201 protein-coding genes and 3 tRNA genes are annotated in these 230,686 nt (G+C 39.5%); 121 read left to right on the top strand and 83 right to left on the bottom strand.

Features of this window, described 5'->3' with window-relative positions:
• Positions 1-227 precede the first annotated feature (227 nt).
• The 4 genes from EV194_RS08925 to EV194_RS08910 are packed head-to-tail and all read right to left on the bottom strand — an operon-like array spanning position 228 to position 2,920.
• Entirely contained in the window at positions 228-716 is a 489-nt protein-coding gene (locus EV194_RS08925; protein ID WP_132433694.1) for a hypothetical protein, read from the bottom strand.
• Between the two features lie 11 nt (positions 717-727).
• Positions 728-1,936: a hypothetical protein gene (locus EV194_RS08920; protein WP_132433693.1), complete on the bottom strand. Its 1,209-nt coding sequence runs from the start codon at positions 1,934-1,936 to the stop codon at positions 728-730.
• A gap of 13 nt (positions 1,937-1,949) precedes the next feature.
• Positions 1,950-2,348 carry a hypothetical protein gene (locus EV194_RS08915; RefSeq protein WP_132433692.1) on the bottom strand — a complete coding sequence of 133 codons (399 nt, stop codon included), beginning with the start codon at positions 2,346-2,348 and terminating at the stop codon, positions 1,950-1,952.
• Positions 2,312-2,920, bottom strand: coding sequence for a WD40 repeat domain-containing protein (locus EV194_RS08910; protein WP_132433691.1), 609 nt, complete (start codon positions 2,918-2,920; stop codon positions 2,312-2,314). The genes EV194_RS08915 and EV194_RS08910 overlap by 37 nt, the downstream gene beginning before the upstream one ends.
• A 358-nt stretch (positions 2,921-3,278) precedes the next feature.
• On the opposite strand from EV194_RS08910, the gene EV194_RS08905 reads away from it, so the two are divergent.
• The 3 genes from EV194_RS08905 to EV194_RS08895 all read left to right on the top strand — a co-directional run bounded on the left by EV194_RS08905 (position 3,279) and on the right by EV194_RS08895 (position 8,564).
• Positions 3,279-4,349, top strand: a complete 1,071-nt coding sequence (locus EV194_RS08905; protein WP_132433690.1) for a lysylphosphatidylglycerol synthase transmembrane domain-containing protein — start codon at positions 3,279-3,281, stop codon at positions 4,347-4,349.
• 217 nt (positions 4,350-4,566) lie between these two features.
• The gene (locus tag EV194_RS08900; protein ID WP_207915967.1) at positions 4,567-5,331 is read left to right on the top strand and encodes a substrate-binding domain-containing protein; all 765 of its coding nucleotides are present in this window, start codon (positions 4,567-4,569) and stop codon (positions 5,329-5,331) included.
• A 158-nt stretch (positions 5,332-5,489) separates the two neighbouring features.
• The gene (locus EV194_RS08895; RefSeq protein WP_207915965.1) at positions 5,490-8,564 is read left to right on the top strand and encodes a response regulator; all 3,075 of its coding nucleotides are present in this window, start codon (positions 5,490-5,492) and stop codon (positions 8,562-8,564) included.
• Here EV194_RS08895 and EV194_RS08890 read toward each other — a convergent pair.
• From EV194_RS08890 to EV194_RS08875, 4 genes are all read right to left on the bottom strand, one after another.
• The gene (locus tag EV194_RS08890) at positions 8,553-9,536 is read right to left on the bottom strand and encodes a hypothetical protein (RefSeq protein WP_132433687.1); all 984 of its coding nucleotides are present in this window, start codon (positions 9,534-9,536) and stop codon (positions 8,553-8,555) included. The genes EV194_RS08895 and EV194_RS08890 overlap by 12 nt on opposite strands.
• 67 nt (positions 9,537-9,603) lie before the next feature.
• Complete coding sequence (purD, locus tag EV194_RS08885) at positions 9,604-10,872, bottom strand: phosphoribosylamine--glycine ligase (protein ID WP_132433686.1); 1,269 nt, start codon at positions 10,870-10,872, stop codon at positions 9,604-9,606.
• Positions 10,873-10,900: 28 nt separating this feature from the next.
• Positions 10,901-11,512 (bottom strand): polysaccharide deacetylase family protein, encoded by a 612-nt coding sequence (locus EV194_RS08880; protein ID WP_132433685.1) that lies wholly within the window; start codon positions 11,510-11,512, stop codon positions 10,901-10,903.
• A gap of 1 nt (position 11,513) precedes the next feature.
• Positions 11,514-14,594 carry a glycosyltransferase family 117 protein gene (locus EV194_RS08875; protein WP_132433684.1) on the bottom strand — a complete coding sequence of 1,027 codons (3,081 nt, stop codon included), beginning with the start codon at positions 14,592-14,594 and terminating at the stop codon, positions 11,514-11,516.
• 277 nt (positions 14,595-14,871) lie between these two features.
• Here EV194_RS08875 and EV194_RS08870 point away from each other — a divergent pair.
• The 10 genes from EV194_RS08870 to EV194_RS08825 all read left to right on the top strand — a co-directional run bounded on the left by EV194_RS08870 (position 14,872) and on the right by EV194_RS08825 (position 27,312).
• A tRNA-Gln gene (locus EV194_RS08870) sits at positions 14,872-14,942 on the top strand.
• A gap of 371 nt (positions 14,943-15,313) precedes the next feature.
• The gene (locus EV194_RS08865; protein WP_079558668.1) at positions 15,314-15,787 is read left to right on the top strand and encodes a hypothetical protein; all 474 of its coding nucleotides are present in this window, start codon (positions 15,314-15,316) and stop codon (positions 15,785-15,787) included.
• 443 nt (positions 15,788-16,230) lie between these two features.
• Positions 16,231-21,042 (top strand): RecQ family ATP-dependent DNA helicase, encoded by a 4,812-nt coding sequence (locus tag EV194_RS08860; protein ID WP_132433683.1) that lies wholly within the window; start codon positions 16,231-16,233, stop codon positions 21,040-21,042.
• A gap of 1,116 nt (positions 21,043-22,158) precedes the next feature.
• Positions 22,159-23,325 carry a 5-(carboxyamino)imidazole ribonucleotide synthase gene (locus EV194_RS08855; protein WP_132433682.1) on the top strand — a complete coding sequence of 389 codons (1,167 nt, stop codon included), beginning with the start codon at positions 22,159-22,161 and terminating at the stop codon, positions 23,323-23,325.
• On the top strand, positions 23,310-23,801 hold the full coding sequence (gene purE / locus EV194_RS08850) for a 5-(carboxyamino)imidazole ribonucleotide mutase (RefSeq protein WP_132433681.1): 492 nt from the start codon (positions 23,310-23,312) through the stop codon (positions 23,799-23,801). Before EV194_RS08855 ends, purE begins: the two co-directional genes overlap by 16 nt.
• A gap of 273 nt (positions 23,802-24,074) precedes the next feature.
• Positions 24,075-24,470 carry an ArsR/SmtB family transcription factor gene (locus tag EV194_RS08845; protein ID WP_243699371.1) on the top strand — a complete coding sequence of 132 codons (396 nt, stop codon included), beginning with the start codon at positions 24,075-24,077 and terminating at the stop codon, positions 24,468-24,470.
• A 4-nt stretch (positions 24,471-24,474) separates the two neighbouring features.
• On the top strand, positions 24,475-24,900 hold the full coding sequence (locus tag EV194_RS08840) for an arsenate reductase ArsC (RefSeq protein WP_132433680.1): 426 nt from the start codon (positions 24,475-24,477) through the stop codon (positions 24,898-24,900).
• A complete protein-coding gene (arsM, locus tag EV194_RS08835) occupies positions 24,897-25,697 on the top strand; it encodes an arsenite methyltransferase (RefSeq protein WP_132433679.1) in 801 nt (266 codons plus the stop codon). The genes EV194_RS08840 and arsM overlap by 4 nt, the downstream gene beginning before the upstream one ends.
• A gap of 71 nt (positions 25,698-25,768) precedes the next feature.
• Positions 25,769-26,863, top strand: a complete 1,095-nt coding sequence (gene arsB, locus EV194_RS08830) for an ACR3 family arsenite efflux transporter (protein WP_132433678.1) — start codon at positions 25,769-25,771, stop codon at positions 26,861-26,863.
• A 161-nt stretch (positions 26,864-27,024) separates the two neighbouring features.
• On the top strand, positions 27,025-27,312 hold the full coding sequence (locus EV194_RS08825) for an iron-sulfur cluster assembly accessory protein (RefSeq protein WP_132433677.1): 288 nt from the start codon (positions 27,025-27,027) through the stop codon (positions 27,310-27,312).
• 183 nt (positions 27,313-27,495) lie between these two features.
• Here the strand turns inward: EV194_RS08825 and EV194_RS08820 are convergent, their stop codons facing one another.
• The 9 genes from EV194_RS08820 to EV194_RS08780 form a co-directional block, all read right to left on the bottom strand.
• Complete coding sequence (locus EV194_RS08820) at positions 27,496-28,329, bottom strand: C-GCAxxG-C-C family (seleno)protein (RefSeq protein ID WP_132433676.1); 834 nt, start codon at positions 28,327-28,329, stop codon at positions 27,496-27,498.
• A gap of 17 nt (positions 28,330-28,346) precedes the next feature.
• On the bottom strand, positions 28,347-29,666 hold the full coding sequence (locus tag EV194_RS08815) for a permease (RefSeq protein ID WP_132433675.1): 1,320 nt from the start codon (positions 29,664-29,666) through the stop codon (positions 28,347-28,349).
• A gap of 124 nt (positions 29,667-29,790) precedes the next feature.
• Entirely contained in the window at positions 29,791-30,666 is an 876-nt protein-coding gene (locus EV194_RS08810) for a universal stress protein (protein ID WP_132433674.1), read from the bottom strand.
• A gap of 52 nt (positions 30,667-30,718) precedes the next feature.
• Positions 30,719-31,432: an aromatic aminobenezylarsenical efflux permease ArsG family transporter gene (locus EV194_RS08805; protein WP_132433673.1), complete on the bottom strand. Its 714-nt coding sequence runs from the start codon at positions 31,430-31,432 to the stop codon at positions 30,719-30,721.
• 5 nt (positions 31,433-31,437) lie between these two features.
• Positions 31,438-31,824: a hypothetical protein gene (locus tag EV194_RS08800; protein ID WP_132433672.1), complete on the bottom strand. Its 387-nt coding sequence runs from the start codon at positions 31,822-31,824 to the stop codon at positions 31,438-31,440.
• Between the two features lie 189 nt (positions 31,825-32,013).
• Positions 32,014-32,442 (bottom strand): nitrophenyl compound nitroreductase subunit ArsF family protein, encoded by a 429-nt coding sequence (locus tag EV194_RS08795; protein WP_132433671.1) that lies wholly within the window; start codon positions 32,440-32,442, stop codon positions 32,014-32,016.
• A 78-nt stretch (positions 32,443-32,520) separates the two neighbouring features.
• On the bottom strand, positions 32,521-32,832 hold the full coding sequence (locus EV194_RS08790) for an ArsR/SmtB family transcription factor (protein ID WP_132433670.1): 312 nt from the start codon (positions 32,830-32,832) through the stop codon (positions 32,521-32,523).
• Complete coding sequence (locus tag EV194_RS08785) at positions 32,816-33,067, bottom strand: thioredoxin family protein (protein WP_132433669.1); 252 nt, start codon at positions 33,065-33,067, stop codon at positions 32,816-32,818. Before EV194_RS08785 ends, EV194_RS08790 begins: the two co-directional genes overlap by 17 nt.
• 82 nt (positions 33,068-33,149) lie before the next feature.
• Positions 33,150-33,794 carry a class I SAM-dependent methyltransferase gene (locus EV194_RS08780; RefSeq protein WP_132433668.1) on the bottom strand — a complete coding sequence of 215 codons (645 nt, stop codon included), beginning with the start codon at positions 33,792-33,794 and terminating at the stop codon, positions 33,150-33,152.
• A 256-nt stretch (positions 33,795-34,050) separates the two neighbouring features.
• Between EV194_RS08780 and EV194_RS08775 the strand changes: the two genes are divergently transcribed.
• Positions 34,051-34,647, top strand: coding sequence for a DUF6992 family protein (locus EV194_RS08775; RefSeq protein ID WP_132433667.1), 597 nt, complete (start codon positions 34,051-34,053; stop codon positions 34,645-34,647).
• 11 nt (positions 34,648-34,658) lie between these two features.
• On the opposite strand, the gene EV194_RS08770 is transcribed toward EV194_RS08775, so the two are convergent.
• From EV194_RS08770 to EV194_RS08735, 8 genes are all read right to left on the bottom strand, one after another.
• Complete coding sequence (locus EV194_RS08770) at positions 34,659-36,149, bottom strand: ATP-binding protein (protein ID WP_132433666.1); 1,491 nt, start codon at positions 36,147-36,149, stop codon at positions 34,659-34,661.
• Positions 36,150-36,353: 204 nt separating this feature from the next.
• On the bottom strand, positions 36,354-36,842 hold the full coding sequence (locus EV194_RS08765) for a response regulator (RefSeq protein ID WP_132433665.1): 489 nt from the start codon (positions 36,840-36,842) through the stop codon (positions 36,354-36,356).
• A gap of 12 nt (positions 36,843-36,854) precedes the next feature.
• Complete coding sequence (locus EV194_RS08760) at positions 36,855-38,486, bottom strand: SLC13 family permease (protein WP_132433664.1); 1,632 nt, start codon at positions 38,484-38,486, stop codon at positions 36,855-36,857.
• 260 nt (positions 38,487-38,746) lie between these two features.
• On the bottom strand, positions 38,747-39,055 hold the full coding sequence (locus EV194_RS08755) for a type II toxin-antitoxin system RelE/ParE family toxin (RefSeq protein WP_132433663.1): 309 nt from the start codon (positions 39,053-39,055) through the stop codon (positions 38,747-38,749).
• Complete coding sequence (locus EV194_RS08750; RefSeq protein WP_132433662.1) at positions 39,052-39,294, bottom strand: type II toxin-antitoxin system ParD family antitoxin; 243 nt, start codon at positions 39,292-39,294, stop codon at positions 39,052-39,054. The genes EV194_RS08755 and EV194_RS08750 overlap by 4 nt, the downstream gene beginning before the upstream one ends.
• 202 nt (positions 39,295-39,496) lie before the next feature.
• Positions 39,497-40,519 carry an agmatine deiminase family protein gene (locus EV194_RS08745; RefSeq protein WP_132433661.1) on the bottom strand — a complete coding sequence of 341 codons (1,023 nt, stop codon included), beginning with the start codon at positions 40,517-40,519 and terminating at the stop codon, positions 39,497-39,499.
• A 4-nt stretch (positions 40,520-40,523) separates the two neighbouring features.
• Entirely contained in the window at positions 40,524-40,988 is a 465-nt protein-coding gene (locus EV194_RS08740; RefSeq protein ID WP_132433660.1) for a DUF4268 domain-containing protein, read from the bottom strand.
• 222 nt (positions 40,989-41,210) lie between these two features.
• Entirely contained in the window at positions 41,211-42,431 is a 1,221-nt protein-coding gene (locus EV194_RS08735) for a hypothetical protein (protein ID WP_132433659.1), read from the bottom strand.
• Between the two features lie 172 nt (positions 42,432-42,603).
• On the opposite strand from EV194_RS08735, the gene ccsB reads away from it, so the two are divergent.
• The 11 genes from ccsB to hflX all read left to right on the top strand — a co-directional run bounded on the left by ccsB (position 42,604) and on the right by hflX (position 55,325).
• Positions 42,604-45,696: a c-type cytochrome biogenesis protein CcsB gene (gene ccsB / locus EV194_RS08730; protein ID WP_132433658.1), complete on the top strand. Its 3,093-nt coding sequence runs from the start codon at positions 42,604-42,606 to the stop codon at positions 45,694-45,696.
• 70 nt (positions 45,697-45,766) lie between these two features.
• Entirely contained in the window at positions 45,767-46,249 is a 483-nt protein-coding gene (locus tag EV194_RS08725; RefSeq protein ID WP_132433657.1) for an RNA polymerase sigma factor, read from the top strand.
• Entirely contained in the window at positions 46,246-47,298 is a 1,053-nt protein-coding gene (locus EV194_RS08720) for a hypothetical protein (RefSeq protein WP_132433656.1), read from the top strand. Before EV194_RS08725 ends, EV194_RS08720 begins: the two co-directional genes overlap by 4 nt.
• A gap of 136 nt (positions 47,299-47,434) precedes the next feature.
• On the top strand, positions 47,435-48,451 hold the full coding sequence (locus tag EV194_RS08715; RefSeq protein WP_132433655.1) for an outer membrane beta-barrel protein: 1,017 nt from the start codon (positions 47,435-47,437) through the stop codon (positions 48,449-48,451).
• A gap of 15 nt (positions 48,452-48,466) precedes the next feature.
• On the top strand, positions 48,467-49,960 hold the full coding sequence (locus EV194_RS08710) for a WG repeat-containing protein (protein ID WP_132433654.1): 1,494 nt from the start codon (positions 48,467-48,469) through the stop codon (positions 49,958-49,960).
• A gap of 151 nt (positions 49,961-50,111) precedes the next feature.
• Entirely contained in the window at positions 50,112-50,330 is a 219-nt protein-coding gene (locus EV194_RS08705) for a hypothetical protein (protein WP_132433653.1), read from the top strand.
• A 121-nt stretch (positions 50,331-50,451) separates the two neighbouring features.
• Positions 50,452-51,012 carry a hypothetical protein gene (locus tag EV194_RS08700; RefSeq protein ID WP_132433652.1) on the top strand — a complete coding sequence of 187 codons (561 nt, stop codon included), beginning with the start codon at positions 50,452-50,454 and terminating at the stop codon, positions 51,010-51,012.
• A gap of 249 nt (positions 51,013-51,261) precedes the next feature.
• The gene (locus EV194_RS08695) at positions 51,262-51,717 is read left to right on the top strand and encodes a hypothetical protein (protein ID WP_132433651.1); all 456 of its coding nucleotides are present in this window, start codon (positions 51,262-51,264) and stop codon (positions 51,715-51,717) included.
• Positions 51,718-52,384: 667 nt separating this feature from the next.
• Positions 52,385-53,053: an energy transducer TonB gene (locus EV194_RS08690; RefSeq protein ID WP_165921838.1), complete on the top strand. Its 669-nt coding sequence runs from the start codon at positions 52,385-52,387 to the stop codon at positions 53,051-53,053.
• Between the two features lie 224 nt (positions 53,054-53,277).
• Positions 53,278-53,958: an energy transducer TonB gene (locus EV194_RS08685; protein ID WP_132433649.1), complete on the top strand. Its 681-nt coding sequence runs from the start codon at positions 53,278-53,280 to the stop codon at positions 53,956-53,958.
• A gap of 155 nt (positions 53,959-54,113) precedes the next feature.
• Entirely contained in the window at positions 54,114-55,325 is a 1,212-nt protein-coding gene (gene hflX, locus EV194_RS08680; protein WP_132433648.1) for a GTPase HflX, read from the top strand.
• A gap of 294 nt (positions 55,326-55,619) precedes the next feature.
• On the opposite strand, the gene EV194_RS08675 is transcribed toward hflX, so the two are convergent.
• The 4 genes from EV194_RS08675 to nadB form a co-directional block, all read right to left on the bottom strand.
• Positions 55,620-57,290, bottom strand: a complete 1,671-nt coding sequence (locus EV194_RS08675; protein ID WP_132433647.1) for a formate--tetrahydrofolate ligase — start codon at positions 57,288-57,290, stop codon at positions 55,620-55,622.
• Between the two features lie 270 nt (positions 57,291-57,560).
• Entirely contained in the window at positions 57,561-58,586 is a 1,026-nt protein-coding gene (locus EV194_RS08670) for a hypothetical protein (protein ID WP_132433646.1), read from the bottom strand.
• A gap of 11 nt (positions 58,587-58,597) precedes the next feature.
• The gene (locus EV194_RS08665; protein ID WP_132433645.1) at positions 58,598-59,887 is read right to left on the bottom strand and encodes a nucleotide sugar dehydrogenase; all 1,290 of its coding nucleotides are present in this window, start codon (positions 59,885-59,887) and stop codon (positions 58,598-58,600) included.
• Positions 59,888-60,062: 175 nt separating this feature from the next.
• Positions 60,063-61,655: an L-aspartate oxidase gene (gene nadB, locus EV194_RS08660; RefSeq protein ID WP_132433644.1), complete on the bottom strand. Its 1,593-nt coding sequence runs from the start codon at positions 61,653-61,655 to the stop codon at positions 60,063-60,065.
• 328 nt (positions 61,656-61,983) lie between these two features.
• On the opposite strand from nadB, the gene EV194_RS08655 reads away from it, so the two are divergent.
• Positions 61,984-62,460 (top strand): nucleoside deaminase, encoded by a 477-nt coding sequence (locus tag EV194_RS08655; protein WP_132433643.1) that lies wholly within the window; start codon positions 61,984-61,986, stop codon positions 62,458-62,460.
• On the top strand, positions 62,460-62,987 hold the full coding sequence (locus EV194_RS08650; protein ID WP_132433642.1) for a DNA-3-methyladenine glycosylase: 528 nt from the start codon (positions 62,460-62,462) through the stop codon (positions 62,985-62,987). The genes EV194_RS08655 and EV194_RS08650 overlap by 1 nt, the downstream gene beginning before the upstream one ends.
• 51 nt (positions 62,988-63,038) lie before the next feature.
• Here the strand turns inward: EV194_RS08650 and EV194_RS08645 are convergent, their stop codons facing one another.
• From EV194_RS08645 to EV194_RS08625, 5 genes are all read right to left on the bottom strand, one after another.
• On the bottom strand, positions 63,039-63,296 hold the full coding sequence (locus tag EV194_RS08645; protein WP_132433641.1) for a hypothetical protein: 258 nt from the start codon (positions 63,294-63,296) through the stop codon (positions 63,039-63,041).
• 42 nt (positions 63,297-63,338) lie between these two features.
• Positions 63,339-63,476 carry a zinc ribbon-containing protein gene (locus EV194_RS08640; RefSeq protein WP_132433640.1) on the bottom strand — a complete coding sequence of 46 codons (138 nt, stop codon included), beginning with the start codon at positions 63,474-63,476 and terminating at the stop codon, positions 63,339-63,341.
• Positions 63,477-63,630: 154 nt separating this feature from the next.
• The gene (locus EV194_RS08635) at positions 63,631-64,257 is read right to left on the bottom strand and encodes a TlpA family protein disulfide reductase (RefSeq protein WP_132433639.1); all 627 of its coding nucleotides are present in this window, start codon (positions 64,255-64,257) and stop codon (positions 63,631-63,633) included.
• 10 nt (positions 64,258-64,267) lie between these two features.
• Positions 64,268-64,930: a hypothetical protein gene (locus EV194_RS08630; RefSeq protein WP_132433638.1), complete on the bottom strand. Its 663-nt coding sequence runs from the start codon at positions 64,928-64,930 to the stop codon at positions 64,268-64,270.
• 6 nt (positions 64,931-64,936) lie between these two features.
• A complete protein-coding gene (locus EV194_RS08625; RefSeq protein ID WP_132433637.1) occupies positions 64,937-65,311 on the bottom strand; it encodes a hypothetical protein in 375 nt (124 codons plus the stop codon).
• Between the two features lie 239 nt (positions 65,312-65,550).
• Here EV194_RS08625 and EV194_RS08620 point away from each other — a divergent pair, with 239 nt between their 5' ends.
• Positions 65,551-65,967, top strand: a complete 417-nt coding sequence (locus EV194_RS08620; protein WP_132433636.1) for a hypothetical protein — start codon at positions 65,551-65,553, stop codon at positions 65,965-65,967.
• 5 nt (positions 65,968-65,972) lie between these two features.
• Here EV194_RS08620 and pyrH read toward each other — a convergent pair whose 3' ends face one another.
• The gene (pyrH, locus tag EV194_RS08615; protein WP_132433635.1) at positions 65,973-66,680 is read right to left on the bottom strand and encodes a UMP kinase; all 708 of its coding nucleotides are present in this window, start codon (positions 66,678-66,680) and stop codon (positions 65,973-65,975) included.
• Between the two features lie 506 nt (positions 66,681-67,186).
• Here pyrH and EV194_RS08610 point away from each other — a divergent pair.
• The 7 genes from EV194_RS08610 (at position 67,187) to EV194_RS08590 (ending at position 73,699) form a co-directional block, all read left to right on the top strand.
• A complete protein-coding gene (locus EV194_RS08610; protein WP_132433634.1) occupies positions 67,187-68,338 on the top strand; it encodes an HlyD family secretion protein in 1,152 nt (383 codons plus the stop codon).
• Positions 68,335-70,515: a peptidase domain-containing ABC transporter gene (locus EV194_RS08605; protein WP_317128705.1), complete on the top strand. Its 2,181-nt coding sequence runs from the start codon at positions 68,335-68,337 to the stop codon at positions 70,513-70,515. The genes EV194_RS08610 and EV194_RS08605 overlap by 4 nt, the downstream gene beginning before the upstream one ends.
• 17 nt (positions 70,516-70,532) lie before the next feature.
• On the top strand, positions 70,533-70,865 hold the full coding sequence (locus tag EV194_RS08600; protein ID WP_132433632.1) for an HTH domain-containing protein: 333 nt from the start codon (positions 70,533-70,535) through the stop codon (positions 70,863-70,865).
• A 97-nt stretch (positions 70,866-70,962) separates the two neighbouring features.
• Positions 70,963-71,127, top strand: a complete 165-nt coding sequence (locus EV194_RS16895; RefSeq protein WP_165921837.1) for a hypothetical protein — start codon at positions 70,963-70,965, stop codon at positions 71,125-71,127.
• 24 nt (positions 71,128-71,151) lie between these two features.
• Complete coding sequence (locus EV194_RS16890; protein WP_165921836.1) at positions 71,152-71,322, top strand: hypothetical protein; 171 nt, start codon at positions 71,152-71,154, stop codon at positions 71,320-71,322.
• Between the two features lie 49 nt (positions 71,323-71,371).
• Positions 71,372-71,740: a hypothetical protein gene (locus EV194_RS08595; protein WP_132433631.1), complete on the top strand. Its 369-nt coding sequence runs from the start codon at positions 71,372-71,374 to the stop codon at positions 71,738-71,740.
• Between the two features lie 60 nt (positions 71,741-71,800).
• Positions 71,801-73,699: a carboxypeptidase-like regulatory domain-containing protein gene (locus EV194_RS08590; protein WP_132433630.1), complete on the top strand. Its 1,899-nt coding sequence runs from the start codon at positions 71,801-71,803 to the stop codon at positions 73,697-73,699.
• A gap of 702 nt (positions 73,700-74,401) precedes the next feature.
• Here the strand turns inward: EV194_RS08590 and EV194_RS08585 are convergent.
• Entirely contained in the window at positions 74,402-74,794 is a 393-nt protein-coding gene (locus tag EV194_RS08585) for a hypothetical protein (protein WP_132433629.1), read from the bottom strand.
• A gap of 434 nt (positions 74,795-75,228) precedes the next feature.
• On the opposite strand from EV194_RS08585, the gene EV194_RS08580 reads away from it, so the two are divergent.
• The 12 genes from EV194_RS08580 (at position 75,229) to EV194_RS08535 (ending at position 85,070) form a co-directional block, all read left to right on the top strand.
• The gene (locus EV194_RS08580; RefSeq protein ID WP_132433628.1) at positions 75,229-76,689 is read left to right on the top strand and encodes a DUF5687 family protein; all 1,461 of its coding nucleotides are present in this window, start codon (positions 75,229-75,231) and stop codon (positions 76,687-76,689) included.
• 2 nt (positions 76,690-76,691) lie between these two features.
• Positions 76,692-77,384, top strand: a complete 693-nt coding sequence (locus tag EV194_RS08575) for an ABC transporter ATP-binding protein (RefSeq protein ID WP_132433627.1) — start codon at positions 76,692-76,694, stop codon at positions 77,382-77,384.
• An 11-nt stretch (positions 77,385-77,395) separates the two neighbouring features.
• Positions 77,396-77,587: a hypothetical protein gene (locus EV194_RS08570; protein ID WP_132433626.1), complete on the top strand. Its 192-nt coding sequence runs from the start codon at positions 77,396-77,398 to the stop codon at positions 77,585-77,587.
• Between the two features lie 145 nt (positions 77,588-77,732).
• Entirely contained in the window at positions 77,733-78,089 is a 357-nt protein-coding gene (locus EV194_RS08565; RefSeq protein WP_132433625.1) for a hypothetical protein, read from the top strand.
• Positions 78,086-78,559 (top strand): DUF2059 domain-containing protein, encoded by a 474-nt coding sequence (locus EV194_RS08560; RefSeq protein ID WP_132433624.1) that lies wholly within the window; start codon positions 78,086-78,088, stop codon positions 78,557-78,559. Before EV194_RS08565 ends, EV194_RS08560 begins: the two co-directional genes overlap by 4 nt.
• Positions 78,560-79,948: 1,389 nt before the next feature.
• On the top strand, positions 79,949-80,596 hold the full coding sequence (locus tag EV194_RS08555) for an ATP-binding cassette domain-containing protein (RefSeq protein WP_207915963.1): 648 nt from the start codon (positions 79,949-79,951) through the stop codon (positions 80,594-80,596).
• 6 nt (positions 80,597-80,602) lie between these two features.
• On the top strand, positions 80,603-80,803 hold the full coding sequence (locus EV194_RS17010) for a hypothetical protein (protein WP_207915959.1): 201 nt from the start codon (positions 80,603-80,605) through the stop codon (positions 80,801-80,803).
• A 17-nt stretch (positions 80,804-80,820) separates the two neighbouring features.
• Complete coding sequence (locus EV194_RS08550) at positions 80,821-81,153, top strand: HTH domain-containing protein (protein WP_132433623.1); 333 nt, start codon at positions 80,821-80,823, stop codon at positions 81,151-81,153.
• A gap of 98 nt (positions 81,154-81,251) precedes the next feature.
• Positions 81,252-81,413, top strand: a complete 162-nt coding sequence (locus EV194_RS16885; RefSeq protein WP_165921835.1) for a hypothetical protein — start codon at positions 81,252-81,254, stop codon at positions 81,411-81,413.
• Between the two features lie 49 nt (positions 81,414-81,462).
• Entirely contained in the window at positions 81,463-81,882 is a 420-nt protein-coding gene (locus EV194_RS08545; RefSeq protein ID WP_132433622.1) for a hypothetical protein, read from the top strand.
• Between the two features lie 10 nt (positions 81,883-81,892).
• Positions 81,893-82,078: a bacteriocin gene (locus tag EV194_RS08540; protein WP_132433621.1), complete on the top strand. Its 186-nt coding sequence runs from the start codon at positions 81,893-81,895 to the stop codon at positions 82,076-82,078.
• A 739-nt stretch (positions 82,079-82,817) separates the two neighbouring features.
• Entirely contained in the window at positions 82,818-85,070 is a 2,253-nt protein-coding gene (locus EV194_RS08535; RefSeq protein ID WP_132433620.1) for a PAS domain-containing sensor histidine kinase, read from the top strand.
• Between the two features lie 223 nt (positions 85,071-85,293).
• On the opposite strand, the gene EV194_RS08530 is transcribed toward EV194_RS08535, so the two are convergent.
• From EV194_RS08530 to EV194_RS08505, 6 genes are all read right to left on the bottom strand, one after another.
• Positions 85,294-86,295 carry a 2-hydroxyacid dehydrogenase gene (locus EV194_RS08530; protein WP_132433619.1) on the bottom strand — a complete coding sequence of 334 codons (1,002 nt, stop codon included), beginning with the start codon at positions 86,293-86,295 and terminating at the stop codon, positions 85,294-85,296.
• Between the two features lie 469 nt (positions 86,296-86,764).
• Entirely contained in the window at positions 86,765-87,592 is an 828-nt protein-coding gene (tsf, locus tag EV194_RS08525) for a translation elongation factor Ts (RefSeq protein WP_132433618.1), read from the bottom strand.
• 28 nt (positions 87,593-87,620) lie between these two features.
• Positions 87,621-88,475, bottom strand: coding sequence for a 30S ribosomal protein S2 (gene rpsB / locus EV194_RS08520; protein WP_132433617.1), 855 nt, complete (start codon positions 88,473-88,475; stop codon positions 87,621-87,623).
• A 101-nt stretch (positions 88,476-88,576) separates the two neighbouring features.
• Complete coding sequence (gene rpsI, locus EV194_RS08515) at positions 88,577-88,963, bottom strand: 30S ribosomal protein S9 (protein ID WP_132433616.1); 387 nt, start codon at positions 88,961-88,963, stop codon at positions 88,577-88,579.
• A 5-nt stretch (positions 88,964-88,968) separates the two neighbouring features.
• A complete protein-coding gene (rplM, locus tag EV194_RS08510; RefSeq protein WP_132433615.1) occupies positions 88,969-89,424 on the bottom strand; it encodes a 50S ribosomal protein L13 in 456 nt (151 codons plus the stop codon).
• Between the two features lie 235 nt (positions 89,425-89,659).
• Complete coding sequence (locus EV194_RS08505; RefSeq protein WP_132433614.1) at positions 89,660-90,478, bottom strand: phosphatase PAP2 family protein; 819 nt, start codon at positions 90,476-90,478, stop codon at positions 89,660-89,662.
• A 384-nt stretch (positions 90,479-90,862) separates the two neighbouring features.
• On the opposite strand from EV194_RS08505, the gene EV194_RS08500 reads away from it, so the two are divergent.
• The 3 genes from EV194_RS08500 (at position 90,863) to EV194_RS17095 (ending at position 93,757) form a co-directional block, all read left to right on the top strand.
• A complete protein-coding gene (locus EV194_RS08500) occupies positions 90,863-93,226 on the top strand; it encodes a PAS domain-containing protein (protein WP_132433613.1) in 2,364 nt (787 codons plus the stop codon).
• Positions 93,227-93,307: 81 nt separating this feature from the next.
• Positions 93,308-93,580 (top strand): PAS domain S-box protein, encoded by a 273-nt coding sequence (locus EV194_RS17100; protein WP_243699370.1) that lies wholly within the window; start codon positions 93,308-93,310, stop codon positions 93,578-93,580.
• Between the two features lie 12 nt (positions 93,581-93,592).
• Positions 93,593-93,757: a hypothetical protein gene (locus EV194_RS17095; RefSeq protein WP_243699369.1), complete on the top strand. Its 165-nt coding sequence runs from the start codon at positions 93,593-93,595 to the stop codon at positions 93,755-93,757.
• 76 nt (positions 93,758-93,833) lie between these two features.
• On the opposite strand, the gene EV194_RS08490 is transcribed toward EV194_RS17095, so the two are convergent.
• The 4 genes from EV194_RS08490 to EV194_RS08475 all read right to left on the bottom strand — a co-directional run bounded on the left by EV194_RS08490 (position 93,834) and on the right by EV194_RS08475 (position 98,360).
• Complete coding sequence (locus EV194_RS08490; protein WP_079558990.1) at positions 93,834-94,589, bottom strand: succinate dehydrogenase/fumarate reductase iron-sulfur subunit; 756 nt, start codon at positions 94,587-94,589, stop codon at positions 93,834-93,836.
• A 40-nt stretch (positions 94,590-94,629) separates the two neighbouring features.
• Positions 94,630-96,570: a fumarate reductase/succinate dehydrogenase flavoprotein subunit gene (locus tag EV194_RS08485; protein ID WP_132433612.1), complete on the bottom strand. Its 1,941-nt coding sequence runs from the start codon at positions 96,568-96,570 to the stop codon at positions 94,630-94,632.
• A 20-nt stretch (positions 96,571-96,590) separates the two neighbouring features.
• On the bottom strand, positions 96,591-97,292 hold the full coding sequence (locus EV194_RS08480) for a succinate dehydrogenase cytochrome b subunit (RefSeq protein ID WP_132433611.1): 702 nt from the start codon (positions 97,290-97,292) through the stop codon (positions 96,591-96,593).
• 441 nt (positions 97,293-97,733) lie between these two features.
• Complete coding sequence (locus tag EV194_RS08475; protein WP_132433610.1) at positions 97,734-98,360, bottom strand: porin family protein; 627 nt, start codon at positions 98,358-98,360, stop codon at positions 97,734-97,736.
• 708 nt (positions 98,361-99,068) lie between these two features.
• Here EV194_RS08475 and trpS point away from each other — a divergent pair.
• The gene (gene trpS / locus EV194_RS08470) at positions 99,069-100,058 is read left to right on the top strand and encodes a tryptophan--tRNA ligase (protein WP_132433609.1); all 990 of its coding nucleotides are present in this window, start codon (positions 99,069-99,071) and stop codon (positions 100,056-100,058) included.
• A gap of 3 nt (positions 100,059-100,061) precedes the next feature.
• On the opposite strand, the gene EV194_RS08465 is transcribed toward trpS, so the two are convergent.
• Positions 100,062-100,820, bottom strand: coding sequence for a LytR/AlgR family response regulator transcription factor (locus tag EV194_RS08465; protein WP_132433608.1), 759 nt, complete (start codon positions 100,818-100,820; stop codon positions 100,062-100,064).
• A 5-nt stretch (positions 100,821-100,825) separates the two neighbouring features.
• Positions 100,826-102,811, bottom strand: a complete 1,986-nt coding sequence (locus tag EV194_RS08460) for a tetratricopeptide repeat-containing sensor histidine kinase (protein ID WP_132433607.1) — start codon at positions 102,809-102,811, stop codon at positions 100,826-100,828.
• A gap of 589 nt (positions 102,812-103,400) precedes the next feature.
• On the opposite strand from EV194_RS08460, the gene dusB reads away from it, so the two are divergent.
• Positions 103,401-104,417 carry a tRNA dihydrouridine synthase DusB gene (gene dusB, locus EV194_RS08455; protein WP_132433606.1) on the top strand — a complete coding sequence of 339 codons (1,017 nt, stop codon included), beginning with the start codon at positions 103,401-103,403 and terminating at the stop codon, positions 104,415-104,417.
• Here the strand turns inward: dusB and EV194_RS08450 are convergent.
• From EV194_RS08450 to rbfA, 3 genes are read right to left on the bottom strand one after another with little or no spacing between them, the layout of a single operon-like run.
• Positions 104,377-105,615 (bottom strand): ABC transporter permease, encoded by a 1,239-nt coding sequence (locus EV194_RS08450; protein WP_132433605.1) that lies wholly within the window; start codon positions 105,613-105,615, stop codon positions 104,377-104,379. The genes dusB and EV194_RS08450 overlap by 41 nt on opposite strands.
• Before the next feature lie 6 nt (positions 105,616-105,621).
• Positions 105,622-106,446, bottom strand: a complete 825-nt coding sequence (locus EV194_RS08445) for a class I SAM-dependent methyltransferase (RefSeq protein ID WP_132433604.1) — start codon at positions 106,444-106,446, stop codon at positions 105,622-105,624.
• A gap of 3 nt (positions 106,447-106,449) precedes the next feature.
• A complete protein-coding gene (gene rbfA / locus EV194_RS08440) occupies positions 106,450-106,788 on the bottom strand; it encodes a 30S ribosome-binding factor RbfA (protein ID WP_132433603.1) in 339 nt (112 codons plus the stop codon).
• Positions 106,789-107,251: 463 nt separating this feature from the next.
• Between rbfA and EV194_RS08435 the strand changes: the two genes are divergently transcribed.
• From EV194_RS08435 to EV194_RS08420, 4 genes are all read left to right on the top strand, one after another.
• Complete coding sequence (locus EV194_RS08435; protein WP_132433602.1) at positions 107,252-107,479, top strand: hypothetical protein; 228 nt, start codon at positions 107,252-107,254, stop codon at positions 107,477-107,479.
• Between the two features lie 24 nt (positions 107,480-107,503).
• Positions 107,504-107,845 carry a PadR family transcriptional regulator gene (locus tag EV194_RS08430; protein ID WP_132433601.1) on the top strand — a complete coding sequence of 114 codons (342 nt, stop codon included), beginning with the start codon at positions 107,504-107,506 and terminating at the stop codon, positions 107,843-107,845.
• Between the two features lie 74 nt (positions 107,846-107,919).
• Positions 107,920-108,870 carry a PspC domain-containing protein gene (locus tag EV194_RS08425; RefSeq protein ID WP_132433600.1) on the top strand — a complete coding sequence of 317 codons (951 nt, stop codon included), beginning with the start codon at positions 107,920-107,922 and terminating at the stop codon, positions 108,868-108,870.
• 263 nt (positions 108,871-109,133) lie between these two features.
• The gene (locus EV194_RS08420) at positions 109,134-110,513 is read left to right on the top strand and encodes a PspC domain-containing protein (RefSeq protein ID WP_132433599.1); all 1,380 of its coding nucleotides are present in this window, start codon (positions 109,134-109,136) and stop codon (positions 110,511-110,513) included.
• Positions 110,514-110,922: 409 nt separating this feature from the next.
• Here the strand turns inward: EV194_RS08420 and EV194_RS16880 are convergent, their stop codons facing one another.
• The 4 genes from EV194_RS16880 to EV194_RS08405 all read right to left on the bottom strand — a co-directional run bounded on the left by EV194_RS16880 (position 110,923) and on the right by EV194_RS08405 (position 114,994).
• The gene (locus EV194_RS16880) at positions 110,923-111,084 is read right to left on the bottom strand and encodes a hypothetical protein (RefSeq protein ID WP_165921834.1); all 162 of its coding nucleotides are present in this window, start codon (positions 111,082-111,084) and stop codon (positions 110,923-110,925) included.
• A 684-nt stretch (positions 111,085-111,768) separates the two neighbouring features.
• A complete protein-coding gene (locus EV194_RS08415) occupies positions 111,769-113,007 on the bottom strand; it encodes a DUF418 domain-containing protein (protein ID WP_132433598.1) in 1,239 nt (412 codons plus the stop codon).
• A gap of 152 nt (positions 113,008-113,159) precedes the next feature.
• Positions 113,160-113,591, bottom strand: a complete 432-nt coding sequence (locus tag EV194_RS08410) for an FKBP-type peptidyl-prolyl cis-trans isomerase (RefSeq protein WP_132433597.1) — start codon at positions 113,589-113,591, stop codon at positions 113,160-113,162.
• A gap of 203 nt (positions 113,592-113,794) precedes the next feature.
• On the bottom strand, positions 113,795-114,994 hold the full coding sequence (locus EV194_RS08405) for an L-lactate MFS transporter (protein ID WP_132433596.1): 1,200 nt from the start codon (positions 114,992-114,994) through the stop codon (positions 113,795-113,797).
• A 236-nt stretch (positions 114,995-115,230) separates the two neighbouring features.
• Here EV194_RS08405 and EV194_RS08400 point away from each other — a divergent pair, with 236 nt between their 5' ends.
• Together EV194_RS08400 and EV194_RS08395 are read left to right on the top strand one after the other, a co-directional pair.
• Positions 115,231-116,061 carry a metallophosphoesterase family protein gene (locus tag EV194_RS08400; protein WP_132433595.1) on the top strand — a complete coding sequence of 277 codons (831 nt, stop codon included), beginning with the start codon at positions 115,231-115,233 and terminating at the stop codon, positions 116,059-116,061.
• 112 nt (positions 116,062-116,173) lie between these two features.
• Positions 116,174-116,830 (top strand): hypothetical protein, encoded by a 657-nt coding sequence (locus EV194_RS08395; RefSeq protein WP_243699368.1) that lies wholly within the window; start codon positions 116,174-116,176, stop codon positions 116,828-116,830.
• On the opposite strand, the gene EV194_RS08390 is transcribed toward EV194_RS08395, so the two are convergent.
• Together EV194_RS08390 and EV194_RS08385 are read right to left on the bottom strand one after the other, a co-directional pair.
• Positions 116,827-117,522, bottom strand: coding sequence for a response regulator transcription factor (locus EV194_RS08390; protein WP_132433594.1), 696 nt, complete (start codon positions 117,520-117,522; stop codon positions 116,827-116,829). The genes EV194_RS08395 and EV194_RS08390 overlap by 4 nt on opposite strands.
• 114 nt (positions 117,523-117,636) lie before the next feature.
• Positions 117,637-118,887 carry a sensor histidine kinase gene (locus EV194_RS08385; RefSeq protein WP_132433593.1) on the bottom strand — a complete coding sequence of 417 codons (1,251 nt, stop codon included), beginning with the start codon at positions 118,885-118,887 and terminating at the stop codon, positions 117,637-117,639.
• 426 nt (positions 118,888-119,313) lie between these two features.
• On the opposite strand from EV194_RS08385, the gene EV194_RS08380 reads away from it, so the two are divergent.
• From EV194_RS08380 to upp, 8 genes are all read left to right on the top strand, one after another.
• Positions 119,314-119,517, top strand: coding sequence for a hypothetical protein (locus EV194_RS08380; RefSeq protein ID WP_132433592.1), 204 nt, complete (start codon positions 119,314-119,316; stop codon positions 119,515-119,517).
• Between the two features lie 235 nt (positions 119,518-119,752).
• Complete coding sequence (locus EV194_RS08375; RefSeq protein ID WP_132433591.1) at positions 119,753-120,763, top strand: methyl-accepting chemotaxis protein; 1,011 nt, start codon at positions 119,753-119,755, stop codon at positions 120,761-120,763.
• A 187-nt stretch (positions 120,764-120,950) separates the two neighbouring features.
• Positions 120,951-121,022 (top strand) — tRNA-Glu (locus tag EV194_RS08370).
• 35 nt (positions 121,023-121,057) lie between these two features.
• Complete coding sequence (gene rpsT, locus EV194_RS08365; RefSeq protein ID WP_079558249.1) at positions 121,058-121,312, top strand: 30S ribosomal protein S20; 255 nt, start codon at positions 121,058-121,060, stop codon at positions 121,310-121,312.
• Positions 121,313-121,323: 11 nt separating this feature from the next.
• Positions 121,324-121,395 (top strand) — tRNA-Glu (locus EV194_RS08360).
• A gap of 82 nt (positions 121,396-121,477) precedes the next feature.
• Positions 121,478-122,176 (top strand): RadC family protein, encoded by a 699-nt coding sequence (radC, locus tag EV194_RS08355; RefSeq protein ID WP_132433590.1) that lies wholly within the window; start codon positions 121,478-121,480, stop codon positions 122,174-122,176.
• 44 nt (positions 122,177-122,220) lie between these two features.
• Positions 122,221-123,126, top strand: coding sequence for a hypothetical protein (locus tag EV194_RS08350; protein WP_132433589.1), 906 nt, complete (start codon positions 122,221-122,223; stop codon positions 123,124-123,126).
• Positions 123,127-123,159: 33 nt separating this feature from the next.
• Positions 123,160-123,813 carry a uracil phosphoribosyltransferase gene (upp, locus tag EV194_RS08345; protein WP_132433588.1) on the top strand — a complete coding sequence of 218 codons (654 nt, stop codon included), beginning with the start codon at positions 123,160-123,162 and terminating at the stop codon, positions 123,811-123,813.
• Here upp and folK read toward each other — a convergent pair.
• Positions 123,795-124,304: a 2-amino-4-hydroxy-6-hydroxymethyldihydropteridine diphosphokinase gene (folK, locus tag EV194_RS08340; protein ID WP_132433587.1), complete on the bottom strand. Its 510-nt coding sequence runs from the start codon at positions 124,302-124,304 to the stop codon at positions 123,795-123,797. The genes upp and folK overlap by 19 nt on opposite strands.
• A 253-nt stretch (positions 124,305-124,557) precedes the next feature.
• Between folK and sppA the strand changes: the two genes are divergently transcribed.
• The 3 genes from sppA to EV194_RS08325 all read left to right on the top strand — a co-directional run bounded on the left by sppA (position 124,558) and on the right by EV194_RS08325 (position 128,271).
• Positions 124,558-126,318 (top strand): signal peptide peptidase SppA, encoded by a 1,761-nt coding sequence (sppA, locus tag EV194_RS08335; protein ID WP_132433586.1) that lies wholly within the window; start codon positions 124,558-124,560, stop codon positions 126,316-126,318.
• A gap of 86 nt (positions 126,319-126,404) precedes the next feature.
• Complete coding sequence (lpxK, locus tag EV194_RS08330; RefSeq protein ID WP_132433585.1) at positions 126,405-127,475, top strand: tetraacyldisaccharide 4'-kinase; 1,071 nt, start codon at positions 126,405-126,407, stop codon at positions 127,473-127,475.
• The gene (locus tag EV194_RS08325) at positions 127,459-128,271 is read left to right on the top strand and encodes a purine-nucleoside phosphorylase (protein ID WP_132433584.1); all 813 of its coding nucleotides are present in this window, start codon (positions 127,459-127,461) and stop codon (positions 128,269-128,271) included. The genes lpxK and EV194_RS08325 overlap by 17 nt, the downstream gene beginning before the upstream one ends.
• 1 nt (position 128,272) lies before the next feature.
• Here EV194_RS08325 and EV194_RS08320 read toward each other — a convergent pair whose 3' ends face one another.
• Entirely contained in the window at positions 128,273-131,140 is a 2,868-nt protein-coding gene (locus tag EV194_RS08320; RefSeq protein ID WP_132433583.1) for a lamin tail domain-containing protein, read from the bottom strand.
• 183 nt (positions 131,141-131,323) lie between these two features.
• On the opposite strand from EV194_RS08320, the gene EV194_RS08315 reads away from it, so the two are divergent.
• From EV194_RS08315 to EV194_RS08305, 3 genes are all read left to right on the top strand, one after another.
• Positions 131,324-132,334 (top strand): aspartate-semialdehyde dehydrogenase, encoded by a 1,011-nt coding sequence (locus EV194_RS08315; protein ID WP_132433582.1) that lies wholly within the window; start codon positions 131,324-131,326, stop codon positions 132,332-132,334.
• Positions 132,335-132,431: 97 nt separating this feature from the next.
• Positions 132,432-134,372 (top strand): hypothetical protein, encoded by a 1,941-nt coding sequence (locus EV194_RS08310; protein ID WP_132433581.1) that lies wholly within the window; start codon positions 132,432-132,434, stop codon positions 134,370-134,372.
• A gap of 154 nt (positions 134,373-134,526) precedes the next feature.
• Entirely contained in the window at positions 134,527-135,990 is a 1,464-nt protein-coding gene (locus EV194_RS08305; RefSeq protein ID WP_132433580.1) for a family 16 glycosylhydrolase, read from the top strand.
• A 7-nt stretch (positions 135,991-135,997) separates the two neighbouring features.
• Here the strand turns inward: EV194_RS08305 and EV194_RS08300 are convergent, their stop codons facing one another.
• Entirely contained in the window at positions 135,998-138,346 is a 2,349-nt protein-coding gene (locus EV194_RS08300) for a penicillin-binding protein 1A (protein ID WP_132433579.1), read from the bottom strand.
• Positions 138,321-139,358, bottom strand: coding sequence for an NAD-dependent epimerase/dehydratase family protein (locus tag EV194_RS08295; protein ID WP_132433578.1), 1,038 nt, complete (start codon positions 139,356-139,358; stop codon positions 138,321-138,323). The genes EV194_RS08300 and EV194_RS08295 overlap by 26 nt, the downstream gene beginning before the upstream one ends.
• A gap of 354 nt (positions 139,359-139,712) precedes the next feature.
• On the opposite strand from EV194_RS08295, the gene EV194_RS08290 reads away from it, so the two are divergent.
• The 5 genes from EV194_RS08290 (at position 139,713) to EV194_RS08270 (ending at position 143,717) form a co-directional block, all read left to right on the top strand.
• Complete coding sequence (locus EV194_RS08290) at positions 139,713-139,970, top strand: UPF0175 family protein (RefSeq protein WP_132433577.1); 258 nt, start codon at positions 139,713-139,715, stop codon at positions 139,968-139,970.
• Positions 139,963-140,448, top strand: coding sequence for a DUF3368 domain-containing protein (locus EV194_RS08285; protein ID WP_165921833.1), 486 nt, complete (start codon positions 139,963-139,965; stop codon positions 140,446-140,448). Before EV194_RS08290 ends, EV194_RS08285 begins: the two co-directional genes overlap by 8 nt.
• Before the next feature lie 32 nt (positions 140,449-140,480).
• On the top strand, positions 140,481-141,089 hold the full coding sequence (locus tag EV194_RS08280; RefSeq protein WP_132433575.1) for a riboflavin synthase: 609 nt from the start codon (positions 140,481-140,483) through the stop codon (positions 141,087-141,089).
• 143 nt (positions 141,090-141,232) lie between these two features.
• Positions 141,233-141,667 (top strand): OsmC family protein, encoded by a 435-nt coding sequence (locus EV194_RS08275; RefSeq protein WP_132433574.1) that lies wholly within the window; start codon positions 141,233-141,235, stop codon positions 141,665-141,667.
• A gap of 715 nt (positions 141,668-142,382) precedes the next feature.
• A complete protein-coding gene (locus tag EV194_RS08270; RefSeq protein ID WP_132433573.1) occupies positions 142,383-143,717 on the top strand; it encodes a fasciclin domain-containing protein in 1,335 nt (444 codons plus the stop codon).
• Positions 143,718-143,800: 83 nt separating this feature from the next.
• On the opposite strand, the gene EV194_RS08265 is transcribed toward EV194_RS08270, so the two are convergent.
• The 3 genes from EV194_RS08265 to EV194_RS08255 all read right to left on the bottom strand — a co-directional run bounded on the left by EV194_RS08265 (position 143,801) and on the right by EV194_RS08255 (position 146,277).
• On the bottom strand, positions 143,801-144,163 hold the full coding sequence (locus tag EV194_RS08265; RefSeq protein WP_132433572.1) for a DUF6567 family protein: 363 nt from the start codon (positions 144,161-144,163) through the stop codon (positions 143,801-143,803).
• Positions 144,164-144,454: 291 nt separating this feature from the next.
• Positions 144,455-144,913: a CAP domain-containing protein gene (locus tag EV194_RS08260; RefSeq protein ID WP_243699367.1), complete on the bottom strand. Its 459-nt coding sequence runs from the start codon at positions 144,911-144,913 to the stop codon at positions 144,455-144,457.
• Positions 144,914-144,966: 53 nt separating this feature from the next.
• Positions 144,967-146,277, bottom strand: a complete 1,311-nt coding sequence (locus EV194_RS08255; RefSeq protein ID WP_132433570.1) for an MFS transporter — start codon at positions 146,275-146,277, stop codon at positions 144,967-144,969.
• A gap of 259 nt (positions 146,278-146,536) precedes the next feature.
• Here EV194_RS08255 and EV194_RS08250 point away from each other — a divergent pair, with 259 nt between their 5' ends.
• Together EV194_RS08250 and EV194_RS08245 are read left to right on the top strand one after the other, a co-directional pair.
• Complete coding sequence (locus EV194_RS08250) at positions 146,537-148,087, top strand: glycine--tRNA ligase (RefSeq protein ID WP_132433569.1); 1,551 nt, start codon at positions 146,537-146,539, stop codon at positions 148,085-148,087.
• A gap of 114 nt (positions 148,088-148,201) precedes the next feature.
• A complete protein-coding gene (locus EV194_RS08245; RefSeq protein WP_132433568.1) occupies positions 148,202-149,683 on the top strand; it encodes a potassium/proton antiporter in 1,482 nt (493 codons plus the stop codon).
• On the opposite strand, the gene EV194_RS08240 is transcribed toward EV194_RS08245, so the two are convergent.
• The gene (locus EV194_RS08240) at positions 149,680-150,585 is read right to left on the bottom strand and encodes a radical SAM/SPASM domain-containing protein (protein ID WP_165921832.1); all 906 of its coding nucleotides are present in this window, start codon (positions 150,583-150,585) and stop codon (positions 149,680-149,682) included. The two genes, EV194_RS08245 and EV194_RS08240, sit on opposite strands and share 4 nt — an antisense overlap.
• A 221-nt stretch (positions 150,586-150,806) precedes the next feature.
• Between EV194_RS08240 and dxs the strand changes: the two genes are divergently transcribed.
• The gene (gene dxs, locus EV194_RS08235; RefSeq protein ID WP_132433566.1) at positions 150,807-152,741 is read left to right on the top strand and encodes a 1-deoxy-D-xylulose-5-phosphate synthase; all 1,935 of its coding nucleotides are present in this window, start codon (positions 150,807-150,809) and stop codon (positions 152,739-152,741) included.
• Here dxs and EV194_RS08230 read toward each other — a convergent pair.
• Entirely contained in the window at positions 152,731-156,186 is a 3,456-nt protein-coding gene (locus tag EV194_RS08230) for a PAS domain S-box protein (RefSeq protein WP_132433565.1), read from the bottom strand. The two genes, dxs and EV194_RS08230, sit on opposite strands and share 11 nt — an antisense overlap.
• Before the next feature lie 502 nt (positions 156,187-156,688).
• Between EV194_RS08230 and EV194_RS08225 the strand changes: the two genes are divergently transcribed.
• The gene (locus EV194_RS08225) at positions 156,689-159,043 is read left to right on the top strand and encodes a transglycosylase domain-containing protein (RefSeq protein ID WP_132433564.1); all 2,355 of its coding nucleotides are present in this window, start codon (positions 156,689-156,691) and stop codon (positions 159,041-159,043) included.
• 2 nt (positions 159,044-159,045) lie between these two features.
• Here EV194_RS08225 and radA read toward each other — a convergent pair whose 3' ends face one another.
• The 3 genes from radA to panC all read right to left on the bottom strand — a co-directional run bounded on the left by radA (position 159,046) and on the right by panC (position 161,733).
• Positions 159,046-160,419 carry a DNA repair protein RadA gene (radA, locus tag EV194_RS08220; protein WP_132433563.1) on the bottom strand — a complete coding sequence of 458 codons (1,374 nt, stop codon included), beginning with the start codon at positions 160,417-160,419 and terminating at the stop codon, positions 159,046-159,048.
• Positions 160,420-160,528: 109 nt separating this feature from the next.
• Positions 160,529-160,879, bottom strand: a complete 351-nt coding sequence (panD, locus tag EV194_RS08215) for an aspartate 1-decarboxylase (protein ID WP_079558222.1) — start codon at positions 160,877-160,879, stop codon at positions 160,529-160,531.
• Entirely contained in the window at positions 160,876-161,733 is an 858-nt protein-coding gene (gene panC / locus EV194_RS08210) for a pantoate--beta-alanine ligase (protein WP_243699366.1), read from the bottom strand. Before panC ends, panD begins: the two co-directional genes overlap by 4 nt.
• A gap of 464 nt (positions 161,734-162,197) precedes the next feature.
• On the opposite strand from panC, the gene EV194_RS08205 reads away from it, so the two are divergent.
• The 12 genes from EV194_RS08205 (at position 162,198) to EV194_RS08150 (ending at position 178,442) form a co-directional block, all read left to right on the top strand.
• Entirely contained in the window at positions 162,198-162,998 is an 801-nt protein-coding gene (locus EV194_RS08205; protein WP_132433562.1) for a glycogen/starch synthase, read from the top strand.
• Positions 162,999-163,090: 92 nt separating this feature from the next.
• Positions 163,091-164,521, top strand: coding sequence for a DUF4270 family protein (locus tag EV194_RS08200; RefSeq protein ID WP_132433561.1), 1,431 nt, complete (start codon positions 163,091-163,093; stop codon positions 164,519-164,521).
• Positions 164,522-164,808: 287 nt separating this feature from the next.
• Complete coding sequence (gene nagB / locus EV194_RS08195; RefSeq protein WP_132433560.1) at positions 164,809-165,600, top strand: glucosamine-6-phosphate deaminase; 792 nt, start codon at positions 164,809-164,811, stop codon at positions 165,598-165,600.
• A 55-nt stretch (positions 165,601-165,655) separates the two neighbouring features.
• Positions 165,656-168,250: a LamG-like jellyroll fold domain-containing protein gene (locus EV194_RS08190; RefSeq protein ID WP_132433559.1), complete on the top strand. Its 2,595-nt coding sequence runs from the start codon at positions 165,656-165,658 to the stop codon at positions 168,248-168,250.
• Between the two features lie 330 nt (positions 168,251-168,580).
• Positions 168,581-170,119 (top strand): SUMF1/EgtB/PvdO family nonheme iron enzyme, encoded by a 1,539-nt coding sequence (locus EV194_RS08185; RefSeq protein WP_132433558.1) that lies wholly within the window; start codon positions 168,581-168,583, stop codon positions 170,117-170,119.
• A gap of 11 nt (positions 170,120-170,130) precedes the next feature.
• The gene (locus EV194_RS08180; protein ID WP_207915957.1) at positions 170,131-171,474 is read left to right on the top strand and encodes a Gfo/Idh/MocA family protein; all 1,344 of its coding nucleotides are present in this window, start codon (positions 170,131-170,133) and stop codon (positions 171,472-171,474) included.
• A gap of 25 nt (positions 171,475-171,499) precedes the next feature.
• Entirely contained in the window at positions 171,500-172,849 is a 1,350-nt protein-coding gene (locus EV194_RS08175; RefSeq protein WP_132433557.1) for a Gfo/Idh/MocA family protein, read from the top strand.
• Positions 172,850-172,903: 54 nt separating this feature from the next.
• Positions 172,904-173,749, top strand: coding sequence for a sugar phosphate isomerase/epimerase family protein (locus EV194_RS08170; RefSeq protein WP_132433556.1), 846 nt, complete (start codon positions 172,904-172,906; stop codon positions 173,747-173,749).
• Between the two features lie 204 nt (positions 173,750-173,953).
• Positions 173,954-175,099 (top strand): Gfo/Idh/MocA family protein, encoded by a 1,146-nt coding sequence (locus EV194_RS08165; protein ID WP_132433555.1) that lies wholly within the window; start codon positions 173,954-173,956, stop codon positions 175,097-175,099.
• A gap of 84 nt (positions 175,100-175,183) precedes the next feature.
• Positions 175,184-176,098, top strand: a complete 915-nt coding sequence (locus tag EV194_RS08160) for a glycosyltransferase family 2 protein (RefSeq protein ID WP_132433554.1) — start codon at positions 175,184-175,186, stop codon at positions 176,096-176,098.
• Positions 176,099-176,109: 11 nt separating this feature from the next.
• Complete coding sequence (locus tag EV194_RS08155) at positions 176,110-178,137, top strand: tetratricopeptide repeat protein (protein ID WP_132433553.1); 2,028 nt, start codon at positions 176,110-176,112, stop codon at positions 178,135-178,137.
• A gap of 29 nt (positions 178,138-178,166) precedes the next feature.
• Positions 178,167-178,442 (top strand): hypothetical protein, encoded by a 276-nt coding sequence (locus tag EV194_RS08150; protein ID WP_132433552.1) that lies wholly within the window; start codon positions 178,167-178,169, stop codon positions 178,440-178,442.
• A 5-nt stretch (positions 178,443-178,447) separates the two neighbouring features.
• Here EV194_RS08150 and EV194_RS08145 read toward each other — a convergent pair whose 3' ends face one another.
• Complete coding sequence (locus tag EV194_RS08145; protein WP_132433551.1) at positions 178,448-178,891, bottom strand: YqaA family protein; 444 nt, start codon at positions 178,889-178,891, stop codon at positions 178,448-178,450.
• A gap of 433 nt (positions 178,892-179,324) precedes the next feature.
• On the opposite strand from EV194_RS08145, the gene EV194_RS08140 reads away from it, so the two are divergent.
• From EV194_RS08140 to EV194_RS08110, 7 genes are all read left to right on the top strand, one after another.
• Complete coding sequence (locus EV194_RS08140) at positions 179,325-179,882, top strand: cupin domain-containing protein (protein WP_207915955.1); 558 nt, start codon at positions 179,325-179,327, stop codon at positions 179,880-179,882.
• A gap of 68 nt (positions 179,883-179,950) precedes the next feature.
• Positions 179,951-180,565 (top strand): 3'-5' exonuclease, encoded by a 615-nt coding sequence (locus EV194_RS08135; RefSeq protein WP_132433550.1) that lies wholly within the window; start codon positions 179,951-179,953, stop codon positions 180,563-180,565.
• 10 nt (positions 180,566-180,575) lie between these two features.
• Positions 180,576-181,709: a helix-turn-helix domain-containing protein gene (locus tag EV194_RS08130; RefSeq protein ID WP_132433549.1), complete on the top strand. Its 1,134-nt coding sequence runs from the start codon at positions 180,576-180,578 to the stop codon at positions 181,707-181,709.
• A 118-nt stretch (positions 181,710-181,827) separates the two neighbouring features.
• The gene (locus tag EV194_RS08125) at positions 181,828-184,164 is read left to right on the top strand and encodes a TonB-dependent receptor (RefSeq protein WP_132433548.1); all 2,337 of its coding nucleotides are present in this window, start codon (positions 181,828-181,830) and stop codon (positions 184,162-184,164) included.
• Between the two features lie 99 nt (positions 184,165-184,263).
• Positions 184,264-184,866, top strand: coding sequence for an ABC transporter ATP-binding protein (locus EV194_RS08120; RefSeq protein WP_132433547.1), 603 nt, complete (start codon positions 184,264-184,266; stop codon positions 184,864-184,866).
• On the top strand, positions 184,866-185,648 hold the full coding sequence (locus tag EV194_RS08115; RefSeq protein WP_132433546.1) for an ABC transporter permease: 783 nt from the start codon (positions 184,866-184,868) through the stop codon (positions 185,646-185,648). Before EV194_RS08120 ends, EV194_RS08115 begins: the two co-directional genes overlap by 1 nt.
• A gap of 177 nt (positions 185,649-185,825) precedes the next feature.
• On the top strand, positions 185,826-186,857 hold the full coding sequence (locus EV194_RS08110; RefSeq protein ID WP_207915953.1) for an LLM class flavin-dependent oxidoreductase: 1,032 nt from the start codon (positions 185,826-185,828) through the stop codon (positions 186,855-186,857).
• Here the strand turns inward: EV194_RS08110 and EV194_RS08105 are convergent.
• Entirely contained in the window at positions 186,854-187,831 is a 978-nt protein-coding gene (locus EV194_RS08105; RefSeq protein ID WP_132433545.1) for a hypothetical protein, read from the bottom strand. The two genes, EV194_RS08110 and EV194_RS08105, sit on opposite strands and share 4 nt — an antisense overlap.
• Before the next feature lie 107 nt (positions 187,832-187,938).
• Here EV194_RS08105 and EV194_RS08100 point away from each other — a divergent pair, with 107 nt between their 5' ends.
• Together EV194_RS08100 and EV194_RS08095 are read left to right on the top strand one after the other, a co-directional pair.
• Positions 187,939-188,919 carry an oxidoreductase family protein gene (locus EV194_RS08100; protein ID WP_132433544.1) on the top strand — a complete coding sequence of 327 codons (981 nt, stop codon included), beginning with the start codon at positions 187,939-187,941 and terminating at the stop codon, positions 188,917-188,919.
• Between the two features lie 52 nt (positions 188,920-188,971).
• Positions 188,972-189,856, top strand: coding sequence for a 3'(2'),5'-bisphosphate nucleotidase CysQ family protein (locus EV194_RS08095; RefSeq protein ID WP_132433543.1), 885 nt, complete (start codon positions 188,972-188,974; stop codon positions 189,854-189,856).
• 222 nt (positions 189,857-190,078) lie between these two features.
• Here the strand turns inward: EV194_RS08095 and EV194_RS08090 are convergent, their stop codons facing one another.
• Together EV194_RS08090 and EV194_RS08085 are read right to left on the bottom strand one after the other, a co-directional pair.
• Complete coding sequence (locus EV194_RS08090; RefSeq protein WP_132433542.1) at positions 190,079-190,525, bottom strand: DUF2059 domain-containing protein; 447 nt, start codon at positions 190,523-190,525, stop codon at positions 190,079-190,081.
• Between the two features lie 31 nt (positions 190,526-190,556).
• Positions 190,557-191,678, bottom strand: a complete 1,122-nt coding sequence (locus tag EV194_RS08085; RefSeq protein WP_132433541.1) for a hypothetical protein — start codon at positions 191,676-191,678, stop codon at positions 190,557-190,559.
• Between the two features lie 353 nt (positions 191,679-192,031).
• Here EV194_RS08085 and EV194_RS08080 point away from each other — a divergent pair, with 353 nt between their 5' ends.
• The 10 genes from EV194_RS08080 to EV194_RS08035 all read left to right on the top strand — a co-directional run bounded on the left by EV194_RS08080 (position 192,032) and on the right by EV194_RS08035 (position 205,633).
• On the top strand, positions 192,032-192,475 hold the full coding sequence (locus EV194_RS08080) for a 2-dehydro-3-deoxyphosphooctonate aldolase (protein ID WP_132433540.1): 444 nt from the start codon (positions 192,032-192,034) through the stop codon (positions 192,473-192,475).
• Positions 192,476-192,489: 14 nt separating this feature from the next.
• Complete coding sequence (locus EV194_RS08075) at positions 192,490-193,845, top strand: 7TM diverse intracellular signaling domain-containing protein (RefSeq protein ID WP_132433539.1); 1,356 nt, start codon at positions 192,490-192,492, stop codon at positions 193,843-193,845.
• Between the two features lie 71 nt (positions 193,846-193,916).
• Positions 193,917-194,822 carry a hypothetical protein gene (locus tag EV194_RS08070; protein WP_132433538.1) on the top strand — a complete coding sequence of 302 codons (906 nt, stop codon included), beginning with the start codon at positions 193,917-193,919 and terminating at the stop codon, positions 194,820-194,822.
• 652 nt (positions 194,823-195,474) lie between these two features.
• Positions 195,475-198,684 (top strand): carbamoyl-phosphate synthase large subunit, encoded by a 3,210-nt coding sequence (gene carB / locus EV194_RS08065; protein ID WP_132433537.1) that lies wholly within the window; start codon positions 195,475-195,477, stop codon positions 198,682-198,684.
• A 119-nt stretch (positions 198,685-198,803) separates the two neighbouring features.
• Positions 198,804-200,078: a 6-bladed beta-propeller gene (locus tag EV194_RS08060; RefSeq protein WP_132433536.1), complete on the top strand. Its 1,275-nt coding sequence runs from the start codon at positions 198,804-198,806 to the stop codon at positions 200,076-200,078.
• A 173-nt stretch (positions 200,079-200,251) separates the two neighbouring features.
• Positions 200,252-201,451, top strand: coding sequence for a 6-bladed beta-propeller (locus tag EV194_RS08055; protein WP_132433535.1), 1,200 nt, complete (start codon positions 200,252-200,254; stop codon positions 201,449-201,451).
• Between the two features lie 212 nt (positions 201,452-201,663).
• A complete protein-coding gene (locus EV194_RS08050) occupies positions 201,664-202,818 on the top strand; it encodes a 6-bladed beta-propeller (RefSeq protein WP_132433534.1) in 1,155 nt (384 codons plus the stop codon).
• 76 nt (positions 202,819-202,894) lie between these two features.
• Positions 202,895-204,013: a 6-bladed beta-propeller gene (locus tag EV194_RS08045; protein WP_132433533.1), complete on the top strand. Its 1,119-nt coding sequence runs from the start codon at positions 202,895-202,897 to the stop codon at positions 204,011-204,013.
• Positions 204,014-204,098: 85 nt separating this feature from the next.
• A complete protein-coding gene (locus EV194_RS08040) occupies positions 204,099-204,365 on the top strand; it encodes a hypothetical protein (RefSeq protein WP_132433532.1) in 267 nt (88 codons plus the stop codon).
• A 137-nt stretch (positions 204,366-204,502) separates the two neighbouring features.
• Positions 204,503-205,633: a 6-bladed beta-propeller gene (locus EV194_RS08035; protein WP_132433531.1), complete on the top strand. Its 1,131-nt coding sequence runs from the start codon at positions 204,503-204,505 to the stop codon at positions 205,631-205,633.
• A 558-nt stretch (positions 205,634-206,191) separates the two neighbouring features.
• Here EV194_RS08035 and EV194_RS08030 read toward each other — a convergent pair.
• The 8 genes from EV194_RS08030 to rsgA form a co-directional block, all read right to left on the bottom strand.
• Positions 206,192-207,670: a right-handed parallel beta-helix repeat-containing protein gene (locus EV194_RS08030; RefSeq protein WP_132433530.1), complete on the bottom strand. Its 1,479-nt coding sequence runs from the start codon at positions 207,668-207,670 to the stop codon at positions 206,192-206,194.
• Between the two features lie 409 nt (positions 207,671-208,079).
• The gene (locus EV194_RS08025; RefSeq protein WP_132433529.1) at positions 208,080-208,580 is read right to left on the bottom strand and encodes a hypothetical protein; all 501 of its coding nucleotides are present in this window, start codon (positions 208,578-208,580) and stop codon (positions 208,080-208,082) included.
• A complete protein-coding gene (locus tag EV194_RS08020) occupies positions 208,577-209,581 on the bottom strand; it encodes a beta-ketoacyl-ACP synthase III (RefSeq protein WP_132433528.1) in 1,005 nt (334 codons plus the stop codon). Before EV194_RS08020 ends, EV194_RS08025 begins: the two co-directional genes overlap by 4 nt.
• A gap of 304 nt (positions 209,582-209,885) precedes the next feature.
• Positions 209,886-210,071, bottom strand: a complete 186-nt coding sequence (gene rpmF, locus EV194_RS08015; protein ID WP_132433527.1) for a 50S ribosomal protein L32 — start codon at positions 210,069-210,071, stop codon at positions 209,886-209,888.
• A 12-nt stretch (positions 210,072-210,083) separates the two neighbouring features.
• On the bottom strand, positions 210,084-210,635 hold the full coding sequence (locus EV194_RS08010; RefSeq protein WP_243699365.1) for a YceD family protein: 552 nt from the start codon (positions 210,633-210,635) through the stop codon (positions 210,084-210,086).
• A 145-nt stretch (positions 210,636-210,780) separates the two neighbouring features.
• Positions 210,781-211,935 (bottom strand): ATP-binding protein, encoded by a 1,155-nt coding sequence (locus EV194_RS08005; RefSeq protein WP_132433525.1) that lies wholly within the window; start codon positions 211,933-211,935, stop codon positions 210,781-210,783.
• A 12-nt stretch (positions 211,936-211,947) separates the two neighbouring features.
• On the bottom strand, positions 211,948-214,056 hold the full coding sequence (locus EV194_RS08000) for an ATP-binding protein (protein ID WP_132433524.1): 2,109 nt from the start codon (positions 214,054-214,056) through the stop codon (positions 211,948-211,950).
• Positions 214,057-214,086: 30 nt separating this feature from the next.
• Entirely contained in the window at positions 214,087-215,013 is a 927-nt protein-coding gene (gene rsgA / locus EV194_RS07995; RefSeq protein WP_132433523.1) for a ribosome small subunit-dependent GTPase A, read from the bottom strand.
• 699 nt (positions 215,014-215,712) lie between these two features.
• Here rsgA and topA point away from each other — a divergent pair.
• The 7 genes from topA to porN all read left to right on the top strand — a co-directional run bounded on the left by topA (position 215,713) and on the right by porN (position 225,333).
• Positions 215,713-218,145 carry a type I DNA topoisomerase gene (gene topA / locus EV194_RS07990; protein ID WP_132433522.1) on the top strand — a complete coding sequence of 811 codons (2,433 nt, stop codon included), beginning with the start codon at positions 215,713-215,715 and terminating at the stop codon, positions 218,143-218,145.
• A gap of 18 nt (positions 218,146-218,163) precedes the next feature.
• Positions 218,164-219,321, top strand: a complete 1,158-nt coding sequence (locus EV194_RS07985) for an arginase family protein (protein ID WP_132433521.1) — start codon at positions 218,164-218,166, stop codon at positions 219,319-219,321.
• 139 nt (positions 219,322-219,460) lie between these two features.
• Positions 219,461-220,438, top strand: a complete 978-nt coding sequence (locus EV194_RS07980; RefSeq protein ID WP_132433759.1) for a PorP/SprF family type IX secretion system membrane protein — start codon at positions 219,461-219,463, stop codon at positions 220,436-220,438.
• Positions 220,439-220,485: 47 nt separating this feature from the next.
• On the top strand, positions 220,486-221,814 hold the full coding sequence (gene porK / locus EV194_RS07975; protein ID WP_132433520.1) for a T9SS ring complex lipoprotein PorK/GldK: 1,329 nt from the start codon (positions 220,486-220,488) through the stop codon (positions 221,812-221,814).
• 40 nt (positions 221,815-221,854) lie between these two features.
• Positions 221,855-222,847 carry a type IX secretion system motor protein PorL/GldL gene (gene porL / locus EV194_RS07970; protein WP_132433519.1) on the top strand — a complete coding sequence of 331 codons (993 nt, stop codon included), beginning with the start codon at positions 221,855-221,857 and terminating at the stop codon, positions 222,845-222,847.
• Positions 222,848-222,885: 38 nt separating this feature from the next.
• Complete coding sequence (porM, locus tag EV194_RS07965; RefSeq protein WP_132433518.1) at positions 222,886-224,433, top strand: type IX secretion system motor protein PorM/GldM; 1,548 nt, start codon at positions 222,886-222,888, stop codon at positions 224,431-224,433.
• A gap of 45 nt (positions 224,434-224,478) precedes the next feature.
• Positions 224,479-225,333 carry a type IX secretion system ring subunit PorN/GldN gene (gene porN / locus EV194_RS07960; protein ID WP_132433517.1) on the top strand — a complete coding sequence of 285 codons (855 nt, stop codon included), beginning with the start codon at positions 224,479-224,481 and terminating at the stop codon, positions 225,331-225,333.
• A gap of 69 nt (positions 225,334-225,402) precedes the next feature.
• Here the strand turns inward: porN and EV194_RS07955 are convergent, their stop codons facing one another.
• Positions 225,403-226,491, bottom strand: a complete 1,089-nt coding sequence (locus EV194_RS07955) for a mannose-1-phosphate guanylyltransferase (protein ID WP_132433516.1) — start codon at positions 226,489-226,491, stop codon at positions 225,403-225,405.
• Positions 226,492-226,877: 386 nt separating this feature from the next.
• Between EV194_RS07955 and EV194_RS07950 the strand changes: the two genes are divergently transcribed.
• Both EV194_RS07950 and EV194_RS07945 read left to right on the top strand, forming a co-directional pair.
• Entirely contained in the window at positions 226,878-227,618 is a 741-nt protein-coding gene (locus EV194_RS07950) for an MlaE family ABC transporter permease (protein ID WP_132433515.1), read from the top strand.
• On the top strand, positions 227,615-228,367 hold the full coding sequence (locus tag EV194_RS07945; protein ID WP_132433514.1) for an ABC transporter ATP-binding protein: 753 nt from the start codon (positions 227,615-227,617) through the stop codon (positions 228,365-228,367). The genes EV194_RS07950 and EV194_RS07945 overlap by 4 nt, the downstream gene beginning before the upstream one ends.
• 72 nt (positions 228,368-228,439) lie before the next feature.
• Here EV194_RS07945 and EV194_RS07940 read toward each other — a convergent pair whose 3' ends face one another.
• Positions 228,440-229,852, bottom strand: coding sequence for a S41 family peptidase (locus EV194_RS07940; RefSeq protein WP_132433513.1), 1,413 nt, complete (start codon positions 229,850-229,852; stop codon positions 228,440-228,442).
• Positions 229,853-230,686 lie beyond the last annotated feature (834 nt).

Below are 230,686 nucleotides of genomic sequence, written 5' to 3'. Positions count from 1 at the left end.
ATCCCTGCCATTAAGGAACTAGCAAAAAGTTGCTCACGAAATAGAAGTAAACTAAGTGAGATATTATATAGCAAGAAGAATTTCCTCATTTATAGAGTTTTAAGGATTTGGGTTGTATTCCCAAAAATCATCAAAAGATTGACTATAGTTATGCTCACCTCCTATGTATGCAGCATCATTGATATTAAAACAAACACCATTATACCTGCCCTTTGTATTCCCTGCAATTACCACTCGTTTTTTGCAATATTGTATTTGTCAGAATCTCCAAAATAAGCATAGCTAGCAATGCCCGGGTAAAAAGCCTTGATTTCAGGGGACATGCTCCCACTACTCACGAACTGCACGGTGTTACCATAAACAATGAAGTCATCAGTTATTGCAAATGATTGCACAAAATATTCCTGATCTTTTGTAAGTGAAGGTTCTGATCTATAGCTAAATGACCCTTTCCCTATGGGATCATAAAAGCTAACCTTTTCAGAGCTATGGTAATCGAGGTTTGGTTCAATATCCCATAAAAAACCATATTCTATAATTGGATTAGTTCCTTTTGATAGTATTTCAGCATTAAAAGTGGCTCCATCTGCTGTTATGCGACTTACTTTAAGAGTCCTAATTCGTGGGTAATCCTGAGACTCTATAATCTCTTTCTGACATGTTACACATAAAATCAGAACGAATATTGCTTGAAGAATTAAAGAAGTTTTTTTCACCGTAAACTGGATTAAAAAGTTAAGCCTGTTGAAAATCTGTATGAAGTAAAAATTGACTCTATTTGAACCTGAGAGCTTATGCCGTAATAATATGAAAAATTGCTAAAAGCCCTGAGTTTCTTAAGTAAATTATATTCTATCCCAATTCCTCCGGTGACACCTTTAGTGAACTTTCTAAATGATTCATCATCCAGTCTAGTTGTTCGAACTCGTTGATTATAGGAAGAAAATCTTTCAGTATAGAATTCTGTATCACTTTTCAGGATGGTTTTCCCAAAAAGGCCTACAAATAACTCGGGTTTGATCTGGTTCCCGGGGTAAGTATATTTAAGCGAAAAACTGCTGATTAGATTAGTATTGTATATGTGGTAATAGGAATTTATAGAATTAATTCCTTGAGATAATGAGCCATAATAGTAATCTTCGTTGAATGTTAGATTAACCAAAAATGATGTTTTTTCATTCCACCTGGGTGCAATAAAGTTCAATGCGATGCCTGCAAAAGAGCTCGAACTCATCTGGAAGTTAATATGGTCTACTTGCGTGTTCTTAAAAGTAATTCCACTTAAGGCATAACCAATCATTGGTTTTATTTCAACCCTTAATACCGGAAGTCTCTTTTCAAAAATTATACAAGCCTCATCACTGCATTTATAATCATGATACCTACGTGTTATTTGAATTAAAGATTTGTGTGAAAAATCTGTCTTAAAGATCTCATTTCTTATTTCAGGATAATCGGAAAATGCATAGTTTAAAACTCCTTGATAGCTGTCATTTGATCTTCGGTATACTCTGCCATCTCTTTGTATCTCATCGATACTTCTTCGAAGTTCAAGTAATTCTTTGTCTTCTGTTTCTATAAAGTAAGCATTATAACTGCTATTTCTATAATAATATAGATTTGAAATCCCCATTAACAAGAACTCTACAAACACAATGTCATTTACCTCTTCAGTATTAATTTCCTTTGAGATATAAAATTTGCCTGAATTAAATCGGTATCCATATATCTCACCGGGTAAAAACTCTTTTTCCGGACCTTCGATTGATTCTTTAAAGCTGCAAATTCGCATATTCCTTATTTCACCTCTATGATCAATGAATCCATGAATTGTATCCATTGAATTGGTGATGATATACCCGGCACGGAAGTCAGACTGTGCAGAGAGGCTTATAAACACTAAGCTTAGTAAGCTCAATAAAATTAATCTTTGCATTTCAGGATTGTTTTTAAAGTGAATGTAGCTTCATTTCTCTTAGAGATATATTTTGAATTCCTTTACTTAATACACAAGCTAAAATGAAAACTTCAGATGAATTGTTGTTAATAATTTCTACCTTTAATATAGGCTCATTAAGTCTTTTTTCATAGGTTCCGAAATGCGTTCTGACTTTTAATGAATGATCCAATCCTCCCCAACATTCTATATCGCCATTCATTCCAACATCCAGAGCTAATACCCAATTTCTTGATATTCTTGTTTGATTGAGAAGACGGATGTTATTTAAATTTTCGATATTCCACTCATAAAGTTTCCTATCATCTCCCACACAAAGCAAGCGAACTTTATGGAGGTTGATAGAAACGTTTCTTATCCAATCATCTGAAACCAATATTTTTTTATCCATTCATAAGTTGGCTCGCTAACCAATGAAATGCTGCCATCTTCACTTGAAATGGCAATCAGTTGCTTCTCCCTTGAAACATCTATTGATGTGATGGCTTTTTCGTGTTGAAAAATGGTATCCACCAGATTTAAATCTTCTATCGAATGCTTAAACACCATCCCGCTTTCAAGACCACTTATCACATATCGCTCATCACTTGTTAAGGCTAAGGCATTTACTCTGCCTGATCTATAGTCATTTTCAAACAATGTTTTCCCCGTTTCCTTTGAAACCGAAATGAGCTTGCCTGACTTGGTCCCTAATAAAATGATGTTGGTGTGAACCAGTATCGAAACGACTGGACTTCCTGTGTGAACGTCTATTATATTGACAGTTACATTATTTATTAAATCGTACTGAATTATACTATTTTCATTTGCAAAATATAAATACTTGCCATTCCCTAAGATATCGAATGTATAAATATTAGAGTTAATATATGGAAGTTGCGTAAGAGCCGTATTCTGACTGTGCAGAATAAAAAGCTGTGAATTTAGAAGTAAAATGGATAGGGCTAATATGATAAGTTTCATTATTGATGATGATAATATGCAAGTTATTTATCTATTTTCCGGGTGTTAAAATAGTAAAAAAAATGAAAATTACATAGCTGCTCAAGTAATTTGTCCGAATGGTTTGATTAATCTAAAGCAATGTTATCTATTAGCTATAGTAATGTCTGTTTGAACAGATGTGATTTAATAAAGATGTTCTTTTTTCGTAATATTCGAGAAATTGCAGTAAACAGAAATCATTCTTTGATACGTTTAGTCATTTTTTGTTTTTATGCTTTCTTAACTTGAAAACTCAAGATATTATTTCTCCTTATGCATTGAATAAGTTAATTTTGTCAATTATATATCAAGATCAAATAACCACTCAATATTACCAATGACAGACAACTCCGGTAAAATTCTTAAAAGCATACATCCAGCCCGAATAGTACTTCCCATACTAATTGGAATTGGTGTAACCGGATTTATGCTTTACAGGGAATATCAACCCGGTAGTTTTTCGTTGTTGAGTTTTACTTTCCAATCTCTTTTTTGGCTGATGCTTGCTTTTGTGATGATGTGCATCAGGGATTTAGGGTATATGGTCAGACTCCGTATTTTAACAAATAAAGAGCTCTCATGGCGAAAGAGTTTCAATATTGTCATGCTTTGGGAGTTTACCTCGGCCATTACACCTTCGGCCATTGGCGGAACAAGCGTCGCCATTTTCTTTATTAACAAAGAAGGTGTAAAGCTGGGGAGAAGTACGGCGGTTGTAATGGTTACATCTTTTCTTGATGAGCTGTATTTTATCCTTACCTTCCCCATTCTGTTACTTTTAATTGGACGTTCAGATATTTTTGCTCTGAGTGCAGACGATGTTGCAGTTGAATGGTATCGGAATCAGTTTTTTATTTTCGCCATTGTAGGTTATTCACTTAAGCTTCTTTACACACTCATCATATCGTATGGGCTGTTTTTTAACCCCCGAGGGTTAAAATGGGTGTTACTTTGGATTTTTAAACTCCCCATCATCAGGAAATGGCGGCCCCAAGCCAATGAGTCAGGAACCGACCTAATCAAAACATCTGAAGAGTTTAGAAAATGGCCATTTAAAAAATGGATACAGGCGTTTATTGCTACATTCTTTAGTTGGACAGCTCGTTATTGGGTTGTAAATGCATTAATACTTACTTTTTTTGGAATGCATTGGCTCAGTTGGGACGAACATCTGCTTGTGTTTGGTAAGCAATTGGTGATGTGGATCATGATGCTGGTAAGCCCGACTCCCGGAGGGAGTGGTTTTGCTGAGTATGTTTTTCGCGAATTTCTTGCAATATTTATTCCTCTTGGAACCGGGGTTGCCATGGCATTCTTCTGGCGACTCATAAGTTACTATCCTTATCTTTTTATTGGTGCATTTGTAATTCCTAAATGGGTTAAAAAGCATTTTGTAGCCCGAAAGTAGTGTTTTTTTGACAAATGCCGTAAATCCTGTGACTAAAAACAGGAAAATCAGTAATTGGTTTCTTAATTTGCATCATACTATTATTCACTTCGTTACGTTATTAGTATATCTCATGGAATTGTCCGCAGGTATAAGAAGTGTTTGTTTATGATGTAATTGGTAGATTATGAGAGAATTACTTCTGTTTTTTTGTGTCTTGTGGATAAAGGCTTGCAGCATGCCAAACGGTGAACCGGATGCTGATAAGGGCATTCCGGAACTTGTCATTTTTGTAGAAAATGGGATGGTTCCGGCTATGGTTGATTTGGTTGAGATTTTTGAATCTCAATATCAGACCCGGGTAAGAATTCAAAACGGAGACGCTTTTACACTCGCCGGAATGGTAAATAGATGGGAAGAGGGAGATTTGTTTATCCCAGACAGCCACAGAGGGTTACAAATTTTACATGAAAAAAAATCAGATGCGATATTAGACTCCCTTTTTCTTGGGTATAATCAGTTGGCGTTTTATGTGAGCAAAGGTAACCCCTCCGATTTTGAAGGAACACTTCAATGCTTGTCAAATAACAGGCATATGGTGATTCTTGCTAATCCGGAAACCAGTTCCCTGGGTTATGTCACACGTCAATTACTAATGAATCACAATCTCTTTCAAAACGTTTCAGGAAATATTTTGGCACTTGCTATTGACAACAGACGTTTAACTAGTGCCGTAGTAAATGGAGATGCTTCTGTTACAATAGACTGGGTTTCGAGTTATTACAGGAACAGCACAAAGATGTATACCGATACCATACATATTAACGGAACCACACCGGGACATGAAATATATGCAGCTGTTTTATCAACGACAAATAATGCACCTTTAGCCTATGCTTTTCTGGCATTGTTGAGTTCAGAGAAAGGTCTTGGTGTGCTTGGCCAGTATGGGATAAATAAGCAAAGAAGAATTAATATAGCTGATGGTGCCATGTTCCAATAATTCCTCTTTTAATTGTAACTCACAGTGTATTTGTCCTAACACAGTTTAATTTCTATATCTTTTAAATAATGATCGAGAACAATCAAATATTATCCTGGATTAAAAAAAGGGTTTTGAAACGCATACGACTCCCGGAATTTTTAAATTTCCGGGAACCTGTGATAAAAAAGCTCTTTCTTTTAATGGGGCTCTTTATTTTGACTGTGTTTGTGATTATTTTTATTGAGAACTATTTCGACCAGAATTATACGTTAAGATACCATCAAACCATCAGGAATCAAGAACAAAAACAAAAACTTGAATTCGTGCTTAAAGAGCAGCTCCTGAATATCCAGTTGCTGTTTAACAGCTATTCATCCGTTCGTCATCCCCAACAACTGGCTAATACACATGTTGAGATCAGAGAAAAAATCAATAATTGCATCAATTTGCTTAATATTCTAGATCAAGGGGGGCGGTTTCAATACAGAAACAGGGTAAACCTTACCTCTGCAGACGAAATTATAGAGATCATTTCATACGAAAGAGATCAGTACACCGGAACCATTCCTGAGGTACGGGAATTGTATGCCCCAATTCAGGATTTACAATCTTTGTCAGCAAGAATTGCAGCAACAATGAGAGGGTATTTGGAGGCAGATGCAGCTCAAGCGCCGGCGATCCTTGAAACAGCTAATTTTTATCTGAAACAGGCCGAGAGTGTTTTTGATCGAATATATGAAACAGAAAGAAAAATTGCGTATGACATTCAAAGCAATGTCGTTTCCGTTAACAATACAAGCATTAATGTGCTTAACCGATACAATCGGTTAAAGTATTTCGGGTTGATTCTGTTTTCAATTGTTACAGGTTTAGTAACCTATCTCATAATTGTTCAAATATCCCGAATAATACTAGTCAGAAAAAAGGCAGAAGCCAATAATGCCAAGTTATTGATGGCGGTGGAACAGAGTCCTGTCGCCATCATGATTACCAATACCAGAGGAATCACTGAATATGTGAATCATTCGTTTGTGAATAAAACCGGCTATACCAAAAAGGAGATCATTGGGTCTCGTCCATATTTTTTCAGCAATAACGGGATTTATGATTTTTCTGAAATTGTAATGGCAACCATCCAGGTTGGGAATAAATGGTCGGGAGAGATAGAAACCAAGGACAAAGCTGGGAAAACTTACTGGGAAAAGGTGCAGATTTCCCCAGTTTTAAACGATGAAAACACCATCAGTAACTTCATTATCATTAGGGAGGATATTACCGAGAAACGATTGCTCACACAATCGTTGAATGAATCAATCGAAAATCTTAAAAACATCACCGACAATCTACCTGTGGGAGTAATGCTTGTGGATGCCAATCATAAAATAATAGAGGTAAACCATACGGCATCAAAAATAATGGGCTTCAACTCGGTGGAGGAGACCATCAATTTTGTCAACTCAAGGGATTATCATCAGTTATTTGAGGTGATGCATCAGAACAGTTACAATGATTTTAACTCGGGAGTTGAGGTGATCGCTCTGGAGGAACGACTCACCATAAAAGAGAACAACATTTCAAGGATTATTCTTAAAAACATTATCCCGATTAAGAACAATAACCAGACAGTCAAGCTGGAAGCTTTTATGGACATCACTGCTCAAAAGGAGATCCAACAAAGGGAGGCTGAGGCGAACAAGGCCAAATCGGAATTTTTGGCCAATATGAGCCATGAGATAAGAACGCCCATGAACGGCATTGTTGGTGCTGCTGAGTTGCTTGTCCGCACGCGGCTTACACAAGAGCAGTACAATATTTTGTCCGTTATTTCACGTTCGTGTGATAATTTGATCACAATAGTCAACGATATTCTGGACTTTTCAAAAATCGAAGCCCGGAAAATGACCATTGAAACCAATCCGTTTGATATCAGAAAATCCATTGATTATTTAATGGATCAGATATCCTTTAAAAGCAATGAAAAACGATTGAATGTAATGGCAAGTGTTGAAGATAATGTTCCGGTGATTGTTAAAGGAGATGAAGGCCGATTGTTGCAGGTGTTGATGAATCTTTTAGGCAATGCTGTAAAATTTACGGATATAGGGGAGGTTGTTTTACGTGTTGATACTGAGTCTCTGAAGGGTAAAGAGGTCATTCTGCATTTCTCTATTGAGGATACCGGAATTGGGATTCCTCCCGGGAAAATAGAAAAGATTTTTGAATCATTTACACAGGCCGACGGTTCTACTACCAGGCAATATGGCGGAACCGGCTTAGGTACCAGCATCTCAAAGATGCTGGTTGAGTTAATGGGTGGGAAAATTTGGGTTGAAAGCCCAAATCCGGCGGTTAAAGACAATGAGGAGTTTCCCGGTTCGGTATTTCATTTTACACTCCCTTTTCTCATTGAAAAAGGTGGAAAGCAGGAGGATATTTACCGGAATCGGTTCGCTGGTTTGTCAGTAGCATTACTTGATAACCATCCGTTAGGGCAGCTTTTGCTTAAGAAGATGCTTCAAACCTGGGGGGTAGAGGTTCATGTGGCAGATAACCACAAAATTCTCATCGAGTTGCTTAAAGATAATCCCGATCTCGATCTGATCATTGCAGATAGCCATATTGAAGAAGTGAATAAAAGTGACTTTGTTTCCGGTCTCAGAGCGTTGCATCCCGATATCAGGTTGATTTTGTTGATGCCTGAAAATCATTCCATCTCGGCCATAACACACAGAGGATTTAACCGGATTGTTTACAAGCCGGTTAAACATTCATCACTCTTTTCAACCATTTATGATCTTTTTAATCCCGGTAAAAATGGTGAATTATCTCCTGCAATAGCTGATGCTGATGAAGACGATGCGGAAGAAGAAAGGAAAAAGGTTTTACTGGTTGAAGATAATCTGATTAATCAAAAAATTGCCGAAAAGATGTTGAGCCGCTTAAAGTATGACGTCATCATTGCACGAAATGGCCAGGAAGCTGTTGATATACTCGAAAAGGATGCCACAAGCGCGGATCTGATTTTAATGGATATACAAATGCCGGTGATGAACGGTCTGGACGCAACAAGAGCCATCCGAGCCAGGAACATTTTTATCCCAATCATTGCCATGACTGCCAATGTGTTGAAAGGAGACCGGGAAATCTGCATTGAAGCCGGTATGAACGATTACATCGGAAAACCGGTGAAAATTGATCTTCTTGAAAAGATGTTGAATCAATGGATTAACAAGCCTTTATTAAAGAAATAGTTGTGCCGATATGGTCACAACTATCAATAGTAAAAATATCATCTCTTTCATCCGGTTCTTACGCATTTTATCCAACCAAAACGCCATGGTTACTGCCGATCCGGCAGCTGCCAGTGGAATCATCTCCATGGAGAAGAAAGGTGTTAAAACTGTTGCTCCTGTAAGCAGTAAAATCCAAACGAACACCCTCAGATACCGCCTGACAATCACTTTTTGCATTGGCATATAGCTGAATGTGGCAATGATTGAGAGTCCAAGGAATAAAATGATAACGGACATATACATTTGAGAGAAAATGGTATGGTTGTATTGCCCGGGATTGGTAATCAGGTTCTCTTTTAGGAGCAAAAGAAACTCAATGCTTTTATCGTGCAGAAAGAACCAGGTAATACTTATTACAAATGGGAATAAAACTCCCAAAATAGCTGCAACAACGGATCTGAATGAAGCCAGTCGTAATATTCCCATTGTAACGATCAAAATTGGGAAAAAGATCAGCCCCTTAGCATAAAAAAGACTTCCAATTCCGGCTAAAAATCCGGCATCAAAACAGATAGCCATGGGTCTTTTGCTTCCCGTTCCGGAAAAAAGACGTTCAATACCCAGCGTTAGAAAAAGAACAAAAAACCAGACTGGATTTAATCTCTGAACGCTTAAGAAAACTGATGTAAATAGACCATACAGCAGCAGTGGTAGCATGCTCTGCTTCGATAAAAGGCCATATTGCGAAACCATTCTGCTTAACGACCATCCTATTAACAGCGCTAGTAAGAAGGTGGTTAAGCCGGAGGTAAACTGAGATTGCCCCAAATAAGGATATATGATGCTGTCCCATAAAGGCATGGAAGGGTTGTCTAACGCTGTTATGTGCACCATGTCAGTGAAAAAGAAACGCATCCAAAACCCCAGTATCGTGAGTGGGATAAGAACAAATGCCGGGATGGAATTATTATGAAATGTTCGTAAAAGCATATCTTGTTCTTAACTTGCGTAAATCTTCATTAGCTAATATCCTTCCTGCCTCGTATTTCCTTGAAAGTTATAAATCGAACCCTATGTCTTTACGGAAATACTTCCCTTCAAAAATGATTCTATCCGCATTTTTCAGTGATGTGTTTCTCGCTTCGTTCATGCCTGATGCCAGAGATGTAACTGCGAAAACACGGCCTCCGTTCGTTAAAACATCTTTCTGTTCCAGAGCTGTGCCGGCATGGTATACCAGACTTCCGTCGACTTGATCCAGACCTGAAACTTTAATGCCCTTTTTGTAATCGCCGGGATATCCACCGGAGACAAGCACTACCGTCACTGCAAACCGGGGATCCATTTGGGTTTTGTGCTCGTTAAGAGTTCCCTTTAACGTGGCCTGTAGCAACTCTACGAGGTCGTTTTTTAAACGGGGTAAAACGGCTTCTGTTTCCGGATCGCCCATGCGAACGTTGTATTCAATTACATATGGTTCATCGTTGACCTTAATCAGTCCAAAGAAAATGAAACCTTTATAGTCGATGCCCTCTTTGTTTATTCCGTTAACGGTAGGACGTATAATGCGATCTTCAATTTTTTTCATGAAATCGGCATTGGCAAAACTGACAGGAGAAACTGCTCCCATACCTCCTGTGTTAAGGCCGCTGTCGTTTTCCCCGATTCGCTTGTAGTCTTTAGCCTCGGGAAGAATGAAATAGTCTTTTCCATCGGTTAAAACAAAAACCGAGAGCTCTATGCCGCTGAGAAACTCTTCAATGACAACGGTTTTTCCGGCTGCTCCAAATTTGCCGCCAAGCATTCTGTCAAGTTCCGAGCAGGCTTCATCATAATCATCAATTATGAGAACTCCCTTTCCGGCAGCAAGTCCGTCTGCCTTTAATACGTACGGAGGCTTTAACTTTTTCATGAAAAGTTTGCCTTCCTGCTTTATTTTGTCATTTACTGCAAGGTATCGGGCTGTTGGGATATTGTGCCTGAGCATAAATTGCTTGGCGTAATCTTTACTTCCCTCCAATTGAGCACCTGTTTTTGAGGGGCCAATAATGCCTATCTCTTTCAGATCATTATCCTGACGGAAAAAATCGGTAATCCCATTAACCAATGGTTCCTCAGGTCCGGTAATAACGAGTTTAATATTGTTCTCAAGAACTACTTTTTTAATCCCTGCGAAATCGTTAACCCCAACCGGCACGTTGATTCCCAATCCTGCAGTACCTGCGTTACCGGGTGTGAAGAAAATTTTATCGCACAGTGGACTTTGTTTGATTTTCCATCCCAATGCGTGTTCTCTGCCGCCTGATCCTATAATTAAGATGTTCATTATTTCTATATTTTGTGTAATAAGTTGTTTATTGAATGATGTCCATTGAATATCCTTCTCTTTTCAGGAATTCCAGGGTTAAAGGCAAGGCTGCTTCAAGTCGGGGCCAGGCTTTTAATGAATCGTGAAATACGATGACCGATCCGGAACGTACGTTCCGGATGACATTCCTGTATATGTCGTCCGCTGATAAATCATTTCTCCAATCCTGACTAAGCAAATCCCACATCACTACTCTACTGAAGTTTCTTTTCAGGAAACCAATATACCATGGGTAGAGTTGGCCATGAGGTGGTCTGAACAGATTGGCTCCTATGTAATCACTTCCCTTTTTTACATCAGAGAAATATTCATTTTTGGATGATTTCCATGCTTTTAGATGCGAAAATGTATGATTTCCTGTTGCCATGCCGTTTTTTATGAGCATGCTATAAACTTCAGGGTGTTTTCTTACATTATCTCCCACGCAAAAAAATGTAGCCTTTGCTCCATATTTGTTTAGCATCTCTATTACCCTGGGTGTTACCTCGGGAATTGGGCCGTCGTCAAAAGTGATATAGACTCGTTTCTCTTTTCCCGGAATCCTCCATGTTGTGCCGGGAAACACCCAGCGCAAAAGCAGAGGGGGGCGTACCTTCATATCAACTGTTAAAAAAGCCAATTCGTTGAAATAAGCGTTCGTGATCTTCTTCAAACTCCCTGATTAATTCATCCCTTCTGAATAGTCTCAAAGTCCTCACTATTTCAGAGTAGATGGCAAAAGATCTTTGTATTTCACCCATGTGAGCGTTTCTGATGCGTTGTGGCAAGTTTGTGAAGAATCTTAGTTCCTGATAATTCTCCTCTTTCAAGCCACGTATAACTTCATCTGCTTTTTCAATTTCACCAAGTTGATAATAGCTGTCTGCAATAAACAGGGAGAAATAGTTATGGGGTAGCCTTGAAGGTGGCAGCATGTTCATGGTTTTATCCAGAACGGCCAAAGCTTCTTCATCCCGTCCTTCTTCAATCAGAGCCGAAGCCAATCTGGAAAGATTGTTTCGAATGTTGACCCCCATCCTTCTGTGATTCTCATCAAGATATACGGATGGATCATTCCAACCGTCAAAAATGAATTCGTTCATCACATTATTAAACATGCGATCAGTGTCAACCCTGCCAAACTGACCATCAACGCTCTTGGTTCTGATTGGTACAATTTGATAAGCAAATCCTTCAAGCTGGAAATAATCCTGTAAACCAACGTAATTATCGCTGCCAACTGTTACTGCAAAATATATTGGTCGTTCCCAATTGTTGTGAGCTAAGAGATCAAGTACCATGACCTCGTTTTTCATGATTCTCTCTTTATTCAAGTCAATGAACATCAATGAATCAATCAGGTTGGCATGTCGTTCGCCTACCATTCCGTTTTCAACTACTTTGCGCCAGTCTGCTGGTATTGTGAACGATTTTGAAGGCAGATGCTCAATGCGACCACTGTAGTTGGGGATTTGTTTGGTCCTTGGGTTTTCACTTGCCAGAAAACGTATGGCTTCTTTCAAATCCACATACCCTTCAATTCGGTCGATTAACCAAACAACATCCCGCTTCCCAAGTATGTATTGTTCCCGCTCCATTGAAAAATTCAATGGTTCAGATTCGTAGGCCTGCCTTTTCATTTGATCAATGTACCAGTCGGTTTGCAGGTAGCTGAGGTTACATACTCTTACATCTGTTCTTACTCCTTCAACCTCTTGTGCATACCAGAGAGGGAATGTGTCGTTATCCCCCATGGTAAAGATGACACCATTTTCATCAACAGTGTTGAGATAGTTGAATGCCAAATCACGTGCAATGGTTCTGCCGGAGCGGTCGTGATCGTTCCAGTTCTCTTTTGCCATATTTGCAGGGACAAGAACCAGTGCGGAAAGCGTTCCTGCTGCTACTGCCGGCATGGCCGGAAGAAATCTTCGAAAGCCATCGATGATTGCCAGAACTCCCAATCCTATCCAAATGGAGAAGGCGTAGAATGAGCCTACATAGGAGTAGTCTCGTTCACGGGGCTGAAGGGGTGTTTGGTTAAGGAATATCACAATGGCAAGACCTGTGAAGAAGAACAGGAGCATCACTACCCAGAAGTCGCGTTTCCCTTTTTTCCCTGATCCATATTGATAAAGTAATCCGATGATTCCCAGAATTAGGGGCAGCAAGTAATATTTGTTTCTCCCCGGATTGTTTTTGTATGAATCCGGCAACAACTCCTGGTCACCATACATCCAGTTGTCAATGGCCGAAATTCCGGTGATCCAATTCCCTTTATGCACTTCGCCATGCCCCTGCATGTCGTTTTGGCGACCTGAGAAATTCCACATAAAATACCTGAAGTACATAAAATTGACCTGGTATCGCACGAAGAAAGTCAGATTTTCAAAGAATGTTGGCAACTGAATGGTTGTTGGAGCGCCGGTTTGATCCTGCACGGTCATTCTTCGTCCTGTTATGTTGGCCCACTGTTTGTATTCCTCAATGTGACGAGCATCACGGCTGTGCATTCTGGGGAAAAATGTGGTAGTTTTGCTATCAAAACGGTGTTTTCTCCTGTGGTCTATCACTTCATATCGATCTCCTATTCTAGCATAAACCGGGCGGCCTTTTTCCGACTCCATAGCATCCCAGTCCAATGGGGAGTTGTAATATTGTCCATAAAAAAGCGGGCTATCACCATATTGCTCCCTATTGAGATAAGAACGAAGAGCAAATACATTGTCCGGAGAGTTCTGATCCATTGGCGGATTTGCGGAAGAGCGTATGATGATGGTGGCATAGGATGTGTATCCCATGAGTATTACCATGATGGCTGTCAAAATAAAGTTCAGAGCTGCTTTTTGCTTTACATAGGTGTAATAAACCCCATACGCAAGTGCTCCAAACAGTACCACCGTATAGAAAATAAGACCTGAATTGAAACTTAAGCCGAAACTGTTCACAAACATGAGTTCAAACCATCCGGCAACTTTAATGGTTCCCGGGATAATGATGTAAAGAATAAAACCCAGTATGGCGAAAGAGGTGAGTAGAGCAATGAGACTATTTTTGCGAGTCACCTCATATTTTTTGTAATAATAGACCATTACAATAGCAGGAATTGCCAAAAGGTTCAACAGGTGAACCCCAATAGAGAGTCCTATGAGGTAGGCGATGAGAATCAACCAACGGTTGGCATGAGGCTCGTCGGCAATGGATTCCCACTTCAAAATGGCCCAGAAGACAACGGCTGTGAACATGGATGAGGTGGCATAGGCTTCTGCCTCCACTGCCACAAACCAAAAGCTATCAGAGAAAGTATAGGCCATGGCACCAACAAAACCTGCTGCGATTACTGACCAAATTCTCCATGGCTCATTGTAAGCCTCTTCAGATTTCAGAACAATTTTCTTTGCAAGATGCGTAATACTCCAGAAAAGAAACGCAATGGTGAAGGCTCCTGCCATGGCCGACATCAAATTTATCGTATATGCCACATACGAAACATCGGGTGCAAACAGTGAAAAGAAGCGCCCCATTAGCATGAAAAACGGAGCCCCCGGTGGATGAGGAATCTGCATCTTGTAAGCTGCGGTTATACGTTCACTGCAATCCCAAAAGCTTGCAGTTGGCTCTAAAGTTAAAGCATACACAACAGCGGCGACTAAAAATGCCAGCCATCCGAAAATGCTATTGTACCTGGAATATTTATGCATAGGTTATAGTTTTCAACAATTTATCTTGATTATCATTTTTCACTGATTGCCAAAAATACAATAATCTGCTTAAAAAAGTATCAATATTGATACTTTTAAGTGCAGATGGTTAAGATGTTGCCAGCTAACAAAAAAGTGAAACGGTAAAAAGTAGAGTTAAAATTGATTGATTTACAGTGTTTATGCAACTTTTTCTTTTTTTTAGACTAATTTTTTTGAAAGATACCTGAAAACATTCTATATTTGCATCGCTTTTAAAGGAAGAAGCAATCAAGTTTGTCTCGTGGTGTAATGGTAGCACAGATGGTTTTGGTCCATCTAGTCAGGGTTCGAATCCTTGCGAGACAACAATTTAAGCGATCGTTTACGATCGCTTTTTTTTTGCTCCGACGAACTAAATTGTCAGATTGTTCGTTTATTTGAAGCAATCCTTAGAATTGAAATCAGGCTGATTATCTGATGATTGTTAATCTTTTTCGCTTTATGGAATGAGGGATGCAATTAGTCCTCTTTTGCAGAATGAACACTTTTTGGCTAATATTGTCACCTGTATAGAGACTGTTTGATTTTAGCCAGTATAAATTTCATGGAGTTGTGGTATTAAAGTTGTACCTAAACATTTTCAAATGACATGTTCTTTGGGAGAGAATTTGAACAGTTACAACATAAAGAATCATTCATTTAGATTTTATATTACTAATTAAAAATGATTTATTAATATGAAAAAAGCAGTATTTGTTATATTGGCATGCATGCTGATAATTCCAGCGGTATCTAATGCACAGGGAAGGGCAATAGGACTTCGCTTTGGGGGAGGAAACCTGGTTGGTGCCGAAATTTCATATCAAACCCCATTTAACGGTGATCGCCTGGAGCTGGATTTGGGGATTAAAAGTTCGTCGCACTGGAGTCATTGGTCACTAACAGGTATTTACCAATGGGTGTGGCAAATTGAAGGAGGTTTCTATTGGTATGCGGGTGTTGGTCCCTCAATTGGGAATCGTTCTTATTCTGGTCCTGGTTACAGAGATGACGGAATGTTTTTAGCTGCTGCCTTAAATGCCGGTGTGGAGTATAATTTTGAAGAGATTCCACTTCAACTTTCAGTAGACATTCGTCCTGAATTGGGGTTGATTAATACATATGACAGGGGCGTCTTTAGTTTGGCTTTAGGTGTCAGATACAGGTTCTAAAAACTTGTTTTAAAATATTTTAAAACAGATAACACTTTGGTGTTATCTGTTTTTGTTTGTGATGGTTTGGTCTCTTATTTTTTGTCTCTCTGAATATTTCGTCCTTTGTTTGTTATCATTTGATCCTAATTTTCTGAGATTATAGCTCGTTAGACTTCTTTATTTATCTGAATATCAGTTGCATTCAAAGTACAGGTCGTATTAATCAATTAGTTGAAAATAAAACTCTTACTTGTATCTAATCCCGAATGTCTCGGGAATAATCTATAAGTCTAACAATCTATTTCTGAGATAATGCAGGTTAAATCTTTATATTTGATGTTTTCATGTTTTTCGAATATGAAGAAGGCGTTCCATATTTACGTGATCTTTCGTAAAAGACTTATCGTATAAATGTTTATAATCTCATAATATAAGTTAAGGGTTGTTTTTTATAAGATACAATGAAATCCATCCTGTTTGTAGATATTGAAACGGATCCTGAACACAAAAGGATATTAGATATTGGTGCAATCAATGATCATGGGCACCAAATGCACTCCAATGCTCTTTCCGATTTAATTAAATTGATAAAAGACGGTAGTTTTTTATGTGGACATAACATCATCCGTCACGATTTGCCATATCTTACGAAGGTATTGGGAGAGAAAATCGTAAGCAGTCCGGTTATTGACACCTTGTTTCTTTCGCCCCTTCTCTTTCCTAAAAAGCCTTATCATGCTTTACTAAAGGACGATAAACTTCAAACTGACGAGCTCAATAATCCTCTTAATGACGCCATTAAAGCGAAGGATCTCTTTTGCGATGAGGTGACTGCATTTAAAGAGTCGGAGGAAGAGTTACGGTTAATTTTTTATTCCCTTTTGGGGAATCAGGACGAATTTGCTGCATTTTTTCGGTTTGTAGGTTATGAAAGTGAAAAGACAAATATTATAGAATTGATCCGACGCAAATTTGCTTCACAAATTTGTGCTCACATTGATTTGGAAAGACTGATCCGCAACAATCCTATTGAACTTGCCTATTGCATTGCACTCATTAATACCGGATGTCGGAGCTCAGTTGCACCGCCGTGGGTGTTAAAGAATTTTCCTGAGGTCGACAGGGTGATGTATCTGTTACGCAATAACCCTTGTTTGAAAGGTTGTTCATATTGTGATCAGGCTCTTGATGCCGGGATGGGATTAAGAAAGTTCTTCGGGTTTGAGTTTTATCGGCAATATGGAGGGAAGCCTTTACAGGAGGAGGCTGTGAAGGCAGCCATCCAAAACCGCTCGTTATTGGCGGTTTTTCCTACGGGAGGAGGGAAGTCCATTACTTTTCAGGTTCCTGCACTGATGAGTGGTGAAAATGTCAGAGGTTTAACAGTAGTCATTTCTCCACTTCAAAGCCTGATGAAGGATCAGGTTGATAACCTAGAGCGTGCCGGTATCACCGAGGCCGTTACCATTAACGGCCTGTTGGATCCAATTGAACGTGCAAAGTCTTTTCATCGCGTTGAAAACGGATCTGCATCCATGCTTTATATCTCCCCCGAATCGTTGCGATCAAAAACCATTGAGCATCTGCTGTTGGGGCGTAATATCGTGCGCTTCGTTATCGACGAAGCACATTGTTTTTCGGCGTGGGGGCAAGATTTTCGCGTGGATTATCTCTACATTGGAGATTTTATTAAATCCCTTCAGGAAAAAAAGAACACGGCAGATCCAATTCCTGTATCCTGTTTCACGGCAACGGCCAAACAAAAGGTGATTGAAGACATTAAAAACTATTTTCGGGAAAAACTGTCGCTTCATTTGGAGCTATTTACTTCGGCTGCCACCCGCGAGAATCTCCTGTATAAAGTACTTCCCAAAGAAACGGACGAAGAGAAGTACCAAACCATTCGTCATTTGGTAGATGGGAAACAATGCCCCACTATTGTTTATGTTTCCCGTACCCGACGTGCCACGCAGTTAGCTCAGCGACTGATTGAAGATGGTTGTCCGGCCAAAGCCTATCATGGGAAAATGGATAACCAGGAAAAATCAGAAAACCAGGATGCCTTTATTCGTGGCGATGTTCAGGTGATGGTTGCCACCTCCGCCTTTGGAATGGGTGTTGATAAAAAGGATGTGGGCATGGTTATTCACCATGATGTTTCGGATTCGCTGGAGAATTATGTTCAGGAGGCCGGCAGAGCCGGTCGTGATGAAAATATTACTGCAGAATGTTACATTCTGTTTAGCGAGGAGGATTTAAGCAAACACTTTATTCTTCTTAATCAGACAAAACTTAATATTAGAGAGATTCAACAAATCTGGTCGGCCATAAAGGATATAACCCGCTTTCGTGCAACGGCATCTAACTCTGCATTGGAAATAGCTCGCAAAGCCGGTTGGGACGAGAATGTGGTGGAAATAGAAACCCGGGTAACTACAGCCATTGCGGCACTGGAAGAGGCCGGGTATATCAGGCGGGGGCAAAATATGCCAAGAATTTTCGCCAATAGTATATTGGCGAAAAATGCTCAAGAGGCCATCGATAGAATAAATCTATCCCATCGTTTCAGCGAAAAGCAAAAGATGCAAGCTACGCGCATCATTAAAAAACTATTTTCCAGCCGAAGCAGAAAGCAAGCAACGGATGAGGTGGCAGAAACGAGGATTGATTACATCTCAGACCATCTGGGAATTGTTAAGGAGGAGGTGATAAACGCAGTGAATTTGCTTAGGGAAGAGCGAATACTTGCCGATGCGAAGGATCTCACCGCGTTTATAAAACGCGGTGAAAACAAAAACCGGTCATTTGCTATTTTACAATCGTACAGTAAAATTGAGAACTTCTTTTTATCTGTTATCGATGAAAGTGAAAAAGCTATGCATCTGAAAGAACTGGTCGAAATGGCAGAGACAGCAGGCTGTGTGGATGTTTCGCCAAATAAACTGAGAACCATCATTAACTTTTGGGTCATTAAGAACTGGATAAAAAGGAAGAATCATGATTACTTGAATCACCATTTTTCGGTCATGGCCAACAATCCGGTTGGCGTATTAAAGGAGAAACTGGAGAAGCGCCACCATCTTGCAGCTTTTATTGTCAACTACCTGTTTTCGAAAAGCAACGAAAGTTTGTCGGAAGAAGACAAGAACAAACAGCAACTGCTTGTGGAGTTTTCAGTGCATGAGTTAAAGCAGCAGTATGAACAGCAGCAGGCACTTTTTAAATTGATTGTTGCCATTGAGGATGTTGAAGATGCGTTGTTTTATCTTTCACGAATTGATGCCATAAAGATTGAAGGTGGATTTTTAGTCGTTTATAACAAATTGAGCATTGAACGACTTGAACAGGATAACAAAAGACGTTACAAAACCGATGATTACACCAAACTTAAGCAGCATTACAACAATAAAATCCAACAGATCCACATTGTTGGGGAGTATGCCAGAAAGATGATCCGTGATTACAAAGAGGCACTACAATTTGTAAACGACTATTTTAATCTCAATTATACAACATTTATCAACCGCTATTTCAATGCAACCCGGCAAAAGGAGATTCAACGCAATTTAACGCCTGCGAAGTTCAGGCAGCTGTTTGGAAACCTTTCTCCGTCGCAACTTAAGATCATTACCGATAATACTTCTCGATATATAGTTGTAGCTGCTGGTCCGGGAAGCGGAAAAACCAAAGTTTTGGTGCATAAATTGGCCTCCTTGTTGCTTATGGAGGATGTGAAGCATGAGCAGTTGTTGATGATTACTTTTTCGCGTGCCGCAGCCAGCGAATTTAAACAACGGTTAATTAGTCTTATTGGAAATGCGGCTGCTTTTGTGGAAATCAAAACTTTTCACTCGTACTGTTTTGATCTTATGGGAAAAGTGGGTTCCATTGAAAAATCAAATACCATCATTGAACAAGCCATTGATAGAATCAGAAACAAGGACATTGAACCGAGCCGCATCAGCAAAAGTGTACTGGTAATTGATGAGGCTCAGGATATGGATGCGAATGAATTCTTGCTGATAAAAACGCTGATGGCGTTTAATGAAGAGATGCGCGTCATCGCTGTTGGCGATGACGATCAGAATATTTATGAATTCCGAGGATCCAGTTCAAAACACCTGGAACAATTCATCCTTCAGCATCAGGCCATAAAATATGAATTGAATGAGAATTTTCGTAGTAAAAGCAATCTGGTTGAATTTTCCAACCACGTGGTGACAAAAATCAGCCACCGGCTAAAAGAAATTCCCATTGTGGCGAGACAAAATGATAATGGAACCATACAGATTACAAAATACCAAAGCCGGGGGCTCATAACCCCATTGGTAGAGGATGTTGCAGCTCAGAATCTTTATGGCACAACAGCCATTTTAACCCAGACCAATGATGAGGCACTTTTAATTACCGGGTTACTAAACAAGAAAGGGTTTCCGGCAAAATTGATTCAGTCAAACAATGAGTTTAATCTCTATAATCTGTTTGAAGTACGTCATTTTATAGACCAATTAAATTTAGTTGACGGGAAGGTGGTTCTTAGTGATGAAACATGGACACGGGCAAAGCAGAGTGTTTGGGATAGATTTAAAAACAGTTCGAAAATAGAGATTTGTATCAATCTTGTAAAAGCTTTTGAATTGAGTTATCCTAAACTAAAATATAAATCCGATTTTGAAGTCTTCGTCCGGGAGTCGAAGTCGGAAGACTTTATCAATCCCAACGGAGAAACCATATTTGTCTCTACCATCCATAAGACGAAGGGGAAGGAGTTCACCAATGTTTTTCTATTGCTTGAGAATTATCTGGTTGATGGGGATGAAAAAATCAGGCAGTTGTACGTAGCGATGACCAGGGCTAAGGATAATCTTTTTATACATACAAATGGTCAGTTTCTGGATGATGCGGCAATAAGCAACATCATCGTCAAGAACAATACTCAGAGTTACCCAATTCCGGAACTGCTCATACTGCATCTTTCTTATAAAGATATCTGGTTAAGCTATTTTGTGCATCGCCAAAGGCTGATTTCAAACCTCACGTCTGGAGACTCATTGCAAATTGACTCTGAAGGCTGTAACGATTTAGCCGGAAATCGTATATTGAAGTTCTCCACCGCCTGTAAAGAAAGGATTGCAGCCTACGAGTTAAAGGGTTATAAATTGCAAAGCGCAGAAATTAACCATATCCTCTATTGGAAGCCTGACGATACAGACTCTGAAATAAAAATTATTTTGCCTGAGGTGAGGTTGGGGAGGGGAGTGGATGAAATTTAGTCCCTTTTTAAAATGAAAAGCATGTTTTGAAGAGTTGATAACAGGGACTTATGGTTCAATTTTTCCGCCCTCGTAGAGGGCAAATGTTGATAGAAAACCGTGCATCATCCATTGCATGCGCCTCGTAGAGGTGCAATAGAGCAAATATTTGTGATGAAAATACAATCCCCATAATTACTAAACCGGAAAACCCATTTGTTCTCTGTTATAAAAAACTCTGCGTTTTAGCGTCTCAGCGTTGTATTTCACCACATAAGGCACATAAGATTTCACCACAAAGGGCGCAATGGTTGCACAATGAGCGCAATGGGTATGGTGAATTACTTTTTATAAGCGTTTCGCCCCTCGTCCCCCCGTTAGCGCGACTTTGCAATTCGTGCTTTTACGTTCTTTGCAAGCCAGGCTGTAGAGCCGAGTGTCAATCCCTTAAACCAGTACCCCAGCTCGGCGAAGTTTGCAACTTCGTCGAGCTGGGGGATTACGGGTTAATCTGGTGCGTTTGGCGATTCCCCCTTGGCTTCGACGTGAGTGTTCGACTGAGCTCACACCGAAGTCTCAGCCGAATGGGGCCAGGGGTGAGTGAAGGAGACACTTCAGATTTGGCTTGACACTAGTAAAATAAATATTACAGAAAACATCGAACAATCATTATTTTCTCAGTTAATCCCGACAAATTTCATTTTCTTTGCATAAAATTTTAAAGGCAACAAACGTTGGTTGGTAAAAGTAATTTGAGTTTTATGCTTAGAGACTGTTTAAATTTGTATAGAATAAAATAAATAGATTTTTAGATGCTAGATTTTTAGACCGACAGACAAGACAAAATTGAAAACCAGTTGTATCTATTCATGTGTTTTTAATTTGTTCTTTAGATGTCACATGGAACTCGCCAAATAATTACACCCATGCTTATCAAAGCATTTGGTGTGGCTCGTTTCATCTTTCTTAACTATTCTATCTGTCTAAATTCTAAAGATCTATAATCTATAAAAATCTTTAGAAACTAAGTTTAAACAGTTACTTAATCTTGACATACCAACGTGTTTTATGAAATACATAGTTTTGTGTCTTAGCGCCTCCGCGTTCAGACTAATTAAATAAATGCGCTCAATATAAATGGAACGATTGATTACTTCGAATCTGAAACTTGGAATCATTGCCGGGGGACAACTTGCAAAAATGTTGATTCAGGAAGCCAGTAAATGGGACATCGCAACATATGTACTGGATAGGGAGAAGGATTGTCCGGCAGGCAGCATCGCTTCATGCCTGGTAAGCGGAAGCCAGACCGACTTTGATGATGTATATAATTTCGGCAAAATGGTTGATGTTTTAACCTATGAGATGGAAAATATCAACATAGACGCGTTAAAGAAATTAAAATCAGAAGGCGTAGTTATTAAACCCGACCCTGATGTGTTGGAAATGATACAGGATAAGGGGTTGCAAAAGGAATTTTACAGTACGAATGGCATTCCCACTTCTCCATATGTTTTTGTTGATGGAGCCGATGAGATTAATGAAAAGATTAAAACAGGGGAAATAGAATTTCCCTTTGTACAAAAAATCAGAAAAGGAGGCTACGATGGTCAAGGCGTTGCGGTGGTAAATAGCCCGGGAGAACTTGGTAAAACCCTGAATGGAGCATCCATTATAGAAAATAAAATTGATATCGATAAGGAAATAGCAGTGATTGCCGCACGCAATGGAAATGGCGATATCAGCTGTTTTCCTGTCGTGGAGATGGTGTTTAACGACAAAGCCAACTTGGTTGATAAACTTATCTGTCCGTCAACCATCACAACCGGGCAAGCTGAGAAAGCCATTGGCATGGCTTCTCAAATCATTGGCTTATTAAATATGGAAGGTTTGCTGGCTGTTGAGTTTTTTGTCGATAAGAACGGGGAGGTGATTGTAAACGAAATGGCTCCACGCCCACACAACAGCGGACACCATTCCATCGAAAGCATCATAACCTCGCAGTTTGAACAGCATCTGAGGTCGATTTTAAACCTGCCGTTGGGAAGCACCCAATTAAAGCTTCCGGCTGTTATGCTTAACATCATTGGTGAAGAAGGGTGTCAGGGAATGGTGAAATATGAAGGACTTACCGAAAGCATGGCAATTCCCGGAGTTAAAGTTCATCTATACGGGAAAAAAGAGACCCGCCCATTCAGAAAAATGGGACATGTTACCATCCTGTCGGAGAATATGAATGATGCATTGAAAAAAGCAGACAAAGTAAAGGAATTATTAAAAGTAAAATCATGGGAAAAAAAGTAGTAAGCATCGTAATGGGTTCCGATTCGGATTTGCCTGTTATGAACCAGGCAGCTGAAATGCTGGAACTTTTCGGAGTAGGATATGAACTGGACATAGTTTCAGCCCACCGTACACCCGAAAAGATGTATGATTTTGCTTCCAATGCCCATAAACGCGGCATACAAGTAATTATAGCCGGAGCCGGTGGTGCCGCGCACCTTCCGGGGATGGTTGCAGCCATTACTCCGCTTCCGGTAATTGGCGTACCTGTAAAATCGAGTAATTCTATCGACGGCTGGGATTCGGTATTGTCTATTCTACAAATGCCCGGCGGAGTACCTGTTGCTACCGTGGCACTCAATGGCGCTAAAAATGCCGGTATTTTGGCTGCACAAATCGTAGCAGCAAACAACCAGGAAATTCTTCAGAAAATCATTGATTATAAAGAAGACTTGAAAAATCAGGTCATTGTAAAATCTGAAAAGGTTAAGCGGTAATTCCCTGGTTAGATACCTTCATCACATATTTATTTCAATTGCTGTCGCCCATTCAGGGCTGTGGTTTTGTTGTTTCATTATCCCGGGGCTGTACCCGGGTTATTGATTAAAGCCTTCAGGGTTAGTATAACTATTTTGGCCAAAAACATCATAGCCCCAATGAATAGCCTCGAATGTGTCAAAGAATAACTATGTAACAATTATTTAATTTTTTGTTATGACGTATTTTTGCGTCATATATTTTTATGACGTAAATTTACGTCATAAAAATATATGGGAAGATTTGTAGTTCATTTACTTGACAAGCACATCAAATCTAAAGTTCAATATGATATGGCTAACTTAACTAAAAATACTTTTTCTGCTGATTTGATTCGTCAGGCCAAATTTTTTAAAGCCTTATCGCATCCGGCGCGTTTATCAATTCTTCAATATCTGGCTGAAACTAAAACATGTATCACCGGAGATATTGCGGATGAACTGCCCTTAAGCAGAACCACTGTTAATCAGCATTTAAAGGAATTAAAAGAGGTCGGACTGATAGTTGGAACCGTTGAAGGGGTAAAAACCAATTATTGTCTCAACACTCAGGCCATTAAAGATTTTAAAACGTCCGCCATTTCGTTTCTCGGGGATTTAAATATTGATACAATAAACTGTAAAAAATAGAAATATGAAGATTTTAATTTTATGTACCGGCAACTCCTGCCGCAGCCAAATGGCTCATGGCTTTATGGCATCGTTTGATAAGAGGCTGAACGTATGTTCAGCCGGAACTGAGGCTTCCGGCAGACTTAACCAGAGTGCGGTAAAAGCCATGAAAGAAATTGGCATCGACATCAGTCAACACACTTCTGATTCGGTAGAAAAATACCTAGGCGAAGAATGGGATTATGTGATTACCGTGTGCGGCGGAGCCAATGAAGCTTGTCCTGCCTTTATGGGAAAAGTTAAAAAGCGATTGCACATTGGTTTTGACGACCCATCACATGCTACCGGAACTGATGAGTTCATTTGGAGTGAGTTTATTCGTGTGCGTGATGAGATAAAAGAGGGATTTTATAAACTATATAAAGAAGAAATTCAATTGAAACTATGAAACCGGAAGAGTTGAAACTTGTGGTTCGGGATAAGTACAGCCAGATTGCATCGCAATCTGGAAACACATCGTGCTGTGGTCCTTCTTACGATTGTTGCGGTGTTGATTACACCATTTTTAGTGAAAACTATACTTTGTTAAAAGGATATAACCCCGATGCTGATTTGAGATTAGGATGTGGTACACCTACAGAATTTGCAGGGATACAGGAAGACCAACATGTTCTTGACCTTGGAAGTGGAGCCGGTAACGATTGTTTTGTGGCTCGTGCCATTGTTGGTGAAAAGGGACGGGTTATCGGACTTGATTTTTCGGCAGAGATGCTGGTAAAAGCTAAGAATAATGCACAGAAACTGGATTTCCAAAATATTGAGTTTGTCGAAGGGGATATTGAAGATATGCCATTGGCAAGTAACCAGTTTGATGTGGTCATTTCCAATTGTGTTCTCAATTTGGTTCCCGATAAAACCAAAGCATTTTCTGAAATAAAGAGGGTACTTAAACCAGGGGGTCATTTCTGTGTGTCGGATGTGGTGATTAAAGGACAATTACCCGAACAACTGCAATCTGATGCGGAAATGTATGCAGGTTGTGTATCCGGGGCCATACAAATGGAGGATTACTTAAACATCATCAGAAGTGCCGGATTCGAAAAAATAACAGTACATAAACAACGTACCATCGACATCCCACAGGATACTCTAAAAAAATCTCTTTCAGATAAAGAGATTAAAGGATTTCAGGATGGTTCAACAGGTATTATCTCTATTACCATAAGTGGTTGGACGGTAATTTAATTTCCAGGATTGAACACATTCAACTTACGAATATTAAATAGGATTAATTTAATACATTTAAAATTAATACGATGACTGAACCCGTAAAGAAAGTTACGATTCCGGCTCAACCAAAAAGAACCATTGGCTTTTTTGAAAAATATCTTACCATTTGGGTGGCTTTGGGTATTATTGCCGGGATTGTAATTGGCCATTTTTTAGGCGATAATATTGAATTGGTTAGAAATCTGGAAATTGCAAAAGTAAATATTCCTGTTGCCATTCTTATTTGGTTCATGATTTATCCCATGATGCTGCAGGTGGATTTTACCAGTATTAAAAAAATAGGTAGAAAACCCAGAGGGGTGGTATGGACAATAATTATAAACTGGTTAATTAAACCATTTACGATGGCCTTTTTTGCCTGGCTGTTTTTCACTCAACTCTATCAGGCATGGGTTAATCCTGAGGAGGCTTATTACTACATTGCAGGAGCTATTATACTGGGAGCCGCCCCATGTACTGCCATGGTATTTGTATGGTCTTACCTGTCTGATGGGGATCCAAATTACACTTTGGTACAGGTTTCGATTAATGACATTATTGTTCTTGTGGCATTTATTCCTATTGTAGGATTGCTTTTGGAATTAACCGGTGTTATGTTGCCAGATGTGGAACGTTTTCAGGTTCCTTATGATACTTTGGCAGCAAGTGTGATCGTTTTTGTGGTTGTGCCTTTGGTAGCTGGCGTTATTACCCAACGCATTTTAATTAAATCACGAGGAGTTGATTGGTTTAAGAAAGTATTTTTACCAAAGCTTAAACCGATCAGTATTGCGGCACTTTTACTGACATTGGTGTTGCTTTTTTCTTTTCAGGGATACAGGATAGTGGAACGTCCTCTCATTATTTTGTTAATTGCTGTGCCATTGATTATTCAAACATATTTTATATTTTTTGTTGCCTGGTACGGTGGTAAAAGACTCAAATTGAAATATGCTGTTTGTGCTCCTTCTGCTATGATTGGTGCAAGTAACTTTTTTGAGTTGGCTGTTGCTGTTGCCATTGCACTATTTGGTTTTGATGGAGTGATGGGAGGTGCAGCATTGGTAACCGTGGTCGGTGTTTTAGTGGAGGTGCCAATTATGTTATCATTGGTAGCATTTGCAAATAAGAAGAAGTATTAAGAATGTTAGGCAGATGGCAGGAGGTGTGGGGCACTGAGATTTATGAATAGTTCCCCGCTTTCTGAAGTTGATAGATTTGTTGTTAATCCACCCTCGCGGAGGCGACAGGAATAAAATACGATTTCTTATTTTTAAAATTCCCATAACCAATACAAATTTTTATGGAACTTACACCAAATGCCATACATAAGATAAAAGAAATGCTTGAAGGCAAAAAAAGTGAAGTTGCTTTTATTCGTGTCGCAGTTGAAGAGAACAAAAACAACCCTGGCATCAGATTTACTGTAGAATCAAGAAAAAAAGTAAACGATAAAATTATTTCTATCGAAGGGATTCCCCTGGTAATGGACATGGAAACTGAAAGGACTCTTTCAGGATATATAATTAATTACAAATTAAATGGTTTCACGGTAGATTTTATGCTCCCCGGTGGAAGGTGTTGCAGGTGAATGAAAGTGGTCTGCAATAACTTCATATCGCAAAAAATGGTTTCCGTTGCTAAATATTCATAAACTAAATTCGAGGTAAGTAACGGGATTGCATAGAAGCAAGTATTATTTCGTTAAGGGATAATGTATTTATTGAGCCTGTTAAGATTAATCATATGAAATAGCAGGTTTTACTAATTGCTATTATTTAGGTAATAGTTTATAGTGGATATTTGAGAACGCCCTGTGTCCAATCGATTCATGATGGCACGAATTACAATCCATTTGCCCAAACGAATTGTCTAATTTTCCGGTTTTTCCATGACAGGCAACACATGAATTAGCAGATTCATTTGCATATTTATTTCCAACATAATTGCCTGCTTTTATTTCATTTAGTGCAGTCACAACTTTTGCAGTCACATCGCATGAGAGCCTTCTACAACGTTCTTTCCGTTCATTACTGTCCACCTTCACACCTGCCTTTTTGCTCCAGGAAGTATTGGATACATGACACAGGACGGAATCGGTGGAAAATGCCGGGAGAATAAAATCATGCGCAGGTATTTTAGGGATGAATACCGGGAGCGGAGTTTGTTCGTACCATTGAAAAATGTCGGTAACAATTCTGTCGCGTACGTTTCTTTCGGAAACGAAGAGACCCAAAACAGCCGCTGCACCGTTTAGTGCTCCGCAAATTGAGCCATATCCTCCTATCCCACCATGTCCGTAGCGAAACAAATGTAATGGGAAACTCCTGTACGGTTCTCCATATTTTTCGGCCAGTTGCATTACAACGCTTCCCACAACAGCATACATGCAACTCCCGTTGCTGTATTGCTCATAAGCAATATTTGCTGTAGTTTGCGGATCCAGAATCTCATAATCCCATGAATCGCCTGCCTGTATATATTCTACTTTAAATGGGTCATTGTTGGCCTGGTAATCAGGTTTAAAAAGTCTGGAAAGTGCAAATAAGCCAACCGCACCTCCAGTCAATGTGCCTAAACTCGCTTTGATTGCTCTCCTCCTGTTCATCGTCACAATTATTTTATTTAAAACAAAGATCCATAAATCAATCCTGAAGCTGTAGCCATAATCACCACCAGCAACACAAAAACTAAAGTTTTTTGAGTTCCCATCACACTGCGTATAACAAGCATGTTGGGTAATGATAACGATGGCCCGGCAAGAAGTAATGCCAGCGCAGGACCTTTCCCCATTCCCGATGCCATTAAACCTTGCAAAATAGGGACTTCAGTTAATGTAGCGAAATACATAAACGCTCCCAAAACGGATGCAAACAGATTGGCCCATATAGAATTGCCACCAACTAAAGATGAAACCCAATGGTCGGGAATAATTCCGGGCATAGATACATCATCATAGGTGCTTCCCAGTAAAAATCCGGCAATGACAACTCCAATGGCCAACATTGGCATGATTTGTTTGGCAAAATCCCAGGTGGCTAAAGTCCATTCACGGTTTTCTTCGTCTTGTTTGTCCAGCAAAGTGATAATACTTAAAACTGATACACCTACAATCATTGGTACTAAAGGCGATGTGGTTAAAAAAGCAGACGCTGCGGTAATGATTCCTCCTGCAACGACCCATTGCCATTTGATTTTCAGTACGTAAATCAGTGAGTAAACCAACATAAGAGAGAAAAACCCGGTAAGATTCCATTTATTGGCCCATATCCAGTACCATGGTCCATCAGTTACTCCTTCACCCGGTCTTCCCCAGTTGGCAAAAACCAAAATAAGAACCAATGTAAAAAAGTGAAAAGAGGTCTGCCACATGGGGCGTTTTTCCGGAACTTCCGGTATGTTCATCTGTTCCTCCTTTTTCTGTTTCTCCTCTTTACGATAGATAAAAGACATCACCAGTCCGATAACAATGGCAAATGTAACGGCTCCAATGACCCTGGCAACACCCATTTCAAAACCTAAAATTCGGGCAGTTAAAATAATGGCCAATATATTTATGGCGGGACCCGAATAGAGAAAAGCTACGGCAGGCCCCAATCCTGCACCTCTTTTATGGATACTTGAAAATAGCGGCAATATGGTGCAACTGCAAACTGCGAGAATGGTTCCTGATACCGATGCCACAGTATATGCCAGCCATTTTTTGGCGTTGGCGCCAAAATATTTGAGTACAGCAGCCTGACTTACAAATACAGAAATTACACCGGCAATAAAAAAAGCGGGCAAAAGACACAAAATCACATGTTCCTGAGCATACCATCTGGTTAAATCCAGTGTGGCCGCAATGGCATCCTGAAAACGTTCACTTTCCAATGGCATATAAAAGGCTCCCAGGAAAACCACTACAATCCAAAAAAGGATTTTTAGTTCTTTCTTTAATTCCATTTATTTAGTTTTTACGATGTTCATTCCCTAACCGAAACGCATGTTTCAGTGTTAATAATAATATATATAATTGTAATTTAAACGTTTAGATAGTCAAGTAAGACTACTTATAATAATCAGATTTTTAGTTTAATTCCCTAAATTTTTCCGGCACCAGTAATACCGAAACATCTGAATTTCTGGCTACCTTATAACTAACACTTCCAATAAAGACATTGGCAAAATACCCTCGCCCCTGACTACCCATTACAATGAGTGAATAACCTTGATGCGCTTCATTTATTATCTCCTGAGCGGGAATTCCAAAAGGAATTTTTATTTCAATGTTTGTAGCACCCAATCTTTCCAAACGCTCTTTGCGAAGCATCAAACGTTCGTTGTCAATATGGTTAAATTCTTCCAATTTATGATCCAGATGTCCGGAAATTCGCCCTTTGTCCTGTACATGCATTAAAGTGATGTTTTTGGCTCCATCTTTTACCAGTTCTTCCAGATATTCAAATGCATACATAGAAATGTCTGAAAAATCGGTGGCAAAAAGTATTTTCTCTTTCAGGTTGCCTGTGGCAGCCTGAAAACCAGATTCATCACCTTTAATCCGTAAAAAAAGCAGTGGTTTTTCATGGCTATTTAAAATTTCCGATGCCACACCGCCAAGCCTGAACAACTGATGGGTAAAAGCACTGCTTCCGTGCGATCCGAGCACTACGATGGATATATTCTTTTCTTTACAAATTCGTTTTATTTCTTCAGAGGGAATTCCGTTTGCCAGTTCAAGCGTTACATTGAACCCCTCTTTTTTTAACAGTTCCTGCTGTCGTTCCAAATCCGGCTTTATTTGTTGGCGAACAATTTCTGAAACTTCATCTTTTTCCTTGAATCCGAGCGCATAAAAAAGCACCACCTCTTTTATTTCAAGTGTTTTTAGGTTGTCCATGCATCCAATAATGGCATCTGAAACGTGAGAAAGATCGCTGGCTATTAAAACTCTTTTAAACATGGGTGTAGATTTAGTTTGAATTTAATTCAAAAAAAAGACTACTGCTTTACTCTTATAAATAAATCAGCCAGATGTAGTAAAGTCCGACCAGAATAAATATTACAGCTGCTATTCTTCTGAACCAAAACTCGAAGGTTTTAATTTTATTGTACATTTTTCCTACACTCGAAACGCTGAATGTTAGCACCCAGGCGAATATAATGACAGGTAATCCTGTGGCTATGGCAAAAACCACCGGTAAAAGGTAGCCGATGTTTGACGATACGGACAATGGAATCAATCCCCCAAAGTAGATTACACCACTATAAGGGCAAAATGCCAAAGCAAAGACAATTCCCAAAAGTAAAGAACTCCACCAGCTTCCCTTTTTTGTTTTACTCTCCATTTTGTCGGACAAACCGCCAGTTAGAGAAAAGTTGAATTTTATAAAATCCAACATAAAAATTCCAATAACAATCAGAAGAGGACCTATAAAAAGTTCTCCATAATTTCCAATGGCTCGCTGAATTTGAAAAATACTGGAACCCTGTTTAAGTATTAGTATTAGAATAATCCCTAATACCGTGTAACTGATGGTTCGTCCTAATGTATATACCAAGCCATTGATAAAGGTTTTTCTTTTATCCTGAATATCCTTGCTGATAAATCCAATGGCTGAAATATTTGTTGCCAAAGGGCAGGGACTGACGGCAGTCATCAGCCCCAGAATAAATGCGGTAAATAGAGGAAACTGTGTATTGTCTGCAAGACTTTGCAAAAACTCCATAATGATTATTGGTTGTCGTTTACACTTGCAACTAATTTGCTCTCAAACTCTTCACTATTTCGGGATCTTAAATAGGTTCTTGCGTCGGCAGAAATGTCTTTAAAGTTTTCTGTATCTCCGTTTTTGACTATAATAACGGTTTGAGAACGGGCGTTGAATTTTTGAACCAAATCAGCGTTTGCAGGATCGGCCAGACGTACTTCTTTAAAGATGACTTCTGAAGCTTCAAAATTACTTTCTACCATCGATTTAATGTCGTTTTGGAGCAAGTCACAAGCTCTGGCCATACAACAACCCAAATTGGCTTTGAAATAAAGGACTTCTGTTTTTTGTGCCATAGTTGCCATCCCACTCATTAAGGCGATGGCTGCGATTAAAATTAATTTTCTCATAATTTCGATATGTTTTTACCACGGATTACACAGATAATCACGGATTTTTTTCAAACTTAAACAATAAGGAATAAAACTTTACGCATTATAAATTCACAGATAAGTCCTCTGAAACATATAAACGGGATGATATCAATTTGTGCAAATCTGTGTGATTTGTGGTGCACCTGTTATTTTAAAAATGGAGAATTATTTATCTAAAAACTTTTTTGTTTCTTTTACAACAAGACTTTTGAGTCCTTCCGGATTATTCATTACCAATGCAAAGGCCTGGTCTGTTAAATTGGTATGATCATCTTCAGTTGCAATAACCACACTGCTCCAAGCGATTTCATATTTCTCGGCCAAATCAGAGTTGGCTCTGTCAGAAAAGTCCACTTCAAGGAAAACCACTTCGGGGTTTTCCTTGAAATTCTCTTTAATAGTAGTTTGGACAACCTCCTGAATATTAACACATGTTTGGCATCGCATACGTCCGTGAAAATAATATACCAACACCTTCGCCTCATCAGCATCACTCACAGATGTTGTTTTTTGACTGCTTTGACCCGATTGAGTCTGTCCGCAAGAAATAGCTGCCAATACAACCATTATTGCCAATAAAAATCTTTTAATCATGTTTTTATCAATTTAGATGTTTTTGGTTAGCGTGATTATAGCTCTTAAACCTTCCTTAGCTATCAATCCAACAAATCTTTAACCTTGAAAAAAGCCTTTTATTAACTTTTGGGCTTTTTCCCAGTTATCCGGATTTATGCAGTATTTTATAAAAGGAGGTTCTACTTCACCCTGAATGAGTCCCGCATATTTTAGCTCTTTTAGATGTTGCGATAAAGTGGAACGTCCAATAGGCAGCTCTTCAACCAAGTCCCCACTATAACAGCAGGAGTCCATTTGCGAGAGTTTTTTTAAAATATAAACTCTAACCGGATGGCTCATGGCTTTCATAAGACGTGCCACGCCTTCTATTTCTGTATCAAAAGGGGCTTTTTTAAGCGTTTGCACCATCTCCAATTAGTTTTTTTAGCTCATCTTTTGAGGGAACACGCCCTTTTACCACAACTTTCCCATTTACCACAACTGCAGGTGTTGAAACAATGTTATAAGACATGATCTCCATGATGTCCTCAACTTTTGTAACAGTTGCATCCAGTTGAAGCTCTTCAACTGCTTCACGAGTTGCTTTTTCAAGGGTCTTGCATTTTGCACAACCCGGACCTAATACTTTAATTTCTGTTGCCATAGTTTTATTTTGTATTTTTACGTTACGCAAAATAACGAAATGAGTTTCAATTAAAAAATATTTTTAGCTGATTTTATTCAATTTACTTCTCCCAGGCAATGATTTTCCTTAGAATGATTACTTTGTCTCCGTCATCATATTCAGTGGAGAAGCCATATTTTTTGCAGATGTATTCAAATGTCTTATCATGAAAAAAACAGACATGGGTTTGGTCACGCATGTACCACCAATCAGCCAGATTGGTGTCATCTTTCCATCGATGAGTCATGACGGTAAGAATTCCGCTGGGAATAAGCAGAGAAGTAATCAGATTTAACTCTTGGGATGGATGCGAAAAGTGTTCAAAAGTTTCTGTAGAGATCACAAAATCCAGCCGTTCATCTGGTAGTTCAGGGAAAAAAATGGGATCGTAATGGTAACACTCAGCACTGGTTTCTTCTAACATTTTTGCCAAAACAGGTTCCGGCCCACAGCCAAAATCCAGACCCACCATATGTTTATCAATGTAATTGCGAGATGGTTCCAATGCCTGATTAAGAGAGTCAACATATCCTTCACATTCAGAGTTGTTGTGGTGGTGGTTGTAGCGCAATTCCTCTTCGTTTGGAGTTGGATGAAATGACTGATCTTTGTATATCAGATAACATGACGGGCATTTCCAGAAAAGGATGTCGTTAATCCCTATAAATGAAGTAGATTCTTGATTTTTACAAAGTGGGCAAGTCATACAGTTCTATTATTATTGCAGATATAAGCATCTGACTAAATTTTGCAGGACAAAACTACTTGTTTTCGAAGAAAAACAAGCAATAAATTACTTGTTTTTCAGGTAAATATTCCCAAAAAACATTAACAGATTTCACATTTAAATCTTTCAAGAATAAATGGAATTGGTTGCAATTTTACATTGAAAGTCTGGTTATACTAGAAACACTGAAAAAACTTTTCACATCCAAAATTGTTAAATAGGGAAAAGCAATGCTATGTTCCAAAGATTCAAACTTCCATACATTGTTCTAATGCTGAGTGTTATCTCTTTAACATTGGATGCACAGAATCCCTATTATGATTTCTTTGAGGAGTCGCAAAATATTACGAATAAAGGGATGTACGTTCTTGGAACATGGGCTGTTGCCAATATTGCTCTTGGGGTAAACGGCTGGATTCAATCCTCTGGAGAGCAGAAATATTTTCATCAGATGAACACCTTGTGGAATGGTGTAAATCTGACCATCGCAACCTGGTCGTTGGCCTCAAATTATGGAAGAGATATTGCGGGGATGGATGCACAGGAAATGATTTCACATGTCACAGGCCTGGAAAATCTGTTGTTAATAAATGCCGGGTTGGATTTATTGTATATTGCCGGAGGATTTGTGATGCGCCATCAGAGCAGAAATTCCGAAAAACGAGCCGATTTGCTTAAGGGATACGGTAATTCGGTCATATTGCAAGGTGGTTTTCTTCTTGTTTTCGACTTGATTTTATATGGTGTTATTAACAGCCATAAATCAAATTTTCTAAACGATATTGAGTTATCAATGAGTCCAGGGATGGGACAACTGACTTTTAGTTTCTAAGAGGTGAAGTTTTACTCATCAATCGGAAAAATCATCAAAAATTCGGCGCCTCCGCCATCACGGTCGGTGATTGAAATGGTGCCCTGATGTTTTTCAATGACTCCCTGGGTAATTGCCAGTCCAATTCCCAGTCCAAAATCGCCACCGGCGGTTTTGGTTGTAAAACTAGGTTGAAATATTTTTTTCTTTATTTTGTCAGGTACACCCGGTCCGTCATCGGCTATTTTTACCCAAACAAGATCGTTCGCTGAATTCACCCCACATGAAATATAGAGGTTTCCACTATCATTCATAGCATCACATGCATTTATTATCAGGTTTGTCCAAACCTGATTGAGCTCCCCAACAAAACAGTTAATCAGAGGAATCTCTTCCAAATTGAGATGTACTTTTACACTTTTAAGTCTGTGTCCGAGTATTTGTAGTGTTTCACGTATGCCATTTCGAATGTCCGTCATTTCAGGACTTTTCCCCGATTGACGGCTGTAGCTCTTAAGACTTTTTACCAAAAACTCAATTCTGCTGGTTGACAGACGTATTCCATTGAGAAACAGCCCCGATTGGTATGCATCTATGAGTAGGTTTAGCAGCTCTTGTTGTGATTTTTTGCCTGAATAAGGCATAAGCCTTTCTATCAAATCATCGTTCATCTCAGCCACCATCCTGATTTTACTTCTCTGTAAATGAGAAAAAACACCTGCCAGGCTTTTCATTCGCCCACGCTGTTCAATCGAATCAGCGTACTCCCTGCTGAGACCGGCGTCAAAAAAGTATCTGATTTCGGTGGTGCTTGGAAACTTTGCAGAGCTCTCTACCAACTGCGACAGGTTTTGTGATAAATAATCCACTGAACGCAGCAGGGCAGAAGCCGGATTATTTATTTCATGTGCCAGACCTGCGGTGAGTTCCCCTAATGTGGCCATCTTTTCCTGGGAAATGTATGCATTTCGGGTTCTCTCTAACTCCTTGATGGTCTTCCGAAGTTGGTTTTTCTCCTTTTCAAGCTCTCTGGTTAGCTTGGCTACCTCTAGGTGAAGTCCCAGCATGTTGCGATAACGTTCAGCCAGATTTGAGAAAATCAGGCCATTGAGTGTTCTGCTTATTTCCGGATACTTTGTGTAGAAAAGGTCGAAGTTATTATGATCAAAAGCCAGGGTTTTTACCTGGCTCTGAGCTTTTATGGTAATAAAAATTGGTTCACCTGTCTGGAATGAGAGCAGTCCGCAAAATTCACCCGGCCCAAGCAATCCAATATCTGCAGTTATGTCCTCTCCTTCCTTGTGCTGGCTGACTTCTCCTTCCAAAACTACGTAGAGCGTTTTGTTTGGCATGCCTTCCTCAAGAAGGACCTCACCTTCCTCAAAGGTTTTCAGCAAACTTTTCAGCAACTCCGACTCAGTGATTAACTGATTGATATTTTGAACAAATATCTCCTTATCATAAAGAGAGCGGGTGCTCTCTTCTGTAAGATGCAATGAGCCCTGTTTTTTGGAAGAATTCATTTTCTGCTACTGATTCAAAAACTAATAGTTCGCTAATCTTTTTTTACTTAGTTATCAAGCATATATAAATCTTCAGTCAAGTCATTCAGTTAGCTGATAATAAGAAATTTACTTGTATTTAATCCCACTGAGCGGGACTTCACTGTGCTCAGTATCTTACATCTAATAATCTATAAGTCTAACAATCTACCGACAAGACAGTGATTAAATATACCCCTTTGACCTGATTGCTTCCTGCAACTTCTCCTGGTTCAGAACTGATAAATATGGAAGCAGGTCATCTTCAGTTTCAATAACAAAGTCGGTTAATTCATCAATGACTATTTTAAGCAGTTCTTCTTTTTTCCAAGGTTTGGAAACATACTGATTGAGCCGTGCTTTGTTTACAGCCTGTATGGTATCATCCAGCCCTGCCTGGCCGGTTAGCAATATTTTTCTGGTACTTTGAGTGAACTCATCTTTTTGCATTTCAACGAGAAGGTCAACTCCTTTATCGCCCGGCATGATGTGGTCGCACAAAATGAGTCCAATTCGGTTTCCGTCTTCCTTTATTTCATTGATTAATTGGCGTGCATCATTGGCCGAGGCGGCTCCCTCAATGGGGAAGAATTCTTCCAATTGCTCTAAATCACGAATAACAACATCAAGCACTTGTGGCTCATCCTCAACGCAAATAATATAGATATCAGACATAGTTCGCAGTTTTTAGTTAATAATGAAAGGCCAATATAGTTGCGACAGTACTAATGTAGCAACAATTCCAATTAATCCAATAACAATTCCCACCTTCACCATATCGGGTGTTTTAATAAAACCAGTGCTCATGGCAATGGCATTTGGCGGTGTGGATATTGGAAGTAACATAGCCATGTTACAAGCTGCAGCAATGGCTAAACTGGATATGACCAAACTAAAACCTTCACCTGCAATGCCTGACGTACCCATGCTGATTGCCAGTGGAATCACTAAGGTTGCGGTAACAGTATTCGAAAGAAAATTTGATAGGTTTAATGCAACCAATCCAAATACACCCAATAGTACAATCTGAGGAAAAGCATCCCATGAAATGCTTGAAACCAGCCACATGGCAAGACCTGTATTTTCCATGCTGATACCGAGGGCAATACCTCCGGCCACCAGCCAAAGAACTTCCCAGGGTAAAGAGCGGATATCCTCCTGCTTCATTACCCCGGTAACGGTTAAGCCTGCTATTGGGAGAAAAGCCACCATAGAGCTTGGGATGCCGTGTACCGACTCGGTAAACCAGAGCAAAACCGTTGCGGCAAAAAGAAGATACAGTATAATGGCCGGGCGTGATTTGTTAAAATCCACTTTAAGTGAAAGCTTAAACTCGCGTAGTTTAGTAGGGAAAAGGAATCTCATTGTTAACCAGGCTAAAAACAGAAGCAAAATGACAAGGGGGAGCATCATCACTACCCATGTGCCAAATTCTATGTTAATTCCTTGCTGACCCAGATTGGCAATTGCTATGGCATTGGGTGGCGTTCCAATGGGCGTGGCCATACCTCCAATATTTGCGGCAATGGGAATACACAAGGCTAAAACTATTCTAAATTTATCCTCTCTGGCTACCTGGGCAACTATGGGAATGGCCACTGTCATCATCATGGCGGTTGTTGCAGTGTTACTCATAAATGCTGACAGAGTTGCTGTAACAACCATCAAACCCAAAACAATAAAACCAGGCTTTGTGCCAAATGGTTTTAGTAATACTGAAGTTAGGTTTTTGTCGAGATTGTATTTTACCGCTGCGCCTGCCAGCATAAAACCTCCTAAAAACAGAATGATGATGGGGCTGGCCAGTGTCCCAAAGAATAGAGAAAATGAGACCGGTTTATACCCAACCAGTTTATGGTTGGCATTACTGACAATTTTCGCGTCTGTTTGTAGTTCGTTGCTTCTTATCTCAACCCAATCGGCGCGGTCTAGTATTTTAACATCAATGGCAGTATAGTTTCTGCTATCATTAGCTATGTATATTCTCTCACCATCGACTGCTTCAGCTGGTACCAGCCATGAGTCGCTCGTATGTTGCTTTGCAGTTGTGGTTGGCAAGCTGGCATCGGAAAAAATAACCCCTTGCTGACTCAGGAGTACTACCTGAAGGAAGATAACCAGCATGGATGTTGAGTAGATGGGAATGGTCTCGAACATCCAAAAGACGGCAGCCATAAGAAAAATACCCAAGGCAATATGCCCGGCATATGACAGTCCGCTGAACGTAAAGAACAGGGGCAAACAGAATCCGATAATTCCGAGTATCAGACCTGTAAGAAACTTAATTTGATTTGATTTTTGTTTGCTTTTTCCGGGCATGTTGCGCTATTTTTTTAAAGCGCAAATTTACAAAACTAACAGTTAGCTTAACGTTTTTGTGACAAACAATTAACCGTAAAAAAAAGGAAATTAGCTTAACTTTCTTTAATTGACTGCCAGGCTTTTTTTAAAACCGTCATAATCCACAAAAAAATGTCGGATAAGATGTCGTTCAAACTATAATTATTCTTTTTGAGGTCATTGAAACATCGTTGGGTTTCAAATTCTTTGGATGCCTGCTTATATTAATGCAGTAGTTTTTAACCCTTCTCTTTCAAACGACTTTCAATATCCATATTTTGATGCAGTATTCTTATGATTTCTATGATATTATCTTCTGCTATTTTGAAGAAAATCAAATGAGATTTAACTTTAGTCATTCTATATCCAACTCGAACATGATCAATTCTTTGGCATAAGTCAAAACCATCTACAATATATTCAATCTCGTTAATTATCAAATTATGATACCTATCTGCTTGTTCTCTTGACCATTTATTTAAAGTGTAAACCCAAATCTTCTCCAAATCAGAAATGGCCTTTTTACTTATCCGATATTTTTTAGTCATAAATATCTTTGATGTAAATCTGTGAGATGTTTGCCGGCATTAAAATTCTCAACCATTTGGCTGTTTTCTCCTTCAATCAAAGCATTTCTTAATTCGTTAAGTTTCTTTTCTTCAGCTTCTAAAAGCCTTAAAGCTGAACGAACAACTTCGCTCGCAGAACTGTACTTTCCAGAGGCAACAGATGAATTTATGAAATCTTCAAAATGTGCGCCTATTGATATTGATGTGTTCTTTCCCATTTTTTAATATTATTATCCAATGCCTAAGTTACCAAAAGCTGGTAACAAAATCAAACAAAATTTTGAGAATGGTTAGGTGTTTAGTTTAGAATGTTACATACATCCGATTTCCCAAAGGAGAAAGTCTGCTCGTGCCAAGTCAACCATAAAGTGACGGTAGACCTTATGTGTTCGTAGAAAATAACAGATGATAAAAACTTGGTTACAGATGAATTTCTATGGGTAATTGCATGGTTACACAATGCAATGAACCATGTTGTTTTATTAATGGCAGGCAATTGATGCCAATGATTTCCCTGTCGGGGAATGCCTTTTTCAATTGGGATATTGCCTCATTATCCAAATCTGAGTTGTATGTTGGAACCAAAATAGCATGGTTGATAATCAGAAAATTGGCGTATGTGGCCGGAAGTCTTTCTCCATCAAAAATAACTTCCTTTGACATTGGCAAAGGAATAAGCTGATAGGGTTCACCATTTGCATTTCGGAGTTGAAATATCTCTTCTTCCATGGCTTTAAGAGCCTGATAATGTTCGTCCAATGAATCGTCGCATTTTACGTATGCAATGGTATCCGGGCTACAAAATCGTACCAGTGTGTCAATGTGGCTGTCGGTGTCGTCGCCGGCAAGGTATCCATTATTTATCCAGAGAACTCTTTTCAGTCCCAACTCCTGAATCAGATAATCCTCAATTTGCTGTTTATTCCACTCTCCGTTTCGGTTTGGTGACAAAAGGCATTCGCTTGTGGTGAGTAATGTTCCTTGGCCGTCGGACTCCAATGCACCACCTTCCAGCACAAAGTTGAGGCGGTTTTTGTAAAGAACATTTTTTGCGACGACTTCTTTCTGGAATAATGTTTTTGTAATCAGGTTGTCCTTATCTGCGGCAAATTTCAGACCCCATCCATTGAATTTAAAATCCAGACAAACCGGTTTGTTGTCTTCAAATATGGTAATCGGTCCAAAGTCGCGTGCCCAGGTATCGTTTGTCTCAGCAACTACGGGAATCAGATTGTGTCCAAATTTCGTGCTTAATGTTTTTCCGGTCTCTTCATCAGGCACCAAAAGGAGAATCTTCTCAAAAGGAAGGATGGAATTAATGATTTCAGAAAAACAGACCTGAACTTCCTCAAGCATGTAGTCCCAGTCGGTGTTTTTATGAGGCCAGGCCATAAGAATGGCGCTTTGAGGCGCCCATTCTGCAGGAAAGTGTCTTGTTGTCATTGCTTTACTCGTTCAGGTTGCTTTGCAAATAATCTTTTACCTCCAGAAAGGCTTTTTCCATCTTTATCATCTTATCAATCAAAAAGAAAGTCATATCAGACCATAATTCCCGATTCAATATATCTCCGGGACATTCGGTGTAAACTCTGCAAACCATCTCTCCGGTTGGCTTTTCGTAGGTGAAATCCCAATTGAGAGGCTCCCCGAATTCAGCTTCGAACAGGGACTTGGCTGCTTCAAGTTTTTCAAAAAGCTGCAATCTGCGCTCCTCTTTGGTATGGTTAATTTCAAGAGCAACCCGGGCTTTTTCTCTGTCCACATCAAAACGCAGGTCAAGCCCTTTTATGCCGGTATTATCAAATATCCAGAACTTTTTTCGTCCTTTCTGACCAGGAAGCCGGCGCGTTTTGTTGTTCAGCTTTTGCCAGAATTCTAATCTTACCTCTTTGGCTTCCTCCTTGTTGAACATTTCTTGTCTGTTTTGAATGAATTGCTTTTTTGTTGAGGTTGATAGATTATTGGGTTGATAGGTTAATAGGTCGCTAGGTCTTAACCACAATGGCACAAAGAAGGCACAAAGGTCACTATGATTAATTATGGCATCGTACACTTTGTGCTTCCTCTGTGATCTTTTTGGTTAAAAGCGTTAGTCAATCTCAAAATTCTGAAAATATCTATTTACATCAAAATTTTAGAAAGTATATCGCATAGATAAAAGAATGCGATTATTGGCGTAAGTTTTTACATCTGACGGTACGCCTTTTTCATCGTAACTATTACCCCAGCCGGCTTCGGTGTACATATATTCCAGTGCTACCCAGGTAGCCGTATTGATGTGGTAGCGAAGTCGGGGAGAAATGGTGAATACATTTGCAACTCTGGTATCCCGACCAAAGGCGGTAGCTCCATCAACGTTTTCTGAAGCACCAAGAGCCTCCGTGTATCCCACAAAAACACCGGGGCTCCATGTGGCTGAATGTCTTTCCATATCAGTCCAAAGCGAACCATATGCCAGTGGGATAAATTCCGGATTCTCAGGAGTAGATGCAAGAGTGCGTGCTACTCCACCGGGCATTGCCAGTTCTGAAGTGTTCTCGCCATACAATGCACCGGCACGAACCAATACGCCAGGGAAACGGTATCTGAAGGTGGTTTGTGCATGGAAACTGCCTACATAGGTGCCAATGGTTGCCGTTTCCTCAATGGCAGGCATCGCCAACCTTTTATATCCTGCCGAAACCGAACCCCAGGCATTGCCTCTCCACAATTTAAGTTGAAGGGTAACTTCCGGCATTTCTCCAAATTCGCTTCCCTCGCCGAAACCAGTTGTTCGGAAATTGTTTTGTTCGATGAATGAGGCGGATAGTTCAAAGTTTTTCTGGTGCCATGTAAGCCTCAACTGTGGATTTCTGCTCAGTGGGTGCATGGGTACGCCAACCCCCGTATGCGCAGTGTTGGGAAAATTCTCGGGAATGAAAAATGGATGCCAGGTTTGTCCGGCTGTTAAAGTAAAATCACCATAACCTAATCTGATGAAAGCATGTCGGAGTCTGAAATTGGAATCTGCTGCCCGGGCATCTCCCAAAAAGTCGGCCTCAATAAGCCCATATACTGAAATGCCATTAACTATAGGTCCTTTAACGTGAATGCCGAAGCGCGAGTGGGCAGCATCAATATCCGTATTTCCACGACCATTTAAATCAATACCTGTTTCGGTATCTAAAACTTCTGGTAATGGGTAAAGGTATATGTGTTTGTTTCTGAGTGTATTTCCAACTCTGGAGTTATGTGCGGCATCCACGGCCACAAAGCCGTGGAAAGAAATGTCAAATAGCTTTTCTTCACTCTCTTGCGCCATCACAAATGATGAAGTGCAAAACAATGCTAACAGTAAAAAAGTAATCTTTTGCATGAATTTTTGTTTAGATGATAAGAAGATGTTTTTGTCTGTTTTACAGATGGATAGTCCTTTTTTATTTTGTTTTTCGCACTGCGAAAAAACAAAAAGTTATCCAAACCAACAAACAATTCTTTTATGTAATTGCGCAAATCTTATATCTTTATACGTTTCAAAACCAAAAAAAATGAAGAACATTATTCGGATTCTTTCAGCACCATGGCTTATGGGAAGCCTTTTTGTTTTGATGGCCGCAGTTATGGCAATGGCTACATTTATCGAAAACGACCACGGAACACATGCTGCGAAGGCCATTGTGTATAACTCATGGTGGTTTGAGCTGATTTTCTTCTTATTAGCCGTCAATATGCTGGGTAATATTTTCAATTTTAACATGTGGAAGTTGGAAAAAATGCCGGTTTTTTTGTTCCATGTTTCATTTTTTGTCATCATAGCTGGTGCTGCAATCACTCGTTATGTTGGTTATGAGGGCTTATTGCACATCAGGGAGGGAGAAACTGAAAATCTGATGTTATCCACCGACCCATTTGTTACAACAGAGTTTCAATCAGGAGATGAGGTTGTTCAAATGAGCCGCCTCGCATTTTTGTCTCCGGCATCACCTCGTCAATTCCGGGCCTCACTTAAAGCAAGCGGAGAGAGGGTCCGAATTCGCAGCGTGGCATTTGTTCCAAATGCTGTTCCGCAACCTTTGGAAACCATGGGCGGCAAGCCCCTGGCTGCCATTGTTTTTTCTGACAGAATGGAACGTCTTGAGCATTTTATCGCTCCCGGCGAAAAAATAAAAAAAGCAGCCTTTACATTAGGCTTTGAAACTTCAGATGATACCAATCCCGATGTTTTCATTAAAAGAAATGCATCCAATACAGGGTTGGTTTTAACCGCCAATCAGCCGTTTTCAGGATTGAATATGGAAGACAGTTCAACCAGATCTTTTGAGGCCAATACTGAGTACCCCTTTAACCCGGGGCTGCTGTATGATTTTAATGGTTTAAGGATAACTGTGAGTCGCTACTATCCATCAGCCATGATGCGTCCTGTAGCTTTGCCCGGAGACCAGGGAAGCGGAATGCCGCACGGGGTTGTTTTTGAGGTCACTCACAGGGGCGAAACTCAGTTGTTTACCGCTTACGGACGCAACGGCAGGGTAGGCGATCCCTTTAAACTAAGTCTGCCCGGAGGTGAATTAACCATGCGTTTTGGAGCACTGCCAATTGAACTGCCTTTCAGCGTTAGACTCAATGAATTTATTCTTGACCGATATCCTGGGTCATCCAGCCCTTCAGGCTATAGAAGCGAAATTACCCTATTTGATACTGAGCGAAAGTTTGAACAGGATCAGTCGGTATTTATGAACAATATTGTGACACACAGAGGATACCGACTTTACCAAAGTTCCTATGATCAGGATGAAAAGGGGACTGTTTTATCGGTGAATCATGACAGAGCAGGAACCATCATTACATATTTAGGATATTTTTTAATGACACTGGGTATGATGTGGGCGCTTTTTGGAGGAAAAACACGCTTTAAACAATTGATGTCCCATGTTGGGAAAATTCATGAGAAGCGGAAGCATCTTATTACAATTCTATTGCTGGTATTTGCTTTAAATGCGGGAGCTCAATCACGGGAGGTGTTACCTCCCGCTCCCGACCGTGAAGTTGCTGATGCGTTCGGAGCCATTCTGGTTCAGGATAACGGTGGAAGAATTAAGCCATTGAACTCTCTTCATCAGGAAATTGCATTAAAGTTGGTGAAGCATCATACATTCAGGGGAATGACTGCCGATCAGATGATTTTGGGGATGTTTACTCATCCGGCTGACTGGCAAACCTTCCCGCTTATTACAGTTAAGGATCCACAAATCAGAGCCATTCTTGGTATTACACAGGATAAAGCTGCTTTTGCAGAGTTTTTTGACAGTAACCGACATTATAAATTGCATCAGTGGGTTGATGCAGCCCACAGACAAAGCCCGGCTGCACGTAACAAAACGGAGCAGGAACTGATTAAGATTGATGAACAGGTCAATGTTTTTTATCTTACCCAAATGGGTAATTTGCACAGAATTTTTCCCTCAACAAAGGATTCTCATTTACCCTGGTACACTCCAACATCCCAACCTCAGACGCTGACCACGGGCGATAGCTTGTTTGTTTCAACCTCCATACGGAAGTTTATAGAGATGGTTCGTGAGGGAAACAATGAGGCTGCCATCAGTCAAATAAAAACCATTGATGAATACCAACGCAGCCATGCAGATGAAATATTACCAACCGACAGGGTTCGGAGACTGGAATTATTATACAACCGACTGAGTATTTTCCTTTGGCTGGCAACCTGGTTCTTTGCCCTGGGGGGTGTTTTGGTTCTGCTACAATTTATTAACATGCTAAAACCAACGCTGAATTTTAAGTGGATTATGCGTGGTGGATATCTGTTGCTCTTTTTGGGGTTTTTGTATCATACTTTTGGCCTTATTTTAAGATGGATTGTTGCAGGTCATGCCCCTTGGAGCAACGGGTACGAATCAATGATTTTTGTTGGGTGGTCGATACTCTTCGCAGCTTTTTTAATGGCCAAAAAGAGTTCAACAGTTTTGCCAATATCGGGTTTGTTCACCGGAGTCGTTTTAATGGTGGCTCATTTAAGCTGGATGAACCCTCACATCACCAATCTGGTTCCCGTACTTCAATCACACTGGTTAACATTTCACGTTTCGGTCACCATTGCCGGATATGGATTTTTTGCTTTGGGTGCACTTTTAGGGTTCATGAACCTGCTTATAACTTCGGTTCAAAACAAATCTAATTTTAACCGACTAAAACTTACCATTGATGAATTTACCGCCATCAATGAAATGTCCTTAACCGCCGGGCTTTACCTTATGACCATAGGCTCATTTCTGGGCGGCATCTGGGCTAATGAATCGTGGGGACGCTATTGGGGCTGGGATCCCAAAGAGACCTGGTCGCTAATAACCATTGTGCTTTATGCATTTGTTCTGCACATGCGATTCATCCCCGGGTTAAAAGGGAAAACAGCATTTAACACTGCTTCCATTTTAACATTTGCATCGGTTATTATGACTTATCTGGGAGTAAATTATTATTTGGCCGGGCTCCATTCATATGCCGGAGGCGATCCGGTGCCTATTCCTACCTTTGTTTACTATTCTGTGGCCGTCATTTTTGTATTGATATTTGCGGCCAGGTGGAATGAATCAAAGATGAGTCGGGAATTAAAAAAAACTTGATTTTTTTTAATTCTGCTGTAACTTCACATCCACATTAAGCGTCACATTCATATAAACCTTAAAAAACAGGATGACTGAGGCTCAATATAATCAGTGTGTGGAGCAGCATGCAGACAATCTTTACCGTTTTGTTCTCAAAAACATAAAAGATGAGGACAAAGCGGCAGATATTGTTCAGGATGCCTATGAAAAAATGTGGCGAAATAAAGATGGTGTGAATCCGCAAAAGAGCAAAAGCTATCTGTTTACTACAGCCTATCACGTACTCATTGATTATGTAAGAAGAGAAAAACCAACCAAATCCATAGAAAATGAAATATCGGAATATTGCACTCACGCGCAATACTCCGATCTGAATGAACTGCTACACCAGGCTGTTGAAAAATTGCCACCAGACCAGAAAATGGTGGTAATGCTTCGTGATTATGAGGGATACAGTTACGAGGAGATAGAACAAATCACAGGTCTTTCGCAAAGTCAGGTTAAAGTTTACATATACCGGGCACGACTTTTCTTAAGAAAATTTATCGGAAAAATGGAGGCGGTAATATGACAACGGATAGAAATAATAAGCAAATTACCAGAGAGAACTACTTCGAGTGGTTTCTGGATTTTACAGACGGAAATCTTTCCGAAAAACAGAAGGGTGTGCTTGAACATTTCTTGTCAGACAACCCTGATTTAAAGGAGGAGTTTAATGAATTAACTTCCGGCTCCGATTTGTGTTTGTCTTTTTCGCAAGAAGATTCCTTTCCAAATAAATCCAGACTAAAAAAGGCACCGGAACCTTTCAGCAATATCTCTGAATATGACTACCTGTTAATCAAAAATTCAGAAGAGGAGCTAACCAACTCCGAACAGAGTCAACTTAACAGTATTTTAGAAAATGACCCCGCTTCTGAGAGTGAGCTAAAACTTTTTGAAAGGTTAAAGTTGCAGGCTCCCGAAGTTGTTATGCCCGGTCGTGCAAAACTGCTTCGCCGCAGGGTAAAAGTTAATTACTTCAACTATTTAAAGGTGGCTGCTGCTGCCATCCTGATCTTTGTGATGTTTAATTACAGAGAAAATGTCTCTTTGAATGACTCATCGCAGGAATTCCGGTTGGCTAGTGTCACTGAAGTAGAGCCAATTATTCATGAGCCTGTTATGGATGAAGAGGTTTTTGCCATGCAATCTTCCGATATTTTGGTCACTTTACCAACGATTTTAGCTGATGGAGTTGCCAGTTATACGGCCAAACCTGAGGTGTCAGACGTTCTTGATGAACCTGAATTACTTCAATTGCCGCGACCCGCAATCCAACCTTTAAATCCCGGGATTATGCCAAATGCATACGAGGCTGGCCTGGCTTTAATGTTGCCTCAATATGTTGAAAACAGACGATTAATGGCTCAACTAGATCCGGAGAGATCAGGATCTCAACAAGAAGACACTAAAACTTTATTGGAGCGAACCGGTGTTTTATTCAGGAGTGTCAATCCGCTTTCAAATCTGGCATACAACAGAGTGTATGATGAGGAGGGTGAAGTTGTGGCCATCAACATCAGTTCAGATAATTTTGAACTGACTCAAAGAGTTCCCAAATGGTTGGCTCCGAGATAATCTTACACTGTTTTTTTGTTTGCCCTGTAACTTTTGCTGTAACACAGGCGTCCCATTCATAAACAACACTCCGGAATGTGTTTGAATAGTTTTGAGATAGCTTTATAGTAAGATGACTAATTAAAAATTTAAAGTGATGAAGCAATATAATTTACCAAAAGATATATATCCTGATAACGTGGCAAAATTCCACAACTGTTTCAATCAGGACAGGGTGCTTTTAGCTACTAAGAGACGCAAACCAGGTGTTTTCTCTATTCTGACGATGTTATCCATCATCATTTTTGTTTCAACAGCTGACGCACAAAACGGACAGACAGACAGACAAAAAGTGAGGGACTTGGTGACTGTTGAAGAAACTTCCCACAAAACGAGTGTGATCTTCCCGGGAGGATCTGTTATTGTAGATCATATCGAAGATACCATTACCAGACTATCTGTTGGAAGAAGGGAATTGCAGATTATTGAAGATGATAAATCCGGGTGTACCCGAATAAAAATGGTTCACAGACCCCGGGAAAAGTTCAGAGGACATTGGTCTGGGTTTGACCTTGGTCTCAATAATTTTTTCTCATCTTCATTTGACAGCAGTTTACCCGATGATGGTTATTTCATGGATCTGAACAATGGAAAATCAGTGGCAGTTGGATTGAATTTCTTTCAATATGATATCGGATTGTCTAGCTATAACAACAATACCGGTTTGGTAACCGGTTTAGGCATTACCTGGCACAATTATCGGTTGGATTCTGACTACATTCTTACCCGACTGGAAAATGGCAAAACGGGATATTACATCGAGGAAGACCTGAACATCCGGAAAAATAAGCTAACCACCATGTTTTTAACCGTTCCTTTGTTACTTGAGCATCAGTTTCCGGTGGCAGATTCAGGAAAACCAATATTTATAAGTGGAGGAGTTTATGGTGCTTTTCGACTTCGCTCTCATACCAAGCTGGTTTATGATGGCAGAGAAAAGGAGAAGTCCAGGGACAATCTGAATCTCAATTCCTTTAAATATGGATTCACGGTTCGGGCGGGGTATAGAATGATAAAGCTATTCGCCACTTACGATATGACTCCGTTATTTCAGAAAGATCAGGGACCGGAATTATATCCTTGGTCCGTAGGGTTAACTCTTGTTAGTTTCTAGATTTTAAGATGCATTATGATACGTGTGGTTTTAATCATAAAAATTTTGCTTGCACTGCTTCTCCTTGCGGAGAAGTCAGAAGCAGCGACCCTCTTCAGTAATTCTACACGGCAGTGGGAGAGAACCTGGGAAATGAAACCGGGAATATTTCGGGTTCTTCAGGATGGGAAAATAGGCATTGTGAATAAGGAAGGGGATATTTTGGTTCCCATCCAATACGATCAGGTATATGATTTGGATCGGGAAGGGTATGTTCGGGTTCTGCAAAATCTGAAAATAGGGCTTTATCATCTGGATAAGGGAATGATTTTACCCGCAGAGTATGATCAGATATGGCCATTTGAAAATGGTGTGGCAAAGGTGTTGAAAAACAGGAAGGTTGGATTTGTGAAGAGTGATGGTTCAACTTTGATTCCTACCGAGTATAACCATATTTGGCCTGCTGAGGACGGTTTTTATAAAGTTCTGAAAGATGGACGAATGGGGTTGATTGATTTGGAAGGGCGTATGGTTGTTTATCCCGGCTATCAACAAATATGGTCCTTTGAAGAGGGATACGCCAGGGTTTTAAAGGATGGTAAAATGGGCTTCATCAACAGGCAAGGTTTTGAAATCATTGCTCCGGTATACCAGCAGGTTTGGAATTTTGAAAACGGGAAAGCCAGGGCTTTATCAGGCACCGAAGTACATTATATTGATACACTGGGGCGTTTGTTAGATAAAGAAGTTGAAACCATTCAATTGCCCGTACGGGAATCCATTCAGGAAGAACCCGCTCCGCGGGTTCGTATCGGTCGGGATCATGTTGAAGTGCATCGTGAAACTCATTCAAAAGAGATACGCGTTCATAAAGGAACTTATACCAAGCGCAGGAATTACTTTGATGGTAACCTGGCCGGTATAAATCTGGGGATAAATGGGTATTTAAACAGCAATTTTAAAGAACAAATGCCTGACGGGTATGAGTTCATGGAGTTGAATCATTCCAGATCCATTGAATTTTCAATTTACCCTTTTCAGAGAAGCACGCCGCTTTTTAGTTCGAATATAGGACTTGTTAGTGCTTTGGGGCTTGAGTATAATAACTACAGATTTTCGTTCAAGAGTCTGTCCGAAGTTCCTGATCATTCCATTGATTGGTTTCCTGTATTATCAGAAACAGCCACGATCAGAAAGTCAAAACTGACAACCCTGTTTCTGAATGTGCCCCTCGTTATGGAGTTTCAGGTTCCGGATGGGTCTGGTAATAATCTATATTTTGGAGCAGGTGTGGTAGGCGGCATGCGATTACGATCGCACACAAGAACAGATTCTCGTGACGACGGACGAAAGAGAAAGCACAAAGTTAGGGATGATTTTGATCTGAGAACTTTCAGATATTCATACATTGCGAGAGCAGGGTATGACAATTTTGGAATTTATGCCACATATTCGCCCATGTCCATGTTCAAAGATAATCGTGGACCTGAGTTGTATCCCTACACAGTTGGATTTTCATTAAATTTTTGAGGGATCTGGATTTATATTGAGTTGGCATTATTGGTTGGTTCACACAAGGTGTAAGGACAAACGAAATTTTTGCCAGATGACCAATTTTATCGTGAACTTTGTATAGGATAAAAACTTTGCGATTATGAATGCAGCATAAATAAAACTGGATTTGTTCAGAAAGATAGATAAGTTAAAGGAGTCTGAGCTTGAAAAGATGTATAATAAGTTCATAGCATTATTAAATGCCAGTTCGGCGTATAAGTTGTCTAAAGATGAAAAAGCGGCTATTGATGAAGCCCTAGAAGAAAGCAAGCAAGGGAAATTTTTTACCCATGAAGAAGTTATGGAAGAAGCCAGAGGCAAATATCCAAACTTGAAGTTTAAATGAGAACAGTACATTGGAACAAAATTGCCAGACCTCCACTCGACTCTACTGCTTTACTTGCAAAGAAGCTTCGCAGAGATAGAACCAAAAGTAATGAGTCCTGAGTTTAAAATTTTAGTGTAATATGTTGACAACGATCTTCTTTGTGATTGTATTTGCATTATCTGCGAATGTTCCTGCTCAGGACAATATGAAGAGATGGAGTAAAGAACATCCAATTACGATTGATGACTTTAAAGGACTACCATCATTAGTTGAGACAAGGTTCCCTAAAGGAGTTTTTAATGATATCCCAGCGGCATATTTAGCTACGTTAATTTCTATCGAAACTCGATATGCAACAAATTACTGGGAAGTCTCTGTGATGAATGAAATGGATAGAAATCTATCATTTGTAAATGACACAACAGTTAAATATTGGTTGCAGCATGAACAAATTCATTTTAATATAAATGAGGTGTATACGCGGAAAATCAGAAGAGCTGTCGAAATATTGCAAAAAAGAAATGAAAGAAATATTGATGTATATAATAATGTGATAGATCTCAAATTAAGTAAGCTTGATTCAGTTCACTATCAGTTTGATTTTGAAACGGGTTTTGGGGTAAATATAAGCAACCAAAACAGATGGGAACGTAAAATTCAAGATTTGTTAATCGAATTAGAAGAATTTGCAGATGAGTAATTATGGTTTAATGTCATTTAGTTGGTGATGATCCGTTCGCGCCGATTTGTAATCGGGGCTTCTTGGACAAGAAGTTGGTCATGGCGAAGATTTGCGGCATCAAAAGCTTTTTGATTATAATTAGATTGAAATTTTGCGTGGAATTTAATATATATTTATAGGTTTAATGGAACCTATAAATATACAGAACGGTTTCAATAAATAAGGAACAGGCTAGAGTTACAGCAATAAAACAAGAAGTTAAAAAACATGAATTGCGTAGGCTTAGATAAATTTTTTTTATTGATGGGAGTGCTATGGCATACAAGCATATGTGCTTCAGGTCAGGATTGCAACCCCACTCGAAATTACGTCTATGATATAGAAGTATTTTATTTAAACGAAATTGATAACCAACAGCCATGTGATATTGACTCATTATTGATAATTGTGGAAGGTTATTTTAATGATGATTTAATTCAGATATATATAAATGGGGAGATTTATTATGAAAGTAATATTACAAGCGACGAATCTACAGGAATTGCAGAAACACTGTATGTAGACAATTATAGTTTAGTGAATAGTGTTGGCGTCAGTGTAAATAAGGGTAAAATGGCTCACCTTGAAACAGATAATCAATGTAAGCCTATTGGCATACGATTTGACTATGTCAGGAAGGTTTTGCAGGTATTGTTATATTCAAAAGCCCCTCTTTATTATTGAATTTGTATTGTTGGAGGGAGCTTCTTTAAACAGGCCCAAATTGATTGTTATGGAGTATTTTAGCCCTGTTTTTAATGCTTTCGGGTACCGTATGGTTTATTTTTATTATTATCCTGAATAAAAAAGTGTTCCCTGATGCTAGTTTTTACAGCTTAATTAAGCTACGCGACATTTCACTATATCTGGAAACTATTCGTTCAAAGACTAATTCTCAGAAAATAAATCAATTAAAAGCCTTGGCTGTATTCGTCGTTGTTTTAACAGTGAATTTTTTATTCAATTAATAATCGTCCTTTTTCACTTGCTTTAGGGTTTTAAAGGTCAAATTGGTATAGGGAATTGAGCCATGCCACACTCCGTTCGCGCCGGTTTGCAATCGGGGCGTCTTGGAACATCATTATGGTATTTGGTGATAAAAATGACAATCCAACCCTTTCTATCTTATAATTAGATCATTAAAAATCGATGCAAGCTTAACATAGATTAACAGTAATGTTAATCTTAACATCCTGTTAACGTGCTCTAATTTTCATCAGCCAGTCTATCAATGTTTTATACATTCAAGACTATATGTAAATCCAAATTAAATCTAAACAACACTAAAACAATTGACTATGATGGGATAATAATCGAATTTGAAGTTATAAATCCATTAAAACTATGCGATATGAACTCCAGAAAAACTTCAAAATCAGACTTGGAAAGCAAGCGATCTATGTTTTTGCAAATTGGATTGGTAGTTTCTCTTACTGCAGCATTGATAGCTTTTGAATGGTCTTCTTCCGATGTTTCATATAACTACGCCTGGTATGGCGCTGAAACGGAAGCCACTGAGGAATTGGTTCCTATTACGGTACATAAAGAAATTACTCCGCCGCCTAAGGCTCCACAACCTTTAAATTTACTGGAAATAGTTTATACTGACGAGCCTCTTGAGGAAACGCTTTACTTAGGTTCGTCCGAATATACCGATGAGATTATATTTGTAGAATGGAAACCAACCGAAGATCCTAGAGAGGTCCTCCCTTTTGCCGAAATTATGCCGACATATCCAGGTGGAGAGCAGGCTCTTTTTAGATTTCTGGCCGAGAATATTCAATACCCGCGCACGGCATTACGAAACGACATACAGGGCAAAGTATTTGTATCATTTGTGGTAGACCGAAACGGGAAAGTAACAGATATAAAGGTTGTGAGAGGTCAACATCACGAATTGGACAACGAAGCAATTCGGGTTATTAAACTGATGCCCGACTGGGAACCAGGAATACAAAACGGGGAGCGGGTTAATGTTGCATTCACGGTACCCGTTAATTTTGAGATAAGAAATTGGTAAGAAATAGAAAACAAGAAATTGGGAAAATCAATCAACAAATGATCGTTGTGTTAAATTTCTTGAAATTTATTTAACCTAAGAAATAAAATGCGCAAAGGCTCTTTTATTTCAGAAGAAAAACTTATTTTTACGTTCTTTTCAAGCGTTAAATTAACATAAAGCTCTTGTAAAAAGACGATTTGAGTATTATATTAGTTTTAAACTATAAACAGTAACCAGTAGTTATGGACACTAAAAAATCACCCAAAGCGGATCTGGAAAGCAAGAAAACTGTATTTATGCAGATTGGTCTTGTGGTAACCCTCTCTTTGGTTTTAATTGCTTTTGAGTGGACAACCACGGAAGTAAATATAAACCTGGGGTTAATGGATGTAGAGGAGGAGGTTGAAGAGGAAATTATTCCAATCACCAGACAGGAAGAGGTACCACCACCACCGCCACCACCGCCACCAGCGGTAACTGATATTCTTAATATTGTTGATGACGATATTGATCTGGATGAAGAGTTAGAGATCTTTGACACTGAAATGCACGATGACTCAATGATTGATTTCGTTGATATGGATTATGAAGAAGAACGTGACGATGGTGAGATCTTTATCATAGTTGAAGAAATGCCTGAGTTCCCCGGAGGAGTACAAGCTTTACAACGCTACCTGGCACAATCTATTCGTTATCCTGTAATTGCACAGGAAAATGGAATTCAGGGAAGGGTATATATTCAATTTGTAATTAATCAAAATGGTGAGGTAACCAATGCAACCGTTTTAAGGGGAGTTGATCCAAGTTTGGATCGAGAGGCTCTCAGGGTTGTACAGGCCATGCCAAACTGGACACCCGGACGTCAGAGAAACAGGCCGGTAAGGGTTTCTTATACTGTACCTATTAACTTTGTTCTTCAATAACAGAACATTTTTAATCATAAGATAAAAAACCCGGCTTTTAGCCGGGTTTTTTGTTTATATTAGATACCGTCCAGGGTTTGGTCAATCATTATTCAGAAGTTTCCAAAAGATCATTATTTTTGCTTTACCATTTAACTGAAACATTTATAAAATATATGATAGAAACCCAAAAAGATCTTGAAAAAGTAGTGCTGGTAGCTGTCAGAACACCTGATTTAACCGAAGCTGAGGTTCTGGAGCATCTGGATGAGCTTGCTTTTCTTGCGGAAACAGCCGGAGCAGAACCTGTGAAAAAATTCACCCAGAATTTAACCATGGCCGACAAACGTACTTATGTAGGCAGTGGTAAGCTGGAGGAAATAGTGGATTATCTAAAGGTTCATGAAGATGTGACGGGTGTTATTTTTGATGACGAACTCTCCCCTTCGCAGTTGAAAAATCTGGAAGGAACCATTAAAAGACGTGTTTTAGACAGAACCAACCTGATTCTGGACATTTTTGCCAGCAGAGCAAGAACTGCACACGCTAAAACTCAGGTAGAATTGGCTCAGTATCAGTACCTGTTACCACGTCTTACCCGAATGTGGACTCACCTTGAACGACAAAGAGGTGGTATTGGCATGCGTGGCCCGGGAGAAAAAGAGATTGAAACAGACCGCCGGATTATTCGGGACATCATTGCCAAACTAAAAAAAGACCTGGAGAAGATTGATAGACAAAAGGCTACTCAACGAAAGAATCGAGGCAAAATGGTGCGTGTAGCTCTTGTAGGCTACACCAACGTGGGAAAATCCACCCTGATGAACGCCCTTAGCAAAAGCGAGGTGTTTGCCGAGAACAAGTTGTTTGCGACGTTAGACACAACTGTTCGTAAAGTTGTGATTGGGAACTTGCCCTTTTTATTGGCCGATACGGTGGGCTTCATCCGAAAACTGCCTCACCATTTGGTGGAATCGTTTAAATCAACGCTTGATGAGGTTCGAGAAGCAGATCTGCTGATGCATATTGTTGATATATCACACCCCGGGTTTGAACAGCAAATTGATATAGTACACAATACCCTGCGTGAAATAGATGACACCGAAAAACCGGTCATGATGATCTTTAACAAGGTTGATGCTTACAATTACATCCCGAAAGATGAGGACGATCTCACTCCCGCTACCAAACAAAACCTCACCCTTGATGATTTGAAGAAAACATGGATGGCTAAAGACACCCCCGCCATTTTTATTTCAGCACTGGAAAAAACAAACTTTGACGAATTTAAGGATACACTGTATAAAGAAGTGCTCAAGATTCATGTAACAAGGTTTCCTTATAATGATTTTCTTTATCCGGATATTGAAGAGGATGAAGAGGAGTAGGACTAAAAAGTTTGATGTTTAATAACAAGAAACGAGCCATGAGAATCGTCAGATCGACGAAGTCAAAACCTTCTCACACAGGAGAATCCAAGATCGGCGTAGCCAATGACTATGATGGCGAGTTCCATGTGACCTTAAAATACAAATTTTAGACACATGAAAAGTTAACCACAATGAACACCAAGAAAGCACAATGAACTCTATGGCTACAGCAATAACACATAGACAATTGTGGGCTTAGTGAAATCCTTAGTGATCATTGTGGTTAAATAATAAACCTATCAGAAGCTTGTTCTAGAACAACCCTGATATAATCCCATCAGAAGATATATCAATGTCTTCAGCGGCCGGTTTTTCAGGCAAACCAGGCATCCGCATAATGTTTCCGGTAATTGGAACAATAAATCCTGCTCCTGCAGCAATTTCAATCTCTCTTACTGTTACCACAAAATTTTCCGGACGACCCAATAGTTTTGGATTATCCGAGAGCGACTTTTGTGTTTTGGCAATACATACGGGCAGTTTATCCAGCTTCAGATCGTAGATTTTTTTTAGATCAGCTTTTGCTTGCGCAGTATAATCAATGGCTGCAGCACCATAAATTTTAGTGGCTATGGTTTCAATTTTCTTTTCAACCGGCCATTCCCACTCATAAAGGGGTTTAAGTTCAGAAGAACATGTTTCAGCCACTTCACTAACTATTTTTGCAAGTTCTTCAGCTCCCTTGCCTCCCATGGCATGTACTTTTGCCACAGCTGCTTTTACACCAAGCTCCTTACATTTCAGTTGAATGGCATTGATCTCGGCATCGGTATCATCGGCAAAGTGATTGATGGCAACCACAGGACAAACATTAAACTTACGCATGTTTTCAACATGCTTTTCGAGATTCTCCAACCCTCTTTCTACTGCGGCAGCATCGGGATGATTAATTTCCGAGAGTGACACCCCTCCGTGATACTTCAGTGCCCGAACCGTAGCCACCAAAACAGCCGCATCAGGCTGCAAACCTGCAGAGACGCATTTAATATCCAGAAACTTCTCTGCTCCTAAATCGAATCCAAAACCGGCTTCTGTCACCACATAATCAGAAAGAGTTAAGCCCATTTTTGTGGCAAGAACCGAGTTGGTTCCCTGGGCAATATTGGCAAATGGTCCGCCGTGGATAATGGCGGGGTTTCCCTCTAGTGTTTGCACCAGATTTGGTTTAATGGCATCCTTTAACAAGGCTGCCATGGCGCCTTGTGCATTTAAATCACGTGCATAAACCGGTTTTTTGTCTAATGTAAACCCTATAAAAATGCGCCCTATACGTTCCTTTAAATCTTCAAAATTCTCAGCCAGACACAAAATAGCCATAATCTCAGAGGCCGCAGTGATATCAAATCCGGTTTCGCGAGGAACACCGGAGGCTGTTCCTCCCAATCCCACAATGATGTGACGTAATGCCCGGTCATTCATATCCATTACCCGCTTCCAGTGCACTGTTCGCGGGTCGATACCCAGCGATCCGTTTTTGTTTTGTATGTTATTGTCGATAAGTGCTGCCAATAGATTGTTTGCCTTTTCAATGGCGGCAAAATCACCGGTGAAGTGAAGATTAATATCCTCCATGGGAACCACCTGCGCATGACCTCCGCCGGTAGCTCCTCCTTTTATGCCGAAAACCGGCCCAAGGCTTGGCTCACGTAGAACAACCGTGGTCTGCTTTCCTATCCGGTTTAAACCTTCGCTCAAACCAATAGAAATGGTGGTTTTTCCTTCTCCGGCAGGTGTTGGTGAAATAGCTGAAACCAATATCAGTTTTTTCCCTTTCATCTTCCCTTTATCAATTATTGATAAAGGAAGCTTGGCCTTATAATGGCCGTAAGGCTCCAGCAAATCTTTGCTAATGCCTAATCTTTCAGCAATTTCACTAACAGGTTTTAGGGTTACTTCTCTGGTTATTTCAATGTCTGATTTCATGTGTCTATAATTTGCTATTCAGTTGCTACCGAGCACTCGGGAGAACTCGTTTCATTAGCATTCAATTTATGTATCCTATGTGGTAAATAATAGCTTATTAAATTATGTATCTACCTGATTTATATATTCATAAAAGCATGCTTACGCAGAATAAAATATGCTTAATATCATAAACTTACCTCTGTCTAATATCTAATCCCGAATGTCTCGGGAAAAGTCAAAAGATCTATTGTGGTAAATATACAGAAAATTAAATAAACCCATTCAGGTTTATTTCCTTCCCCAAATCAGTTCCGCTTTTCGTCCAAGAATGAATAAGGACAGAGCAAGAATAAAGAAAAACAAAGCTGGCGGTAATGGATGCCACAGAAAAAGGAAGAATTGCGTGTAAAGGTTCACCAAAAGAGTCAGGTTGCCCATCCACACCCACTCTTTTTCCGATTTTTTCTTTCCGTAAATCAATGCAATGATTGCTAATGCAGCCATCAGTAATCCTCCGGGCAGAAGGTCAACTGCTGATGCGTTATCCCATGATTCAATAGAGCTATAGTTTCCAAACAAGGCGAACAGCCACAAAGAGACCCAAAATATAATAAGCCAAAATTGAATCGTAATCCGGAAAAATGTTTTGAAAATTGAAGGCGTTGGAATAAACTTTTCCATCAATAAAAAAAGCGATGAAAACACCAGCCAACGAAGAGGCAAATTCATTCCCAAAAAAGTACTCCCCCAGTTTCCCAGCCGGGCTGTTTCCAATGTCATCCATAGAGAAAACCCTACTAATCCGACAATCCAGATTAATGAAGAACGAAAAAATGATGCTACTACAAGCGAATAACAACCTGTGATAAAAACAGGCAGCACTTTATAAAAATCTTCGAAATCGAAAGCCTTAACCGCGTAATAAACTGCTCCGGAAAAGGAGATGATTGAAAGAAGCAGTAGTGCTTCAACTGAAATAACGGTTAACTGTTTACGCTTATAAATGATATTGGCCAACCAAACAAATAGAATGGTGAGTACAGCAAGCAATCCCATGAAAAAGAGAGAAGAGAGGGAGAAAAAACGGGTAATGATTTCAAGCACCCATTTATCGACCACCAGGTGCAAAAAAGCTATGACCATAAACAAAACGGACAGCCCCATTAAGTTTCGGGCTATCCGTTTCCAATTCAGTGATTTTATTTCAACATCGGCACGCAGTTCATCCGCTTTCTCTTCCGAAAGCAACTCTTTCTGAACCCATAACCTGAGTAGTTTTTCTACCAATATGTTTTGTTTCCGGGATATTTTCACAAGCCTCGGATTTACAAACTCCAGTATTCAAGATTTTTAATAACGTTGCGGAAAACTCCTTTAACATCCACAAAAAGAGCCTTTTCGTCCATAAATGAACTGAACCAGTCTTCATTCAGACTTATATATTCAGCATGATTTACAGCCACTATAACAGCCTGATATTTACCTGTAGGCTTATCTACCAACCCGTAACCGTACTCTTCCATCAATTCTTCAGATGAAGCATGGGGGTCAATCACTTCAACATTAACACTAAAGGATTTGAGCTCGTTTACCAAATCTGCGACTTTGGAGTTCCTGATGTCACTCACATTTTCCTTAAAGGTAGCTCCCATAATCAAAACCCGAGCGCCATTGATTGGATGCCCGTTTGATATCAGCCGCTTTACCGTTTGCTTGGCAATGTATGGTGCCATGTTATCGTTAATCACCCGGCCTCCTGTTATTATTTTTGAATGTATGCCTAACTCACTGGCTTTATAGGTGAGATAATAGGGGTCGACTCCAATACAATGACCTCCTACCAATCCGGGGAAAAACTTCAGGAAATTCCACTTGGTTCCTGCCGCTTCAAGCACCTCGTAAGTGTTTATGTTTAGTTTATTGAATATTAAGGACAGTTCATTCATCAACGCGATGTTTACATCGCGTTGGGTGTTTTCAATAATTTTAGCTGCTTCTGCCACCTTTATGGAGCTGGCCTTGTGTATTCCGGCTTTTATGATCGATTCATAAACAGCTGATATTACTTCAAGTGCTTCATCATCACTACCGGATACAATTTTCAGAATTTTGGTAAGCGTATGCTCCTTGTCGCCTGGGTTTATCCTTTCAGGTGAATATCCCACTTTGAAATCCACATTGAATTTCAATCCCGATTCCTGCTCCAGAATAGGCACACAATCTTCTTCGGTACAGCCGGGGTAAACGGTGGATTCAAACACCACATAATCGCCCTTTTTAAGAATTTTTCCTACGGCATGACTGGCACTCAGCAGCGGATTCAGGTCGGGAAGATTGTGGCGATTAATGGGAGTAGGAACGGCCACAACGTGGAAGGTAGCGTCCCTTAAATCCTCAACATTGCTGGTGAAGTGAATGTCACATCCGTCAAAAGCCTCCGCTTCCAGTTCGTTGCTTGGGTCGATGTTTTTGCGCATCTTCTCAATGCGGTCGTTTTTTATGTCGAATCCCACGACCTTCATTTTTCTGGCAAATTCAAGTGCGATAGGCAGACCAACATAACCCAATCCGATGACCGAAAGCTTAGTCTCTTTATTTAATAACTTTTGAAGCATAATAGTTTACTGTCAGAATAAAAATAATCTCTTAATTAAAACGAATAGTAAAATAACGGATTTGATCAGACATATGCGCAATTATTACACAAAATTCTTTCATGAGTTGATAAACGGCTTAATTTATTACAGGGCTGATAAAACATACTTTGATACAACTCTATGCTATTCCTTATTATCCCTCAATCTGATTTGGATAATCAAGGTTATAATGTAGTCCTCTGCTTTCTCGCCGCTGTTGTGCCATTTTAATAATAAGGTACCCTACCTGAATGGTGTTTCTTAATTCACAAAGTTCTTCTGATACAATCGATCGTTGATACAGACTTTCTGTTTCATGGTAGAGAATTTCAAGCCGGTCGAGGGCGCGTTTCAGTCGCAGGTTGGAACGCACAATCCCAACGTAATAGCTCATTATCTGTTCCAGTTCTTTCTGACTTTGGGTAATCAGTACCATTTCCTCTGGTATTGAAGTTCCTTCATCGTTCCACTCAGGAACCACATCCTGAAATTTATACTCCTTAATTCGGGATATGGCATCCTTGGCAGCAACATCGGCATACACCACTGCTTCGAGAAGAGAATTGGATGCTAACCGGTTTGCTCCGTGCAAACCGGTGGAGCTGCACTCACCCACTGCATATAGCCTTCCAATACTTGAGCGAGCATAAGAATCCACTTTTATTCCTCCACAAGCATAATGAGCCGCCGGAACTACAGGGATCATATCTTTGGTAATATCAATTCCCAATGATAAACACTTCTTATAAATATTTGGAAAATGTTGCTTGATTTCATCAGCGCCCTTGTGCGTTACATCAAGAAAGACATATTCATCCCCAGAAATTTTCATTTCGTTATCGATGGCACGAGCAACAATATCACGGGGTGCAAGGCTTTCTCGCTCATCGTATTTATGCATGAATTTTTGTCCGTCCCTCCTTTTTAAAATGCCTCCAAAACCACGCATGGCCTCAGTTATCAGAAAGGAAGGGCGCTCTTTTGGGTTATATAATGAAGTTGGGTGAAACTGAATAAACTCCATGTTTTCAACTCGTCCTTTTGCCCTGTAAACCATTGCAATTCCATCTCCAGTGGCAAATTTTGGGTTTGTTGTGGTTTGGTAAACGGCTCCTACTCCACCGGTAGCCATGAGGGTTACTTTTGCAAGGATGGTTTCAACACAGTTACGTTTTCGGTTAAGTACATAAGCTCCATAGCATTCAATGTCATTTCTCCATTTATTTACCACCTCTCCGAGGTGATGCTGGGTGATGATTTCAACAGCAAAATGGTCTTCCAGTAAATCTATGTTTGGATTGGTTTTTACAGCCTTAGACAGGGCTCTTTGAATTTCATATCCAGTATTATCCTTATGATGTAAGATGCGATATTCAGAATGTCCTCCCTCCTTATGCAAATCGAACTTTCCATCAAGAGTTTTATCAAATCGCGTACCCCACTCCATGAGTTGATTTATCTGCTCAGGTGCTTCAGTAACAACCTTTCTAACCACATCTGGATTACATACCCCGGCACCAGCAATTAACGTGTCTTTTACATGTTTCTCAAAATCATCAGGCTGATAAGTTACGGATGAAATTCCGCCTTGGGCATATACTGTTGTTGTATCTTCCAGCTTGTGTTTGGTAATAATGCAAACCTTTCCATGCTCAGCTACTTTAAGTGCAAAACTCAAGCCGGCAATTCCTGATCCAATTATCAGAAAATCATACTTCTTCCTATGCGATATATCTTTTGATCTCATGTAAATCCTATTTGCGAGGGTAAAGTTATGAAAAAATAAGACTAAAAGCTTTTATAAGCATTAATGAGATATTAAACTATTCTCAATATTGCAACCAAGGTCAAATTTCGAACTTTAATATTGACCAAACACTTTAATTATGGCTAAAAACAAAAAATAATGAGCTGTTGTTAACTATCATGATCCATAATAGTGCAAGAAAAAATCAGCCAATAAACCCCCTATATTATATTGAAAAGAGAGGATTTTACTTTATGCTAACAGCTTTTGAATTTCACTTTGTTTTCTTGTTTAAAATTTGTAGAATTGAAGTATAAAACTAACAAAGATGAATAACGACAAAAACGATAAGTTCATGCGTATGGCCATTGAATTAGCCAATGATAGTATAAAACGCGGTGGTGGACCATTTGGGGCAATAGTTGTAAAAGAAGGGGAAGTTGTAGGAAAGGGATCTAACCAAGTAACAAACCATAATGACCCTACTGCTCATGCTGAAGTGCTGGCCATCCGAGAAGCTTGTAAGAATCTTAAAACCTATAATTTATCGGATTGCATTCTATATACTTCCTGCGAACCATGCCCAATGTGTTTGGGAGCCATTTACTGGGCTCGTATTCCCAAAATATTCTTCGGTAATACCAGGAAAGATGCAGCAAAAATCGGCTTTGATGATGATTTCATCTACAGAGAAATTGGAGTTTCTATGGATCAGAGAAGCATTCTGATGGAACCGCTTTTAACCAGTGAGGCCATCTCAACATTCAAGATGTGGCAGACAATGCCTGATAAAACCGAATATTAATGTACAAAGCTGGCGAAGTCGTTCATCCTTCTTTCTTCCATGCCGATGCACTTGATGTAGCACCACATCTTCTAAAAATGCGACTGGTAAGGCAATTCAGCAATGAAAAGAGAATTAAACTACAAATAACCGAAGTTGAAATATACAGAGGTGAAGAAGATCTTGGTTGCCATGCAAGCAAGGGACGAACTCCCAGAACCGAAGTGATGTACCTTCCAGGCGGTTGCATTTACGTTTATCTCATTTATGGCATGTATTGGCTGCTTAACATCACCACTGGTCCGGAAAATCATCCACAAGCCATCCTGATTAGAGGAACCAAAGAGATTCAAGGACCCGGAAGAATTGGCAGGGCCCTTGAACTGGACAAATCATTTTATGGCGAAGAAATCACCTCTTCAGACCGTCTGTGGCTGGAATGGTGCCCGCTTGATAATTCGGACAAATATCAAACCCTACCGCGAGTAGGCATAGACTATGCAGGAGAATACTGGGCTAATATTCCCTGGCGGTTAAAGTCGCTCTAATCTTTAAGTCTCTTTCCAGGTTTTGATGCAGATTGTCCCAATCAACAGAGATTAAACCTCCAATGAAATAAGTTTTGCATCAACACCATTAAGCAGATTTAGTTTACGGACAATTTCTTCATGCTTGGTTAAATCATCTCCGGGGAGTTCCAGAAAAATAAGCCCACTATCAGAACAATTCTCTAAAACCCCATCATGAATTCCGAGACGGGTCTTGATATAACAACCCCAACCTGTCAGGATTTTTTGAACATTTTCTGCAGTTTCCCGACGATGATTAACAAGAATCAGCAAGACGTCGCGTTTCATAGTTTTTTAATTATGAATGCTAATAAAAAATGAGTCAATGATTTAGACTTTAACCCACTCCTTATGTCCGCAAACCGGACAAACTGGTAAAGACTCATTATCATCCGTCAAGTTTACCACTTTACCACATTTTGTACATTTATAATCTCCAGTTCCTGGCTTTTCTCCTGTTGTTGGCATAATCGTTTTGTTTTAGGTAAATATTTAAGTTTACTAAATATAAGAAATTTATTCAGCAAAATAAACACCCAAAAACAAGAATGGCATCTATTGAAATTCGAAACGCAGATGTTTAATTGTTAGTGTTTAGTTGAAAAGATGACGGACTTATTTGTCAAAAAACAAACTCTCCATCTATTTCCTCCTTATCTATCAGTCTGTCCATCATCTCAAAAACTCTTTTTGAGTCCCATTTAGCTGCTCCTGTTTTGTAAAGAACGATTCTCCCACCCGGTGTAATGATGAAGGTGGTGGGTAATACAGATGATTCAAGGGTCTCCGGGGCTGGACTCCCGGGGTAATAAAGCGGAAGATTGTATCCCCGTCTCTCCATGAATGAATTCACAACTGTGGGGTCTTCATTGCTTAAAAAAACAAAATTGATTTGATCTTTATACGCATCATAAAGATTTTGTATGGATGGCATTTCTGCAATGCATGGCGGGCACCATGTTGCCCAATAGTTGAGAAAAACGGGCTTGTCTCGTTTTTCTCCCAAAGTGGTAATTTCTCCATTGTAGCTTACTAGCCTGAATGCCCAGTCATTTTCAGACATGAAGATGGTTTTGGACGATTCCCTGGGCGACAACAGGGTTTGTCGCACAATAAAGGCCGATAATGTTTTTCTGGTAGTAGGAATCAACATCATAACAATCAGGACAAGAAACAGAAAATCAAGAGTGATACTCCACCAACGTTTTCTTCTTCTGTAATTGTTCCACTTCTGCTTAATTATACCCATAGAAGTTTAATTATTCTTTCTTTACAAACCATTTATGTAGGGTTTTGGTTCGGTAAGTCCTTTTATTGTCACAAACAATGGTTGCTCCAATTCTGTTAAACCCTTTTAGTTCCGGTATTTTTTTATAAAACTGGTCAACACTAATGGTCAGCGAATGTGAAGTTCCCGGCATGAGTGTCAGTGGAAATAAAGAGTTTTTAATTTTGAATTTTCTTGACCTAAACCATCTTTTAAATACCAATTCCGGTTCGCGAAATGTTCGGCTTTCCCTGGTTCGGTTCGAAATAACCAAAGTAATGAGTAAACGCTCTTCATCCTTTTGATAGGTTAGAGAAGCTGTAAATGAAACCCATTGAGGTAAAAGTTTCGCCAGCCAGCCTTTGCGGTAGAGATAATATCCTGTAAGTGCCAATGCCGTAAGCCAGAATAACAAACTCATGAAAGATCGGTTTCTTTCGGTCTGTTCAACTGCCCGCCGGTTTAATCGGTCATCTCTGTAAATGAGGCCATCATCAGATGGCTTTGTTTGAATTTGTGGCTCCTTGCGAATTTCTGTTCTTTGTTCGGCAGGAGGAAGCATGATCCTGCCGCATAAATTCATAAACAACAAGAAAGCCAGTATTGAGATAATAAAGGTGCGGTTTCTAATCCAAAAGTCTGTAATTCTGTCCATCTTGTTTTATTGCGGAAACGGCATTAATCCATTGTAATTGATGTAAAATTCTCCTCCGGTTTCTGGTTTTCCCATCTCTTTTTCGGTTTCTCCGTTGGCATTGGCAACCCCCACGCTTGCAAAACGGCAAATGGCTTTGTGCCTTAACGCATGCAGCGTTACTTTTGAAGCCACATCGGGCGTTAGCACTCCCATTTCTGGGTAGGTCGCCGTACGAACCACGACAAAGTACATCTCTTCATTTTTGCGCGCCAGAATTTGTGGGTTAACATCCAGTTCCTTTCGCACGTTCAACACTTCAAAGCCATTGTCGATGAGATTTTTATACACCACCTTGATGCCAAAGAAGTGCAACTCCTCATATGTCATTATTTTTCCCATTATTAGTGCAAATTAAATAAAAATTAACTGAGAATCATATTTTCTCTTTCTAACCCTAAATAAATGTCGACATTGAAGCTCTTTTCTCAATAAATATGAATTATTTTGACCACTGATAAAATGTAAGGGTTTCAAAGGTTTGAAACACCAACATTTCCTATGTCGGGGTTAACCTGTTTTAACCATTTATACAAATAGTAAATGTAAAATTATCAATAAAACAGGTTAACTTTGCGGCCATGTGGATAATTGTTTTAAGTATTCTTGCAGCAGTGTTGCTAACACTCATAGCCACAAAGTTATGGGGTAATGGTGCTGCCGGTGAAACAGGGGAGGATCCAGAGTCATTGCCTGATGCCGATTGTTGTGGTGCGCATGAAGTTTGTGATAAGGAAACGCTGCTTTCATCATCTGATGAGATTGTCTATTACCAGGATGAGGAGTTGGATGCTTATAAGAATCGTTTACCCGATTCTTATAACAACGATGAAATTGAGGTTTTCCGTGAGGTATTATACACCATGAATGATGATGAGGTTGCAGGCTGGCTACGCAGCCTGCAACTGAGAAATATTACTCCCCCCATCGCCATTCGTGATGAGGCTTTAATGATTGTGGCCGACATCAGAGATATCATCCGAAAAAGCAGAGTTTAACCGTTTTAAGGATGAACCAAAGTTCCAATTTTCTCACCTGAAAGGACTTTCTTCAGATTGCCTTTCACGTCCATGTTGAATACCATCACAGGTAGTTTGTTTTCCATGCACATGGCCGTAGCAGTTAAGTCCATTATTTTCAGTCCGCGGTTATAAACTTCATCAAAACTGATGGTGTCAAACTTAACCGCATTGGGGTCTTTTTCGGGATCCGCGGTATATACGCCATCTACACGGGTGCCTTTTAAGAAAACATCGGCTTCAATTTCAATGCCTCTCAGCGACGATCCTGTATCTGTTGTGAAATATGGGTTGCCTGTCCCCCCGGCCAGAATTACCACCTCGCCATTTTCAATGGCTTCAATGGCTTTTGGTTTTGTGTAAAACTCGCCCACCGGCTCCATTCTAATGGCAGTAAGCACGCGGGCTTTAGTCCCTTTAGCGTTAAGAGCTGAGGACAATGCAAGTGCGTTAATTACAGTGGCCAGCATCCCCATCTGGTCGCCTTTGTACCGGTCGAATCCTTTTGAAGCGCCACTCAGTCCGCGGAATATGTTTCCGCCACCAATTACAATGCCCATTTCAATGCCCATTTGATGTATCTCGGCAATTTGTTCAGCGTAATCGTTCAGGCGGGTGGCATCAATTCCGTAGCCCTGTTCACCCATAAGCGATTCCCCGCTCAGTTTCAGCAGTATTCTTTTAAATTGCATGGTTTTTTTCTTCAAGTTTCTTGATGGTGCTTCAAAAATAGAGTTTTTTTGTAGTGAAAGGGTAATTTGAGGGTGGTTTTTTTGGGTAAGGGTGTGTTTGTCATTTTTTGCTTTTGTTGTTTTGCTTTGTTGCTATGTTACTCAAGTTATGAATCAATAGGTAGAGATGTTGAGCATTTTAGATATGGTTTGTAAGTCTTTGCGCAATGACTAAAAACAAATATTAACATAATTTAACCCCCCCCCTATATGATTTTTATCACATTTGCGTTTATTTTGCAGCAAATAGTCTTAATAAAACCTTAACGTAGATGAAACCCAAAATTCTGTTTTCTACAAAATTGGACTTGATAATAATCCAGTTCCCGTCTTCATCAAAACCATTGTGTTTTATTCTTCTTCTTTTCCGAATGAATGCCTGCTCTTTAGAATGACTAAATGCATTTACTCATATTCTATTAATCGCAAGTCAATTTTCATTAACTCGTTTTTAATCGGAAAGGAAAATGAAGAAAGAAAACCTATTCCCACCTGAAATTATTGAATTTACTACCGAGGAACATTTCTCTGAAAACAATAAATCTTTTAGCCTAATTTATATTGGGCTTATTGTTGCTATCGTAACAGCTTTTTTATTGCTGCCGGTTATTAAAATCACGGTTAGCACTCAGGCCAGGGACATAGTACGTAGTGTTTCTGAAAATGTTAATGTGCTGACATCAATCTATGGTCAGGTAAGATATTCAAATATCACAGAAGGCAAGTCGATTTCGAAGGGTGATACCCTTTTGGTTTTAAGGTCTGACAGAATTGATGAACAGATTAGACATAATTCTTTTCAAAAAGCAGAGAATCATGAATACATCAATGACTTAAATCACTTAATAGTTGGGGATTATAATCTTGTGAATTCTCCGAGATTTCGACAAGAGATGTCTCAATACAAAGCAAAACTTGATGAGTTGGATGTCTCTTTTCAATTAATCGAAAAGGAGTTTTTGTTGGCAAAACATCTGTTTGATGAAAAAGTAACGGCTGAAATGGAATATGTACAAGCAAAAAATCAATATGAACTGTTTTATTCTCAAATCGAGCTGTTTCAGAAGCAAGCAAAAAACAATTGGATGTCGGAGCAAACAAGTCTTATTCGTGAAAATACTCATATAGAATCCACAATTCTACAGTTGGAAGAAGAAAAGACTCAATATGTTCTAACAGCTCCGGATTCCGGTACACTAAGTCAAACGTTAGGCATTCAATCTAATAGTTTTGTAAGTCCTGGTGTCATTTTAGGGCAAATATCCCCTGATGATGACATTATTGTGGAATGTTATATTTCTCCAAAAGATATCGGGTTTATATTCCCTGGGCAATCTGTCAGGATTCAAGTTGATGCATTTAACTATAATCAATGGGGGCTTATTTATGGCGAAGTTATGCATGTTTCGGAGGACATAATTCTTGATGGTAACAACCCGGTTTTTCGTGTACGATGCAGTATTTTTGAAGATCATTTACTGCTTAAATCCGGGCATAAAGGATATTTAAAGAAGGGAATGACTTTAACCGGACGCTTTGACCTTACCCGAAGGAGTCTCTTTCAGTTACTGTTCGACAAAGTTGATAATTGGTTAAACCCTAAACTCAAAAATTCATAAAAATTTCAGTAAAAGTTAAGCAAAGAGATATTACAGATTGTGGAGCAGCTTGTCTGACATCAGTCGCTTCCCACTATAAATTACAATTACCTGTTGCGCGCATTCGCCAGATGGCTGGCACCGATAAAAAGGGCACAAACTTATTGGGTATGATAAAAGCAGCGGAAAAAATGGGATTTACTGCCAAAGTTGTTAAAGGCGGCACAGATGCTTTACCAAAAATACCGGTTCCTGCCATTGCTCATGTAATTGTAAAAGAAGTTTTGCATCATTATATAGTTATTTACAAAGTTTCAAATGGCACTGTAGAATTTATGGATCCTGGCGATGGACAGATTCATAAAAAATCAATTGAGGAGTTTGAAAAAATATGGACAGGTGTTTTAATGTTACTGGTTCCGGGAGATGACTTTTCTGCCAGAGATGAGAAGATATCTAATTTCAACAGATTTATTTATTTATTGAAACCTCATAAAAGTATAATTACTCAGGCGTTGACAGGAGCTATTATTTATACTTTACTTGGGCTTACCACTTCAATATATATCCAGAAGATTACTGACCATGTTTTGGTAGGAGGGAATACAAATTTACTGAATTTGCTGAGTGTAACAATGGTAGTTCTCCTGTTGTTTCAGATTTTTATTGGAGTATCCAAAACAGTTCTGATGCTTCGAACCGGACAGAAAATTGATGCACAGTTGATACTTGGATATTATAAACATCTGATGAAATTGCCTCAACGGTTTTTTGATACCATGCGTGTAGGTGAAATTATTTCCAGAATAAATGATGCAGTTAAAATTCGTGTTTTTATTAATGATGCTGCGGTATCACTCATTGTAAATGTGTTTATTGTCGCTTTTTCTTTTGGCTTAATGTTTATTTATAGCTGGAAGCTGGCATTGATTATGGCTATTATTATGCCATTATATCTTATCGTTTATCTGATTACTAATAAACTGAATAAAAAGAGGGAAAGGAAATTGATGGAGCAGGCAGCTGATCTTGAAAGCCAGCTGGTTGAATCATTAAACTCAGTAAAAACTATAAAGCAGTTTGGGTTAGAAGAATATGCCAATATTAAAACTGAAACCAGGTTTATTGCTTTATTGAAAACGGTTTACCGTTCAGGAATTAATTCTGTTTTTTCTTCAAACTCTTCTGAGTTTTTAAACAGGGTTTTTACTATTGTTTTGTTATGGGTTGGCTCATATTATGTAATTAATCAAAGCATCACGCCGGGAGAACTTTTGTCTTTTTATGCGATTCTCGGGTATTTGACCGGGCCTGCGACCGGACTAATTGAAATGAACAAAACCATCCAAAATGCATTGATTGCAGCTGATCGTTTGTTTGAAATTATGGATTTGGAACGAGAGTCGGAGGAAAATAAAATAGAGTTAAGAAAAGATTTACTTGGGGATATCAGGTTCGATAATGTCTGTTTTAGTTATGGAACCCGGGTAGAAGTGTTTAAAGATTTTAATTTAATGCTACCATTAGGCAAGATGACGGCCATAATTGGGGAGAGTGGTTCCGGAAAAACCACTTTGGCAGGATTATTATTAAAATTGTATCCTTTAAATGGTGGTGCTATCTATATTGGGGATCATCATATCGACTATTTTACAAACCAAAGTATGAGGAGTATAATTTCCAGTGTTCCTCAAAAATTAGATCTGTTCGCCGGTAATATAATTGATAATATTGCTGTAGGAGAGTTTCATCCCGATATGGAAAGCGTATTGAAGATTTGTAAACAATTGGGAATTCTTGATTTTATTGAGAAGTTGCCCGCAGGCTTCAATACTTACATAGGAGAAAACGGGGCGACACTGTCCGGAGGCCAAAAACAGAGATTAGCTATTGCAAGAGCTTTATATGTGAATCCCGAAATATTGATTCTTGATGAAGCAACTTCTTCACTGGACTCAGAGTCAGAACATTTTGTTCAGAAAGCTCTGGAGTCATTAATGCATGAAGGTAAAACCATTATTGTAATTGCTCATCGTTTAAGCACGGTTATGTATGCCGATAAAATCGTTGTTTTGGAAAATGGCGTTTTAGCTGAAGAAGGAACACACTCAGAATTATTTTATAAAAAAGGCAAATATTACCAAATGTGGCAAAGACAATTGCCCGTGTTAAGTGATTTGATTAATTCAGATGTTTAACTTTAACCGATATAACTATGAACTTTATCAGACAAATAGAGAGGTTTCAGGCCCTAAATAAGCTTATACACCAACAATGCACCGGAACCCCCGATGAATTAGCAAGCAGGCTTGGTATAAGCCGACGACAACTCTATGCACATATAGAAGATTTAAAAGTACTCGGTTTGGAAATCAGTTATTCCCGTAAGCTGAGTTCATTTTATTTTAATGAAAGCAAACACTTAAAGATTGAATTTAATCTTGAAGTATTAGAACCGGAAGAAAATATTAAAACTTTTGGTGGAAAATTATTAAATTTATTTCCGTGCTTTTTTTATGCACGGAACGAAACTAATTTAGCAGTATGATTGGAGTTTCTGACATGCCGGCTAAAACCAGAAAGTTTCCATGATTGGGAGATTGCCAACGCCCGGAGAAGGTTGGAGATTTTGAGAAAATTAAAAAATGAACGAAATAAAAGATTTAGTTATTATGTCGCATGATGAAATGCGCATAGTTGATGGAGGCAGCCCTATGAGCCAAAAGATCTTTTTTTATTTAGGGAAGGCCGCTCGAGCCATTGTTGATTCACATGCTGATGCGCTCCAAAATGGAATGATTCTTTTATAATTTATAACTTTAAAATCTATATTTATGAATACTTTAGATAATATCGATTTGATTTTTTTGGACGACAATCAATCAGAGCAAGTGAATGGAGGTATAAAGGGTTTAGCCCTTGCTGTGGGGTTGAGTCTAGCTTACGATATAGTTTCTGATTGGTCAGCAAATGTTGCGGCTTTTAAGGCAGGCTGGAACTCATAGTTATACATATTGGGGGAATAAAATTTCCCCCAAATTTAATAATTTCAGAATGAATCGTTTTTTTTATGTGCTTATTGGTCTTTCTCTTGGAGGAATCTCTTTGATTTTGCACTTTTTTTATCGTCCATATATTTATGGAAACGGATTAAATGACTTTTACTTTTCAGACGTTTTCCCAAGTTTATTTGCTACACCAGCGACAGTATTCTTCTATTTCGGATGGTCGCGAAGACAAATTTTGACTAACGAGATTATTATATCAATTTATAGCGGGTTGGTTGCTTATGAACTATTTTCTCTTATTGGTGTGCATAAAACTTTTGATTTTCTTGATATAATTGCGTTAACTATCTCAATGATTTTTTTATTGTTATTACCCGAAAGTCTAAAAAAGAAAAAAAATCAACGTGAATATTAATTAAGACTCTCTTAATTAGTTTACAATTTAAAAAGACAGCCTCCATTCATGTTATGAAGTATGAGTAGAAAAATTATCTGTGTATTTTTATTTGTCTATATTCCGTTATCAGCTATTACGTTAACAGGAATTGTTGTTGATTCAGAAACGGACAATCCTCTCCCTTATGCAAATATTGGATTGAAAGGCACTCGTTATGGGACAATCAGTAATTTATCGGGACACTTTGTATTAAATATTCCAGATGAACACATAAATGAAGTTTTAAGCTTTAGTTATATCGGATTCGAAACAAAAGAATTGCCGGTTTTATTGTTATTAGACGATAAGGTTGTCCGGTTGGAACAATCTATTGTCAATTTAATGGAAGTAACAATAATGCCAGACAGCACTCTACGTTCCTTCTTAAGAAGGGCTTCACGCAAGATTCCCGAAAATTATACTTCCTCAAATTCTATACTCTCCGGATTTTTCAGACAAACACTAAACGATACAGAAAACTCAAACAATCTTCATTTTATAGAGACTCTGATTGAATCCTTTAAAACTCCCTATTCTGACAGGAGAGACGGAACAGTAAAAATTATCAATTCACGAAAATATGTTTCAGAGAAAGATTTTTTTCCTTCTTTGTTTTATGGAGGAACGCATGTTGCCCATATTCAGGACATGGTTAAATACAGATCAAAAGTGTTAGAGGGACATAAAAACTATAATTATCAATTATCCGGGATAATAAATTTCAACAACAATAAGGTATATGAGATCGCATTTACCCCGACAGAGGAATCAAAGTCTGAAATTCAAGGACGTCTTTATATAGATATACACAGTCTTACGTTTGTCAAAATTGATTATGAGTATAATCAAAATGGGCTTGATAAAAGAAACCAAAGTCCAGCCTTAAGAAAACTAAATTCAATTGAAAGAAAGGGTACTGTGTTGTATGATCAATACAATGGTAGGTATTTTTTAAAATCCGCACATGGGTCGGAAACCTTTCAGGACGAGAATGAAAGGAGAATTATTTCTGGATATGAATATGTTACTTTTAAAATTGAGACGGATAACGTTTCTAACTTCTCTTATCGGGATCAGGTCTCTGAAATGCATATCCCGGCTTTAGAGGCTGTTGATTATAAAAAATCTGACTGGAAAGATTATAACGTTTTGACACTACCTGGTGATGTAAATATGGTAGATACCATACAGGGCTTTAATTTACTTAGTTCTAAATCAAAAAGGCCAAAATCATTTAAGCAAGGCTTTGCGAATATAATGCGTAACATAGAATATGGTATTAATGTCAGCTGGATTGATTTTGATGCTCCCGGGGGAGATTATGTTATGGAATATGGAGACTTGGATTTCTACAAACATCGAAATCAAAAACATGGCGCCTTATTATTCAAAACTCATGTAGGTTATAGGATTAATAAACAGTTTTATGCTACTTATAACTCTGCAGAAAGTCTTGATAAAGAGTTCTATTATAAATATTATTATTTAGGTGGTCGTTATTACCTTCCTTTAAAAACCATTGGAAATCAAGTGCTCCTGAATATTGATGGAGGATTATCATGGCAAAATATGGGAGTATCATTGGGTGAGGAGCGGTCTTATCAATCCTTTTCTTTTGGAGGGAGGCGATTAAATGCGGACAAAGTAGAAGCCTATACCGGTTTGAGGGGCATTGGTTTTAAAGGAGGAGCGGGTCTATCTTATCAGGTCTCTTCTCTCTTCCATATCGAGGTTGGCTCTAATTATTTGCATCCAATATCGATGAAAGATGTGGCCATCTTAAGCGAAAAATCCGGATTCTTACTGTTTCGCAAATCAGCTTATGAGGAATTATCGAATACGGAAATCAATTATAGAATTAATGATGTACGCCAAGAAACAAGTGGACTACGTCTTAGCGGGTGGGGATTCTCAATTGGCATGAAGATGATGTTTTAAATTTTTTTCTGGACTTTTTTCCGCAAGGATCGAAACTAATTTAGCAGTTATAGCAACAATTAAACTCTTAAGCGAGTTTGTATATGCCAAAACAACTGACCATTCAAGTTTATTGCTTTCCGGAGATTTAATGCCATTGCTATTCAGTTTAATTGCTGCGGGTTTTGTAGCAGCGTATTTTACTTATCGTTGGGGTAAAAAGAATGCCTAGTTTAAAAATAATCGAACTTGCCAAAAGAATCTCCTTTTGGTAAGAGATATAAATTAATTCATATGGAAGCAATACTCTTAATTCTTCTTTTTCTTATCTTTGATATAATCCTATTGGGATATTTATCGAAAAAATATAGCATTAAACCTTGGCAAGCAAGAAAGTTAATCAAAGCATGGTATAAAGAATATTCAGCAGGTTAATAGATGCTCAGATTTTATTAGCAGAAGTTATATTTTAAATTTTCTGGATGACTGCTCAGTTTTCTGTAACTGATTGTTTTCTATTCATCTTGCAAAAATCTTAACCTATTTATTATGAAAGTACTATTTCAATTCCTTACCGTTTTATTCCCTGTGTCGGCATTAGTTATAATTCTTTTGGGGATATTTTTTTTGAAAATCAGCACTTAATGAATTTGGGTATATTATTAATTATACTATTTCCAATTTTGTATTATATTGGAAGAACAAAAAAGAGAAAAAGTAACCCTAATAACAATAGCAGGTAATTATGTTTAGAGGAAGAGATCTTTTTTCAGAAATAGTATATTCATTTTTTATCTCTATTGTTTTAATAGCATCTATTATTAACCCCAAGGATGATTTTTGGGCTATGGATATATTAATAGGACTCATTGTATCATGCTTGTATATTATTTGGCTTGAAACCTCCACCAAGAGATTTTCCATATCACCATTCACGATTATAGATCCTTCTAATAGGCCATTGAAGGTATATACGTTATTTTTGAAGCAATTCCTTGATATAAAAGCTGCAATATTTATATTACTATACATTGCAATTTCGATATTTGTAAATAATTTTGATTTCAATATGATGTTTAATAGGCTGGTTTTACTTGGGGTAACCGGTGTATTCATATCATCGCTCTATCTTTGTCTGATATTTTATAACATCAACACAAAAAACTATCGTTATTATTTTTTATTTATGATAGCACTCCCGGTTGTGTTTTTTTCTTTTGTATATGCAGTTTTTAAGATAGAAGTCCCGGAGTTATTTTTGATTTATCCGCCAAGTGTTTTGTTGATATGGGTTAATGATCTTGAATGGTATGGATATTTATTGGCTTTTATTTCATTCGCAATATCTATGACTAGCGGGTATGTTTTGATTTGTAAATTAAGAACAAGGTTTAACTATAAGTTTAATTAATAATATTTCAAAACTTTTATGTTTGTTTGATTTTAGGCATATGTTAAATCAATTGGCAAGCACGTAATTTGTTTATAATAAGGCATTTGTCTAGCATATGAATTTCTAAAACTCTAACGTTCTATTGATTTTAATATCTATGCTTAAATTATTCTATCATCAATGGTTAGCAGCCAGACGATCTTTGTATTGGCAAAAAAGTGTCTTTCTAAATATATTGTTGGGAATTGTTGGTATTTACATATTGCTAAACTTTGTAGTAATTGGCTATTATGCCGATGAATTGATCCAATCCGTTTATCCTGTATCTGACACAATCAATCATTTCACAGGGTTACTATTGTTTTATTTGATATTTGATTTTTTTGCGCGGTTTATGATGCAAAAATTCCCCAGTTTAATTATTCAACCGTATCTGACATTGCCAATTAAAAAGCAAAAATTAATTCATTATCCCATTTTAAAAAGCATGTTAGGTCTTTTTAATCTATTGGGGTTGTGTTTGGTTATACCGTTTTTTATAAAAGCTGTAGTGCCGTCTTACGGTTTTGCTTTCTCAACAGTATGGCTCTTTTCGGTTTTAGCACTAATTTTTTCCAGCAACTTTATTGCTTTTACTGTAAAAAAGAAATTCTCATCAAATCCTGTTTTTATTATTTCGTTTGTCCTGTTTTTGGGCGTGGTGTTGTATGTAAATTTCGGAGAAGTTTACAATTTATCGAGTCGCTTCTCTGCGGTTCTTCTTTTTATTTCCGGTAAGTATTATGGGATTTTTTTTCCAATATTACTTTTGGTAGTTAGCTATTTTACGGCATACCGGACGTTAATGAATAATCATCGTCTGGATGATAAAGCTGAACCATCTCTAAAGCGAACCTCAGGTGCGACCTTTTTAGATTATTATGGCGAGACTGCTGGAATTCTGCTTGTTGAGTTAAAGATGATTGTGCGCAACAAAAGACCAAAGTCAGCATTGTTATATGGATTGTTGATGATCCCATACGGTTTTCTTCTGTATAGTTTTAATTCAGATGATTATTTACTGCAGATGTTTATTGGTTTTTTGATTATTTCAGCATTAGCAATGCCTTATGGTCAGTTTGTGTTCTCATGGCAAAGTTCTTGTTTTGACGGACTGATGGCGCATAATGTAAATTTGCATAGGTATGTAAAATCAAAGTTTTTTGTTTTTTCTGTTTTAGCAGTGGTGTCTTATATTCTGTCGCTACCTTTTGTTATTAAAAATGAACAGATGCTTACAATACACCCTGCAATGTTGCTTTATACAATCGGTATTTCTTCGAAACTGATATTGTTTTTTGGATGTTTTAAAAGCAAACCGATTAGCTTGGGGAAAAATCAGATGTTTAACCATGAAGGAGTTAGTTTTGTGGATTTTTTGATTATTCTACCTGTATTAGGGCTTCCAGCTTTATTGTATGCGGGCTTTGTTGTGTTTGATATAACCGGGTATTTTATTTACGGACTTGGGATTATTGGGATAAATGGTATTGTCTTGAATCGTTTTATGTTGAGTTATATAGTGAAATTGCTTATCCGGCGCAAGTATAAAATAGGTATGGGATTTAGAAGTAAATAGATATGATAGAGTTAATAGATTTACAAAAAGATTACAGCAACAAAACTGTGTTGGCTGTAAAACAACTTGAGATTTCCAGTGGTTGTTTTGTAGGACTTGTAGGTAATAACGGAGCAGGTAAAACCACGATGTTGAGTTTAATTCTCGACTTAATAAAGTCAACATCAGGAAAGGTTCTATTAAAGGGTAATGATGTTGCTAAAACGGAAAATTGGAAAACATATACCGGGTCTTATTTAGGCGAGAATTTTCTTATTCCGTTTTTAACTCCGGTTGAGTATTTGAGTTATATTGGGACTCTCCATGGAAAGAATAAGGCCGATTTGGATCTCTTTTTATTAGAAATATCGGGTTTTTTCTCAAATGAAAGCATGGAAAATAAATATATACGGGATCTTTCTTTGGGAAATAAAAACAAAGTCGGGATTTTAGCCGCCATTTATACTTCCCCCGAACTATTAATACTTGATGAGCCGTTTGCCAATTTGGATCCCGGATCGCAATCATGGCTAAAACGAAAATTAACTGAACTGAACCAAAATGGTGTTACTGTTTTAATGTCAAGCCACGATTTAAAGCATGTTACCGATGTATGTTCGAGAATATTATTATTAGACAACGGCAATATTATTAACGATATAAATGTTCAGAAAAATGTTTTGGTGGAGTTGGAATCTTATTTTAATGTTCATTAACTTTTGGCCATATGAATACAAAGGCTTCATTCTTTATTAACAAAACTCAAATAGTGATTGATATATTTATTGTTTTAGCATTAATAAATTACTTTGTAAAGGTACTCCCATATCAAGATGTGTTAATTGGTGCTGCAATAATATTGGGCTCAGTGAATTTTTTCCTCAATGCAGTTTTTGCCAGGAAAAAGGACAAAAAATAGAAGGCATTTCATTTTAAGAATCATAATACAAACCAGTTAATTTTTAACAACAAAAAGAGAGTAATACACATTTGTTCTGCATGTAGCTTATGTTGCTGCATGCAGAATATTTAAGGTGCAAATGTTGATTTTAAAAAACATTAATATGAAGGAAAAGAGAGGTTCATTCAATGATCGTGTTCTTATAATCTTACAAAATATATTGGCTGTGCTGCTGCTGCTAATCGCTTTATTAACAGCAGACAATCTTTTGAGCTTTGCAATTATCTTTATGGGTGTGACAATTGGGACAAATATTGCTTACTTTTCTAAAAAGCGTGGTTTGGCTGTTTCTGAGAATCATCTAAAAAAGTGGATTGTTGTGCCTTCTGTTTTGTTATTATTAGCAATACTGTTTATTTATCTCGATCTAAATGCTGTTTGGATTGGCGCTTCCATAATACTGCTAATTATTGGTGTTGTATTTTCATTTCTGGTAATTAGCAACAAATATAAAAAATGAGAACTAAAATTATTTTATTCGTCGTTGTTGTATTGGTTGGTTTTAGTGCCACCTCGCAAAACAGCAATGAATTGAATCCGGAAATCATGAGGTTTCTTGAAGTTAACGGATCTTCGGCCGCCTACGATATGATGTTTGAGCAGCTTACCATGCAATTAAAGCACATAGCCAGTAGCACTCCTGATTCAGTTTGGCAGCAAATTAAATCCAATATTTATGAACCCAAACTTGATGATTTAATTCATCTTACAAGTGAAATCTACTTAAAACACTTCACCATTGAAGAAATTCAAGCGATGACTAGTTTTTATGAGAGTCCGGTTGGTAAGAAACTTGCAGGATTAACCACTCAAATAACCATGGAGTCAATGGGTGTATCACAACAGTGGGCAATGGAAGTTTTTCAAAAAATGCAACAACACCTAACTGATGCTGGGTATATTAAACCCAGCCCGTTTGTGCAGTATTAGGATATAAACAGAAAATTCAATTAGTTTTTTATCGGTTTCACTTAGGAAAGACTCTTTATGTTACAGAGGATGGCTCAGCCCATTCTCTGTAACACTTTTGTTACAAAAACATCGGAGTTGTTTATTTGCTGACTTTAATTTTCATTTATAATGTGGGAGTATATACTCACCTAAAAAGCATAAAATCATTTGCTCCTTTGTAAATGATAGTTTAATCATCACAATTATCGTACACAATTGGTAATGCTGAATTTTTATTAATCCTGGCTTTTTATTTATGGTTCAAATTAAAGATTTTAATATTTCCGGTTTGATTCATGCCATATTGTTTTCACTTTTATTTACTATACAATAGTTCGTTAAACTTTAAGCGGCCTTAGTGCCGTATAATATAAGTTATTTGGCATAATTCTGATTTTTGGTAGAGTATGGGTAAATACCAAACACGTCAAAAAATCGCTCAAGCATTAATATGTTATGATTCATTGCTTTAATATCAGACATAGAAAATGAACCTCGTTATTTTTTTGGTATGCTTAACCAATGATTTGTTTTCGTAATATTGATTGAAGATAGCAAATAGCGAAGCATTGAACAGAGAATGCAGCTTATTCTCACTTCTTGCTTGCGAGTCATTCAGCTCTGTGCGTTGCTTGCCATCTTTCTGGGTATTCCACGTTTCTAATCGGATCAGTAAAAGTTTTTTAAAACCAAGCATCGGCAATCAAGTATTTAGAAATGGAGGTTAGAGAATCTTTTCTATCGGAAATTATTTTGCCATACCAATCTGACAAGGATTGTTTTTCTGAGTTAAGGGTTTGTATAGCTTCAAGATGAAAAGCTGTGTGATTATCAATAGCTGCTAAATCACAAATTCCCAAGCTCCATTTGGAACTGTTGGCACAGCCAGATCAATACCAATTAACGCCGAGAGTTTTTTCCGGATTTGCTTACATAGCATGAGTCAAAGGCGATGGCGTAATGACGGCTACCCAGTGATAGGGTTAACTCTGAATTGAATGTAAGAAAATCAAAAACTTTTTTAAACTGTTGGCGGTATCGTTGTTCTTATATTTACCATATCTTGGAAACCGAAGGAAGTAATCCGTCCCCGAATAGACATAAATTGGGTAAGTGTTTCTACAACAGGCACTTTTTGTCATTCGTTGAGGGTAGACAATTTTTCTAACATGCCGTTTATTAGCTCTTTGTAAGGATTTTTGATCCTTGAGAGTCATATTTTTTTATAGTTTAAAGAATTTATTAAAACGTAGATTCCTCGGGTTGTAGACAAGCGACTTAGCTGTCTTGATTGTTAAAAAACAATGCTTTATGCCGAAGGTTTAACGAGTTGTTGACTAAACGTAGTCATATTAAAGTATAATTGTTATGAAAAGAAAAACGATTTTACCTTTTTTAATTTTCTCCATATTTATGTTTCTATACCTATTTTGTTTGGTTTATTCACAATCAATTATTATTTATGAGGCTTGTAAATTTCTTTTTATTACTCCAATCGTCTATTTGCTAAGTTATATGTTTAGCTGCAATAATATTAAAATTGCAATATATGTATCTAGTGGTCTAATAATAGGCTTCTTTATGGTAAGAGAAATTGAATTAATGTTGCTGTTATTCAAAATATATCCGTTAAACGGTGGTGCGGTCTATATTGGTGATCATCATATCGACTATTTTACAAACCAAAGTATGCGGAGCATAATTTCCAGTGTTCCTCAAAAACTAGATCTTTTCGCTGGAAATATAATAGAAAATATTGCTGTAGGAGAGTTTGAGCCTGATATGGAAAGTGTATTGAAGATTTGTAAGCAATTGGGAATTCTTGATTTTATTGAGAAGTTGCCCGCAGGCTTCAATACGTACATAGGAGAAAACGGGGCGACACTTTCCGGAGGCCAAAAGCAAAGATTAGCCATCGCAAGAGCTTTATATGTGAACCCCGAAATTTTGATTCTTGATGAAGCAACCTCTTCACTGGATTCAGAGTCAGAACATTTTGTTCAGAAAGCGATGTAATCCTTATTGAACGACGGTAAAACTATTATTGTAATTGCGCATCGTTTAAGCACGGTTATGTATGCCGATAAAATCGTTGTTTTGGAAAATGGCGTTTTAGCTGAAGAAGGGACACATTCAGAATTATTTTATAAAAAAGGCAAATATTACCAAATGTGGCAAAAACAGTTGCCCGTGTTAAGTGATTTGATTAATTCAGATGTTTAACTTTTACCTGTCTAACTATGAACTTTATCAGACAAATAGAGAGGTTTCAGACCCTAAATAAGCTTATACACCAACAATGCACCGGAACCCCCGATGAATTAGCAAGCAGGCTTGGTATAAGCCGACGACAACTCTATGCACATATAGAAGACTTAAAAGTACTCGGTTTGGAAATCAGTTATTCTCGTAAGCTGGGTTCATTTTATTTTAATGAAAGCAAACACTTAAAGATTGAATTTAATCTTGAAGTATTAGAACCGGAAGAAAATATTAAAACTTTTGGTGGAAAATTATTAAATTTATTTCCGTGCTTTTTTTATGCACGCAACGAAACTAATTTAGCAGTATGATTGGAGTTTCTGACATGCCGGCTAAAATTAGATTACTTCCATGATTGGGAGGTTACCAACGCCCGGAGAAGGTTGGGTTGATATTAACTAATTTCGTTATGAATAATTTGGAATTAAAAGAACTTAGTGTTCAGGAAATGAAAGAGGCCAATGGAGGTTTTGCACTTAGCTTATTGTTATGGGTAGTTTCTACTATGGCTGTATCCTCAATAGATAATCCAGACGATTTCTGGGAAGGTTATCATTCTGTGAGGAAGTAATAGTTTGAAGAATACGTTAAGTTAAGCATTTATTAAATTAATCAGAATTATGAGTTTTTCAGAGTTCTTGGTCACAAAAAAAGTAGTTGCATATAAATTTACTGATTTTAGAAATAGGATTCTATTGGTAATTATAATAGCTGGGATGCAATATGTCCTTTTTTATATTACCCGGCAAATTCAATATGAGATCCGCCCAATTTATTCGAATTGGTTTTTGGATTCTCTTCCAAGTCTTAATTTTGCACTTGGTTTACCATTTGTTTTGTGGATGATTTCAAACTTCAGTTATTTAAAATCATTAATACTTAGCTTAATTGTAAGTTTTACTCATGAGATTCTAAGGTTTGTTGATGGAGGAATTCCTATTGATCCAATGGATCTCTTTTTTGCAATCATTGGCACTTGGATATCGTTAGTAGTTTATCTCCTAATTTGTCAAGTGTTTAGTGTTAAAAGTAATCAATAAATTAATAGTTATGAATAAAATCATTTTTGAAGAAATCAGTGTCACTGGATTAAATATTAAAGAGTTATCACAAATATCCGGGGGCGGAAGAATTGCAAGATGGTCTGGAATGCTAGTTGGTCATCTTCATAACGCTTGGGACGCTTTTGTGGATGGACACAGGGCTGCAAATTATGATGGGTTTGTTTTTATGTAGATGAAAATTATAGAACCGATTAAAATTTAGAAACATTAGGATTTTTGATCGGTTCTTTTTCCTACTACTTTAACCCTTATAGAGCAAATTTGCAATTCGTAGTTATAATCTATTATAATGATTTGATCCAAACAATAGCGAATCTCAACAGCTGTAAAAATCCATATCAGAGCAGAAACCGGAATTGTTTAGATATTGTATAAAGGGCTAATTGGGGTGTTACAGTAAGTATAGAGGCACGAATTGCAAATCTTTCGACCACTCATGATTGCAAATTCGAGGCAACGGGTTTCGAAATGTCTTTGATTACAAAGATATTGTAGCACTTAAAATTTCCGGAGTAACACTTCTGTTTTTACCTAAAAGCATTAGAAATAAGGTTAATTAATCAATACTTCTCTTTGTTTAGCCTATAAGCATTCCAGACAAATTCTGGAAGGGTTCTCAACCCTGTGAGGAAGCAATATATTTAGAAAATTAGGTTAAGCCCCACTAACACTACCTCTTAGTGCGGAGTGAACTTTTATTACAGATTTATTTCTTCGTTTTTTGATTTAGTTTCTTCCTTTACTCTTTAGTTGAAAACAGATCTGCACCTACTAACTTCTTCTATGGCAAAAAATCTCTTGTTCTCTTTTCTTGATTTATAAAAGCAAAAATATTATATTGTTTTAGAATGTGCTGTTCTGTCAGTGACAGGCTTATTGGTAGATAATTTCATCATTTAATTTAGGGTAGGGTGTTCAGTGATAAAAAACATACGGAACTTTTCTTCAATTCTGTTATTGAAGAGTCAACCGAGGGCATTGTGATTACTGATGAAACTGGTGCGGTTGTTGTATGGAACAAGCAACAGGAGAAGAACACCGGGATTTCGAGGGTTGAAGTGAAGGATAGGGGAATTTGGGATGTATATGGAAAACTAAATGTCTCCGACTATCCTTCTTTTAAAAGGATTGAAAAAGAATTTAAGGAGATATTGAAAACAGGTATCATTACTGAGCAAAAAATTCCGGAAATAACTCTGATACAAGAAGAAAAACCACTCATTTTTCAACAAAAACTATCGGTTATAAATACTGCAGATGGTTTTTGCTTAAAGATTGTATGGGTTAATATCAGCCGTGTTCATAAATTAAAACATGAGATAATTGAAGCCCAAAAGTCATGGGAAGATATTTTCAATGCCATTGGTCACCCGACCATGTTGTTGAGTTATGACAAAAGAGTGATCAGGGCAAACCGGGCTCTGCAAAAAAAGACCGGTAAAACAGAAGAGGAATTAATAGGACGGGTTTGTCAGGAGTTCTTTCATTGTGGATGCACCCCGGAGGGTTGCCCATTTAAAATGGCATGTGAAAATAATGAGCATGTAACCTCAGATATGTACATTGAAGCCATGAATGGCGTTTATATTGTGTCGTGTACACCGGTGAAAGATCAAACGGGACAAACAAAAAACATCCTTCATATAGCAACTGATATTTCCAGTCACAAAAAAATTGAGGACGAACTAAATGCTGCTAAGTATATGTTTCGTTCTATGATTGATAAAGCTCCTTTTGGAGCTCATCTATATGAGTTATTGCCTGATAATAGTTTGATTTTTACAGGAACAAACCAATCTGCCGATAAAGTTTTAGGTGTTGACAACAGTCAGTTCATCGGAAAGACCATTGAAGAGGCGTTTCCGAATCTTGACGATCCTGATATACCATCGATTTATCGAAATGTTGCCATCAGCGGAGAACCATGTAAGTTGGAGCAACTTCACTATTCTGATGATAAAGGTATTTCTGGGGCTTTTGAAATATGGGCTTTTCAAACATCTCCCCGGAAAATGGCTGTTTTGTTTCATGATATAACTGAAAAGAAGAAGTTAGAGGATATGATGCATTCAAGAGAGCGGCGATTCAAAGAGCTGATCAAAAACTCTTCAGACATCATTTTGGTTCTCGATCAGGAGGGGAATCAAATTTTTGTAAGCGATGCAGTAGAGAGAATCCTTGGATTCACCGCAGAGGAACTTACCGGAATACCTGTAATAGATAAAATGATCCATCCGCATGACATCGATGAGGTGAAACGTGATTTTCAAAAAACCATAGAAGAGGGATTCGGTGTTGCCAGATACCGGCACAAGCACAAAAATGGAGGATGGATTCATTTAGAATCCTGGGGGTCTAATCAGTTGCAGAACCCGGATATCAATGGTGTTGTATTTAATGTAAGAGATGTCACTGAGCGAAAGCAAATTGAGATGCAGTTAGTGGATGCAAAAGAAAAAGCTGAGGAGAGCGACCGTTTAAAAACTGCATTTATTCAAAATATGAGCCATGAAATAAGAACCCCAATGAATGCAATCATGGGTTTTTCCAGCCTTCTTTCGGAGTATTTTGATGAAAAGGAGAGCCTGACTCATTTCTCAGATATTATTAATCAAAGCTGTTTTGATCTGCTCTCGTTAATTAATTCTTTGCTTGATATATCAAAGATCGAATCCGGACAATTAAACATCAATAAAGAGCCATGTAATCTGGATGGACATTTTCAAGAGTTATCGGTTTTCTTTTCAGAATATACCAGAAGAATTAACAAAGAAGATGTTCAATTAAAGTTTAATGTTTGCCAAAAGTTAATAAACCAGCAAATAAATCTTGACAAAGTAAAAGTTCGTCAAATTCTGATAAACTTAATTAGTAATGGTTTAAAATATACGGAAAGGGGATATGTTGAATGTGGCTGTAGCGCCAATGTTAAAACACTCTCATTTTATGTGAAAGACACCGGAGTGGGAATTCCTCCCGATAAGCATGATTTCATATTTGAACGCTTTAGCCAGCTGCAATCGAAAACTGTTTATGATGCCGGAGGAACAGGCTTGGGGCTTTCTATTGTTAAAGGGTTAGTCAAATTATTAGGCGGAAAAATTTGGCTTGAGTCTGTTCCGGATCAGGGTTCTACCTTCTACGTAGATCTGCCGTTAGATTAATTCACTTAACTGCGAACCCAATACTTCTGCGCTTTTTTTGGAAACAAATTCGTTCAACTTCGGCATGTCGGAAATCATGTGTCATTAGTTTCTATCATGATTTGATATATATGATGAGGTAGTGATGGAAGAAAACCCTGGTTATGCAGATTCCATACATTAGTGGATAGCGATTCTATATGTGGAAAGCACACCTAGTTTAGAGGTGCATTGCACCTCTAAACTAATTTTCACTTTTTACCTCATTTTTCAACTCATTGCCTTCTGCAAAGTCCGTAATATTCTCATAAGTAGTGGTGGTAATTTGCTCCAGTGCTTCGTGGGTAAAAAAGGCCTGGTGGGAGGTTATCAAAACATTTGGGAATGAGATTAATCGCATGATTAACTCGTCTTCAATGATGCTTTCAGAGTGATCGTGAAAAAAGAGGTTCTCCTCTTGCTCATAAACATCAATGCCTAAATAACCAAGCTTGTGCTTTTTCAGAGCTTTAATGGCTGCTTTGGTATCAACCAAAGCTCCACGGCTGGTGTTGATAATCATCACGCCGTCTTTCATGACTTTAAAGGCATCCTTATTAATCATGTGTTTTGTGTCTGAGTTGAGCGGACAGTGCAGAGAAATGATGTCAGATTGCCTGAAAAGCTCATCTATGGAAGAGTATAAAACGCCTTTTTCTTCTAGATTAGAGTCGGGATACAGATCATAAGCCATAACCTTTGCTCCAAATCCGAGACATATTTCGCAAAATGCTTTGCCAATTTTACCGGTACCTATTACACCTATGGTTTTCTGATGAATGTTAAAACCCGTGAGTCGTTCGAGGCTAAAATTACCTTCACGCACACGGTTGTATGCTTTGTGCGTTTTTCGGTTAAGCGTAAGAATGAGAGCCATGGCATGCTCGGCAACAGCGCTGGGCGAATATGCAGGCACACGTACGACCTTAATGCCTAAATCCTTTGCAGCTTCAAGATCAACGTTGTTAAAACCGGCACATCGTAAGGCAATCAGTCGTGTTCCGTGGTTTTTTAAATATGTCAGTACGGTTTGGTTTATCTGATCATTTACAAACACACAGACAACGTCGTAACCTTTGGCCAGTTCAGTGGTGTCCTCGTTGAGTGCTGACTTAAAATAGCGGATTTCGATCTCTGACTGGGGCTTGAAGCGTTCAAAATATTCTTTGTCGTAGCTTTTTGAACTGAATAAGGCAATTTTTGTCATAGTATCAATGAATTTGTTTCACAATCATTTTAAACGAAATGCCGTAGAATTAAACTTACCACTATTTGTTGGAAAAGTAAAGCAGGGATGCAGATAATTGAAGTTTGCCTGTTTTTGAATGAGGGGAAGATATACTCATCAAATATGTAACATTGCGCACCTACGGAGCGCTATGACCCCGGATTGTTTGTTCTATCAACATCTGCCATCTACGATGGCGCTTATGCGAGATACCTTTTTGAGTGAAAATGTAATGTTTATTGTTGCGCCCTCGTAGAGGGCGAATGTTGATAGCAATGAATTGTGGTATTAGAATGTGCACCTCGTAGAGGTGCAATATGCTCTTGTATTCCTTTTGAAAGTTAACCGTTATTGTAGCAGATTTCATCCACACACCATGCCAGAAGATCAATTAACAAAAAAGGCAACCATTTCCGGTTGCCTTTTAATTGATGGTATATCAAAAATCTTAGTTGCTCAATGAGTAACGTTTGAACTCTGTAACTGTAAGATCTTTGTTTGTTTGTTGCAGGTACTCACGGATGCTGATTTTTCCGTCTTTAACAAATACCTGGTCAAGCAAAGTGCTTTCTTTGAAGAATTTGGCCAAACGTCCCTGTGCAATCTTGTCAACCATATTTTCAGGTTTTCCTTCCTGACGGGTTTGTTCTTTGGCAATTTCCAATTCTTTCTCAACAATTTCCTGGGGAACTGAGTCTCTGTCAACCGAAACAGGGTTCATAGCTGCCACTTGCATGGCAACATCTTTCCCAATTTGGGTGTCAATACCAGCCTGGTTAAGACCAACCAAGGTTGCAAGTTTGTTTCCAGGGTGAATGTATGCAACCACTGTGTCGGCGTTAACCACATCAAAGTATGGTAAATCCAGCTTTTCGCCAATTACACCAATTTGCTCGGTAATAACGTCTTTAACTGCAATTCCATTAAGTTGCAATTCCTTTACCTCTTCAAGAGTTTTGGCATCGCTGGCAATTGCCAGGTCAAGAATTGAATCGGCCAAAGCAATGAAGCTTTCATTCTTTGCAACAAAATCAGTTTCGCAGTTAAGCACCACGATGGCACCTTTTTTATTGTCGGCAGTGACTTTAGCAAGCACTACACCTTCGGTAGCTTCACGGTCTGCTCTTTTGTTTGCAACAGCCTGACCTTTTTTACGGATCAGATCCACTGCTTTATCGAAATCGCCGTCGGCTTCAGCAAGAGCTTTCTTGCAGTCCATCATTCCGGCACCGGTCATTTTTCTAAGTTTGCTTACGTCTGCAGCAGTAATAGCCATTTTTGTCTGTTTTAAAGATTAATTTAAATTACTCTTTGTCTTCGGCGGTTGCATCTGTTGCTTCGTTACTCTCTGTTGCTTCAACAGGTTCTGCATCCTCTTTGCGGGCTTTTACCCTTGCACGGCCTTCACCTTTTTTAGCACCTTTTGCAGCATTTTTTTCTTTTGCAGCAGCGGCATCATTGTCCTTGTCAACTTTTCTCTCGGCCAAACCATCTTTAATGGCTTCGGTCATTGCACCTACAACAAGTTCAATTGATTTTGAAGCATCGTCGTTAGCCGGAATCAGGTAATCCACGTTGCGAGGATCTGAGTTGGTGTCCACCATTGCAAAAACGGGGATGTTCAATCTCACAGCTTCTTTCACGGCAATATGCTCTTTCATAACATCTACCACGAACATAGCAGCTGGAAGACGGTTCAAATCTGCAATACTACCAAGGGTTTTTTCCATTTTGGCTCTTTGACGTCCAATTTGGAGTTTTTCTCTTTTAGAAAGACTGGTCCAACTTGGCTCATTCATCATGCGGTCGATGGAAGTCATCTTTTTTACCGCCTTGCGAATGGTTGGGAAGTTGGTAAGCATACCACCCGGCCAGCGCTCAACTACGTAAGGCATGTTCACTGACCCTACTTTATCGGCGATGATATCTTTGGCCTGTTTTTTAGTGGCAACAAATAATATTTTCCGTCCTGATTTAGCAATTTGTTTCAGAGCTGCAGCTGCTTCGTCAATTTTTACGGCAGTTTTATGCAGGTCTATGATATGAATCCCGTTGCGCTCCATAAAGATGTAAGGCGCCATGGCGGGGTTCCACTTTCTTTTTAGGTGACCGAAATGTACTCCGGCATCCAGTAACTGTTGAAATTCTAATTTTGGCATTTTAATTTTTTTAAGTCGTTTACATTCTGTTTCAGGCAACCGGTAAGTAGTTCTCCTTGAGAAATCTTTCCGGTTTAGATACTAAACGCACCTGAGGTATATTAACGCTTGCTGAACTGGAATCTCTTCCGTGCTTTCGGACGTCCGGGCTTCTTCCTTTCAACCACGCGAGGATCGCGGGTAAGAAATCCTTTCGCTTTTAAAGCGGGCTTGTTTTCTGCATTAATTTTTACAAGTGCACGAGAGATTGCAAGACGCAATGCTTCAGCCTGACCTTTTACACCACCACCATCAAGGTTTACTTTGATGTCGAATTCACCGGCAACTCCAAGAAGTTCCAACGGTTGTTTTACAACATACTGTAAAGTAGCAGCGGGAAAGTAATTATCAAGCTCTCTTTTGTTGATGGTAATTTGTCCTTTACCCTCACTAAGATAGATACGCGCGATGGCTCTCTTTCTTCTTCCAATAGCATTTATTACTTCCATAACAATTATTTAACGGTGTTGATATCAATGACTCTTGGTTTTTGAGCTTCTTGTTTGTGCTCAGAGCCGGTATAAACAAACAGGTTTCTAAAGAGTTGACGTCCAAGGCTGTTTTTTGGCAACATCCCTTTAACGGTTCTTTCAACCAATCTTTCAGGGCTTTTTGCAAAAAGCATAGCCGGAGTTACTTCTCTTTGTCCACCGGGATAACCGCTATGGTAGAAGAATACTCTGTTTTGCCACTTATTGCCGGTAAGTTTTACTTTGTCGGCATTAATAATGATTACATTGTCACCACAATCCATGTGGGGAGTGTAATTTGGCTTGTGCTTCCCTCTTAGAAGCTGAGCCACTTTTGAACCTAACCGGCCAAGTACCTGATCGGTAGCATCCACCACAAGCCATTCTTTCTGAATGGTTGCCGGAGTGACTGATTTGGTTTTGTAACTTAATGTATCCACAGTCTTTCTTTAATTTGATAATTAGACCTACAATTTAATTAAAACAATTTGCCGGTGCATCTTTTCAGAAACAGACGAAAACACCCCAACAGACGGGCATGACCATTGGGATGGTGAACAATTATCTGTGTTCCAATTCGATTACACCACTCTACACGGATAATAATCAGGCCGCAAAAGTAACGCATTTTTTTATAACTACCAATGCTTTAGCTTAGAAAGTTGTTGTGATTTTTTAAAAATTCACAACAATTCCGTTGGGAATAATTTGAATGTTTGGGTAGTGGGTAAAAAGGTATCCGCTTATAAAACCAATGGCTCCGCCAACTACCACATCTGAAAACCAGTGCTCGTTTTGGTACACCCTTCCCGCAGCCACCGATGCCGGAATCAGGTAGATCCATTTTGAGTAATTCTCTGCAAACGGGGTAAACGCTGCAAAAGCCAGCGCTGCATGTCCCGATGGCATGGACTTATAATCGTCATTTTTCATTGGAAATGGCGAATAATGATGTGCTCCCCGTTCGGTATACGGGCGAGATCTGCCTGCTAATTGCTTCACTATTTCAGTTGAAATGGCTGTGGTTGCTAATGCCTGAATGGAATTTAAACTGGTGTTTGTCAGTTTTTCATCACGAATTATATAACCGGCCACTCCATAGGTTAAAACCGAGGCAGGTATTATCAGGTATTTATCTCCTGCCAGATCGGTAATTTTTGAAGCTGAGTTAAAGAAGGACGAGCGATTGGTCTCAAAATGGCTGTTCACCGGCTGGTCAACAAGAAATGAGACTGCTGCAATTCCTGCTATTACAGGGATGTGGCGACTGATTGGTTTTGTCTCAACTTCCGTGATTGGAATGGAATCAGAACTGTTGGCCTTGAGCGACAATGGGATAAAAAGGACGATTGTAATTGCGATAGCTTTTTGCAGAGGAATACTGATTTTCTTTGGTTTTAAAATGGAATACGTTGTTACGCCAATGCGTAACAACCATGTAAACCAGTCCATCCAGATTCTACAGAAAAGTAAAATGATAAATCTATCTTGCATAAAATGTTGTGATTAACAGCCAATCGATTTTTGAAAGGTTTAAAATTACGGATAAGATCTTTATATTCTGCGATAATTGCAGCCAATATTTTTTTTGGTTGAATGACATTAGCAAGCGGGGAACACCGAACCGGCATTGCGTTGAAATTCTTTTAGGGGAGTTAGAGGGGCGAGGTTGGCATTCGGAGAGTTTTTGCAGCAGCCACTATATTGGAGAGTAGCCAATAGCGACTCATTTTCCGCTACCTCTGCATTATTACAGAAATAAATTCATTCCTATCTGATATGTAAAAAATCTGATCATCATTTTTTGCGATACAATATCTTTTTTTTGTAATATTGTTTAAATATTCATAAACTCTTAATCCAATAGTCTGTTGTTTAATGATAAAAAATCAACAATTCTTTAACTCACCCGGAGAGCCGGATTGGAAAAGCAGCCTGGATGTTTTGTCAAATGTTCTGAGTGCTCATGTGGGGCTTGTTGAAAAAATGGAGGATCGCATTGATTGGTTTTATAAACACAAAAATGGGAGTTCCACTGGTGAAGATCACCAAATTCTGAAAGAAATCGAGCCACATTTAAAGTTGAGTAACAAACAAGAATGGTTTAAGATCAAATCATCATCAATTGTCAGTCATTGTCTTGTTTCTCCCCTCAAAGTAATAAATCGCAACCCCATTTTTCTCTGCATTCAAACAAGTGGTTTTGTGCCTCACGAGAGCTACAAACAGACCCTTATTCGCCAAACAATAAAGATTATTGAGAATGATTTGTATCTAAATAATGAGGATTTTTCACAAAAATCGATTTCCTCATATTGTAAAAGCAATGAACCAATCAATGATTATAACAGCAGAGTAGGTATTCAGAAGGCTCTGGAAGAACGCAATGCGCAACTGCTCACTTTGTTTAATTCAACACCGGATTTCATCTGTTTTAAAGATGGCGAAGGGCGTTGGATGGAGGCAAACCAATCGTTAATCAGTTTGTTTGGCCTTGAAGGGTACGATTACCGTGGGAAAAACTATCTGGATCTCTCCTTACTGATTCCCAATAGAAGCAAGGAACTTAAATTCTGCCATGAAACTGATAATTTGGCTTGGAAATCACGGAGACCAATTAATGTTGAGGAACATTTTTTGCAAAGTGATGGAGTCAGAAAAGTTTTTGATGTAATAAAAGCACCTCTTTTTAATGTTGATGGAAGCAGAAAGGGTTTGGTCATTCTTGGTCGGGACATCACAGGCCGTAAGCTTGCCGAACAAGAGAATCTGGAAAATGAGATGCGATTTAAGTTGGTTGCCATGCATACCAACGATGTTATTTTTGAATGGAACAATTCAAACAATTCATTTATCTGGAATGGCAACATTGATTCTATTTTGGGCAGCATAAAAAGTCCAACTTCCTTAAGGAGTCTTTTTCGTATGATTCACCCCGACGACAGGAGTCGGATGATTGAAACATGGCGCTTACAATCTGATCAACTCAATAAAATTTGGAAAAATGAGTTCCGGCTTTTATTACCTGATGACAACATCATCTACCTTTTGGGAAGCGGGATTGTTGAAAAAAGGGAGAATGGAGAACAGATTAGAGCTTATGGTACAATCACCAACATCACCCGTGAAAAAGAGCTGGTACACACCCTGCGTGAAGCCTTAAACGTGGCTGAGAGTAACCATGCCAAACTGCGTGGATTGTTGGCGATAATTCCCGATATCATCTTTGTATTTAATGGGGATGGATATTTTATTGATTACCATGTCCATGATGAAATGAGTTTGCTGGTTTCTCCAGCAAGTTTTATGGATAAGCATGTGAGCGAAGTATTACCACCGGAATTGGCAACCCTCACAATTGAAAACATTAATAAAGCCATCACAGGAAAAGGTGTAGAGACATACAACTACACAATCAGAGAGGAAGAGACAGAGATGGTTTATGAGTCGCGCATGATCTATTTTCAGGAGAATGAAACCATCTGCATTGTACGCGACGTAACCCACCAGAAGCAGATAGAAAAGGAACTGTTATTGGCAAAGGAAAAGGCAGAAGAGAGTGACCGGTTAAAATCTGCCTTTCTGGCCAATATGAGTCATGAAATACGAACCCCGATGAATGGCATCATGGGTTTTGCTGAGTTATTAAAGCAAAGAGAGGTTTCTGAGGATAAACGTGAGTCCTACCTCGATATAATTATCAGGAGCGGACTGCAATTACTGGGACTCATCAATGACGTTCTGGAGATTTCCAGAATAGAAACCGGTAGCGCTGTTTTAAATAGGGAACATATAGATCTGGCTGAGTTGATGAGTTCATTAACTGCTTTTTTTGAAGTTCCTGCCAATGATAAAAATATCATTCTGAAAGCAACGATTCCTCCCAAAAAAGAGGTGATTATCAATGGAGACCTTCCGAAGCTCACCCAGGTTTTTAACAACTTAATTGCCAATGCAATTAAGTTTACTCCCGAAAATGGAACCATTGAGTTTGGCTATCATCTAAATGAAAATAAAGTTGAGTTTTTCGTTGAAGATTCCGGCATAGGCATAGATCCGAAGCATCATCAGTCCATCTTTAACCGGTTTAACCAGGTTTATGAAAAAAGCGGAAAGGATTATGGAGGAGCAGGGTTGGGGCTATCCATCTGCAAAAGTCTTGTTGAACTGATGGGTGGAGAAATTCGGGTAGCTTCATTTCCGAAAAAGGGAAGCAGATTCACTTTTGAGATTCCGTTATAGCCTGATGTTTCCATATTGTTAAACATTTCGCGGCTCAACATTGAACAAAACTTTGATTGGTCTGTTTGAAACATCATACAAATGAAATATAAACTAGCAATTAAAAATCAGGGTATGGGAAGAATTAATGTGTTCAGAACCAAGGAGATTAAGCAACTTATTGAGGCAGATCCGCAAAAGGCGCAAACCATCATCGATGAAGAACGCGAACTTGGAATTTGTGTTACCGATGAAAAGGGAAACTACGTTCATGTAAATGAACGATACAGCGAAATATATGGATACGGTCCAGGAGAGCTTTTTGGTAAACATTTTACGGTGGTTGTTCCTGCTGAGAATCATGGAAAACTTTAAACGGCGCACGATATGTTCATCAAAAATGAATATGAGATAGTAAGATTTTGGGATGTGGTGCGAAAAAGTGGTGAGACGATTCAAATTCAGGCTGCTGCAGCTTTTTTTAATAACATTTTTACTGGAAAAGGAGAAGGCACTGGACGAAAAGTAACTTTTGCCTACTATGAGGGTTAATGACCCTTAATAATTATAATAAAAATGGCACACAGTTTTGACTGTGTGCCATTTTAATATCAAATGAGTGCCTTGCCTAATCCTGAACTTTTGCTTTCAGGAATTCTCTGTTTAGCCTGGCAATGTGAGCTACCGAAATTCCTTTGGGACATTCAACTTCACAAGCACCGGTGTTGGTACAGTTTCCAAATCCAAGTTCATCCATTTTAGCTACCATATTTTTGGCTCTGCGGGCAGCTTCAACTTTTCCTTGTGGTAAAAGTGCCAATTGGCTCACTTTTGCAGATACAAACAACATGGCCGAACCGTTTTTACAGGCTGCAACACAAGCTCCACAACCAATACATGAAGCAGCATCCATGGCTTCATCAGCATCGGGTTTTGGAATTGGAATGGCGTTGGCATCGGGAACACCTCCGGTATTAACCGATACATAACCTCCTGAAGCAATGATCTTGTCAAAAGCGGTACGATCCACAATCAAATCCTTAATAACAGGAAATCCAGCCGAACGCCAAGGTTCGATCCAGATGGTATCACCATCCTTGAATTTGCGCATGTGCAACTGGCAGGTGGTAACTCCATCATCGGGTCCGTGAGGACGGCCATTGATGTATAACGAGCACATGCCACAGATCCCTTCGCGGCAGTCGTGGTCAAAAGCCACTGGCTCATTTCCCTCGTTAATTAACTGTTCATTAAGAATATCCATCATTTCCAGGAATGAACTCCCGGTAGAAACATCTTTTACCTGGTACGTTTCAAAACGCCCCTTTTCGCGGGCGTTTTTTTGTCTCCAGACTTTTAGAGTGATATTTATATTTTTTTCCATGATAAAACTCTGTTAATATAATTGAAATTGCCTGCGACCACTATTTGTAATTCCGCTGAATCAGTTTCACATCTTCAAACTTCAGCTCTTCCTTATGCAGTTCCGGTTCCTGACCATCGCCTTTGTACTCCCAGCAAGATACATAAGCAAATTTATCATCCTGACGCATGGCTTCACCATCTTCGGTTTGGAACTCTTCACGGAAGTGTCCACCACATGACTCCTCGCGGTTAAGTGCATCAATGGCCATCAGTTCGCCAATTTCAATAAAATCAGCAAGACGGTTTGCTTTTTCAAGTTCAATGTTCATCCCTTCCTTATCGCCTGGAATGCGGACATTGCTCCAGAACTCTTTTTTAATGGCGCGGATTTTTTCAATGGCTTGTTGAAGGCCTTCTTTATTTCTGGCCATTCCAACAAAGTCCCACATCACCAAACCAAGCTCTTTATGGATGCTGTCAACCGAACGGTTTCCGTTTACATTACGAATTTTTTCAAATCGGTCTTTTACGGCCTTTTCAGTTTCAACAAACTCTTTCTCATCACCGGTCATTCTTGGTGTTTTGATGTCATCGGCCAAATAGTTCTGAACGGTATATGGCAGAACAAAATAACCATCGGCCAATCCCTGCATCAAAGCCGAGGCACCAAGGCGGTTGGCTCCGTGATCTGAGAAGTTGGCCTCTCCGGCACAGAAGAGCCCGGGAATGGTGGTTTGCAATTCGTAATCAACCCAAACACCTCCCATGGTATAATGAATGGCAGGGTAAATCATCATGGGTGTGTCGTATGGATTGTCGTCCACAATTTTTTCATACATCTGGAACAGGTTACCATACCTGGCTTCAATCACGTCCTTGCCCAATCTTTCGATGGATTCTTTAAAATCAAGATATACGGCCAATCCGGTGGTGCCAACTCCAAAGCCTGCATCGCAACGCTCTTTTGCTGCACGTGATGCCACATCACGTGGAACCAGGTTTCCGAAAGCCGGGTAACGGCGTTCAAGGAAATAGTCTCTGTTTTCTTCCGCAATATCCGTTGGTTTTAGTTTTCCGGCACGAATGGCTTCAGCATCCTCTTTTTTTGCAGGAACCCAAATGCGTCCATCGTTACGCAACGACTCCGACATAAGAGTCAGTTTGCTCTGGAATTCTCCATGAACAGGAATACAAGTGGGGTGGATTTGCGCAAAACATGGATTCGCAAACATAGCGCCTTTCTTGTAGGCCTGCCATGCAGCAGAACCGTTCGATCCCATGGCATTGGTAGAAAGGAAGAAGGTATTTCCATAGCCTCCGGTTGCCATAACCACAGCATGACCAAAATGGCGCTGAGTTTCTCCGGTTACTAAATCACGAGATATAATTCCTCTTGCTTTTCCATCAACAAGCACGATGTCAACCAGCTCGTTGCGGGTATATAGTTTTACAGTTTTGAGGTTTACCTGACGCATAAGAGCCTGGTATGCTCCCAATAATAATTGCTGACCGGTTTGGCCTCTGGCATAGAATGTTCTGCTCACCTGCGCTCCTCCAAATGAACGATTGTCAAGCAATCCTCCATACTCTCGGGCGAAAGGTACACCTTGAGCTACGCATTGGTCTATGATTGAAGTTGAAACTTCAGCCAGACGATACACATTTGCCTCACGGGCACGGTAGTCGCCACCCTTAACGGTGTCGCTAAATAATCTGTTTACCGAGTCACCATCGTTTGGATAGTTTTTAGCGGCGTTAATTCCACCTTGGGCAGCAATGGAGTGCGCACGACGAGGAGAATCCTGAATGGTGAAAATCTTTACATTAAAACCCATTTCACCAAAGGATGCTGCAGCTGCAGCTCCTGCCAATCCTGTTCCTACAACAATGATATCGAGTTTCCTTTTATTGGCAGGGTTAACCAATTTTTGATTTTTCTTATAATTTGTCCACTTCTGGGCTACAGGCCCTTCGGGAATTCTTGCATCAATTTTTGCCATAATCACAAAGGATTAAATAATTAACCTTGATAGAATAAATACTGTAACACTGCTATAAGAGAGAAGCCTAATCCAACGAACCAGGCATAAATTTGTCCGATAACAGTAAGGCGCTTACGCCAAATATTGTTGCTGAAACCAACTGTTTGAAAAGCCGACCAGAACCCGTGAGATAGATGTAAAGCCAAACCGATACCGGCAACGGCATATACAATTACAATCCAAAGGTATCCGAAAGATGTATTAACCAACGCATACGCGTTGTCAACCATTGTCTCTACCCCTCCTAAACTAACCATTACAGGGTCTAACAGCGGATCGCCCGTAATTTTAATCTTCACCCAATAGTGAGCGAGGTGCATAATTAAAAATGCCAAAAGGGTAATTCCCAAAATTAGCATGTTTTGAGAAGCCCAGGTAACACCAGCGGTTTTATTGCCCGACGCATACCTGTCTTTTCCTCTGGCCTTGCGATTTTGAATGGTCAACATAAAACCATAGATAATGTGAACCAGAAATCCAATTGCCAGTAGAGGCTCTGTCACCTTAATAATGGGATTGGTGATCATAAAATGCGCTGCCGCATTGAAGGTCTCTCCGCCATCTGGAACCAACATCAGGGAGTTAATCGCCAGGTGGATAAGTAGAAATAAAATCAGGAAAAGCCCCGATAACCCCATCAGCAACTTCTTCCCGATGGAAGAACTTAATAAACTGCTCATAAAGATTCTGTTTTAATATTAATTGATATTTATTTGTTTATAAGAGATTTGCAAAACAAGTAACGTTTTGGGAGGGGGAAATAACCAAAAACCATTCAAATTTTCTTTTTAAAATGCAAATGTAATGGCTTAGATCACTATTTAAAAATAAAATAAAGAAAAACTTCTTTATTTATATAATTTCTAAGTTAGACGCTCTGAAATCCACACCAAGCCTCACATTCCTTAATTATTGTTCTTTTTGATTAAGAAAGAAAAATGCCTATTGTCTAAAAGATTTTCAAATTAACATCTTTGGATGTTAATTTCAAGTTGTATGCCTGTTTTTAATCCGGATAACGAAAAAATATATTCTCTGAATCATCTCTTTTGGACTGAATAAGGGCTGTTTTTCTTGTGCCGCGCTCTGGAATTTTTTGAGAAGTCTCCTCAATCTTTTCTTCACCAAAATATCCATGTTAAACCAAGCGTCCATAGTACATTGTATTGTCCTCGGTTAATCCAGGTTGTTTGTCCGTCGGCATGAGATCGAATTGGGGTCAGTGAATTAGAATATCCAAAATTCAGGTAAAGTGCTTCATAAAGTGGGTAAGAAAATCCAACTAAAAGGTTGAGCTCTGCTGCATTGAAGTCGCTCCTGTTGGGATACTCTACTAAATCTTCGCTCTCATTGGAATTGACGAGGAATGATACAGACAACCCTCCATGAAACAAAATTTTATCGAGGTAATTTAAGGAGGTGTAGGCCGACATGTTTTGCACAAAAAGGAATGGGACCTCCACGTATTGCAGGTCAAAACGATAGTCAAAATAATTGTTACTCTCACTTGGAACCGAACGACTCCCTTTCTGAATGTACATCACCTCCATTTGCAAAAAGGAGTATTGCGAGAGTGGTAACATGGTAAAAGCTGAACCATATAGACCGAATTTGTTTGGCCCGGATAAATGATCTCCGGAAACTTCGGAAGCCACAACTCCTCCTTTAAATCCACCCCGAAAAACTTGTGATTGAATATTAAACGTGGATAAACATATAATAGATAGAACTATTAATGAGACTTTCATCTGTTTATAATTTGTTTTTATATAGGCTCCCGAGGCCTCGGGAGAACTCGCCAGATAATCATCCTTACTTCGACTGGGCTCAGAACTTCGCCTGTGTGAGAACTCTTTGACTTCGTCGATCTGGCGATTCTCGGGACTCGCTTCATGGAATTTGTTGATTATATAACCCCCATTGCAACTGCTATTTTAAAATCCTGCCAACCGGGTTATTCTTTAATGTTTTAACATTTAGCGCAATGCGCGGCTACACGAATATAATATTTTTTTAAAACAGACCAATCATTATCATTGGGAATTGTGCCCTCTCATCAGGCCAAAATATCCTCCCAATTGGATCGGGAAGGGTAATGCATTTGTGCGTCTTCATGCAGTTTTGTATTTGCTTATATTACGATCATCTAAAAAGCAGTAGATCGTTAGACTTATAGATTATTAGAAATTAGATGTGAGTAAGCTTCTTATTATCAGCTGATTGGATAACACGACCATGAATCCATAAATATTTGATAATTAGGCAAATAAAAAAGATTAACGAACTATTAAAAAAGAATACCCTACTTTTAATGAAACGATAGAGAGAAAAAACACCACCACTTTTTGAATAGTGATTTCCTACTTATGGAAGTTTCATGAAAAAAAATAACATTTTGCCGTTTTGTTGATTATTTTTGCACCTGATTTAATATTAAGACAGAGAATTACGATAACATGGAAACAGTTGTAAGCGGAATCAGACCAACAGGAAACCTGCATTTAGGAAACTATTTTGGAGCAGTGAAGAACTTTTTGAAAATGCAGAATGATTTTAACTGCTATTTTTTTATTGCTGATTATCACTCGCTCACAACGCATCCTGCCCCGGAGGATCTTCATGGGAATGTTCGTCAGGTTTTGGCCGAATATCTAGCTGCCGGTCTTGATCCCGAAAAGGCAACCATCTATATTCAAAGTGATTTGCCCGAGGTTGCAGAGCTAACGCTCCTACTCAATATGAATGCATACCTGGGGGAATTGGAGAGAACAACCTCTTTTAAGGAGAAAGCTCGCAAACAACCTGAAAATGTAAATGCCGGATTGCTCACCTATCCTGTTTTGATGGCGGCAGATATCATCATTCACCATGCCAATAAAGTTCCGGTTGGAAAAGACCAAGAGCAAAATTTAGAGATGACTCGTAAATTTGCCAACCGATTTAATCGGATTTACGACACAGAATATTTTCCCATACCTCAACCTTTTAATTTTGGTGAGGCATTGGTTAAAATTCCTGGTTTGGACGGAACAGGAAAGATGGGGAAATCAGAAGGGAACGGCATCTATTTGATTGACGACCCGAAAGTGATTCGCAAAAAAGTAATGAAAGCGGTTACAGACTCCGGTCCAACTGAGCCAAACACGCCGGTTACTGAGCCCATCAACAATCTTTTTACTTTAATGTCGGTAGTTTCGAAGCCCGAAACTCTGGAGTTTTTCAAAGAGGAGTACAGCAAATGTTCAATCAGATATGGTGATTTAAAAAAGCAGCTGGCAGAAGATATCATAATTTTCACAGAGCCTATGCGCGAAAAAATCAAAGCCATAGCTGCCGATGATGCTTATTTGCGAAAAGTGGCTGAAATTGGAAGAGAAAAAGCACATGCAAGTGCATCTAAAACATTGAAGGAGGTTCGTGAACTGATTGGGTTTCGTTCCTTTTGATTGTTAAATCAGCGCCAACGCCTCTCGTTTGCTGATCAGATTGGCAAGCCTCCAACCATCAACAGGTATTATTGTGCCGGATTTCATCCGGATTTCAGATCTGCTTTTGTCCAAAGACTCAATATGTCTGAGATTGACAAGCATTAAAGGATGGCATCTGAAAAAGGCATACTCTGTCAAAAGTGGCTCATATCTTCGTAATGGGAACGAAACATGGATGGTGTCGCCCGACAAAAGATGAAAATATGCTCCTTTTGTGATTGATTCGCCATATTCAATACTGTTAATGTCAACTTTAACGTTCCCGTTTCTTGTTACGAGTAGTAGTGTCCTGTTTTGAGGTTCTTCATTGATATTTAATAAAAGTGTTTCAATTCTTTTTGGGTACTCGCTGTCGTTAAAAGCATCAAGCGCTTTATCAAGCGCTTGAACAAATTCACTTTCATCAAATGGTTTTTTTATAAAATCAACCGCCGAAAATTGTACAGCCTGCTCCATATAACTTGAATAGGATGACATAAATACAATTTTGAAATCTATCACAGGAATTTGAGATAAAAGTTCAAAAGCATTTCCATCCTCAAGCTGTATGTCCAGTATAAGTAAATCGGGTTTAACCCTTTCCAATAGATGATGAGCCTCCTTTATCGATCCAGTTGTTGCAGACACGACAAATTCAGTGAAGTGATTCTTTATAATCACGTCTACAACCCGACGGGTAAACAGGTCGTCTTCAACGATCATGATTTTTAGTGGCTCCATCTAAATCAGTTATTTTGAGAGACTATTGGCAGAATGATTCTTATCAGCGTTCCTCTGTCAAAGGGATTTATATTTTTCTTGTCAATGATTTCAAGGCTCACTTTCCCACCAATATCATTTCTAATTACATCAAGCCTCTCTTTGGTGATTTTTATGGCCATGGATTCATGTTTCTTGCTTATTCCGCTTTTATGCTTTTGATCAATGCTGGATGAGATTCCAATGCCATTGTCTTCAACTTCCACAACCATTTGTGTGTTGAGTTTTTTGAATCGGATATCAAGATGACCCTGTTTCTCCATTAATTTAACGCCGTGTTCCACGGCGTTTTCTACGAACGGTTGAGTAAGCATAGGAGGAACAAGTATTTGATCCTGGTTCAGGCTCTCATCAATTATGATTTGATAATTAAATGGAGATACAAACCGAAGCTGCTGAAGCTCAAGATAGTATTTTAGAATTTCAGATTCATCCTTAAGCGGAATATAGTCATGATGCGATGTTTTTAGCACCAACCGCATAAGTTTGGCAAAATCGGTCAGAAATTTTGTGGACTTCTCCACATCATGCTCAAGCACATAAACCTGTATGGCACTCAGTGCATTGAATATAAAATGCGGGTTCATTTGTGAGCGCAAAAGCTTATGCTGGTTTTTCAGGTTGTTATATTTAATGCGAAGCCTGTGCTGATATATCAACAGGGTGGTTATAACAGTAAGAATAATTAGAACAATAAAGATTATGGTAAGCATCAGTCGTTGCCTGCTCAGGGTTGTAAGTTGTTGGGAGGTCACCTGATCCAATTGATAAATCCGGTTTCGTTGAGCCTCGGTTTCCAGCATGGCCTCCATGGTTGTTAGGTGATTTATGTTTTTCTCATTCAGGATGCTGTCGCGATAAGCTGTTGCAGTTTTAAAATATTCCAGAGATGTTGAATAATTGTGATTGGCTTCATGAAGTCTTGAAAGTAGTCGCAAGCTCTCTTCTGCCTGAAATCTAGAACCGATGTTCTTAGCTAGTTCGTAGGATTTGTTGAGGTGGTCATCGGCCTTTGCGAAATCCCCTAACAACAGATACACTTCACCTATTTTTGAGTGACTGATGGAGACCTGCATCAGGTCTCCAAGTCTATCATTTATATTTAAAGCTCTTTCAAGATATTCTAAAGCTGTAACAGGATCATCCTTGGCGATATAAACTGCTCCAATGCTATTGTAACAGATGGATTGCCCGGCACGACTCCCTATCTGGTTATTGTATGCGAGCGACCTCTGAAAATATTCCAATGCCTCATCCGGATACCCCATTTTTAATCTGCACTCGCCTATGTTATGATTGTTGATTGCTTTTCCCAGTGTATTGTCGAGTTTAGTGGCATAGTCAAGAGCTCTTAAAAAATACTCAATGGCCGAGTGGTATCTGCCCAAATTTGCATTTACGTTCCCAATGCTATTTATTGCGACACTGATATTAAATGAATCCCGTGTCTCCTCTGCTAAGCGTAAGGCCTTAAAATGCATGTCCAGAGCTATGGCATTATCGTCTGTTCGTCTAAAAACCACGCCAATCTGATTATAAACTTCTGAAAGCAGATCTTTGTTGTTTATGTTTTGCGCTATGGTTAAAGCTCTGTTATGGTATCGTAGAGCTTCCCCATAGGCTGATCTGTCCCTGTATCTTCGTCCTATGGTGTTGAGAATCCTAACTTGTTGCCACATTAAGTTGTGACGCGATGCTATTTCCATGGCTTCTTGCAGAAATCTATCATAAGGTTCTGCTCTCATTCCGGTTTCATCATAAAATGATCTGGATCGTTGAATCAACTGATCTACCACCATGGAATCAGTCATGGGAGATTCACCCAGATGAGCTTTTCCTGCCTGATTTCTGGATGATTGTGTGTTACAGGATGCATAAAATAGCCCTGATAAAATCAACAAAAACAGAAACAGGCTGCGGTGGGAGAGGTATTTTAATAATCGAATCGTCATTGCCTAATTTTTTCAGAGAATAATGCTCACAAACACTTCTTTAAAGGTTGAATTTACTTGTTTTTGATTAACACCTAAACAGGCAAGATGTTCTGTATAAAAAGAATAACTTGCTTTTGGCCATTTATACATCACTAAATTTAGGGAAATTGCCTATTGCAAGCAACCTTTATTTTTTATTCATCGCTTAACTGATTATAATTTCAAAATTTTCACTGGATATTTAATATGAAAAGATGGTGCGGAACCATATTATACAGTAATAATTTTATCAATTATTGCCTCTAACTATCAATATCAATCTCCGAATAATATTTCTAATTAAATGAGTCAGATCACTTTTTTCTCTTTCGAGATAACTGATCCGCAACTTCACTTATGCAGTAGTTTTGGTATTTGAAAATTATAAACTCGAGATAAATAATCCTCGCCACCTCTTTAATTCAAGGAAAGCGCCATCATGTTGGACAAAATGATCAACCAAAACATGGTTGGCTTATCAGCAGAGTTTTAATAAATGTTTAGACTGTCTCTGAGAAGTAGTATATTTGTGACGTCAAAATAAAACAATTACAACTATTCAGGTCGCGTGAAGATAGGAGATTTGGAATTAAGAAAGGAGCCTCTGTTACTGGCTCCCATGGAGGATGTTACAGACCACATGTTTCGCAGTTTATGTAAGCAGTATGGTGTGGATTTGATGTACACAGAGTTTGTGTCGTCTGATGCATTGGTGCGTGATGTGGAAAAAACCAAACGCAAGCTGACTATTTTAGAGGAGGAGCGACCTGTAGGGATACAATTATATGGGAAAGATCCCGATGCACTTGCCGAAGCAGCCCGAATTGCCGAAGCGTCAAATCCGGAATTAATTGACCTTAATTTCGGATGCCCGGTAAAAAAAATCGCCACAAAAGGTGCAGGTTCGGGAATGTTGAGAGACATTCCGCTGATGCTGAAAATCACCAAAGCAGTTGTAAACGCAGTTAAGTTGCCGGTTACCGTGAAAACCCGGCTTGGGTGGGATCACGACTCAAAAATCATCACCGAGATTGCCGAGCCGCTTCAAGATACAGGCATAAAAGCCCTCACCATACATGGCCGAACCCGATCGCAACTTTATACCGGTGAGGCTGACTGGACGCTGATAGGCGAAGTTAAAAACAATCCCCGAATTCATATTCCCATCATTGGGAATGGTGATGTGGACTCACCCCAAAAGGCTCGTCAATATTTTGATCGATATGGTGTGGATGCCATTATGATTGGTCGCCCATCCATTGGGAGACCACGGATTTTCAAAGAAATCCGGCATTATTTGGATACCGGAGAACTTCTTCCACCCATCACCATGGATGAACATGTGGAAATGATTAGAGCAGTATTGCATAAAGCGGTTGAACATTTGGGTGAACGGAGAGGTATATTGCATTCAAGGCGGCATTTGGCGGTAACTTTTAAAGGATTACAGAATTTCAGAAACACGAAAATTCAAATGCTCCGAAGCGAGAGTGTTGCAGAAATTGATGAAATTCTAACTGGAATTAAAACCGACTACGCCGGTTTTACTCCTGGCGATTTACTGGGTAATAGCGACGCACAATAACCCGAACCGGATACCAGGCTGCCAAAAATCCTGTGATGGATACGGTCAGGAGCACGGTTAATACATCAACCCAACGCAGTATAACCGGGTAGGCATCAACCACAAAGGCTTCGCCGCCCTGAAAGCGAAGCAAACCATAGGTTTGCTGAAGCCATACAAGCAATGCTCCCAAAAGGATTCCCCCGGTCATCCCCGCAAGGGAAATAAGCCATCCTTCAAAAAGAAAAATCTTATTAATAAGCTGGCGTGTAGCACCCATACTGCGAAGTGTGGTGATGCTCTCCTTTTTTTCAAAAATCAACATCGAAAGCGTTCCAATCACGTTAAAAATGGCAATCAGCAGAATGAATGAGAGGATGAGGTACGACATCAGTTTTTCAACTTTCATCATACGAAAGAAAGTGTCGTGCTGCTCTTCACGGTTTTTAACCGTGAAGTGATCCCCCAAATGATTTTGTAATCTTTGTCGCACTCCCTCCTGACGAACGCCTTCTGTCACCCTCACGCCAATCCACGAAACAGTACTTTCATCATAATCCAATAGTTCCCGTGCCTGATTTATGTGGATGATGACATAGCCGGCGTCGTAGTCAATCTGGTTGACCATAAACATGCCCGAAGGCTGTGCATATTGAGAACGAAAAGCCTGATCGGGACGTGCCGGGTTGATACGGCCTGTGCGTTCAGGCGCGTACATCATAAGCGGTGTGACGAAGTTCATTCGCAATGCCAATTGGCTGGCCAATGCATAACCAACAACTGCCTCCGGCATGTTGTTGTATTGCAGTCTGAACTCTCCATCCACAATAATGGTATCAATGGCCGATACCTGGTTGAATGAATCATCAACTCCTAAAACCCGCCCCGGCACCTGTCGGTTACTAAACCTGAACAGAACATGGTCTTCCATTACCATGGTGGCGGCCTCCACACCGTCAATGGCAACCAATCCGCGATAATCAATGCTGTCGATGCTGAAAACTTTGCCCCTTTCGGGTTCTATTTTAAAATCGGGGTCGAAAGTGCTGAAAAATGATCCAATTAGGCCATGAAGTCCATTAAATACAGATAAAACAAGAAGCAATCCGAGCGAACCGGTAAGAATGCCAATCACAGAGATCCACGATATGATGTTGATGATGTTCTGGCTCTTTTTGGCAAACAGATACCTGATGGCTATGCGAATGGCTAATGTCATATCCTTCTATTTTATGGCTTTAACGATAAGACCGGTTCCCGCGTTGTGTGTTTTGCGAACATCCATGTGGTTCAAAATCCAGGCCACCGGGAAAGTTAAAAGATAATAAAACGGAAGCAAGACAAAAAAGAACTTGCTTTTGTTCAGCATCATTATTGGATATTTCATGGATAGCTTCCAGGCAATATTACCCGGTTTACCATAGGAATATTCTACCTTAACGGAAGTAAATCCGGCACGTTTAAGTTTGTCTTTTATCTCATCGGCATTGTAGCCGTCGCGCACATGTTCATCAATAAACCCGGTTACCTGATCAGGCTGATCATGGTGATGATGGGTATCTGATCCTCCCAAATCCGACGGAGTAGAGATGAGCAGCATTCCACCCGTTTTCAGGCTCTGATTCAGATTGGCCATCACTTTTTCATCTTCGGCAATATGCTCCATCACATCAACTGACAGAATCAGGTGATATGTTTTCGGCTCCACAAACTTGGTGAGGTCGGCCTGTCTGAATTCCACCCTCTTCTGTAATTTTTTCTTTCTGAAAAACAGGTTGCAATCCTCTATCTGTTCCTGTTTTACATCTACACCTGTAATTCTGAAATCGCTGCCCATTTGCGAAAGTCGCCATACGTATTGGCCGAACCCTGCTCCCGCATCCAGTATTTTTGCCTTATTGGGAGCCGTTTTTTTCCATTGGCGAAGTTCGCGCCTGATATACCAGGAACGTAAAAGAAGAAGATCCAGCAACCGATAAAACAGAATTCTTAAAAACGGATTCCGGTTAAAAACCTTGCCAAGCGAACGTTTAATTGGATCGTATTGCATCAACTATTCTTTTAACAGGTCATCGATTCGCTCAATATAATCCAGCGAGTCATCAATAAAGAAACTCAATTCGGGAATGACCCTCAATTGTTTGCCAACCCTTTGCCCCAGCAGAAACCTGAGTTTAGAAGTTTGCTGTTTGATGTTGCTAAAAATTTCATCTTTCTTATCTGAAGGGAATATGCTCAAATAGACTTTCGCCATTCCCATGTCGGGACTCACCCTGGCAGTGGTAACACTTACCATTGTCCCCATTGTTATATCTCTCACCTCTTTCTGAAAGATCTCACTCATCTCTTTCTGGATAAGGCGTCCTATTTTTTTCTGTCTTGTAGAATCCATGACGGTTTATTTTACCATTGCACCTTTTGTGGCACATCGTTTCATAATTAGTACAAAAATAGGGTTTTTGTATGGATTTATGATGTTTAAAAGATTGATTCGTTATAATGTGGCATTTTGATAGCCAATATCGGACGAGCAATGGTTAATAATTGAATTCAGGCATTTCATTATAATTATTGCACCTCTACGAGGTGCGATAATTCTCACGACGTTTCTATTCTATCAACATTTGTCCTCTACGAGGACGGTAATCTGAACTGATTAAATGATGTATCTTAACCTGTCGCCGTAGGTGGCACATGTTGATAGCTGAGATGGAATGCCCAAATCCTGCGCACTGTAGGTGCGCGATAATTATTTTTAAAAAATATAGTACCATGTATTGCAAGGTACTATAAAAATATCATATATTTGCATTACCAACAACATGGTATTAACGTGATGCGATAAATGAACTGGCATGAATAGAATTAATTCAAAAATCGGAAGAGGTGTTTTCTACCTGGGGTTTCTGTTTCTTTGGTTTATGCAAAGCGGAACTTGCAGATTGCCTCATACGCAATCTCTACAGGAAGAGAGTACATTCAGATTTACAGCACCTGTTGATTCTGTTAGTAATAGAGACCTCAAATCAGGTTCTGTACGGATGATCCCGGCCATTGTTATTGGCACGATGAATGGATTGTAATATGGATTGTTTAATAAGCTAAATATGAAAATAGAAAATGCTAAAGCGCAAATGCGCAAGGGGGTTTTGGAGTATTGCATCCTCTCGGTTTTGTCAGATCACGATGCTTATGCATCGGACATCATCAATAAACTAAAGGAGGCAAAGATGATAGTGGTGGAGGGAACATTGTACCCGCTCTTAACCAGGTTGAAAAACTCTGAACTCTTGGGTTACAGATGGGAGGAGTCTTCACAGGGGCCACCCAGGAAATACTATGAAATTACGGAAAAAGGCAAAGAGTTTCTGAATGAACTGGACGACTCCTGGAAGGAGTTGGTCGATGCCGTGGCATTTATTCGTAACTATGAACAACGAACAGATTAGATAATATTGATAAAACAAGCCTAGATTCAGTTCTTTACTCAGGCGAGTTTATTTAGCCAAACAAACATAAACAAATGAAACGTACCATTTCAATAAACATAGCTTCAACGGCCTTTTTTATCGATGAAGATGCATATGGCCGGTTAAACGATTACTTACGCAAACTGGAATCATGGTTTTCCGGAAAGGATGGGGGACAGGAGATCATCAACGATATAGAAAATCGTTTCCGTGAGCTTTTCCTCGAAAGAATTAATCCTAAAACTGGTGTAATTACACTTTCCATGGTGGATGAAGTGATCGCTATTATGGGGCAGCCCGAGGATTTTATCCCCGATGGCGATGAGGATGCCGGTAAACAATCAACATACGCTGAAGCCGGAACCTCATATCGCGGCAGTAAACGTTTGTTCAGGGATATAGATGATAAAGTATTGGGAGGCGTCTGTTCCGGACTGGCAGCATACTTTAATCTTGATCCGGTTTTAGTAAGAATTCTGTTTGTTTTGCTCACCTTCTTCAGCTTTGGAACCGGATTAGTGGTTTATATTGTTCTTTGGATTGCGGTTCCGGAAGCGATTACCTTATCTCAGAAACTTGAGATGCGAGGAGAAAACATTACCATCTCCAATATCGAAAGAGCAATGAAAGAGCAATACGGAAAGGCCAAGGAGCAGTTCAGTCAGTTTCGAAAAAGTGAATCATTCCGAAAAGGAGAGGAGTACATCCATAGGATGGAAAAGCGCGATCAAACAGTCTTAATAGTAATAGCTGTGGTTGTGGGTTTGTTGTTGCTTGGACAAATTACCTCGTTCTTTTTACCGTTTGTTCATTTTGGACATTCCTTCCCATTCGCATGGTTCGCTTTTCCTGGTTTAATCCCAATTCTGGTAGTTCTGTTAATTCTTGGGTTGGTGTTTAGAACGGCATTAAAGGGCTTTTTAATAATAATAGGAATTCTGGTTGCATTTTTCTTTCTGTTGGGCTTTCTCCGATGGTTTCATTTTATTCCATGGTTTGGTTAAGTCTAATATTGTAATGAAGCGAGCCTTAAAAAGCGTTTCGACATACAGGGAAATGACTATGTGGCGAGTCCTATGTGGCCTAAAACAAAAATTGAAGACAAATGAAACGAGTCCCGAGTACTCGGGAACCTTAAAATACAAATTATATAGTATATGAAACGAGCCATGAGAAAACCTTCTCACACAGGAGAATCGAAGATCGGCGTAGCCAATGACTATGATGGCGAGTTCTATGTGACCATTGAATAACAAATATTAGACACATGAAAAAGACAATACATATTAATCTGGCAGGTATGGCATTCCATATTGAGGAGGATGCATATGCCAAACTTGAGCAATATCTGAAGGACGTGGATAGAGCTCTGGGTTCCGATCCCGGCAAAAAAGAGACACTGGACGATATTGAAGGAAGAATTGCAGAGCTTCTTCACCCGCTGGCAGGTGAAAACGATAGAGCGGTCAATTCAGAAAACGTAGATGATGTGATAAAAGTCCTTGGATCACCGGATGATTACAAACTGACCGGCGAACCCTTCGAAGGAGAAGAACCTTCTGCCCGTTCCGCTGCTTTTGCCCCCAAACCGGTGAAAAAGCGGTTGTTTCGTGATGTACACAATCGGATACTGGGAGGGGTATGTAGTGGCCTAGGTGCTTACTTCAATATTGATCCCATCTTTTTCAGGCTTTTCTTTGTTCTGGCCATTTTTCTGGGTCCATTTTTCTGGATATCATTTTTACCTTATCTTATTTTGTGGATCGTTATGCCTAAGGCTTATTCAATTGAGCAACGAATGCAAATGTATGGAGGAGAGCCGTTAATGGCAAAAAGTCGGCAACCTTATAAATCTTCGGGAGCAAATACGTTTTTCAGAATTTTAGGTGTTGCTTTCGGCTTTTTGCTGATGCTGATCTCTTTTGTGGTACTCACAACCATTGCTATGGTGATTTTTCCGTTTGTCGGGTTAGCTGAATACATCCCGGGAGGTGAATGGATTGCAGGTCTGCCATTTATATTCTTTCCCGAAATACCTTGGTTCTTTTCCTCTGCCTTGTTTATGTTTTTGGCTATTCCGTTTATAATGATCTTCTATCTGGGGTTACATCTGGTGTTCAGGTTTAAACGAGGTGGAAAATATATTGGGGCAACAGGTCTTATTTTATGGTTTGTGAGCATAGGAGTGCTTTCCATTGGTGGTGGCTGGATAGCGAAAAACTTCAGCACACACGAATTGATTCAGGAAGAGTTTTTATTGGATGATTTTAATGGAGATACTTTGTATGTAAAACATACTAATAAGGGAGCAGGGAAAGATGCGGTATATTTTAAAGATTTCTATGTCAATAAAGACAGCGATCAGATCAGGGTGTCTGCGCGTGCCAATATTTATTTACGAAAGAATGCACCTGACTTTTTGATCTCCATTGAGAGACATGCCAGGGGGAGAAACAAGTACGATGCATTTGAAAATGCATCAAACATTGACTATTTCTGGAATCAGAATGATTCGGTATTGGAAATAAGTCGTTTTTTTGAATTAAAGGAAAACTCAAGCTTTAGAAAGCAAAGAGTGAATGTTACCATCGAAATACCCGAAGGGATGGAAATAGATGGGGACAGACGTTTGAATGTGTTGAGGTAGGGTTCATAAATAGGTGTATACTTTTAAACTGCCATCTTAGATGGAAGGTATTATGTTCGACTGATAGATTGCCTTCGCACTCTTATTAAGTGCGAAATTAAAATCAAAGGTTTTGGGGCTTTATGAATTTTGCTTATGTCGTCGATATGTTTAAAGAGAGGATATCATGACAGATGCAATAAAAATAAACAGAAGAGGCAAGAAATCTCCCGTTAGCAAAGTGCTTGTTTGGGTATATAACTTAAAATACTCTTTAGTCCACAATACTAATGAATAAGGCTGCTAGAGTTTTAAGGAAATAATGTCATAATGGCTTTGGGTTCATAGTTGTTTTGTTTGATGATTTATTGCAATATTTAATAATAGGAGTGTTATACAGGCACTCCTAATATTTAGCATTTTAACATTATCATCCGTTTTTGCGAAGTTGGAATATTACTGCCATTAATTCACCAAAAATTGAATCAGCAGCTATCCCAAATACAAATATGTTAACAGGATCATCACGATCAATTTCTCTCAGGTCTGCTTCTTTTAATTCTTTGTTTTTCTCAAAAAGGGGAAAAGTCAAGTTTCAATTTGTTTCCATATCCCTTTTATTATTCTCAACTTTTTTCTTTTTCTTACCAAGAAAATGAAAGATTGGGTATGCGACAATAAACAATATCCCTAAATTAATTATGTGTGGATTTTTGAAGTGAAAAATTCCTAGAACAATTGTAACTAAAGCTAGAATAGGTAATATTATTGATAGGAAGAGAAAAAATGTTTTCATAAAAATAGGGATTGATTCGTTGGGAATGCTTATCATGCCTCATTCTAAGATTGGTTCTTCCTCTTCCTTTTCTGCTGAAAGTAATAAACCAACAAAAGGGTGTCAGCCAGCAAAAAAATGATCAGAGCAATTAGTCCTGCAGCCATAGAATATATTTTTAAGTGTGAAGTTTCTGGGTTCTGACAATTAATATGTTATAGTTGAGTCTCCAGCAGACCCAATGAACATTCAATATGAAAGTCTTTTTTTGAGAGACTATGATTCCCCTTTTCGAATCAATGTTATGCCCCTCCAAACTCCTTATGCCATAATTTGAGCATTTTTCTTAAATGCCATGGCTTGGTTTTATATTTTTTTGAAAAATGTATCAGCAAGATGACATCAAACAGCAGAAAGAGCAATAATAAGATTAGGATTTCCATAAGAGTCGAATTGAGAAAATTTTCTGAAATATATGAAATTTATTTTTGTTCAGAATTCTTATTTTCTAAACACTTGTCGTTTTCTGTAAGTCAGAGTCCTCCAAAGCCATTCAAATGGGCCGAAATTAAACCTCTCCAACCAAAATTTGCTCAATGGGATTTGAACTGCAATTATGATAAAGGTGAGTGCAATTCCTTGCCAGATATCTACTTTCCCGAACAATCCCAATCCATAACTATGGAACAGAAAAGCGGCAATGATGCTGTGCATTAAATAATTTGACAATGCCATCCTTCCAACATAGGCAAATCCTTTTGTCAGTTTTTTTAATATTCCTGAATGAATCATAAGTACTATTCCTGACACATAACCAAAGGTAAGGAGTGGACTCCCAAATCCTCTTAAAAAAACAACAATAACAGCTGCTACTGACATCTCATCGGCAGGAATCGTCAACGACAGCCATGCATACACCAGTGAAACAGGAAGACCAATGGCAAATCCCAACAAAAGACCTTTTTTAAAGAACACCTTATTTTCATGGGTGTTTACTAACAACCTTTTACGGGCGGCATATTGTCCCACCAGGAACATGGCCAGGACGTTGGGGTAGAAGAAGAAAACTCCAGGTAAAATCAGGCTGTACTCTTTTAATCTTATTTGAACTATCTCTGAAAAACTTCCATTTGAATAGGTCTGTAATGCTTGTTGTACAAGTGCCAATGTCTCCGATTTTTGCTGAGCCATGGCACCTTCGATGGCTTCCTTTGATGCCGGATCCTGCATTCCGAGATACATAAACAAAGACAGAAGTGTGGTGAGTACTATGGGGATGAGTAGGATTCCAATGGCCCATTTAATCAATGATTTATCTTTTTTCTTCCTGAAAAGAATCAATATTAAACCAAATATTCCGTAAAAGAGTAGAATGTCGCCCGGCCACAACAGCAGGACATGTAATGCACCAAAAGCAATCAGGATTGTCAGTCTCCAAACGAATGTGGGAACTACTGATTTGCCTTCCGACGAGGGCTTTTGTAAAAACAGCCAGAAGCCATATCCAAAAAGCATAGAGAACAGCACATAGAATTTTCCATCAAACAGGAAATAGATCAAAAATTCACCAATCTTATCTGAAGGGCTTGTCCAGTAGGACTCGCTAAGAAATGCGTATCCAACCGGAGCATTCATCCATAGCATGTTAACCATTAAAATGCCAAAGATGGCAAAACCGCGCAAAGTATCAAGAACTTCGATTCTTTGTCCGGGGGATGTTGGGGAAAAACTGTTTGACATAATTTCTGGAATTTGGATTTACTTTTTGCTCTACATCTGCAAATAACCTCAAAAAAATTAATTCAGTCTATATTTTTTCGATGAATAACGAACTATGATGCATCAGATGCCAATATTCAACCGTTAGTGAAATAATCCTTGTTTTTCAAAAGTCAGTCTATGCCAACCAATCGAATATCAAAATGGAGCACAGCAAAAGGAGGAATCTTGTTTCCTGTTCCCTTTTTCCCCCAAGCCAGATCATAAGGAACCCAGAATTTGCAGCGGCTTCCAACGGACATCAGCTGTAATCCTTCTTGCAGCCCCTCAATTAATTCATTCAGTGGGACGGTTGACGTTTGGTTCGCTCTGTAGGTATCTTCCAACAGAGTCCCGTTAAGAAGAAGTGCCCGTTGGTGTATCTCTACGGTGCTGAATTGATGAGGTTTCTCGCCACTGCTCTCCTCTACCACCAGATATTGTAAGCCGCTTTCAGTTTCAACAACACCAGGCTTTTGAGCGTTTTGAAGCAGAAAATCGTCACCACTTTTTCGGTTGTTTCCTGCAGATCCTTTACTGCGTTGTTTTTTGTCCCGTTTGGCCATATTCATATTTTTATTGCAAATATATAAAGGTAGAAGGTTTAGATGAAAAGCGCTCTAATTTTTCAGTGGGCTACTGTAAATAATAATCGCATTTTATTTCTGGAAAACTCGTGTGAGGTAATATTTTCATCTGGATTTTAAAAGACTATAAACATAAAAAGCTGCTTTTAGGCAGCTTTTTATGTTTATTTTTATTCAATATCTTACTTCGTAGTTGGAGCTTTAACAAATTTAATTAAAAGAGCTCCCAACAACAACATGGAACCAGCAACGACATATGACCAAGTGTAAGTTCCTGTTAAGTCAACAACACGTCCGGCCAGAATTGGTCCAATGATACCAGCCACACCCCAGCTTGTAAATATCAGCCCATAGTTTACGCCGAGATTTTTAAGACCAAAGAAGTCGGCGGTGGTTGCAGGATACAATGAAAACAAAGCACCGTAGGCCAATCCGGCAACCGCTATCCCCGCACCAATCAGGAAAATGGTGTCAAGAAACGAGAAAGAGAACATGACTCCGGCCTGAATCAGAAACACAATTAAAAGAGCCGTGGTTCTTCCCATGCTGTCGGATAAATATCCACCAATGACACGTCCCAAGGTGTTAAATATGGCCATCACCATAACGATGTAGAATCCTTCGGTTGAATCGGTCTGTACCCTCACTATTCTCACAATGTGCCCAATCAGCATCAACCCTGCCGTTGCACTCAGCAAGTAGGTTAACCAAAGAAGCGCAAATGCTGGGGTTTTTATCATTTTATTCCAGGGCATATCTTCTGCGTTCGCAACCACCGGGCGTCCGGCTTTGGCTTTGGGGACATATCCAGCTGGAGGGTTTTTTAAAATGAGAGCAAACGATACCAATGCAACAATGGCAATGATACCAAGAATCATAAATGTGCTTTCAATGGAGTAAAGCCTTAATAAACGAGTGGCTAAAGGAGCCATATACACCGATGAGAGACCTATTCCCGCAACAACAATTCCCGCAATCAGACCCTTTTTTCGAGGTTCGAACCATTTAATTGCAGATGGCGTTGCGCTTGCATATCCAAAGCCCATACCCACTCCACTGATAATACCAAACGTACCTACCATTAATGCAGGTGTTGTGGCAAATGCAGAGAGGAAAATACCCAGGCCAAATAGAGAACCCCCAATCAGAGCGATAATGCGAGGCCCGTATTTATCCTGTAAACGCCCCCCGAAAATGGTCATAAACGAAAGAAGTGCAACACAAACAGTGTAAGGCAAAGCAGCCTGCGTGTTGGTCCAGTCCCATTTTTCGATTAATTCAGCGGCAATTACACTCCAGGAGTATAGCAAACCCAGAATAAGGTTAATACCTGTGGCTGCAATGGTAACAATCCAGCCGGTTGAGTTTTGTTGTGTACTCATCGAAATCTTGTTTTAGATAGATGGATTTAAATTTTTCGGCGGTGAAAATACCGATATTTTTTTAACTTTTTTAATGATTCGATGAAAGATGGCATGTTAAAATGGACAAGGCACTGACTGGAGCTTTTGTGTTTCAATAAAATTAAGGTGTAATCACCTTAATTTTTCTAACTTTGCACAACTTTTTCCTGATACAATCCTTCTACAATCAAAACAATGATTTTAAATAATATATAATGAATCTAAATTCTTATGCTATGTGGTTTTTCAAAAAGAAGGTTCATTTATTTGCCGGATTGATTTTTCTGATGGTTGGTTGTAATGAAATCATAGAATACAGTCCGTACAAAGCAGGGGTGAGATCACCTGATGAAGATCTGAACATCAAAGCAATAAATCGTATCTCTGAATATAGTGAGGATGAATTCCGGCCTTTCAAATTAGGGTTGGTGGGCGATAGCCACACCTATTACGACTATTATGAAAAGCAAATTCGCCAAATGAATAAGCACGATGACATCGACTTTGTGGTTCATTTGGGCGACATCACCCTCAGCGGCATTTATCGTGAGTTTATTTGGTTCAGAGATATCACTGCGAAGTTAAAGCACCCGATGATTACCATCATCGGAAACCATGATTATTTATCGAACGGCGAGTACATGTATCAGGAGATGTTTGGCCCTCTCAATTTTTCAATGGTATACAACGACTGCTTGCTTGTGTTTTTCGACAATGTTATTTGGGAAAAGAACGTGGAAGACCCCGATTTTGAGTGGCTGGAATCTGTTTTAAAAGATGGGGAAGACTACCGTTATCGCTTTGTGTTTTCACACATACCACCTTGGAGCGACCAGTTTAACATCGGTAATGAATATTATTTCAATATGTTGATGGATAAATACAATGTTGATTTATCGATTCACGGACATACCCATAACTACAGGTATAAACAGCCTTATGAAACCGGCCCTCCATATCTGGTGGTTTCAAGCAGCCAAAAAGGAGAAATCTTTTTTTTACATGTAGATGAAGACGGCTTCTATCCGGGAAGAGAGGATTATTAGGTTGACAGATTTGAGAAAAATTCTGTTTGTTAAATTCATTACAGGTAACAGGTTTTTTAAGAACACCGAAGTATCGAAATTAAAGAAAATGTAAATCTTGAAAAGTTTCGGAATGAGATATAAATTCAATTTAATATTTGCATGGCTGATCTTGCTGTTGATTGTCCCTAAAGGATTCGCTCAAACCAACTCCAGTCAGAACAAAACCCAAGTTTCAATAGATGAAAAGTCATCAATTCAGTACGATACCATCCTTATTAGGAAAGGCTGGTACATCCCAGATCACATAAAGGTACAGTATGCCGGTTTGATTGGATTTATGTCGGTTGGTGCAGGTTATGAAGTTACAGATCGGTATGAACCAACATTGTATTACGGATTATTGACTCAAAACTTTGGCGGGAGTTCAGTTACTGTTCATACCATATCGCTTAAAAACAGCTGGAAGCTCTTTCGACCCGGATTGCTCGGAGATATAACCCCCAAAGCCGGTTTTTCGGTAAATCTGGGATTTACCAATAATACTTTTCACAGACTGCCTGCTCATTATCCCAATAATTATTATTTCCAGAACCGGATTCATGTGGCGCCATTTTTTGGAGGCGAATGGAAAATTGATTTGCCTGGCGATGGATTCTTTAATGCGGTGGGTTTATATACCGAAATGAGCACTTTGGATAATTACGTTCTCGAATTCATTCGAACGAAGTATGTTACCATTGATAAAATATGGAATCTCTCTTTTGGAGTTTCTTTGTACATCAACTAATCTTTAAGAACATATCCCACCTTAGGGATGTTCTCAATTGATACATTGGGGTCGTTTGCAAGACGTTTTCTCAATCGTGTAATAAAAACATCCAGACTTCGCCCGTTAAAGTAGTCATCTCTACCCCAATATGCATTGAGCAAGTCGCTGCGACGAACAATATTGTTTTTATTAGAACATAACATTCGTAACACATCACACTCTCTGTATGTTAACCTTTGAGTCTCATTTTCAAAGGTTAGTGCCTGGTTTTGTGTTTCAAAGAGGTATTTTCCTATATTACAACTGATTTCAGGTTCGCTTTCTGTGAAATCATTTTTCTGATAACGATTAAGGATGGCATTGATGCGGCAAAGAAGTTCATCTTCGTCGAACGGCTTAGTTATGTAGTCGTCACCGCCCAGGTTAAATCCTTTGATTTTGTCCTGCTTCATAGATCTAGCTGTCAGGAAGATCACAGGAATTTCCGGGTCTTCCTTTCTGATTCGCTCCATTAAAGTGAACCCATCTATACCGGGAAGCATTACATCAATGATGCAAAAATCAGCACCGTTTTTAAGAAAAGCTTTCAACCCTGCATCTCCATCTGTTGCCAGTTCAACCAGAAAACCTGAAGTGGTCAGAAATTCTTTCAAAAGAAAGCCCATGTTGGCATCGTCCTCAATGATCAGTATTTTTTTCTGATTGGTCATGTGGTGTTTATTTATATGGTGCGAATCAAAAGTTAAATCTATGATTTTCCTCTAGTGCTTCGTGAAATTTATCAAATATTTTGTAGAGCTAAAGCATATGACACAATTAAAAAGTTAAAGTCTGGTTACAGGAAATATTAAAGTGAAAACACTTCCTTTTCCAGGGTTACTTTCCAGTTCAATGCTACCACCACAATCATCAGTAACTTTTTTTGCATAGGTAAGACCCATTCCAAATCCTTTAACATTGTGCACATTTCCTGTGGAAACTCTATAGAACTTTTCAAAAACCTGTTGTTGATCTTCTTTTTTTATACCAATACCGTTATCAGTAATCTTTATAATTAAATTGGAATCCATATTGGTGGTATTGATTTCAATGATTGGCTTTTTTGCAACATATTTCAAAGCATTGTCAATCAGGTTTGAAATGACGAGCGATACAGGTCCGTATTCTCCCTTAATGAGAGCGTTTTCAGCATCTGGTTTAAATCTGATGGTAGCATTTGAATGTGTAAGCCTTACTTTGAATGATTGTATTACGTTTTCTATCAACTCATGCATATCCAGATCATCCAGGTCGCAGTCATTGTGTTCTGAGCACCCTACACGAAGGATTTCTTCTACATGATGCTGAAGCCGTTTAGTTTCTTCCAGAATTACTTCAGAATATTCATTGGTTTTTACCGATATATCTTTTTGTTTTTTAATAAGATTCGTGGCAAAACGAACATTGGCGATGGGGGTTTGAAATTCATGAACCATGTTGTTTATAAAGTCTGTTGTTCGCAACAACAGAGCTTTTTCCCGTTTGTAAAGATTTCTGGATGCCAGAAAAGCATACATCACAAAAAGGATAAAAACAATGGAGAGCCCCAATTGACTCATTATCTGTCCTATCAGGAATTGATTTCGGGTAGGGAACTCTACTTTAATCTGGAATCCGCTTTGATCAGTTAATCCGTTTAGATTCTGAGTATATGATGGCGGGGTAAACAAGCGTCCTTTGCTGTAATGTAATAGAGTATCTGTGAGTTCAAATGTAAACGGAAGTTCAATTTTATGCGCATTCAGACTTGAACGTATGATGCTGTCAACTTCCCAATACTTTTTCACATGTTTTTTTTCTTCATGTCCTCTGCCGCAAAGGAAATTGGTCATCTCTTCACAATATGGAGCCCTGTTACCCAATTCAATTTTGGCATATTTTAATGCCATTGCCACACGATGATTGAAGTTTTGTTCCTCTAACAGCGCCGCCCGATATATCCAACTTACCTGAATTATTATCAGGAAGGTCAGAAGGGAGAACGTAATAACAGCCAGAATGGTTTGTTTGTCAAATTCTGCTTTGTTTTTATTCATCTGTTTATAGTTTGGTCTTTATAGGCTCCCGAGGCCTCGGGAGAACTGCCAATAATCATAATTACTTCGACGGGGCTCAGTGCATCGCCTGAGTCTGAGAGTTTTTGACTTCGTTGATCTGACGATTCTCATGGCTCGTTTCATGTGGCTTTAATTTGTTTCAATTGGTTCCCAAGATCTCGGACTCGTTTCATGAACTGGTATATAAAAAGGCTTCCTGAATAGCAGACAGATTAAATATATAAATTTTAACGTGATCTGTTGTCTACAATGTCTTGTGTTTACGGCAAATTTAACCAAAAGAACATCCACAATAACAACGTTAACATTACATTAACGGCCTTTAACAGCAATATAACTTGCTTTAATCTGGAAAGATTCTAAATTTGTGTTGTTATTAAAATTAATCACTAAACGAATAAAGTTATGAAAAGAAGAATTGCTTTAGCATGTATGTTTGCTTTTACTTTTGCAATGGCAGCCCCTGTTTTCTCTAATGCAGCACCACAAGAAGCTGAAAAAAAGGAAAATTGCGAAGCTAAAAAAGCTGAGTGCAAAGAAAAGAAAGCCGAGTGTAAAGAGAAAAAGGCTGAGTGCAAAGAAAAGAAATCAGGATGCGATAAGAAATAATTTTGAAGCAATCCAAAATCTCGAATTAAAAAGCTGTCCATGGGGACAGCTTTTTTTTTGGATAAAACAATCAATTTTGGTATCATAAATATTTTTTTGGTGAAATTTCAAATTCAAACACCAGATTAATAAACGTAATTAAAATCGCTTTTATAGCTATTAAATTGCGATATAACACCTGGAATAATATCAAAATGATTATATTTGCGACGAATGAATTACAAACAGGTATTTTATGATGATTGGAATTTTAGCCCTCCTATTGGTTTTGTTTTTCGCAGGTTGGTTTCTGTTTTTATTTGAAAGAAAGAAGCTTAAGGACATATCCCATAAATATGAGGAGACAATTTATGTCTTAAATAAAAATACACACATTGACAGAAATGCTGCAAACGGAGTTTCAAAGGAGATGGAGCGTCTCTCCATCGTAGCCCGACAAACTGAAAATGCCATCATGATTATGGATCCGGATGGGAATATAGAGTGGGTTAACGATGGTTTTACCAGAATGTATGGATATACTTATGAGGAGTTTGTAAGTACACTGGGAAGTAATATTCGACAAACCAGTTTTAGCAATGAAATTGAAGAGCGCTTGTACAAATGTACAAAATTGGGGGAGTCTGTCACCTATGAAGCGCTTAATATTACAAGAAATGGAGAGAGATTGTGGACCCACACTTCACTCACACCCATTTACAATGATAATCAAGAACTAACATATCTTGCGGCAATTGATTCCGATATCTCCAGAAGAAGAGAAGCCGGCGATGAGTTGGTGGATGCCATACATAATCTTTCCGCACGCATTAGCAGCCTTTCGCATAAAGAGTCGCTGATGAAGACCCAAACTGCAGCCATGATGGAAAGCATCATAGAAGCAGGCAAACTTTTGGACGACTCCGGACAGGTTATCAAATTTATCAATGACATCTCCTATCAGGTTAAAATTCTAGGGTTGAATGCTTCGATAGAAGCATCCAATTTTGTAGGCACTAATGGCAGCATGGTGAAAAGTAACGGTTTTCGGGTAATCTCCGGCGAGATCATAAACTTCTCAGAAGAGACCAGGCGGCATGCGTCAAAAATTACCAATACCATGGAAATGCTTCAGAAATCGTTTCAAAAGATGGAGGCATCCAGACTTACAGTTGATGAAGTAACCGGTGCCTATTACGACACAATCTCTTCAGTTCGTTCCGAACTGAAACGGGTTGAAAGAGTTGCCACCAAATTAAATGAATAGTGACTCAGTAAAAATTCACAATGCTTGATCTTATAAGTATTTACGTAGAGGATCAATCTATTCATCATCAAATTAAAAATGTGAATTTAAACTTTTAGCATTTTTTTCAATATAGATATTTGGAAGAATATAAAATTGGTATATCTTTGCATCCGCAAATGAAAGAAAAATTCATTGCAAATATCACGGTCCCTTCGTCTAGGGGTTAGGACGCCAGATTTTCATTCTGGAAACAGGGGTTCGATTCCCCTAGGGACTGCTAAAACGGAATTAAGAACTTATATTTATACTAAGATGGCAAATCATCAGTCAGCAAAGAAGAGAGCAAGACAAGACGCGGCGAAAAAAGAGCATAACAAGTATTATGCAAAAACTACCCGTAATGCAATTAAGTCTTTGCGTCATGCAACAGATAAAGAAGCAGCAACAGCTCTTTATCCCAAGGTGGTTTCTATGATTGATAAACTGGCAAAAAAGAATATCATTCATAAGAACAAGGCTTCAAACTTGAAGTCAAGCCTTGCACTGCACATTAATAATCTTTCATAAAGATTAAATACGGTCCCTTCGTCTAGGGGTTAGGACGCCAGATTTTCATTCTGGAAACAGGGGTTCGATTCCCCTAGGGACTGCTGAAACCTCTTCGCAACGCGAAGAGGTTTTTTTGCTTTACTTTTTCGAAATCTTTTTGTAGTTTCCGTTCAAAAAGGATATATGACCCAATACCCAAAACTTGGCATTAAACAGTTGGCGGCAGAAGATCGTCCCAGAGAGAAACTTCTTCAAAAGGGGATGGCATCCCTTTCCGATGCCGAACTCATCGCCATACTTATTGGTTCCGGAAGCACAAAAGAGTCGGCAGTAGAGTTGGCCAGAAAAATCATGGCCGGATTCCAAAACAACCTCAAGGAACTTGGTAAAGCCGACATAAACCAATTAAAAAGCAACTTCCACGGTGTTGGCGAAGCAAAAGCCATTACCATTGTTGCGGCTATGGAATTAGGCCGAAGACGATTGCTTCATGAAGTTCCGGAATATCCTTCCATCAAATCAAGTTCGGATGTGTACCGGTTGATGCAACCAGTGATTGGAGATTTGCCTCATGAAGAGTTTTGGGTTTTAATGCTGAGTCGATCAAATAAAGTCATTCATCGATATCATTTAAGCAAAGGCGGCCTTACAGGTACCGTCATTGATGTTCGTTTGATCATGAAGAAAGCTCTGGAAACCCGCGCTGCCTCCATTATCCTCTGTCACAATCATCCATCAGGAAACATTCATCCAAGCGAGGCCGACAAAAACATCACCGGAAAACTTCACGATGCCGGGAAAATTCTGGATATTCCCGTTCTGGATCATGTTATTGTAACAGATAATGGTTATTTTAGCTTCGCTGATGAAGGTTGCATGTAATGCGACATTGTAACGGGGAATGTGGAGCTTAATCATTTTGTTTTATGCCGGAACAACCTTATTATATTAAAAAACAAGATATTAATCGCAAAAAATGGGACGATTGCATAAGCAATTCTCAAAATCCATTGGTGTATGGTTACAGTTGGTATCTTGATTTGGTTTCTCCGGATTGGTCTGCCATTATTTTAGGGGACTATAAAGCGGTATTACCGCTTTATATAAAAACGAAAATGGGAGTTCGCTATGTGATGCAACCTCCCTATTGTCAACAATTGGGTCTGTTTCGGAAATCCGAATTGTCCAAAGAGGAGGTAGGATTGATATTTAGAGCCATCCCGGCATTGGTTCTTACTATGAACACACATCCAGGTTGTGAAGATATTCCGGTAAGATTCCTAATGAAAAAAAAAGATAATTACATTTTAAATCTCAGGCATGATTATGCCGATCTTTATAGTCTTTACAATTCCAATTGCAAAAGAAATATTAAACAGGCTTTAAGAGAAGATCAGATGACTGGAGGCCGACAAATCACGGTGAATGAGTTTCTCGATTTTCTATTTAAAAACTCCCACTATCCCTTTGAGAAAGGTTATCGAGAAACAATTAAAAGGATTGTTACTGAAACTATCGATACAGGAAAAGCATTCATTGAAACCGTATGTAACAGTGAAGGCAATCTGCTTGCAGTCGGGTTTTTTGTTAAAACTAATCATTCAGTTACATTCTTATCCGGTGCATCCTCAGCAGAAGGGTTTCAAAAGAAAAGTATGTTCTTATTGATGGATGAGGTGATTCGGAAATTTGCCTATAGTAATCTGATATTGGATTTTGAAGGTTCTGAGAACAGAAATGTGGCAAGGTTCTATAAGGGATTTGGGAGTAAATGCGAACCATATTTTGCCTATGAGCAATTTTTGTTACGATTTTTTCTTAAATTTATGTGATTGTGAGTCCGGCCAACTTCTGAAAAATAACATATGGAAATTAAACACATCAATCATCCACCTACAATCCTAAACCGTTATATTGCTGAGCTTCGGGATATTCACATACAAAAAGATCCTTTAAGGTTCAGACGAAACCTTGAACGCATCGGCGAAATTTTTGCTTATGAAATAAGCAAAACATTCACCTTCAAAGAACAGGAGGTAAAGACACCACTTGGAGTGGCCACGGAATATTTACATGAAGAGGAGATTGTGTTGGCTTCCATTTTGAGAGCTGGGATACCAATGCATAACGGATTGTTGAATTATTTCGACCGAGCAGAAAATGCTTTCATATCTGCATACCGAAAATACACCGAGGATGGAGAATTCGATATTCACATAGAATATATTTCAGCACCAGATTTAAATAATAAGGTTCTGATTCTGACAGATCCCATGCTCGCCACAGGATCCTCCGTAGAATTATCTTATAAAGCATTGCAAAAGAACGGAAAGCCATCACACATTCATATCGTAAGTATTATTGCCAGTCAGGCCGGTGTTGATTATGTCAGAAACATGCTAGCAGGAGAACCTGTTACCCTTTGGCTAGGGGTTGTGGATGAAGAACTTAACGCCAAATCATATATTATCCCGGGTTTGGGTGATGCGGGAGATCTTGCTTATGGCTCAAAGCTGTAATCTGTTTTTTTACAGATTCCCTCGTCAGGACACTCGCTTAGCAGCTCGTTCATTGTTTTTTTGAAAACGGGATGGATTAACTCTCCCCAACCTTCGCATAGTGGAATTAGAGTGAACCTTCGTAAATGGAGCCTGGGGTGCGGAATCGTCAATGTGGGAGATGTTATTGAAACATCGTCAAAAAACAGGATGTCGATATCTATCCCCCTGTCGGTGTAACCTGTGTCGGATTTTCGAATTCGGCCAAGGCTTTTCTCGATTTGTTGCGTTGTGATCAGAAGCTCCTCTGGGTTTTTGGCAGTAGATATTTCTATCACCAAATTGGTAAAATGGTGGTTGGACTGAAACCCCCACGCCGGACTCTCATAACCAAAGGAGTGACAAATGACCTCTCCGGCGAGATTCTTAATCTGTTTTAAAGCTTGTGTTATAAGTCCCCGGGTATCTGCTTTATTTCCACCTAATAGAAGAATGGCTTTATGATTCGACATTTATCTAATGAACTGAAATGATTAATCTCACAAAATTAATTGAATAATTGAGACATGCCTCATCATTAATTTTTATAAATTAGCCAAACATTATTATTTAACTTGCCTCATGCTATTCTGGGCTTTCAAATAATTGTATGGAGATCTGTCGATCACTACAGTTATGGCCTTTTTAGCATATGGAGTCTGAATATTCTGATATTATTAAAATACTGTCATCTCTTAAGTTATTAACTCTGACAAAAAGTAAATTATGAACAAGTTTTTTAAGTATTTTCTCGCCGTAGTGCTGGGATCCATGGTTTCAGCCTTTTTCTTTATTTTGGGAATTGTGATGTTTATCACAATTCTTGCCTCAACGGCATCTAAGGATGTCACTGTTAAAGATGATTCCATTTTGGTACTCGATTTAAATGGCCCGGTGGTTGAGAGAACGACCAGCGATCCGTTTGACATGATGTTGTCTCAATTATCCGGACAAAAATCTCCCAAAGGTCTCAACCAAATACTGGCTTCAATAAAAAAGGCGAAAGAGGATGATCGCATCAGGGGTATTTATATGGAAGCCGGAATGATATCTACCGGGTATGCTTCTATTGAGGAGATTCGCAATGCGTTGATTGATTTTCGTGAATCGGGAAAATTCGTACACAGCTATGCGCCTATTTATTCGCAAAGAGCATATTACCTTGCATCCGCTGCAGATCGGGTTTATCTAAACCCAACAGGTATGCTGGAGTTTAAAGGTCTGAGTTCGGCATACACCTTTTTTAAAGGTACCCTGGAAAAACTGGGTGTTGAAATGCAGGTGTTTAAGCATGGAGAGTTCAAATCGGCCGTGGAGCCTTTCATTCTTGAGTCTATGAGTGACGAAGCCAGACTTCAGACTGAGACTTATCTTAATTCCATGTGGGAGCACATCACAACAAAAATTGCTGAATCGCGCAATCTTGATGTTGAATCAGTGATAGCAACAGCTGAACTATTCCCTACTTTCAGAGAGGATACGTTGCTGATTTCCTCCGGGTTAATTGACGGGTTTCGATACAAGGATGAGGTGCTTAGTGAACTCAAGAAATTAACCGGCATTGAAGAAGAGAAAGACCTGAATGCCATTGGTGTGATGAAGTACGCAGATGTATATCTGCCCGGAAAACGCAAAGGTCTGGAAAAAAATAAAATTGCGGTTGTCTATGCCATAGGTGAAATTGATGGCACATCAGGCGGCATTAATTCAGAGAAACTTTCACGAACCATTCGTCAGGCGCGACGCGACAGCACCATCAAAGCCATTGTGCTACGCATCAACTCACCCGGAGGTTCAGGTCTTGGCTCTGAAATCATCTGGCGCGAAGTTAAATTGGCTCAGGAAGTAAAACCGGTGGTGGTATCCATGGGTGATTTGGCAGCATCCGGCGGTTACTACATCGCATGTGCAGCCGATACCATTATTGCACATCCCACAACGCTAACCGGAAGTATCGGCGTCTTTGGCCTGATTCCAAATACACAGGAGTTGTTACGCAAAATGGGAATTACTACCGACCGTGTTAAAACCAACACGTTTGCCGACATGCCGTCTCTCGACCGTCCTTTTACACGAGAAGAAAAAGAACTGATGCAGGGATACATTGAACGCTTTTACTATGTGTTTTTACAACGTTGCGCCGATGGTCGCGACACCACAACCGATGCCATCAACATCGTTGGGGAAGGTCGGGTGTGGAGTGGTGAAAACGCTCTAGGGATTGACCTGGTGGACAAACTTGGAGGCGTGAGTGATGCCGTGGCAGTGGCTGCCCGCATGGCCGATATTGAAACTTACCGTGTGGTTGAACTTCCCGAAGTTCTTTCGCCCATTGAGCAAATCATGAAGGGATTAGGGGGTGATGCCAGAGCCCGTGTTGGTAAATTCTTTTTTGGTGAGGAATACCAGATATTTCAAACCATTCAGGATTTGAAAACCGCCTATCCGGTACAGGCTCGTATTCCTTACGAGATAAGTGTCAACTAAAAATCCTGAAAAGGAAAATGTAATTTGGCACAAAAGCCATGATTCAGTTCTGGTTTTTGTGCCTTTTTAAAACTCAGTGTTTCGGTATGATGTTTTTGCGAAAGTTGTTGCTCCCTTTTACATGGTTGTATGCATTCATCATGCATGCGCGAAATTTTATGTTCGATAAAGGAATTCTATCATCCCAAAGCTACAACGTTCCGGTTATTTCAATTGGAAATATTACGGTGGGGGGAACAGGTAAAACGCCACTTGCCGAACACGTAATCAGGCTGCTTTTACCCCATCATAGTTGTGCCATGCTGAGCAGAGGTTACGGAAGAAAAACCCGTGGGGTTTTTCTTGCTGATGCTGCATCTGACTATAAAACCATAGGAGATGAACCCATGCAAATGCATCGTAAGTTCAAAGAACTTACGGTGGTGGTGGCTGAAAAGCGACAGGCCGGTATGGAATTACTGCTCAGTAAATCATCATCCCCCAATGTGGTTGTTTTGGATGATGCATACCAACATCGATATGTAAAGCCCGGGTTTTCAATACTGGTAACAGATTATCACCGCCCCATGTGGAAGGATTTTTGTTTTCCGGCAGGAAACCTCAGAGAGCCGTTAAGCGGCATTAAAAGAGCCAATTTGATTGTGGTTAACAAAGTTCCAGGCAATCTCTCTTTAGTTGAAGCAGACGCCATTCGCAAAAAACTGAGAAAATGCGATTCGCAACAGATGTTCTTCACCACTGTAGTTTATAAGAATCCGGCACCTTTACTGAAGAACAATGCACAGGATAAATCTTTTCAGGAGATTTTAAGTGAGAAAAACACACCTTTGGTAGCCATGGCAGGAATTGGAAATCCGGAGCCATTTTTTAAAATGGCTCGGGAGTTCGGGGTTCCTGTTTCGACCATCAGATTTCCCGACCACCATGATTTTTCTGAGAACGACATCCGAAAAATTGATGAAGAGGGGAAGAGAATAGGCTTCCCGAACCCAATGATATTAACGACCGAAAAAGATGCCATAAGGCTGGACTCAAATAAACATGTAAGTGAGCAGATGAAATCCAGAATATGGTACATTCCCATTGAATTGGAGTTTTTATTTGGTGAACAAGTTATATTCGATAAAAAGATTAAAGATTATGTTGGAAAAAATTAAAGAGACGGCAGAATACCTTAGCAATTTACAAACCCTAAATCCTCGCATTGCGATTATTTTAGGAACCGGACTGGGTGGTCTGGTTAAGGAGATTAAGGTGGAAAAGAGCATTCCCTATGCAGAAATACCCAATTTCCCGGTTTCGACGGTGGAGGGACACCAGGGACGATTGATATTTGGGACCATTAAAGATGTTCCGGTATTGGCTATGCAGGGGCGTTTTCATTATTATGAAGGATATTCCATGCAGGAGGTTACTTTTCCCATCAGAGTGATGAAGCTTATGGGCATAACCCATCTGATAGTATCAAATGCAAGTGGGGGAATGAATCCGGAGTACGAACTGGGAGAGATTATGATTATTGATGACCACATCAACCTGTTTGGCGACAACCCGTTGCTCGGAAAAAACATTGACGAACTTGGTCCCCGTTTCCCCGATATGAGCCAGCCATACAGTCTTGAGTTGATTGAAAAAGCCAAGAAAATTGCCGCAGATGCCGGCATCCGGGTAAAGCAGGGAGTTTACGTAGGAACTTCAGGTCCAACTTTTGAAACGCCTGCTGAGTATAAATATTTCAGAGCCATTGGGGGAGATACCGTTGGAATGTCCACCGTGCCTGAGGTGATAGTAGCCCGCCACATGGGAATGACCTGTTTTGGTTTCTCCATCATCACCGACCTGGGAGTTCCCGGCAAAATAGTTGAAATAAGTCACGAAGAAGTTCAGCAAGTTGCAGCAGAAGCAGAACCTAAAATGACCAAACTTATAACTGAGTTGATTAAGGAGATATAATTTACCTCCCAGCCCCCAAAACCACTGTTTTCTTCTCCGCTGTTACTTTGCCTTGCAGGTTAAAGTAACGGATGGCTACGATGTAAATTCCGGTGTTGCATAAACGACCATTGTCGTTGGTTCCGTCCCACTTGTAGAAACCGTTGGTTCCGGCAAGTTGGTTGTTTACAAGGTGGCGAACAGGATGTCCTGCACGGTTATAGATGGTGATGCTGCAGGTGTAACCCGGTTCATCAAAAGCGTAATGAATCAATAAATAATCATCCATCCCATTTTGGTTGGGGATGAATATTTCCGGTTCAAGATGGATGCGACTTTTGGGAGTATTTTCCGTTTGAGTAACAGCCTGAGAATTCTTTCGCCCAGGAGTGGCATAGCCATCGTTGGCCGAAGCTGAATGCCAGTTGGAAGCATCATTGGCAGGTATTTCAGTGTTGATTCTTTCAAGGGAAACCCCTTTGGTGGAAGTGAGCAGCGCAAAATGGAATCTGGGATGATAATCAAACCTGTCGATGGGTTCACCTTGTACATTGGTCAGATAAACTACACCTCCATCGTTCACATAGTTTGGGAGATTGCTGACCTCCCGGATATTTAATGGGTTCTTTACCTGGTAGTAATTTACCAGCCACTCTCTGTCCGCTGTGAAGACGAGGTACTCGCCCGGGAAAAATGGTCTCCGTTTGTTGTCAAGCCTGATTAGCCTGTCGGGGATGCCTTCGGCATTGTCCCTTGCTGAATACAATGAGCTGATGTCAATGATTCTTTCTGAGCGGTTGTAAAGTTCTACAAAGTCTTGCCCCCCGGTGGGAGGGTCATAGAGCAATTCGTTGATAACGATGTCGTTTGGATTGGCAGCAACTGGTAAACCAAACCGAATCCCGGCAGTTTGTTGCAATTGATTACCGGATAAATCTACGGGAGCATTCAAAAAGCCCACTTCAAATTCCTGCAGTGCTGGAATTTTCCCTAAAAAGCAAATGTGTGTTTCCCTCAAAAACAGAGGTTCCTGATAGATGGAATCCAAGCCGACAGCCATTGGAGGAGTAATCATCAGATTGTCAGTCGAAATGAGATGGTTTGGCTCCATGGGTTTTGAATACTCAATGGCAATGCAGGAATCGGACAAGAGATAAAGGCCTGTAATTTCAGACATTTCGTTATCTGCAAGTTTTTGGTTGACGGAATTCTCCTCGCCGGGTGTGCCCCCGTCGGGGTGCACTGAAAAATCCCAATTCTCAAAACCAAATGAGAGGTTGTCAGGGTCCTTAACTTCCAACGCCCATCCACCGTTTTGTTTGTATCCCGCTTCACCCATATCTCTGCTGTATTGAACCGACGTGATAACGCGGTTGTATTTGTCGGTAAGAACAATTTGCCCGCCTGTTACAGGTAAAAGTGGCCAGCTTGTAACCGCCATTTTGTTTGGAATGTCCTCCCAAAACTGCACTCTTGTTGAAGGAACAAGCAATAAGTATTCGCCCGGAAAAATCAAACGTGAAGATAGCCGGCCTGTTCTGGAGCCCACCGTAACCCTGAAATCGTTGAGTTCTATTGGGAAGTCGCCCCTGTTGTATAATTCTATGTATTCTGAATCCGGCAAATGAACAACCGGAGAGGGGTTGTTCATAATTTCCGTGATGACGATGTCATTACGCTTTGTGAGGTAGTAAAGCAGAGTATAGGAGCCGGAATAAATGGTGTCGCCGTTGTGCGACAATAAATTATAAACAAAAATCTCCAGTGTCTCTCCATCGGGAAGAGCTTCAGAAAATGTAAGCAACAGACAGCTGTTGCCATCCAACTCCAGATTCTGCAAAGCCGGACCCGATGTTGACCAGTGAAATGAAACAGCATTCAAGTCAGCGTCAAGCGGCTTGTTGATGCAAAGTTTTGCCTGCTTCGGACTCGTCATCATGAATGATTGAATCGATGCTGGTTCGTATTCATAAAATATGGTGGTATCGTTGATGATGTTATTATTTAGGTCGGAAATGGATGAGATGTGCAGGTTTGGCCCCCCGTCAACAGGTATTCCGGTTGGGAAATGGAGCTCGATGGAATTTGAATGACTCCCGGGTGTTATGGATTCAGGGATTTTGTTGCCCGGGTGGGCAACAAAATTTTGCGGAGCAAAGTGCAAGGTTTCGATGGGTTTGTTAAAATCAACTTCAATTTTATATCTGTTAACAGGTATAAAATTTTCCACAACGATGGGGATGGTATCCCTGAAAGGTTCTCCGGTAACAACAAAATCATCAAACCAAAAGAGCGTGCTTCGCGTGGCCGTATAGCGGCACACAACACCAAACCATTCCGAACTGAAACCTTGGGATTCCAGAGTACGTCCCTCTTCAATCCATTCATCCTCTAATTTTACTTCAAGAATAAATTTGCCGCCTTTTTCCCTCGTGACCCTAATGGCAGCTTCAACCACATTAAAATCTATCCGCTTGTGTTGACCTTCAATGAGCCTGGTATTTCTTCCTCCGCGCCTTTCCCAAAGTGAAATGTTGTCGGCAGTGGTGCCTATTACAAGGTAATAGGCGATGCTGATATTTTCCGGACTGTTTGAGTCGGAAGCTAGGAAAACTTCCGCATAATTGGATGATGATGGATTAAACCCAAATCTGAAATTGAATTGCCATGAAGCTTCTTCAATTGCTGCAGAACTTGTAAACAACCATGCTGCACCTGGTTCGGCAGGTGCATTAAGTTGGAGTGATTCTCTTTGCGGGTCTATTCTAAACCGGGAGGTAAGCCCTGTCCATTCGGGGTTGGAAGTGAAATCGCCATCGGAAAAATCATCTGCGAATTGAGCATTTATAACATGCAGCGGGAGCAGAAATAAAATAAACAGGCGTGCCATTGTGATGTTAGGATTAAATGGTTATTTTTGTTTTTCGTCTGAAAAACAAACTGTTTGTCAGACCAAAATGATTTGTGTCTCAAATTACACAGAATTTTAAAAAAAGTAAAGTGCCGGAGAATTGTTTTCGGCAATATGAGAGATGTCACTGTTTTTGGAATGTAGAATTAATAAAACTGGAAAATGAAAGTAGCAATTGTTGGAACCAGTGGTGCTGTTGGCCAGGAGTTCCTGCGAATTTTGGAAGAGAGAGATTTCCCGATGGATGAATTGGTTCTTTTTGGGTCATCCAGAAGTGCCGGAAATAAATATCAGTTTAAAGGGAAGGAACTAACCGTTAAGGAACTTCAACACAACGACGATTTTAAAGGTATAGATATAGCATTTACATCGGCAGGTGCATCCACATCAAAGGAGTATGCCGAAACCATTACAAAATATGGTGCCGTAATGATTGATAATTCCAGTGCATTCAGAATGGACGACGACGTTCCGTTGGTGGTGCCTGAAGTGAATGCCAAAGCGTGTGAAAATCTGCCGCGGAATATCATTGCCAATCCCAACTGTACAACCATCCAGATGGTTGTGGCGTTAAAGCCCATCCAGGATTTATCGCACATCAAACGTGTTCATGTGTCCACTTATCAGGCTGCCAGCGGAGCCGGAGCCAGTGGAATGGAAGAACTTGAAGCGCAGGTTCACCAGGTGGTTAAAGGAGAAAAGCCCACTGTTAAGAAATTTCAGCATCAGTTGGCCATGAACATCATTCCTCACGTGGATGTATTTACCGATAACGGCTACACCAAAGAGGAGATGAAAATGTACAACGAGAGCCGTAAAATTATGGGAACCGACTTGCAAGTGAGTGCTACATGTGTGCGCATTCCTGTAATGAGAGCCCACTCAGAATCGATTTGGGTTGAAACAGAATTGCCAATCAGTGTGGAGCAGGCTCGTGATGCCTTTAACAAAGCTGAAGGTGTTAAGGTGATTGATAACCCATCGGCCAATGAATATCCCATGCCAATGTTTTTAGCCGGCAAAGATGAGGTTTTTGTTGGACGTATTCGTAAGGACTTATCAAACCCCAACGGGTTAACCTTCTGGACAGTTTCTGACCAGATTAAAAAGGGAGCTGCCCTTAATGCGGTTCAAATTGCGGAATATATGATTAAGGCAGGGTTGATAAAATAAGCCCTTTTTTACATAGACTTTTTAAAACATATTTAGGTTGTAATCATTTTTTTGTAGAAATTTGATTACAACCTTTTTTTTATCAAAATTTCTATCTATGAAATTGAAAAGTTTGCTTTTTTCTGTTTGCGGAGGCGGACTCCTCCTTTTTTCCTGTTGTGAAAAAGGCTATCATGAAATCAGATTCGATAGCAGTAAAGAGGTTTCCGGAAAGATGTTTGCGTTAAAGGACATCTCTCCCAATTTACCTAAAAACTGGGATGAGTATAATTATGTTATTCTGGAATTTATGATTACCACACCGCAACGATTTAATGTGGGGTTCACAACTAACAGCGGGTATAACGAATTGCGGGTTATGAGTTATACACCCAACGGCTGGAACAGACTTGCCATCCCTTTAAAATTTTACAGGGAACTGCCCGGAGCCTGGCATGATTTAGCCGGGATGTATAATCAACCCAGATATACAGGATGGATTAACCTTGGGGAGGGTGATCGTGGTTCGTTACAGGGTGTAGATTCCATTGGCATCAGAATGCGCGTTCCAATTGGTGATCCGGTAATTAAAATCCGGTCGGTTTCATTAGCTGTTGATGACCCGGGTGATGTTTATTTAGGCGAAACGCCGGTTGTTGACGAGTTTGGACAATGGAATATGGGAGACTGGGATGATAAAATATACTCTTTGGAACAGCTTCGTGAGGAGTGGAAAGCAGAAGACCTTCTTGCAACAAATGTTGAAGAGTACAACTACTCCAAATATGGAGGGTATTTAAATGCACGATATGACAATGGAACAGGTTTTTTTAGGGTTGTGGAGACCGATGGACGTTGGTGGTTTGTAGATCCTGAAGGTTATTTATTTCTTTCGCATGGAGTGGATTGTGTAACCCCAGGTGCTGGAGGGAATGCCGTCAGAATAAATCACAGACCCAATTTATATAAAGAGCTTCCCCCCGAAGGGAAAGGGTTTAGTTCGGATCAACCAGATTTTGCCTCATTTGGAACTTGGAATCTGGTTCGGCGATATGGAGAAGACTTTATGGAGCCCGCCATAGAGAACATTTTCAAAAGAATGAACAGGTGGGGACTTAACACAATTGCCAACTGGTCTGATCGTGAAGTGATGTTACAAAACAGAGTCCCATTTATGACTCAACTTAGCGGATTAGGCATAGATGGAACTTTAATGGGATTGGTTGATGTTTATGATCCGGACTTCAATCAAAAGATTGATGAAGCGGTAAAACGCTCTACTGCTCCTTTTGCCGGGAACCCCTGGCTGATTGGATACTTTACCGGAAATGAACCTTCATGGCAAGGGTTGGAATTAAGAGTGGTGGATATTATTCTTGAACTGGAGGACGATCGTCCAATTAAAAAGGCGTTGGTTGAATATTTATCCGAAAATGATTCTCCTGAACGAAGAGTGAAGTTTGTACATGAAACATTCAGAACCTTCATTAGGACTGTTGACACTTCGCTGAAACGCCATAGCCCTGGCCATTTAAATCTAGGAATCAGGTTTGGAGGAGGGAATTTCAGGACAGAAATTTTGGATTTATGTAAAGGGATTTTTGATGTGTTCAGTTTCAACTCCTATACCTTAACACCAGAGCATGCGATGATGGATTCCCTTGTAAAAGGAACGGGGATGCCTCTGCTGATTGGAGAATATCATTTTGGAACTGTTGACAGAGGCATGTCACAATCCTTATGGCAGGTTGACACACAAGAGGAGCGCGGAATAGCATATCGTTACTACACTGAACAAGCTTTTTCTCATCCTGCACTTATTGGAACGGGATATTTTCAATGGGGTGATCAGGATTTAACCGGTCGTGGGTACGACGGAGAAAATCTTAACTGCGGAATTATAGATGTAACTGATCGTCCATATCAACACCTGGTGAATGCCATTTCAGAAACATCAAAAAGATTATATCAGGTTCATAAAGGTGAGAAAGCTCCTTTTAATACAATAGTTGAGAGAGCAAGAGGATACGAGCGTATCCCTGATCTGTGGAATGAATAAAGCCAAAAGACAAAAAATCACATACCTGGCAAACACCTCACAATTAACTCCCTTCTATGGAGTGAGTTAATTGTGAGGTGTTTTATTTTGCTCCCTTTTGTTATCAACTATCTTTGTATCACATAAAAAATGGTTTCATTAAATTTGCTATAAAATGAAGATAGTTATATTGATCATTGCCATCATGTTTTCAATAAGTGTTTTTTCTCAGGAAGAGCCAGAATGGGAGTTGGTCTGGTCCGATGAGTTTGAAACAGAAATCAGTGATGACTGGATATTTGAGACAGGAAATGGTTGTCCAAACTTATGCGGATGGGGTAACAATGAGCTACAGTCCTACAAAAGAGAAAATGCCACAGTTGAAGATGGCATGCTGGTGATAACTGCGAAAAAGGAGAATTACGACAATCGCGAGTATACATCTGCGCGTATGATTACGAGAGGGAATGCTTTTTTTCGGTATGGCCGGGTTGAAGCGCGAATAAAACTTCCGGCTTTTCAAGGATCATGGCCTGCATTTTGGATGCTAGGTGAAAACATCACATCAGTTGGTTGGCCGGAGTGCGGAGAAATAGACATTATGGAGCAGGTTAACACCGACATGGATACCCATGGAACTCTACACTGGAATGCAGGTAGCGGTCATCATTACCAAGGGAGCTCAACTGGCTTTGAAGTTGATGTGACTGATTTTAATGTTTATGCCATTGAGTGGGACAGAAATTCCATCACATGGTTTGTAAACGATCAGGAATTTTACTCCATTAACATCACAAACGGAATAAACAACACCCATGCTTTTCATAAGCCCCATTTCATCATTCTTAATATGGCAATTGGGGGTAATTGGCCTGGATTTGATGTTGATGATACTGCTTTCCCTGCAAGGATGGTGGTAGATTATGTGAGGGTTTATCAAATCCCAGGGTATGATGAAATGGAAGATCCTGAAGTTCCCATGGACCCTTTTGTCATTGAGGCCGAAGATTACTCCTACGAAAACAATACTTCAGTTTTTGATTTTCAGGAAGCTGATGGTCAATATATAAGATTTAATGGTAGTGGAAGTTGGGCGGCGTACCCGCCGTTCAACATTACCCAGGCAGGAAAATATCTTATGGAACTTCGGGTTGCTTCGGAGCAGGAGGGAGGACAAATCAGACTGGAAGCCAACTCTGGAGTTATTCTCTTTGACATACTTGATGTTCCCAATACTGGCGGTGCTGATGGGTGGACCATCATCAGCAGTGAGGTTGATTTAAATGCGGCAACCTATTATTTTGGGTTTAATTCCGCATCAGGAAGTTATTATCTCGATTGGATCAAGCTTACCCCTCTTGAGGCTTCAATGATTAATAGCAACGATTTACATACTGCAAAATTATTAATCTCACCAAACCCTGTTCGTTATGGAGCTTTTGAATTACAACTGGCAGAAAGAGATTTTAATAGTGCAGTTGTTTCTGTCGTTGGAATAGATGGACAGATTATTCTTCAAAAGAAGATTTCTGCGCTGGAGACAACCATTCAACTTCCGGAGAATATTTCGAAAGGTCTTTATATCGTAAATGTTATAGGTGACACTTTTAATGTTTCAGGAAAAGTGATGGTCAGATAGACCATCATTAATCATCTCTTCTGAAAATGCCCCGCATCCGGTTAATCAGATTTTTGTCTTTTACCTCTTCATCCGGTTCTTTTTCATCATCCCGTTCACGGGATGATGATCCGCCAAATAGTCTCTGGAAAAAATTCCTGTCATCGTCCTGATGCAAATGCTCTACGAAATCATCACAATCGAGATAAGCTACTAAATCGTTGGGAAGCGGGTAGAACCTGGAAGTTCGGACATGAGCATAATCAGAATGCTGCTCTGCCTGTTGCATGAACCGCCCAAAAATGGGAAGCGCCGTATGCGCTCCCTGTCCCAAAGCGAGAGTCCTGAAACTGATGCCCGGATTTTCGGCTCCAACCCATGCTCCTGCCACCATGGTAGGGGTGAAACCAATAAACCAGCCGTCGGCATTGTTTTGGGTCGTTCCGGTTTTTCCTCCATACTCCCCTCGTAACTGGTAACGGTTATATAGGGCACGTCCGGTTCCTTTTTCAATGACCTCTTTCATCACCTGAATCATGATTCGGGCAGTTTCTTCATTGAATGCTTCATCAAGCATGAATTGACGAGGAGCTTCATATAATATTTCACCCCGGTTGTTTTCAATGCGCAACACCGAAACGGGTTTTATGGCACGTCCGTAATTTGGGAAGGCGGTATATGCCGAAACCATTTCCAGAAGAGAAATTTCGGCTGTTCCCAGTGCGATGGATGGCACATTTGGAATATCAGATTCAATCCCTAGTTTTCTGGCCAATTGTATGGTTTCATTGATGCCACTTCTGTGAATCACATCAGCCGCAATGGTGTTTGCGGAGTGAATCAGGCCTCCTTTCATGGAGTAATATCCTTCGTGGTTGCCATCGGCGTTGGCCGGAGTCCAGTCGTTATGCCGGGCATAGGTTTTTTGCTCGTTGGAGATGAATTCACAAGGGTTAAAACCCTTGTGAATGGCTGAAGCATAAACAAAGGGTTTGAATGTTGAACCTGCCTGACGACGTGCTTTCACATGGTCGTATCTGTAAAATTTAAAATCCACACCTCCTACCCATGCCAAAACATGCCCTGTGGTGGGATTCATCGCCAAAAAACCAGAATGCAAAGTCCGAAGCGAGTGTTTCACAGAGTCGATGGGCGATATTTGGACATTTTTTTCTCCTTCATGGGTAAAAATGGTCATGTTAACCGGCTTTTCCAACTCTTTTAGGATGGCGGCTTTATCCAACCCTTTTCGCTCCAGAGCTCTGTATCGCTCTGTGCGTGTCAGTGCATTGTCAAAAATTGATGGATTTTGATGCCATGGGTCGCGGTTCCCCCAATGATTATCGAATGTTCTTTGAAGATAAGCCATGTGGCTTTTTACAGCTGCCACGGCATGTATTTGTAGTGAAGCGTCCAGAGTGGTATGAATTTTCAGCCCATCTGTAAAAATATTGTACTCGTTACCGTACTCCTGTTTAAGGATGTTGGCCGCCTCGGTTCTTACATGTTCGATAAACCAGGGAGCGGGGCCATGGTTATAGTCAATGCGGGAATAGGATGTTCTTAAAGGAACGGCTTTGTGTTTTTCTGCCTCTTCGGCAGAAATGTATCCATTAGAACACATCCTGTCAATAACAATATTTCGTCTTGCCATTGACCTTTCGGGATTACGACGAGGATTAAAAGCGGTGTTAGCCGCCAACATCCCCACTAAAGTAGCCGATTCAGGCAGAGTCAGAGCCGACGATGATTTTCCAAAGAAACGACGCGCAGCCACTTCAATTCCAAAAACCTCTTCTCCAAAGGGAACGGTGTTGAGGTAAAGGTTTAGAATTTCATTTTTCGAAAAAACCGATTCCAGACGATGAGCAATAATCATCTCCCTGGTTTTGTCTATGAAGAGTCCGAAAATTCCTTTTGAAGAGCGTGGATATAGATTTTTAGCCAATTGCTGGCTGATGGTACTCCCTCCTCCCTGACTCCTGTCGCCAAGAATGATGTTTTTGAATAAAACACGTCCCATGCTCTTCAAATCGAGTCCTTTATGTTCAAAGAAACGACTGTCTTCGGTTGATATCAGGGCATTTTTAACATGCTCTGATATGTTTTCGTTGTCAATGGTTAAGCGGTTTTGCAGAAAATATGTTCCAATCATTTGCCCATCGGCAGAGTAAACCACCGATGCGGTATGGTTTTTAATGTTGCCAATGTCGGTTTTAGATGGAAGTCTGCCGAATAGTCCGGCATAAATCAGCATGATAAATATCAGGACAAAACTCAGAAAGAAGCCGGAAATTCTTAGTCCCCACAGAAAAATCTTTTTCCCGTTAGTTGGCTTAGACGTATTGTTATTAGCAGATTTTTGGGATTTTGCCATCGTTTGCTTCAATTATTTTAAACCATTCAGCAGCATTTTTCACCGACTCTTCGATGGGCATGAAGGTGTAGTTAAATCTGTTTGAGAATTTGTCGGCAGAATATTTGGAAACCGATTGGGCTGCACGTGCTGAATCCTTGGTTATAGCAGGTGATTTTCCGACAAGAAAACAGAGCATAAGATTTACTCTCCAACCGATTTCTGTAATGCATTTTGATACCTTAATAAATGGAGGTTTTTTGTTCATCTCTTTGGCCACCATTTTAAAGAAATCGCTAAAAGGTAAATTTTCACCATTCAGAATAAAGCGTTCATTCACCGCATCGCTGTTCATGAGCAAATGTATGGCTTTGGCAACATCTCTAACATCCACAAATCCAGTTGCCCCGTATGTGTAAAACGGCATACCTCTTTTTACCGAATAGAATAGGCGACCACTGCTGCGCAACCAGTTAACCGGTCCGATAATGACAGATGGGTTAACAATGACCACGTTCAATCCTTCTTTAGATGCGCGCCACACTTCCATTTCAGCCCGAAACTTACTGTACGAATAGGCCGAACGGTAATCATCCGGCTGCCACTCAACTTCTTCGGTAATAAGGCCACCGTCTATTTGTTTGCCCAGAGACGATATGGAACTGACATAGCACACTTTTTCCACATTTTGTTTCAAACAGGCATTCATCAGATTGGCAGTGCCTTCTGTGTTTGTTTTAAGCATTTTATCCGACTCGCCGGGATTGAACGACACCTTGGCTCCTGCATGATAAACCTGTTTAACACCCTGCAGTGCGTCTTCAAGAGCATAGTAATCCGAAAGGTCGGCCTCAACCCACTGGATACGATTGAAGAGTTGTTCCCAGTTCTGGTTATAGTAAGCGAAAATTTGTTTTACCTCCTCAAGATTGCTTTGTTTCCGGTAAATGGCTTTAACCTGCAACCCTTCATTGGTAAGGTGATATAGTAAATGTGAACCGACCAGCCCCGTGCCGCCTGTAACTAAAATCATAATCTGGTTTTATTGAATAGAAAATGTTACTAAATTAGCACATTCATAGAAATAACGGAGAATTGATTATGATATTTTAAATATTGGGGCTATAATAGATGGCTTATTGAGATGTCAGTTGTTTAAGTTATATTTGTATAGAGACTTAGATTTTGAAGCGATATTTTTTAGATGCATTGGGTGCAACTAAAAAAACAATTGTAGAGTATCTGAAACGAGTCCCGAGGCTTCGGGACGAGTTCCATGTGCCAACTGAAAAGCAAATTATAGAGTATATGAAACAAACTTTTTAACTGGTTTTTCATGAGTTCTATTCGAATCCTTCAGAGCCGGGAATTTTAAAAGCAAATATGTATGAAAGGTATGATAAGCATAGAATATCCGGAATTTTTAGCTAATTCATTAAAGCTAAATGAAAAAGAATTTCAAAATGAAATAAAAACAAGTTCGTTAGTAAAGCTATATGAACTTGGAAAAATCTCTTCCGGAGTTGCGGCAAAAGTTTTAGGGTTGTCAAGAGTTGATTTTTACGATTTACTTGGGAAGTATAAGGTGTCAGTTCTTGGGTTATATGATGCTGATGACTTAAAAGAGGATGTTGAAAATGCCTAGAACAGTAGTATCAAATACAACTCCGATAATATCGTTGTTGAAAATCAATCGTCTTGATTTACTCCACAAGCTTTACTCCCAAATACATATACCCTTTGCTGTATACCAAGAAATTGAAGCAGGAAAAGCTAAACCATATTATAAGGATTTATCTGAATTTGACTGGATTGAAATTTTAAATATAACAGATAGACAGGCTGTTAAGTATTTTCTTGATTTAGATGCAGGAGAAGCTGAAGCAATCGTATTAGCCACAGAAATAGGGTCTGACTTAATTATTCTCGATGAAAAACTTGGCAGGTATTATGCCAAGCATGCAGAATTAAAGGTTACAGGAACGCTTGGAGTTTTGATAAAGGCAAAAAATAAAGGACTAATCCAAGAATTGAAACCTTTGCTAGACGAATTGACTGATAAAGAAGTTTGGATTAGTGAGAAATTAAAACGAGAAGTTCTCAAAACTGTAGGAGAGGATTAATTATATTATCCGATAACCTTAATATAAAATATATGTTTTCAGGTATTGTAGAAGAAGCCGCCACTGTAGTGGCTGTTGAAAAGGAAAAAAGCAATGTGCACATCACCATGAAGTGCTCATTCACCAATGAATTGAAGGTTGACCAAAGCATTTCGCACAACGGGGTTTGTCTTACTGTGGTGAAAAAAGATGGTGACACCTATACCGTTACTGCCATCCAGGAAACGCTTGAAAAGTCGAACCTTGGTCTGCTAAAGATTGGAGATAAGGTCAATCTGGAGCGCAGCATGCTGATGAATGGCCGTTTGGACGGCCACATTGTTCAGGGTCATGTGGATCAGACGGCAGAGTGCGTTGAGGTGAAAGAGTCAGATGGCAGTTGGTACTTCACATTCCGTTACGACATTGACAAAAAAATGGCGGCACAGGGATATATGACTGTTGAAAAAGGCTCGGTTTGCGTAAACGGAGTAAGTCTGACAGTTGTGAATAGCCGTGACGATCGCTTCTCAGTGGCCATTATACCTTATACCTACGAATATACCAATTTTCACCAGATTAAACCGGGAACCATAGTCAATTTGGAGTTCGACATTATTGGAAAGTATATCAGCAAGATGATGGCTTTAAAAGAAGCATAACGATTTAATCCATGAATTTGATGTTTGGATTGGAAGCTTTCCCTGTTCGTAGTTTCTCTTCTCCTGGTATTGTCGAGTTATCGCTTTGTGGCCTGCTTTTTGAGCGTTACTATATGATTTAAACATTTAAAAATTATATAGAAATGGCAGACTTAAAATTTAAGATTAGCGCACAAAGCGAAACTGCGGCCAGAACCAAAGTTCAGGCCCGAAATTTTGAGATTATTGTTGATGAGCCTCAGGAGCTTGGGGGAACCAATCAGGCAGCAAATCCTGTAGAGTATGTCTTGGCTGCTTTTTCTGGATGTCTGAATGTAATGGGGCATTTGATTGCAAACGAGATGGGTTTTGAATTGCGAGGGCTCAAAATTGATATTGAAGGTACGCTGAATCCAGATAAGCTTTTTGGAAAGAGCAATGATGAACGTGCCGGATATAAAGAAATTACGGTTTCAATGCAACCCGATTGCGATGCTGATGAAGATACTCTTAAAAAATGGCTCCACGAAGTGGAGGCTCGTTGTCCGGTAAGTGACAATATTCAGAATACAACCCCTGTAAAGGTGGTTTTGGCATAAAAAGAAAAAAGCCCGGAAGCATATAGCTCCCGGGCTTTTTTCAAATCACTCCATTTCCTTTTAAAAACTCTATCAAAATACTCCTTCGTGCTGGTTTTCATTATTAGCTCTCTTTAAAATTATGAAGACCAGTATCCTTTTTTTCTATTCGTTGAAACAAGCAGGTCAAGTTCGCTTATTTAGAGCTTGCGCGAAAACTCCTCTAATTCCACGCTCGCCCCTCTAACTCCCCGTTCGACTGAGTGTTCGACTGAGACTTCGGCGTGAGCTCAGTCGAACGCTCATACCGAAGTCTCACGCCGAAGCCTAAAGGGGAGGGTTTTAACGCATTTTCTGTTAGGGGCTTCCCCCTTGGCTTCGACGTGAGCTCAGCCGAACGGGGATTAAGGGGGGAAGAAGGTTGATTGCTGTTTCTGGGTGTTTTCGCGCAGTCACTATTTATAATAAGTTGAAAAACGCCTCAAATGATTAGCCGCTAAAAATATCTCTTTTTTTCTATTTGTGAGAACAGTTGTAAATACTAATTATGGCGAAGCAGGAATGAATAAATGTGCAACAAAAAAAGCAAAAGATTAAACAAAAATAAATATCGTCTGTTTAACCTTTAAATATTGAAAGCATAGATAGCATATGTTTATAAGAATTAATTAAAAAGAAGAATGTATTACTAAAATTAAAAAAGAATTAACCAAAAATTTATTTAAAACTTACAATTATGAAAAAGTATTTGAGATTTCCGGTTCTAGCCATTCTGTTATCAGGATTTTTATTTTATGCCTGTAGTGATGACGACAAAGACGAACAAATGGCTACTTCAAAAACCATCGTTGATGTGGCTGTAGAAAATGAAGATTTTTCCATCTTAGTGGAAGCTGTTACAAAAGCGGGATTGGCTAATGCATTAGCAGACAGAAATGCTTCACTAACGGTGTTTGCCCCCACAAATGCAGCTTTTGCGTCTCTTTTAGAGGAGCTTGGCGCTTCTTCTCTCGATGATATTCCGAATGATTTGCTGACATCGGTTCTGCTTTACCATGTATTGGGAGAGCAAAAAACAGCTGCTCAACTAAACGATGGCTATTATAGTACTCTTTCTGCCGGCCCGGCTGAGAATCTGAATCTTTCTCTGTATAAGAGTGGAACAAAATTAAATAATCGCGCAAACATCACTGCTACAAATATTATGGCCGATAACGGAGTAATTCATGTAATTGATAAGGTAATTCTACCTCTATCGATTACAGGACATGCTGTTGCAAATGATGCATTTAGTTCACTGGTTGCTGCCGTTGAAAAGGCAGAACTGGCCGGAACATTGGACTCTGATGAGGTATCGCTCACTGTTTTTGCACCTGTAAACGCAGCTTTTAGTCAATTGTTGAGTGATTTAGGAGTTACCCTGGCTGATTTAACAGCTGAAGATTTAACGCCAATCCTACTTTACCATGTTTTAGACGGAATTGTACCTTCAAGTGCAGTAACAAGTGGCTATTTCCCAACTCTGGCAACCGCTTTTGACAATAATGTTTCACTTGGTATTGCAGTTGACAACGGTGTGGTGTTAAATGGTTCCTCAAATGTGGTGGTGGTTGATGTTGTTGCCACCAACGGCGTCATTCATGCCATTGACCAGGTGCTGACTCAACCAAACATTGTTGATGCAGCGTTGAGCAATCCACTCTTCTCATACTTGGTTGAAGCAGTCGTAAAAGCCGAACTTGTAGAAGCATTATCCGGCGAAGGGCCTCTTACCGTTTTTGCTCCCACCAATGCAGCTTTTGAAGCTCTTTTTGCAGCTCTTGAGGTTGATGGAATTGACGATATAGATGTTGAGTTACTTACGTCTGTTCTTTTGGCTCACGTGGTAGGAGGAAATGTGCTTTCCGGTGACCTGTCAAGTGGAAGTGTATCAACATTAAATGATGAAAAATCTCTCGACATTGCTGTAAATGGAGGGGTTACAATTGATGGAGATATCAACGTAGTTTTGGCGGATGTTCAAACTTCCAATGGAGTTATTCATGTGATTGACGGTGTTATTTTGCCGTGAGAAATTAGAATCTGAAACAGGCCTCAATAAAAAACTAAAAAGTTTTTTATTGAGGCCTGTTTATAATGCACCATTAGATTGTATTAATCAATAAACTCAACCACGTACCCGGATACCATAACTTTATACATCCTTATGATCGGAAAAATGGAGTGTTTTATCTCAACTGTTTCGTTTATTACTGCTCTTGAATTACCCACCAATTCAGCTCTGGAAAGCATTTGATTTCTGGCTTCTGCAATCATTGCATTTTTTGACAAACCACCTATTCCAAAGATGAACATGGCTTCAGATTGACCTTCAACGCTAGATATTACTTTGTAATTGTTTTTTGCCAATACAACCTCGGTTGAATTAAGATTTGCATTGGTAGTTAAACCTTGATGGATTCCACAACTAGACAGAATGAACAGTGATGTAATCAATAAAATAAGATAACCTTTCATAATCCTGAGTTTAAGTTTACCTACTCTTCTGGCTTTTCGGTCTTCGCCCCGTTTTTAATTTGGTTTCTGGTCTCCAAACATCCTTTTATAGTGCATTATTTTCGAATCTGAAAATAGTAAAAACGATCAGTCCAGGATATAATACTTGACGGATTGATGTTTTTATTCCATTAATGAAAATCACATTCATGAAAAAAGGAGTCAACAAGCCCTAGGTTTATGACTCCTTATATTTTAAAATGAATAATTAAACCCACGAGAAATGTCTCTGAGCGAGCAGAATAAGCACATTTATTCCTTCCCCGGCATTGGTGTAGCAAATACCTGAACCCAGTATTTTCCATCGCGACTAACAGCCACTCCTATATGGGTAAAATCCCCGTTCATAATATTTTTACAGTGCCCGGGACTATTCATCCACCCCTCTACAACCGTCTTTTCATCATGAAATCCCATCGCCAAATTTTCTCCAACCCTTTGCCAATCGAATCGTTGCCTATCTACCCGATCGCTTACCGATGACCTGTCGGAGCCGGTGTGACTAAAAAAGTTGCGGCGCGACATATCGTTTGCATGTCTTTGTGCCGCTCTTGCCAGTTTATCATCCCACTGGAGTGGTTCAACAGCTGCCATCTCCTCATCGCCACACAAGCAGTCATTGGCTCGTGCCTCATTTACGTGTCGCAACATTTCATCACTATCCATCCGTCCCTGCGCGGTCACTGATAATCCCATTATCAGTAGTACCATTATCAAAATTGATTTTATCATATTTTTTCTAATTCAATTTCAGTGCCAAAGTTTCAGGCGGGTAATCTTGGATTGTTGGCTTTTATTGATGCCAAACCGACAAAAATAACGAACAGAACCGATGGAATGGCAATATACTCGTAATTTCCGAGCCGAGTATGCGAGAGGCTGAATAGTACCGGTGCAAGTGCGCTGGCCAACACAATCATTGACATGGCCTTTCCCGAAATGGTGCCAATATATTTTCGACCAAACAGACGAGGCCAGGTAACTGCGTTCAGCACTGAAAACATGCCTCCCATAATACCTTGTCCGGCAATGACCATATATACGCCATTAGTAGAGGAGATTAATCCCATGCCAAACGAGGCCAGCAATCCTCCGGCGATCATTATGTAGAGTAACACTTTTAACCTAATCCAGTCAGAAATGAAATTAAATATGAGCGATGTTGCAACAGACACCACCGCGATGGGAATAAATATGGCAACTGCTTCACTTCGAGCATAGCCCGAAGTTTCAAAAATTGAAATGACGTGGAATGTAAAACCGGTAATAAAGAAAGAGTTGAAGGATAACATCAGGGCGTACATCCAGAATGCCCGTGTGCGAAACGCCTCTGATGGCTCAAAACTTCTCAATGGTTTGCTTTCTATGGCTTTACTGCCTTCCTTGCATTTCTTTCCATCGGGAATGAGTCCGTATTTTTCGGGATTATCCCGAAAAGTAAGAATAATGAGGAGGGTCATCAGCAGCAAGAAAACCCCCATTATACGCCAGGCTCCATCCCATTGGTAAGATGTAATCAGCTTGTCCACAATTACTGGTGCCACCGAAAAGCCCAGAGAAATACTTAATGCACTAAATGCATTAACCCTTCCTCTAAATCGTTCAAACCACTTCATTACCATGTTTCTGGAAGACATGGTCAGGACACCTTGCCCCGAGAATCGAAACATAAAAAAGAGCAAAACCATTACAGTAAATGGGATAACCCAATGGTCAAAAGTAACCAAGGAGACCACGCCCGCAGTCAGTTTATGCGCTATGGATGCCAGAAAGAGGGAAAAAGCAAGAACCAAAGCCGATGCCGCAGCCACAATTCTTGCTCCGTATCTGTCAAACCACCTACCCGCTGCACTAATGAAGAACGAACTCATCAGCGTTCCAATCATATAGGCTGTGCTGAACTGGTCGCGGCTTAAGCCTACAGCATCTTTAACCGGATCTGTGAAAATTGAAACCCCCACAGTTTGCCCCGGCAAACTGGCCCAAACTCCCAGTGTACCCACCACCATTACCACATAGCCATAAAAGAATGGAAAACGAGAAGGATTTATGATCTCAAATCTGCTTTTTTTCATCATTCTGCAAAGTTACTGGTTTTTGAGGCACTATTAACCCATTTAGTTTTAGTTAACAATGGCTGGAGACAATTTGCATCTTAATAATCAATACCAGCAATCTGTTATGAGTTAATTCTCCCTAAAATGCTGTAAAACTCAAATTTTGAGTTATTTTTGTGCTTTATTTGTCAAAGTAATGCCTGATAATTCCGTATGACGGAATTTTATATGTTTTGGAAACAATAAATTATTAAAATAACAGCTTAAAGTTTTTATTATGGCTCAGGAAGATGTGTTTAAGAAGTTGGTTGCACACTGTAAAGAGTATGGATTTGTATTTCAAAGCAGCGAGATATACGATGGATTGGCTGCGGTTTATGATTACGGCCAGTACGGGGTTGAACTGAAAAACAACATTAAAAAATATTGGTGGGACTCCATGGTGTTGTTGAACGACAACGTGGTGGGACTTGATTCTGCCATTTTTATGCATCCTACTGTGTGGAAAGCATCAGGCCATGTGGATGCTTTTAACGATCCGTTGATTGATAACAAGGACAGCAAAAAGCGTTACCGTGCCGATGTGTTGATTGAAGATTTAATGGCCAAGTTTGACGCGAAAATGGATAAAGAGGTTGAAAAAGCTGCCAAAAGGTTTGGCGATAGTTTCGACGAGGCCATGTTTCGCGAAACCAATCCACGGGTGCAGGAAAACCTCAAAAAGAAAGAAGAAATACACAGCCGTTTTGTAAAAGCTCTTCACGACAATGACCTTGCTGAGCTGAAAAAAATCATAGAAGATTACGATGTGGTTTGCCCCATTTCAGGCACAAAAAACTGGACCGATGTTCGTCAGTTCAATCTGATGTTCTCTACCGAAATGGGCTCCACTGCCGATGGGGCTTTAAAAGTTTTTCTGCGTCCCGAAACGGCTCAGGGAATTTTTGTTAATTTCCTGAATGTTCAGAAAACCGGACGTATGAAAATCCCATTCGGGATAGCTCAAATCGGAAAAGCCTTCCGAAATGAGATCGTAGCTCGTCAATTCATTTTCCGCATGCGGGAATTTGAGCAGATGGAGATGCAATTTTTTGTGGCTCCGGGTGAGGAACTAAAATGGTTTGAAAAGTGGAAAGATATACGCATGAAATGGCACCAATCTCTGGGTATGGGTGAACACAAATACCGTTTCCACGATCACGACAAACTGGCTCACTATGCCAACGCTGCCACCGATATTGAGTATGAAATGCCATTTGGGTTCAAAGAAGTTGAGGGGATTCACTCCCGCACCGACTTTGACCTGTCGCAACATCAGGAGTACTCCGGTCGAAAAATCACCTATTACGATCCCGAAAAAGGGGAAAGCTATGTGCCTTACGTTGTAGAAACTTCAATCGGGGTGGACAGGATGTTTTTGAGTATGTTGGCAGGAGCATATTGCGAAGAAGAGGTGGAAGGAAAAGACGGGAAAAAAGAGTCTCGCGTAGTACTAAAACTGCCACCGGTAATTGCACCGGTAAAACTTGCCGTTTTACCACTGGTTAAAAAAGATGGTCTTCCTGAAATGGCTAAAGGAATTGTGAACGATCTTAAATTCCATTTCAACTGCCAATACGATGAAAAAGATTCCATCGGAAAGCGTTATCGCCGACAGGATGCCATTGGCACGCCGTTTTGTATCACCATCGACCATCAGTCGCTGGAGGATAAAACAGTGACCATACGCCATCGGGACACCATGAAGCAGGAACGTGTCAGTATTTCCGAATTAAAAGGAATTATTTCCGAAAAGGTCAGTATGACTGAACTGTTTAAAAAACTATAATTTCAAAATGCCGGCCACAAGCCGGCATTTTTTTGAACCGTTGTCAGGTTTTATTGTTTATTTAACAGGCATTATCATTATATTTGTGTCTAAGATTCATGCCATTTCATACCTATGAATATTCCCATTGAACAAATTTTATTGGTAATTTCATTACTTCTATTTATAAGTATTCTGGCAGGTAAAACATCATACCGGTTAGGAATTCCAACTCTGTTGTTGTTTTTGCTGATAGGCATGCTGGCAGGTTCCGAGGGTTTGGGTGGAATCCCATTTGATGATCCGGGAACAGCAAAGGTCATTGGGATTATTGCACTGAATTACATACTTTTTTCAGGGGGTTTTGATACCAGTTGGAAAAGTATCCGCCCGGTTATCGGGAAGGGGGTGATGCTTTCAACTTTTGGGGTTGTGTTTACAGCTTTATTGGTGGCTCTGCCTGTGTGGCATTTTACATCATTCTCTTTTTTGGAGTCTCTGTTGTTGGGGGCAATTGTCTCCTCAACCGATGCTGCTGCTGTTTTTTCAATCCTTCGTTCCAAAAGTGTAAGTTTAAAAGGGCAATTACGTCCTACGCTGGAACTTGAGAGCGGGAGCAATGACCCCATGGCTTATTTCCTCACCGTATCACTTATATCCATCATTCAGGCTCCCGATAAAACATTGTTGAGTATTATCCCCCTCTTTTTTATGCAGTTTTCCATTGGTGCAGTAATGGGATTTGGATTGGGGAAATTGGGGCAACTGGTCATAAACCGTATCAAACTCGATTATGAAGGACTCTATCCTGTATTGATGCTGGCGTTGGTTATCCTGACATTCTCAGCCACACAATTTCTTAACGGGAATGGTTTTCTGGCGGTTTACATCTGTGGAGTGTTTTTAGGGAATAAAGAACTGATGCACAAGAGGTCATTAATAAGGTTCTTTGACGGTGTTGCATGGCTCATGCAAATCATCCTGTTCCTTACCCTGGGGCTATTGGTTTATCCATCGCAAATGGTTCCACTTATTATTCCGGGAGTTTTAATCTCGTTGTTCTTGATTTTTGTAGCACGACCTATGGCAGTGATGTTGTCACTTAGTGTCTTTAAAATGCATATGCGGGACAGGCTTTTTATCTCATGGGTTGGATTACGGGGAGCTGTTCCCATTGTTTTTGCCACCTATCCAACCCTAATCGGGTTGGATAAGGCTCATATTATTTTTAACCTGGTATTCTTTATCACTATTATATCTGTGCTGGTTCAGGGAACATCATTGCCAATGGTTTCTAAGTTGCTTCGTGTGGCCTTGCCGCACAAACTCAGGCGAAGGACTCCTGCCGATATTGAACTATCAGATACTGTTAAATCCGAACTGATAGAAGTTGATGTAGAGGATGATAGCCCCGCAGTAGGGAGAAAAATAGTTGATCTTGGGTTCCCGAAAACGGCACTTATTGTAATGATTAAAAGACACAATAAGTTCCTTACGCCCAATGGGAACACGATTATTTATCCTGGAGACAAACTCATGGTGTTGGCCGAAACGTCTGACAGTCTTTCCAAAGCGCTGGAACTGGTATGTCCTTATCCATCTACTGAACCTAATTAAAGCAATGAATTTCTTCCTTCGGGGCAATTTCTGCACATGTCAATAGCTTTCCTGCTGGTCATTATTTGTTTCCGGAAATCATTCATTTTATCACTGTCCCAAATTCCGTTGAAAGAGACATTCTTGATATTTCCTGCCGAATAATCCAGATTTTTATCGTAACAACAGGGTGCCGATTGACCATCCCAGGAAACCACCATTCCTCCCCACTGTTTAAAACAGTGGTTATACATTCGTCCTTTATGTTGAAGCGAATCATCATCAGCCAAAGTGTAACGTGAATATTTCGAATTAACCGGAGGTTTAATACTCCCATCTCCATAATCGTTAAATTGAGCAGTTTTAATTTCCAGTTGATCAGCATTAATCTTTTTGACCCAATTCTTAAGCAGTGGGATTTCGTGTTCATTGTGCCTGAATACTAAAAACTGAACAGTCACAAATGGGGTTTTTGATTTCAAACTTTTACGGGCAACTAGCAAATTGCGAATGCCTGCTTCTGCTTTTGAAAGAGATCCTCCTCGCCTATACATGGCATAGGTTTCATCGGTTAATCCATCTATTGAAACAATTACCCGGCTCAAACCGGATTGAACCAATGTACGACTTCTTTCGGGAGTAAGTAAATGCCCGTTGGTACTCATGTTAGAATAAATGCGATTTTGCGTAGCAATTTTTATCATTTCAGATAAATGCGGATTCAGGGTTGGTTCGCCCTGAAAGAAGAAATTGATATAAAATAAAGATTCTCCAGCTTGTTGAACTGTTTTTTGAAACAGTTCGGTTGTCATAAATCCTCCTTTCCGGTTTAAAACAGCCGCTCCTACCGGACATTCAGGACACTGTAAATTACATTGTCCCGAAGGTTCCACAGAGATGGTCCATGGTTTTCCTTTAACCATAGGTTTCCTGGTTAATCTTGACAAAAAAAAGGAGGTTGTTAGCTTTAATAAGTTAACAATTCGTTTAATGGAAAGCAGATTCAAAAAATATAACCCGTGTGATATTTTACGATTGATATTCAGCCACATTGTAATAAAGTTAAAATCATTCTCAATTGCACTGAAAGTTAAGATAAATATTAACAAAGTGTTATCTTTGCAGCATAAGTTAACAATCAGGAATGGAAGAGGCCGCATACCCCCTTTTGAGTAAAATAAATTCACCGCATGATTTGCGCCGGTTAAGTGAAAGTGAACTGACGCAGATATGTCAGGAATTGCGTGATTTTATTATTGACGCAGTGTCATGTAATCCTGCACATTTTGGTGCCAGTTTGGGGGTTGTGGAACTTACCGTAGCTCTTCATTATATCTTTAGTACGCCTGATGACAAACTGGTGTGGGATGTAGGCCATCAGGCCTACGGACACAAAATATTGACCGGACGTCGGGACAATTTTCATACCAATCGAAAATACAAAGGCATAAGCGGATTTCCCAATATTTTTGAAAGTGAATACGATGCCTTTACTGTTGGGCACTCCTCCACTTCCATTTCCGCCGCTTTAGGGATGGCCATTGCTTTTAAAAAGCAAAGATTGCAGCATCGCCATGCGGTGGCAATAATCGGTGATGGAGCCATGACAGCAGGATTGGCTTTCGAAGGATTAAATAATCTGGCTGCTTCACAGGCCAATGTTTTGGTTATCCTTAACGATAACAACATGGCCATCGATCCAAATGTGGGAGGTTTAAGTGAGTACCTGGTGGATATTGCCACAAGCAAAACATACAATAAAGTGCGCCGGGAATTGCTTAAGGGATTAGGCAAACTTAAAATTACCGGTCCACGCTCGCGAGAGATGATTGTGAAGATTAACAACAGCATTAAAGCGCTTCTTACACGACAAACCAACATTTTTGAAGGTCTTAATGTACGTTATTTTGGTCCGGTGGATGGGCATGATGTGATGCATCTCACCTCAATTCTATCAGACCTTAAAGAACTTCCCGGTCCCAAAGTGCTTCACGTGATTACTAAAAAGGGAAAAGGATTTAAACTGGCCGAAGAGAATCAAACAGCCTGGCATGCTCCGGGAGGTAAGTTTGACAAAACCACAGGTCAGATGATTGATATTCCCTCTCTTCATCCAAAACCACCCCGGTTTCAGGATGTGTTTGGACATACCATTGTGGAGCTAGCACGCCTTAATGAAAAAATTGTTGGCATCACCCCGGCGATGCCAACCGGATGCAGCTTGAATATCATGATGGAACAGATGCCTGACCGTGCTTTCGATGTGGGAATTGCCGAACAGCATGCCGTAACCTTCTCTGCAGGCTTGGCCATTTCCGGGATGGTTCCGTTTTGCAATATCTATTCTTCATTTATGCAACGGGCATTTGATCAGGTGATTCATGATGTGGCACTTCAAAATCTAAATGTAGTTTTTTGTCTGGACAGAGGAGGTCTTGTTGGTGCAGACGGAGCGACGCATCACGGAGTTTATGATTTGTCCTTTCTAAGGTCTGTGCCAAACCTTATTCTAGCATCGCCTATGGATGAGGTGGAATTAAGAAATCTGATGTACACAGCCCAGTTGCCAAATCAGGGGCCATTTGCCATCCGCTATCCAAGGGGAATTGGTTCTATTGTTGAGTGGCAAAAGCCATTTGAAGAGATAAAGATTGGAAGTGGTCGAATGCTGAAAGAAGGTGACCAGATCGCATTTATTTCAACTGGCCCCATTGGAGCTAAAGTGGCGAGGGTTTGCAATCAGCTTGAAAAAGAAGGACTGTTAGTAGGGCATTACGATATGCGCTTCATAAAACCACTTGATGAAGAGCTTTTGAAATCAATCTGTCAAAGATATAAGGGTTTAATCACGATAGAGGACGGTGCCATTATTGGAGGATTAGGGAGTGCTGTTTTGGAGTTCATGGCCGAGGAGGGTTATAATAACATCCTTGTTAAGCGACTTGGAGTGCCAGATCGGTTTGTTGAACATGGCTCTCAAATTGAACTTTATCGTGAGATCGGACTCGATATGGAAAATATGCGCCGACAAGCTAACTTGCTGAATGAGCAGTGTGTTTTGCGTTGCATCAGGGAGTAATAACCGGATTAAGAAAAATCTTCAAGCGATTAATAAATTCTGCTTCATTCCCGTTTAACATAACGCTTCCGTCAAACTTCTCCGGAACAAGGTTGGTATGGTGTTTATTGCCGTGTCTCAGTAGTAGCAGACTGAAATCATCGTGTGGTTTCACAATGTCCTTATTTAATTCAAACTCTTCATCAATAAGAACAATGTCTATATCTTCTCTTATATCCATAAGTTTATAGAGAGCAGCTAGTGAACGGGCGGAAAGGATTGTTATTCCCGTTTTATTAAGGATGTTCTTGGCTCGGATATGTGTATTGCTGTTAAAACTGACTAAAAGCAATATTTTGCCTTCCCAGTAAGGTGGCTCGTTTCTAAATTGCTCTATCTGGAGATCATTTTTGGTTTTTGATTTGAAATTTTCCTCTTTAAATCTGTCGAGGTAGAAATAGAATTCAGATCCTTTTCCCTTTTCAGAGATGAGTCCGATTTGTCCATTCATGGACTCAATTAATTTTCGGCATAACGTTAAGCCTAGTCCTGTTCCGCCATATTTCCGAGCATTGGTTTCGTCCTCTTGCCTAAAAGCATCGAAAACAACATGTTGGTGCTCTTTGGATATGCCTATTCCGGTGTCTCTGATAAAAAACCGAACTTTTTTATCTTCTATGTTGTATCCAAATTCAATAGTCCCTTGGTGAGTGAATTTTATGGCATTGTCAAGCAGATTATTTACGGTTTGAATAAACCGGTTTGGATCGGCAATAATAGCAGTTTTAACTTTTGGTTGAACAGGAGGAGAATATTTCAGATTCACCTTTTCTTTAAACTGAAGTGAAATTCGTTTTAAATAAGTACGATAAATTGATTCAAGATATTGATCAACTTCAACCGGCTCGCGTTTTATCTCCAGATGACCACTTTCCAGTTTGGCAATATCAACAATATCTGTGATAAGAGACATAAGCTGATCTGCATTATCATTTATTAATTTAATGAACTCGTCTCTGTCACTGCTTTCAGGGTCTGTTTGTTCAAGCAAATTGGAAAACCCGACAATGGCATTTAACGGGGTGCGTATTTCATGGCTCATATTTGCCAGAAATGCCGATTTCAATTTGTCTGCTGCTTCTGCCTTCTCTTTAGCCAGAAGGAGTTCCTTTTCTACTTTCTTTCGGGGGGTAATATTCCGGCCAATCCCTAATACAGAAATGCAATTTCCATGATCATCCATCTCGGGAGACAATGACCAGTCAAATGTTTGCTTCTCTCCATTGCGTGAAAGATCAATTTCCAGTTGAACAATCTTTTTTTGTTTGAAAACATAATTAACAGCAGGTGCAAAATAGTCAGAAAAATCTTCAGGAAGGGCTTCCGAAAGAAACAAGGATTCTTTTGTGATTTTCTCCGACAATTTATATAAGTCAAGGAATAAGGTGTTTCCAAATAAAATAAGACCGTTTTTGTTAATTCTAACAACACAGTCAGGAATATTTTCAGAGAGACTTCGAAATTTTTTTTCGCTAAGCCTTAAAGCTGCTTCGTTTTGTTTTCGTTTGGTAATATCGTGTATGCTAAAATAAAAATGCGGTTCTCCGGCAAGGGTGATGCTGGTACCATGTATTTCTACGTATAGAGTTGAGCCATTTTTATGTCTGATTTGACTGTCTCCCCGGTAATCAAAACCCTGGCGCAACTGATTGATGATTTTAAGATAATCCCTTATTCCGTTTTTATCTGGGAACAATTCGCTAAGGCTTAGTTTTGTCAATTCTTCCTTATTGTATCCAGTTTGATCGCACGCAGATTTGTTGACATATACGAGCTTCCCGGGTTCACTCATTATAAAAATGCCATCAATATTAGCCTCAATAATTCTACTATTGCGTTGTTCACTCTCAATTAGGCTGTTTTCGATTGTTTTTATCTCTGTGAGGTCTTGTCCTATTAACAGGAAAAGATCTTCGTTTTTAGTTTCAGGGCCGGGCGTTCCGGTAATTTGATAGAAAAGTGGAGATCCGTCTTTCTTTCTTAAATGCAAATCAATTGAAGAAATTCCCTTAACCTCAATTTCCCGAAAAAATTTTCTGGTTAATTTTTCAACCTCTTCATTATTTGTGTAGAATTCGGCAATTGATTTTTCCAGCAATTCCTCTCTACTGTAACCCAACGATTCGCAAACCTGCTGATTTACATATTTTATAAGATAATCCTTAACCAGAATTACCCCAACAGGTGCTGCCAAAATGATGTTGTTCAAAAACGACTCCTTTTCTTGCAACTGCTCGTTTATCCTGATGATGTGTTGATGATTTTGAAGAATCTTCTCTTCTGTTTTAATATGATCAATCTGCCTTGCCAGCATTCCTGCAAGAGTCTCAAGTACTGAGTGCTCAATTGGGCATTCCTTATTAGCTTCAGTCCAGCATAAGAAGATAATTCCATTAGCCCCGTTAAAAGTTCTGACGCCACGAATAAATGTGTTTAGAGTGGTGGGAAACCCTAATTCCTTCGTTATTGCGGAGTATTCCTGTTTAATTGGTGATTCATCTCTGAGACTCGGGATTGTGATAATTGAACCTGAGTCAGGCAGTAATACCTGTTCCGGAAAGCTGATGTCCTGGCTTGTATCAGAGTAAGCGGTATTCAATCGAAATTGTTTTGAATTCTGTTCGCTAACTGAATATAAAGCAAATCCGGACAGTCCCCAGGTTGTTGAAATTTTCTCAGCAATTTTCCCAAAGGGTTCATCAAGGGTTTTAGCTTGATTTATCAAAGACGCAATATCAAAAAGAAATTGCTGTTTATGAAGACTCTCTCTGATGAATCTAATGGAGTGCTCTTGTTGGTATGCGTTACTCAGAAGTTTTGAAACGGTGGCTAAGAGAGATTTGTCCAAATTGCTCCAGTGACGATGTTGTTTGCACTCATCGTAACCAGCAAAGCCAATGATTTTTTTCCCAATCTGAATTGGGAAAACCAATATCGATTTAATATCTTGTTGGGTTAAAAGAGATGAAATATCTGCCGGTAACTCTCTTGCAACGTTTACCGCTTCAATCTGACCTTCTTCTTTAAGTAACTTCATCCATGAAGGAACAGATTTGAATGAGACGTTTTGTAAATTTTCTTTTTGCGAAATCACATCTTCGTTGCACCATTCATAACGGTTGCTACAGGTTTCACCATCGGATGAATTCTCAAATATGTACACCCGGCATACGTTTGTGTATAACCCAAGATAATTAACAACTTTCTGTAATTTTGCATCAAAAGAGCCTGAAGAAGAGAGAATATTTGAGATGGTAAGAGGTAGGTGACCTGGTACTGAATTGCCTGACATTTCAGAATGAGCAGTTTTGTATGCACTTACAGTATTTGTAGTCTCTATCGACCTCCCACTGCGTGCAGAAGTATGATCGGGAAGGAATCTATTTACTATCTCCTTAAAATTCATTAGGTTGTTTTGGGTGGTTATCAGTTCTTTAGGTTTACATTAACTATGGTTTATTATTGACGATAATAGGTTACATTTTAAGGGTTTAAAGTCTTTATCTATTTGTCTAAAACCTAAAATTAGTAATTCTTTGGATGAGTACGTTAAACAATGTTGCGTTTTTTTGATAATATGATTAAAAAAGTTGATAAAACTTATTCAAAATGGGATAAACAAAACAGGGATGCCCCGTTTTGTTTCTGAATTACTTTATAACTAAAGAATTGCTTTCATAGCAATTTGGCTATATTACATCAATCAGATTTAATTTTGATAAAGGTTTCTGGTGATTAATATCTGTAGCTATGCTATAAATAATCAGCATTATAGGAAAATCATAGGGTTTAGAATAATTGAAGTTTTCTATTTTATGGAATGTTTTTTGATATTATGTCTATTTTGAAGGTAGAGCGGTATTTTTTTTCTAATTTTACCCGGCAATGAGATCTTGATATTTTAAGAAATGGAACAAAAAACAACGATAAAAAAAATTGTATTGTGGATGTACGGCATCTTTGCCGGGGCTATTTTGCTTATAGTACTTTTGTTTTCTTTGCTTTCTTCCGGAGCTCTTGGGTTTATGCCTGGGTTTGAGGAGTTGGAGAATCCACACAGCAACCTTGCTACAGAAATATATTCAGCAGACAATGTATTGTTAAGTAATTTCTTTCTTGAGAACAGAACGCCTGTTGAATTTCATGAGATATCTCCAAATGTAATAAACGCTTTGGTAGCAACCGAAGATGTCCGTTTTTATGATCACTCCGGTATAGATGCGCGGGGCTTGGCCCGGGTTTTAGTGCGCACCATCCTGATGCGCGATCAGGGAGCAGGTGGAGGAAGTACCATTACCCAACAGTTGGCCAAACTACTTTTTCATGATCCTGCAAGAAATATTTGGGACAGAAGTGCTCAGAAATTAAAGGAGTGGATCATTGCCGTAAAGCTTGAGAGAAGCTATACCAAAGAAGAAATACTGACCATGTATTTGAATAAAGCACCGTTTATTTATGATGCTTATGGGATCAGATCTGCTGCCGCTACTTTTTTTAGTACGACTCAAGATTCTTTAAAGGTTGAAGAGGCAGCCGTTCTTGTTGGTATGCTTAAGAATCCCTCATTATTTAATCCGGTTCGTCGTCCGGAATTGGTAACGTCGCGCCGGAATGTTGTGCTGGGGCAGATGCTGAAGGCAAAATATATTACCAGAGAGGAGTTTGACTCTTTGCGTCATTTCCCGTTAAATTTGGAATTCAACAGGACTGATCATATTGGAGGATTGGCTCCATATTTCAGAGAATATTTAAGAACCACATTAACAGCACGCCAGCCCCTAAGAGAGAATTATGCTTCCTGGGATACTCAGCGATTTATTGAAGATAGTATTGAATGGAATACCAATCCATTGTATGGATGGGTACATAAAAACCTGAAGGCAGATGGAAGTCGCTACAGCATCTATAATGATGGATTGAAAATATATACGACCATTGATTCGAGAATGCAACGCTCTGCAGAAGCTGCCTTGACAAAGCATCTTGGAGAGACTTTACAACCTCAATTCTGGAGAGAAAAGAGAGGGCGTCCGAGAGCTCCGTTTTCAAGAAATATCACGCAGGAACAATATGAAACCATCATTCATCGGGCCATGCGCCAGACTGAAAGATACCGGGCATTAAGCAATGCTGGTGTTTCGGCCGATAGCATCAGAAAAATTTTTAACCAACCTTTCTCAATGAGGGTTTTTACCTACGAGGGAGATGTGGATACCATCATGACCCCGATGGATTCTATTCACTATTACAAATCAATTTTACGTGCTAGTCTGTTTTCAATGGATCCCCAGTCAGGCCATGTTAAAGCCTATGTGGGAGGGCCAAGTTACCGTCATTTCAAATATGACATGGCTGTGCAAGGGAAACGTCAGGTGGGTTCAACCATCAAGCCTTTTGTCTATACCTTGGCAATGCAGGAAGGGCTCACTCCCTGTGATATGGTACCTAATATACCACAAACATTTTACCTGCCAACCGGGCAAACCTGGACACCCCGTACCACAAGTGAAAGAAGAGCAGGAGAAATGGTCTCATTAAAGTGGGGGCTGGCACAATCAAACAACAACATAACCGCTTGGATTATGCGACAGTTTAATCCGGAAGCGGTGGCAAGAATGATTCGCACCCTGGGCATCAGAAGTCCCATGGATCCGGTTCCGGCTTTGTCATTGGGCACACCGGATTTTTCCCTCAGTGAGATGGTTGCTGCATATTCGACATATGCTAATAAGGGTGTGCATACACAGCCTTTATTTGTTACAAGAATTGAAGATAGGTATGGAAACGTCATATCTACGTTTAGTCCACGACGTAATGAAGCCATCAATGAAGAGAGTGCATATTTAATGTTGAACCTACTGGAAGGTGTCGTAAATACCGGTAGTGGATACCGATTGCGATTCAGATACGGGTTTAAAGGACAAATGGGAGGTAAAACGGGAACAACTCAAAATAATTCTGATGGATGGTATATTGGTGTGACTCCAAACCTGGTTTCAGGAGTGTGGGTTGGAGGAGAAGTGAGGGATATTCATTTTGATAATCTGTATCACGGTCAGGGAGCAAATACAGGATTGCCCATTTGGGCACTCTATATGCAAGGTGTTTATGATCATCCAGAGACAGGTGTTACTGAAGAGGATCTGTTTGAAAAGCCATTGAATTTTGATTTGGATTTGACATGTCCCGACGAGGTTGCTCCTGATTCGGCCGATGAAATTGAAGTGGGCTGGGGAAGATGGCAACGGGATGAATTGTTTTAGTGTCATGAAAACAGTTGCCTGAATGCTTCTTCAATTTTCCCTGCCTGGAATACATTAATGTTAAATTTTGACAAGTCAATGCCTTTGTTGTACCGGGGTACTACAATGGTCTTAAAACCCAGTTTCTCTGCCTCACTGATGCGTTGTTCTATTCTAGTTACCGGACGGATTTCGCCTGATAGTCCTACTTCGCCGGTTACGCAAATGGTTTTTGGGATGGCCAAATCGGTATTGGATGACAAAACGGCACTCACCACGGCCAAATCAATGGCCGGATCGCTCACTTTGAGTCCTCCTGCAATGTTGAGAAAGACATCTTTAGCGGCCAGTTTGAAACCGGCTCGTTTTTCCAAAACAGCTAGCAACATGTTAAGTCTTCGCAAATCAAATCCGGTGGATGAGCGTTGAGGCGTGCCGTAGGCCGCCGTGCTGGCCAATGCCTGCACTTCAATCAGAAATGGTCGCATTCCTTCAATGGCAGCGGCAATGGAAATGCCGCTCATCTCTTCATTTTGGTGAGCAAGGAGCAGTTCGCTGGGGTTGGAAACTTCACGAAGACCGTTAGAAAGCATTTCAAAAATCCCTATTTCGGAAGTAGAACCAAACCGGTTTTTTATGGAGCGAAGAATCCGGTACATATAGTGGCGGTCGCCCTCAAACTGAAGAACTACGTCCACCATGTGCTCCAGCACCTTTGGGCCGGCCAGACTGCCCTCTTTGTTAATGTGGCCAATTAACAGAACAGGTAAGGAACGCTCCTTGGCAATGCGGAGAATGGTTGCGGTGCACTCCCGAATTTGTGAAACACTACCCGGGGCAGATTCAATGTCTTCGCGTTCCATGGTTTGTACCGAATCAATAATCACCAACTCGGGTGCAGTATTGTCTATGTGGTTAACAATTCTTTCCAGGGCTGTCTCATTTACCACCAGGCAATGATCACCCTCGCCCGGGGCAAGCCGGTCGGCACGCAGTTTTATTTGCTGGGCGCTCTCTTCGCCCGAAACATAAAGGATTTTTTGAGATGTGAGTTTTAATGCCATCTGAAGCACCAAGGTGGATTTTCCAATTCCCGGTTCGCCTCCCAGGAGAACAATGGAGCCCGGAACCATACCACCTCCCAGCACACGGTTAAACTCATCAATATTTGTATTGATGCGGGGTAGTTGTTCCACGTTCACCGAATTTACCGGCTGAGGTTTTTGTTTCAGGCTGTTTTCGGAAACGAAAACAGCCGATTTTCCTTTGGGCTTACCTGTCATCACTTTCTCTTCCACGAAAGTGTTCCATTCGCCACACGAATAGCATTTCCCAATCCATTTGGGTGATTCGCTGCCACAATTCTGGCAAACAAAAACTGATTTGGTTTTGGCCATATTTTGAAATTAACTGCTGAGGATACAAAAATGGGAAAATGGATAAGAAAAAACCAGACTTTGTAATCACAAAGTCTGGTTTTTGTTTCGGTTTATGATTTTAATTTACCTATACCAGCTTGTTTGTTTCGGTATCCGGAAAAATAAAAATCGGTTTAAAACTTTTTGCCTCTTCCTGGGACATGATGGCGTAAGTGATGATGATGACCACATCACCAACGGCTACTTTTCGGGCAGCCGCTCCATTCAGACAAATAACACCGGAGCCTCTTTCACCAGTAATAACATAGGTTTCAATTCGCTCTCCGTTGTTGTTGTTAACCACCTGAACTTTCTCGTTCTCCATAATATTGGCCGCCTCCATTAATTCTTCGTCAATGGTGATGCTTCCCACATAGTTCAGGTTGGCTTCTGTAACCGTTACGTTGTGTAACTTCGACTTCACAACATGAATGTTCATGATATACTCTTTTTGTAAATCACATTATCAATCAATCGTATTTCACCGGCAAAAACTGCAATGCACCCAACGATGTGTTCACTCTCCTTCCAGTTTTTTATGGGTTGCAGCGAATCTGCATCGGCTATTTCAAAGTATTCCACCTTCAGCTCTTCTTCTCTGTTAATGGAATTTATGACATATTCTATGGTTTTGTCAATACTCTTTGCGTTGACAAAATTACAAGATTCAAACAATGTACGTGCTATAATTGGTGCTTTTTTTCGTTGTTGCGTGGTTAACAGCAGGTTTCTTGAGCTCATTGCAAGGCCGTCTTCCTCACGGATGGTGGGGCAAGACACAATTTTTACATCATATTTCTCCTGACGAACCATTGCCCGGATAACAGCCAATTGCTGAAAATCTTTTTCTCCAAAAAAAGCAAAATCGGGTTGCGTAATATCAAAAAGCCGGCTTACAACCTGCGCTACTCCATTAAAATGTCCGGGTCGATGTTCCCCTTCCATGACTTTATCCAGACTTCCAAAATCAAAGATCCGGGTATCGGGTTCGGGATATATCTCTTTAACAGTTGGTGCGAAAACAAGTTCACAGCCTGTGTTCTTAAGTAGGTGCAAATCCTTTGCCAAATCACGCGGATAGCGTTCCAAATCATCCGGATTATTGAACTGCGTTGGATTAACGAATACGCTGACCAATACAAAGTCGCAAGTTTCAGCGGCTTTATTCACCAGCGATATGTGTCCCTGATGCAAGGCTCCCATAGTTGGCACAAAGCCTATAGTTTTACCCTGGGCTTTCGCATTGTTAATAATTCCGGACAGATGCTCCGACGATTCAACAATTTCCATCATTGTTTAAAAATAAAAAACGCGGCAAATTAAAGGAAATAAAATCAAACAATAAAAAAGAATTTCCTAAAAAAAACTTATTGACACGTTAAATGCAGATTGGATCAATGTTTTTAATTTATTACGGATTCTTTGATCAGAAGTTATGATGTTTACGATCGTTATCCCATGCTTCTTGGTTTTTGACTGTTAAGTAACTTTGTTTTAGAACCATATTTTTTGTAATTTTGCATGGCGTTTACAAGTCCTGATTTGCAATGTCAGGAAATGTATCACCCAAAAGCAACCAGGATATATCAAAATAAACTACTCTTCATATTCATCTTTATACATGTTAAAGTCTTTGACAAGATGTGATTTGAATGAGCTAAGAATATATTCAATTTTGTGAGCTAAGGCTCACATACATTTCAGCCAAGCGTATATCATCACTTGGTTGTAAATTAATTTCAAATTTTTCAAGAAAAATGGAAAATACCAAAGTCTTGTTTATCTCTCAGGAAATAACACCTTATCTTCCCGAAAGTGAAATGTCAATTATTGCCCGGAATTTGCCTCAGGGAATCCAGGAACGTGGCAGAGAAATCAGAACTTTCATGCCAAGGTTTGGAACCATAAACGAACGTCGTAATCAGTTGCACGAAGTCATTCGTTTATCAGGGATGAATTTAATCATTAATGATACCGACCACCCTTTAATCATTAAAGTGGCTTCTATCCAAGCTGCTCGTATGCAGGTTTATTTTATTGATAACGAGGATTATTTTTCGAGGAAAGCGACTGTGGCCGATGATGATGGAACAGAATTCCCGGATAATGATGAGCGTGCCATTTTCTTTGCAAGAGGTGTTTTAGAAACCACCAAAAAACTGCGATGGGCTCCGGATGTGGTTCATTGTCAGGGATGGTTTACAGCTTTGGCTCCATTGCTGATTAAAAAAATCATGAACGATGATCCATTTTTCGCCAATGCAAAGGTCGTTTACACCATATACGATGACGAGTTTCAGAACCCACTTGATACGAAAGTAATACAAAAATTAAAGGCATTGGGTATAAGTGAGAATGAAATAAAAAATCTTGAAGACCCAACATGGGAAAACCTGACCAAATTGGCAATAAACATGTCTGATGCCGTTATTCAAGGAAGCCCAACCATTAATGAAGAGGTTAAGAAGTATGCACAAGATTCAGGAAAACCTTTCCTCGACTACAAAAACGAGGATGAATACATTGATGCTTATAACGAGTTTTATGAATCGTTGTAATACCAGAAGGTAAAATTAAAAGTCGGCAGGGTTTTTGCAGCGAGTCATGCCAAAAAATATTAGGAAATCAATCATTCAATTAATATTGCAATATGCATTTATTTAAAACGAAAGCATCACTTTTTTTTACAGCAGCGGTTTTGCTATCCGGACTTTTGTTAAGTTGTGACAATGACCCCCTGACAATTGGTGTTGAAACTTTGCCCGAGTCAGACTTATTAAACGCCGGGACAGTTGCCCAAAGTTTTTATGGGAAAAATCTTCAGCCTGAAAGAATCAGAACAGATGGGCAGTCAAGTTTTGCCAATGCAGCCGGAATATTAGGTTATTTTAACGATCCTGTTCTGGGAGTCACAAGGGCTGATGTAGTTACTGAGGTTACTTATTCGACTCAAATGGACAGTTTTTATATGCTGGTTGGAGATGTTTTTGTCGATTCTGTTGTTTTGAATATTGCCTACAGATATCAAAATTGGTATGGAGATGTAAATGAGCCATTCACAATACAGGTGTATGAGTTGAGTGAAACCCTTCTACCGGCGCCATTGCAAGTTTATTATAACGATGAAGATATTACAAGTTTCATATATCCAGACCCCATTGGAGAAACTACATTTACAATTAAAGATAATGTTGCTGACTCGGTGTGGCAGCAACAAAACTACGTTCATCAGATCAGTGTCAGGTTGAGCGATGAGCTGGCTAACAGACTGATTAATTTAACTGCAGCTGAGATGGAGAATCGAGATGCTTTCAAAGAGGTGTTGAATGGGTTATATGTCACAGTAAAACAGCCGAATAACCCGGAGGCCATTGGGTCTCTCTTGAAATTTGATATCTGGAATGAGAAAACAAACCTTGAAATGTTGTACAGACATGTCATATATGATGCAGAGAATAACGATGAAATACTTCAAACCGATCGGAAAAACTATGTTTTTCCGATTACAACGGAAACAAGATTTTTCAACAGGTATCAGCATGATTATAATGAGGATGTAATTAAGAATGATGTAGGAACTGATCATTTGTATCTGCAAGGAATGGCCGGATTATATCCCGAAATTACGTTCTCAGATATCATCAAGCAATGGAGCGATTCTCTTACTGTTAGTTCACAGAGAGATGTCAATTACAGCATCAGTGGTGTGGATTTCTTCTTTTTCCCCGATACTGCGCTGATGAATGGATGGGGCAATTTGTATATGCCTATGAATCAAATCATATCATTGGTTAAGAAAGATGCCAATGGGAGGTTCGTTCCTTTGTTATTTACAGATAAACGAGGGCAAACCGTTGAGGCTTTTACCAGAAGTGTGTCAGATTATAACAGCACCCAGAATCATTTCAGGTTTAGAATGCATCCTGATTTCTTTATGGATGTAGCAAAGGGCGATGTAGAATTGGAGTCATTGTTTCTCACTATCCCATCTCCACAATTCAATTTCAGAAGAACGGTTCTATTCAATCAGCATGATGAGTTTGCACCGCAAATGAAAGTTCGATATATAAAATATAAATAGCCGTTATTGATTGCTGATCTGCTATAAAAGAGCATTGTTATAGGGCAGTAATCAAATAAAGAAAAGCTTAACGGGCAAAAGCATTCTTGTAAAAATGCTTTTGCCCGTTTTGTTTGACATGATTTTATTTAAGTCAATAAATCTTATTCATGATCATTGCTCCAATTAGTTGGAATTTGCCTGAGGCAAATTTTAGTGCTGTTTCTACCTAATCGCATGCGAAAAATTGATTGTTAAAATAAATTGTTTAAGTATATTTATTCAATTTTTAAAAAACCAGGTAAACTATGCGATTATTGATTCATTCAGATTATGAGGCAGCTTCAATCTGGACTGCCAGATATATTGCTTCAAAAATTAAAGAGCATCAAAGCAAACGCCCATTTGTGTTAGGGTTGCCAACAGGATCGTCACCTTTGGGTACTTATAAGGCCCTGATTGAAATGTTCCAAAATGGAGAGGTCTCATTTAAAAATGTGATTACATTTAATATGGATGAGTATATAGGTCTCCCAAAAGATAACTCCCAGAGTTATCATTCTTTTATGTGGGACAATTTTTTTAAACATGTAGATGTAAACCCTGAGAATGTAAATATACCAAACGGCTCAGCACAAGATATCGATGCAGAGTGCGCAAATTATGAGGAGCGCATTAAGGAAGCAGGCGGCATCGATCTTTTTTTGGGAGGAATCGGGCCTGATGGACACATTGCTTTTAATGAACCAGGATCATCCTTGCATTCGCGCACACGAGTGAAAACCCTAACACAGGATACCATCATTGCGAACTCCCGATTTTTCGGAAACAACTTGTCCAAAGTTCCAAAAACAGCTATCACCGTTGGTGTGGGAACAGTTATGGATGCCAGGGAAGTTGTGATTATTGTAAATGGTCATAATAAAGCCAGAGCCTTACGACATGCGGTTGAGGAGGGGGTTAATCATATGTGGACCATTAGTGCGTTGCAGCTTCATCCGAAAGGGATAATTGTATGTGACGAAGATGCAACGAGCGAATTGCGCGTTGGAACTTATAAATATTTTAAAGACATTGAAAAGGATAGCTTAACAACGTAATTTGTTTTCTTTTTAAGGGGTTGGAAAATAAGGCACGAATCACTACATTCATGGTATGAATTACTGGAAAATCAATAGTATTGGGCATTCATCATTGCAATTTGTGCTCATGATCTTCTTTTTGTTCCTCTTTGTGTATCATTCCGATGCGCAAAGACGACGTGCTGCCTCAAATGCCTTTGTTGATCAGTTTTTTCTTGTATCAAATTATTCTGATTTAAACAACCATCTGGAGCCTGAAACAATGACCATCAGGGAATTGCTTCAGGCGAATGTGAGAGGTTTTCAAATCCGTCTTGAAGTAGATGCCGATTCGGCAATCATCCGAATGATAACCCCCCAGAAGAATGAGAAACCTTTTTCATATTTTCTTGATGAAATAAGCATCTTTCTAAATCAGAACCCCGGTGAAGTTCTAACTCTTTTTCTTGATTACAATTTTCCGTTTTTCTATCTCGAAACAGCTTTAAAAGCACACCATTTATACAATAAAATATTTGTATCCGAAACAGATGATTTATGGCCTTCAACCAAAATGATGGCAGAGAGGGGATACCAGTTAGTCTGTTTTACTCTGCAACGAAATCAAGATACGCCCCCCGGATTTTATCATCTATGGGACTATGCTGTTGAGCCCCATTTTTCTACTGTTTTGGAGCCTGAGTTTCATGGTAGTTTTGCTAGGGGAAGAGCCAGCAATCCATTCATGTTTTTCACCGGCTACAATCTTCCCCGGGATACAACAGGAATTGAGATCCCTTTTCTTATGATGAATATTAACGAGAACCCTTTTCTCATTTCCCATTTAATAAATTTATGGAAGAAAACCGGCAAAAGGCCTAATTTTATTGTTCGAAACAGGTATCATTATGTCATTTTGGGTGTTATTGAAAATTTAAATTCACATAACACCATAAGTGGAAATATAACCTACAACCTCCATCCACTAAGCGATGTGAGTTGGGAAGGTTCAACTCAGGCGCTTACCAGCGGTCACTACTCCTTTCCGTTTCTTGCCGGTGAGGATGTTTTTTTGCAACCATTTAAGCCCGGTTACAGCTTTACTCCTGAGAGAGTAAATCTGAGCAATGTGCGGGAAGATATAACTCAAAACTTTTTAGCCAGTCCGCTTGATCTGCATCATCGCTTAAAGGCATATTTCCCTTTTGAGAGCAGCACACGTGACGCCTCGGCAAATAGAAATCACGGTAAAAATCACGGTGTTCGTTTTGCGGAAGATCCCATACGAGGTTCTGTTGCATATTTAACCGATGATACCTTTATCGAACTACCCGATGCCGAAACTTTGGGATTACACAACAATGATTTCACCGTTAGTGCATGGTTAAGGATATCTCCATTGCAAGAGGAGAGAAGGGATATCACAATACTTGGAACTGAAGAGGCGACCTACCGTCAGGGACTTCACCTGCAACTCCGAAATGCGCGACCCTATTTTGGATTTTTTGCAAATGACATCACAGGTAACACCGAAATAAGACCCAATGAATGGGTGCATGTTGTTTGGAGGTACACGAAACGAACAGGAGAACAGGCCATTTTTGTTAATGGACGACCCGATGGAATATCTCAAAAGCACCCCTCTTTTATGGGGCGCGGAACGGTTAACATTGGCCGTGCCATACAAATGTATAACTACATGAATGGTTATATTGACGATTTGGCAATCTGGGACAGACCGCTGGGAAACGAGGAAATATGGAAGCTCTATCAGGATGTGGTGCCTCTTTATCAATCTAAAAAAACAAACTGGAATCTGATCGTTTTCCTTACTGCAGGAATTTTGCTGGTGGTTTATCTAATTATTTTACTCTATACGCGAAAGAATCGTCAAAAATCATCTGTAAAAACAGAAGCGCAGGATGTTCCGGTTATAAATATGCCTACATCGGAGAAATTCAGACCAAATTCAATATGTTTATTTGGTGAGTTCCAGGTAATAGACCGTGAAGGCAACGATATCTCCTTGCAATTCACACCAAAGATAAGGCAATTGCTTGTGTTACTTCTGCTATACAGTCAAAAGCCACGAAGAGGAATCTCTTCTGATGACATCAACCAAATTTTATGGTATGGCCTAAGCAGAAAGAATGCGACCAACAACAGGGGTGTTAATATGAGTAAGTTGCGCCAGGTTTTAACGTTTCTTGATGGGATTCGCATTGACAGCCAGATGGAAAACTGGATGATAAATATTAACAGAGAACAGTTGTTTTGCGACTATGTTGAAGTTCAGGCCATGTTGCGCAATCGATCTATGATTGATAATCCTGAAGGGTTTGTCGAATTCTTTTCAACGGTGGAAACGGGCGCTCTGCTAATTGACATGGAAGAAGAGTGGCTGGATGAGTTCAAAGGTCATACTGCATCAGAAATAGTAGATACTCTTTTAAAGAGTGCTCAACAGCCATTCCTTACCGGAAACCATGATATGATTATTAAGATTTGCGACCGCGTGTTTATCGGAGATCCGTATAGTGAGGAAGCTCTTAAACTTAAAATTAATGCACTGATTAAACAGCGTCATTTTAATCAGGCGAAGTATACCTATCAATGGTTTTCTGATAATTATGAGAAAAGCTTGGGGGAACCTTTTTCTCTTGCATTTGAATCATTTGTTGAGAAATAAGTCCAACTATAAATAATTCAAATCAATTTATAAGTTAGAGCTCACTTTGATGCAAAAGATAACACCAGCATCCCTTTTTTGATAGCGGAACAGTTTATCTATTCATAATGCTAATCATTCCAATTTCTTAATTTAGATAGAATCTAAACAACAAAGACGTCTGTGTGATTTTGATTGAATATCTGGTTGTTACAGTGCGTAGTTTTCTAATATTAATATCTCATTAATATCACCATAAGGGTACTGTAAGCATTTTTTAACAAAAAAGCATGCTGACAAAGATAAATTTGTAATTGGCAGTGTAAAATAATTTGATTAACACGTTTGATTATGAATTTGGGTCAAATAGAAAAATCCCTTTGGGATTTTATTCATCGACGAAAAAACTTTCTGTTGTTTGCAGCCGGAGTGGTCACCGTGCTATTTTTGATCTACCCTTTCAACAAGGCTGTTCGTTTTACAGAAACAAACGAATATTGTTTTTCTTGTCATGTGCACGGCCATGCAGAAGATGCCTGGCGCTTATCGCCTCACGTTAACAACAAAGCAGGAATTACAGTAAATTGTGTCGATTGTCACCTCCCCCCTCATGGAGAGAACCGTTTGTGGTCTAAAATAAAACATGGAGCCAATGATATTTACGGTTTTTTGTTCAAAGACTCCGCTGATTATAACTGGGAAGCAAAGCGTTCGCCGGAAGTAGCCATTAATTTCACTTACGAATCATCATGCATCAGATGTCACGACAATCTTTTTCCTGTAGGATTAAGTACAGAAGGTGTTGACAGTCACCTACACTACGAAAGAAACAAAGATGATCTGAGTTGCCTTAACTGCCACATACATACAGGCCACTACAATCCGGATTATGTGCATGCACAAAATTTGGCATTTGGACAAAAGGAAGAGGAAGAGGGTGAAACATTCACCAACCCTGCAAAAATAGAAAGATTCGAAAACTATACAGAGTTCATACCCGGGACGACCGTTTCGTTTGAAATGGTGGCAATTCCAGGTGGAACTTTCTTAATGGGTAGCCCAAAAAATGAGCCATTCCGCCGGGAAGATGAAGGGCCTCAGAGGGAAGTGTATTTAGATGACTTTTTCATGGCCAAAATTGAGGTTACATGGAATGAATTCCTTGCCTGGTTTAATGCCACATCCTCAGAAGGCCGGCTCACTGCCGAAGAACAGGCACAAGTGGACGGCTTTTCAGGAGCCACACCACCCTGGGGAGCACCTGACCAGGGATGGGGAACCGGTCAAAGACCGGCCATTACCATGACACATCACGCAGCCATGGAGTATTGCAGATGGTTATCTGCTGTAACAGGAAAACATTATCGGCTACCAACCGAAGCCGAATGGGAATATGCTGCCCGTGGCGGCACGCAAACGCCATATTTTTTTGAAGGCAACCCCAGAAGGTTCTCGTCACAAACATGGTGGAACAGAATCTTTGGTCCATCCACTGATGTCATAGCAAACTACGCCATTTACAATCAAAACAGCAGCAACAGAACTTCCGAACCTGGAAATGTAATGGAAAATCCATTTGGATTGGTTAACATGCTGGGGAATGTGGCTGAGTTCTGTCTTGATTGGTACGCACCAAACACATATTCATCTTATCCGGAAGGAGTTGTCCGAAATCCCAGAGGCCCTGCAACCGGACAGGAAAGAGTCATTCGGGGAGGTTCTTTCAGGAGCGACGCAGCAGATTTGCGCGTGGCTGCCCGAGACCATACACGCACCGATTTATGGCTGAGAACTGATCCGCAAATACCCAAAAGCAGATGGTGGTATTCCGATGCAAACCATGTGGGCTTCAGAGTTGTTCACGTGCCTCAGTCAGATACAAACAATTAATGAGAAACAAGATGCAGAAAAACAAAAATATGAACAGGCGAAAATTTCTTGAAAACACCGCATTGGCTGGGACCATAGGAATAATGGGAGCATCAATGCTTGCCGGGTGTTCAAAAAAAAGAAGAGCTGAAGAGTTGGAAATTCCACCTTTAAATGAGCGCGCTCCTGCCGGAAAAAGATTGAAGGCTGGGCTGATTGGCTGCGGACACAGAGGTACTGGAGCTTTGCTTAACTTTTTGAGTACAGGCCCGGGTGTTGAAGTGGGAGCATTAGCAGATGTATTTCCCGATAAAATAACAGAAGTTAGAGAACGTTTGGGCAGATTTAACATCGAAGTACCTGACGACAGATGCTTCTCAGGGCTTGATGCCTATAAAAAAGTAATGCAGACAGATGTTGATGTGGTTCTGCTTGTTACCCCGCCATTCTTCAGGCCTGATCATTTCAGAGCTGCTATTGAAGCAAAAAAGCACGTATTCATGGAGAAACCGGTAGCCGTTGATCCGGTAGGAATCCGGTCGGTTATTGCCACCTCACGGATGGCAAAAACTCTCGGATTAAATGTGGTAACCGGCACACAAAGACGACACCAACATGACTATCTGGCCACGTTTGAGCGAGTAGCCAACGGCGTCATTGGCCAGCCTGTTGCTGCCAAGGCTTTCTGGAATCAGGAACACGTATGGTTCAGACGTCGCCAGGAAGGCTGGACTGATATGGAGTACATGTTACGAAACTGGAACAATTATACATGGCTCAGTGGCGACCACATTCTGGATACACACATTCATAATATTGACGTGGTAAATTGGTTCATGGAAAAATATCCGGTGGCAGCGATTGGATACGGAGGTCGTCACCGAAGAGTAACAGGCGACCAATTTGACTTTTTTAGCATTGACTTTTCATTTGGCAACGGGGTATCTTCTCACAGCATGTGCCGACAGATTGACAATTGCGCCAACGGAGTTGGCGAAATTGTAATGGGAACAAAAGGATACACCAACTGTCTAAATACCATATATAATTTGGATGGCAGCATCAAATGGCAATATCAATACCCAAATGATGAACAGGGCAACCCAATGAATACGCCAAAAATTTCACCCTATATACAGGAACATATCCATCTGGTAACAGCCATCAGAACCGGGTATTACATCAACGAAGGAGAGCGTACGGCATTGTCCAATCTTGCAGCAATCATGGGAAGAGAATCAGCCTATACGGGAAGAAGAATTACATGGGATGAAATATATAACTCCAACTTAAAACTGGGGCCGGAAGACATAACAAAGGGGAATGTAGATATGAAATTTGAGGTTCCCATACCGGGAACCCCAGTGAGATCGTAAATAAAAGAATAATAATCAGGGGAATATGACACAAACAAGAAGATCATTTTGCAAAAACAGTGCCGCAGTAATAGCGGGGGCAAGTCTGGCTTCAGCCTTGCCCGGCATGACAGGTTGTTCCAGCAAAGGACCAAAAATCAGATATGGAGTCATTGGGGTTAACGGAATGGGACTAACAAACATTATGCGTTTTATGGAGCAGCCCGACACTGAGCTGGTAGCCATGTGTGATGTAGATCAAAACATTCTTACCAGGCGGGTAAATGATGCCCGCGACTACTACCTAAAAACCAGAGAAAAAACTGGTCAGGGTGAAGTTCAGCCACCCGAAATAGCAGAGTATAGCGACTACCGTGATCTTATAGCACGTGATGATATTGACGCCGTTATTATCGCGACTCCTGATCATTGGCACTGTTTGCCATTTATTGATGCCTGTAAAGCAGGAAAAGATATTTATGTTGAAAAGCCATTGGCCAACACCATCGGCGAATGCCTGATAATGGAAAAGTACGCCAAACAATACAACCGGGTGGTGCAGGTTGGACAATGGCAGCGAAGCGGAGACCACTGGCAGGATGCCATGGCCTACGTTCACTCAGGTAAACTTGGAAACATTCGCAAAGTTAAAACTTGGGCATACCTATCATGGCTAAAACCAGTTCCAAGGTCCGACGGAAATCCCCCGGCCGGAGTGGATTATGATTTTTGGCTTGGCCCCGCACCAAAGCGCCCTTTTAATGGAAACAGATTTCATTTCCATTTTAGATGGTTCTGGGATTACGGAGGAGGTCTGATGACCGATTGGGGAGCACATCTTATTGATTTTGCCCTGTATGGAATGAAAGCCTCTATGCCCAACAGCATTATGTCTGTAGGTGGAAATTTCAGTATTGATAAAGCTGCCATGGAAACTCCGGACACGCAAACTGCCATATACGAATTTGATGATTTCATTTTACAATGGGAGCACGCCATTGGAATTGATCGCGGCCCATATAATCGCGGCCATGGCGTTGCATTCATTGGCGACAATGGGACTTTGGTAGTAGATCGTGGTGGGTGGGAAGTCCTGCCTGAAAGACCAGGACAAGAAGGTTCCATTGCTGAGGTTCCAAGACAAACTGGAGACGGAAAAGATGCCGCCAACCATGTTAGAGATTTTCTGGACTGCATGAGAACCAGGAAAACCCCAAGGGGTTCAATTGAAGTTGGAAAGGAGATTGCCATTGTTTCTCATATGGGTAACATTGCACACCGCGTTGGCGAAAAGCTCTACTGGGACGACAACAAAAAGGAGTTTGTCAACAACAAAAAGGCGAATGATCTTATTTGGCCGGTTTATAGAAAACCTTGGGAACTCCCGAAAGTTTGAGCATTAAAAAGGCCACAGTCAGGTGAGTATAAATAATAACCTAAATTCACATCTATGAAATCAACATTATTTTTATTAGTGCTACTCATGCTCATGAACATTTCGTGTAAACAATCCGAGGAGAACATGCATCCATGGGAGGATCACGGTTGGAAACTTGCTGTGCAGGCGTGGACTTTTAATCGCTTCACATTTGAAGAAGCACTGGAGGCGGCAAATAAACTGGGTCTTAAATATATTGAAGCATATCCCGGACAGAAAATCACTGAAGGAAGCGAAGCAACCACACATTTCAGCATGAGCGAGGAGACCAAAAATCTGGTGCGCGAATTGACAAATAAATATGATATAAAAATCATCAATTACGGAATTGTGGCTGCCGGTTCAGAAGAAGAGTGGGAGCAATTATTCGCTTTTGCAGCCGATATGGGAATCAAAACCATAGGAAGCGAGCCAGATCCAATCTGGATGGATCTAATAGAGGGTCTCGTGAAGAAATATGATGTTCAACTGGCAATTCATAATCACCCCCCTCCCACCCGTTATTGGAATCCTCAAACAGTTCTGGATGTTATAGAGGGAAGGGATTCTAGAATTGGTGTGAGTGCAGACAACGGACACTGGATGCGTTCGGGGCTGAATCCAATTGATGTATATAAAATGTTGGAAGGGCGCATCAAATACCTGCATCTTAAAGATATGACAGCATTTGATGATATGGATGCACACACTGTTCCCTTCGGCACAGGCGTTTTTAACATGAGAGAAGCTCTTCAGGTGCTTAAAGAGACCGGTTTTAAGGGGGTTATCACAATTGAGCATGAATGGGACTGGGAGAATCCGGCACCAAAAGTTGCAAAATCAATCGAACATTTAAGAGAAATATCAAGAGAACTTTAGCAATAGGTCTATTTCAGATTCAACATCTAAAAAACAAGTATTTGAAATCTGGACTATTTCAAATGAGATGTCGCCCCTGTTTTAACCGGGTCTATTACAATTCATAATTTGTATTGGTTAATATCGTTCTATCACAATTCAGGAAACAGGGCGACATCTCAATTTTACTAACAAGAATTTTCTTCACTTTCATCGTACTGAATAATGGCAAATCAAAAGATAAAAATGGGCATGATTGGCGGTGGTACCGGAGCCTTTATTGGTGATACTCACCGAAAATCAGCATTGTCATCAGGTCAATTTGAGTTAATTGGAGGGATTTTCAGTTCTGACAACTGCAGAAGTCTGGAATTTGCCCGAAAAGAGGGGTTTGATTTAAGAAGGTGCTATAAAAATGTTGAGGAGCTAATCGCTGGTGAAACAGCCTTACCCGAAGAGGAAAGAATGCAACTCATTGCGGTGGTGACTCCTAATGCATCACATTTCCCCATAATCAAAGAACTCATTGCTCATCAGTTTCATGTGATGTGTGAAAAGCCAATGACTCTTAACGTTGATGAAGCCAAAGTTATTGAGGATTTAGTGAGAGATAACGACATAACCTTTGCTCTCGCACATACCTATACCGGTTACCCCATGGTAAGGCAAATGCGAGCGTTGGTGGAGAAGGGATTACTTGGAGAAATACAAAGAATAGATGCACAATATTACCAGGGATGGATCAACAGCATCATTCATGGTAACGACACACGCATAAAAGGCGTGTGGCGGCTGAACCCGGAAGTTGCCGGAGCAAGTTGCTGCATGGGAGATATTGGAGTACACGCCTTTAATCTGATTGAATATATTACCGGATTTAATGTTAAAGAAGTTCTGGCCGACCTTAATACAATCCGTGAAGATATTACTCTGGATTTAGACGGTACCGTTTTGCTGCGCTTTAAAGAGAAATTAAAAGGAGTTATTCGGGCCACGCAGGTAGCAGGAGGAGTTGAGAACGATCTTACCATTGGCATATATGGTTCAAAAGCTTCACTTAAGTGGAGTCAGGAGAATCCTAACCATCTTTGCATGACGGCAGAAAATGAACCTGCCAGAATTTACAAACCCGGAAACAGCTATAATTCTGATTTGTGCGAAATGGGACAAACCATGCCTGCCGGACACCCCGAAGGAATTTATGAAGCGCTTGCTAATATTTATAAAGGAATTGCAAAAAGCATAAGAAAAGAGCAATTGACACATGGAGAGTTCCCAACTGTGCAGGATGGTGTAAGAGGGATGCAGTTTATCCATGCTGTTATAAAATCGAACCGAACCAATAATACATGGGTAAATATTGAGAATTAAAACCCCTGAAAGTGATACTCAATCCTGATGAAATTAATTCAGGGTTAAAGACCAACGCAAAAGTATAACATATAATATACTGCTATGATTTCAATAGTTATTCCGGTTTACAATGAAGAACTGATTCTGCCGAAACTACTCGACAGAATTAAATCTTCTATGCAGGAGATGGATCAGGCATATGAAATTATATTCGTGGATGATGGCAGTAGGGACAGAACTTTGGAGATACTTCATGAGCAAAGAGCTGCTGACAACAGGATAAAAATCATAGAATTTTCACGTAATTTTGGTCATCAGGCAGCCATAACAGCAGGACTGGAGCATGCCACAGGTGAATATATTGCATTAATGGATTCTGATTTGCAGGATCCCCCCGAGTTACTTTCCCAAATGCACGAGAAGCTAAAGGATGGGCAGTTTGATGTGGTTAACGGCTTTCGCGATGCCAGAAAAGATGATAAAAGAAGACGATGGATGACCAAATTATTCCACCGGATTTTTACTGAAGCCAGCGGATTAAGCCAAATTGAAAACACGGGTCATTTTTCAATGATCAACCGACAAGCTTTGGATGCCCTGCTCACCATGAAAGAGAAAACCCGATACATACCGGGTCTCAGAAGCTACATTGGTTTCAGGCAAACCAGCATCAGTTATGAACGCCAGGAACGCGCATCAGGAGAATCGAAAATGTCTCTGACAGATCTCTTTGGACTAGCAGCCGATGCCGTTTTCTCTTTCTCAAAATTCCCATTAAGAGCCTGTTTATGGTTGGGTTTAACCGGTGTTTTTATTTTTCTGTTGGCAGGAATTCATGTTCTGGTATCAAAAATAACAGGATGGGCGCCATTGGGTTGGTCTTCGACCATGATAAGCATCTATTTTTTAGGATCCATACAACTAACTTTTTTAGGTGTTTTAGGCGAATATATTTACAGAACCTACAAAGAGAGTCAGGACAGACCCATATATTTCATCCGTAAAAAGTATTTCTGATTGAGAAACGAATGATAAATGAGGATAAAATATTCAAGTACCTTACCAAAGCATTCCTGGCAATTTCATTGCCGGCAATGCTGGTGATGGCTTTGGATGCCGGTATATCCGGCGATGAATATTTCCATCTCAATCAAGCCGAAGCTGTGGTAAACTGGTATTACTCTTGTGGCAGCGATACCACTGCCCTTCATACGCCGGTGACAAATCTGAAATATTATGGTCAAGGGTTTGATAATGCGGCATCTCTGGTTGCCAGAATATTTAACATTGATGACATTTTCACTATCAGGCATTTAATGAATGCAGTAGCCGGTTGGCTGATTTTTCTTTTCATTGTCCTTTTAGCCTTCACTCTTGGTGGATGGCGTGCTGCCTTCTTTGCTGTTTTACTTTGCGTTCTGTCTCCCCGGTTAATTGGTCACAGTTTTAATAATTTGAAAGATGTTCCGTTTGCTTTGGGATACATTGCCGGCATATATTTTTTGATCAGATGGATGAAAGAATGGCCTTCTGTATCAAAAAAGACCTTAATATCGATGATGTTGACCATTGCTTTTACCATCAGCATCAGACCTCCCGGCCTGATCCTGATTGGATGGCTTTTTCTGATTACTTTTCTGATGCTTATCCATGGCTATTTATTAAACAGGACAACATCCGGGGTGCGCCACTCATTATGGGTTAAAACACTATGGGTTGCCATATCAGGGTATTTGTTGGGACTACTTTTCTGGCCTTTTGCTCTGATGAATCCAATTAAGCACCCGATCATTTCTCATCTGCTGATGGAAGCTTATCCGGTTACCATCAGGCAACTTTTTATGGGAGAGATGATCTGGTCTGATATGCTTCCCTGGTTCTATCTTCCATGGATGATGCTTATAAGCATCACCTTTCCGGTTTTAGCAGGATTTTTATTATTCTTTTTCTCAGGTTTTTGGAAATCATCCAAAAAACGATTGTTTTTTGGATTCATAGTATTTACAATCTTCTTTCCCCTTCTGTATATCATTTTTAAAGAATCGAATGTTTACGGAGGCTGGCGGCATGTATTGTTTATTTATCCTCCCATGGTGGTGCTTTCGGCCATCGGCATAAGCCGATTGTGGCAATTCCTGAAAATCAGGAAAGCCATAACAGCCAGAGCTGTTGTGGCAGCTCTTTTATTAATATCCATGATCCATCCCATAAAATTTATGGCCCTTAATCATCCATTCCAATACCTCTATTTTAATCAGCTAACAGGAGGCTATAAAGGAGCATTCGGTAAATACGAGGCAGATTATTATTTTCATACCATCAGGCCAGCTGCAGAGTGGCTAAACGACTACATAAACGAAACCGGGGAAGAAGATCTGATTATAGCATCCAACTTTGAAACGGCATGGTTTTTCAGAAACAACGACAGGTTAAAAGAACATCGTCAGACCAGTTGGTATAACCGCAGCTTTGAAAATTGGGACTATGCCATTTTTTCAGCGACATATTTACACGCATTTAACTTGAGCCCCAAACAATGGCCACCTTCTGAAACCATTCACAAAGTATATGTGGATGGGATGCCGGTTTGCGTGGTATTGAAAAGAGAGACTTTGTATGATTACCTGGGTTGGAAAGCGTTAAAGGAACGGGACTTTTTCTTGGCAGACTCTCTTTTGAACCTGGCAACCGATGTCCACCCCGGATTGGAAGGTGCCTGGCTAAATCTGGCAAGAGCCCGACATCAGTTAGGAGATTACCACTCGGCAATTAATGCGCTGGATATGGCATTGGAAATCCACCCAACATTTGAACCGGCTTTGATGGAATACGCAAGGATTAGTTTCGCTCTTGGAAATCCGGAAATGGCTTTAAATTTGTTGAATCGACTAACAGGGTATAATAAAAAATACCTCCCCGCATACACCCTGAAAGCAGAATACCTGATAGCCCTTAACCGACAAGCCGAAGCACTTGATGAGATAAAGAAGTGCCTGAAAATACAGCCATCTTGGATGCCGGCAAGAGAATTGTTTTTAGAACTAACTGAATATTAGTATATTTGTAACAATAAAACAATGCGATTATGAGAAAATTTTGGATGATTATTGCAATGGCAATTATTCTGGCCATGGGTGCCGGAACAGTTAACAACGTAATGGCGCAATATGACTATGAATATGAAACCGTAGCGCCTGACACTTTGTCAATTGATGACATGGACCCCATTCTCTACTCTGATGATGATTATGTGGCTGCTGAGAAAAGCAACAATACCGGTATGGTAATTGGTATTATTGTAATCGCCGTAGTAGCAGGATTAATTGTTTTCAAAGTGGTGTCCGGTAAGAAAAAGGAGTAACCGGATTAAAAAAGTTCCATAGCTTTTAATGTGAGGTATCCCCATACTGCGTAGCGCAATGCTTTTCCTATAAACATCCAGATTGCAGTTGGGATTACGCGACTTTTAATAAGTCCCAAAACAACAGCTATTGGATCACCTATACCGGGCAACCAGGTAAAGAAGGCTACCCAGCCTTCTTTGCCTTTTATTTTGGCATGAACTTTCTCTATCTCTTTTTGAGGAATTCTCAGGTATTTCTCAATCCAATGCCACTTTCCGAGCCATCCGATGTAGTAAGATGACATGCCCCCCAACCAATTGCCAATGGTGGCCACAACTAAACTAACGTATGGATCAAATCCGGCCACCAACATCCCTGATAAAACGGCTTCGGAGCTAAACGGTAAAATAGTTGCAGCCAGGAAACTGGCTGCAAAGAGTGCGAGATATCCCAATTCTGTAAACATCCGGCAAAGATATTTATTCTGGGGGATTTAGCCTTTTAATCAGAGAAAAACTAGAGGTTGTCATAGACTGAATGGGCATTTTAACCATATTGCTGATGCAGTATTGCTATCTCAAAATAACATCAATACTTAAAATTCAATTCATTACAAACACTTTCTTGGTGAGAGGCTAATGAATGGAAATGAGGGTGTTAAAATAAAATTTTTGCAACCAACCGGGATGCAAAAGCAAGTTATAAACATGGATTTTTAAATTACAAGTCTGAACTATAGGTTTTGATAATAAAAATCAACAACCTGTAATTTTTATCTATCTTTTGTTTTTATCGTATTACGCGTAAACTCACCTGATGATTATTTTTATTTGGGAATAATGTTGATAGGCACATGATTTTCACTAACTTTCGGCATACAAATCAAAAACCTGACAGTTATGAAAAAGAAATTTATCTTACTTTTAACATTACCGCTGGTGGTGATGTCGTTTTCCTGTCAATCCGGCTCGGGAGGCCAGGAAACAACAGGAATCACAACTCCTGTTGTCGCTGAAATACCTGTTTCTGATGTTGATTTTGATGTTGACTTGGGAGGAGAGCCCTGGGCTTTTGATATAGAGGCTGCCACTTTGGTCAATGATAGTTACCGTTCAGCCAACTGGACTGGTAAATATATGCAGTTGGTGTTTATGTCTTTAAAGCCGGGTGAGGTAATTGATCTCGAAATTCATGAAGACCATGACCAGTTTATTCGCATTGAACAGGGAGAAGCAGTGGTTTGGATGGGGAAATCTGAAGGCGAGTTAACATTCAGACAAGAGGTAGAGGACGATTGGGCAATTATGATTCCGGCAGGTTACTGGCATAAAGTTGAAAATACTGGCGATGTCGATCTGAAACTTTATACTCTGTACGGGCCACCTGAGCATGCAAAAGGAACCACCAATAAAACCTACAAAGAAGCTAAAGATGCACATGATCATCATCACCATTAAGAGACTTTCAGCATCGTTTTTCGAAAACAGGGGTGTCCCTTTTTTTTACATTTAATCTGATTTTACCAGTGGATTTCGTCACCATTGATTTTGAAACAGCCGACAGGTATCGCGATAGTGCATGCGAGATCGGTCTCACTTTTGTGAAGAATTTTGAAGTTACGGAAACTAAATCGTGGCTGATAAAACCGGGTTGTTACCCGGTTTTTGACCCTTACAATATTCATGTACATAGAATAACGCCGAAAGATGTTTCTGACAGCCCGAATTTTTGTGAATTATGGCCAGAAATCCGCCCGTTAATCGAAAATCAATTGCTGATTGCACACAATGCTTCTTTTGATTTAAGTGTACTGAGAAAAACTCTTGATTATTATGGGCTGGAATATCCGGAACTGATGTACAGTTGCAGCTATATTTTCTCAAAAAATGTGTGGCAGGGGTTGTCTGGATACGGACTAGCGGCTTTATGCCATTATCACGACATAGATTTGCAACACCATAGAGCCGGCCCTGATAGCAGGGCTACCGCCGAGTTGGTCGTTAAGGCTTTTCAATTTGCCGGGGTTAGCACCATGGATGCTTTTTCCGAAAAGTTGCAGATGAAGATTGGTCGTCTATTTCCAGGCGGGTATCAACCCTCGGTAAAATACAAAGCCCGAAAAACAAGTAAATTGGCATAGGATCTACTGTATGGATGTAATATTTATTGCCGGCATTTTTATGTCATTTTTTATTGGGTTACTCCTGATCACAAAGAAAGGGAAGGCATTACCTGACAAAATTTTGTCGATATGGGTTTTGGTAATTGGGTTTCATCTGCTTGGGTACCACCTCTATTACCTTGGATTATGGGATACACATCCACATTTAGTTGGTATTACAGCGCCATTCCCACTGTTGCATGGGCCGTTTTTGTATCTATATTCTCGTTTCTCATTGCGCAACGATTTAAGTTTACGAAAAGCAGATTACATTCATTTTGTACCCTTTGTTTTTTCCTACCTCTACATGTCAAGGTTTTTCTTTTTTTACTCAGCCGACGAAAAGGTAATGGTAGATAAAGGATTGGTAGATGATTTTAGCATTTTTTCCAGTGTATTGTTGATCTCATTTATTCTGTCAGGTTTGCTTTATCCCATTTTTGCATATCGGTTGCTGAGTCGTCACAGGCAAATTGTTGACGCCAATTTTTCGTATGACGAAAAATTGACACTTGATTGGGTGAAATATGGAATCTATGGTATTGGGGGCGTTTTTATAACAGTCGCTTTAGTTGTCATCTTGCGCGAAGGATTTGGAATTACCTTTCCGTTTAACGCCGATCTGATATTCTACAGTATGATTGTTTTTCTGATTTTAATGATGGGCTTTTTTGGAATTCGCCAAAAGAATATTTTTAGCCATGATACATCAGATCTGGTGGTGATTACGCAAGAGGACGATATTGCGAGAAAATATTATAAAACGGGACTAAATAGTGAAACGGGGATGCAAATTCATAAGAATCTTGGAGAGTTGATGCAAGAACAAAAACCTTATTTAAACCCCCGCCTCACATTAAGTGAATTGGCCGTTTTGTTAAATATTTCTCCAAATCAGTTATCTCAGGTTATTAATCAATACGAGAGAGTTAATTTTCATGATTTTGTTAATCGGTATAGAGTTGATGAATTTATATCAATCTCTGCTATAAATAATCATCTAAACATACTTGGTCTTGCATTAGACTCAGGGTTTAATTCCAAATCGTCCTTTAATGCAGTGTTTAAAAAGCACAAAGGGATAACTCCATCTCAATTTCTGAGGCAGAGATTGGAAACATAATTACTGTTTAGCAGAAGGGGAAAAGGTGCAAGCATACACGTTTGGACGATACCAATAGTTATTTGCTGTTCCTTTGTGGTTTTTACAAATTAAATGTTGCCAACTTTTTAAAACAACCATGAAGAAAGTACTTTTTTTAATTTTCTTCGCAGCAATATCTGCGAACACATTCTCTCAAACCATAACACAAACCATCAGAGGCCAGGTGTTTGATCAATCAACACAGGAGCCCTTACCTTTTTGTACTGTTTTTATTGAAGATTCAGATCCGGTTGTGGGGACTACCACCAATGATCATGGAGCATTTGAGCTATTGAATGTCCCTGTTGGCCGTAGAATTTTAAGAGTAAGTATGGTGGGGTATGAAAGTTATATTGTTAATGATTTAATAGTAAGTTCAGGCCGTGAGGTTAATCTCCAGATAAATCTCAGACCCACATCTTCCGAATTGGCCGAGGTAGTTGTCACCACCAGAAAGGACAATCCGCAAAATTCAATGGTGACTTTGAGCGGACGACAATTTACAGTTGAAGAGACCGAACGTTATGCGGGAGGGTTAAATGACCCTGCACGATTGGCTTCATCCTTTGCCGGTGTGGCTACACCATCGGTAGGCAGCAACGGCATTTCGGTACGTGGCAATAACCCCAACGGGTTATTGTGGCAAATTGAAGGTGTTGAGGTGCCCAATCCAAACCATTTTGCCAATCTTTCAGTAGTAGGTGGCGGAATGCTAACCGCCATCAGCAATCAAATAATGGGTAACAGCGATTTTTATACCGGTGCTTTCCCTGCTGAATATGGAAACGCCAGTTCCGGGGTATTTGACATCCATTTACGCACCGGGAACTCAAAAAGACGGGAATATACTCTACAGGCCGGGATATTAGGAGTTGATTTTGCCACCGAGGGGCCTTTTATAAAAGGGGAAGAGGCCTCTTATATTATGAATTACCGATATTCAACAATGGCACTGGTTTCTCCTTTGTTGCCCGATAATGCAGGCGTTCTGAAATATCAGGATTTAGCTTTTAAGTCTGTTTTTCCTACGCAAAACTCCGGAACTTTTACTTTTTGGGGTATTGGTGCTTTTGATGGAGTGGATATGGTTGCAGCCGACAGTGTTGATTGGAAAGCTGATTTTGACCGTGAAAACTCGTCAACCAGTCTATATCTGTATGCTACCGGATTATCTCACCAACTGAGGTTAGGTTCTCGTACTTTTGTCCGCTCAGCAATATCAACCTCCGGAGATGGATTGTCGCATAGTGAAACCAGGCTTGGTTTCATCGATCTGCAAGAAAATCCGTACTCAAAAGTTAAAAATCACTCTGGCAGGGTTTCGTTGCAATCTCGCATACAGCATCATTTTTCCGATAAACATGTCAACAGAACGGGGTTTCGTTATAGCTATATATACTACAATGTGGGTATTGAAAAAGCCCTTGCAGAAGGGACGTCTCCGGTTCCGTTTGCTGATGGGAAGGGTGAAACAGGGTTGTTTCAGGTTTATACACAATCAACATACAGGATACTTCCCGATTTGGAATTGAATATGGGAATTAATACACAGTTGTTGTTACTGAACAACAGCTTCTCAGTAGAACCCCGAGTGGGTATAAAATATCATCTCAACGAAAATCAAAATTTAGCGATGGCTTATGGCGTGCACAGCCGCGTTGAACAGCTTCCTCTTTACTTTGTGGTGATTGATGGAGAACAGCCAAATAAAGATCTGGATTTAATGAGAAATCAACACTTTATTCTTTCATGGAACATGAGACTGTCTCCGTACTTACGATTGCAAATTGAACCTTATTATCAGCGCTTGACCAATATTCCGGTATCCCCTGATGGTTATTTGGCAAGTGTGAATTTTATGGAGGAGATTTTTTTTAATGACCATTTGGTTAATAAAGGAATCGGGAGAAATTTGGGAATTGATTTTACTTTCGAACAGTTTTTAAATAGAGGCTTTTATTATCTTTTTACCACATCGTTGTTTGATTCTAAATACAAAACACCTGATGGCGTTGAACGAAATACACGTTTTAATCGCAATTATGTAATTAATTTTTTGACCGGAAAAGAGTGGGTCGTTGGTCAAGACAACAACAACTTGTTGAGTGCCGGTATTCGTTTGAATTATATGGGAGGGCTTCGTAAAGAGCCTGTTAACATGGAAGAATCCCTTCTAGCCGGCGAAGTGATCTATGGGGAGACATACGGAAACCTGGCATTCGATAAACAACACAGCGACATGCCAATAATTTCAGTCTCTCTTTCCTATCGGAAAAACAGACCCCGCTACTCGTCTGTCTGGTCGTTACAGATTTTGAACATGCTGGCTGCAAAGGAGTTTAATTCACACTATTATCATTTAAAAGATGAAACCATCGAGAGCAGGTACGAAGGTATAATGATTCCAAACATCAGCTATAGAATTGAATTTTAACCAAAGGAATTATTTATGCATGCCGAATGATGCAGTTTTGATTTTAGTTTCAGTAGTTTTGTGGCATACTGTTTCAAAATCAATTGATAATTTCAAAATATGATTCAATTTAAGGACGTTCAATTATCCTTTAACGAGGGGATTATCTTTAACAAACTTTCATTCTTTATAAACCACGGGCAAAACACTTGCATTTCTGGTCCGTCAGGCAGTGGAAAATCATCAATCCTTAAAATGATTCAAGGCTATTTGATTCCCCCGTTTGGGGAAATCTTTGTTGACGGAATTTTGTTGGATAAAATCTCGGTAAGAGATATTCGTATGCAAATGGCTTATGTACCACAAAACATCAACTTACCTGTAGCCAATGGTCTGGAGTTGATGCGGTTGATAGGTAGCGAGAAGAAGAGAGATGTTGTAGAATCTTATATTGACAACCTGGGTCTTGAAAAAGAGATGTTGACACGCTCTATTGATGAGATGAGTGGTGGTCAAAAACAAAGAATCATCATTGCCACATGTTTGTCTCTGGAAAGGGAGATTTTACTTTTGGATGAGCCAACTTCATCATTGGACGACGGGTCGATCAGCCGGTTGATAAAGGTGGTGAAAAATCTGGATAAGAAAACGATTGTATCCGCATCACATAATCCGGAGTGGATTCAGTCGATGGATCAGGAAATTAAAATAGAAGGGATATAATGGGTAAAATGGTTGATATAGGATGGTGGGATTTACTAGTTGGTTTTACAATATTGGTGATTCCCATTTTCATTTTTAGCTTTTACAAGGTAAAACTGAATAAAGATTTAATCATAAGCGTTACGCGGATGATCATTCAACTATTTTTAGTGGCTGTTTATCTTGAATGGATTTTTGAACAAAACAGTGCTTGGATTAACACCCTGTGGGTGTTGATCATGGTAATAATTGGTGCAGCAACTGTGGTAAAGAGGGTTGCCCTTTCATGGAAACATTTTCTCGTTCCATTGCTTTTGGCCGGCTTTATATCTATTTTTATTATTGATGCCTTTCTCCTGGGGTTGGTTATAAAGCCTGATTACTTTTTTGATGCACGATATTTTGTCCCTATTACCGGAATGGTACTTGGCAATTCCCTCAACCACAATATTGTTGGTCTTACTGCATGGTTCGATGGGTTGTCAAAACAGCGTGAATTGTATTATTTTTTATTGACCAACAGTGGAAGCAAGCGTCAGGCCATGCTTCCATTCATACAGGACGCCTTAAAGAAAGGGCTTAACCCGATGTTGGCAACCATGTCGGTTATGGGGCTAATCTCCCTTCCGGGTATGATGACCGGACAGATTTTAGGAGGCGCTTCCCCGGGGGTTGCTATTAAATATCAGGTCATGATAATGCTTGCAATTTTTGTGGGTTGTACTTTAACATTGATCCTAAGCATACTGTTTTCTAAGAAAAAGCTGGTTGATGAATTTGGAAACCTGAAATCCTTCAGATAGACCTGTGTTGTGTTTGTTTGACAGCGGGTTTAAATATTAAACAATTAATTAGCAATTTATCTGGGCTTCACAATCCCAAGACTGAATCTAAATCTTTGAACAATTTCTTGTTTTATTAGTTTTTTCTATATACACAAAAACATAATAACTAAAAACAATAAAAATAAGGAGCGATTTATGATTGAGATTGGGATCGATAGTTTTGCAGCAGTAAAACCCGGACAGGTCGAGAACCGTGTAGAGAACGGTGTGGAATCCCTTACAGAACTGCTTGAAAGAATTGTCAGGGCTGATGAATCCGGGCTTCATGTTTTTGGTTTTGGGGAGCATCATCGGGAGGAGTATCTGGATTCGGCCAATACCATAATAATGGCAGCAGCAGCTGCACGTACCAAGCAAATTCGACTGGTCAGTGCGGTTACAGTTTTAAGTGCTGCCGACCCGGTGCGGGTTTATCAACAATTCGCCACTCTGGATCTCATATCCAAAGGCAGGGTTGAAATGGTGGCCGGCAGGGGATCGTTCATTGATGCTTTCCCTCTGTTTGGCCTGGATTTGAACGATTACGATGATCTCTTCACAGAAAAGCTGGATCTTTTTCTAAAGATTCAAAAGGAGGAGCGAATCACCTGGCAAGGCAAGTTTCGTCCGGCCATGAATGACCAACCTGTGTATCCGCGTTCATTGCAAAATCCCATACCTGTATGGCTGGGAGTTGGAGGAACTCCTGCTTCATTTGTGAGGGCAGGGAAAATGAGGCTCCCGCTTATGGTGGCCATCATTGGTGGGGAAACTCACCGTTTTCGTCCGCTTGTTGATAAGTACCGGGAGGCATGGTTGCAGGCCGGGCATCCTGAATCTGAGATGAAGGTGGGACTGCACTCATTGGGGTATGTTGCTGATACCACTCAAAATGCCATCGAAGAGTTTTACCCAGGATATGCAGAGTCTTTCACAAAAATTGGGCAGGAACGGGGATGGCCACCGGTTACCCGCAGTAGGTTTGATCCACTTACCGAACCTCGGGGAGCTCTATTGGTAGGAGATGCATCCACCGTGGCTGAAAAAATTCTTCGCCACAGCGAAGCCCTGGGAGGAATCAATCGTGTAACCTTTCAAATGGATAGTGCATTATTGTCCCATGAGCAGTTGTTGCGTTCCATTGAGTTGATAGGGAAAGAGGTAATTCCTTTGGTAAACAGCGATTAGGTTTCCGAATTAGCGACTTCTTCTCGGCTCGGCGCAATATAGAGCCACAATAGAAAGAGAAACGAAGCATTTACAGTCGTCTCTAAGACAGCAATCAGGAATGTAAGTTCAAATATTAGCAACCAATTGGCCGCTGCAAATATTAATAACAACGCGATCAGCGGAAGGAATATCAGCGCAAGAAGAAGTAATGACCTTCGGGCATTTTTTAGACGCTTTGTATAAAGAACAAGATGGATTACTAATATTGGTAATGAAAAAATCAGGAGTATGATAGGGACGGATTGGTCAGGGTTAGAGAAAAAGTGGTCGAGGGTCAGTTTTATAAGAATGAATACGATTAGGGCATAATAAATTAATGAAGAAAGAGTTAAGATGAGCATCCATTTGGAAAATTTCCCTCTGTTAAAGCCTACGACTTTTTCCTCTGTAGATTCCCGGTTCGTTTTAAGAGAAAAGAATGTGACGATCAACACAACTACTCCGGCCAAAAAACCAAATGACAGGAACAGTAACAAAATCAGCATCTTGTTTTGAATTTCATATCTAAACAAAACTTCTAGGAAAGACGCGTATATTGGGATGGATGTTAATCCAAAGAAAAACATGTACATGAAAAAGCCTGATAATAATGTTATGAGCCATGAAGTTTTTGGTTTAAATATGCGAATGCTTAAGAGAAAAGATCCGGCCAGCATCATAATAGTCCATGGCACTTGAATCGAAAATAATCCTGCATTTAGGGGAAGCAGAAATGCAAAGTATAGGCTGTATGAATATATGTGTTCCAGAGAATTAATGCTGAATGTTTCAACGAAATACCCAACAAATTTTGCCGAGGAAATTGTAAATAGCAATAGAATTGCAGTAATATATTCGCCGCGTGATAATGGTTTTTCAGAGCTCCAAAAAAGATGTTTCAGAAAAGTGAATTCGTTTGAATTGCTGCCGAAGGAATTTGTTTGATTGTTCATGGGTTTTGATTGAGATTCTGAAATTAGAAAGAGTAAAAGTAATATTTCCTTAATTAGCAGGCAAATTGTAATTTTGCCGATATTTTATCAGAAACACACATTTTACCGTGAACAGCTACTTTAAGGAAGAAATAATCAGGATTGCCGGAACAGAACTTATTGTAAAGGTTGAAGATATTCAGTCACTCTGGAGCGGCTATGGCCGCATCCAGAGATTTTTTTTTAAAGGAGGTAATTGCTCATCCTTAGTTGTAAAACACATTTCATATCCCGAAGAGATGAACCATCCGCGGGGTTGGAATACCTCTGTTTCGCACCAAAGAAAATTACATTCTTATCAGGTTGAAATAGAATGGTACAAGAACTGGAGAAACCGTTGTACGAATAATTGTTACGCACCAGCTTGCCTGGGCGTGGCACAGCAAGGGAATGAAATCCTGATTGTGTTGGAGGATTTGAACAGCACGGGTTTTCCAGCAAGAGCTAAAGCTCTTGCGTTGGAGCGGATGGAGATTTGTTTGAGCTGGCTTGCCCATTTTCATGCCATTTATATGCATAGTGAGCCTGTTGGATTATGGCCAATTGGTACATATTGGCATTTGGATACCCGTCCCGATGAATTGAAGTTACTCACGGACAAGAACCTGAAACAGGCAGCTCCCGGCATTGACCGTGTTTTAAACCATACTAAACATAAGACGTTGGTGCATGGTGATGCCAAACTTGCAAATTTCTGTTTTTCTGATGACATGAAAAAAGTTGCTGCCGTGGACTTTCAGTATGTTGGTGGTGGTTGCGGCATGAAAGATGTGGCGTACTTTATTGGCAGTTGTTTATATGAAGAGGATTGTGAAAAGTACGAAGTTCAACTTCTCAATATCTATTTTCAACATCTTAAAGATGCCATCTCCGGAAGTCAACAAGGTGTTAATTTCGATAAACTGGAACAAGAGTGGCGGGAGATGTACCCTTACGCCTGGGCCGATTTTCATCGTTTCCTGAAAGGATGGAGTCCCGGGCATTGGAAAATAAACAGTTACAGTGAAAAAATGACCAGGAGGGTTATACAAGATTTGGAGAACAGGTAGAAAGTGGCTCTATCGGCAAAAGGATTAATTCAAATTCAAAAGGAACGAAAACATGGAACTATCAACAGAGCAACTTTGGTTATTGAAACAAAATGCCATATCAGCTGCTTACCAGGCAGGAACTTACATATCAAAACAGGTCAACAGAAAGTTAAATGTTGGAACAAAAGCTTCGGGCGATAGCTTGGCATCTCAGGTTTTTACCGAGGTTGATATGGAAAGCCAGAATATAGTTTCACAGGTTTTGGAGCCAACCCTTGAAGCATTTGACCTCGGCTTTTTGGCCGAGGAGAGTCCCGACAACGGGAGCCGCCTCCAAAAGGATTATTTCTGGTGCATTGATCCGCTGGATGGGACGCTCCCATTTATTAACCAACAGCATGGATATTCTGTGTCCATCGCTCTGGTAAGGAAAGATGGAGTGCCGGTAGTAGGTGTGGTGTACGATCCTTTAAAACAAAACCTTTATCATGCATATTTCGATGGAGGAGCCTTTTTTAATCACAACAAAATTGTGATTCCTGAGAATAATGATGAGGTGTTGCATCTTTACTCAGACAGGAGTTTTGCAGAACAGAAATTTTTTCCCGACGTAGTAAAGAAATTTGAAGAGCAGCATCAATCTACCGGATGTAAGAGAGTTGAACTGCACACCACAGCCGGAGGAGCCATGAATGCTTGTATGGTTTTACAGCACGCTAATGCCTGTTATTTTAAGTTTCCTAAGGATGAAGAGGGTGGAGGCAGTTTTTGGGATTACGCAGCATCGGCTTGTATTTTTAATGAGGCCGGAGCGATTTCCTGCGATATGTTTGGTGTGCCACTTGAGTTAAACAGACCTGAATCAACTTATATGAACCACAAGGGAATTTTATACGCCAGTAAGAAGAGGATTACGGAGGTGGTATTGGAAACATTCAATTCATTTCCCATATGATGGAATTAGAGAAAGAGTCTGTCTTATAATTAATCTTAATAACCCTTGTCTTTCAGATCGTAAATATTAGATTAACAATTCACTCCTCAATCTAATAGGCGACTTTAAGCCTCCCGCTTGGGGGAGGTTTGGAGGGGAGAAAGAGAGGTTGCTTGCAAATTGTAAGGATTGATTAATATTATTTGACTTTTATAACAGCCTCCTTTCTCTTTATTTTTTGTGTTAATACCCTTTTTCTTCCATTCTCTTCGTAAACTCCTGACCGAGTTTCATTCCCCATGCTTGTCCAATTTGCATCGATTCCTCCATAATCAGAGGTGTGCTTTCGGCAAATTTTAAACCAGCCGGCGATTCATAGAACTTAATGATGTCCTGTAAATCTGCGATGGACATATATTTAGAATAGACAGGAACCAGCATTTCTGTTAACTCATCCATTGAAGTTTTCAGGAATTCTTTTTCAAGTTCCGTCCAAACCTTTGTTCCAACATTAGGATACTGATGTTTAAACATCGATATCATTTGTTTGATGGCGGTTTGATATGACGCTTCAGTACCTGAAACTTCAAACATCTTTTTAAGAGTTTTGCTGTAATCGCAACCCTCTTGTCCGATTGCTGTCATGCCTGCTAAAATAAAAACAGCAATTGCAAAAAACTTTTTAATCATAATTATTGTGTTAAGTGGGTAAAAATGAGAATTATAAATCTTTGATGTAGCACCGTGCTTTTTTGTGCTGCCTGTATTCAAATTTATTCCATAGGTTTTGTACGTCCAGATTTCCTTCCAGCTCACGAGTTGTCTCAACAAACTTGATTTTGTGGTTGATGATGGATTGGCCGATGTCCCGGAAAATCAGAGCATTTACACCCTTTTCTTTATAATTACCATCAATGGCAATCAGCAGGGTGTCAATGGTGTCATTGTATTTTAATGCATAAAGGATTCTTAAAAACCCAAATGGGAACAGCCGCCCTTTCGATTTTTGAATGGCTTTTGCCAGCGATGGCAGGCAAATGCCAAAACCAACTATTTTCCCGGTTGAATTGACAACAATCGAAACGAAATCAGGATTTAGCATGGGGATAAATCCATTTTGAAGCTCTTTAATTTTTTCCGGTGTCAGTTCAAAATGGCTGTATAATTCGCCATACACCTTGTTCATCAATGCAAACAACTCATCGGCATATCGATGCAGATCCTTTTTCTTTTTAATTGTAACACTTGATAGGTTGTAACGAGACTCAACAATTTCTGCAATTTTAAAATACTTATCGGGAACTTTCTCCGGTACCATTACGCGGAATTCCAACCAATCTATCTCTTTTTGATAACCCAATGCTTCCATTGTTGTTGCGTAATAAGGGAAGTTGTATTTCCCGAATGAGGTCGGTAATTCGTTAAATCCTTCAATTAGAATTCCTGACGGGTCAAACTGAGAAAGTCCGTAGGGGCCATGTATGTTAGTCATCCCTTTTTTAGTACCCCAAGCCTCAACGGATTTAAGCAGTTCGTTAGCTACTTCTGGTTGGTCAATAAAATCAAACCAACCAAAGCGAACATGTTTTTTGCCTGTTTTTGCAATAAATTTATGGTCAATGATACCGGCCACCCTTCCAACAACCTGATTGTTTTGCCAGGCAAGCCATAGTTTCACATCACAGTGATTAAAGTCGGAATTGTGTTTTGGCGAAAGCGTCTTTTTTTCATTCGAAATCAACGGTGACACATAGAAATCGCTCTGTTTATAGAGTTTATTCGGAAACTCTATAAACAACCTAAACTCTTTTGAGTTGGAGACCTCCCTGGTTAAAGTTTTCATTATTAATGAAAATATATGGTAGAAGAAAATGCTCTATTTGAATCAGCAATATTACAAATGAATTTGTATATACCTTTGATTTATCACCTATTTTTTTGTCATACTTAATTAATTCTATTTTTTTTACACAATCCTTTTTAGAAATGCTAGGAAAGGATTATAAGGTTTGGCGCATAGCTGCAAGTGGTAGTGTTATGAGGGATGTATCACTGTAAGGATATAATCTTGTTTTGATGCTTATCCCCTGGTAAGTATGGGATTAAGTTAAGCGAGATGGAATAATAGTTTACTATTACTTCATGAATTTGAATAAAAAAACTATTTTTATAAATCATAATTTTATCTCTACCTAAATGAATAAACTTGCTCTTTACTTCATCATTTCCGGATGTCTAATATCATGTAGTACAAAAAAGGAACTTGATTATAAATCGCCCAATGTTGAACAGGTTCTTTTAAATGATTATGTTCTCCTCATTTCGCAGTACAGCGAAGACCCTTCTTACGGCTATACAAAAGAGAATCCAATAATGACCGGAGGAGGAGTGGATCGGGTATTGAATCAGCGAAGATTTTTAAATGCGCTTGCAGGGCCGGAAGGACAGTTTGTGAGCTATAGAAGACTTGGTAGCTGTTGTATGTTTAAGACTCAAAATGGAACATTTGGTGATACCGGGTTACTTGATATGTATGAATTGTCTTATGATGGGATAGAAGAGCCCGTTATTCTTTATATTAACATGTATGATTCTGATCATTTGCAGGTGCCTGTGGGATTCCGGCTTATTTATGAATAAACTATGATGAAGATATGATTTACCTACCCAATTTTAAAAAACTTCAATTTGTATTTCTGCCAGCTATTTTGGTGCTTCTAAGTGGGATGTTGTTTAGCTGGTTAAATCCGGTGATTTCAACTGGTGATTTCAGAGAACTTCAAATTATACATAAATATCCATTTTTAAGACACATTGAGACTTTTTTCTTTTTGTTCTTGTTGTTTGTATGGGAATTTATTTATGATAAAAAATTCAGAGAAATTTTTTATCTCTCCGGAGTGGTGGCAGTGGTTCTACTTTTTCGATTTTTAATTAGTCAAATCCCAATAGAAATCGAGATCTATCTCAATCCTCTAATCAATAATTTCGGGTTGCTATTAATTGCCAGATCGTTTTTATTGGGATACAAGTCTAACTATTTAATAAAGTATTTGCTGGGCATTGGGATGTTTTATCTCATGACCAATACTGGAATCAATATGGATTTGGTGGTCTCTGTTTTTTATCGTTTTCAGGGATTTTGGTTTGCGCAATTAATCAATCTGTTTGTTTACATTTTGTGCTTCTCATTTCTTTTTTATTATTTATTCTTTTTTGATAATTCAGGCTTTATAGAGCTGTTTAAAGCCAATCGGCGTACTTTTAAAACAAAATTATTGTCCCAAAAGGAGTTTTTAGTTGGGTTTTGTCTCAATTATTCATTTCTGTTTTTTGTGGTTTGGGCATTTAATAGAGTGGTGGGGCGTTTTGATGATTACTTGGAGTATGAAATGCCTCTATTCTATCCTCTTTATATGATGTTGTTTTTGCTTTCAGCAGCTGTTCTAAGCGGTTTGCAAACTGTAACCATTTCAAAGAAATGGTTACATCAACATAACAGAATCACCTCCTGGTACTATTTGTTTTTAATGATTCCCGTAATAAACATTTTCCTTTTGTATTTCATTACCAATACTAAGAAAAATGAAGATCATCAGATTAGGATGGAAAACAGTAAACGTTACCGTGAATCATACTTGAGGGACGAACGAGACAATGTCAGAAACTTTTTGATTGTTATGCGACTAATCGGAGTTGTCGTATCTGTTTTTGCCTTTGTTCGACTTTTCCCTTATACTCAGGATAGAGCCATGTTATCATTTCTTATTTTGTTCAGTTTTATTGAATTCGTATTATTTATAGTTTATTCCCGGCAACGTAAGGCAATTTATTTTTTAATCGCAAATGCTGTAGTAGTAGCCTTTTTGTCTTATTCTTTAGACTTCCTGACTGTTGGAGAGATGATTCAAAGTTTGGTATTCGGAATATTTGGTTTGTTGTTTATTTTTGACGCATTACACCCACAAACTCCATTTTTTAATGAAATAGTAACAGGTCAAAAAGAGTGAGAATTAGAACCAAAACATTACTTTTGTTAATATGGATTGATTTTAGATTTTATCAAAAAACCCAAAACTAAATGGAAAACATTACCAAATTTGAGAAGATTATTATTTCAGTTACATTAGGATTTGGACTATTTGGAGGTGTTCTCCTGGTATTCCTGAATTTCCCACCCATTGTTCCTTCGTTGCTCATCGCTATGGCCATCTCAACACTGGTATTTTATTTTTTAGGTGGCATTGAGAACTCCAATTTCAACATGGGACCCGTAAAGCTGAGCGGAAGTATTGCAGCACTTATTGGAAGCGCTTTTATCATCAATTGGCAGCTTTCAGAGCAACAAATTAACGAGAACAACCAATTGATGCTTGGCAATAACCTCACCGTTTATAGTCATTCGGGAAATGCAATGGGAAGATTGGATGTCTCCGGTTTTCGACTTGCCAGCAACAACCGTTTGATGGCCAACGATACAGTTTACGTGGGGCGTCTTAACCTTGATTTAAAAGGTCTGGACAATAATTTCTCGGTAATGGCAAGCGATTCATTGGTGTTGGGCTCAATTCTGAAAAACAATCTTGAAGAGTTGAATCTTTTTAACGACCTGCGATTGGAAAGATACATGGAAGTGACTTACGATTTGCAAATAAATCCTGTTTTTACGGCATCCATTGGTTTTGGCGAGTCTCAGTTGTTTTACGATCAATATAAAGCCCATTACGAAGATCTTCCTTTTTATGTTGAACCAATGAATATAACAGGGCGAGAGCGTGGCAACGGAATCAGAACGGTAGTAGGTGTAAAGGGTAGTCCCGGAGAGTCAAAAAAAGATTTTCCGCTCACCAGCGGTGAGAGTTTTATAGTGGATGATTTTAATGATAAAGTCTATTTCGTCCGAACACGCGGAGCCAATATTGGTCTTGTAAACCGACCGATGTTTGTGCAGTACCAGATATTTGAATTCAGTCGGAGGGTTAAGTAATTAGTTCAACGGAAACACCACCAATCCAATACGATCAATGTCTCAAATTTGTCTTCAGGCATCTCCACAGCACTTGAGCTTATTTCAGGGGCGTAGCCCTGAAACGAGGCTCGAGGCTTCGGGACGAGTTCTATCCCGATAAATCGAGACCTGGTAATACAAATCTTAGACACATAAAACTAAAGAAAAATCTAAAATTTGGTGACAGTTTGAAAAATAGACGTTGCTGATAAATGTGAATTCTATTCTATTTAGTAGCATTAAGATAGCAGGGCTAATGCCCCTAATCTGGACTACGAGCTATCCTGTTTCCACACCTCACTTAAGGGGTAGGGAAGGTCGAACTAAATAATCCGGATGTGGGACCGCAAATTGAGGCGAATAGTGAAAGTTTAAATCTCAATTTCGTTCTACCGAAGGGGTCGGTGGAATGAAAACCTTTACAAAACAAAATGTTTTGAGAAAAAACTCTCTCATTTTCCATTAAACATACTTTCAGATTGTTAATTATCAAATGATTTTTGTTATTTTTGCATCCGTTTTGGAGTGAAATAAACAGAATTTATTAAGGTGGAATTGCCTTGGCAATTCTATATATTTTGGTAATCCGCTTCAGAATCCCTTTTAATAACAGTTTAAATACTACTTTAAAATGCCAAAACGGGACGACATCCACAAAATTCTGATCATTGGTTCAGGACCCATTGTAATTGGTCAGGCTTGCGAATTCGACTACTCAGGAACTCAAGCATGTAAAGCATTAAGATCATTAGGCTACGAAATTGTATTGGTTAATTCCAATCCGGCCACCATCATGACCGATCCGGAAATGGCCGATTATACCTACATCGAGCCATTGAACGAATATGCTGTAACTGAAATTATTAAAAAAGAGCGTCCCGATGCGCTTCTTCCAAATCTCGGAGGACAAACGGCTTTGAATCTCTCCCTTGATTTAGCTAATAAAGGAATATTAGATAAGTACAATGTTGAAGTAATTGGGGTAAATCTTAAAGCCATTGAAAAAGGTGAGGATCGCATTGAATTTAAGAAATCGATGGAGGAACTTGGCATTGAAATGGCCAGAAGCCAGGCCGTAACCACGGTTGAAGATGCTGAGAAAATTGCTGAAGATCTTGGATACCCGGTTGTTATTCGTCCTGCCTACACCATGGGAGGTACCGGTGGCGGGCTTGTTTACAACGTTGAAGAACTTAGAGTGATTGCTGCCAGGGGAATTGCCGCCAGTATGATCAACCAGATTCTGGTGGAAGAATCGGTTTTGGGATGGGAGGAGCTGGAATTGGAAGTTGTGCGCGATCATAGCGGAAAGATGATCACCATCTGTTTCATCGAAAATGTGGATGCAGTAGGTGTTCATACCGGAGATTCTTTCTGTACGGCTCCCATGTTAACCATATCGAAAGAAGTGCAGGAAAAGCTGCAGGAGTATTCCTATAGGATTGTGGAAAGTGTAGGAGTCATTGGAGGAACTAACGTTCAATGGGCACACGACCCCAAAACCGGGCGTGTGGTGGTGATTGAAATCAATCCCCGCACCAGCCGTTCGTCGGCTCTTGCTTCAAAAGCAACGGGTTTCCCCATTGCTTTGATTTCCGCCATGCTGGCTTGTGGACTTACGCTTGATGAACTTCCATACTGGAAAGAAGGCACCCTCGATAAATATAAGCCTTATGGTGATTATGTGGTTGTGAAATTTGCCAAATGGGCCTTCGAAAAATTTGAAGGGCTTAACGATAAGCTTGGAACTCAAATGCAGGCCGTTGGTGAAGTGATGAGTATTGGTAAGAACTATAAAGAGGCTTTCCAAAAAGCCATCCGCTCCCTTGAAACCGGACGATATGGATTGGGTTTTGCCAAAAACTATAATGAATTGACATTGGAGCAGTTGATGAGTCGACTGGCTTTTCCAACCAGTGAGCGGCAGTTTGTGATGTATGAGGCATTGCGTAAAGGTGCCACCGTGGATCAGCTTCACGAAAAAACAGCCATTAAAGCCTGGTTCATTGAGCAGATGAAAGAATTGGTGGAGCTGGAAGAACAGATTTTATCTCATAAAGGAGGGCAACTGCCCGACGATCTGTTTGTTCAGGCTAAAAAGGATGGATTTGCTGATAAATATCTGGCGAAAATATTGGATATTCCTGAAAAGGAGATACGCCAACGTCGTTTAAAACTTGGCATGGAAGAGGCTTGGGAACCGGTCCCGGTGAGTGGGGTAGAGGATGCTGCATATTACTACTCAACCTATAACGCTCCAAACCAGGTTAAGGTGGACGACAAAAAGAAAATCATGGTGTTGGGTGGAGGGCCAAACCGCATCGGACAAGGGATTGAGTTTGATTACTGCTGCGTGCATGCAGCATTTGCCATACGTGATGGCGGATGTGAGTCCATCATGGTGAACTGTAACCCCGAAACTGTCTCCACAGATTATGATACTTCCGGAAAACTCTACTTTGAGCCATTAACAGTTGAGGATGTTCTCAGCATTTATGAAAAGGAGAAGCCCGATGGTGTCATTTGTCAGTTTGGAGGCCAAACTCCGCTCAACATTGCTGCTGAACTACAGGCAAACGGCGTGAAGATTATTGGAACGTCGCCTGAAACAATCGACTTGGCTGAAGATCGCGATCAGTTTCGTATGATTATGGAGAAACTGAACATTCCACAGCCACCTTCAGGAATGGCCAGCACGGAGCAAGAGGCTATTGAGATTGCTTCAAGAATTGGCTATCCGCTTATGGTTCGTCCATCTTATGTATTGGGTGGCCGGGGAATGAAGATTGTTCTGGATGAGGAGATGCTAAGACAATATGTAAAGGCTGCCGCGGCTGAAGTTTCGCCCGACAGGCCGTTGCTTATAGATAAGTTTCTTGAGGACGCCATTGAGGCCGAAGCCGATGCAATTGCAGACGGAACAGATGCCTTCGTGCCTGCCGTTATGCAGCATATTGAGTATGCAGGAATCCATTCAGGCGACTCTGCATGCGTCATTCCGCCGGTTGTGATTACCGATGATCAAATCAAAACCATTGAGGAGTACACCAGACGAATCGCCATAGAAATGAAAGTGGTGGGTCTGATGAATATTCAATACGCTATTTATGATGGCGAAGTGTATATACTAGAAGCGAACCCAAGGGCTTCGAGAACTGTGCCTTTGGTTTCGAAAATTTGCAACATCCCAATGGCCAAGATAGCTACCGAGATTATGCTGGGTAAGAAACTGGGCGATTTTGACTTGAAAAAGCCTGAGTTTTCACATTTCGGGGTAAAAGAAGCTGTTTTCCCATTCAATATGTTCCCTGATGTAGATCCTGTGTTGGGGCCTGAAATGCGTTCCACGGGAGAAGTTCTTGGAATGGCCGATTCTTTTGGGTTGGCATTCTTTAAATCTCAGGAGGCTACCAAACTTAAGTTGCCGGTAAATGGAAATGTTTTGATAACCATTGCCGATAACGATAAAGACAAGATTGTTGATGTGGCGCAAGACTTTGTTAAAATGGGATTTGGTATTGTGGCAACCCGAGGAACTAAAAAGTTTCTGGAAGAGAATGGTATCGAAGCCAAAGAAGTCCTGAAAGTGCATGAGGGACGCCCCAATATTGTGGATTTGCTTGTGAATGATGAAATCAATCTCGTTATCAATACCCCGTCGGGAAAACAGAGTGAGTTTGATGATTCATACATTCGGAAAAATGCCATCAAGCACAATGTGCTTTATATTACCACCACGGCAGCAGCTAAAGCTGCCACCGCCGGAATAAAAGAGCGTCAGAATGGAAATTACCAGGTTAAATCCCTACAGGACTACCATAAAGGAATAAAGTTTATCTAATTGATGACTTTTCTCCAATAGGTTAAACAATAAACAAAGCCCCGATGAATTTTCATCGGGGCTTTGTTCTTCTTGTTGGTTTTTATATATTTGATTCAGTAATTATACCATAAACCTGTATGCCAACTCTAACCCACAGACTTCTTACCAATCAATATCGGAACATTTTAAATGTTTCCGGTTGGTCTTCACTTTTCAATCATGTTTTTTCTGCTAAAACCCTTCGCTCGGGTTTGACTTTTACATGGTTTCCTTACTTAATCAATGTAGGTGCCATTATATTACTTCTAACAGGAACGAATTGTTCAAGAGTGTCTGATGATTTTATCTCAATACATTTGAAGCCAAATAATGAAAAGGTGCAAATGTCGAAGTTTATTGATGAGGTAGAATATCTTACATTAAGAGCACCCAGGGGAGTAAGAATTGGTGCAATTGAAAAAGTAATTGTCCATAACAACGAATATTTTATTAGGCACACCCCTTCTAACCCTGCCATCACTGTTTTTGACAGTGACGGTAGATTTAAGCACAACATAGGCAAACATGGACGCGGCCCGGGCGAATATGTCGGATTACACGATTTCACAATAAACCACCAACAAAACGAGGTTGTTTTGATGGATTTAATGGTTCAAAAGATGCATTACTATTGCACTGAAGGAAAATACAAGTTTTCAAATGACCTGCCAATACATGCATTGAAATTTTCCTGGTTGAATGACGATGATTTTATTTTTTGGGTCGGGAATCTTTACAACGACCTAATGAATAAAGATGAATCCCAATTGTGGAACGTATATGTTGTAAACAAAGACTTAAACATCAAGAGCAAATATCTTGAGGTTCCAAAAGAATTTATGGGTGTAATGAATGGGTCATCGCCAAGCAGTTTATCTCCCTATAAAGAAGGGGTAAATATAGTTTCTCCTTTGAGTAACTATATTTATCACTATCGTAAAGGAGAGTTTAGAACTAAATACTATCTTGATTTTGGCTCATTAAATTGTGATTTTATTAATGAATTCAGGCAGTATAATGGATTAGCAAGTTCATTTGTTTTTAACTTAAGGAAAACAGGTGCAACCTACTATTCCAATCAATTTTTTGAGTTCGAGAACCATTTGTATTTTACTTTTATCTCTAATGACAAAATGTATTCAGTCATCTATGACAAACTCAATGAAGCTTCTCATGTCGGCATTGGATATCCGGATGATGATATAAACAATGCAATATTTGGGCGTGCGGTTGGGAATAACCAGAACAGGCTTATTACTGTAATTGAACCACTGTTGTTATTAGATGATGAGGAAAAGTTTCCAGAAAAACTTGAACACTTGCGTTTATCTCCTCGCAGTAATGCATTTTTAGCATTATATAAACTTCATTGAACGTTTGTCTTGTTAACGGTTCAATATAGGTTAGTTATGATTTTTCTAGCTTAAGATAGTTGAGGTGAAATACCAGGTTGTTGCTACTTGCACAGCTAACATATCTAAAGAGTGTAAAATGCTGTAAATTGTATTAAGAGTTGAAGGGATGCCCAAATAATATAGATTTGCTTATGAATGATGCAAAGCCATTTGTAACCGGCATGTTCCGGCTTTTTAGCTTCCCGGACTTCATGGGGCGTCTCGGGTTAGTTAGAAATATATGCATTTTTCTATTCACGATTACGTTTATTGGGTGTGATTTTGGAAGCAAAGAGAATGCGGGAGGCATTTGTGATATTAAAAGAATAGAGGTGTTCTCGAATGTCTCTGAAAGTGCTCTATCTTCTGATTTACTGAGTGATGTTGAATACATCATATTAGAAAGGACTCCCAATTCAGTTATTGGAAAGATTGATAAACTGATAATAACCGATGATTATATTTTCGTGATGGATGTTGAGCATGCAAAGAAGTTATTTCAGTTTGACTCCAACGGACGTTTCATCAAGATAATTGGAGGTTTCGGTAGAGGGCCCGGGGAGTATCAGCAGCTTGTTGACTTTACCGTTTGCGATATCACTAATCGTATTTTGGCGATAGATATTAACAGGAAACTTGTTGTTTTTGATAAACAAGGAGAGTTAATCAAGGAATTGATAATTGATCAGGGAGACCCAATGAGCTGTCGAGTATTGATGCATAACGAAAGTATCTATTTCTTCACAGGTAGGGGAGAAAACTATTCATCCGAATACTCATTGATTAAATTGAACTTTGAAGGGGGAAAAACAGATGGCTATCTGGAATTTGAAACTGGTGCAAACTATTCGGTGACGTTCAACACTCCATTGTATATTAAAGATGGCAGTCTGAAGCTATTTGATTATTTCGAAGGTGTTTTGTTAAGAAAGGAACAGGAACAGTTTATTCCGGAATATGTTTTGGATTTTAACAATAAGATGATGCCAGTTGAAATCCTCTGCAATATAGAAAAGTACATAAAGAATCTTCAGAATTACTCAATTATTCATCGGTACTTTATTGAAGGAAGCGATTATATCTACTATTCTGTTATTGATAAGATGCAGTATAAGCATGGTTTTTTTTCAAAAACCACAGGAGAATCGGTCATAATAAATTCAATCATCAATGATGAGCACATTTTCAGGAGTCCTGAAGTTTACTATAGTAATTACTATTACGCTGTTATTGAAACATTTTGGTTATTTGATGAGGTTGATAAATTCCAACATATTATTGAAAACCATTCGATTGATCCAGATGGTAATGCTTTGATTATGAAATTTAAACTCCAAAAAATCGCAGAATAAAACATTATTCAGGCTGATTTTACAATGTGGGAAACGATTTTGTAGTTTATGAAACTGAAAATCAAAAACTTAAATATATGAAACGAGCCATGAGAATCGCAAGATCGACGAAGTCAAAGCTTTTCTCACACAGGCGAAGTACTGAGCCCAGTCGAAGTAAGGATGATTATCTGGCGAGTTCCATGTGACCTTAAAATACAAATTATAGACATATGAAAATCCTAAAACTATTCCAGATTACCATTATGCTTTTGCTAGTTATGAGTTGTAACAAAAGTAACAGCTATAATTCTCCCATTGAAAAATTTGTTTTTGATGCCGCCAAATCAAAACCATATTTTGATTTTGCGACAATTACAGATACTTCTTATCAGATAATTCCTTTGGAGACCTCTCCAGATTTTTTAATTGGACGAGTTGAAAAGATTGAAATTAAGGATAACAAAATAATCATCTTTGACCGAATGTCGCGTTCGATCTATTTGTTTAACATGGACGGTAGTGCTTATAGTAAAATTTCCCGACTCGGCCGTGGTCCTGGTGAATATATGGAGATCAGCGCAATGGGAGCCAGTGATTCTACCATTGTGATATTTGATATGGCACTTCGCAAATTTTTAGAGTTCGATTTTGATGGCCACCTAATTACTGAAGCATTATTACAATCAGATATTTGGGCGAATGATATTTTTTTCTTTAACGACAAGCTTTATCTATATACTGACTGGGATGAGTGCGAGTGGGGCAATAGTCGTTTATATCTACTGGATGATATTTCAAATCAAAACTTTGAGTTTTTCTTATCATTTGATGAAGAACCGCTTACTCTTGGGAATATGGGGCCATCTTATTCGATTTGCAAAGATAAAGCCTCTTTGATATACTCCGGTTGCGACACTGTTTTTTCTATTACAAAAGAAGGGATTGTTTCACCATCTTACGTTTTCGATTTTAAAGGTAAAAGGGCTAAATATCCATCCAGACGACCGGAACTCGTTTATGAAGAAAATGAAGACGATAGAATTGTGAATATTGACTGGGTTAGCGAATCTGAACGCTATTTTTTTACATCTATTGAAACAGTGGGATTTGATCACGGTTTTGTGTATGATAAGGATGAGAAAACTCATCAAATATTTGATATTGCTGTAAATTCAAACCTTTCACAATTCTTTATGTTTTCGCATCGATGGGTAATTGACAATAAAATTGTCATGCCTCAATCTATGAGTAATGTGCATAGAGCCGGAACATTCTCGGAGAGCGAATATAAGTTAGAAGGGTTTTATAATCAACTGAAAGGAGTTATTGAGAATGGCAATATTGAGGATAATCCGGTTGTGTTTATATTTAATTTAAAGAATTAGTGGCAAGTCTTATCCGGACTATTTCAAGCTTAAAAGATTTACTTTTGAAACAATTATGTGATACCAAAACACTATAATGATGAAAGCACTTTGCCTATCCCTTGTTCTTTCCTTTGTTTTGATTAATGCTTTTGGGCAAGAACGACATTATTTTGACATTTCTGAAAAAGAAGATGCCTATCATAAAATCAATCTCTATGAGACAAAAATCATCCACGAAGCCGATTTGACTTTTGAGATACAATCCCTTACGCTCTTGCAATCACGACGTGGTTACCGTGTAAACACAATTAGAAAAGTAAGAATGAGTGATGCTCTTATCTATGTCACGGATATTAGTAATACGAACTTATTTATTTACGATTTACAGGGTAAAGCACAAAATAAAATTGATATTACCCGGTATGATGAACGAGCCTGGATAACTGATTTTACAGTATATAAGGATACTATTTACATTGTTGATAACAAATCATTGTTTTTATTCAAATTTACAGCGCAAGGGGATTTTCTGTCCAAAGAATTATTGACATTTAATTTTGATGACTTTATGGTTAATACGGAAGGTCTGCATTTTATCTGCAAGCATGAAACAGGCCGCAGAAATAATACCGTAAGAATTAATGTGTTTGATCATTCCTTAAATTTATTGAAACAATATTTTCTCATAAGTAGAACAAATGATTCAATCTTTAGGCCGAGGTTTTTCTTGGGGAATGATGATGAGGTGTTGTTTTCTGTATATCTAAACAATGAAGTGTTTAACATCAGCAGCAATACAGTATCTAAATTTCTGAAAATAGAGAATGCAAAAGTGATTTATGATTACGCTCATGTAAATGGATTCCATTCCTTTAGGGTCTCTTATGAGAATAAGATACCTGGTGTTCCCCTACGGACATGCTATGTAAAAAATGCTACTGCCGAAAATGTTAGATTTGAGAAATTTCGAAGTGATGACCTTACTTCATTCATATTTAATGGCATGGATAGTGGAATCCATCAGGATAAATTCGTTAGCTATTTAGATTTCAATTCTCCTAATTTTTTGCGAGCTATACCTGATATGAAATGGAGTGCAGAACATGAAAGCATTAAAAAAGATTTTTTTCAAATAGTCAATCAAATCAAAAAGCACCCACATCATGTAGTTGTTTTGTTTAGGATAGTTCAGAGTCATTCCAACCCGAATTGATGCCAGAAATGATTAATTAACAGCTATAAAATTATTTACTTATGAAGAAAAAATAATTTTCGCAATACCAACAGGTTTTTTCGCAGTGGCAACTGTGTTTAATATGAATGTTTTACAGGGTAGTAGTGCCGGGGATGTTTCGTTGGACAGTATACTGGTGATGGCGCAGGCGCAGGGCGATGAGGATGGAGATTCAGGAAGTGGTAGATATGTGCTTTATACTGATGAGACTGAATGTGATCTCCCTGGCCAAGGTAATAGAAAAGGGATGCGTTTTGTATGTATTTTCGTTGAAGATGCCCCAGAAAATGCCAGCGGTTGTAGCACCCCAGGTAGTTCTGAATGCATTTAAACTGAATTAAAATAAATCAAAATCTGATATCTTAAGCATTACTAAGCTGGATAAATATTTAACTAGAGCTTTTTTATGAGGGAGCTAATTTTAAATTAGCTCCCTAAACTCATAAACAACATATTAAATTTCATGTAATGAAATATATACCGTTAATTTTAGTTCTTATTTTCTTTTCTTGTAAACCGGAAAAAAAAGAGTCTATTTCAGCATTAAGCAGTTTTGATGTAAACAAAAAAGACATCCTATTAAATGCGAACCTTTCAAATGTTATTAGCATAGACTCTCTTGTCTTTTTAGAGTATAGTAATCAGTCAATTATAGGAGAGATTGATAAGGTTCTTGTTACACAGGATCGGATTTATATCTTTGATAGGCTTAGATCAAAATCAATTTTTTGTTTTGACAGAAGCGGCAATTTTATAAACTCATACAGAAGCATAGGCAGAGGACCTAAAGAATATACTGATATATTGGATGTTTCATTCTTCGAAGATGAGATGTATGTCCTTGCTGCTCCTGAGCGATTCTTTGTTTTGGATAAAGATCTTAATTTTCATAAATCCATAGATATCAAATGGGGCGAGGATGTGCCTTTTGTGCATCCGGGGTATCATCATTTCACTATGCTTAATAGTGACACCATTTTATTTTACCATCCTACGGCATGTTATCATTATTATTTTTATAGTTTATCTAAAGAGGCTTTTGTTTCATCGCAGATAAAAAGAAGAGGAACTATGGATAGAGCCAATTTTACCCATTTAACAAGAACCATATCAGAAGAAGTATTCGTAACCCAGAGATTCAATGATACTATATATCAATTTACGAACAACCTTCTTCTACCTAAGTACTTTGTTAATTTTGAATCACCAATGTCAGAGACAGAAATCAAAAAATATTTAGATGCAACGCCCTATACTATGTTCAATTACCCAATGCCACATCAAATGTATGATGTTATGTCATTTGTTGAGAATGATAGTTATGTCTTTTTTAATTTTTACTATGACAACATGTTCCATTTTTATTTTTATGACATAGAGAGAACAAGAATTATGATTATTCCACATAGCATTAACAATGATATATGGGAATCGGAAGGATTTTATGGGACATATGGACATTATGGAAATAGCTTAATCACACTGGCACAGCCTTATTTTTTTATAGATAATCAGGGTTACATGGAGTTTGAATTGCCGGACGATTTTACCTATGCTTCCAATCCTGTATTAGTATTTTATCAACCAAAGTTTGAGTAGGAGGTTAAAACTGGTTCATAATTGGTTGTCAAAGGTCGCATTAGTTTTTTTAATGATGAAACGAGCCATGAGAATCGCAAGATCGACGAAGTCAAAGAGTTCTCACACAGGCGAAGTACTGAGCCCAGTCGAAGTAAGGATGATTATCTGGTGAGTTTCATGTGGCAACTGAAAAACAAATTATAAACATATGAAAAGATATTTTTTTCGCAGTAGCAACGGTATTTAATATGGCTATATTACAAGCTAACAGTGCCGGGGGGGATGTTTCGCTGAAGAATTTGATGGTCATGCAGTAGGTGAAGAGCGGAAAACAGGCGCATGGGGTTTGTATTTTTAAAAAGTAAATATCACAATGATTTTGGGTCAAAACTCAACAAATTTAAAAACTATTTAAATAAAAAAGCCGGGAATTTCATCCCGACTTTTATATTTTATAGCAAATTCATCTTACTTCTGAATTTCCCTAAAAAACAAATTATTAGAGCATATGAAAAGTATAGTGCTATTCGGCATACCTCACATTAACTGCAATGAATTGCTTTAAGGGTAAAAAACTTATCTACTTATAATTAATCGACTACTGAAGATATCATTATTGTTACTTATCCTGATTAGGTAAACGCCGCTGTTTAATTCAGTGTTTAGATCAATTGTTCCGGTAAAGGTTTTTTTGTCAGAAAACGCTAATCTACCCTGCAAATCAAATATCTCAATCTTAAATTCAACATGTGTCGCCAAATGAGAGGAATGGATAGTAAACGATCCATTCGATGGATTTGGATAAATGGCAATGGTTTGATCAGACAATAAATCTGAGATTTTTGTTGTTGGAGGCTCCATGCCTGTTAAAATATTTCCTTCTGCTATTGTTCCCGGACCGGAAAATGATAAATCAGCAGTCCTTCCACCATTTCTTAAATCATTATTAAGGATTTTGTTGTTATTGGTTCGAGGGGTTGTTTCCTGAATCCCATAGCTTTGCACCATAGGTGTCCTGTCATCATAAACCCGAAGATTCTGAACCAACACATTACTTGAGGCATGGTGTTCAGTACTGCTTCGGGACGTAATTCTAACACCTTGCGAACTGCTGTTTTTTACCACTCCTCCATTAATAGTGAAATCTTTTGTGTCTTCAATTAGAATGCCTTGATTTGTGGAGCCGTAAATGTCAACTTCGTTGATGGTTATTCCATGGCTCCCGGATACGCTGAATACACCTCTTCCGCAACTATTCGCAATGACTTTTTCTACAACCACATTGGGACCGCAATTATTGGCAAACCTCAATCCTGCATATCCTCCGCCATGATTAGCACGGTAAGCATCAACCAATTGTACGGTAGCGTTGCGTGTACTGTTCAATAGTAGGCCGCATCCTCCGGTATTTTTAGTTGTTACAGTTCCTATACTTAAACCATCAGTGTTCCAGATTTCAACTCCGTGATGTTTGCTGTGCTCTACATAAATGTTGTCCATTGTCACATTCCTTGACCATGTGGCATCGCGCTCCTGAATTCTGATTCCAAGGCCAATATTGTATGCTTGGGGAATTGAAATATGAATATTTTCTAATGTCACATTTTCAGAACCAAAAATCCAAATGCCGTAACGTGGATTCCCTGTGATTCTCATGTTCCGTACTTCAATGTTATTTGCACGAATTGCTCTGATTGGAACAATGATATTATCTTGAGCGTCGTCATTTACATTCATGGTATTATCATGAAAATCTATAATGGTGTTGCTTGGCAGGTTTATTGCTTTTACATCCCCATTCCAGCTATGGCGACCGGTTGAGCCCGATGTCCTAACATTCACAACCTCTTTCTCGGTACGATTTTGTGTCAAATTGTTTATCGCCGTTTGAATTGCTAGAATCATATCCAGGCCACTGTAAACCTGGTTCCCATTTACTTTAGCAACCCATGGCTCACCCTCTTCTCTTATAACTTCGGCAGTTCGTTGAGATAAGGCGCTCTCAGATAGCATTATGGCCATTAAAAACATTACAAATGTAAAATACTTTTTCATTTTATCTTTTTTTGTGAGTGACTAACACTCAGTTAATCATACTTCAGTTCTATTCAATGACAGTTTTGCTGAAAAGCGGATTCATGAATTGGCTAAGACATGTATATACAAATGGGCTTTTAGCAAATGTGGGTAAATGCTTTAATGGGCGATAAAGGTAAGATGTGAATGTGTAAATTTAGTTATGCAAATTTACATTATATTTCACATATGTATACATGGATTTCAATATAAAGTTTCGCTCAATAAACTGAAAGTCGTTGTTTTTATATCTGCCAGAGATGAATTAGCCGCTAAGTTATCGAGTTTTCTCACGATGGCACGGATTTCTTTGTTACCATGGATCAAATACCGACTAAATCGCCAGCGCTTCAATATTTGTATTTCAATAGCCAATATGTAAATTCAATTACTTTATTGTACGTATAGATTTTGTAATCTCTTCAAAGGTAATTTGTGGGTGGTTTTCAGAATTATTTTTGATAACGAAAGATATATTCTCTTTGGCTTTGGTAGAAATGGTAACGATGATGGTCTTATTGGAGTCCACAAAAAGCCATCCTTTCAGGTGGCTTTTTGTGGATATTTTCTCAATATCTGAATCTCTGAAAATGCGGGAGTAATCACCAATAGACTTTTTCATGGCCTTCGCCTCTCTCTCAAGAATACCAATTGGGATCATGACTTTATTCAAATAAAAATTAAAGCCTGTTGAGAGCGACAAAAGCACAAGCCACATTGAAAGGGGGTAAAAAATTAGTTTGAATGGTAGCTCAAGAATGCCTATGGCCACACTAAAAAGCATAATAAAACCCAATAACAATACCAGCGAGATATATAAAATCTGGTTTATCCGGCCTAGGAAACCTAATGCGGGTCCTTTGCTACCATATATGATGAACTGTTTCACATTTCATTTGTGTCATATCCCCATTTCAGGTAAAGAGAACCCCAGGTGAATCCGGCTCCAAAAGCTGCCAGGATGATGTTGTCTCCCTTTTTTAGCTGTTTTTCCCATTCGTACAAACACATGGGAATGGTGGCGGAAGTGGTATTTCCATATCTTTCGATGTTGATCATCACCTTGTTTTTGTCAATACCCATGCGTTGAGCTGTGGCATCAATAATGCGAAGATTTGCCTGATGGGGAACTAGCCATGCCAGCTCTTCGGGAGCGATGTTATGTTTTTTCATCATCTCCACAGAAACATCGGCCATATTGGAAACGGCATGTTTGAAAACATGCTTCCCGTCCTGAAAAACATAATGCTCGCGGTTGTCGATTGTTTCATGTGACGGTGGTTTAACCGATCCCCCTGCTTTCATGTGAAGGTAGGCTCGTCCGAAACCATCACTCTGTAAAATGCTGTCAATGATTCCGGTCTCGTCTGAAGATGGTTCCAAAAGGACTGCACCTGCTGCATCTCCAAAAAGGACGCAAGTCGTTCTGTCTGTGTAGTCAACAATGGAACTCATTTTATCGGCACCTACCACAAGAACTTTTTTCTTTGCACCGGTTTCAATGAATTTAGATCCGGTGTCGAGCGCATAAAGAAATCCCGAACAGCCGGCGTTCAGATCGAAACTGTGCGCGTTTCTGATGTTTAATTTGTCGGAAATGATGTTGGCGGTGGCCGGGAAAATGTGATCGGGTGTAGTGGTTGCGCAGATCACCATATCGATCTCCTCAGGTTTTGTGCCGGTTTTTTCAAAGATTTGTTTTATGGCTTCAACAGCCATATCGGAAGTTCCTTTTCCAACACCTTTGAGAATATGCCTTTCTTTAATTCCAACTCTGGTCATGATCCATTCGTTGGAAGTGTCAACCATTTTACTCAACTCTTCGTTGTTGAGAATGTAGTCTGGAGCGTAACCGCCAATGGCAGTGATCACAGCTTTCTGTTTTGTCATTTTCAATGCATTGATTAAAGGAGGAGTTGTGAGGGGTAATTCACAAATATTCAAACAGGTGTCCGCCAATACCTGTTAGTCCTGCCCGGTACTTATTTTAATTTGAAAATAAAAGCGGGAGTGACAAATCATTCCCGGTATGAAAATCTGTTCTGCTGTATACAAAATTACAAAAAGATGCGTGGTGTACAACTGATATTGGTTTTTTCCCTTGTTTTCTCTTGGTGCACAAGTTCTGTTGCAGACAAACACAAAAAGGCTGTCTTAAAAAAGACAGCCTTAAATCATGATATTTTTGATGTTGTTATGCTGTAACTTCTTTCTCTACAGCTAATTTGCCTCTGTAATATCCACACTCTCCACAAACGGTGTGCAGTTTAACAGCCGAGCTACAGTTTGAACATACACCTAAAGCAGGCATTGCTGCTTTATAATGAGTTCTTCTCTTGTCTCTTCTGGTCTTCGATGTTTTTCTTTTAGGATGTGCCATTTTTCAACCTCTTTACTTGTTTTTATCTAATAATTTCTTCAATTCGTTCCACCTTGGGTCAGTTTCTTCCTCGGAATCATCAGCTCCGGGTTCCTGATCTACCAGGTATTCCGATAATTTATTTACCATCTCAGGGTTACAGGTGCTTTTACCATTTTGGTCAAGACCATGTACATGCTTAATTGGCAAAGAGGTGGCAATTACATCATAGATGAATCTGGCCACATTGATTTCATGCTCTGCATGCGGAAGGATGATGATCTCTTCCGATGGCTCATCGTACTCTTCTCCAAAGTTGACATATAGTTTTGACTGGCAATTGATTGGCATGTTAACTTCCTCCAAACAATGATCGCATACCGATTCAATGGTTCCATTGATGTCAAAGTCCAGAATCAGCATTTGTTCGCTCTTATTCAGATTAACCGTTACCTCTGAATTGCCGTTTTCATAAAGGGCACTTTCAAAAAGTGCGAAAAAGTCCTTGTTAACAGTGTACTTAAACGTGTGTAAACCGTTTTTAAGTCCTTTAAAACCAATGTTGTATTCCTTGATCTTTTTCACAATACCCTCCGTAAAAACTGTGCAAAGTTATAAAAATATCATTCTATCCGAAAAAAAAACTGTTTTTATTTTCCCATTAAGACTAGCATAGTGATCTCTTAAGCCTTTAACCATCAGAAAAAGAGATGATAAATAATTTTTTACTTCAGACTTCTGAAGGTAAAACAACTCTGAACGTGGTTCCTTTGTTGGGAACTGAACTTAATATGCTGATTTTTCCTTTGTGATAATGTTCAATTATTCTGCGGCTTAATGTCAAGCCCAGTCCCCAACCTCTCGATTTGGTTGAATAGCCTGGTTTAAAGGCTGTTTTCTGTGTTTGCCTGCTCATCCCCTTGCCGGTGTCTGATATATCAATGAATATTGAATCCTTATGCGATCTGATAAGAATTGATATTTGTCCTTCCCCTTCCATCGCATCAATGGCATTTTTGCATAAATTTTCAATAACCCAATCAAAAAGGGGCTTGCTAAGTGGTATCTGTGGGTTATCAACCGAATGAACCACTGTAAATGAGACAAGGGAGGAGCTCCTTTTTCTTAGGTATGACACCATTGATTCAATTACCTCAATAATGTTTTCTTGTTTCAGATCGGGTTTGGATCCAATTTTTGAGAAACGACTGGTAATGGTTTGCAATCGTTGAATGTCAAAGTGCATCTCCTTAATCAGTTCCGGGTCGGTATTTTTCATTGTTAATACATCCATCCATCCCAGCAGAGATGTTGTTGGAGTTCCCAATTGATGTGCTGTTTCTCTGGCCATTCCTACCCAAACCTGATCCTGTTCAAGTTTACGTGCTACGCTAAAGGCAACATAAGCCACCAACATAAAAACAAAGACAATAATTAATTGAACAATGGGAAACCATTGCAATTTCCTGAGCAGAATTGAATCGTGAAAATAGATATACTGAAATTCGTTTTCGGCAAGCTTTACGGGAATAGGGTCACGGTGTCTTTTCATCTTTTCAAGAACCTGCTCTAAATGTTGCTCCTGGTTGTTTCTAGGAAGAGATACATTGCGATGAAAGATGATTTCATCTTCATCAGTTGTCACAATCACAGGAACGGTTGTATTGTGCCGCAATATTTCAACGATAAGTGACATGGTTTCGCCGGGTGAAGCATCAATGGCCAGAAGCCTGTTGGCTTCGGCCCATAGTTCTATTTTTATCTGTTCCTCCTGTTTGAGTTCAGATGTTAATCTGTTGGTATATAGTAAAGAAAAAAGACTGATGGCTGCAGCCCCTATGAACAACATGAATTTCCACCATCTTTTTTTATTATAAATCTCCATTTATCAGTTTCGTTAATTATATCCCCATCTTTGTATGGTTTGATAAACCAGATCAAAGTGAATTGGTTTTGGCAGGAAGTCGGAAGCACCCGCTTGTGTCAGTCTGCTCATAAACTCTTTGTTCATATCTTTCTCCAGCATCATAACGATGATGGGACATTTGGCATTAGTCGTTTTTAAACGGCTTATTAAATCAGTCATTTTCTCCTCAGGCTGAAATGCATCCAACAAAACCAAATGAATTTTTTTATTTTTCATCAAATCAACCGATTCAGCCGCTGAAGGAGCTACAGTCGCTTCATATCCCAGTTTTGATAATATGTTAACGGTCATTCTCTGGTTCAGCCGATTGTCATCAACAATCATGATGTTAAACTCTTCGGGGATGGAGAGCGGCTCTCGTTTTTCCCTTTCGGAGATGGAGGGAAAATTTTGTGTGAGAATTCTTTTAAGTGTAAAAATCGGAATTGGTTTTCGTAAATAGATATCGGCACCAAGTCTCCTGGCCAGGCTGGTATTTGATGTATGCAAATCACTACTCTGGATGATGATGAAGAAATCCTTGTGAAGGTGTTGGTTATGTAGTTCGTGCAGAAAATCCAGACCATTAAGATCAAATCGGTGATCTATTATAATAAGATGATATGGTTTATTTTGCTTTAAATGATTAACCGTATCATTGGTAGGAGGTTCAAGTTTAAAATCAACCCCCATTGAAATTAAATTTCGCGTTAGAACTTGTACGTGCAGCTGATTATCAGTCACTACCAGAGCTTTTATCTGGGTAAATGAATGGATCATTGAAAAGTCCAGTGATTTTTGATAGCGTTTTGTCTTTAGAGGCAGGGTAAAGCAGATCTCGGTTCCCGGCTGATTCGGATATTCGGAAATACCGGATGGACTTTGTGCCCAAATTTCTCCTCCCATCAACTGTATGAGTTGTTTACAAATGGTTGTTCCAAGTCCTGTTCCTCCAAACTGCCTGGCAGAAGATTTGTCGGCCTGTGCAAAAGGTTCAAATATATGTTTGATTTTGTCAGGCTTAATCCCAATTCCGGTATCCTTAATACTCATGAGAATCGCAGGATTTCCATGCACCGTCTTGGTGCGGTGAGCAGATATCTCTATTCGCCCATGCGGGGTGAATTTTATGGCATTGTTAAGCAGGTTGTTCATTACCTGCCTGATGCGTATGGGATCACCAATAAAATCTTCAGGCAGCAGGTTGTTTAGCCGGGTAACAATGGTGATTTTTTTATCTCTGGCAAAAGAAGATAAATCTTTTATGGCCAGATTAACCTCTTCCATGAGGTTAAATGATATGGATTCAATCTCAAATTTTCCGGCTTCCAGTTTGCTGAAATCCAGAATATCGTTGATCAAAGAAAGTAAGGTTTCAGCTGATCGTTTTGCTACGGTAGTCATCTCTTTTTCCTGCCCGGCCAGTTGAGGTGAGCTCAGCAAAAGATCTGTCATGCCTATTATTCCGTTTAAAGGGGTGCGGAGGTCATGACTGATGTTGGCAATGAATTCAGTTTGCTGAGGACTCAGTGAAGATTCACTATTTTGAATGAAGGGAGTGAGTTCGTGATAGAATTTGATGACATATTTTTCTGATTGTAGAAAAAATGCAATTTTTTCATTATAAATAATCCTCTCATTGTTATCGTTATCAGTTAACACATAGCGGGTACCATTAGAAGATACAGGTTTTTTCTCCCGTATGTGAAATCTGCTGAAAAGAATCTCTTCATCAATTTGAGATCCTTTAATTATATCAGAATCTTCCAACTCAAAAAGTTTAACGGCAGCCTTGTTTACTTCCCTGATGCGCTGGTTATTGTCCAGAAGTATGATACCGGTTGGCAAATATTGAAGCACCTTGCTCAGAGCCTGTTCTGATTGTTGTATTCTAGACTTTTCAATGTTGTGATCCTTGATGTGGATGTAATAGAATGTTACAACAAGAATAATGATAAGGAGAGATATAAAGCCTGCAAAATAGGAGTTCTCAAGAACTGATGAGGTGCTTACTCCGGCCGGCAGGGAGAAAATAATGTAAATATTAATTCCTGTCAGAACTAAAATGCTCAGAAATGCAATAATCGTGGATTTCTTCATTATTGGAGTGTTCTGTATTTTAATCGTTTCTTATCTGTATTTTTCATCCTTGTTTAGTAAAATACTTATGTAACTATTGTATCGGGAGAAAGCAATTTCCTCTTCTTCAACAGCTTTTTTTACCGCACAACCCGGTTCGTGCAAATGGGTGCAGTTATGGAACTGGCATTTGTGGGAAACGGCAAAAATTTCTCTGAAGTAGTGATACAGCTCTTCCTTTTCGATCATGATTAACCCGAAGCCTCTGATTCCAGGCGTATCTATAACATACCCCCCGAATGAAAAAGGATGCATTTCGGCAAAAGTGGTGGTGTGTTTACCGGTATGGTGTGATTCTGATAGTTCACGTGTTTTGAGATTTAGGCCCGGTTCAAGTCTGTTGATCAGGGTGCTTTTCCCAACCCCTGAATGACCGCTTATCATTGTTGTCTTGTCCGTCAGAAGCTCTTTTACCTCACTTAAATCGTCCTGAGTTTTGGCGGAAAGAGCCATGGTTTTGTACCCAATATTTTCATATATCACTTTAAGCTCTTTCATCTGCCGCAGGTGTTTCTCATCGTACCTGTCCACCTTATTAAAAAGAAGTGTTACAGGAATGTTAAAAGCCTCGGCAGAAGTCAAAAAACGATCAATAAATATGGTAGTGGTTATGGGATAGTTAATGGTAACCAGTAATATAGCCTGATCTATATTAGCAGCTAAAATCTGACTTTGTTTAGAAAGATTTGTGGCTTTGCGGATAATAAAGTTTTTTCGGGGTGCAATTTCAGCGATCACACCGTTTCCGGTGGCTGGATCGGTTTCAAAAGATACCTTATCGCCAACGGCAACCGGGTTGGTACTTTTAAGGTCGTCTAACCGGAATTTGCCTTTAATGCGACAGGGAATAGGTTCCCCGCCATTTTCTTTTACAAGATACCAGCTGCCGGTGGATTTTATAACTGTGCCTTTCTTCAAAATCTCAGTTTTTTTCAAAAATAATCATTTTCATACTTAATCCAATCAATAATGCATTGAATAGCTCAAAAAAAAATATGTAACTATTTGATTCTATGATAAAGGAGTATGTCTATAGCGAATAATTTGTTCTTTATTTAAGATGAAGATGATTGCTGGCAAATTTTGAAACTTTTTTATTAACCACCTACGTGGTTAATAAACTGAATGATTTTTGCCCTTTAGAATGTAGTCCTTCCCTTACTACTTTATTAAAACAGAACAGTTTATTCAAAACATTATCCATAGCATGAATGTTCATTTCCTGAGACTCTGTTTTTGCAAAGAACTCAGAAATATCATTAAGATGTTCTTAAACATTTGATCGTATAAAACAATATTTTATAAATTTGCCGCTTGTTATTAAATATGTTATTTTGCCTAAAGTGAAGGGATGCGTTCATGAAATGTGGGTAGAAATGGCAGAATATTTAATAAGTAGGAGGTGTTTTTGACCATCAAAAACGTTTAATTCGAACGGAATTAAACTGAAGCATGAATGGGTTTTCAGATGATTTTCTGTTAAATGCATCATTTCTTTTAATGGGTTGAAGATATATAAACATGATTCATTCCTCCGGTTTATTTGCCTGCACTGCAGAGTCGTATCATCTGTTTTCATCCTCAGGTAAAAGTAATAATTGATTAAGATTATTTTAAATGACGCAAAAAGCGAAAGAGAAGGCTTTAAACCTGGTGATAGTTGAGTCACCTGCAAAAGCAAAAACCATTGAAAAGTTTCTGGGGAAAGATTTTTTGGTGAAATCAAGTTACGGACACATCCGTGACTTGGCAAAGAAAGATTTTGGAGTTGACCTTGCAAATAATTATCAACCCCAGTATGTAATATCTTCTGATAAAAAGGATGTTGTAAAAGAGCTAAAGTCTTTGGTACAACAATCTGAAACGGTATGGCTCGCTTCCGATGAAGACCGCGAAGGAGAAGCCATAGCCTGGCACCTCTATGAGGTGCTTGGACTTACACCGGCACAAACCAAAAGGATCGTGTTTCACGAAATTACCAAAGAAGCAATTCTAAAAGCCATTAAAAACCCTCGTCCAATCGACATCAATCTGGTAGATGCACAGCAGGCCAGACGTGTTCTCGATCGGTTGGTTGGTTTCGAGCTGTCTCCGGTTCTTTGGAAAAAGGTAAAACCTTCTTTATCTGCAGGTCGCGTTCAATCTGTTGCGGTTCGTTTGCTTGTGGAGCGTGAAAGGGAAATTAATGCCTTTAACGCAGATTCAGCGTTCAGAGTCGTTGCCAGATTCTTTGTTACCGATGAGGATGGTAAAAAACACGAGTTAAGAGCAGAATTAAACCACCGTTTCAAGACTGAAGAAGAGGCTTTTCAGTTTCTCTCCCATTGTAAAAACGGTCAGTTTTCCGTTGAACAGGTAACCCGCAAGCCGCTTACTAAAAGTCCGGCAGCGCCATTTACCACATCAACACTTCAGCAAGAGGCTTCAAGAAAACTTGGCTTCTCAGTCGGCCAAACCATGTCGGTGGCGCAGCGACTATACGAAGCAGGAAAAATCACCTATATGAGAACCGATTCGGTTAATCTGGCCGATACAGCAGTTGCTGCTGCTGTTCAAAAGATTAAATCAGATATGGGTGAAAAGTATGTGCAAACCCGTCAATTCAAAACAAAGAGCAAAGGAGCCCAGGAGGCTCACGAAGCCATTCGTCCAACATACATGGACAAGGAGGCCGTATCCGGAACGGCTGCCGAACAGAAACTCTACGATCTGATTTATAAGCGTACTCTGGCCAGTCAGATGAGTGATGCACGAATCGAAAGAACCAATGTCAATATTACTGTTTCAGGTTCAACGTATAAGTTTCATGCATCTGGTGAGGTGATTCTTTTTGATGGTTTTCTAAAAATGTATATTGAATCCTCGGATGTTGAAAAGGAAGATGAGGAAGCACCAGGGTTTCTGCCTCCTTTAAAGGAGCAGGATGTTTTGGGTCTTATAGCAATGGAAGCCAGGGAGCGATGGACTCAAAAACCTCCGAGATACTCAGAAGCCGCTCTGGTTCGTAAACTTGAAGAGCAGGGAATTGGTCGTCCGTCCACTTATGCTCCAACCATCAGTACGATTCAGCAAAGGGGGTATGTGGTGAAAGAGGATCGACCAGGAAACCCCAGAAAATACCGGTTAGTTCAACTCGAAGCAGGAGAGGTGAAGAAAAGCGTAAAAACAGAAAATGCCGGAGCTGAACGATCTAAATTATTCCCTACAGATATTGGTATGGTGGTGAATGATTTTCTGGTTAAATATTTCCCAAATATTGTGGACTATGAGTTTACTGCAAAAGTTGAAAAGGAGTTCGACCAGATAGCAGTTGGTGATGTTCAATGGACCAAAGCAATAGATCAGTTTTATCAGCCATTCCATAATCAGGTGGAAGAAACACTTGAAAAATCTGAACGCAATACGGGTGAAAGAGTGCTGGGAAGTGATCCTAAAACCGGGAAACCTGTGATAGTAAGAATTGGCCGTTACGGGCCAATGGCTCAATTGGGGGATACAGAGAATGAAGATGAAAAACCTGCCTTTGCTTCTTTAACCCGGGAGCAGAGCATAGAAACCATAACACTTGAGGAGGCACTAAAGTTGTTTGAATTGCCAAGGGATCTCGGGCTTTATGAAGATAAGAAGGTTGTGGTTGGCATTGGCCGGTTTGGGCCATACGTGAGGCACGATGGGAAGTTTGCATCTTTGAAGAAAGGTGTGGATGATCCAATGGAAATTTCACTCGAACGAGCCATTGAGTTGATCGAAGAAAAGAGGGAGCGAGACAATAAAAAAATAATTAAGTCGTTTGAAAAGGAGCCGGACCTGCAAATATTGAATGGACGTTGGGGGCCATATATAGGTTATAAAGGCAAAAATTTCAAAATCCCCAAAGAAAAAGATGCAGAGAAATTATCCTTTGAAGAGTGTTTGAAACTGGTTGAGGACGGTGGGAAGAAAGCTCCCGCAACAAAAAAGGCCACAACCAAAAAGAAAACAACCGCAAGTGGTAAGAAAACCACTGCATCAAAAAGCACCAAGGCGAAAAAAAGTGCTGCAAAGAAATAGGTTTTTAAAACATTAATCGTGGAGATATTCCATTATTTTGAACCTTGTAATTTTACTTCTGCAGCAATTCCGGGTATAGATTTACAGGAATCGCTAAGGGAGCAGGTCTCTTTTTTCAACGGAAAAAAGGAGTGGTTTAAAGATTTTGAGTATGATCTGGTTCTGATGGGAGTGCCGGAATCAAGAAATGGAGCCGATAATTTATCCAGTAAAAACAGCCCGGATGAAATCCGTTCATGGCTTTATTCGCTGAGAGGTTTCGAATCTGAAGTGAGCATTGCTGATCTGGGTAATATTCGTGGCAATACATTGAACGACAGATATCATGCACTGGAAGAGGCCGTTGCCTTTTTTCGGTCAAAAGGATCGGTTGTCTTGATTTTGGGTGGAACACAGGATCTTTCATGGCCGGTTTATAAAGCATTGAGCAAGGAAAGTGAATGCTCTATTGCCATAGCCGATGCACTTTTGGATGCCGATGCAAAAGGAGAGGATTTTTCTTCCAGGAGCTGGATCAGTTTTTTATTGCAGCAAGCGGAGATTGCACCTGAAGATTTAACTGTTTTTGGTGTCCAGAATTACCTGGTATCACCATCACAGGAACAAATTATAACAAGTAAGTTCTTTGAGATAGTTCGTCTGGCGGAGATAAGAGGCGATGGAATTGAAAAATGTGAGACCATATTACGTGACTCTGATTTTTTTAGCATGGACTTTCGTGTGATAAGAGATCAGCCACAGTTTCATGACAAAAAAATGTCTCCGCATGGATGCGAGCCACATGAGGCTTGCCGAATCATGAGATATGCAGGCTATAGCGACCGGTTAAAAGCAGTCGGGTTATTTGAAATGCCAGCTGGTACACAGGGGGCAAACAGCATACTTGGCGCAGAACTTATTTGGCATTTTATTGATGGTTACTGCGGTCGTGTATATGATTTTCCGGCATGTTCCGTTGACGCTTATAAATGTTATGTTGTTCAATTTGATGAGTTTGAAGAAGGGATAAAGTTTTATCGAAATCTGAATAATAACAGATGGTGGATGGAGGTGAATCAAAAAATAGTCTCGTGTTATTTTGACGATTACCGTCGGGCGTTAAAAAAGGAGTTTCCCGAAAAATGGTGGAGATTATACCTTAAAAGCACAGAAGGACAGAGTGATAAGATGCTCTGAAAAAAACTAAAAGAATTAAAAAAATGAAACCTTTGAAGCCCGAATGTAGTATATGAGGTCATGGTTCAGAAAAAAAATAGAACAGAGGTTTAAGTGCAACTTAGATTTGAAAAAGCCGGATAGCATATCCGGGGATGGAATGTTTTTTTTCCTTTTTCGATCATTTTGTTCTGTCAGTTTTGTTTTTTTTGTGTTATTTTGCATAACTCCTTTGGCTTATAGTCAAAGTGATCCACAGTTTAGCCAGAATATGTTTAACCCATTGGTGGTAAATCCTGGCTTTGCAGGACATTCCGGACAGATCAACCTGGTGGCTGTTGACAGACACCAATGGGTGGGTATGGAAGGCGCTCCTCGAACAACGGTTGTTGGAGCAGATATGGCGATAAATAATTTTTTTGGAAATCCCGGGGGTGTAGGTTTGGTTGTCATGAACGATGAAATCGGATTTTTCCGGAATATAACCATAAATGGAAGTGTCGCACAAAGATATTTTGTTGGAGATGGCAGAATCGGAGTTGGGGTAACTATTGGTTTGTTTAATCAGGTTTTTGATGGAACAAAAGTCAGGACAGGAACATCCAGTGATTACCATTCTGATGAAGACCCCTCAATTGATCAGATTGAGTATAACGGAACAGCTTTCGATTCAGGGATTGGCGTATGGTATGAAGACGGAAATATTTATGCAGGATTGTCAATTTTGCATTTATTTGAGCCAAAACCAAACTTTAATGAAGAGTTAAACGTATATACACCACGTTCTTTTTATTTTACAGCTGGATATAGCCACACTTTGTATGAAGTTCCGGTTACTTTAAAGCCCTCTTTTTTCCTGAAGAATTCCAGTAATTCATGGCAGTTGGACTTAAACATGAATATGATTTTCAGGGAGCGATATTGGGGCGGATTGTCATACAGAATACAAGATGCGGTTGTTTTATTGGGAGGAGTGGAATTACAAAACGGTCTGAAAATAGGTTACAGTTACGATATAACCACATCAAGACTTAGCCGGGCCGGAAGTGGCGGAAGCCACGAAATTATGGTTGGATACACATTTGATCTATCTCTTAACAGGAGAGAAAAACGATATAGAAGTGTACGTTTTTTATAACATGAGAGTATGAAATTAACAGAACAGTTTAAGAATATCCGAAAACTATGAAGAAAGTACTTGCCCTTTGTATCATTGTACTCACGATTTTAAGCGGATGCGGTAGATCCGGTAATGGTGAGCTTGTTGGGGTTCCACGACGTGCTTCGTTCTATGAACCTGAACCTTATGGAATGCTGTTTATTCCTCAGGGAAGCTTCAACATGGGGTTAAATGATCAGGACATAACCGGGTCGTTGACCACTGAAGTCAGAACAGTTTCTGTTCCCTCTTTCTGGATGGATGAAACAGAAATTACAAATACTGAATACCGTCAGTTTGTTTACTGGGTTAGAGACAGTATTGCACGTTCAATGTTGGGCGAACAATTTGATGAGTTTTTAATTACCGAAGATCGGTTTGGTAACATCATAGATCCGCCTTTCCTTAACTGGCGTACCAGATTGAATTGGAACAACGAAGAATATGCCGAAATTCTGGAAGATCTGTTTCTACCTGAGAATGAAAGGTTCTTTAGAAGAAAAGAGATTGACACCAGATTGTTGAATTACGATTATGAATGGGTTGACCTACAACAGGCTGCCAGAAGATCCAACAGGTATAACTTCGAAACCAACTCCTATGAGGGCGAAGTTTACAACCAATTTGGAGAGCGGATTGAAATTGCAGATCGTTCAGCTTTTATTATGAAGGACAGGGTAAATGTATATCCCGACACCTTGGTATGGATCGCAGACTTTACCTATTCTTTCAATGAGCCAATGACAGAAATGTATTTCTGGCATCCCGGATTTGATGAATACCCGGTTGTAGGTGTGGATTGGAAGCAGGCCACAGCCTTTTGTATATGGAGAACTCAGTTACTGAATAATTTCCTGCGCTCTAAAGGGCAACCTGAAGTAATGCAGTACCGTTTACCAAGTGAGGCCGAATGGGAATATGCTGCACGCGGAGGATTAAACAGCAACACGTATCCATGGGGAGGCCTCTATACCAGAAATGATCAGGGATGTTTCCTTGCCAACTTCAAACCTCTACGTGGTCGCTATGGTGATGACGGAGGAATGTATACCATGCAGGTTGGTTCTTTTGCTCCAAACGATTTCGGATTATATGACATGGCAGGGAATGTTGCGGAGTGGACTTCAAGTGCTTTTGATGAATCTTCCTACAGTTTCATGCACGATATGAGCCCTACTTATAAATATAATGCATTGCCCGGAGATCATCATGTGATGAAACGTAAGGTAGTGAGAGGTGGATCCTGGAAAGACATCGGATTCTTTCTTCAGAACAGTACTCGTACATACGAATATCAGGATTCTGCTAAATCCTATATTGGATTCCGTTGTGTAAGAGATTATATTGGTAACTAGTTTGAGCTTTAAGTATTAACCCACGATAATAAAGAGAAAAATGAGTGGAAGTGGTTTTTTTGGAAGTCCGGCCTATAAAAAGATAATGGCTAAGACATACGGAATCGGTGCATCAGTAGTGATTTTAGGAGCGTTATGGAAAATATTACACTGGCCTGGAGCTGACTATATGTTGATGGCAGGATTGGGTACAGAGGCGTTGATTTTCTTTCTTTCAGCTTTTGAACCCCCACATGAAATGCCTGATTGGAGTTTGGTTTATCCCGAACTTGTTGGTCTTGAACCTCGCGAATCAAAAGTAAGTCTGAATGCCGGAGGTGGTGGAATTGCTGTAGGAGGAGGCGGAGGAAGTGAACTTGCAGCTCTTATACAGGGAGGCCATTTGGATGTATCTACAGTCGAAAAACTAAGTGAAGGTATAAAGAAACTATCTCAAACTGCAAGCAGTCTTTCAAATCTCAGCGAAGCAAGTATGGCAACAGAGGCTTATTTGCAAGCCATGAAAACTGCATCAGACAGTGTTGGTAGTTTTGCAGGAGTGTCATCTAAACTTGGAGAATCAGCAGAGTCGCTAGCCAGTTCTTTTGTAAATACAGCTCAATCTGTTTCATCATCTGGAACACAGTTTTCTCAGAAACTATCAGCTACCGGAGATTCATTTGTTGATGTGTTAAAAGAGAGTGGCGATAAATTGGTGCAATCTTATCAGTCTCTTGGTGAATCAATGGCTTCGCAGGTTGAGAAGGTTTCCGGGGATAGTGTAAAGTACACTGAAGGTTTATCTGTTGCAAATCAAAAACTTGCTGCGATTAATTCTGCATATGAGTTGCAATTGTCAAGTATTAATGATCAGGTTCAATCATCTCAACAATTGACAAAAAGTCTTGGAGATATTACCCAACACATGAACCAATCTGTTTCTGATACAGCTGCATATAAACAAGAAGTGGCAAATTTAACCAAAACGTTAGGCGATCTTAACTCCATTTACGGAAACATGTTAAGTGCTATGAGCGTGGGCGGTAATAAATAGCAAAACCTTAATCACAAGATATTAAAGAACTTTGAATTATGGCTGGAGGAAACTGTCCTGAAACACCGCGGCAAAAGATGATTGGGATGATGTATCTCTTTCTTACCGCGATGCTAGCATTAAATGTTTCAGCAGAACTATTAAATGCATTTATTCTGGTAGATAGGAGTATTTTGCAAGCAAAGGAGTCTGTAGAATTGAAGAATGAAGAAATGTACAGACAATTTGCAGAGGGAGCTTTATTAAACCCCCGAGTTGAAGAATTCTACCAGGAAGCTCTGCAGGTAAGAGAGAAAGCAGATTTTCTTGTTGATTATATACAGGGAATTAAAATTTTATTGGTGCATACTGCTGATGGCCCCAACTACACTTTGGAAAATTATAAATCGAAGAATAACACCAGTGTTGTCGGTCAGTTATTGTTATCAGAGCCATCTGGACGTCGCCGAAGTGATACGCTTAAAAACCATATAAACGATTACCGGGAATTATTATCAAGCCTTGTTGTAGGAGATACTGCTTTAATTAGCCGAATTAACACCAACCTTTCCACTGCTGATCCTGAACCACGGGGGGGAGTGCAGAGGAGCTGGGAAGATGAAAAGTTTTATTATGTTCCAATGGCAGGATCCATGGCAATGTTAAGTCAGATACAGGCAGATGTTCGAAATATGGAAGCAGATGTGGTTCGTCATTTGTTTATGCGGGTGGATGAAGGAACCTTTAGGTTTAATAAGATCGGACCTTTGGTGATTCCAAGTTCTCAGCATGTAATGAGAGGTGATACTTACCGGGCAGAAATTATGATGGCCGCTTATGATGATGAGTTTCCGCCCAGGGTTATGTTTAACGGTCAGGAACTGAGGACTCAGGACGGACGTGGAATCCTTGAAATTCCTGCATCCAGACTTGGAGATAATTCCTGGCAGGCAGAGATATCCATAATGGGGCCTGAGGGATGGACTACTCCTCACCAGGTAGGCGGTCAATTTCATGTAATGGAGCCAAATGTGGTTGTATCACCAACAAAAATGAATGTGTTTTACGAAGGGGTAGAAAATCCTGTTGAGATATCCGCGCCGGGCGTACCCTCTGAGCGTTTGAGGGTAAATATTTCCAATGCGACACATACACGACGTGGAAATGAGTATATAGTGCAACCCAATGCTGGTTCTGCCGGTAGGGAAGCCGTAGTAACTGTGACCACAGAAATTAATGGACGAATGCAAAATCTTGGAAGTCGTAATTTCAGGATTAACCGAGTGCCTAACCCCGTTGCAAAAGTTGGTGGAGTTAGTGAGGGAGCCATTGCCAGACAGGTACTCCTTGCTCAGATGGGAATTGTTGCTGATATGGAGAATTTTGATTTTGACCTTACATTCAGGGTAACTCAATTCCGTGTTTCTACAGTTCAAAGAGGTTTTATGGTAGACCAGCGTTCCAGCAATAACATGTTTACTGAAGAGCAAAAGGACTTAATTAGAGCCGCCACACGGGGACAACGTATCATTATTGATGATATTCGTGCTGTTGGTCCTGATGGAAGAACACGGAACTTAAGTTCCATTACTCTGACGATAGATTAACAATATATGATTGAAAAAACTTTAGAATTACTAAAACATACAACCATGAGAAAACAGGTATTTCTTCTAGTAAGTGTATTTATTTTCGGTTTATTGATTTTGCCTGCAGAGTCTTTCAGCCAAAGAGATGGCAGGCCGGTAGATAATATTTTCGAAAAGGAACACATTACAAACAAAAGACCAATTCCTTACCCGTCTATTAGAGAGGCGGACATCATTTGGTCTAAAAGAATATGGCGAATCATTGATTTACGTGAAAAGATCAATCTTCCACTTTATTATCCCATTGCTCCTGCAGATGATCGTTATAGCTTGGTTGGTCTTTTGATGCATGGTATTCAGTATGAAGGTTTGCCAGCATACAGTACTACCGATGATGAATTCCGCGTGAGAATTGGAATTAATGAGGTGAATGAAGTCATGGGAGCTACTACTGAGCTTACAGAGGTGTATAATCCGGATACCGATACATATGTGGAGATGGAAGTTACAAGAGACGTTCGGTACGATGAGGTAAGACAGATTATGGTAAAAGAAGTGTGGTTTTTCGATAAGAACTATAGTCGAATGGATGTCCGTATCTTAGGACTTTGCCCCATCAGAGAAGAGGTTAATGAAGCTGGAGAAGTTGTTCGACGTCAGACTTTCTGGATAAACTTCCCTGAAGCGAGAGATCTGTTTGCTCGTCACGAGGTGTTCAATCCCATAAATGATGCCCAGCGTCGATCTTTTGATGATATTTTTATCAAAAGGTATTTCAGCAGTTACATTGTTCAGGAGTCAAATGTGCATCAAAATCGGAGCATTGAAGAGTATGCTGTAGGTATTGAAGCTATCCTGGAATCTCAAAGGATACGTGATGAGATATTCACATTTGAGCATGATCTTTGGGAATGGTAGAAGATTTTACTAATGTTTTCTCTGAGTTGAAGAATTAAAAAGGGGTTGTCGAACGACAACCCCTTTTTTTTATAAACTGGAATCTCCAAATTCAGTTTTTATATCTGTAGTAAACTGTCTTATTTGTTGCTCATTATCTTTAGGGCATATCAATATTGCGTCGGAGGAATCCACAACGATATAATCATTGAGACCTTGAATCACTGCAACTTTATTCTTTGGTACGTTAATAATACTATTTTGGGTGTCATATAAAAGTACTTTGCCGCAAATAACAGCATTGTCATTCTTGTCCTGGGGCGAGTATTCATAAAGAGACGACCAGGTTCCAAGATCAGACCAACCGAAATCAACTGTTTGTACATATACATTGGTCGCTTTTTCCATTACTCCATAGTCAATAGATATGTTTTTGCACTCGGCATAGGTTGTGTTGATGATCTCTGTCTCGTTTTCTGCTCCGATCTTTTTATCAAGTTTGGCAAAAAGCTTGTGGACATCCTGTAGATGGTCTGAAAATGCCTGATCAATTGATGAAAGAGACCAGATAAATATGCCGCTGTTCCAGAAGAACTCCCCGCTTTCAAAAAATACTTTTGCAAGCTCTAAATCTGGTTTTTCAGTAAAAGTTTTTACTTTGCTAAAGTTTTTAAATTCTGTGTTGTTCTCATCTCCAACCTGGATATATCCGTAGCCCGTCTCTGGTCGATGAGGCTTAATTCCCAACGTAAGAAGGACATCCTGGTTGTCCACGAACTCAACTCCTTTTTTTATGGAATCAATAAATTTGATCTCGTTAAGGATCAGGTGGTCGGCAGGCGTTACCACAATGTTAGCATCCTTATTTCTTGATCTTATCCATGCATTTGCGTATGCAATGCATGGAGCAGTATTTCTTCTGAACGGTTCAAGTAATACCTGATCTTCGGTTAATTCCGGAACCTGTTCAAGCACCTTACTTTTGTATTCATTGCTTGTCACAACAAGGAAGTTTTCCACAGGACATAACGGAAGGAATCTTTCAAAGGTCTGTCGAATCAAACTTTTTCCGGTTCCCAGAATATCAAGAAACTGCTTGGGTGTTGAACTTTTACTCAATGGCCAAAATCGACTACCGACGCCTCCGGCCATGATGATGCAATATGTGTTTTTATCCATTTTATTGATGTTTATATGTTATATACTTCTATAAGTCGTTTTAAAGTATTAGTCTCAGTGCTTTAAATACTATTAGTGCGCATGTAAGGTTGTGAAAATGTGATGTTATATATTAAGATACAGAGTATTTTTTAATATTTCAACAGGCTTCCTTTGTTTGAAACAACATATCATTTTGAGCAGAATACATACTCATAAAATTCGTGCCATACTTCAAAAATAGCAACCATTTGTCTTTTTTTAAAACTTCTGACTATATTTAGATTTTCTTTTTTGCGATGAAGCAACTAAGATGCGCTATAACAGGTAATCCCGTATTTTTCTTGTTTGTGGTTTCTTCATCTGCAATCAGTTGCACCTTGCTTTAAAATCTTAGTAGAACAGTTATGAGTTTTTTGTTTCATATAGGACGCTATGCGATGTTTGTGAGACAGGTTTTTGGAAGACCTGTTAAACATCGTATTTTTTTCAAACAGGTCATTCGTGAAATGGATGTTTTGGGTTTGAGTTCAGTGGGCATTGTGGTCATTATCTCTTTTTTCATGGGAGCTGTCATAACGCTTCAAACAGCTTATAACATCGATTTACCGATTATTCCAAAATATGCCATTGGTCTTGCTGCCCGTGACTCCATTATATTGGAGTTTTCAAGCACCATTGTCAGTTTAATTCTGGCCGGAAAAGTTGGCTCTCATATAGCATCAGAAATTGGAACCATGCGTGTTACTGAACAGATTGATGTGCTTGATGTGATGGGAATAAATTCAGCCGGATACCTTGTTTTACCAAAGGTGATGGCTTTGATTATTATAATTCCTTTTTTGGTTATCATCAGCATGGGGGTTGGTATTTTTGGCGGTTGGACAGCAGGGACAACCACAGGGGTTGTCCCCTCAGATGAATATATCTACGGCATCCAATATATGTTTGTTCCGTTCTATATAGCTTATTCCCTGATTAAGTCGGTGGTGTTTGCTTTTCTCATAACCACCATAGCTGGTTATTGGGGTTATTATTCAACCGGCGGATCTCTTGAAGTGGGGCGGTCAAGTACCCGTGCTGTGGTTATAAGCAGCATTCAAATACTTTTGTTTAATCTGATTTTAACACAGCTTTTACTGGCATGATTGAAGCGCGTAACATCATAAAATCCTTCGATGGGAATACAATTTTAAAGGATGTATCAGCAATTTTTAAGCCTGGTCAAACGAACCTGATCATAGGTCAGAGTGGTTCGGGTAAAACAGTTTTTTTAAAGTCGTTGGTAGGTTTACATGAAGTTGATTCGGGAGATATTATTTATGACGACAGAGATTTTACCCGAATGCCCGATAAGGATCGCATCAAAGTTCGGCAGGAGATGGGGATGCTGTTTCAGGGATCGGCTCTGTTTGACTCTTTAACGGTTGAGGAAAACGTACGTTTTCCTCTTGATATGTTTACAAAGAAAAAGCTGGATGAGCGCCGTGAGAGAGCCAACTTCTGCCTGAAGAGGGTTAATCTTGAAAATGTTAATCACCTATATCCTTCCGAAATAAGTGGAGGAATGCAGAAGCGTGTTGCCATAGCCCGTGCCATTGCTCTTAATCCAAAATACTTATTTTGTGATGAACCCAATTCCGGATTGGATCCAAAAACGGCCATTGTTATTGATGAACTGATTCAGGAAATCACCAAAGAGTATAACATGACCACCATTGTAAATACACATGATATGAACTCCGTTCTGGGTATAGGTGAGCACATTATTTTTATATTTAAAGGAGAGAAATATTGGGAAGGTAGCAGTCAGGATATTTTTAAAAGCGACAATAAGGAGTTGAATGATTTTATCTTTGCCTCCAAATTCTTCAGAAAAATAAAGGATAAATTATAATGCTAACGACTTGAACGGTTTGCGGGCCTCGTAGTTTCCTGGATATCAGACATTCGTCTCTGTGAGCTTTTGTTAAAAATCACCTGATGGCCTTTCTGTAACCATTATTCCATGATAGGGACTCAGCATGTCTTTAAGTTTATCTGCTTTCGATGATCTAAGATCGGATCGTTTTAATTCCGTATCAGATAAGATTGGGCTTCCGGTTTCAATGATGGACAAAACGTTGGCAATAAAAAATTCCTCTATTTCCCCCAGTTGTGCTCCTTCGTCAAAGAGATGAACGGCATACATGTCGTCATCGAGTTCAAATGTTGATGGCAAACCTTGTTGATAGTTGATGTTATTATTGATGTTTTCTGCACGAAATACGATTGGTTGTATGGCCCAATTGTGTCTTCTCATTTGAGGCCTTTGGTTGTTGTCAGAAATGATTACTGATCCATAATACTTCCCATATGTGTTTTCCCCAACCTGTATGACGTCAATGTATGGTTCAAGACCATAAATAACCATTTCACTGGCGGACGCTGTTCTGTCAGTAGTCAAAACAAACAGACGATTTAACCCTAAATTAAAATCTTGTTCTTCAAACTTAATTGCATCATTGAAACTTGAAAGGTTCGAATTCCATCTTTCAAATATAAATGTCTCGTCAGCCAGATCAGCAGATCCAATTAAACTCGCAAGAGTGACGGCAGATCCCACATGACCTCCACCATTGTACCTAAGATCCAGAATTAGTTCATCAATTCCTGCTTCATGAAACCTGCTGAATGTATTTACTAACGCTGTGTCGAAGTTGTTGATGAATGATCCATAGGCCAGGTAACCAATTTTTAAACCGCTTGCCTCAATGATACTGGTCGACAATATCGGGTGGGAACTGAACTTTTCAACAGCAGAAATGCTTACTTCAGGCTCAAGTTTTACAATGTTTCCATCAATAATTTGCCCCATTGTAAGAGTTAAATCATCAAGTGACAACAATTGTTGATAGTTAATATCGGTAATAGTTTGCCCATTGATTTTATAAAACATGTCGCCTCTTTTTAGTCCTGCCTGTTCGGCAGGAGAGTCACGATAAACAAACTGAATAAAAACAACTACCTGACTCGAGCCTTCCTTAAAATAGTATGGAGCTATTGAGTAGCCTTTGCTTTTTGTTATGCCCTGGAGGTAGTTTTCAAGCTCGGTGATGTTATCAGTAATGAACGACCATCTGTCATCCGGCTTCTTAAGAAGCTTGTAAAAGTATTTTTCCGGATCAGGTTCGGTTTTGTAATCTATATCAGGCATCTCGTTATTCCAAAAATACCCCAGATTCATATAGTGGGAAATGAATTGATTGATATTTAATATGTCTGATGGTATTTTTTCTATATTGCCGGGATTTATTTCATCGTCTTTTTTACAGGATGATAAAATGAGAATTATCCCTGTTGATAACAGGAATATTATATTTATGTACTTAGTTGCTTTCATTATTATATTCGTTTGCTAATCATTTTTTAACACTCATAATAACAGGTGTTTATGAGCTCATGGTATTTAATTAGATGATTATAAAAAACCTGCTTGCATCTAATCCCGCTAAGCGGGACTTCACTGTGCTCAGTATCTAATATCTAATAATCTAACGATCTATTGTTATTAGAGATTTGTTTTTTTACAGGAAAATAGTGTTGTTTATACATGTACAAATTTAATTCCATTTTTCTGATGTTTGTTAAATCAAGAGTCAAAACACGATGTTTTGATTCTTTAAGAACTTTAAAGCATGTTTCTTTGGATTGATTCATTGCGGATTGACATTTTTTAAGATAAATAAAAGCAAAGAACATTTGGAAACCCCAATAAGAACCTCTACTTTTGCAGCCGCTTCTTAAGAAGGTTAAGGGGCGCCGGAATCTGAGATATTGAGATAAAGGAATTAGCTTTTTTGTTGTTTATAAGGTCAATTGAAAACTGATCACATTTTATTTGATTGGTTTTCAGCGTTACTGAAAAAAACTTGAAAAAAGTTGAATAATATTTTGGAAAAGGGAAATAAAAGTGTTTATCTTTGCAGCCGCTTTCCGACAAGGGGAGTGGGATAGAAGGGAGTCAGATCCCTGATATTTTAAGATAGAAAAAATAAGAAAACGTTCTTTGACAATATTGATGCAATACCAAAAGATCTAAGGTTAGACAAAAATTTAATTTAGCAATATCCTTGAGTCAATTTTTTTGAGATATGTCAGGAAATTAGGCTATGAAAGTAGCCACCAACTTTTTTATACAACGAAGAGTTTGATCCTGGCTCAGGATGAACGCTAG

The sequence above is a fragment of the Natronoflexus pectinivorans genome, from assembly GCF_004345615.1.
Classification (GTDB): Bacteria; Bacteroidota; Bacteroidia; order Bacteroidales; family Marinilabiliaceae; genus Natronoflexus; species Natronoflexus pectinivorans.
Note: the sequence above shows the minus strand (reverse complement) of the source record. Positions and strands in the feature narration are given on the sequence as shown.

Coding starts and splice junctions, on each gene's coding strand:
- EV194_RS08920 (WP_132433693.1), bottom strand. CDS start 1,936: ATGCAAAGATTAATTTTATTGAGCTTACTAAGCTTAGTGTTTATAAGC.
- EV194_RS08915 (WP_132433692.1), bottom strand. CDS start 2,348: ATGGATAAAAAAATATTGGTTTCAGATGATTGGATAAGAAACGTTTCT.
- EV194_RS08910 (WP_132433691.1), bottom strand. CDS start 2,920: ATGAAACTTATCATATTAGCCCTATCCATTTTACTTCTAAATTCACAG.
- EV194_RS08905 (WP_132433690.1), top strand. CDS start 3,279: ATGACAGACAACTCCGGTAAAATTCTTAAAAGCATACATCCAGCCCGA.
- EV194_RS08900 (WP_207915967.1), top strand. CDS start 4,567: ATGCCAAACGGTGAACCGGATGCTGATAAGGGCATTCCGGAACTTGTC.
- EV194_RS08890 (WP_132433687.1), bottom strand. CDS start 9,536: ATGCTTTTACGAACATTTCATAATAATTCCATCCCGGCATTTGTTCTT.
- purD (WP_132433686.1), bottom strand. CDS start 10,872: ATGAACATCTTAATTATAGGATCAGGCGGCAGAGAACACGCATTGGGA.
- EV194_RS08880 (WP_132433685.1), bottom strand. CDS start 11,512: ATGAAGGTACGCCCCCCTCTGCTTTTGCGCTGGGTGTTTCCCGGCACA.
- EV194_RS08875 (WP_132433684.1), bottom strand. CDS start 14,594: ATGCATAAATATTCCAGGTACAATAGCATTTTCGGATGGCTGGCATTT.
- EV194_RS08865 (WP_079558668.1), top strand. CDS start 15,314: ATGAAAAAAGCAGTATTTGTTATATTGGCATGCATGCTGATAATTCCA.
- EV194_RS08860 (WP_132433683.1), top strand. CDS start 16,231: ATGAAATCCATCCTGTTTGTAGATATTGAAACGGATCCTGAACACAAA.
- EV194_RS08855 (WP_132433682.1), top strand. CDS start 22,159: ATGGAACGATTGATTACTTCGAATCTGAAACTTGGAATCATTGCCGGG.
- purE (WP_132433681.1), top strand. CDS start 23,310: ATGGGAAAAAAAGTAGTAAGCATCGTAATGGGTTCCGATTCGGATTTG.
- EV194_RS08845 (WP_243699371.1), top strand. CDS start 24,075: ATGGGAAGATTTGTAGTTCATTTACTTGACAAGCACATCAAATCTAAA.
- EV194_RS08840 (WP_132433680.1), top strand. CDS start 24,475: ATGAAGATTTTAATTTTATGTACCGGCAACTCCTGCCGCAGCCAAATG.
- arsM (WP_132433679.1), top strand. CDS start 24,897: ATGAAACCGGAAGAGTTGAAACTTGTGGTTCGGGATAAGTACAGCCAG.
- arsB (WP_132433678.1), top strand. CDS start 25,769: ATGACTGAACCCGTAAAGAAAGTTACGATTCCGGCTCAACCAAAAAGA.
- EV194_RS08825 (WP_132433677.1), top strand. CDS start 27,025: ATGGAACTTACACCAAATGCCATACATAAGATAAAAGAAATGCTTGAA.
- EV194_RS08820 (WP_132433676.1), bottom strand. CDS start 28,329: ATGAACAGGAGGAGAGCAATCAAAGCGAGTTTAGGCACATTGACTGGA.
- EV194_RS08815 (WP_132433675.1), bottom strand. CDS start 29,666: ATGGAATTAAAGAAAGAACTAAAAATCCTTTTTTGGATTGTAGTGGTT.
- EV194_RS08810 (WP_132433674.1), bottom strand. CDS start 30,666: ATGTTTAAAAGAGTTTTAATAGCCAGCGATCTTTCTCACGTTTCAGAT.
- EV194_RS08805 (WP_132433673.1), bottom strand. CDS start 31,432: ATGGAGTTTTTGCAAAGTCTTGCAGACAATACACAGTTTCCTCTATTT.
- EV194_RS08800 (WP_132433672.1), bottom strand. CDS start 31,824: ATGAGAAAATTAATTTTAATCGCAGCCATCGCCTTAATGAGTGGGATG.
- EV194_RS08795 (WP_132433671.1), bottom strand. CDS start 32,442: ATGATTAAAAGATTTTTATTGGCAATAATGGTTGTATTGGCAGCTATT.
- EV194_RS08790 (WP_132433670.1), bottom strand. CDS start 32,832: ATGGTGCAAACGCTTAAAAAAGCCCCTTTTGATACAGAAATAGAAGGC.
- EV194_RS08785 (WP_132433669.1), bottom strand. CDS start 33,067: ATGGCAACAGAAATTAAAGTATTAGGTCCGGGTTGTGCAAAATGCAAG.
- EV194_RS08780 (WP_132433668.1), bottom strand. CDS start 33,794: ATGACTTGCCCACTTTGTAAAAATCAAGAATCTACTTCATTTATAGGG.
- EV194_RS08775 (WP_132433667.1), top strand. CDS start 34,051: ATGTTCCAAAGATTCAAACTTCCATACATTGTTCTAATGCTGAGTGTT.
- EV194_RS08770 (WP_132433666.1), bottom strand. CDS start 36,149: ATGAATTCTTCCAAAAAACAGGGCTCATTGCATCTTACAGAAGAGAGC.
- EV194_RS08765 (WP_132433665.1), bottom strand. CDS start 36,842: ATGTCTGATATCTATATTATTTGCGTTGAGGATGAGCCACAAGTGCTT.
- EV194_RS08760 (WP_132433664.1), bottom strand. CDS start 38,486: ATGCCCGGAAAAAGCAAACAAAAATCAAATCAAATTAAGTTTCTTACA.
- EV194_RS08755 (WP_132433663.1), bottom strand. CDS start 39,055: ATGACTAAAAAATATCGGATAAGTAAAAAGGCCATTTCTGATTTGGAG.
- EV194_RS08750 (WP_132433662.1), bottom strand. CDS start 39,294: ATGGGAAAGAACACATCAATATCAATAGGCGCACATTTTGAAGATTTC.
- EV194_RS08745 (WP_132433661.1), bottom strand. CDS start 40,519: ATGACAACAAGACACTTTCCTGCAGAATGGGCGCCTCAAAGCGCCATT.
- EV194_RS08740 (WP_132433660.1), bottom strand. CDS start 40,988: ATGTTCAACAAGGAGGAAGCCAAAGAGGTAAGATTAGAATTCTGGCAA.
- EV194_RS08735 (WP_132433659.1), bottom strand. CDS start 42,431: ATGCAAAAGATTACTTTTTTACTGTTAGCATTGTTTTGCACTTCATCA.
- ccsB (WP_132433658.1), top strand. CDS start 42,604: ATGAAGAACATTATTCGGATTCTTTCAGCACCATGGCTTATGGGAAGC.
- EV194_RS08725 (WP_132433657.1), top strand. CDS start 45,767: ATGACTGAGGCTCAATATAATCAGTGTGTGGAGCAGCATGCAGACAAT.
- EV194_RS08720 (WP_132433656.1), top strand. CDS start 46,246: ATGACAACGGATAGAAATAATAAGCAAATTACCAGAGAGAACTACTTC.
- EV194_RS08715 (WP_132433655.1), top strand. CDS start 47,435: ATGAAGCAATATAATTTACCAAAAGATATATATCCTGATAACGTGGCA.
- EV194_RS08710 (WP_132433654.1), top strand. CDS start 48,467: ATGATACGTGTGGTTTTAATCATAAAAATTTTGCTTGCACTGCTTCTC.
- EV194_RS08700 (WP_132433652.1), top strand. CDS start 50,452: ATGTTGACAACGATCTTCTTTGTGATTGTATTTGCATTATCTGCGAAT.
- EV194_RS08695 (WP_132433651.1), top strand. CDS start 51,262: ATGAATTGCGTAGGCTTAGATAAATTTTTTTTATTGATGGGAGTGCTA.
- EV194_RS08690 (WP_165921838.1), top strand. CDS start 52,385: ATGAACTCCAGAAAAACTTCAAAATCAGACTTGGAAAGCAAGCGATCT.
- EV194_RS08685 (WP_132433649.1), top strand. CDS start 53,278: ATGGACACTAAAAAATCACCCAAAGCGGATCTGGAAAGCAAGAAAACT.
- hflX (WP_132433648.1), top strand. CDS start 54,114: ATGATAGAAACCCAAAAAGATCTTGAAAAAGTAGTGCTGGTAGCTGTC.
- EV194_RS08675 (WP_132433647.1), bottom strand. CDS start 57,290: ATGAAATCAGACATTGAAATAACCAGAGAAGTAACCCTAAAACCTGTT.
- EV194_RS08665 (WP_132433645.1), bottom strand. CDS start 59,887: ATGCTTCAAAAGTTATTAAATAAAGAGACTAAGCTTTCGGTCATCGGA.
- nadB (WP_132433644.1), bottom strand. CDS start 61,655: ATGAGATCAAAAGATATATCGCATAGGAAGAAGTATGATTTTCTGATA.
- EV194_RS08655 (WP_132433643.1), top strand. CDS start 61,984: ATGAATAACGACAAAAACGATAAGTTCATGCGTATGGCCATTGAATTA.
- EV194_RS08650 (WP_132433642.1), top strand. CDS start 62,460: ATGTACAAAGCTGGCGAAGTCGTTCATCCTTCTTTCTTCCATGCCGAT.
- EV194_RS08645 (WP_132433641.1), bottom strand. CDS start 63,296: ATGAAACGCGACGTCTTGCTGATTCTTGTTAATCATCGTCGGGAAACT.
- EV194_RS08640 (WP_132433640.1), bottom strand. CDS start 63,476: ATGCCAACAACAGGAGAAAAGCCAGGAACTGGAGATTATAAATGTACA.
- EV194_RS08635 (WP_132433639.1), bottom strand. CDS start 64,257: ATGGGTATAATTAAGCAGAAGTGGAACAATTACAGAAGAAGAAAACGT.
- EV194_RS08630 (WP_132433638.1), bottom strand. CDS start 64,930: ATGGACAGAATTACAGACTTTTGGATTAGAAACCGCACCTTTATTATC.
- EV194_RS08625 (WP_132433637.1), bottom strand. CDS start 65,311: ATGGGAAAAATAATGACATATGAGGAGTTGCACTTCTTTGGCATCAAG.
- EV194_RS08620 (WP_132433636.1), top strand. CDS start 65,551: ATGTGGATAATTGTTTTAAGTATTCTTGCAGCAGTGTTGCTAACACTC.
- pyrH (WP_132433635.1), bottom strand. CDS start 66,680: ATGCAATTTAAAAGAATACTGCTGAAACTGAGCGGGGAATCGCTTATG.
- EV194_RS08610 (WP_132433634.1), top strand. CDS start 67,187: ATGAAGAAAGAAAACCTATTCCCACCTGAAATTATTGAATTTACTACC.
- EV194_RS08600 (WP_132433632.1), top strand. CDS start 70,533: ATGAACTTTATCAGACAAATAGAGAGGTTTCAGGCCCTAAATAAGCTT.
- EV194_RS16895 (WP_165921837.1), top strand. CDS start 70,963: ATGAACGAAATAAAAGATTTAGTTATTATGTCGCATGATGAAATGCGC.
- EV194_RS16890 (WP_165921836.1), top strand. CDS start 71,152: ATGAATACTTTAGATAATATCGATTTGATTTTTTTGGACGACAATCAA.
- EV194_RS08595 (WP_132433631.1), top strand. CDS start 71,372: ATGAATCGTTTTTTTTATGTGCTTATTGGTCTTTCTCTTGGAGGAATC.
- EV194_RS08590 (WP_132433630.1), top strand. CDS start 71,801: ATGAGTAGAAAAATTATCTGTGTATTTTTATTTGTCTATATTCCGTTA.
- EV194_RS08585 (WP_132433629.1), bottom strand. CDS start 74,794: ATGAATACACCGGTTACCCCAAGTAAAACCAGCCTATTAAACATCATA.
- EV194_RS08580 (WP_132433628.1), top strand. CDS start 75,229: ATGCTTAAATTATTCTATCATCAATGGTTAGCAGCCAGACGATCTTTG.
- EV194_RS08575 (WP_132433627.1), top strand. CDS start 76,692: ATGATAGAGTTAATAGATTTACAAAAAGATTACAGCAACAAAACTGTG.
- EV194_RS08570 (WP_132433626.1), top strand. CDS start 77,396: ATGAATACAAAGGCTTCATTCTTTATTAACAAAACTCAAATAGTGATT.
- EV194_RS08565 (WP_132433625.1), top strand. CDS start 77,733: ATGAAGGAAAAGAGAGGTTCATTCAATGATCGTGTTCTTATAATCTTA.
- EV194_RS08560 (WP_132433624.1), top strand. CDS start 78,086: ATGAGAACTAAAATTATTTTATTCGTCGTTGTTGTATTGGTTGGTTTT.
- EV194_RS08555 (WP_207915963.1), top strand. CDS start 79,949: ATGAAAAGAAAAACGATTTTACCTTTTTTAATTTTCTCCATATTTATG.
- EV194_RS08550 (WP_132433623.1), top strand. CDS start 80,821: ATGAACTTTATCAGACAAATAGAGAGGTTTCAGACCCTAAATAAGCTT.
- EV194_RS16885 (WP_165921835.1), top strand. CDS start 81,252: ATGAATAATTTGGAATTAAAAGAACTTAGTGTTCAGGAAATGAAAGAG.
- EV194_RS08545 (WP_132433622.1), top strand. CDS start 81,463: ATGAGTTTTTCAGAGTTCTTGGTCACAAAAAAAGTAGTTGCATATAAA.
- EV194_RS08540 (WP_132433621.1), top strand. CDS start 81,893: ATGAATAAAATCATTTTTGAAGAAATCAGTGTCACTGGATTAAATATT.
- EV194_RS08530 (WP_132433619.1), bottom strand. CDS start 86,295: ATGACAAAAATTGCCTTATTCAGTTCAAAAAGCTACGACAAAGAATAT.
- tsf (WP_132433618.1), bottom strand. CDS start 87,592: ATGGCTATTACTGCTGCAGACGTAAGCAAACTTAGAAAAATGACCGGT.
- rpsB (WP_132433617.1), bottom strand. CDS start 88,475: ATGCCAAAATTAGAATTTCAACAGTTACTGGATGCCGGAGTACATTTC.
- rpsI (WP_132433616.1), bottom strand. CDS start 88,963: ATGGAAGTAATAAATGCTATTGGAAGAAGAAAGAGAGCCATCGCGCGT.
- EV194_RS08505 (WP_132433614.1), bottom strand. CDS start 90,478: ATGCAAGATAGATTTATCATTTTACTTTTCTGTAGAATCTGGATGGAC.
- EV194_RS08500 (WP_132433613.1), top strand. CDS start 90,863: ATGATAAAAAATCAACAATTCTTTAACTCACCCGGAGAGCCGGATTGG.
- EV194_RS17100 (WP_243699370.1), top strand. CDS start 93,308: ATGAAATATAAACTAGCAATTAAAAATCAGGGTATGGGAAGAATTAAT.
- EV194_RS17095 (WP_243699369.1), top strand. CDS start 93,593: ATGTTCATCAAAAATGAATATGAGATAGTAAGATTTTGGGATGTGGTG.
- EV194_RS08490 (WP_079558990.1), bottom strand. CDS start 94,589: ATGGAAAAAAATATAAATATCACTCTAAAAGTCTGGAGACAAAAAAAC.
- EV194_RS08485 (WP_132433612.1), bottom strand. CDS start 96,570: ATGGCAAAAATTGATGCAAGAATTCCCGAAGGGCCTGTAGCCCAGAAG.
- EV194_RS08480 (WP_132433611.1), bottom strand. CDS start 97,292: ATGAGCAGTTTATTAAGTTCTTCCATCGGGAAGAAGTTGCTGATGGGG.
- EV194_RS08475 (WP_132433610.1), bottom strand. CDS start 98,360: ATGAAAGTCTCATTAATAGTTCTATCTATTATATGTTTATCCACGTTT.
- trpS (WP_132433609.1), top strand. CDS start 99,069: ATGGAAACAGTTGTAAGCGGAATCAGACCAACAGGAAACCTGCATTTA.
- EV194_RS08465 (WP_132433608.1), bottom strand. CDS start 100,820: ATGGAGCCACTAAAAATCATGATCGTTGAAGACGACCTGTTTACCCGT.
- EV194_RS08460 (WP_132433607.1), bottom strand. CDS start 102,811: ATGACGATTCGATTATTAAAATACCTCTCCCACCGCAGCCTGTTTCTG.
- EV194_RS08450 (WP_132433605.1), bottom strand. CDS start 105,615: ATGACATTAGCCATTCGCATAGCCATCAGGTATCTGTTTGCCAAAAAG.
- EV194_RS08445 (WP_132433604.1), bottom strand. CDS start 106,446: ATGCAATACGATCCAATTAAACGTTCGCTTGGCAAGGTTTTTAACCGG.
- rbfA (WP_132433603.1), bottom strand. CDS start 106,788: ATGGATTCTACAAGACAGAAAAAAATAGGACGCCTTATCCAGAAAGAG.
- EV194_RS08435 (WP_132433602.1), top strand. CDS start 107,252: ATGAATAGAATTAATTCAAAAATCGGAAGAGGTGTTTTCTACCTGGGG.
- EV194_RS08430 (WP_132433601.1), top strand. CDS start 107,504: ATGAAAATAGAAAATGCTAAAGCGCAAATGCGCAAGGGGGTTTTGGAG.
- EV194_RS08425 (WP_132433600.1), top strand. CDS start 107,920: ATGAAACGTACCATTTCAATAAACATAGCTTCAACGGCCTTTTTTATC.
- EV194_RS08420 (WP_132433599.1), top strand. CDS start 109,134: ATGAAAAAGACAATACATATTAATCTGGCAGGTATGGCATTCCATATT.
- EV194_RS08415 (WP_132433598.1), bottom strand. CDS start 113,007: ATGTCAAACAGTTTTTCCCCAACATCCCCCGGACAAAGAATCGAAGTT.
- EV194_RS08410 (WP_132433597.1), bottom strand. CDS start 113,591: ATGGCCAAACGGGACAAAAAACAACGCAGTAAAGGATCTGCAGGAAAC.
- EV194_RS08405 (WP_132433596.1), bottom strand. CDS start 114,994: ATGAGTACACAACAAAACTCAACCGGCTGGATTGTTACCATTGCAGCC.
- EV194_RS08400 (WP_132433595.1), top strand. CDS start 115,231: ATGAATCTAAATTCTTATGCTATGTGGTTTTTCAAAAAGAAGGTTCAT.
- EV194_RS08395 (WP_243699368.1), top strand. CDS start 116,174: ATGAGATATAAATTCAATTTAATATTTGCATGGCTGATCTTGCTGTTG.
- EV194_RS08390 (WP_132433594.1), bottom strand. CDS start 117,522: ATGACCAATCAGAAAAAAATACTGATCATTGAGGACGATGCCAACATG.
- EV194_RS08385 (WP_132433593.1), bottom strand. CDS start 118,887: ATGAATAAAAACAAAGCAGAATTTGACAAACAAACCATTCTGGCTGTT.
- EV194_RS08380 (WP_132433592.1), top strand. CDS start 119,314: ATGAAAAGAAGAATTGCTTTAGCATGTATGTTTGCTTTTACTTTTGCA.
- EV194_RS08375 (WP_132433591.1), top strand. CDS start 119,753: ATGATGATTGGAATTTTAGCCCTCCTATTGGTTTTGTTTTTCGCAGGT.
- rpsT (WP_079558249.1), top strand. CDS start 121,058: ATGGCAAATCATCAGTCAGCAAAGAAGAGAGCAAGACAAGACGCGGCG.
- radC (WP_132433590.1), top strand. CDS start 121,478: ATGACCCAATACCCAAAACTTGGCATTAAACAGTTGGCGGCAGAAGAT.
- EV194_RS08350 (WP_132433589.1), top strand. CDS start 122,221: ATGCCGGAACAACCTTATTATATTAAAAAACAAGATATTAATCGCAAA.
- upp (WP_132433588.1), top strand. CDS start 123,160: ATGGAAATTAAACACATCAATCATCCACCTACAATCCTAAACCGTTAT.
- folK (WP_132433587.1), bottom strand. CDS start 124,304: ATGTCGAATCATAAAGCCATTCTTCTATTAGGTGGAAATAAAGCAGAT.
- sppA (WP_132433586.1), top strand. CDS start 124,558: ATGAACAAGTTTTTTAAGTATTTTCTCGCCGTAGTGCTGGGATCCATG.
- lpxK (WP_132433585.1), top strand. CDS start 126,405: ATGATGTTTTTGCGAAAGTTGTTGCTCCCTTTTACATGGTTGTATGCA.
- EV194_RS08325 (WP_132433584.1), top strand. CDS start 127,459: ATGTTGGAAAAAATTAAAGAGACGGCAGAATACCTTAGCAATTTACAA.
- EV194_RS08320 (WP_132433583.1), bottom strand. CDS start 131,140: ATGGCACGCCTGTTTATTTTATTTCTGCTCCCGCTGCATGTTATAAAT.
- EV194_RS08315 (WP_132433582.1), top strand. CDS start 131,324: ATGAAAGTAGCAATTGTTGGAACCAGTGGTGCTGTTGGCCAGGAGTTC.
- EV194_RS08310 (WP_132433581.1), top strand. CDS start 132,432: ATGAAATTGAAAAGTTTGCTTTTTTCTGTTTGCGGAGGCGGACTCCTC.
- EV194_RS08305 (WP_132433580.1), top strand. CDS start 134,527: ATGAAGATAGTTATATTGATCATTGCCATCATGTTTTCAATAAGTGTT.
- EV194_RS08300 (WP_132433579.1), bottom strand. CDS start 138,346: ATGGCAAAATCCCAAAAATCTGCTAATAACAATACGTCTAAGCCAACT.
- EV194_RS08295 (WP_132433578.1), bottom strand. CDS start 139,358: ATGATTTTAGTTACAGGCGGCACGGGGCTGGTCGGTTCACATTTACTA.
- EV194_RS08290 (WP_132433577.1), top strand. CDS start 139,713: ATGAAAGGTATGATAAGCATAGAATATCCGGAATTTTTAGCTAATTCA.
- EV194_RS08285 (WP_165921833.1), top strand. CDS start 139,963: ATGCCTAGAACAGTAGTATCAAATACAACTCCGATAATATCGTTGTTG.
- EV194_RS08280 (WP_132433575.1), top strand. CDS start 140,481: ATGTTTTCAGGTATTGTAGAAGAAGCCGCCACTGTAGTGGCTGTTGAA.
- EV194_RS08275 (WP_132433574.1), top strand. CDS start 141,233: ATGGCAGACTTAAAATTTAAGATTAGCGCACAAAGCGAAACTGCGGCC.
- EV194_RS08270 (WP_132433573.1), top strand. CDS start 142,383: ATGAAAAAGTATTTGAGATTTCCGGTTCTAGCCATTCTGTTATCAGGA.
- EV194_RS08265 (WP_132433572.1), bottom strand. CDS start 144,163: ATGAAAGGTTATCTTATTTTATTGATTACATCACTGTTCATTCTGTCT.
- EV194_RS08260 (WP_243699367.1), bottom strand. CDS start 144,913: ATGGTACTACTGATAATGGGATTATCAGTGACCGCGCAGGGACGGATG.
- EV194_RS08255 (WP_132433570.1), bottom strand. CDS start 146,277: ATGAAAAAAAGCAGATTTGAGATCATAAATCCTTCTCGTTTTCCATTC.
- EV194_RS08250 (WP_132433569.1), top strand. CDS start 146,537: ATGGCTCAGGAAGATGTGTTTAAGAAGTTGGTTGCACACTGTAAAGAG.
- EV194_RS08245 (WP_132433568.1), top strand. CDS start 148,202: ATGAATATTCCCATTGAACAAATTTTATTGGTAATTTCATTACTTCTA.
- EV194_RS08240 (WP_165921832.1), bottom strand. CDS start 150,585: ATGGTTAAAGGAAAACCATGGACCATCTCTGTGGAACCTTCGGGACAA.
- dxs (WP_132433566.1), top strand. CDS start 150,807: ATGGAAGAGGCCGCATACCCCCTTTTGAGTAAAATAAATTCACCGCAT.
- EV194_RS08230 (WP_132433565.1), bottom strand. CDS start 156,186: ATGAATTTTAAGGAGATAGTAAATAGATTCCTTCCCGATCATACTTCT.
- EV194_RS08225 (WP_132433564.1), top strand. CDS start 156,689: ATGGAACAAAAAACAACGATAAAAAAAATTGTATTGTGGATGTACGGC.
- radA (WP_132433563.1), bottom strand. CDS start 160,419: ATGGCCAAAACCAAATCAGTTTTTGTTTGCCAGAATTGTGGCAGCGAA.
- panD (WP_079558222.1), bottom strand. CDS start 160,879: ATGAACATTCATGTTGTGAAGTCGAAGTTACACAACGTAACGGTTACA.
- panC (WP_243699366.1), bottom strand. CDS start 161,733: ATGATGGAAATTGTTGAATCGTCGGAGCATCTGTCCGGAATTATTAAC.
- EV194_RS08205 (WP_132433562.1), top strand. CDS start 162,198: ATGGAAAATACCAAAGTCTTGTTTATCTCTCAGGAAATAACACCTTAT.
- EV194_RS08200 (WP_132433561.1), top strand. CDS start 163,091: ATGCATTTATTTAAAACGAAAGCATCACTTTTTTTTACAGCAGCGGTT.
- nagB (WP_132433560.1), top strand. CDS start 164,809: ATGCGATTATTGATTCATTCAGATTATGAGGCAGCTTCAATCTGGACT.
- EV194_RS08190 (WP_132433559.1), top strand. CDS start 165,656: ATGAATTACTGGAAAATCAATAGTATTGGGCATTCATCATTGCAATTT.
- EV194_RS08185 (WP_132433558.1), top strand. CDS start 168,581: ATGAATTTGGGTCAAATAGAAAAATCCCTTTGGGATTTTATTCATCGA.
- EV194_RS08180 (WP_207915957.1), top strand. CDS start 170,131: ATGCAGAAAAACAAAAATATGAACAGGCGAAAATTTCTTGAAAACACC.
- EV194_RS08175 (WP_132433557.1), top strand. CDS start 171,500: ATGACACAAACAAGAAGATCATTTTGCAAAAACAGTGCCGCAGTAATA.
- EV194_RS08170 (WP_132433556.1), top strand. CDS start 172,904: ATGAAATCAACATTATTTTTATTAGTGCTACTCATGCTCATGAACATT.
- EV194_RS08165 (WP_132433555.1), top strand. CDS start 173,954: ATGGCAAATCAAAAGATAAAAATGGGCATGATTGGCGGTGGTACCGGA.
- EV194_RS08160 (WP_132433554.1), top strand. CDS start 175,184: ATGATTTCAATAGTTATTCCGGTTTACAATGAAGAACTGATTCTGCCG.
- EV194_RS08155 (WP_132433553.1), top strand. CDS start 176,110: ATGATAAATGAGGATAAAATATTCAAGTACCTTACCAAAGCATTCCTG.
- EV194_RS08150 (WP_132433552.1), top strand. CDS start 178,167: ATGAGAAAATTTTGGATGATTATTGCAATGGCAATTATTCTGGCCATG.
- EV194_RS08145 (WP_132433551.1), bottom strand. CDS start 178,891: ATGTTTACAGAATTGGGATATCTCGCACTCTTTGCAGCCAGTTTCCTG.
- EV194_RS08140 (WP_207915955.1), top strand. CDS start 179,325: ATGAAAAAGAAATTTATCTTACTTTTAACATTACCGCTGGTGGTGATG.
- EV194_RS08130 (WP_132433549.1), top strand. CDS start 180,576: ATGGATGTAATATTTATTGCCGGCATTTTTATGTCATTTTTTATTGGG.
- EV194_RS08125 (WP_132433548.1), top strand. CDS start 181,828: ATGAAGAAAGTACTTTTTTTAATTTTCTTCGCAGCAATATCTGCGAAC.
- EV194_RS08120 (WP_132433547.1), top strand. CDS start 184,264: ATGATTCAATTTAAGGACGTTCAATTATCCTTTAACGAGGGGATTATC.
- EV194_RS08115 (WP_132433546.1), top strand. CDS start 184,866: ATGGGTAAAATGGTTGATATAGGATGGTGGGATTTACTAGTTGGTTTT.
- EV194_RS08110 (WP_207915953.1), top strand. CDS start 185,826: ATGATTGAGATTGGGATCGATAGTTTTGCAGCAGTAAAACCCGGACAG.
- EV194_RS08105 (WP_132433545.1), bottom strand. CDS start 187,831: ATGAACAATCAAACAAATTCCTTCGGCAGCAATTCAAACGAATTCACT.
- EV194_RS08095 (WP_132433543.1), top strand. CDS start 188,972: ATGGAACTATCAACAGAGCAACTTTGGTTATTGAAACAAAATGCCATA.
- EV194_RS08090 (WP_132433542.1), bottom strand. CDS start 190,525: ATGATTAAAAAGTTTTTTGCAATTGCTGTTTTTATTTTAGCAGGCATG.
- EV194_RS08085 (WP_132433541.1), bottom strand. CDS start 191,678: ATGAAAACTTTAACCAGGGAGGTCTCCAACTCAAAAGAGTTTAGGTTG.
- EV194_RS08080 (WP_132433540.1), top strand. CDS start 192,032: ATGAATAAACTTGCTCTTTACTTCATCATTTCCGGATGTCTAATATCA.
- EV194_RS08075 (WP_132433539.1), top strand. CDS start 192,490: ATGATTTACCTACCCAATTTTAAAAAACTTCAATTTGTATTTCTGCCA.
- EV194_RS08070 (WP_132433538.1), top strand. CDS start 193,917: ATGGAAAACATTACCAAATTTGAGAAGATTATTATTTCAGTTACATTA.
- carB (WP_132433537.1), top strand. CDS start 195,475: ATGCCAAAACGGGACGACATCCACAAAATTCTGATCATTGGTTCAGGA.
- EV194_RS08060 (WP_132433536.1), top strand. CDS start 198,804: ATGCCAACTCTAACCCACAGACTTCTTACCAATCAATATCGGAACATT.
- EV194_RS08055 (WP_132433535.1), top strand. CDS start 200,252: ATGAATGATGCAAAGCCATTTGTAACCGGCATGTTCCGGCTTTTTAGC.
- EV194_RS08050 (WP_132433534.1), top strand. CDS start 201,664: ATGAAAATCCTAAAACTATTCCAGATTACCATTATGCTTTTGCTAGTT.
- EV194_RS08045 (WP_132433533.1), top strand. CDS start 202,895: ATGATGAAAGCACTTTGCCTATCCCTTGTTCTTTCCTTTGTTTTGATT.
- EV194_RS08035 (WP_132433531.1), top strand. CDS start 204,503: ATGAAATATATACCGTTAATTTTAGTTCTTATTTTCTTTTCTTGTAAA.
- EV194_RS08030 (WP_132433530.1), bottom strand. CDS start 207,670: ATGAAAAAGTATTTTACATTTGTAATGTTTTTAATGGCCATAATGCTA.
- EV194_RS08020 (WP_132433528.1), bottom strand. CDS start 209,581: ATGACAAAACAGAAAGCTGTGATCACTGCCATTGGCGGTTACGCTCCA.
- rpmF (WP_132433527.1), bottom strand. CDS start 210,071: ATGGCACATCCTAAAAGAAAAACATCGAAGACCAGAAGAGACAAGAGA.
- EV194_RS08005 (WP_132433525.1), bottom strand. CDS start 211,935: ATGGAGATTTATAATAAAAAAAGATGGTGGAAATTCATGTTGTTCATA.
- EV194_RS08000 (WP_132433524.1), bottom strand. CDS start 214,056: ATGAAGAAATCCACGATTATTGCATTTCTGAGCATTTTAGTTCTGACA.
- topA (WP_132433522.1), top strand. CDS start 215,713: ATGACGCAAAAAGCGAAAGAGAAGGCTTTAAACCTGGTGATAGTTGAG.
- EV194_RS07980 (WP_132433759.1), top strand. CDS start 219,461: ATGTTTTTTTTCCTTTTTCGATCATTTTGTTCTGTCAGTTTTGTTTTT.
- porK (WP_132433520.1), top strand. CDS start 220,486: ATGAAGAAAGTACTTGCCCTTTGTATCATTGTACTCACGATTTTAAGC.
- porL (WP_132433519.1), top strand. CDS start 221,855: ATGAGTGGAAGTGGTTTTTTTGGAAGTCCGGCCTATAAAAAGATAATG.
- porM (WP_132433518.1), top strand. CDS start 222,886: ATGGCTGGAGGAAACTGTCCTGAAACACCGCGGCAAAAGATGATTGGG.
- porN (WP_132433517.1), top strand. CDS start 224,479: ATGAGAAAACAGGTATTTCTTCTAGTAAGTGTATTTATTTTCGGTTTA.
- EV194_RS07955 (WP_132433516.1), bottom strand. CDS start 226,491: ATGGATAAAAACACATATTGCATCATCATGGCCGGAGGCGTCGGTAGT.
- EV194_RS07950 (WP_132433515.1), top strand. CDS start 226,878: ATGAGTTTTTTGTTTCATATAGGACGCTATGCGATGTTTGTGAGACAG.
- EV194_RS07945 (WP_132433514.1), top strand. CDS start 227,615: ATGATTGAAGCGCGTAACATCATAAAATCCTTCGATGGGAATACAATT.
- EV194_RS07940 (WP_132433513.1), bottom strand. CDS start 229,852: ATGAAAGCAACTAAGTACATAAATATAATATTCCTGTTATCAACAGGG.